We start from the raw sequence: 227119 nt of genomic DNA, 5'->3' as shown, positions 1-227119 counted from the left end.
CACGCCAGTACTTTGCGGGCGCAGCGCGCATGCGCAATTAATTCTGCGTGATGATGAAAGAGAAACTGTCGTACCGGGGCCGGTATTAACTGATAGCGCCTCCGTCCATCAGCCGTTCGATTTGGTGTTCGTGGCGGTAAAAACTACTCAGGTAGCCGACTGTGCGGACTGGCTGGCCGCACTCTGTGATGAAAACACGGTGGTATGCGCATTGCAAAACGGCGTGGAACAGAAAACCCTTCTGGAGCCCTGGGTCAACGGTGCCACTGTAGTGCCTGCAGTAGTATGGTTCCCGGCCCAGCGAGAGCCGGATTTCTCCGTCTGGCTGCGAGCCAAACCGCGCCTGACGCTGCCGGATAGCCCACAGGCAAAAAGAGTAGCGGCCAGCCTGAGCGCAACCCGCTGCGTCGTTGATCTGTCTAGCGATTTTATTTCCATCGCCTGGCGTAAGCTGCTACAGAACGCGGTAGCCGGTCTGATGGTGCTTGCTAATCGTCGTGCCGGGATGTTCTCGCGCAGAGATATCACCGAGCTGGCGCTGGCTTATCTGCGTGAATGTCTGAAGGTAGCTCGCGCGGAAGGAGCTATTCTGAACGACAGCGTTCCCCAGGAAATTGTGGACGGTTTTCATCATGCTCCTGCGGATTTAGGCACCTCAATCCTTGCGGACCGACAGGCTAACCGCCCGCTGGAATGGGAAATCCGCAACGGCGTGATAATGCGCTATGGCCGCACCCATGGTATTCCTACGCCCATCAGCGACGTGCTGGTGCCGCTATTGGCAGCGGGAAGTGAGGGGCCGGGTTGAATTCGCTGCAAGATAAAACTGGGATCCTGGCCGGGCGGACGAGAAAAGGCTGAAACGGTTGTTATTCGTGATGCTGTCCGGCCCTGCTCCCGATCCGTGCTGCTGATTATGCTGCCTGTGCTGCCTGTGCTGCCTGTGCTGCCTGTGCTGCCTGTGCCAGACAGGCCGTTGTAATATCGTTCGGTGTTAATCAACGCCAGGCACCGACCGCTGGCAGAAGAAAAAGCGGCAAACGGTCGTGACATTATCTGGAGGAAGAGAGTTTACCCGTAAGTTAATTATCTCACTTCGGCAGCGTTGATTTTATCATCGGCTTTCCAGATACGATATTTAACCTCAATATTCTCTGGCGTATAAACCACGACGGGGAGTTTACTGTTATACCTCAACATGCCATCCGCTCCGAGGTTGGCGGGCACAAATTTCTTTTCCTTTTTACCTGCCGGGCAGGCCATTCTGGTCGAGATGTGCATTGCGCCGGAGTCTGGCGATTTCGCTGCCTCATAGACATAATAATCATAGCCCCAACCATCAACTGTCTTGCTCTGCAGCTGACCGAGGAGAAGATGCTGGTTACAGTCAACTTCCAGTGTCTGACCAATCATCAGTTCCACTTTATATAACTCTTCATGTTTACGTTCTGGCAGCTGTATTATTTGTCGGCTTATGCCTTTTTCCGGTTTGGGATAAGGGGCAAGATTATCTGAAGACTGTTGCTGAGCGAAAGCGCTGGCTGAAAGGCAACCGGCGGTTATCAGCAAACATACAGCCAGCGTAGGGGTTCTGATCATTCTATAAGTCCTTAGTAGTATTTAATCCAGATTAATTCATTACCATAAATTAATTTAATAGCATTAACTACTGCCATTCTATTAAAGACCAGTCTTTACTGTCACCTCCTGACGAATGATAGACGCTTAACCCCCGTAAAAAATAATTTACACGGCGTGATCCCAGGCGCGAGCGATGGGTGATTGCGCTCAAAACATCCCTGCCCTCAGAGCAAAAGAAGAAAGGGTGCTATATTCCGATAAGCGCTTAATTAACCTATTTCATTTATCCAAATAAGAAACAGCGTTTTTATCCCTCACGCATTTTGTTAACACGGAGTAAGCATGACTGAACCACTGGATACCCTGCTCAAACTGGATCTGACTACCCCTTTGAAAAAGCCCGGCGCCAGTACCGCCCGGACTTTCAAGTCCGCTGAGCTTGTCGAATCGGTGCTGGCCGATCTGGAAGCCAAAGGTCTGATCCGACGCGGCGCGGATTACTTCGACGTGATCGCACCTACAACTGGCGCCACTACCGGCTCCGTGAAGCGCACTCGCACCGAGTTCAAGTTCCCGGCGCCGATCTTCCTGAAGGACTACACCGAACTGCTCATCCGCCTGAAGGGCGAGCTGCTGGCCGTAAACTACGACGGTGACGTAGTAGTGCTGCAACTACACTGTGACGACGGCAATGACCCTACCATCAAGGGCTTCTACGACAATGGCGAGATCAAGGTAGGCGTGCGGGACTATGACGAAACCAAAGACCCCGACAAAGTCAAACTCGTCAACGTCGGCGCAACCCCGGCGCTTCTGGAGCTGGAATACCGCATCAGAGGGAACAAGCTCACCGTGGTTTGTGGACATGGCGAATCTGCCAGCCGTAAAGAGTTTACGCTCACTGCCGGACGATTAGCTCGCCCACACGTTCCGCATGTTGGCGTGTACAATCAGATCGACCAGGGCGCTGACACAGAACCTGCCGGCGACCGCTCCGCACTGCGCATCTATGAGTTCTATGTAGGCGAAGCGCCTGATGCGGCGCAGCCTGACCTGGCTCAACAGCTTGACGTCGAGCTGGACAAGCTGTTGCAGGACTACCGGAGCGGCGCGATCGCTCTGAGTGCTGCCAGGATCGTGCTGAACGATATCTCTACCCGCATCAAAGCGGTAGAAGACGCCGACGCCCGCTATGCCTTAAACGTCAAGACGGCCGCCGTTAAAGCCCAACTTAAGTAGAAAGCCGCCTGCGGCCGCGCGCTGCTTCTGTTTTGCGCCAGAAGCAGACGCCCGCGTCAGGGCGTAGCAGGCTTGCGTAGCGATCAGCCCTGAAAAGCGCGTTATGCCCTGTGCCTGCCGGTTATGCAGCTCCTCATACGTTATGACTGCGCCCTGCTCAAAAAGCAGGCGTCATAACTGGCTTGATACATTCCCGCTTTTATAAAGGAAAATGATGCCGACGCTATAAAGAAACGGGGGCGCCGGCTCTGTTGCGCCGTTCAGGGTTTTTCGATCCGGGTCACTTTCATAAAGGCGTTATCCGCTCTGCCATAAACGCGACCGCTGACGCGAACCTTGTCATCAGCCTGATAGGTTTTGCCGAGAAAAGCATCGGCAGAAGCCTGTAGCCGAACCTCGTCGCTGGCATCACGAAAAAGATAGCTGCCCGGTCTTTGCTCCTTGACAATATATCCCTCAAGCGTTGTGTAGCCGCCCTGTCTGAAATCCCGGATCAGGTTTGCTTTCGTGGCGCGCGTGTCCTCTGTGCCTTTCTGTGCCGCATCTTCCTTTTCAGGCGGCGGAGCCTTTTCTCCCGTCTTAAATCCGCCTTCAGCGGCCGCGACGCCGCTGCTTAGTGCGGCAAGCAAAGCCGTGAGCATCAATTTTTTCTTCATCTGTTCTCTCCATTCAGGTGGATGGTTTCATCTTAAACGTGAGTTCATCTGGCTTATCAGCACCGCTCAGCGTGCGATAAGGGCAAAACCGGGAAAGATCAACTGTAGCGCGGATATTTTATTCTGCAACTGATTGACTTATATACGCATTATGCGCAAACCCATTTTTAATGGTTAAAACGGCGTCTTCAGTTAACGGCAAACTGCGGGCGTTGCCGGTGTCCGCGTACCCTGCGCTCTCTTCTGCCGGGGCTTACGCCAGCACCAGCACCAGGCGGCCGCGGCGCGCCAGATGACAATATGGTCATCTTTCTGACAGGTAATGACGACAGCCACGCGGGTATAACAGCAGGGTGATTAATACAGGAGAATTAACATGAAAAGGTCTGTCGCTGCCCTGCCTCTCACTGCCAGTAAAAAACCGTTAAGCGGTATCGGGGGAGCTGAGCACAAATGAAACATTTTATGATTGCCCTTGCGCTCGCTACGACGCCAGGCATGGCTCTGGCTACCGGGCCAGCAGCCGTCTATGACATGACGCAGGAACTCAGCAGTAAGCTGGCCACGGAAGCGCTGTCCGTATGTCACGGTATGAATCGCCAGGGCGTGGTGGCCGTCGTGGATCGTGGCGGAAACCTGGTTTCGCTGATGAGAGATGATAACGTGGGGCCGCATAATACGCAGGCCGCCTGGCGCAAAGCCTTCACGGCGCTGTCTACCAAAACGCCAACAAAAGAGTTTACCCGTAAAGCTCAATCCTCGCCGGATACCGTTAACCTGAACACCGTTAACGAGCTATTGCTGCTGGGCGGCGGCGTACCGATTAAATATCGCGGCCAGTGGATTGGCGCTATCGGCATGGCGGGAACCGGCGGCGCCGAGTCCGACGATCGGTGTGGAACCGAAGCCATTAACAAAGTCATTGGCGAAAGCGAACAGCAAAAATAAAGTAAAGCGCGAGCAGCCAGCAACGGCGGGGGAAAAGTGCTGTCTTCCGTGGTTGCTGGCTATGGTGACTTGCGGGTGGCCGCGCGCCGGGCCTGCCCTGCTTAACTGCACTGCAACATCCGTTTATTGCGCAAAGCAGACCGGCGTCTCGCATAGCGGCTGCCCTGAGCAGGAAGCGGACATTTCTGGCGCTATTTCTTCTTGTTAAGCAGCGATTTTAAATCGGCGAAAGGGCTATAGGTGGCGGCGCCCACATCGTCTTGCGCGTCTTCCCCCGCCACAACGCTGGTACCGTACTGGTCAGCCTCAGTGTATTTTGAGTGTTCGTGATCGTGACAATACAGGCACAATAATTCCCAGTTGCTGCCGTCTGCCGGATTATTGGTATGGTCATGATCGATATGATGGACGGTGAGTTCACGCAGGTTTGAGTAAACAAACTCTCGCGAGCAGCGTCCACATACCCACGGGTAGATTTTTAATGCTTTCTCGCGGTAGCCGCTTTCCAGCCGCGCGTAGTTTTTGGGGATCAAAGCCATTGCCGATGTTACCTGTCATAAAAAGAGATTTATATTCGATGCAGGCAGGCTACCGCGCTTAACAGGCTACTTCAAGCTGTCTGTTGCGGCCGTTTTTCACTCTGCGCGAACGCTCTCAAAAGCGGGCAAGAAGGCTCAGGAAGTCTGCGGCTCCAGCAAACTTTTCAGCAGCGCTAACACCTGCTGGTTTTCGGCGGGCGTCAGTGCGCCCTCGCGGGCAAAACGCACCCGCCCTTCGCTGTCCAGCACCATGACTGCCGAGCCGCCCGCTTTTAGCTGCCAGGCTCGCCTGACCGCGCCGTTAGCATCAATAATAAACTGCGACCAGGGCGACGCCTCCTTTGCGGATTTCAGGCTGGCACGGACAAATACCGCGCTGCCCGGAATGGCGTCGTCGGTGTTAACAATGGTGGTGGTCTGGTAGCGATCGTGCGGCAGGTTCGCCTTGCTCAACGCGTCAATCAATGCGGCGTTCTGATCTTTAGCCGAAATTCTTCCGGCCATATGCAGCAGCACCCGTACTTTGCCACCAAGCTGGGCGCTGTTCCAGGGCCGTGCAGAAATTTGCTGCTGCTGCCAGATTAGCTCACCCTGTACGGCCACGCCGGCAGCGGGAACGCGCTGATTGATCACTATGTTGCTGGCCGATGCGCTGGCGGTGACGATCGTCAAAAGAGCAAACAGAACTGGCTTCATTTTTTCTCCGCAAAAAAGCGTATAAAGGGACAGATCGGCACGGCCTGCACCTGCGTTCTGTGACCTGCGATCCGGAACCTTAACCATAGTCCGTTCTCAGCCAAGCGATTGTTTTAACACCGCCAGAAAGGCGGTCACTCTGCGCGGCGTATAGCGCCGCGTCGGCAGCAGCGCCCAGACGGCCAGCGCGGGCATCGCCATATCCTCGAGCATCAGCGGCACCAGCTCGCCTCGCGCCGCTTCTTCCCGAATGTCCAGCGCGGTCAGCTGCGCAATGCCCGCCCCGGCCACGCACATTTCCCTCACGCCTTCCACGCTGCTACAGCTGAAACGGGCATCCGGCGTGTAGCTGACCGCGCCGCCCTGATTTTCAAACAGCCACCACGGCAGCGCGGACAGCCGCAGGCAGGCGTGGTTTTTCAGATCCGCCAGCTGCTTTGGTGCACCGTTACGCTGCAAATAGGCCGGAGAGGCGCAAAGGACTCTGGGGTTATCCGCCAGCCTGTGCGCCACCAGCCGGGAATCCCGCAGCGGCGCGATGCGGATGGCGATGTCATAGCCCTGCGCCACGATATCGACGGCATCTTCGCTTAAATTCAGCTCGACCTTCATTTGCGGATTAGCGGCCATCAGTTCAGGCAGCAGTGGCAAAACGTTGCGCCTGCCAAAGCCGGACGGCGCGGTCACGCGCAGCAGCCCGAAAGCGCCCGTCGCCCCGGCGCTGAACATATTTTTCGCCGTCTGCTCTGCTTCAACCATCGCCCGCGCATAGGGCAAAAACTCTTCGCCCTCGCTGGTCAACGAGACGGCGCGCGTGGTGCGTTGCAGCAGCCTGACGCCCAGCTCGCTTTCCAGCAGCGCCAGACGGCGGGAAACGGTCATGGCGGTCGATCCCAGCGTTCGGGCGGCCCTGGTCAGGTTGCCCACGGCTACGATCGCGCAGAAAACCTCAACGTCTTTCAGGTTCATTATAACGGTTTCCGTTATTCATCTAGTCAGTTTGCGGCGGTTCTGCCGTTGCATCGCGTTCATTATACTGGATCCTGTATTCATTTATCTTCAGGAACTATTATGCATCCTTTACTGTTTAAAGCGGGTCAGATCGCCCGCATCGCTTTTAAAAACCGGGCGCTCGTCGCGCCGATGACGCGTATCTCCGCTTCTGAAACGGGCGTGCCCGGCGAGATTGTACAGCGCTACTACGCCAGCTTCGCGCAGGGCGGCTTCGGCGGCGTCATCACCGAAGGCCTCTATATCGATAGCGCCTGGTCGCAGACCTATGCTTACCAGCCCGGCATCGTCAGCGACGAGCAGGTAGCCGGATGGCGCAAGGTTACGGATGCGGTAAAAGCAGCGGGTTCGGTGGTTATCGCTCAGCTGATCCACGGCGGTGCGCTTTCCCAGGCGAATATTCACCGCACCACCACCATCGGCCCGTCCGCTATCAAACCGCGCGGCCAGCAGCTGGCTTTTTATCACGGCAAAGGCGATTACGCCGTACCGGAAGCGATGACCGCACAGCAAATTGAGGAGGTCATCGCCAGCTTTGCCAACAGCGCGGAACGTGCCATCACGCGGGCCGGCTTCGACGGCGTGGAAATTCATGCCGCTAACGGCTACCTGCTCGATCAGTTTTTTACCGACTATCAGAATCAGCGTGAAGATGCCTGGGGCGGTTCGATCGAAAATCGCCTGCGCCTGACGCTGGAAGTTATCCGCGCGGTACGCAACAAAATTGGCCGCGAGGCGATGCTGGGCGTGCGTATTTCTCAGGGTAAGGTCAACGACTTCCAGCACAAATGGCAGGAAGGCGAAGCGGGCGCGCTAAAAGTATTTGCCCTGTTGCAGGAAGCGGGCGTCGATTATATCCATATCACCGAATACAAAGCCTGGCTGCCGGCATTTGAAAATAACGATCGCTCGCTGGTTGAGCTGGCACGCGTCGGCGCGCCGGATACGGTCATTATCGCCAACGGCGGGCTGGACGACGGCGAACGGGCTGAAGAGCAGCTGCTCGCTAATGCGGATTTTGTCGCCATTGGCAAGGCCGCGCTGGCTAACCACGACTGGCCGCAGCGCGTCCAGCAGGGCCAGGCGCTGCGCCCGCTGGCTGAAACGGTTCTGGCGCCCGTTGCCAATATCAAGGAAGACGAATACTAACGGCCGCCCTTTCCCATCAGGAAAGAGAAAGCTACACTCACCGACACCCTGCGCGTCGGTGAGTCCGGCCTGTCGCGCGCCCTCTTTTTTTGCCGAGCGACAAGCCGCCATGTCAGATAGCCTTCTGCAACACCCCGTTGTCCGCCAGCTGCAGACGCTGGAAGCCACCACCTGGTTTAATCCCCATCTTGCCCGCGTGGAAGAAGGCCTGAAGCAGGTCGGCCTGAGCAGGCAGGATGCGCAAGAGGCCGAAGCCAGGCTCCAGCGCTTTGCGCCGCTTTTAGCGCAGGCCTTTCCGGAAACCGCTACGGCGGGCGGCATTATCGAATCGCCGGTCATCGCTATCCCCGCCATGCAGCAATGGCTGGCGGCCGAAAACGGCGCTATCCCTGGCGCACTGTGGCTGAAAAAAGACAGCCACCTGCCCGTTTCCGGCTCTATTAAGGCACGCGGCGGTATTTATGAAGTGCTTGCCCACGCGGAACGGCTGGCGATAACCGCAGGCCTGCTGACGACCGAGGCGGATTACCGCATCCTGCTGTCGCCGCGCCTGCGGGCATTCTTCAGCCAGCAGCGTATTGCCGTAGGCTCAACCGGCAACCTCGGCCTTTCTATCGGCATTATCAGCGCCGCGCTGGGTTTTGACGTCACGGTGCATATGTCTGCCGACGCCCGCGCGTGGAAAAAAGAGAAGTTGCGCTCGCACGGCGTAAAAGTGGTGGAATACGCGGAAGACTACGGCGTGGCCGTGGCGCAGGGACGTCGCGAGGCGGAACAGGATCCGCACTGTTTTTTTATCGATGATGAAAATTCCCGCACGCTGTTTCTGGGCTACGCCGTGGCGGGGTTGCGCCTGCGCGCGCAGCTTGAGGCAGCAGGCAGAACGGTGGATGCCGCGCACCCGCTGTTTGTTTATCTGCCCTGCGGCGTGGGCGGCGGGCCGGGCGGCGTGGCCTTTGGCCTGAAGCTTGCCTTTGGCGATGACGTGCACTGCTTCTTTGCCGAACCGACGCATTCGCCCTGCATGCTGCTGGGGATGAGCACCGGGCTGCACGAGGCCGTCGCCGTCGCGGATATCGGGCTTGATAATAAAACGGCGGCGGATGGCCTGGCGGTCGGCCGTCCTTCTGGTTTTGTCGGCCGGGCGATGGCGCAGCTGATCGACGGCTGCTATACGCTCAGCGATAAGAGGATGTACCAGCTGCTGGCCGCGCTGGCCGCCACGGAAAATCTACGCCTTGAACCTTCCGCGCTGGCCGGAATGGCCGGGCCGCAACGCCTGAGCGCCCACTATCTGGCACAGCATCGCCTTAATGCAGAGACGATGGCCCGCGCCACGCATCTGGTCTGGGCCACGGGCGGCGGCATGGTGCCGGAAGAAGAGATGCAGACTTATCTGGCGGCGGGCCAACGCGCGCTCAGCGCCGGATAGTTTTCAATAAGGCGATATCGGGCCAGCGCTGACCCGGAAAAAGCGACAGGCGAACGTTAAACAGATAAAACAGCGGCGCAAACACGGCCTCGTCTTTGCCCGCCAACGCTTCCAGCTTCAGCAACAGCAGATCCAGCTCCTCCAGCAAATGCTGATGCGGCTGCGTCTGTAACGATTTCATGCGCCGCTTTAAAAACAGCGCCAGCTCGTGAAACATCTGGCCGCTGTCAATGCGATAGCTTTCCAGCAGCTCGCGATGGCGGGCATAGTAGTCATAGCAGTTAGCGCCCAGCCAGGCTTCCGTCAGCAGATTGCCGCCAGAAACCAGATCGGGATGCGGATCCAGACGCATACGCGGCAGGATAATATTGACCCGATCCAGCATCCGCACCACAAAGTGCTGCCGCGCCAGCAGCGAAGATCCGTTGCGCTCAATCTCTTTCACCAGCCGCAGCAAATCGCTCAGCCCTTTGCGCAGCGTGCGTTTGGCGGTCCATGAAGGCCGCTTGTTGCGGATCAGCGCCGTAATGGTCACCGCCACGATAATGCCGACCATCGAGGAGATGGCCGTATTGATCAGGCCGGTGAGATTTGGCGTGAAGTGGTGAGTCATGCCTAAAAACGCCGGGATCTGCGTCGCCACGCTGATGCCGATCAGATTGGTCGAGGGACGGGCAATAACCAGCCCCAGCAGCAGCAGCCCTGGCGTCAGGATCAGCAGCAGCGCCTCGAAGGTGGTTGCCTGCGGGATCAAAAAGGCCACGTAGAACAGGCTGATCGCCAGCGCGATAAACACGCCTTTGATAAACCTTTTCATCGGCACCAGCGGCGTATCCATGCTGGCGAAGAACGACGCCACAATCGCCGCCATCATCGGCGCCGTCGCGCCGTCGGCCCAGCCGCTGCCGATCCAGAACAGGCTGGAAATAAAGGTCGCCAGAAAAGCCGTGGCGGCCGAAAGCAGCAGCAGGCCGTTATCAATATGGCGCTCCGCTCGCGTCTCCTTCGCCAGGCTGGTGTCGCCGGAGAGATCGCTGACCAGCACGCTGACGCTCTGATAGGCGCCTGCGATGCGTACAAAATCCGCCAGCCGTTCCAGCAGGCCCATCAGCAAAATGCTCTCCTCCGTGGCGAGCGCCCCGCTCCGCCACTGCTGTTTCAGCGCCGTCTGGGTCGCGGCAAGCTGCTGCTGCATTTGCGCCGTCTCTGCAATCTCGCCACGATTAAGCCAGCCGACAAAATCGGCAAAGACGTCCGTGACCTCCTGCGGAAAGCGGATTTGCTGTTCGGCCAGAATGCTCAGCCGCGCTTCGATAGCGGTCAGCGTAGGGATCAGGTACGACAGGTGCTGGTACTGCACGCTGACCAGCCGGATTAGTTTGCGTGCCGCATCGCCTTCATAAACGCAATGCACAATCAGCGTTTCCACGTTGGTCGGATAGTTTGCCATCTGGATCAGAATATCCTCCCGCTCCAGCGACTTATCTTTTGGCCTGACCGTAATCAGCTCGTGGCACAGCTTCTGCGCGTTCAGATACCAGACGCTGACGCTCTGCTCCAGCAGGCTGCGCATGGAAACCGGAAGGATCAGCTGGTGCACCAGGCTGCTACAGATAATCGCCAGCGTAATCTCCTCAATGCGCGAAATAACGATATCGCTGATGGAGAGCGGCGACACCACGCCGGGAAATCCCATAATGGCGGCGCTGTAGCCTGCCAGCATAAAGATATAGCTTTTTGGCGTGCGGTCGTGCAGCGAGAGATAGAGGCAGACGGCGACCCACAGCGAGACGCACAGGCTGAACAGCAGCGGATACTGCACGGTTTCCGGGTAAATCAGGAAAATAAACAGCCCGCCCAGCAGCGTGCCCAACAGGCGAAAGATCGACTTGGAGATGGTGGCAGCGGAATAGAGCTGTGAAGCCACAAAGACCGTCGTTAACGACCAGGCTGGTTTTTCAAAATTAAGTTCAAGCGAAATATAAAGTGCCAGAAAGGCGGCCAGACAGGTTTTAGCGGAGAAGAGTACCGCGTTTTGGGTAAACCACTTCATGGAAATTATTGAACCGGATGCACATTGCGTGGATGCGTATCCTGCCAGAAGGCGGATGCCGCTGCCCGTCAATTAGTACTACAAATTATTAATGACTTAACTAAATGATTTAGCAGGTAAACCTGTTCAAAAACGGCTTAAATCACCTGAAAAAAACGGGAAAATGGCGAAATTTACGCCAGATCAATTATCGCCTTTTGTGCGGTTTTACTTTTTCTGCGGCCACCCGGCAACGGCTTCGATAAGGATTGCGTCTTATTGAGGCCACCTTGCGCCGCGGCTGGCGTGGATGCTAGTTTACTCGCCTGAATTATTTAGCCGCTGAGCGGTGTACAGGCGAAAAAGCATCCATGTCAAACTCTCTTACCGGCGACTGGCTGACTTTGCGCCGGGATAATGAAACCGGCATCGAAAGCGTTCACGCCCATTTTTGCGGGCACGCCTACGATCCGCACGATCATGACGAGATGCTGGTCGGCGTAACGCATATGGGCGTACAGCGTTTTAACTGTCACCGCAGGCTGCATACCAGCACGCCGGGACAGATTATGCTGATTGAGCCGGGCGCGGTACATGACGGCCACGCCCCAAATCCGGAAGGCTTTACCTACAGCATGCTTTATCTGCCGCAAAGCTGGCTGAATACTCAGCTCCAGCGGCGCGGCCTGGGCGAGATTTCCGCGCTGGAAGCGGCTTTTCGCTCAACCCTGATGCAGGACGATCGGCTCAACCTGACGATCCAGCAGGCTTTCAGCACTATTCATGGCGCCGAAGGCAGGCTCGCCCGCGATCAAAATCTCGATCGGCTGGTGGATCTTCTGTCGCGTCATCTGCACGGCCGCCCTTCTGCGGCGCAGGATCTGTGCGGCATGCTGCGCGTCAGGGATTTTCTGCATGAGTCAATGACCAGCGATATTGGACTGGACGATGTAGCGCTTGCCGTTGGCCTGGATCGTTTTCGCCTGACGCGCCAGTTTAAGCAGGCGTTCGGCCAGTCGCCGCACGCTTATCTGGTCAGGCTACGGCTGAAAACCGCACGCGCGCTGCTGGCGCAGGGATGCCACCCGGCGCAGGCGGCCGCGCAGGTGGGCTTCGCCGATCAAAGTCATCTTGGCCGCTGGTTCCGTCGCGCTTACCGCATTACGCCTGCGGCTTACCAGCAGCAGTGCACAAATGTTCTATACCGCCAGTCCTCTCTCCGCTGAAGATAAAAGCTGACTTACTCAGCGGAGAGCAGCATGTTTGACAGTAAAATCGCACTGATTGTGCGCGAGGATCTTGCCATCTGGCAGCGACTGAACGTAACGGCCTTTTTAGCCAGCGGTATCGCTTACGCCGCGCCGGAAATTCGGGGCGAACCTTATATAGACGCTAAAGGCCAGCGCTACGGTTGTATGGCCGGGCAGCCGATGCTGGTGTTTGCCGCCGATCTCGCCGGTTTACAGGCTGCGCATTGCAAAGGACTGGCGCGCGAGCTGACGCTGATCCCTTACGTCCAGGCGATGTTTTCGACCGGTCACGACGAGGCCAACCGACAAGCTTTTCAGGCAGAAGACCCGGACAATCTTAATTTAGTGGGGCTGGCGATTCGCGGCCCTAAGAAAGCGGTCGATAAAGCGATTAAAGGCCTTGCGATGCATAGCTAAACGGCGTTTCTTGTTGGGCGGCATGGCGCAGGCTGTTCCGCCCTTGCTGCCGCACTGTTTTAAGAAGAGCCTTTCTGCTTTGGCTTATTTTAAGCGAGGTACTGTTACCTTATAAGCCTCTCATAATAAAGGATTATATGGCATCCCAATTTACGTTTTACCCTACAGACTATAGTAATGACAAAACGCTATAGGCCAGATCGCTGTAACGTACTAAAAAAGCCTCTTAATGGTTCAGCTGATGGAACATTTCTTGCGCTGTAGCAGGTTATTCGCTGCGTAGCGCTGAACACTTTACCCACCGATTTTGATTATTCAGAGCATTTATTTATCCCACCCGTCAGCGTTTTTAAAAAATAATATTCAGGTTGGAAACCATAGTTACCTTTAACTTCTCGTGGCAAATAACTGCAAAAATCAGCATCTGGCTTTACGATAAAGATCAGGACAAGAATAAAGCCTTAATAATTAATTGATTATTTCTATTCATGAGCGCCACTCATTAGCTTATTCGGTTCAGTCAGCTTATTCTCGCCTTCGTTTTGCGCTACGCTTATCGTTAATCTCATTTCGTCCGCCCTCTTCGCTTGTTCTGCGGCGCAGTCGGCCTTTCATCTGCAAGGAAAAAATAATGACTGATATCTATCAATGCGGTTCTCAGGCTTCTTATGCAGGCCCTGAAGATTGGTTTACCGGCACCGTGCGCGTCGATCCGCTTTTTCCTGCCAACGAACCCGCACGCGCCAGCGGCGGCAGCGTCACCTTTGAACCAGGCGCCCGTACCGCCTGGCATACGCACCCGCTGGGCCAGACGCTGATCGTAACCGCAGGCTTTGGCTATGTGCAGACCTGGGGCGAACCGGCGCGTGAAATCCGTCCCGGCGACGTGGTATGGATCCCACCGTTTGAGAAGCACTGGCATGGCGCCAGCGCCAAAACCGCGCTGACCCATATCGCGATCCAGGAAGCGCAGGATGGCAAAGTTGTGGAGTGGCTCGAAAAAGTCACCGATGAGCAATATGGCGGCGAAGCATAGGCAGAGCGCCGGTGGTCACGGAGCGCGCTACTCTTTCAAAAACGCCTGAAAGCGCGCTTTGTTAGCCACCAGCCAGCCCGGCAAATGCTCGTTATCGACCGGCACTATCTTCATTTTGCGCGGGCGGTTCCAGATGTCGATATTGTTCTCGACGCAGCGGCGAATATGGTCGGGATTATTAAATTCCGGCCGATCGTGCTCAATATGAGAAATAGTCGACATCTTTTCGCTGATGCGTTCATCCGTCATCACCCAGGAGAAATGCCAGCCACCCCGCTGAACGATTTTGGTGCGAAATTTCAGCAGGTTCCAGCGTAGCCAGCTGTCCCTAATCGGCGTACCTTTACGCTTCACGTTGCGCAGCAGCTCGGGCTGGCCGTGAAAAAAGCCTTTCAGGTTTTTATAGGTCACCATTTTAGGCAGCTTGCACAGGCGCGGCGTCCCGTCTTCGTTCATGACCTGCAAATTAAATTTAAAATTATAGAAATGCTGATAGAGCGTGGTGCAAAGGTGCCTGTGGCTGAACTGCGCCAGCGCCTGAGGATGGGGGATCTCATCCACATCGGATATGATAATGATATCGTCATCCCGCGCGTCCGTCAGGCCTTGCATAATTGCGTTACGCGCATGGCTTTCGTTTTGCCAGGGATCGGTCTCCCCTGCGTTGACCAGAGAACTGTTGGAATAAAAAGCCTGCTGATAAATAACCGGCACGCGATCGTTAACAACATAAATAATTTGATCCCTGAAGGCCGCAAATTTTTCGATATCAAAATGCAGACGTTCACGTTTCTTGCCCGTAAACGTATAAAGCGACTCAACGACGACAAACTTATCTACGTGTTTATGGAGCGTATTAAGCCGGATTTCCAGCAGCATATCTTCGTCATAGTATAAAAAGCAGTCGTAAATCACGGTAATAATGCCTGTATCGTAAAAAGCAGTGCCACAAATTAACAGAAATTGACACGGCGCTACAGCATTTTGTCAGATTTGCGTAATTACCTGTAAGCAGATGTACGACAGTCTCCTTCCACAATCCGGCCGTCACGGCCCCGTTCGTCAGTCCATCGTTTTCGAGTGCCAGCCGCCTGCCAGCAGAAACGATACGCTGTCGTCAGAAGCGATGGCCGATCCCGTATAAAGTCCCAGCAGCTGCTGTTTTTCGGCGTCATAAAACAAAATTCCGGTCAGCGCCAGGCTGGCGGCCAGGTAAAAATGGGCCGTATCCCGGAACAGCAAGGCATAGTCCGCGCTGCTGAGCGTGCCGGTGCTGGCAAGCTGCAAGGGGAAAATAGCCGGAGCGGCCTTGCCGGTGCAGGTGTTGCTATAGCCTTCAATAATCTGACAGTGAATAAGATGCTCTTCACCCTGCCCTGAAAGCGTGACTTCGGCATTGACCTCCTGAGGCGGCTCGGTAACTAAAATTGCGTTAACGCTGCTCTCCATATCCTCCGGCAGATGCGGAAAATGTTTGCGGAAAAGGGTAAGGATCTCCTCAGCGTTGATATTTAACAGATTGCTCATTTCCGCACTCCCGTTTCAAATTGTAAGCCCGCGTTATTTAATTTGAGTACAGCCTATGATTTAGCTCAGAGCGAGAAAATTGTTTCATTATCGCGCAGGCTTTGCTTGCTCTATAATTAAAAACAGCAGGTTAAGCCGTCTGCTTCTATTTTGTTTAAGACTTTCCTCAGGGCATTTATAAACGAAGCGGCGCGTTACGGCCGCTGCGCTTAATAAGCCCAGGGGTAAGCGGGTTTTATTGCCGCTGCGCTTATTAAGCACGCGGGTAAATGTCAGCTCGTTGGCCGTTAAAGCGGTTTTTGCCCCGGTAGAGCAACGCCTTGCTCGCCTTTTGCGCGCCACAAAGCGTTCAAAAAGGCCTTTTTTGTGCTTTGTTGTAGAGATGTTAATAAAGCATCGGGCTGATAATGGGTCAGAAAACCAACAACATATTGATTACTATAGGAAAAACTTAAAGTAATCTTAACAAAATTAATGATTGAGTCGGGGGCTGAAAAGTCCTATATTGGCCGCGCTTTTTTACAGCGCTCACACTTTTAATTTATTTTTCAACTACGGCGTTATTTATAACCCTGGTTGTAGGAGAGATATGATGACGGATAAAGTCCGTATTGATAATTTTGGTGCGAATTCATCAGGAAACAATGAAGCGTTTTTAGCCCGTCAGGCTGAATATGAATCGAACGTGCGGAGCTATCCGCGCAAGCTGCCGTTCGCCATTGCTAAAGCACAGGGAGTCTGGATTACAGATGTTGAGAATAATCAATATCTTGATTGTCTTGCCGGTGCAGGTACGCTGGCGCTTGGCCACAACCATCCTGATATGCTGCAGAGCATCCAAAATGTCATTACCAGTGGCTTGCCGTTACATACGCTCGATTTGACGACGCCGTTGAAAGATGAATTTTCTGCCTACCTGCTCTCTTTACTGCCGGGCCAGGGCAAAGAATACTGCCTGCAGTTTACCGGCCCTTCCGGCGCTGACGCCGTTGAAGCCGCGCTGAAGCTGGCGAAAAAATACACCGGCCGTACCGGCGTGATCAGCTTCTCCGGCGGCTACCACGGCATGACCCACGGCGCGCTGGCGGTAACGGGCAACCTGTCACCGAAAGAAGCCGTTAACGGCATGATGCCGGAAGTGCAGTTTATGCCTTATCCGCATCTGTACCGCTGCCCGCTGGGTATCGGCGGCAAGGCGGGCGAGCAGGCGCTGGCTTACTACTTTGAAAACCTGATTAACGACGTGGAAAGCGGCGTGCGCAAACCTGCGGCGGTGATCCTGGAAGCGGTTCAGGGCGAAGGCGGCGTGAACCCGGCTCCGGTCGAGTGGCTGCAGCGCATCCGTAAAGTGACCCAGGAACACGGCATTCTGCTGATCCTGGACGAAGTGCAGGCTGGCTTCGCGCGTACCGGTAAGTTCTTCGCCTTCGAGCACGCGGGCATCGAGCCGGACATCATTGTCATGTCCAAAGCCGTAGGCGGCGGTCTGCCGCTGGCCGTGCTGGGCATCAAAAAGCAGTTCGACGCCTGGGCACCTGGCCACCACACCGGCACCTTCCGCGGCAACCAGCTGGCGATGGCAACCGGCCTGACCACCCTGCGTCACCTGAAAGACAACAATATCGCCGATAAAGTTGCCGAACAGGGCGAATGGCTGAAAGCGAAACTGGCAGAGATGCAGAAGCGCTATCCGGTCATCGGCCACGTGCGCGGCCTGGGCCTGATGCTGGGTATTGAGATCGTCAAGCCGAACGAGCCGCAGGATCATATGGGTTGCTACCCAGCCGACGGCGAGCTTTCCGCGCTGTTGCAGAAGAAATGCTTTGAAGCTGGCCTGATCCTGGAGCGCGGCGGCCGTCACGGCTGCGTGCTGCGCCTGCTGCCTTCGCTGCTGATCAGCAATGAAGAGCTGGGTATTTTCCTGGATAAATTTGAAGTCGCCCTGGTTGCTGCCGGCGTTAAACCTGTTTCTGCGGAGTGAAGTTGATGTCCCGGTCCAACCCTATTCTGGCAGCTTCGGCGCAGAGCACCGAAGCCTACCAGCAGGCTATTGCCCAGACCAGCCAGGCCGTCGTGCAGTGGCTGCAACAGCCTGAGATGTATCAGGGCAAAAGCGTAGCCGAGCTGCGTGAGCGTATCGCGCTGGATTTCACCACGGAGGGCCTGGGCAACCAGGCCGCCATTGAGCGTGCGATCGAGTACTTCCTGAAAGACAGTCTGTCTGTGCATCATCCGCAGTGCGTGGCGCACCTGCACTGCCCTAGCCTGGTAATTAGCCAGGCGGCGGAAGTGCTGATCAACGCCACCAACCAGAGCATGGACTCCTGGGATCAAAGCCCTTCAGCCACCATCATTGAGATGAAGCTGATTGAATGGCTGCGCGCTCAGGTCGGCTATCAGGCCGGCGACGCGGGCGTCTTTACCAGCGGCGGCACCCAGAGCAATCTGATGGGGCTGATGCTGGCGCGCGATGCGTTCTTTGCGCGTCAGGGCCACTCTGTCCAGCAGGATGGTCTGCCGGGCGATCTCAGCAAGATCAAAGTGTTCTGCTCTGAAAACGCCCACTTCTCCGTGCAGAAGAATATGGCGCTGATGGGTCTGGGCTACCGCTCCGTGACGCTGGTGAAAACCGATCGCTTTGCGCGTATGGATACGGCGGATTTGGCTGACAAACTGGCGCTGGCAAAAGCCAACGGCGAAAAGGTGCTGGCTATCGTCGCAACGGCGGGCACTACCGACGCGGGCGCTATCGATCCTTTGCGTGAAATCGCGCAGATCGCAGCAGAAAACGAGACCTGGCTGCACGTTGATGCGGCATGGGGCGGCGCGCTGCTGCTTTCTGATAAGTATCGTCATTATCTGGACGGCATTGAGCTGGTGGATTCCATCACCCTGGACTTCCACAAGCAGTTCTTCCAGACCATCAGCTGCGGCGCGTTTCTGCTGAAAGAAGCGCGTCACTACGAGCTGATGCGTTACCAGGCGGCCTACCTGAACTCTGAGTTCGATGAAGCTCAGGGCGTGCCGAACCTGGTTTCCAAATCCCTGCAAACCACGCGCCGTTTCGACGCGCTGAAAATGTGGATGGGTCTGGAAGCGCTGGGCCAGAAGCAGTATGCCGAAATCATCGATCACGGTGTAACGCTGGCGCAGCAGGTTGCGGCCTGGGTTGCCGAACAGCCTGCGCTGGAGCTGGTGATGGAGCCACAGCTGGCAAGCGTGCTGTTCCGCTTCCGTCCGCAACAGGGCGACGATGCGGCAATCGCCCTGCTTAACCAGAAGATCGGCGATGCGCTGCTGGATTCCGGGCGCGCCAACGTAGGCGTGACCGAACACAACGGCGTAACCTGCCTGAAGATGACGCTGCTGAACCCAACCGTGACGCTGGAAGACATCAAGCTTCTGCTGGCGCTGGTAGAGCGCACGGCAGCTTCTCTCGCATAGTTATCCTGTACGGATCAAAGCCGGTAACGCCCGTTACCGGCTTTTTTATAGCTATCTGATCATGTTATTTACAAGCACTGACAGAAGAACTACTTGACGGCTCAGCTGTTACCATTGATAAAACGTTCGGGTCACCGGTACTTGTTAAGCAGTAGGAATGCTTTGTTTTTACTGCATAAAAGCAGGAAGATTTTGCACTGGAAATTGTAATTTGTTTTTTACTGGTATCATCTTTTATTACCGCGCTTAATATTTTTGTTTTTTCATTGTCTGGTGATTTTTTAAAGAGCACACCCGTATCACTTTTACCTGGCATAACCTCATGACAACCATTAGTTAAAGAAAGCGTTTCGGCAGCAAAGGCGGAATTATTGACGACCAGTAAGCTTATAAGCATAAGCAAACCAAAGCTATTTTTACCGTTAAATAATTTCATGATGCAATTCTCCAATAAGAAGACAGGGGTTCTGTGTCTGGCCGATAAAGCGGTTATTTCCGCATATCGGTATTCAGAATAAATAGCTAAAGGGTAAATAATAAAAGTACCAGCGTTTCAAACGCAGGCTAAATTTTTCACCTCCTGTTACAGTATGATTGATAAATCTGTTATTAAATCAGGGTCGTTCTCAGTCCGCATTAAGGATATTTAACAGCTTTTCGGTTAGTTCAAATCTTTTATCTTCGCCTGTCGCTTCCCAACCGTTTACCCGCCTCGTAATGCCGATCAAATCCCAGCGATCCGCCAGCGACAAACAGTCATTGTTTTTCAGATACCAGCAGGCTGAGTCTGCGGCGCCCTGCTGAGTGGAACAATATGTCGTGACGCTATCAAGCGTGATATTTTTTTCCTGCGCGAATTTTTGATACAGGTTTTTGCCTGTTAGTTGAATCAATCCGCGGCCACGATAACGATATCCCTCTCCGGAAGCTTCTGATCCATTTCCCATCCGGTTGGCGTAAACGCGGTTTGCCAGCTTTTCCGGCTGGTGGCAAAAGAGTTTTGCTTCCTGCTCGTTTTTAAAATGCTTGCCGTATATCAGCATAATATGTTGAGCGGAAGCGTAATCCAGATTTTCTTCCAGCTGACTGAGGTCGCATCCCGCCTCAACCATAAACTGCCCGATCGCCGCCGCCTTACGGCGACTGGTAGTAAAATCATACTCGGCAAAATATTGCACCAGGATGGGTGCCCAGAGTTGGACGTCGATACCGCTATTGAGTTGATGAAGTGCATGGCTTAACTTATCGATGTCTGCATTATCTTTAGCTTTTTTTGCAGGTATCTGCTCATTAGATAACGAGCCTGCGCTTCCTGTTGAGGGAGGAATTGCCGGATTGGTTTCGGCTTCTTTCCCGGCATTCACGGACGAGGACTGCCTGTCAGGAGCTACTTTATTTATCAGCAGGTTGAGGCTACCTTCGATAAAATCCACCCCTGCATAGCCTGCTGAAATGACAGCAAATAATTTATCTATCTGCAGCTGATGGATAAAGTCCTCAATACCGATGATCAATCCGCTCATACAACCTGCAATAAAACCAATCATTAATGTAACCAGAAGGTATGGGGCGTTAAAATGAAAATGTTCAAATTTATCTGCCTGAAAATCGCCAGCCTTGTTTAGCCCAACGACGGCCCTTATGCCCTGTCCGACCATGCCAGCCACGCCGCAAAGAACCAGGGCCGGGAGAACATTGATTGCAGTCAGTTCGTTCATAACGCCTCTTATTAGCCTGAATAATATCGATCTGGTAATTTTGCACTACAGGGAAATAATCTATTGGCAGGCGGAGCGGCAAACAGCCTCACGTTGAGGCTGTTTATTAAAAAAACCATCATTCAGTGTTCTTCCCAGTTGTCCGGGTGCCGGCATTGTATTGATGAAAATTAAGGAATATAAAACCACAAAAGATTTTATCGCCCGTCATTTTTAATGAGGACGTCGTTTAATGCTGCTGACAAAATTGCCGGAAGATGTATATTCAATATAAAAATCAGTATCGCCTTTTGTAGCATCGCAAACGCCGACGCTGGCCGCAGAAGATGAGGTGGTGAAATTCATTACCTGACCAGACTCATAACTACCCAGAGCCACATAAAAAGTCAGTACGGGCTGGCAATCAAGATAGCTGTTAGGCGTTAGCGTTGAAAAGTTAGAAAGCACCACGGTACCGTCACTTAACGAGACAGCGGAACCACCGTAATAAGTTTCCAGTGAAGAATCAAACTGAGGCACGACAATCCTGAAAGCCCCCGGCTGAACATTTTGACTGGCATCCGGTATGACCGGGAGTGACAGCCCCAGCGGTTGTGCGGTCATGGTGGCAACGCTGGCAGCAACCCCATCTGCTGGCGTTAAATCAATTTGTTGAATAGCCGAGTAGTATCCAGAAGGCTTACCTACTTCCGGCGTATTTTTAAAAGACTGCACGCCAGCATGATATTGTAATTCAAGCTGAAACTGATAGCTTGTGCCCTGAGATGAATAAGATGCTATTTGACAGTGCAGCAGACTATTAGAATAAATTTCCGCCCCGCCAGTGTATTTTGCCGGTTCCTGAAAAAAATAAAAGTCTCTGGGTGTACCGGAATTATTGATTAGGGTAATAGTAATGAGTTCAGACATAAATCCTCCGAAAATTATCATTGAGTTATCTGTTCTGGTCGAACAGAGATTAACGTTCCTTCCATTAATTTAAATGAAAGTAAAATCGTTATAAACGCTTATTTACTTCGCAAAATCACGTCCAGAAAAATAAAATTTTCTGATCGGGTTCAGGCTCATCTGAAAAGCGCAGAAGAAAATAACCGCTTATTAAATTATTTTCCTCCTGCCATGACACATTACCCACCACGGTTAAATTTTGTACACGTAGCTTTTTCGATCCTGACGATCGATTCTGCTCATTATTTAGCCAGTGAGCATAATTTAACCAAAAATCTCGCCGATTATTTGCAATAAGACGCTGATCTTCCGGGATCTTTCATTAGTTATTTTTAAGTTTTGGTGGTTACTTGCCGCTTCGCTGCTAATTTTTCTGCGAAAAAATGTTTTTTTATTTCTGCCGAATTATCGTGTTCGGCAAGATCACCTATGTTTATTGCCTTATAAATTAGTAAGTTATGATGGATGATTTTTTCAGAGGATTAAATACATATTATTTACAGGGGGTTGATGATTTTTTAATAGCAAAAGTGATAAGACGAACGTGTTAATTACCAGCGTAATTAATGCATTTTATTCACTACATTGAGGTGGGCGGTGAAACAATACGTGAGACAGAAGCCGTAAACAGTACGGGATAAAGGCCTGGCGAAGCTGAGTCTGTTTTTTGAAAAAGCGATAAACAAGAAAAAGGCGTCCCGCAGGACGCCTTTACGCTTACATCTGCACCAGATTTTTGATTTTCACATCCGGGTTGACGTCGGCGTCGTAATCCACGCCGTCCAGGCCAAAGCCGAACAGGTGCATAAACTCTGTTTTGTAGCCAACGAAGTCGGTCAGCTCGTTCAGATTTTCGTTAGTGACGGTCGGCCACAGCTTCACCACTTCATCCTGCACTTCTGGCTGCAGCTCTTTGTAGTCGGCACGCAGGCGGCCAACATCGTCAAGAATTGGTGAGGCGTTATACAGGCTGTCTTTGAACAGGCCGTAAACCTGCTCGATGCAGCCTTCGTGAGTGCCCTTTTCCTTCATCACTTTAAACAGCAGCGACAGGTAAAGCGGCATCACCGGAATAGCAGAGCTGGCCTGGGTAACCACGGCTTTCAGTACGGAAACACGCGCGTCGCCGCCCTTTTCCGCCAGCGTGTCGCGAATAGTCAGGACGCGCTTGTCCAGGTCTTTCTTGGCTTCGCCGATAGAACCGTTCCAGTAGATATCGTGGGTGATCTGCTCGCCAAGATAGGTAAAGGCGGTGGTTTTCGCGCCTTCAGCCAGCACGCCGGCCGCGTTCAGATCGTCAATCCACATCTGCCAGTCTTCGCCGCCCATCACCGCTACGGTGCCGTCGATCTCTTCCTGAGAAGCCGGTTCCAGCGTGATATCGGTAATGGTTTCTTTATCGGTGTTCAAGCCGCGCGTGTGCAGCGTTTTGCCAACCGGTTTCAGCGTAGAGTTAAAGACTTCGCCGGTTTTTGGATGGGTACGACGCGGCGCAGCCAGGCTGTATACCACCAGATCGACCTGACCCAGATCCTGTTTAATCAGCTCAATGGTCTTTTGCTTTACTTCGTCTGAGTAAGCGTCGCCGTTGATGCTTTTTGCATACAGGCCCTTCGCTTCCGCCAGCTCTTCAAAAGCCGCAGAGTTATACCAGCCAGCGGTAGCCGGTTTGTTTTCTTCGCCCGGACGCTCGAAGAACACGCCCAGCGTATCGGCTTCGCAGCCAAAGGCGGCAGAGATGCGGGCAGCAAGGCCGTACCCCGTAGAAGCGCCAATCACCAGCACCTTTTTAGGGCCGTTGGCAATTTTGCCCTGGCGGGTCACGTAATCAATTTGTTTTTCAACGTTAGCTTTGCAACCCGCCGGATGGGCGGTAACACAGATGAAGCCACGAATGCGTGGTTTAATAATCATGTCGACCTCAATAACCGTCTCAGTAAATATGGCCCGTAGAATACCTGCTTGTGGCGTTTCAGGCAAAGTTGACAGTAGCTTATCGTCTACAGACGCTTTTAACACGAGCGCTTTGCATATTATTTATTCAGTCTTTATACAACCGCTCGCGCCTGAGCGGGTGAAAAGCGGCAGCGGAATACGAAAACGCCGTGAACCCATCCGTGGCGGCTCGTTGCGCGCGTCCATGCGCGTTTGCTTTCCGCTCGCCCTTTGCCGTAATGAAGCGGTGGTATTGCTGCCAAAAACGGCAGTGCACCGCCAGGCCATTGCGTTTGTCATCAATCTTACGGCAGTCCTGAGTCTGCCTGTTAACAGTCTGACTCAGGGCACGTGACACCAGTTACGCAACTGATTAATACCGCCGTCCGGCGAGGTAAAGCCCGCGCAGCCTAACAGGCTGTCGTACAGCTTTTCGTGGAATACCGGCGTTTTATCCTGCGCCATTTTTTTCAGCTGATTAAAGGCCGCCGCGTGATCGGGGTGCTGTAAAAATTTGTCGGATGCCCAGACCATGATCGGCACGCTGCGCTGCGCCATCGGTGCCTGATTGCGCGGCGTGCCGTGGAAATGCATATTTTGCGAAATCGACTCGCCGTGATCGGAAGCATAAAACACAATAGCGTTACGATCGCGCAGCTGGTTAAAGACCTGCTCCAGCACGTAATCGGTATAAAGCAGGCTGTTATCGTAAGAGTTAACCATCTGCTGCGTGGTGCAGTCGTCGTCAATGCCCAGGCATTCCGGCTGATAGCGCGCAAAGCTACGCGGATAACGCTCGGTATAAAGATAGTGCGACCCTTTGGTATGCAGAATAACCAGGTGTTTGCCCTGCGGATGACGCTCGACAGAATCCTTCAGCTCGCTGACCAGCGCCATATCGTCGATAGGCTTGCCGACGTTGCGCTTTTCGGACTGAATGGTTTCCCGCAGCGCATAGTCGTCCGCCAGCGCTTTGTTATAAAACCAGGCCTCGCTCTGCATGGCGAACAGCTCGGAGGAGAAGCCCTGCTTTTTCAGCACGGAAAACACGTTCATCTCTTTCAATGTGCGCTCTGGCGCTTCCGACGCGCCGCCCTCGCGCACAAACATGCAGCGCAGCGAGAGTTTGGTTGAGGTGTCGCAGGAGTAACCCTGGAGCGCAGCCAGATTAGGCTCTTTATCCAGGTAAGGCGTATTGTCGCGCTGGTAACCGTAAACCCCCATATGATCGCGCCGCGCGCTTTCGCCAATCACAAACACGATATAGAGGCTGTCCGCATCTTTTGGCGGCTTATAGGTAAAGTGCGCGGCGGGATCGAACAGTTTACGACTGTCTTCTGCCTGGCTCCAGCTGCTGTAGGCCAGCAGCCCCATGCCCGACAGCCAGTTTGATGGCGAATAGGTGCCGGCGACCACGCCGCCGTAGCTGGCCATCATGCGGTTATGCTGGCGATCCAGATTATCCTGGTGCTCGCCCATCACCTTCAGCGGCAGCCAGCAGCAGAGGCCTGCGGCCAGCATGACGCCGATGCGCCGGGCGATAGCGCCACCGTTACGCCGCCGCAGGGCCGCTTCCGGCAGCGGCGCGAGCCACAGGATCAGCAGCGGCAGCAGGCTCACCAGGCCCAGCCAGACGCCAAAATCCCAGCCGACCGACTCCCTGGACAGATCGAAACTGTCGGTGGTCATCACCGCCGCGATAATGCCGTAGCCGATATCGACGTTGAAAAAGATCATGTAATAGCTGGCGGCCACGGAAAACACCACCAGCAGCGAAGTCAGAACACGGAACAGCAGCCGGCCGGCCAGCGAGGCCAGCAGCGTGGTAAACAGCACCAGCGCAAAAGCCGCGACCACCTCAATGGCGATCGACAGCAGGGCGTCGTAGTGAAGCTGATGAAAGCGGCGGAGAAAAATCGGCAGGTTTAATAAAATGCCCGTGTAAAAGGCGATAAAGCAGCAGACCCGATACTGCGTCAAAAAAAGCAATCTTTTCATCTGTCCCGTCATTGTTATGGCAGTGAATGGCATGACCAAAGCGGCTTTGGTATTGAAAACGTTATTATTCTAACGATACGGCGTAAGACAAGGTAAACGCAGGTGAGTTTACCGTTGGTACTGAAAAAGTGAGTGTTATAATGTAACAAAAGATGTGGCAGACGTTAACCTTTTCGTGCAGCGCGCGCGCCTGGCAGGCTTTCGGCAAAGTTTGAACCGGCTCAAAGTTCTGATAAATAAAGGCGTACCGAACTACATGCAGTGGATATGCATAATTATTCCCAAAGCCTGATACAAAGGCTGGCTACGGGTCAATGCGGTAATTAATTATTCGACTGCCCTCAGCCGATCCACCTTTCCGTGCTCTTATTAACATTAATTTAATGAATTAAAAACAACTCATTAATGTTAGATTATGCCGCGTTCAGGTCAGAAGCACTGGCTCCCTCATCATTTCGTAGCATTTATAACTGTCAGGAAAGCATTGTTATGGATAAGCTATCTTACGCGTCAGAAAGCCCCAACACCGCCTGGTCCACCTACCTGCAGCAGATCGATCGCGTCGCGCCCTACCTGGGCGAGCTGAGTCGCTGGGTCGATACGCTACGCCATCCTAAACGCGCGCTGATCGTGGATATTCCTCTTCAGATGGACGATGGCTCCATTCGTCACTTTGAAGGCTTTCGCGTGCAGCACAATCTGTCGCGCGGGCCGGGCAAGGGCGGCGTTCGCTATCATCCCAACGTCGACTTAAATGAGGTCATGGCGCTTTCCGCCTGGATGACCATCAAGTGCGCCGCGGTGAACCTGCCTTACGGCGGTGCCAAAGGCGGCATCCGCGTCGATCCCTTTAAGCTTTCCGAAGGCGAACTGGAGCGACTGACCCGTCGCTACACCAGCGAAATCGGCCTGGTGATCGGCCCGCAAAAGGATATTCCGGCGCCGGACGTGGGCACCAATGCCAAAGTGATGGCCTGGATGATGGATACCTATTCCATGAATCAGGGCACCACCATTACCGGCGTGGTGACCGGCAAGCCGGTGCATCTCGGCGGATCGCTGGGCCGTGAAAAAGCCACCGGTCGGGGCGTATTTGTTACCGGTCGTGAAGTCGCCCGTCGCCTGAATATCGAAACGGACGGCGCGCGCCTTGCCGTTCAGGGCTTCGGCAACGTCGGCAGCGAAGCGGCCCGTCTGTTTGTCGCCGCTGGCGCGCGGGTGGTGGCCGTTCAGGATCACTCCGCCACGCTTTACAATGCCGAAGGCATCGATCTGACCGCGCTGACCGACTGGCAGGCGACGCATAAAAATATCGCCGGGTTCAGCGGCGCGCAGACGATTGACGCGGAAGCGTTCTGGCAGCTGCCGATGGATATTCTGATCCCGGCGGCGCTGGAAGGACAAATCACCCGTGAGCGCGCGGAAAAAACTGAGCTGCAAGCTGATCCTGGAAGGCGCTAACGGCCCAACCTACCCGGACGCAGACGATATGCTGGCGTCGCGCGGCATTACCGTAGTGCCGGACGTTATCTGTAACGCGGGCGGCGTAACGGTCAGCTACTTCGAGTGGGTGCAGGATATGGCCAGCTTCTTCTGGAGCGAGAGCGAGATCAATGAGCGAATGGACAAAATTATGTCCGAAGCGATGATCCATATCTGGGACAAAGCGCGGGAAAAAGAGTGCAGCCTGCGTACCGCTGCCTATATCGTTGCCTGTGAGCGTATTTTGATGGCAAGGAAAGATCGCGGCATTTATCCGGGCTAGGCAGCCTGCAAAAACAGAACGCCGCCTCTTATGGGCGGCGTTTCTTTTTACTGCTTACCCCAGCGGCTGCGCAGGTAGTTCACCGCCTGCTGCGTTTGCGGCTCGTCAAGAAAAGCGTCGCGAAACAGAATGGTTCCGGCCACGCCGGGCTGCGTCTCGTTGAGCTCAATCTGCCTTTTCAGCTCGGCCACGCCCTGCTCTTCGCCCCACTGCGGCTCGGTAGCCGTAGGCTTGCCCACTTTATACAGCGCCACGCCGATATAGAGTTTGACGGGGCCGCTGCCGACCACGTCAGCCCACCATTTCGCCAGCGTGGGATAACGCACGATTTTCCGCTCGAACGGCCAGTAAAGCTGGGGCGCAATATAATCCAGCAGCCCTTCTTTAACCCACAGTCGGGTATCGGCAAAGGCCTGATCGTAAGCCTCGCCGCCGCGCGTATCGGAACCGCGCTCGTCTTTGTCCGCATTGCGCCAGACGCCTGCCGGACTGATGCCGAACGCCACCTCCGGCTTCAGGGACTTGATCGTCGCCGCCACCTCTTTAACCAGCAGCAGCGTATTGTTGCGCCGCCAGCTGGCCTTATCAGCAAAGCCTGCGCCGTATTGCTGCCAGCTGCGGCTGTCATCCAGCGGCGACGAGGGCGTTTCATAATAGAAATAGTCATCGAACTGCACGCCATCGATCGCATAGTTTTTTACCAGCTCGGCGACCACGCTGTTGATCCACTGGCGAACCTGCGGCAGTCCCGGATCCAGCACGTAGCGATCGCTGGCGACGCGCACCCAGTCGCGATGCAGCACGAAAACGCTGGCCGGTGACTGACGCAGCGTTTTTTGCAGCGCACTGACCGTGGCTGGCGAAGTGTTCATCGTGATCCGGTAAGGATTAAGCCACGCGTGTACCTTGAGGCCTCTTTTATGCGCCTCGGTGAGCAAAAACTGCAGCGGATCGTAACCGGGATGCTGGCCGATTGCCCCGGTCAGCTCGGCAGACCAGGGCAAAATCGCGGAGCGATAAAGCGCGGTGCCGTCAGGCTTCACCTGGAAAAAGACCGTATTGATGCCCAACGCCACATACTTATCCAGCCGCTGAACGAGCGCCTGCTGCTGTCGCGCGATGCGCAGTTCGGGATCGGCAAGCGTTAGAGAAGCAGGCGGCGGCCAGTCGAGGTGGTTCACCGTTGCCAGCCAGACGCCGCGCACAGGCTGAGGCTTTATTACGGGCGTGGGCGGCACATAAGGCGTGACCAGCGATTTGACCTCAGACTTATGGCTACAGCCTGCCATAAGCAGCACCAGCATCGCCCCAAGCCAGCCTGAACCCCTTTTTATTAACATCTTGCCTGCTCCCTGGTTATGGCGTCAGATATTTCTCCACCAGCGCTAAAGCAATGGTTTCCGTCTTTGCGTCGGCGTTGCCGCTGATATCGACCGGGCGGAAATGCATTGGAAAGCGCGGACAGTTATGCGGGTTTCCTCATCCGGAACGCCCGTTAGCGCTATTTTACTATAAGCGTGCGCGCCGCCTGATAATGCGTTTTAAAGGCTTCGTTTTCTTCGCTCAGGCGGATAGCCGCTTCAATCATCTCGTTCTGGTTCAGCGAGGTCGCGCCTTCGCTGGTGCGCCAGTGGATATAGAGCACGCAAAGCGCGGCAACCTGCAACATCTCGTTTTCCGCACTATCGCCGTCAAAGCCATATTCCTCGTCACACCAGCGGTAAACGTCGCTGACAAAAGGCATATCGCCCTGCTCGTCCAGCGGCGGCAGGCTGGCGAACAGCTCGATCATTTCGGGTGTGGCGACGTAGCTGCTGCGGCCGACCGCATCCAGCTGTTTGCCACGCGCGCGGGCGTTGTTGGCCTGTTTGGCTTTGAGTTTGGCGCGCTTGCTGCGCTTGTCCTGCTTGCTCACCGGTTTCTCCTGGCGAAAAAAAAGAGCGTCATCATAGCAGAGAACGCTTTCTGCGGACGGCTACATTTTACCGATAAACAGCGACACCAGCCCGGCGGCGATCAGCGGCCCGACCGGCACGCCGCGAAACAGCGACACGCCGATAATCGTGCCGATCAGCAGGCCGCCGACGATAGTAGGCTGCGATCCCATCAGGCTGACGCCGCGCCCGCCTACCCAGGAGACGAAAATGCCTACCGCGATCGCCAGCAGGGATTTCCAGTTCAGAAAGGAGTGCATCAGCGTGCTGGTCGGCAGCGCGCCGCTGGCAATGGGCGCCATGACGCCAATGGTCAGGATCACAATCCCGACGGTGACGCCCTGCTTTTCAATCCACGGGAACAGCGCGTTCAGCGGCGTCATGCGCACCACGATCAGCACCAGCAAAGCGATAGCGACGGTCAGGTTGTGGCTGAAGTAGCTGAGCCCCGCCAGAAACAGCAGAATAAACAGCGTTAAATCGAACATAGTGGTTTCCTGTCAAAGCGTGGGGCTACACCTTAAAACGCTTTGCCGCTGCGCTCTAGCTCTTTTTAACGCCTTAAAAATTAAAGAATAGCTTCGAGCGCGGCCTGCAGGCTGGTTTCCGGGCCGGTCAGCACCGCCAGCGTGGTATTGATCTGCTTTGCCGCGCCCGCCATCGAACTTTGCGCCAGCACGATACAGCCCAGCGCACACTCGTGGCGATCGCGAATATAGTGCGCGATCTCACGATGGTAGCCATCCATACCCCCCTGGTTGAAAAAGGCCCAGGCGCGCGGGATCAGTTCTACGGCTAGACGGCTGCCGGGAATAAACGCCTCGAACAGCCGCGTGGTGGCCGCAAGCGTAGAATGGGCGGTGCAGAGCACCAGCACCGCGCCGTGATAGTGCGAGGCCGCCTTCGCCAGCGCCGCGTCCACGCGAATAACAGGCTTGCTGAAACGTTTAGGATCCAGTGCCACCACGCCCAGCGTGGTACAGGTGACGATCACCGCATCGGCCTGCTGGCACAGCTCGTCGAGGATATGGCTGACGGCCGCCTCAATGTCGGCGGTCACTTCGCCCGCTTCTGCCGCCTGAGTTAACAGCTCGCTTTGCACGCAGTGCAGCAGCTGAACCTCATCATAATCCAGCGCTTGCAGCGCCTCTTCAAACAGCACTATGTTGCTTCTTGCCGCATGCAGACAGGCTATGGTTGCCATCTTGCTTTCTCCTGAAAAAGGTCTTTTGCCACTGTGGCAAATTCTGTAGCGCTTTGCCAACACTTCGGCCCTTTCCGTCACTTTTGTTTCACTGATGGATCACCATGCTGGTGCAATGCGCCAGCCTGAAGCAGGAATTTAACGAAACGATCGTTTCACCAGGCGCGCGGACTGGACGCACTCCGTCGCCATAACGCCTGTATAGTTCAGATTGTTTCACCCCGCGCGAACCGGACGACGCAACTGGTACAAAAGTTGCAAAGCCTCCAGGGAAGCCTGAAGGAGAAACAGATGAAAGCATTGATTATGGGCGCGGGGATCGGCGGCATGTGCACCGCCATTGCGCTGCAGCGTTTTGGTATCGAAACCGCAGTATTTGAAGCGGTAAAAGAAATTAAGCCCGTCGGCGCGGCCATCTCCATCTGGCCCAACGGCGTGAAGTGCCTGAATTATCTGGGCATGAAAGAGCAGCTGCGGGCGCTGGGCGGCATGATGCAGACCATGGCCTATCATGATGCGCGGACGGGCAATCCTCTGACGCAGTTCAGCCTGGCGCCGCTGATTGCCGAGTCCGGCGAGCGCCCTTACCCGGTCGCGCGCGCGGAATTACAGTCCATGCTGCTGGGACACTATGGCTTTGACCGGGTACGGTTCGGCAAACGCGTGGCGAGCGTGGAACAGCACGATCGGGGCGTGACGGCCTTTTTTACCGACGGCAGCGAGGCGCAGGGCGATTTGCTGATTGCCTGCGACGGCGCGCACTCCGCCGTCCGTCCTTACGTGCTGGGACAAACCGTGCCGCGGCGCTACGCGGGCTATGTTAACTGGAACGGGCTGGTGGCGCTGGACGAAAGCATCGCGCCAGCCCGGCAGTGGACGACCTTTGTCGGCGAAGGCAAGCGCGTTTCGCTGATGCCGGTGGCGAACAACCGCTTTTACTTTTTCTTTGACGTGCCGCTGCCGCCGGGGCTGGCGGAAGATCGCAGCACGCTGCGCGCCGATTTGCAGCGCTATTTTCAAGGCTGGGCCGCGCCGGTGCAGAAGCTGATTGCGCAGATCGATCCGGCCACCACCAACCGTGTGGAAATCCATGATATCGAACCGTTTCCTCAGCTGGTAAAAGGCCGCGTGGCATTGCTGGGCGATGCGGCGCACAGCACCACGCCCGATATTGGTCAGGGCGGCTGCGCGGCAATGGAAGATGCGGTAGTGCTGGCAAACTGCCTGCAAACGCATTCGATGGGTATTGAAGACGCGCTGCTGCGCTATCAGGCCCGGCGCGCCGGACGCGTGAAGGATCTGGTATTGAAAGCCCGCAAACGCTGCGACGTTACACACGGCAAGGATATGGCCGTCACGGAGCAGTGGTATCGGGAACTGCAAAGCGAAACCGGCGAGCGCATTCTTCAGGGCATGTGCGACACCATTCAGGGCGGGCCTTTCGCCTGACTCACGCCAGCGCGACGGTGACTGCCGTCGCGCTGAAGACGCCGTCAGCCTTCCTCTTTTAATCCCCGGTTAATCAGCATGGCTTCGATTTCCGGCTCTCTGCCGCGCCACTGTGCATACAGCGCTTTCAGATCCCCGCTGTTGCCGCGCGACAGAACGGCGTCGCGGAACCGCTGGCCGTTTTCCCGCGTCAGGCCGCCGTGCTCGCTGAACCAGACAAAACCGTCGTCGGCCAGCATCTGCGTCCACAGATAGGCGTAGTAGCCTGCCGCATAGCCGCCGCCCCAGATATGCTGAAAGTAGCTGGAGCGATAGCGTGGCGGCACGGCGGCGAGCGCGATTTGCTCGGCTTCCAGCGCCTGCTGTTCAAAAGTGGCGACGTCCTGCTCCTGCTGGTCGGCGGCCAGGCTGTGCCAGTGCATATCCAGCAGCGCCGCGGCCAGCAGCTCGGTCATGTCGTAGCCTTTATTGAACTTGCTGGCGTTGATGATTTTCTTATGCAGCGCCGTGGGCATCGGCTCGCCGGTTTGATAGTGGCGGGCGAAATGGCTGAATACCTGCGGATCGCTGGCCCAGTGTTCGTTAAGCTGAGAGGGGAACTCAACGAAATCCCTGGGCGTGGCGGTACCGGAAAGCGAGGGATAACGCTGTTCGGCGAACAGACCGTGCAGCGTGTGGCCGAACTCGTGGAACAGCGTAATCACGTCGTCCCAAGCGAGCAGCGCGGGCTGCCCTTCAGGCGGTTTGGGATAGTTGCAGACGTTATAAATAACGGGCTTAGTGCCGAGCAGCGTGGACTGTTCAACAAAATTACCCATCCACGCGCCGCCGCCCTTGTTGTCGCGCTTGAAATAGTCGGTATAGAACAGCGCCATCGGTTCGCCATCGACGTCCAGAATTTCATAGACGCGTACGTCGGGATGGTAAACCGGGATATCGCTGCGCGCCTTAAAGGTAATGCCATAAAGTTGGGTGGCTGCCCAAAATACGCCGTTTTCCAGTACGTTATTCAGCTCAAGGTAAGGTTTGATCTGGTTTTCATCCAGATCGTAATTCGCCTTGCGCACCTGTTCGGCATAGAACAGCCAGTCCCAGGGCTGAAGGCGGAAACCGCCCTGCTGCTGGTCAATCACCGCCTGAATATCCGCCGCCTCGCGGTTAGCACGCGCGGTGGCAGCAGGCACGATGGCACGCATAAAATCGAGGGCGGCCTGGGGAGTTGAGGCCGTCTGATCCTGAAGCTTCCAGTCGGCATAGCTGGCAAACCCCAACAGCTGCGCCTGACGCGCGCGGATGCTGGCCAGATTAGCGATCGGCGCGCGGGTATCGTTGCCGTCGCCCTTTTCAGCCCGTTGCCAGGCAGCCGAAAACAGCGCCTCCCGCGTGTCGCGGTTGCTGAGGCTTTGCAGAGCCGGCTGCTGCGTGGTGTTTTGCAGCACCAGCAGCCACTGCGGCTGCAGGCCTTTCTCCTGCGCCGCTGCGGCAGCCGCGCTCAGTTCGGCCTCGCTTAACCCTGCCAGCGCTGCCGCATCGTTGACGGCAAGCCCGCCCGCTTTGGTCGCCGCCAGCAGCTTATTGGTGAACTGCGTGGTCAGCGTGGCCGCCTGCTGATTCAGCACCTTCAGCTGCGCTTTTGTGTCGTCACTGAGGCTGGCCCCGGCGAGCTGAAACGCCTGCCAGGTTACTTCCACCAGGCGCAGCGATTCGTCGTCCAGCCCCAGGCTCTGGCGCTGCTGGTAAACGCTGTCGAGACGTGCAAACAGCTGGCTGTTTAGCCGGATATCATCCTCCAGCGCCGTCAGCCGTGGCGACATCTCCTCGTCAAGCTGCTGGAGCAGATCGCTGGTGTTGGCTGACGTCATGGCGTTAAACACGCTCTCCACGCGCCGGAGCATCAGTCCGCACTGCTCCAGCGCCTGATAAGTATTGGCGAAGGTCGGCGGCTCGGCGCTGTTGGCGATGCGCTCTACCTCTTCCCGTTTTTGCCGCATTCCCTCTTCCAGCGCCGGACGATAGTCGGCTTCGGTAATGCGATCGAAAGGCGGCGCCTGAAACGGCAGCGGGCTGGGCTGGCTGAACGGATTAGTGGGCATGGCATGACTCCTTATCGACTCTCCGAATAGGCGAAACGGGCGGCATCAGGCAGGCATGCTGAACAGCCTGGTCAGCGTCTGGATTTGCCGATCGTCCGATGATAAATCTTTAACAATCAGATGTAAGGGTGTAGCACGTCTGCCGCCGTGCGTCATGGGAAGAATTTTCAGCGTGCCGGCAGCCAGCTGCGAGGCGATACGCTCTTCCGGCAGCCAGCCGTAGCCGACCTGCGCGATCACGGCCTCCGCCGCGGCATCAATGGTGGAGAAAGTCCAGCACTTCGGTAAGGTTTACCTGCGTATGCGGATGCTGCTGCTGAAACTGCCGCAGAATGGTAAACAGGCGCCCGCGCGGGAAAATGGCATCCACCACTAAATCCAGGCGCGTCCGCACGCCCGTGGTCAACAGAGCGGCATGGGCTTCCACATACCAGAACGCTTTCAGCAAGGGTCTGACCCGCGCCAGCAGCTGCTCGCCCGCCGCCGTCAGTACGGTCCGCCGCCCTTCAGGCCGCAGCAGCGCCACGCCCAGCCTTTCCTGCAGCAGCGCGAGGTTGTAGCTGACCGAAGACTGGCTGCGGCAGGTCGCCTCCGCTGCTTTCGCAAAGCTGCCCGACTCCACCACTTTCTCCAGCAGCGCCCACTGTTCCAGCGTCGTTTTATGCATGATTGATTTAATTATCAGATGAATTTGACTTAAAATTAGCGTTATTAATTCAGAAAATAAACCGATAAAGTGTCAAAAAAACACAGGAGGATAAGATGAAATTCGATCGAAATGACCTGAGCGGCTTTATCGGTAAACACCTGGTTTATACCTACGACAACGGCTGGAATTACGAAATTTACGTCAAGAACGAGCAGACGCTGGATTATCGTATTCACAGCGGCATGGTCGGCAACCGCTGGGTGAAAGATCAGCGGGCTTATATCGTGCGTGTCGGCGAGGAGAGCTATAAAATTTCCTGGACGGAGCCGACCGGCACCGACGTCAGCCTGATAGCTAACCTGGGCGACCGCCTGTTTCACGGCACCATCTTCTTCCCGCGCTGGGTAATGAATGACCCGCAAAAAACCGTTTGTTTCCAGAACGAGCATATTGCGGAAATGGAACGCTATCGCGAAGCCGGCCCGGCTTATCCAACGGAAATTATCGATGAGTTCGCGACGATCACGTTTATCCGCGACTGCGGACCCGATAACGACAGCGTGATTGACTGTGCGGCCAGCGAGCTGCCTGCGAATTTTCCTGATAACCTCAAATAATCAGTCAATCAGATTTTATCGCGTGACCTGACGCGCCTCTCCTTTATCCCGGCCAGCCATGCTGGCCGTTTTATTGCCCATAGCAGGCAATAATCTCACCCGCTACCGCTACCGCAATCTCAGCGGGCAGCTTGCCTTTCACGTCAGGCAGGCCAATCGGGCAGCGCAGGGTATCCAGCTGCTGGCGACTGAAGCCCTTGCCCTCCAGCCGGTAATCGAACCGCTGACGTTTGGTCGCCGAGCCAATCACCCCAAAGTAGCGATAGTCGCCGCGCGTCAGGATCGCCTCGCAGAGCGCCAGATCGGTGGGATGATGGTGGGTCATCACCACGTAATAGCTTTCCGGCGGCATCTGTTTCACCGCGTCGCGCGGATCTTCCGGGCAGCAGATCGTCACCCCTTCCGGCACCTGAACGAACTGCTCTTTACGCTCGTCTACCCAACAGACATGACAGGGCAGCGTCGCCAGAATGGTGACCAGCGCCCGGCCTACGTGGCCTGCGCCAAACACCGCTATCTGCGGCTGCGGCTGGATCAACGGCTCAAACAGCACGGAGGTCATGCCGCCGCAGCACTGTCCAAGCCGGGCGCCCAGGTTGAAATGCTCGCTACGCGGTTCGCTGCTGCGCGTCGTCAGCATCTCTCTGGCAAGGGCGATGCACTGATATTCCAGATGGCCGCCGCCGATGGTCAGAAAAGATTGCCCGGCGGTGACAATCATTTTGCTGCCGCTGTCGCGCGGCACCGAGCCTTTTTCCTCCAGCACCGTCAGCAGTACGCAGGGCTCACGCTTTTCGTGTAGCGAGGCCAGTATTTTAATCCAGTCGTCAGGTCGCATTATGTTCCCTCATTTTTTCTGCCCCCCAGAAGACCCTTTCCGGCGTGGCGGGCGCATCCAGCAGCGGGTGCTGACGGTAGTCGCCAACGCTGGCTACGGCATCCTGGAGCGCGCACCAGGCGGCAATCCCCAGCATAAACGGCGGCTCGCCCACCGCTTTGGAATGAAACACCGTATCTTTGGGGTTTTTACGGTTTTCCACCAGCGTAACCCGCAGATCCGCAGGCACGTCGCCAATCGCCGGAATTTTGTAGCTGGCGGGGCCGTCGGTCATCAGGCGGCCCTGCTCGTTCCACACCAGCTCCTCGCTGGTCAGCCAGCCCACGCCCTGCACGAAGCCGCCCTCAACCTGGCCAATATCGATCGCCGGGTTCAGCGAGGCGCCGACGTCATGCAGAATATCCGCCCGCAGCAGCCGATATTCGCCGGTCAGCGTATCGACAATGACCTCCACGCAGGCCGCGCCAAAGGCGTAGTAGTAAAAAGGCGTGCCGCGCCCTGCTTCACGATCGTAATGAATGCCGGGCACTTTGTAGTAGCCGGTCGCGGCAAGCGGCACCTGGTTCAGCCAGGCCAGCTGCGCCACGTCCGCAAAGGTGAAATGTTTTTCGCCTGCCCTGACGATGCCGTTGCTGAAGCTGACCTGCTCAGCGCTACAGTTATGCAGGCTGCACAGCATAGCCGTTAATCGGTCGCGCAGGATCTGCGCCGCGTTCTGGGCGGCCTTACCGTTAAGATCGGTGCCGCTTGAGGCGGCCGTCGGCGAGGTATTAGGCACTTTGCCGGTATCCGTTGCGGTGATCTGGATGCGATCGACGTCGATTTGCAGCACTTCCGCCACGATCTGCGCAACTTTGGTATTAAGGCCCTGGCCCATTTCCGTGCCGCCGTGGTTAAGCTGTACGGTGCCGTCAGTGTAGATCAGGATCAGCGCGCCCGCCTGATTAAGGAAGCTGGAGGTAAAAGAGATGCCGAACTTCACCGGCGTCAGCGCCAGGCCACGTTTCAGATAAGCGCTGCCGTGATTAAAGGCGGTGATTTCGCGGCGGCGGGCCGCATAGTCCGCGCTGGCCTCCAGCTGCGCGGTCATCTCCTCCAGCAAATTGCCTTCCACCTGCTGGTGGTAGTGCGTGACGTTACGCGTTTCTTTGCCGTAATAATTGCGTTTGCGTACCTCAAGCGGATCGAGGTTCAGCTCGCGGGCGATATGATCCATGATCTGCTCAATCGCCACCATGCCCTGGGGGCCGCCAAAGCCGCGATAGGCCGTGTTGGACGCCGTATTGGTACGGCAGCGATAGCCGGTGATCAGCGCGTCGCCAAGATAGTAGGCGTTGTCGGCATGAAACATGGCGCGATCGACGATCGAACCAGAGAGATCCAGCGAATAGCCGCAGTTGCCGGCCAGATCGATTTTTACGCCGCAGAAGCGCCCATCGTTATCCACCCCTACGTCATAGCGCACGTAGAAGGGATGCCGCTTGCCGGTTATGTGCATATCGTCACGTCGCGCCAGCCGCATTTTCACCGGTCTGCCCGTCTGCCGCGCCGCTACCGCGCACAGGCAGGCGACGCCGGCGGCCTGCGTCTCTTTACCGCCAAAGCCGCCGCCCATCCGCCGCATATCTATCGTCACCTTGTTCATGGTGATCCCCATCACCGACGCTACCAGCTTCTGCACTTCCGTCGGATTTTGCGTGGAGGAAAAAACCTGGAGCGACTGGTCTTCGCCCGGCACCACCAGCGCAATCTGCGTTTCCAGGTAAAAATGCTCCTGGCCGCCGATGTGGAACTCGCCCTGAAGCCGATGGCTGGCGCGAGCGAGCGCGGCTTCCGCGTCGCCCCGCTGGTGCACATGCGGCTGCTGCACAAAATGCGCTTTCGCCAGCGCCTCTTTGACGTCCAGCACCGGCGTCAGCGGCTCGTACTCAATAATGGCCGCTTCCGCCGCCCGGCGGGCCGCCTGCGGGCTTGACGCCGCCACCGCCAGCACGATCTGTCCGGCATACTCTACGACGTCTTTTGCCAGCAGCGGATCGCCCGGCTCCAGCGGCCCGATATCCCCTTCGCCCGGCACGCTTTGCCAGGTCAGCACGCTGACCACGCCGGGAATGGCGTAGCAGGGATCGGTATCTATGCTGAGGATACGGGCGTGCGCATGCTCGCTAAGGCGGGGACAGAGATGCAGCATGCCCGGCAGCTCCAGCCTGTCGTCGATGTAGATCGCCTCGCCGGAGACGTGCTTATCCGCGCTCTCGTGCTTATTGCTTTTACCGACGCCGCTCTGAATGCCTGCCTGATACTGCCGGGCGATAACGTCAGCCGCCACTAAGGGACGATTATTGGACATAGTCTGTTACCTCCAGCAGGGTTAGCTCTTCCGTAAGCGAAGCGTGATAGCGACGCAGCAGGTTCTTCGCTACCTGTAACCGGTAGGCCGCGCTGGCGCGGAAGTCGCTCAGCGGCGTAAAGTCCTGCTCCAGCGCGCGGCAGGCCAGCGCCAGCGACTGCTGCGTCAACGGTTTGCCCACCAGCGCGCTTTCGCAATGGAAGGCACGTTTTGACGTTGCCGCCATGCCGCCAAAGGCGATACGCGCGGCGGTTACCCGGCCGTCGGCATCGCGCTCCAGCATAAATGCACCGAAAACGGCGGAAATATCATCTTCCAGCCGCTTGGACACCTTCCACGCGCGGAAATGTTGTGACGCCGTCACTTTTGGTACGCTGATTGACAGGATAAATTCGCCGGGCCGTAGCGCAGTTTTGCGATAGTCCACGAAAAATTCATCCAGCGGCAGCGTGCGGATTTGCGAGCCGCGCTGAAGCGTCAGCGTTGCGTTGAGCGCCAGCAGCATCGGCGGGGTATCGCCGATGGGCGAGCCGTTGGCGATATTGCCACCCAGCGTGCCGCGATTGCGGATCTGCAACGAAGCGAAACGCTCCAGCACCTGCGCGAAGGCAGGAATATGGGGCCGCAACAGCGTGGCGCAGGATTGAAGGGAAGCGCCCGCCCCCAGCACAATCGCCTGCTCCTCTTCCCGACAGGCTTTCAGTGCTGCTATCTGATCCAGGGCGATAACCAAAGGCAGCGGTTTATAACTTTGCGTCACCTGGAGCGCTAAATCCGTGCCGCCCGCCAGCAGCTTCGCCTCCGGATGCGCCAGCAGCAGTTCCGCCAGGCGATCGAGGCTTTTCGGCAGCAGGCAGCGGTTGCCGTTGAACGCCAGCTCCTGCTCTTCGCCGTTGTGGATCGCCATCAGTTTTGCCACCGTCTGCGCCTCGCGCTGCGCAAAGCTGTCCGGCTGCGGCCGTTCGCAGACCTGACGCGCCGCATCAATAATCGGCCGATAGCCGGTGCAGCGGCACAGGTTGCCCGCCAGCGCCTGCTCCGCCTCTTGCCGCCGCCAGCCTTCACTGTTTTTTTGCAGCGTAAACAGCGACATCGCAAAACCCGGCGTGCAAAAGCCGCACTGCGAGGCGTGGCACGTCGCCAGCGCTTTTTGCACCTCGTGCAGCTCGTCGCCCTGGCGGAGATCCTCAACGGCGATCAGCTGTTTGCCCTGAAGGCTGCTGACAAAGGTGATGCAGCTGTTGACGGTTTCATACACCATTTTGCCCGCCTCGACGCGCCCCAACGTGACCGTACAGGCACCGCAGTCGCCCGAAGCACAGCCCTCTTTGGTGCCGCAGCGGCGCTGGTTCTGGCGTAAATAGTTCAGTACGGTGGTTTCAGGATCGAGACTTTGCTCGGTGACCAGCGTCTGGTTCAGTAAAAACTGGATCATGCGGCTTTCTCCTCGCTCTGCGGCTGCCAGACCAGTTTGCCGTTGACCCAGGTACAGGCGATATTGCGATCGTCGCCCAGCGTCATCAGCACAAAAAGTTTCTCCCAGATATCGCGGCTGTTGGCGCAGCGCAGCTTTTGCAGCGCCGAGACGGCCGGATCGAGCACCACGAAGTCCGCCTCTTTGCCGGGCTGGAAGTTACCGATCTTATGATGCAGATCCAGCGCCTGCGCGCCGCCGAGCGTGGCGTGGTAGAACGCCTCACAGGCGGCCATTTTATACTGCTGTAGCTGCCCGACCTTGTAGGCTTCGCCCAGCGTTTGCAGCATATTAAAAGTGGTGCCCGCGCCGACATCCGTACCGATGCCCAGCCTGACGTTTTTTTGCCAGCAGGTTTGTAGCTTAAACAGGCCGCTGCCGAGAAACAGGTTAGAAGTAGGACAGAAGGCGACTGCCGAATCAGTCTGATGCAGGCAGTCCCACTCGCTATCCTCCAGATGGATGCAGTGCGCGAAGACGCTGCGGCGGCCCGTCAGCTGATAATGGTGATACACGTCCAGATAGCCGTCGCGCTCGGGGAAAAGCGCGTTGACCCAGGCAACTTCCTGCGGGTTTTCGCTCAGGTGGGTGTGCAGCCAGATATCCGGATAGGCTTCCTTCAGCTGCCTGACCTTTTCCAGCAGCGCTGGCGAAGAGGTTGGCGCAAAGCGCGGCGTCAGCGCATAGCTCAGGCGCCCGCGATTATGCCAGCGCTCAATCAGCTCGCGGGTTTGCCGGTAGCTCTGTTCGGGCGTCTCGGTCAGGTAGTCCGGCGCATGGCGATCCATCATGACTTTCCCGGCGATCAGACGCATTCCCAACCCTTCGGCCGCGCTGAACAGCGCATCCACCGATTCCGGATGCACGGTGCCGAAAACCAGCGCCGTGGTGGTGCCGTTACTCAGCAGCTGGTGCAGAAAAAAGGCCGACATCTTTGCCGCGTGCTGCGGACAGTGATACTGGCTCTCTACCGGGAAAGTGTACTGTTGCAGCCACTCCAGCAGCTGCTCGCCGAAAGCGCCGATCATCTCCGTTTGCGGATAGTGAATATGGCTGTCGACAAAACCCGGCACAATAAGCTTGCCTCGGTAGTCGGTTATCGGCTGCCCGGCGGCGAGCTGATGCTGCCCCGCTTCCCACGTCTGAAGCGAAAGAATTTCGCCTTCGCACAGCAGCAGCAGGCCGTCTTCAATGTAGCGGGCGTGGGCCGGCAGTTCTTCAGGCTGGCTGACCGGTGCGGTGATATCAAAAAAACTGCCGCGAATGGCGGTGATGGATGGCATAGCGCTTCCTTCTGAACAAGTCTTCGGCAATCAGTGAACGGCCTACGTTCAGAGTTGCAATTGCTGTGCCACATTAATAATCGGAATTTATATGCTATTTATCAGTTACTTAAATATGGATGCATTAAGAAACCCTGAATGAATCGAGGCAATCGTATGCGCAACCGATTGCAGCAATCAGCAAACGATTACCTGCCTTTTTTTCTTGCGCAGCGAGCAGTTTTTCCCTGTGCCATTGCACCGTTTTCTGGCGTTTTTACGCAGAACGCACCTCGATCGTGCAGCCTGTATTATCAACCATAACCAATCCTTCTTATCAGAATCGATCTGAAGTGTTATCGTGTTGAGAATCCAAAATGCGTTGAGGAACAGTGAGATGATCGTATTTGTTACGGGTGCCACTGCCGGATTCGGCGAAAGCATTACCCGACGCTTTATCCGTGAAGGACACAAGGTAATCGCCACCGGCCGTCGTCAGGAGCGTCTGCAAACGTTGAAACAGGAGCTGGGCGACAACCTTTATACGTTACAGCTTGACGTCCGCAACCGTGCGGCCATTGAAGAGGCGCTGGAGCAGCTTCCCGCCGAATGGCGCAATATCGACGTGCTGGTCAATAATGCCGGGCTGGCGTTAGGCATCGAACCCGCGCATAAAGCGAGCCTGGACGATTGGGAAGCGATGATCGACACCAATAATAAAGGGCTGGTCTATATGACCCGCGCCGTACTGCCGGCGATGGTTGAGCGCAACGTGGGCCATATTATCAATCTGGGATCGATTGCCGGCAGTTGGCCTTACGCGGGCGGCAACGTTTATGGCGCGACTAAAGCCTTCGTGCGGCAGTTCAGCCTGAATCTGCGCACCGATCTGCACGGCACCGCTCTGCGCGTGACCGATATTGAGCCGGGACTGGTGGGCGGCACGGAGTTTTCCAACGTGCGCTTTAAAGGCGATAACGCTAAGGCCGATAGCGTCTACGACGGCACCGAGCCGCTGACTGCCGAAGACGTGACCGAAGCAGTCTGGTGGGTTGCCACGCTGCCGAAGCATGTCAATATCAACACGCTGGAAATGATGCCGGTCGCGCAAACCCTGGCCGGGCTGAAAGTCCATAAGGCGTAATGCGCTATCTGGCCCGGCGGCTACCTTCTGCCGGGCCTGTTCTGATTTGCTACCCTCTTCCCCAACCGGCCACGATAATCAGCATCCCGCCCAGGGCGATTGCCGCGCCCGCCCAGTCGTAATGACTTAGCTTTACGCCATCCACAAAACGCAGCCACAGCAGCGCCGTCGCCACATATACGCCGCCGTAGGCCGCATAGACGCGCCCGCTCGCCGCCGGATGCAGCGTCAGCAGCCAGACAAACAGCCCCAGGCTGGCCGCCGCGGGCAGCAACAGCCAGGCGGAGCCACCCTTGCGTAGCCACAGCCAGGGCAGAAAACAGCCGACGATCTCGGCCAGCGCGGTCAGAGAAAAAAGCAGGACGGTTTTCAGCAGCATGTTTCCTCACTACAGGCTAAACGGATGCGCAAGTCGGCTGGTTAGCCCGCGCGCGCAGATGATATACTATTCGCGGCGTTCGATGCAGCCGCGCGGCTGTAAAACAGGAATAAGGAATTGATGATGAAAAAGATGACTTTCTGGCAATCTACGCTGGTCAGGGCTGCGCTGCCGCTGGTTCTGTTTGGCGCGCTGGCCTCTTTTCAGCAGACCGCCGAAGCAAGAACGGACAGGCTGATCATTCAGGACGGCGACAGCTCGCTGACTAAAGAGCAGGCCCGCCAGGAGAAAGAGCAGTGGGATGAAACCCATCGTCTGCGCAGCAAAGTGAATCAGCGCGTGGAAAAGAATTTTGATAAGGCTGACCGCGCCATTGATACTCGCGACGCCTGTGAGCAGAGCCTGAACGTTAATGCCTACTGGGAGCCGAGCACATTGCGCTGCCTGGATCGCCGCAGCGGACGTCCCGTCGCGCCCTGATAGCGGATAGCTGCTATAGTTAGCGTAATTTTCAGGCAAAAGGAAAGGACGATGAAAGCGATAAAATGGCTGTTACCGGCGTTGATGGTCGCCGCTCCGCTGGCTGTACAGGCTTCCTGCGAGACGGTTAAAGCGGACATTAATCAGAAAATTATCAATAACGGCGTGCCTGCTTCCGGCTTTACGCTGGACGTGGTGCCCAGCGACCAGGCCGATCAGGCTGGCGGTCAGGTGGTAGGCCATTGTGAAAACGATTCGCAAAAAATAGTCTACAAGCGTGAACGCAACGGCGATAGCGACGCAGCCGTACCGGCCAGCGCCGGGACCTCTCAGGATGCCCCCTCTTCCTGATGGATAAGGGCCGCCTGCGCGGCCCTTTCTTTATTCCGGTTTCTTCGCCGGGATAAACCGCGCCACCGCCAGGCTGGCGAAGGCGATGACCAATGAAACGGCAAACACCCAGTGCAGCGAGCTGGCCACCTCGCCAATCACATGCTGCAAACTCCTTTGCGATAAAGCTTCTCTCTGCGCCTGCGCCATAATCTGCTGCATCGGATCGTCGTGCTGCGGCAGCCGCTGCGCCAGGTTATAGTTGAGCACCGCGCCCATGACCGCCGTGCCTGCCGCCGATCCCAGCAGGCGACTGAACATCACCGAGGCGGTACAAATGCCGCGTACTGAAAACTCCGCGCTGTTTTGCACGGCGATCAGGAACGTGGTGCTGGTCATGCCCATACCGGTGCCAATAACGAACGCGGCGACCCCCGCGTAGCTAATGCCGCTGTCCACGTGCAGCGTCAGCAGCAGCGCCGTACCGGCAATCAGCAGCAGCGAGCCAAGCTGGGCGGTGAAACGGTAAGAGGTGCGCAGCATCAGCCTGCCGCTGAGCGTACTGGCCAGCGGCCAGCCGATCGACATCATCGCCAGCGCGCTGCCTGCCTGGAGCGGCGTGCCGCCGTTAACGCCCTGGATCCACGTGGGCAAAAATGCGCTGATGCCCATCATTGCTGCGCCGATAATCAGGTTGCCGAGGTTGCCCGCCACGATTGTCCGGCTACGCCATATCACCAACGGGAACAGCGGCGCGGGCGCCCTTTTTTCATGCCGTACCAGCATAAAAGCCGACAGTATGGCGACGCCAGACAGCACAAATGCCCAGTTACCGAGCAGCTGTGCCTGCAGCAGCGCCGTCAGCAGCGCGCTGACCGTCAGCATCAGCCAGCCGCTGCCCGCCAGGTTAAGCCTCTGTCGCGTTTCACCTCGCGATTCCGGAAACCAGCGCGCCAGCATCAGCATCGAAACGATCCCTACCGGCACGTTAACCCAGAACACCAGCGACCAGCTGAAATGCGCCACTATCCAGGCGCCGGTCAGCGGCCCGACCACCGCCGCCACGCCCCAGACGCTGGAGAGCCAGCCCTGGATACCCGCCCGCTCTTTTGGCGAGTAGACGTCGGCGATAATAGTCGCGGTCAGCGGCATAATTGCGCCCGCGCCCAGCCCCTGGACGGCGCGAAACAGGATCAGCCAGCTCATGGCGGGCGCGAAACCGCACAGTACCGAGCCAAGAAGGAACAACGACGTGCCGATAAAGAAGACGCGTTTCCTTCCCCACAGATCGGCAAGCCTGCCGTAAAGGGGCACGCTGACCGCCTGAGTCAGCAGATAAACGGAAAAAACCCAGCCAAATTGTGAAAATCCGCCCAGCTCCGCCACGATGGTGGGCATGGCCGTGGCGACGATGGTCACCTCAATGGCCGCCATAAACATCGCCAGCATCGCGGCGATCAGTATCCAGTGGCGATGGCTCACCCCGGTGTGTGCTGTTTCAGTCATACCGCTCCTTAGTGTTGTCCGTTCTTATTCTGGCCTGGATTGGCGCCGGATGTTTCCTGTTTGTGCGCTGGCGCGATAAAAAAACCGCTACAGCAGGTGCTGCAGCGGCAGGCAGAAAAGAAAACGTAAGGGGAACGGCGGCAGTTGCTATGGCTGACGCAGCACGCTCAAATCCAGATAGCGGGCCAGCTCACGCTGTTCCGGTTTCGGCAGGTAAGGCAGCTCGCCCAGCAGCGGCGCCTGAATTTTTTGGCTCAGCACGTCGATAATTTCCGCATAATGCGCCAGACCGGGATTAATGCGGTTGGCGACCCAGCCCAACAGCGGCAGGCCGTCGTTGGCTATCGCCTGCGCCGTCAGCAGCGCATGACTGATGCAGCCCAGCTTGATGCCGACCACCATCACTACCGGCAGCCGCTCATCAACCGCCCAGGCGGAAAGCGGACGCAGATCGTTCATCAGGCTGTGCCAGCCGCCGGTGCCTTCCACGACTACGGAATCAACCTGGGCTGACAGCGCGTGCAGGCTCTCGCTCAGCTTCTGGTAGTTGATAACGGCATCGCGGCTGGTGCTGATCTCATCATCCAGCAGGGTCAGCGGATTAATGGCGGAATAAGGAAGCGTAACGGAAGAAGAAGCCTGTAGCACGAGCGCGTCCTTGTTGCGCGGCCCCTCATCGGTTTGCTGGCTGCTTTTGGCGACGGGCTTATAGCCAGCCACCCGCCGCCCCCCTTCGGACAGCGTCTGCAAGAGTGCGCGGCTGACCACTGTTTTACCCACTTCTGTATCGGTGCCAGTGACAAATAAACGCTTTAACATACTCTCTCTACGCTCCGATTCTGTCGATAATTTATAAACAATAATTAACAATTAAGACGCAACATCTTAGGGTAGCGAACAGGAGTGAGGCTTGCGTTAGCGCAATCTTTTGCGTAATAAAGGGCGTGGCGTCAGCCCTGGAGAAGTTTCACCAGCAGCGTGCCGTTATAGAGCGCATCCTTGACCAGCGCGGCCCCTGGCATGGTGCCCTGATTATAAAACTGGGTAGGTTCGATGGCGATATGCTGGCCGTAAACCGGCAGGGACTGACGGCGCACGCAATCGGCGATGGCGGGATAGAGGATTTCGCTGGCGCGATTAAGCGGCGATCCTATAACTATTTTTTCAGGGTTAAAGAGGTTAACCATAATTGCCAGGATACGACCCACGTGATGCCCGACGCCGGTGACAATCCCTTTCGCCAGCGGATCGCCCGCCAGCGCGGCATCGCAAAGCGACGCGGCGGTAAGCGGCTGCTGATGCAGCAGGCAGTCCGGCGCGGCCTGCATTTTTTGCGCGGCCAGCTCCAGCACGCTTTCCAGGCTTGCGACCGTCTCCAGGCAGCCATGATTGCCGCAGTAACACTGTTTGCCCCATGGCTCGACCTGCGTATGGCCTATCTCTACCAGCGTGCTGCTGCCGCTGTGCAGCAGGCGGCCACCGGTAATCACGCCCGCGCCGACGTTGTGATCGATAACGACCTGGATAACGTTATTAAGATCGCGCGAGGCGCCAAACAGCGCTTCCGCCATGGTCCAGGCGCAGATATCGTGCTGGATATAAACCGGCAGGCCGGTACGCGCCGACAGCGCCTCGCCCAGCGGCATATCGCTGACGCGGTAAAAAGGCATGCGATGCACGATGCCTTTTTGCGCATTGAGAATGCCCGGCAGCGTGATGGCAATAGCGGTTAGCCTTTCCAGTTTCTGCTGGTGGCGAATAAAGAAGGCGTCGATTTCATTAATAATGCGCGACAGCAGCGGCTGCGGATCGTCAACGGGCAGCGGCCGCACCTCTTCCACCACCAGCAGGCTGCTTAAATCCCGCAGCGCCAGCGTGAACTCGCCGTTGCCGATGCGGGCGGAAAGATAGTGCCAGGCCGGCGTATCCACCACCAGGCCGACAGCCGGGCGGCCGCGGCTGCCCGCTTCCTGAAACTCCGTTTCCTGCACCAGATGCGCTTCCAGCATCTCGCGCACGATTTTTGTGATGCTTGCCGGGGCCAGCTGTGCTTTTTTCGACAGGGCAATGCGCGATATCGGGCCGTAGCGGTCGATCAGGCGATACACCACGCCCGCATTGGTCTGTTTGATCTGATCGATATGGCCAGGCTGACTATCGGCTATCACTTTATTTTCGCGCCTCAAAATAAATCTCTACTCATGGTGAAACAGTTCCGCTGGCTCGTCAACGCTTTGATTTTTATTGTGATTAACAGCACAGAATAACGCTTAGCTACTTGATCATTACAAATCATCGTTTCTTAACATCAGGCTCAGCATATGCTGGGTAGCGGCGCTGATTTCGCCCTGCTTTTGCCATACCAGCCAGACTTCCGACAGCGCATCTTCTTCCTGCAGCGTCAGCCAGCTGAGCTGCTCCAGCCGCGCCCGACGAAACGACGCGGGCAGGATCGAAACGCCCAGCCCGGTGGCGACCAGCCCGAGGATGGTCATCGCCTCGCCCACTTCCTGAGCAATATTGGGCCGGACGGCATAGCGCTCCAGCAGCGTCAGGGTTTCGCTGTAGAGCGCCGTGCCTACCTGGGGATCGAAAAAAACAAAGGGTTCAGCCGCCAGCTCGCGCAGCGAGACAGAGCCGCGCCCGGCCAGACGATGCGCGCGATGAACCACGGCGCAAAGCGGTTCCCGCAGCAGCAGCCGGTGCTCCAGCGTGTCCGGCAGCGGCGTATTGCGCATCACGCCCAGATCCAGCCGTCCTTCATGCAGCGGAGCCAGCTGCTGGCGTGTATTAATCTCCTGCATCTGTAAATGCACGTCCGGGTAGCGCTGGCGAAAGCTGAACAGCGCGTCGGAAACCGCAGAAATAAACGGCGCGGAGGAGGTAAAGCCGATCCGCAGCGTGCCCTCTTCCCCGCGATGCAGCCTGGCAGCCTTATCGGCCGCTACGGCCACGTTTTGCAGGATTTGCCGGGCGCTGACCAGAAACTGGGCGCCAGCGGGCGTGAGCCGTACGCTACGGTTGGTGCGGGCCAGCAGCCTGGCGCCAATTTGCTGCTCCAGCTGCTGGATCTGCTGGCTGAGCGGCGGCTGGGAAAGGGCAAGACGCTGAGCGGCGCGACCAAAGTGCAGCTCCTCCGCGACGGCAATAAAATAGCGCAGGTGACGAAGCTCAATATTCATATCTTAAACATCTCAATCGAGAGGATTAATAGATTATACAACCTGCTCAATGTTACATAAAATTAACATCAACTTTTCTACGTTTAAGGACAGGCAGTGAACGTTACGACCCGACTCGTTACCGCAGAAGAAAGCGTTACCCCGCCCGCCGAAATCTACATTAAGCGCGGCACGCCGCAGTTTATGCGCGTGACGCTGGCACTGTTTTCTGCGGGTTTAGCCACCTTTGCGCTGCTGTATTGCGTACAGCCCATTTTGCCCATTCTGTCGCAGGCATTCGGCGTTTCGCCTGCCGCCAGCAGCCTTTCTTTGTCTATCTCTACCGGTCTGCTGGCGCTGGGCCTGCTGGTAACCGGCCCGCTTTCCGATGCGGTCGGCCGTAAAAACGTTATGGTGACGGCGCTGATGCTGGCCGCGCTGTTTACGCTGCTGTCGGCAGGCATGTCCAGCTGGCACGGCATTCTGCTGATGCGGGCACTGACCGGCCTGGCGCTGAGCGGCGTGGCGGCGGTGGGAATGACTTATCTGAGCGAAGAGATCCACCCCAGCGCCATCGCCTTTTCGATGGGCCTGTATATTAGCGGCAACTCCATCGGCGGCATGAGCGGCCGTCTGTTAAGCGGCGTGATCGCCGATTTTACCAGCTGGCGAGTCGCGGTCGCGGTTATTGGCTGCTTTGCGCTGGCGGGGGCGCTGATGTTCTGGAAAATTCTGCCGCCCTCGCGCCATTTCCGCCCCGCCTCGCTAAGGCCGCGCAGCCTGCTGATCAATTTTCGGCTGCACTGGCGCGACAGCGGCCTGCCGCTGCTGTTTGCAGAAGGTTTTTTGCTGATGGGCGCGTTCGTCACGCTGTTTAACTATATTGGCTACCGGCTGCTGTCACCGCCGTGGTCGCTGAGCCAGGCGGTGGTAGGATTGCTTTCCGTGGTCTATCTCACCGGCTCCTGGAGCTCGCCGAAAGCGGGCGCGATGACCGCTAAATACGGCAGGGCGGCGATGCTGCTGGCGTCGGTGACCCTGATGCTGGCTGGCGTGCTGATCACGCTGGCGAATACGTTATGGCTGATTTTTCCGGGCATGATGCTGTTTACGGCCGGCTTTTTTGCGGCGCATTCCGTTGCCAGCGGCTGGATAGGCCCGCGCGCCAGACGTGCCAAAGGCCAGGCCTCTTCGCTTTATCTTTTTAGCTACTATCTGGGATCGAGCCTGGCGGGTACGCTTGGCGGCGTGTTCTGGCATCATTTCGGCTGGCCGGGCATTGCCGGTTTTATTACGCTGCTGCTGCTGCTGGCGCTGATGACCGGTTTCCGCCTGCGCAGTAAAAAGCTGTAAAAAAAGCGGGCTGGCTGCCCGCTTTCAGAAGTAACGCCTTATTTATTCTGGCTGGCGTAGTGCTTGCGCAGCTTCTGCAGTTTTGGCGGGATCACGGCCAGGCAATAACGGTTTTCCTGCCCTTCGCCTTCCCAATAGTTCTGATGATAATCTTCCGCCGGATACCATTCGCTGGCGCTCTCGATGGTCGTTACCACCGGCTCCGCCAGCTCCGCCTGCGCGCGCGCGATAGCCGCTTTGGCTTCCACCGCCTGCGTTTCATTCAGCGGGAAAATCGCCGAGCGGTATTGGGTACCGATATCGTTACCCTGACGGTTTAGCTGGGTTGGATCATGGGTAGCGAAGCTGATATCCAGCAGCTCGCCGTAGCTGATTTTTTCCGGATCGAAGCCCAGGCGGATAGCTTCCGCATGGCCGGTTTCGCCCGTGCAGACCTGCTTGTAAGTCGGGTTGGCAACGTGGCCGCCAATGTAGCCGCTCTCTACCGATTCCACGCCGTTAATCTGTTTAAACACGGCTTCGGTACACCAGAAGCAGCCACCCGCGATAATTGCATATTCAGTCATCATAATTCCTTATTTGCTTTTGCAAGCCTCGTTAATCATTGCAGCATAAGTTTTTAATTATTGCTACGCCCTTCCATGCGGTGCTGGTTATTAGAGTAAAAGCCAAAACCAATAACGCACAGAAACTATAAGGTCTGATGCGATGAATTTACCGCTCTGTTATTTTTAATTGAATGCTCAATCAATAAAAACTATCATGTGGAGCTTATTTTTTAACAATTGAAGGAAGGAGACAGAGCAAACAGCTAAATAATCGACAAAGATCAACCTCATAAACTACCTGCCCGAGCGGTTCCCCAGTGTAGTTAGCGGATATGCGGCGGATGTTTCCCAGTATGCGCTAAGGCACGCTTTGTGAAAACCGGGTTTATTCTTGAGCATTTTTTCGGAGAATCTATGCCGACGACTGAAATACCCAGGAAAGATCAGCAAGACCGCATTAATCCCGTGGTCTTTTATACCTCAGCAGCGTTAATTCTGCTGTTCTCGCTTGCCACTATCTTTTTTACCGATTTATCCGATCGCTGGATAAATAATACCCTGCAATGGGTCTCCAATACGTTCGGCTGGTATTACCTACTGGCGGCCACCGTTTATATCGTCTTTGTGGTGCTGATTGCCGCTTCCCGTTTTGGTTCTATCAAGCTCGGCCCGGAGCAGTCCAAGCCGGAGTTCAGCCTGATGAGCTGGGCGGCGATGCTGTTTGCCGCCGGCATCGGCATCGATCTGATGTTTTTCTCCGTAGCGGAACCCGTCACGCAATATATGATGCCGCCGGAAGGCCAGGGGCAGACGCTGGAGGCAGCGCGACAGGCGATGGTCTGGACGCTGTTCCACTACGGTTTAACCGGCTGGGCGATGTACGCACTGATGGGCATCGCGCTGGGCTACTTCAGCTATCGTTATGGCCTGCCGCTGACTATCCGCTCTGCGCTCTACCCTATCTTCGGCAAGCGGATCAACGGCCCTATCGGCCATTCAGTGGATATCGCGGCGGTTATCGGGACTATTTTCGGTATCGCCACCACGCTGGGGATTGGCGTGGTGCAGCTGAACTACGGTCTGAAGGTGCTGTTTGACGTGCCGGAAGGGCTGACGGCCCAGGCAGCGCTGATTGCGCTGTCGGTAATTATGGCGACTATTTCGGTGACTTCCGGCGTGAATAAAGGGATCCGTCTGCTGTCGGAACTTAACGTGCTGCTGGCGCTGGGTCTGATCCTGTTCGTGCTGTGCATGGGTAACACCAGCTTCCTGCTTAATGCGCTGGTGCTGAACGTTGGCGACTATATCAACCGCTTTATGGGCATGACGCTGAACAGTTTTGCCTTCGATCGCCCTACCGAATGGATGAACAACTGGACGCTGTTCTTCTGGGCGTGGTGGGTTGCCTGGTCGCCGTTTGTCGGCCTGTTCCTGGCGCGAATTTCACGCGGCCGCACCATCCGCCAGTTTGTGGTGGGCACGCTGACCATTCCGTTTATCTTTACCCTGCTGTGGCTGTCAATTTTCGGCAACAGCGCGCTGTATGAAATTATTCACGGCAACACCGCGCTGGCGCAGGAAACGCTGGCTCACCCGGAACGCGGCTTCTACAGCCTGCTGGCGCAGTATCCTGCCTTTACCTTCAGTGCCTCTGTAGCCACTATCACCGGCCTGCTCTTTTACGTCACCTCGGCGGACTCCGGCTCGCTGGTGCTGGGCAACTTTACCTCGAAGCTGAGCGACATCAATAACGATGCGCCTAACTGGCTGCGTATTTTCTGGTCGCTGGCGATTGGCCTGTTGACGCTGGGTATGCTGATGGTTAACGGCGTGACTGCGCTACAGAAAACCACGGTGATTATGGGCCTGCCCTTCAGCTTTGTGATTTTCTTTGTGATGGCCGGTCTCTATAAGTCGCTGCGCGTGGAAGATCACCGCCGCGCCAGTACCATCGTCAGCACGCCGCCAGCGCCGGTTTCCCGCGAGGATCGCCTGAACTGGAAACAGCGTATCTCCCGCGTGATGAACTATCCCGGCAGCACGCATACGAAAAAGATGCTGGATAACGTTTGTCGACCAGCGATGGAAGAAGTCGCGCTGGAGCTGGAGCGACGCGGTGCTAAGGTGCAGGTCAGCGAGCTGCCGCCGCTGGAGGATGAACGCCTCAACCATCTGGAAATGGTGGTCAACCTGGGCGACGAGCAGAGCTTCCTGTATCAGATCTGGCCGCAGCGCTACTCCGTACCGGCGTTTACCTATCGCGCCCGCAGCGGCAAGTCGGACTATTTCCGTCTGGAAACCTTCCTGCTTGAGGGTACCCAGGGCAACGATCTGATGGACTATACCAAAGAGCAGATCATCAATGACATTCTCGACCAGTACGAGCGTCATCTGACCTTCCTGCATATTCATCGCGAAGCGCCGGGCAGCACCATGCCTTTCCCGGAAGCCTGATAAAAAATAAGGGCCGGACTTTTAGTCCGGCTTTTTATTGCCTGTCAGCTGCCGCGCGCCTGCCCGCTTCGCTAACCATTTAGCTAAAAGCGGCCCGGTAAGCAGCACCACCATAAAACGCCCGGTTTGCATGGCCATAACAAAGGAAAGATCGACATGGCTGGACGCGGCAATAATGGCTACGGAGTCGGCGCCGCCGGGGCTGGTTGCCAGGTAAGCGGTTAAAGGATCGATACCGGCGAAACGTACCAGTAAAAAAGCCAGCCCGCAGCAAACGGCCACCAGGCTAAATATCGCCAGCAGCAAACGCGGCAGCGCCTTTGCCGCATAGATAAGGATAGCGCGATTGAAGCGCAGCCCGATGCTCCAGCCAATCAAAGCATAGGCCGTCATCAGTAAAACAGGCGGTAATTCCAGTTTTACCCAGTGGGTATTTTGCACCAGTAGTCCGCCAGCCAGCGAAATTAATAAAGCGCCCGCAGGCAGCCTTAACAGGCGGCTAATTCCCACGCAGGCCACAATTACTAATAAAGTGGCGCCGAACGCGGGCCATGCCACCGGCTGAATAATGGCAAACGCCGAAGCTGACGAGGCTGTTGGCGAAGGCGCCCAGATACGTGCGATGAAGGTAGCCAGCACCGCGACAATAACCACACGCAGATATTGCATAAAGGCGACCAGCCGCACGTCGGCATCATAATTTTCCGCCATCAGCGTCATTGCTGCAGCGGCACCGGGCGACGATCCCCATATTGCCGTTGAGCCTGGCAACACCTGCCAGCGGGTTAACAACCATCCCGACAGCGCGCTGGCGATAATAACGGAGAAAATAGCCGCGCCGAACAGCGGCCAGTTTGCGGCTATTTCTGTAAATATTGAGGGCGGCATGGCGCGGGCGATCATGCACCCCACCACGCCCTGCGCTAAATAAAAGAGCGGTCTGGCAATGATCACCGGCTTATCGCGAGCGGCAAAGACAATCGCCACCAGCATGGGGCCAAGCAGCAGCGCGGCGGGCAGCCGTAGCTGTTCAAGAAGGCTTACTACAAGCGCAGACAACAGAATGAGAACGGGCCAGCGTAAAAAAGAGGCGTGCATTAATTTATCCTGCTGAAACAGATAAGTTTATCCTGGCACATCAAAACAAACCGTACCAGTATCGCTGGTTATTACCTGCCCGAGCTATAAAGCTTTAGTTCTCTGTTTTAAAGCCACAGAGGAGCTGCATGTAATAGCGGACTTAACGCCACCTTTAAAAACCTGACTAAAAGTATGTTGTAACTACAAAGATAAGCCGAACGGATGAATTTGACGATAATTAGTGAAACGGGCAAGGCGAAGCAGGGCAACTTTGTATCCTGATATTTTTATCTTTGCCGCTTTCATTATAAGCGGCGGCTTTACTGATTTTACCTGGCGGCAGAGTTTAAAGCCGTGCAGCATAACAGGCCGATAAACAATCCTGCTGGCAGCTTGCAAAAATTTCTTACGATGCCGTTACAGCAGATTAAATCAGCTCTCTTTACCCGTGCGCTTCGGCGCTGTAATTGTAGAGGTGTTTGATAAGCCTGACGTGCCTTTTTATTGTCACACTTCAGTATGGCGTTAAGAATTTTCCCATTCATAAAAAAATATAGCGTCATTCTGCCGGCGCTATTTTGCAAAAAATATGAAAAAGTCGCGTAATTAAGGATTTTTTTTGAGATTTAGTGTTTTTAACTGCGGCAATTCTATGTACACTGTCCTACGATACATACACTGATTATGTTTTTTAACTAACTTAACGCTACGGATTCCTTTATGAGCGAAACTCTGAAAGTACTAAATAACATTCGAACTCTTCGTGCACAGGCTCGTGAAGTTTCTTTATCTGAACTGGAAGAGATGCTGGAAAAACTCGAAGCAGTCGTTAACGAACGTCGTGATGCAGAAGCGGCTATCGCTTCTGAAATCAAAGAAAAAGAAGAGAAGCTGGCGAAATATCGTCAGATGCTTCTGGACGACGGTATCGATTTAAGCGAGCTGACCGCAGCTGAAACTAATTCAGGTAAATCTCGTGCCAAGCGCGCGCCACGTCCTGCTAAATATCAATATACCGATGAAAATGGCGAAACCAAATCATGGACCGGCCAGGGCCGTACGCCAGCGGTGATTAAGCAGGCGCTGGATCAGGGTAAAAAGCTGGAAGATTTCCTGATTTAAATCTTCAGCCACGCTGGTCATTCAGCGTGGCAGCTTTTATTCCCTTTCTGACCGGTTCCTTTATTCCCTCGCTTGCGTAGTTAATCTTTACTCTCTACCCTCTTATAAGTATGTTGTAACTAAGGACATATGATGAGTCGATACGACGCCGTTGAAAATCTGCACCGCTGCGCCACGGATTTGCAGGCCGCTTTAGGCGAGCTTACGCAGCGGCTTTCCGGGCAGCGCCTGCTGGCCGCCCGCGTGTTTGAACTGCCGCCTGTTCAAAAAGGTCAGGAACACGATCCCGTCACGGAAATCGCCGTCGTGCAGCATCTGGCGCAGCCCGCCTTCGCCATGGCCCTCGCCCACTACGGCCGCCTTTATATGCAGCACCAGTCGGAAACGGTCAGCACCAAGGCCGCCGTTCGCCTGCCCGGCGCCATTTGCCTTGAGGCTTCACCGGAACAGGCCGATGCTTTACGGCAGCAGGTAGAGACCGTTAATAAACTAAAAAAGCGGCTGGAGGAAATTATTACGGTAGAGTCGGGCGTGCCCAGCGAAGAGCGTTTTGAATTTGTGCACAGCCATTTGCGGGGGCTAATAACGCTTAACGCTTATCGCTCTATCTCTTTACTCGACGCGCCCGATTCCGTGCGTTTCGGCTGGGCAAATAAACATATAATTAAAAACGTTAGCCGCGAAGAGATAGTAGAAAAACTGAAAAAAAGCCTGCGCTCCGGTCGCGCTATGGCGCCCTGGACGCGCGAACAGTGGGGGGAAAAATTACAGGATGAGATCGCCATGCTTAATTCGCTGCCCGCTACGGCAAAGCTGAAGATAAAAAGGCCGGTCAAGGTGCAGCCGATTGCCCGCGTATGGAATAAGGAACAGCAAAAACAAACGCAGCTCGCCTGCCCTTCTCCCTTGCTGGTGCTCTGCCCCGATGCCTTATCTGTCCCTAAGCTGGGCGAATTATTAAATTACGATGCCGGTAAGATCGTGCATCGATTTAAACCGGAAGCAAAAAAGCTCTTTTCGCTGATCCCTCGTTTACACCTTTACAGTGACCGCCTTGCATAAAAAAAGAGCGGAAACATTTCCGCTCTTATTCAGCTATTACGCTTTCATGCTGCCGACCATCTCTTCCGGCCTGACCCAAAGGTCAAACTCTTCTTCCGTTAGGTAGCCCAGCTTCAGCGCGGACGCTTTCAGCGTCAGGCCTTCTTTGTGCGCTTTTTTGGCAATTTCCGCCGCTTTGTCGTAACCGATATGGGTATTCAACGCCGTTACCAGCATCAGCGATTCATTCAGCAGTTGTGAAATACGATCGCGGTTCGGCTCAATGCCTACGGCGCAATGGTGATTAAAGCTGTCCATACCGTCCGCCAGCATCCGCACCGATTGCAGGAAATTATGAATAATCATTGGACGATAAACGTTAAGCTCAAAATTACCGGACGCGCCGCCCATATTGACCGCAACGTCGTTGCCCATCACCTGACAGCAAAGCATGGTCATCGCTTCACACTGCGTCGGATTCACTTTACCTGGCATGATAGAGCTGCCCGGTTCGTTTTCCGGAATGGCGATCTCGCCGATACCGCAGCGAGGGCCGGAAGAGAGCCAGCGCACGTCGTTAGCGATCTTCATTAACGAGGCCGCCAGTCCTTTCAGCGAACCGTGCGCGTGCACCAGCGCGTCGCAGGTTGCCAGCGCTTCAAATTTGTTTGGCGCGGTGACGAAAGGCTGCTTAGTCAGCTCCGCCAGCTCTTTGGCTACGCGTACCGCATATTCCGGGTGCGTGTTCAGCCCGGTACCAACCGCCGTGCCGCCCAGCGCCAGCTCCGCCACGTGCGGAATGCTCTGCTCAATATGCGTCAGATTGTGCTTCAGCATGGCCACCCAGCCGGAAATCTCCTGGCCCAGCGTCAGCGGCGTGGCGTCCTGAAGATGGGTACGGCCGATCTTTACGATGTCCTTATAGGCCTGTGCTTTTTCATCCAGCGTTTTTTGCAGCACTTTCAGCTGAGGGATCAGGTGCTCTTTCAGCGCGATAACGGCAGCAACGTGCATGGCGGTAGGAAAAACGTCGTTAGAGCTTTGGCTCTTGTTAACGTCGTCGTTAGGGTGCACCAGACGCGACATGCCGCGCTCGCCGCCCAGGATCTCGCTGGCGCGGTTGGCCAGGACTTCGTTCATATTCATATTGGTCTGGGTACCGGAACCGGTCTGCCAGATAGCCAGCGGAAACTCGGTTGCGTGCTGGTTGGCCAGAACCTCGTCGGCAGCCTGCACTATCGCCTGCGAGCGTTCTGCGGGCAGCAGGCCCAGATCGCTGTTCACCTTCGCCGCTGCGCGTTTGGTTAACGCCAGCGCGTGCACCAGTTCAACAGGCATCTTTTCGCTGGAGATGCGAAAATGCTCCAGAGAACGCTGCGTTTGCGCGCCCCAAAGTTTATCTGCCGGCACTTCGATGGAACCCATTGAATCTTTTTCAATGCGGTTGGCGGCCATGTCTCTCTCCTTTACTGGTTATGATGAAACCCAACTTGCCCGTCCGGGCGTTTTGCGCGGGCCATAGTATGACATACAATAATTTAACATTTTGCGAGCCGGTCGTCCTTATCGCATTTCGCCGCCGCCGAAAATTTCTTTCATATAACACAGAGTTAATACTTTTTTTTCTTTCTGCCTGGCCCGCATTTATTCTGGCAACCTGCCGCATTCTTTTTACATTACGCACGGAAGCCAGATTGCGGCTGACGCCGCGAGCCACAGTTGCTATCATAATTAACCTGTTATACAGAAACGTTTTTCTTGCCGGATTGCGCCGGATGCGATTGTCGGCATCGGTGACTTAAAAAAGGACGATTTTACAGATGAAAAAAACAAAAGTAGCGGTGGGCGTGATTGTCGCTCTTGGCGTGATTTGGACCGGTACGGCGTGGTTTACCGGTAAACAGCTGGAAAAGAACAGGGATGAACTGGTGCAGGAGGCCAACGCTCGCCTGAATGTGCTGGCACCGAACAGCCGCCTGAAGGTAAGCTATCAGGACTGGCAGCGCGGCGTTTTCAGCAGCTCGCTGCGCCTGGTGGTCCAGTCTGACTCACAGACCGAAGATACTTCGCCGCTGAAGCCGGGCCAGAGCGTGGTGTTTGACGAAAAAATCGATCACGGCCCTTTCCCTTTCGCCCAGCTGAAAAAATTCAATCTGATCCCCAGCATGGCTTCGGTACATACCCAGCTCGAAAATACCGACGCGGTGAAAAAGCTGTTTGAGATGGCTAAAGGCAAGTCGGCGTTGCAGGCGGAAACCCGCGTAGGCTACGGCGGCGCGACCGCTTCCGTTATTAAGCTGCTGCCGCTGGACTATACCAATGCCCAAACCGGTGAGCGCTTTGCCTCTAACGGCGGCACCATCAACCTCAGCGCCGATAAAAAAGGCGATAAGGTCGATTACGACGGCAAGCTGGAAAGCCTGGTGCTGACCATGCGCAATCAGCTTAATATGCCGGTTATGTTTACCCTGAACGGCCTGACCCTGGACGGCAAAACGCACCTTAACGCCCAGGGCCTGCGCATTGGCGATCAGAAAAGCAGCCTGGATAAGCTCAGCTCGACCGTAAACGGCCAGCCCTCTTTCGAACTGCACGGCATTAAGCTGAACTCCGCTTACGATAGCGTGAACAATCAGGTTTCCGGCACCACCGACCTTGCGCTGGACGCGATGAAAATCCGCGATCGGGACTTCGGTCAGGTCAAACTGTCGCTCAAGCTTTCCCAGTTTGACGCCGACGGTCTTAAGGCCTTCAGCGATAACTATCAAAGCCAGGTGCAGGCGCTAATGAACGAACCGGGCGTGAGCGATAACTTTGCGCTTTATCAGCAGCGTATCGGCGAAATCCTCAACGCCAACCTGCCGCTGCTGCTGAAAGGTAACCCGGTCATCACTATTGCGCCGCTGAGCTGGAAAAACGACAAAGGCGAAAGCAACTTTAACCTTTCCGTGCACTTTAAAGATCGCGTTGCCGGTGCGCCGCAGCCGCAAACCCTGAGCCAGGCGCTGGATAACGTGCTGAAAACGCTGGACGGCAAGCTGACTATCTCTATGGATATGGCCACGGAGATGATGACGCAGGTTGCTATGGCGGAAGGCTATAAGCAGGAAGAAGCCGCTAAGCTGGCCGATCAGCAGGTGAAAGGCGTGGCCGCAATGGGCCAGATGTTCCGTCTGACCAAACAGCAGGACAACAATATCGTCACCAGCCTGCAGTATGCGAGCGGCCAGGTTACGATGAACGGCGAGAAAATGACGCTCGACCAGTTCTTTGCCCGCTATATGCTGGGCGGCGAACCGGCGGCAATGCCGCAGCAGTAACCCCATCGTTAAGCTACCAACCGTACCGTGCGCAAGGCCGGTACGGTTTTTTATTGCGCCAGCGGGCAATTAATCGGCAGTTGGCCCGACAATCGCGCAATTCGCTGGTACAGCAGCGCGGAATGTTTTTATACTGTTATGCACTTTTATCACTACAGAGTGCACCGCCATGATTGATTCCCGTATTCCCCTTACCGATATCCATCGCCATCTTGACGGCAATATCCGTGCACAAACCATTCTTGATTTAGGCCGTGAATTTAACCTTACGCTGCCCGCCACCACGCTGGAAACGCTGCGCCCGCACGTGCAGGTAATGAAAAACGAGCCGGATCTGGTCAGCTTTCTGCAAAAGCTGGACTGGGGCGTCAAGGTGCTTGGCTCGCTGGAAGCCTGCCGCCGTATCGCGATGGAGAACGTTGAAGACGCCGCCCGCGCCGGTATCCACTATGCGGAACTGCGTTTTTCTCCCGGCTATATGGCGATGACCCACAACCTGCCGATCGCGGGCGTGGTGGAAGCCGTTATTGACGGCGTACGCGCGGGCTGCGAAAAGCACAACATTACCGTACGCCTGATCGGTATTATGAGCCGCACCTTTGGCGAAGAAGCCTGTCTGCTGGAGCTGGAGGCGCTGCTGGCGCACCGTGACGGCATCACCGCGCTGGATCTGGCTGGCGACGAGCTGGGCTTCCCCGGCAGCCAGTTTTTAAGCCACTTTACCCGCGCGCGCGACGCTGGCCTGCGTATTACCGTTCATGCCGGTGAAGCGGCAGGGCCGGAAAGCATCTGGCAGGCGATCCACGAGCTGGGCGCCGAGCGTATTGGTCACGGCGTGAAAGCGGTAGAAGATGCAAAACTGATGGATTACCTGGCGGAAAAAGGGATCGGCATTGAGTCCTGTCTGACCTCCAATATCCAGACCAGCACCGTCTCTTCGCTGCTGCACCATCCGCTGGCGACGTTCCTGGATCACGGCATTCTGGCGACCATCAATACTGACGATCCTGCCGTGCAGGGTATTGAGATTGGGCACGAATACAAAATCGCCGCGCCGCAGGCAGGCCTGAGCCAGCAGCAGATCCGTACCGCCCAGGAAAACGGCCTGAAAATCGCTTTCTTAAGCGAAGCGGAAAAAGAGGCGATTCGCGCCAGCGTAGCGGCCTGATCGCTAAAACTGCCCGGCAGCGCGCCGGGGCAGTTTTCGCTAAGCCTGCTGCAGTGCCATAAGACTACTTCAGCGACAGGGTCTGACGCTTCTCGGCGGATTGCAGGCCCAGTTCGATCAGCTCCATCACCTGAATCGCTTCCTGCGCCGTTACCGGATTCGCGCCGTCGCCGTTGATGGCGTCGCGAATGCCGGCGTAATAGGCCGGATAGTTGCCCGGCGTGGTCAGCAGCGTCTCTTCCGCCATCATTTCGCCGTTAGCCAGCGTGACCACGCCGTCGCGCATATCGTAGCCCCACTCTTCCTGCGGCGGACGCGCGCCCGCTCTCAGGCTGTCTTCCTGCGGATCCAGACCATATTTTACATAGCTGCCGCGCGTGCCGTGTACCTGATAGCGTGGCGATTCCGCCGCCGCCAGCATGCTGGCATGCAGCACCACCCGGCGCTTTGGATAGGTCAGTACGGCGTGGAAATAGTCGGTAGTCTGCGCGCCCGTGCGTAGCTCCGCCAGATCCACATTAATCGCCACCGGCGAACCGAACAGCTGGAGCGACTGGTCGATCAGGTGCGGCCCTAAATCGTACCAGATGCCGCTGCCCGCGCCCTTCTGCTCGCGCCAGCGGTTACGCACTTCCGGCCGGAAACGGTCAAAATGGGATTCAAAGTAGCGCACTTCGCCCAGCGTGCCTTCTGCCAGCAGCGTTTTCAGGGTCAGAAAATCGCTGTCCCAGCGGCGGTTATGAAAGACCGACAGCAGCAGGCCTTTGGCGGCCGCCAGCGCTTCCAGCTCGCGCGCCTGTGACAGTGTCACGGTAAAGGGCTTGTCCACCACCACGTGCTTGCCTGCGTTAAGCGCGGCTTTGGCCAGCGGGAAATGGGTGTCGTTAGGGGTGGGAATAACAATCAGCTTAATGGATGGGTCATCGAACAGCGCCTGCGGTTCGGCCACGACCGTGGCGGTGGGCCAGTCGGCATGTACTTTAGCAGCGTCGCTGCTGGATACGGCGGCCAGTTCCATGCCGGAAGTGCCGCTGATTAGGGGCGCGTGAAACGTCTTGCTGGCAAAGCCGTAGCCCACCAGGCCAACGCGAATAGTGTCGTTCATGTCAATTCCTCTTGTCGCTTACCCGAATGATTTAAGACTATCGTTCGGGCAAGGACAAGACGGATTAGGCTGAATGTTATAAGAAAGTTACTGACTGGCGCTCAGCAGATCCCAGCTTTCGCGCGTCACCAGCGTGTCGGCGTCCAGCGAGCGACGACGGAAATCGCTGGGGCTGACGCCTACGCGCTTGCGAAACACGCGGGAAAAATAGAGCTGATCGTCATAGCCCACAATGCGCCCCACGGTGGCGATAGGCTCCTGAGTGGTCTGCAACAGCAGCCTGGCGCGAATGATGCGCTGATCCTCTCGCCAGCGCAGCAGATTGATGCCCATCTGCTCGCGGAACAGGTGCGCCAGCCGCGACGGCGACAGGCACACGTGGTTGGCGACCTCGTCAATCTTCAGCTCGCCCGCCAGGTTGTTGGTCACGTACTGGCAGGCTTCGATGATACGCGGATCGCGGATCTGCTGATGGCTGCGCGGATCTTCTTCCACCGCGCGCAGCAGCAGCCTTTCCAGCAGGTTCATCGCCAGCTCTTCCGCAAAGCGTTTGCCGGAGGTGTGCGTCTGCTCAATGGTGGTAAACAGCCGTTCGAACTCGCCCCACAGCCGTTCGGGCAGCCGCAGCCTGCCGACGCCGCGCTTCTCATCCTGCCACACCAGCCAGCTGCTCCAGTAGGCGCGCGGGCGGAAGTAGATCCAGCGATGGTGCCAGCAGTCGCTCTCCGGCGAGCGGCCGTAGTAGTGCGAGGTTTTAGGCTGAAACAGCAGCAGATCGCCCGGCTCGCACTCAAACGCCTCTTCGCCGCTGAAGACCTGGCCACGGCCCTTGATGGTCAGGTTGATGATATAGCCTTTCATCCCGGAGGGCCGATCGATAAAGAAGTCGAGCGGATCGCCCGCGCCGATTGGCGTCAGGCCCGCCACCAGCCAGGCGTTAAAGGGATAGCCGGGCAGCAGCGGATTGGATTGCGCCACCGGCGCCAGACGATGATACATAACGCCTCCTCAGGCCGTTTTGGCTTTTTGTTTGTAGCGGTCGAAAATCACCGCCGCCAGCAGGATCAGGCCGCGCACCACATACTGCGAGAACGGCGAGATATTCAGCAGGTTCATCGCGTTTTCCACCGTGCCCAGGATCAGCACGCCCGCCACCACGTAGGAGATTTTGCCGATGCCGCCCTTCAGCGAGACGCCGCCCAGCACGCAGGCGGAGATAACGATCAGCTCATAGCCCAGCGAGGTCATCGGCTGGCCGCTGGTCATGCGCGAAGCGAGGATAATGCCCGCCGCGGCGGAAACCAGCCCGGAAAGAATGAAAATGATGATACGCGTGCGCACTACCGGTACGCCAGCCAGGCGAGCCGCTTCTTCGTTGCCGCCGATAGCCAGCGTGTTGCGGCCAAAGGTGGTTTTGTTCAGCAGAAAGCCAAAGACAATCAGCGTGCCGATGGTCAGCCAGACCGGTGCCGGAACGCCCAGCCAGCTGGCGTAGCCCAGCGCGAAGAAACGCTCGTCTTCAATGCCCACGGCCTTGCCGTCAGAGAAAATATAGGCCAGGCCGCGCACGATTTGCATCGTCGCCAGCGTGGTGATCAGCGCGTTGATTTTGAGTTTGGCGATCACGAAGCCGTTAACGAAACCGCAGAGCACGCCCAACAGCAGGCCCGCCGCAATGCCGATCCACAGGCTTTCCGTCATATTGATCACTACGGCGGCGGTGACGCCGGCGCAGGCAATCACCGAGGCGACCGAGAGATCGAAGTCGCCGGAGGCCAGGCAGAATAACATGCCGCAGGCCACCATGCCGGACATCGACATCGCCAGGCCCAGCCCTTTCATATTAATCAGCGTGCCGAAGTTGGGCACAAAGATCGTGCAGCCGATAAACAGCACGGCAAACACCACCAGCATCCCGAAATTATCCCAGATGCGGCTCAGGTTGACGCGCTGCGTTGGCGGCGTGGCGGAAGAGGTAGTTAAAGACATGATTGACTCCTTAAGTCAGGCTACGCGCTGCGTGGTTTTCGGCATGGCAAGCGCCAGCGTCAGGGCTTCGGTGGCTTCCTGATGGCTCAGCTCGCCCGCGATGGCGCCCTCGCGCATCACGAGAATGCGATCGGCCAGCCCCATCACTTCCGGTAAATCGCTGGAGGCGAAGAGCACGGCGATGCCCTCTTCCGCCAGCGCGTAAATCAAACGGTAAATTTCATTCTTGGCGCCGACGTCAATGCCTCGCGTTGGCTCGTCCAGCAGGATCACTTTCATCTCTTCCGACAGCCAGCGTCCCAGGATCGCCTTCTGCTGATTACCGCCGGAAAGATTCATGATTAGCTGGTCGGCGCCGGGCGTTTTAATATTCAGCGAGCGAATATGGCTGGCGGCGTTTTTACTTTCCCACTGGTTGTCGATCAGGCAGCCTGCGGTGAGGTTATTGCGCCGCGCGCTGATATTGATGTTGTCGCGCACGGAATGCACCGCGATGATGCCGTCCGCCTTGCGATCCTCCGGACAGAGCAGGATCCCGGCGCGGATAGCGTCGGACGGCTCACGAATGGTTAACGCTTTGCCGTCAAGCTGCACTTCGCCGCCGCTGATGCGCGTGCCGCCGAACAGCCCTTTCAGCAGTTCGCTGCGGCCCGCGCCCACCAGGCCAAACAGGCCGACGATTTCTCCCGCGCGCACCTCCAGCGAGATCGGCGTCCGCACGCCTTTGGCCTGCACGTTATCCAGCTTCAGGCGCACCTCGCCGGTTTTACGCGGCGCGTAGCCGTAAATATCGCCAATTTCGCGGCCAACCATTGCCTGCACCAGTTCATCATGGCTGGTGGCGCCGACATCCTGAAAGGTCCGCACGTAGCGGCCGTCTTTAAAGACGGTAATGGCGTCGCTGAGCGCGAAGATTTCTTCCATGCGGTGCGAAACATACAGCACCACTTTGCCCTCGTCGCGCAGCTGGCGGATCACGCGGAACAGCTGCTCGATTTCACGGGCGGAGAGCGAGCTGGTCGGCTCGTCAAAAGCGATGACTTTGGCATTCCTCGCCAGCGCCTTGGCGATTTCCACCATCTGCCACTGGCCAAGCGACAGCGATTTCAGCGGCGTATCGGGATCGATATCCATCCCTAAGTTTTTTAGCTGTAATCCCGCCTCGTAGCGCAGCAGCGAGCGGTTAACAAAGCCCGCGCGCTGCGGCAGCTGGCCCAGATAGATGTTCTCCGCTACCGACATTTCCGGCACCAGGTGCAGTTCCTGATAGATAATCGCCACGCCCGCGTTCAGCGCGTCGAGCGTGTTGGCAAAATTAACCGGCTGGCCTTTCAGGCGGATTTCGCCGCTGGACGGCTGATAGCTGCCGCTCAGGATCTTCAGCAGCGTCGATTTGCCCGCGCCGTTTTCGCCCATCAGGGCGTGCACCTGGCCCGCCGCACAGTCGAAGCTGATATCCGTCAGCGCCTTAACGCCGGGAAAGGTTTTGCCGATATTGTGAAAGCTCAGATACGGGGATGCCATGGTCATTCCTCGCTATAAGGTGCGCCGGGAGCCGCAGTGTGGCCCCCGTCCGATTACATCAGGCCTTTTTTAGCCAGCTCGGTTTTAAAGTTGTCGCGGGTGATCAGCACCACGTCGGTGACTTCGGTAAACTTCGGCGGCTCGGCGTCTTTGGTCACCCAGTCGTGGAGCATCTGAATGCTTTTATAACCGTGTACGTCCGGGCTTGGCAGCAGCGAACCGAAGAAACCGGTCGCCTTGCCTTTGGAGAGTTCGCTGATGGCGTCCACGCCGTTAATGCCGATGCCGATCACGTCCGGCGCCTTAAAGCCCTGGCCTTCGGTTGCGCGCACGCCGCCGAGGACGGTGTTGTCGTTCATGCCGACAATCAGCCAGTGTTTCACTTCCGGATGCTGCACCAGCAGCGAGTTGCCCGCGTCGAAAGCGCCGGGGATATCGTTGGATTTGGTCGGTACTTTATAAATCTGTGCTTCCGGGAAGCCTTCCGCCTTCAGCGCGTCCACTGACCCACTGGTGCGGCGACGTGCCGTATCCAGCTCGTCCGCCGTAATCGCCATGACGCCCGTTTCTTTCGCGTCCCAGCCGCGCTTTTTCATCTCCTTATAGAGTTCCTGCCCCTGACGCTCGCCAATTTTGGTTGCCGCCATCATCACCAGCGGCACCGTATCCATCGGTTTGCCTTTGGCTGTAACAAACTGATCGTCCACGGCAATCACTTTCAGATCGTAACTGCGGGCCTTCGCCACGATGGCGGAACCGAGTTTAGGATCGGGCGTGCAGATCACGAAGCCCTTCGCGCCGCTTGCGGCCAGGCTGTCGATAGCGTTCAGCGTTTTTTCACCATCGGGCACGGCGATTTTAATTACCTCAAAGCCTAAATCTTTGCCCGCCTTATCGGCGAACTTCCATTCGGTCTGAAACCAGGGTTCTTCCGGCTGCTTGACTAAAAAACCCAGCTTCATGGTGTCAGCGATAGCTGAATGTGACATAACGACGGCGAGGCCAGCGATGGCTAACGCCTGAGTAAATTTGTGCATGAGGCTCTCCGGCTCAGTGCCCGCTTTTGGCGGTTTAATGTAAACGGTATCATTCGGTCCTGGCACGCTGTAACGCCAGCATATTCGGCATTAGCGCAGACGCCGATAAGCGCTAGTTGTAATGGTAAAGATGCGTAGAAAGGGAGAGCGCTATCACACCCTGAGCTTTTAGCTGTTTAATCCATATATTTAGCAAAATTAACACAAATCAAACATTTGAAGTTGGTCACAAAACGCTGCGCGACGACAGAAAAGTGCATATTTGCAGCGCCCTTTAGACTAACCGCCTGGCGCGCGATTTCTTAGGGTAGTCATATCGTATTCATTGACCGCCCGGAGAGAAAAATGCAGTTGGACGCCATCACAATCGGTCTGGACTTTGGCAGTGATTCCGTACGCGCGCTGGCAGTAGAGTGTGCAAGCGGTAAAGAGCTGCAAACCGGAGTCGTCGCCTATCCGCGCTGGCAGGCGGGTCTGTACAGCCAGAGCCGCATCAATCAGTTCCGTCATCATCCGCAGGACTATATCGACGCCTTTGAGCGGGCCATAAGTGACGTTGTCACTAAATTAACGCCCGCTCAGCGCCAAAACATCGTGGGGATCGGCGTTGATTCCACCGGATCCACGCCAGCGCCCATCGATCGCGACGGCAACGTTCTGGCGCTGCGTCCGGAATTCGCCGAAAACCCCAACGCCATGTTTGTGCTGTGGAAAGATCACACGGCCATTAAAGAAGCGGAAGAAATTACCGCGCTGTGCCACAGCGGGCGTTTCGAGGACTACGCTCGCTTTATTGGCGGCACCTACTCCTCAGAGTGGTTCTGGGCAAAAATCCTGCACGTCAGCCGTGAGGATAAAGCGGTGCGCGAGGCGGCGGTCGCCTGGGTGGAGCTGTGCGACTGGGTGCCCGCCCTGCTCAGCGGCACTACCGCGCCGGAAGCGATCCGCCGTGGACGCTGCGCCGCCGGGCATAAATCGCTGTGGCATCCTGCCTGGGGCGGCCTGCCGGGCGCGGATTTCTTTAACGCGCTGGATCCGCTGCTGACGGAGCATCTGGATACGCCGATGTTCAGCGAAACCTGGACGGCCGAACAGCCCGTTGGGCAGATTACGGCGGAATGGGCGACGCGGCTTGGCGTGCCGTCTGGCGTGATGATTTCCGGCGGCGAGTTCGACTGCCATATGGGCGCCGTCGGCGCGGGCGCCACGCCTTACACGCTGGTAAAAGTGATTGGCACCTCAACCTGCGACATCCTGATCGCTGATGTGGATCGCGTCGGTGAGCGCGCCATTGACGGCATCTGCGGCCAGGTTAACGGCAGCGTGGTGCCGAATATGATCGGGCTGGAAGCGGGCCAGTCGGCGTTTGGCGATATGTACGCCTGGTTCAGCCGCCTGCTCAGCTGGCCGCTAATTCAGGCCGCCGAAAAACACCCGCATCTTCAGGCGGAGCTGGCGGAGATACAGAAAAATCTGCTTAACGAATTAACTCAGGCCTGGGCTGCCGATCCACAGCTGGATCATCTGCCGGTGGTGCTGGACTGGTTTAACGGCCGCCGCACGCCTTTTGCCAATCAGCGCCTGAAAGGCGTCATTACCGATCTTAACCTGGGTACCGACGCGGCCACGCTGTTCGGCGGTTTTATCGCCGCCACCGCCTTTGGCGCACGCGCCATTATGGAATGTTTCGAGCGTCAGGATATTCCGGTAGAAAACATCCTGACCCTGGGCGGTATCGCCCGTAAATCCCCGGCCATTATGCAGGTCTGCTGCGATGTGATGAACCGACCGCTGGATATCGTCGCGTCGGACGAATGCTGTGCGCTGGGCGCGGCGATTTTTGCCGCCGTGGCCGCCGGCGTCTATCCCGACGTGCCTGCCGCCCAGCAGAAAATGGCCAGCCCAATTGCTACCACGCTGCAGCCCGACGCCAGCCGCGTCGATCGCTATCAGCAGCTTTATCAGCGTTACCTTCAATGGTGCGACGTGGCCGAACCCCTGTTCGCCCCGCGCCAGCTCAACAGTTAAGGAGAAAGTATGGCTCAGCTCAATGCGCTCAGCGTCTGGTTTGTTATCGGTACACAGCACCTTTACGGCAGTGAGACGCTGCGTCAGGTGGAGCATCATGCTCAGCAGGTGGTGGACGGGCTTAACCGCGACGGCAATCTGCCGTTTCGTCTTCAGCTCAAGCCGCTGGTGAAAAGCCCTGATGAGGCGCTGGCGCTCTGTCGCGAGGCGAACTATGCCGACGAATGTTTAGGCATCATCACCTGGCTGCATACCTTTTCGCCCGCCAAAATGTGGATTGGCGGCCTGTCGGTGCTGAACAAGCCGCTGTTGCAGTTCCATACCCAGTTCAACGCGGAGATCCCGTGGGACAGCATGGATATGGACTTTATGAACCTGAACCAGACCGCGCACGGCGGCCGCGAGTTCGGCTTTATCGGCGCGCGGATGCGGCTGCCGCACAGCGTGATCACCGGCCACTGGCAGGATAAAGCCGCCCAGGAGCGCATCGGCAAGTGGATGCGCGCCGCTGCCGCTAAGCAGGCCAGCTCGCAGCTTAAGGTCGCACGCTTTGGCGACAATATGCGCGAAGTAGCGGTAACGGAAGGCGATAAAGTGGCGGCGCAGATCCAGTTCGGCTACTCGGTTAACGGCTGGGGCGTGGGCGACCTGGTGGAGGTGATTAACGGCGTCAGCGATGGCGACGTCAACGCGCTGATCGATGAATACGAGAGCCTGTATGACTTTACGCCAGCGGCGGCAGCCAACGGCGAGAAGCGACAGAACGTGCTGGATGCGGCCCGCATCGAGCTGGGGATCAAAAGCTTTTTGCAGGCCGAAGGCTGCATGGCGTTCACCACCAACTTCCAGACCCTGCACGGCATGACCCAGCTGCCGGGCCTGGCGGTACAGCGACTGATGGGCCAGGGCTACGGTTTTGCCGGCGAAGGCGACTGGAAAACCGCCGCGCTGCTGCACATCTTTAAAGTGATGGCGACCGGTCTGCCGGGCGGCACCTCCTTTATGGAGGATTACACCTATCACTTCTCGCCGGGCAACGAGCTGGTGCTGGGTTCGCATATGCTGGAAGTCTGCCCTTCCATCGCCAAAGAAAGCCGTCCGCTGATTGACGTGCAGTATCTGGGCATTGGCGGCAAGGCCGATCCGGCGCGCATGATTTTCTCCACGCCAGCCGGACGCGCGGTGAACGCCAGCGTGATCGATATGGGCGACCGCTTCCGCCTGCTGGTGAACGTCGTCGACGCCGTGGAACAGCCCAAGCCGCTGCCGAAACTGCCGGTAGCCCGCGCCCTGTGGCGCGCACAGCCTTCGCTGGCAACGGCCTCGGAAACCTGGATCCTCGGCGGCGGCGCGCACCATACCGTGTTCAGCCAGGCGCTGACGGTGGAGGATATGCGTCAGTACGGCGAAATGCACGGTATCGAGGTGCTGGTGATTGACGAAGAAACCACGCTGCACGGCTTTAAGGACGCGCTGCGCTGGAACGAGGCGTACTATCGGCTGAATCAGCGTTAAGCCTGCCGATCTGGCAAGCATATAAAGCCCCAACGGAGACGTCGGGGCTTTTATTTTATCTGTCGCCGGACGGGCTCCCCGCCGCTATCGGGCTGGCTGCTGGAGCATTTGGTGGATCAGCGCCTCCGTTTTTTCAAAAGAGGCGAACACCTGCTCGTCTGCTTTCTCTTTCTGATACTGGTCCGGCAGCACGCCGTCGTATTTGTCCCGGGGATTGTCGCCACGCAGCCACTCCGCCGGAAAATCGGCCATTTTCTTTCCGCCTTCCCGATAACGGAACACCACGCCCTGACTGGTGCGCTCGTTGTAGGGAATAATACTGGTTTCGCTCTGTACGCAGATGCCGGGCTGGCCGACCAGCTTCGCCAGCGTCTGTTCAAAGTTCATCACAAAAATTGCGCCGATATCGTGCTGCGCCCAGTGGTCGAAAATCGCGTTAAGAAAGCGGCCGTAAGCCAGCGCGGGTACGGACCAGGGCGCGACCCGGCAGTCACCTTTAAAATCCGGCGTGACCAGCGGCAGGCCGCTGGCGTCCGGCTCGGACGCTCGTCGCTCCACCAGCGGAATAAACTGCATATAGCGGCTGCCTGCGCGGCGCAAAAAATGGTAAATCTCCTTTGGTCTGGCGACGTTATCGGCGTTGACTACCGTTAGCGTGTTAAAGTCGACATGGTGACGTTTCAGGCAGGCCAGCCCGGCCATCACCTCGTTAAAGGTGCCTTTGCCCGCACGCGAACGCCGGTAACGGTCGTGCGTGATGCTGTCGCCATCCAGCGAAAGCCCCACCAGAAAGCGGTGCCGTTTGAAAAAGCGCGCCCAGTCGTCGTTAAGATTGACGCCGTTGGTCTGGAAAAAATTATTGATTTGCCGGCCCTGAGCGTAACGCTGCTGAAGTTCGAGCGCTCGACGGTAGAAATCGATGCCCGCCAGCGTTGGTTCGCCGCCCTGCCAGATAAAGTCGACGACGGGCGCGTGCTGGGCTGCAATGGTCTGACGAATATAGTTTTCCAGCGTCGCGTCATCCATTTTTCTGTGCGCGGTATGCTGCGGATAAAGCTGGATTTTTTCCAGATAAAAGCAGTAATCACAGCGAAGATTGCAGGCCGCGCCGGCAGGCTTGGCCATGAGCTGAAAATTGATGCCGTTCTGCATACCCCCTCCTGGTGCGTTATCACGCGTGCTGCTGCGATGCCTTCCCTGACTAACAGGCGAAAAAAAACCTGAAAAAAAAGCGGAATATTTCACGCTCTTTTTTCAGGTTTCGCCCGCCCTGCGGTTACGCCCTGCCGTGGATGACACTAAGCCCGCGACGGCCGTTCCCACAACTGCCGACGGGGCATACTGTGATTACAATCACGATAAATCAGTGCGGTTTACCTCTTCGGCAAAAAATAGTCGAGTCAGCTCAGACGCTTCACCGGCGCATTCTGCTGGCGATCCCAGACTGCCGTCAGCAGCCTTTGCAGCGCGATAAAAGCAAACAGCAGGATGCCAATGGCGATTTTGGTCCACCATGAGCTGAGCGTACCGTCAAAGTTAATCCAGGTCTGGATTAACCCCTGGATCAGCACGCCAAAGAGCGTGCCGAGCACCGTGCCGACGCCGCCGGAGAGCAGCGTGCCGCCGATCACCACCGACGCGATGGCGTCCAGTTCTACGCCCATGCCCGCCAGCGCGTAACCGGCCGAGGTATAGATCGAAAACACGATGCCCGCCAGCGTCGCCAGCGCAGAAGAGAGCATATAGATACGTACGGTAGCGCTGCGCGTGCCGATGCCCATCAGGCGCGCGGAGGTGATATTACCGCCAATAGCATAGACTTCGTTGCCAAAGCGCGTACGGTGCGCCAGCAGGATCCCCGCCGCGACCACCACCAGCATAATCAGCGCCAGCAGGCTGAGCCGCCCGCCGCCGGGAATTTTCCAGGCCAGCGAAGAGAGCGTGCCGTACAGCGGATGATCGATGGGGATAGAGCTTTCCGACACCAGATAGCTGCTGCCGCGCAGAAAAAACATGCCAGCCAGCGTGATAATAAAAGCAGGCATTTTCAGCGCGTCGATCAGCCAGCCCATCAGCGCGCCGAATGCCGAGCCAAGCACCATCACCAGCGCAAACGCCAGCCAGGGATCGAGATGAAAATCGCCAATGGCCCGCGCCAGAAAAACGCCGGTAAAAGCGATTACCGCGCCCGGCGACAGATCGATGCCGCCGGAGAGGATCACAAAGGTCATGCCAACGGCAATAATCCCTAAAAAGGCGTTATCGGTCAGGATATTGGCGATCACGCGGGTGGAGGCGAAGCCGGGATACTGCGCCAGGCAGAACAGGTAGCCCGCCACAAACACCAGCAGCGTAATCATTAACGGCAAATAGCGTTTAATCACGGCGACCTCGCTTAAACAGTTGCAGAAAGGCGGGCGATTGCAGCAGCAGCACTGCCATCACCACCACGGCCTTGACCACCTGGTTCAGCTCCGGCGGAAAGCCGGAAAGCAGAATACCGGTATTCATGGCCTGAATAGTCAGCGCGCCCAGCAGCGACAGCAGCAGGTTAAACCGGCCGCCCAGCAGCGAAGCGCCGCCGATAACCACGGCGAGGATAGCGTCCAGCTCCAGCCACAGCCCGGCATTGTTGGCGTCCGCGCCGCGAATATCCGCCGCGACAATCAGCCCCGCCACGGCGGCACACAGTCCGCTGATGATATAGGTTGTCATCACCACCGCCCAGCCGTTGACCCCGGCGTTGCGCGCGGCGCGCAGGTTAATCCCCACCGCTTCGATAAACATGCCCAGCGCGGTTTTTCTTGCCAGCAGCCAGACCAGCAGGGCCACGACCAGGGTTATCCATACCGGCACCGGCAGCAGCAACAGCGTGCCGCTGCCCAGCTGCGCCAGCGAGTCGCTGTTAAAGGTGACGATTTGCCCCTGGGTAATCAGCTGGGCAACGCCGCGCCCGGCCACCATTAAAATCAGCGTCGCCACAAAAGGCTGGATTTTTAACAGCGCCACCAGCACGCCGTTCCACAAGCCGCACAGCAGCCCGCTGCCCAGCGAGGCGAGCACGATGACCGGCAGGCTGTGTCCGGAAACGGTCAGCGTGGCCGCCGTGGCACCGGCAATCGCCATCACCGCGCCTACCGACAGGTCGATGCCGCCGGTGGCAATCACCAGCGTCATGCCGATTGAAAGCAGCGCTACCGGCGCGGCCCGATTAAGAATATCAATCGGGCTGCCGAACAGCCGCCCATCCTGAAGATGCACGGCAAAGAAGTTGTTTGCCACCAGGCTGTCCGCCAGCAGCACCAGGATCAGCGCGGCGAGCTGCGGCATCCCCGGCGGAAGTTTCCGTCCCGAAGCGGTTTTTTTCATCAGCCTTGTCTCAAGCATGGGTTCCTCCGGCGGCTATCGCCTTAACCACAGCGGTGACGGAGAGATCCTCCAGCGGGATCTCCGCAACCTGTCGGCGATCCCGCAGGATAATCACCCTGTCCGCATAGCCGACCAGTTCCTCCAGTTCAGAAGAGATAACCAGCAGCGCCAGGCCATCCGCGCAAAGCGTTTCGATTAGCCGGATAATCTCCGCGTGCGCGCCAACGTCAATGCCGCGCGTCGGCTCGTCCAGGATCAGAAACTGCGGTTTGGTCACCAGCCAGCGGGAGAGCAGCACCTTTTGCTGATTGCCGCCGGACAGCAGCTCCACCGGCTGTTCGGCATGCGGCGTCCGAATGCCTAAGCTTTTGATATAGCGTTCGGCTATCTGCTGCTGCTCGCGCCTGGCGATAGGTCTGAGCCAGCCGCGTTGGGCCTGTAGCGCCAGAATGATATTTTCCCGCACGGAGGCCGCGCCGATAATGCCGTCGGTTTTGCGATCTTCGGGACAGAAGCCGATCCCCGCGCGCGAGGCCTGCGCGGGCGTGCGGATAGAGCGAGGTTTTCCTCTGATGAAGGCGCTGCCGCTGTCGGCGCTTTTAATGCCGAACAGCAGCTCTGCGGTTTCCGTGCGTCCGGAGCCCAGCAGACCGGCAAGGCCAACGGCCTCGCCGGGACGAACGCTAAGGCTGAAGGGCTCTATCGTCCCTTTCCTGCCGTAATCTTTGAACTCCACCACCGGCTGATGGCTTTTTAAGGTGCTGCCCGCGCGTTGAAGGGCGGTTTCCAGCAGTTCGCGCCCCAGCATCAGCTTAATCAGCTCGATTTGCGGCAGCGCGTGCGTTTCTCGCGTAGCAACAAACTGGCCGTTGCGCAGCACGGTGATGCGATCGCAAATTTTGTATACCTGGTCCAGAAAATGGGTAACGAAAATCAACCCCATGCCGCGCGCGCGCAGCTGGTTCATCAGCGTAAACAGCATCGTCACTTCGCTGGCGTCCAGGCTGGCCGTTGGCTCATCCAGGATCAGCACCTGTGCGGAGAGATCGACCGCGCGGCAGATAGCGATAATCTGCTGCATCGCAACCGAATAGTGTCCAAGCGGGCGCGTCACGTCCAGCTCAAAGCCGTAATTGTGCAGCAGCGTTCGCGCCTCTTTATTCATGCGGCGGCGATCGATCATCCCCAGCCGACGCGGTTCGCGCCCGATAAACAGGTTGTCCGCGACCGACATGTTGGGCAACAGATTGACCTCCTGATAGACGGTACCTATCCCCGCCTGCTGGGCCTCCGCCGTGCTGCGCGGATCGATAGCCTGGCCCGCCAGCGTAACGGTGCCCGCATCGCGCCGGTAAACGCCGGTCAACACTTTAATCAGGGTGGATTTACCCGCGCCGTTCTCGCCCAGCAGCGCCATGATTTCACCGCCCTGTAGATCGAAAGAAACGCCTGCCAGCGCTTTGACGCCGGGAAAACTTTTACTCAGTCCGCTGATGCTGAGCAGCGGCAATGTTTGCGATGAGCTGGTCATGGCTGGCCTCGAAAGCAGCGCCGTCCGACGAGCGGACGGCAAAGGTGTCAGTAACCCATTCCTTTTTTCTTATCCAGCTGGGCCTGGGCGTCGGCTGGCAAAAAGAGCCTCGATTCGGTTTTGATAATTTTTGGCGGCTGGGCGCCGTTCTTGCGGAATTTCTCCAGCGCGTCGAATGCCGGGCCGGCCATATCAGGCGTCAGCTCGACGTTAGCGTTAGCCTCGCCTGCCAGCATCGCCTTGTAAATATCCGGCACGCCATCAATCGAGCCGGTCAGAATATCTTTGCCCGGCTTAAGGCCGGCTTCTTTAATGGCCTGAATGGCACCAATCGCCATATCGTCATTGTGGGCGTAAACCATGCAGATGTTCTTGCCGTTGTTTTCCGCTTTAATAAAGCTCTCCATGACTTCTTTACCTTTGCTGCGGGTAAAGTCTCCGGACTGCGAGCGCACAATTTTAATGCCGGGCGCGTTAGCAATGGCTTCGGCAAAGCCTTTTTTGCGATCTATCGCCACGCTGGCGCCGACGGTGCCCTGTAGCTCCACAACATTACAGGGTTTACCGGCCAGCTCTTTGACCAGCCAGTCGCCAATCAGCTTGCCTTCCAGCACGTTATCCGCCGTGACGACGGACATATAGAGCGATTTATCTTTTACCACGATGGCGCGATCCAGCAGGAACACGGGGATTTTGGCGTCTTTAGCTTCCTCAAGCACCGGTTCCCACCCTGTTTGTACCACGGGCGCGATAAAGATGGCGTCCACGCCCTGCGCGATAAACGAGCGCACCGCTTTGATTTGGTTCTCCTGCTTTTGCTGTCCGTCGGCAATTTTCAGCGTGATGCCGCGTTTTTGCGCTTCGCTTTTGGCCATGCTGGTTTCCGCCGCTCGCCAGCCCGATTCGGAGCCAACCTGAGAAAAGCCAACCGTTAGGTTTTCTGCCAGCGCGTTACCGCTCAGCGCCGCGCCAATCAGCGTGGTTAAAAGTAAACGTTTCCACATAGGTCTGTTCCTCTGACGGGGGTCATTATCCGGGTGTGATTGCCGCTTAAGGGTGGCTCAGCCAGAAAAAAACATTTACGACAATGCTCACAAAATTCAGCAATTAAGGCGGGGCAAAACGGCAGGGATTTTCAGTGAAGAAAGGAATATGGATAAAATATGCATCAAGGCGGAAAAGTCATTGTTAAATAAGTGTAATAAAGATAAGCGCTTATCCGTCTGCTTCATGAAAACGATTACAATGAGAAGCACCGTATCTGCCGACTTACGTAAATAGCCTGTAGCAAGAGCAAAACGTTATTTTGTGAGCAATACCACATCCCGTTGGATCCAGTTATTAACACTGATAACATTTATTAACAAGAGTCGGGCAAATGCTAATTAAAGTCGACAATCACGGCGGCAGGATGCGGAAATGCCTTACTCTTTATTCTGAATTTACCGTGAATGTGCATTTTCTACTATAGACAGCCCCTTGCCTGGTCATATACTTAAAACTCCTCATTTCTTATCATAACGGCAACCATGACAGTTCAAGACTATCTGTTAAAATTTCGTAAAGTAAGCTCTCCGGATACCCTGGAGAAGCTGTTTGATCATCTCAACTATTCTCTGACCGATAATAAAGAGATTATGGATATGTATCGCGCCGCCGATCATCGTCGTGCTGAACTGGCTTCAGGTGGACGTCTGTTCGATCTCGGCTGCGTACCCAAATCCGTCTGGCATTATGTCGTTTAGGTTTTCCGTTCTGATCCTGTTACCTACTCCAGTCTGCAGCTCTTCCCCCCGCGGGCGCGCTGTACCATCCTCAGCGTTTTTATAACCTGAACCTGTATCAAGGCGGGCTGCCGTTGCCGCTCGCCTGAGCAACGCCCGGTTTTTTTTATCTCTGACAGGCTACGTTGACGGTCGGCCTGCCACCTTCCGCTATACTGCACGCTTTAATCACGCTTTCTGGCGCATTCGGTGTCGAAAAAACAGGCGATAATTTAATCCTCCGTGCGGTCGTTGCTGCTCTACGGCGCGCTGATGTTGTTGTCCGGCCGCGAATGACCGATAATAAGCCGCTTTTATTTTTTCTCAGGCGTAAAAATGACCGACTACCTGCTTCTTTTTATTGGCACAGTGCTGGTGAATAACTTCGTCCTGGTGAAGTTTCTCGGCCTCTGTCCCTTTATGGGCGTTTCCAAAAAACTGGAAACGGCGATTGGCATGGGACTCGCCACGACTTTTGTGATCACCCTGGCCTCGATCTGCGCATGGCTGGTGAATCATCTGATCCTGCTGCCGCTGGATCTGGTTTATCTGCGCACCATGGCCTATATCCTGGTGATCGCGGTAGTGGTGCAGTTCACCGAAATGGTGGTGCGTAAAACCAGCCCGGATCTCTACAGGCTGCTGGGCATTTTTCTGCCGCTGATTACCACTAACTGCGCGGTGCTTGGCGTGCCGCTGCTGAGCGTCAACCTGAACCATACCTTTTTACAGGCCGCGCTGTACGGCTTCAGCGCCTCGATCGGCTTTTCGCTGGTGATGGTGCTGTTTGCCGGTATCCGCGAGCGGCTGGTGCTGGCCGACGTGCCTGCGCCTTTTAAAGGCTCCTCTATCGCGCTGGTGACCGCAGGTCTGATGGCGCTGGCATTTATGGGCTTTAGCGGTCTGGTGAAATTCTGATGAGTGCAGTATGGATTGCGGTGGCGGTATTAAGCGTGCTGGGCCTGATTTTCGGCGGCCTGCTGGGCTATGCCTCGCGCCGATTTAAAGTTGAAGAAGATCCTATCGTCGAGCAGATCGACGCTATTTTGCCGCAAAGCCAGTGCGGACAGTGCGGCTATCCCGGCTGTCGCCCCTATGCGGATGCGGTGGGCAACAACGGCGAGCAGATCAACAAGTGCGCGCCCGGCGGCGAACAGACCATGCTCAAGCTGGCCGCGCTGCTGAACGTCGAGCCACAGCCGCTGGGCGACGAAGCGGCGCGGGAACCCGAGCGCAAAGTCGCGTGGATTGACGAAGCAAACTGTATCGGCTGCACCAAATGCATCCAGGCCTGCCCTGTCGATGCCATCGTCGGCGCCACGCGCGCCATGCATACCGTGCTGAGCGATGTCTGCACGGGCTGCGATCTCTGCGTCGCGCCCTGCCCGACTGACTGCATCGAGATGCGTCCGGTCGCCACCACAACGGCAAACTGGAAGTGGGATCTGCAAACTATCCCGGTCAAAGTCATTTCTGTGGAAAGCCATGCGTAACCTGTTCAAGCTGTTTAAAAAAGAGAAGCTGTGGGATTTTCAGGGCGGTATTCATCCGCCGGAAATGAAAACCCAGTCCAGCCGCACGCCGCTGCGCCAGCTGCCGCTGCCTTCCCACTTTATTATTCCTCTTAAGCAGCATATCGGCCACGAGGGCGAAATGCTGGTGAAGCCGGGTGATAAAGTGCTGCGCGGTCAGCCGTTGACGTTTGGCCGTGGTCGGATGCTGCCGGTACACGCGCCGACTTCGGGCACCGTGGACGATATTGCGCCTCATATGACGGCGCACCCTTCCGCGCTGGCGGAAATGTGCATTTTTATCACGCCGGACGGCGAAGATCGCTGGATTGAAAAAAATCCGCTGGCCGACTATCGCCAGCATGAGCGCGCGGCGATAGTCGAGCGTATTCATCAGGCCGGCGTGGCCGGGCTTGGCGGCGCGGGCTTTCCTACCGCTACCAAGCTGAGAGGCGGGCTGCGCGGCGTAAAAACGTTGATTATCAATGCGGCTGAGTGCGAACCTTATATCACCGCCGATGACCGTCTGATGCAGGACTGCGCGGACGAGGTCATCGAAGGCAGCCGCATCCTGGGCTGGGTCTTGCAGGCCGAGCGCGTGCTGATCGGCATCGAAGACAATAAGCCGGAAGCGATCGCCGCGCTGAAAAAAGCGCTGGGCGGCGCGACGGATATGCAGATCCGGGTTATCCCGACCAAATATCCTTCCGGTGGCGCTAAGCAGCTCACTAAAATTCTGACCGGGCTGGAGGTGCCGCACGGCGGCCGCTCCACCGATATCGGCGTGCTGATGCAGAACGTCGGCACCGCCTGGGCGGTTAAACGCGCCATTATCGACGGCGAACCGCTAACCGAGCGCGTGGTGACCCTGACCGGCGAAGCAGTTAAGCGCCCAGGCAACGTCTGGGGACGCATCGGCACGCCCATCAGCCATCTGTTACAGCAGGCCGACTTTACGCCAGGCCCCGGCCAGATGGTGGTGATGGGCGGCCCGCTGATGGGCTTTACGCTGCCGACGCTGGACGTGCCGGTGGTGAAAATCACCAACTGCATCCTGGCCCCTTCCGCCAGCGAGATGGGCGATAGCGAAGAGGAAAAATCCTGCATTCGCTGTAGCGCCTGTGCGGACGCCTGCCCGGCGGCCCTGCTGCCGCAGCAGCTTTACTGGTACAGCCGGGGCGGCGACCACGATAAGGCGCGCGAGCACAATATTGACGACTGCATTGAGTGCGGCGCCTGCGCCTATGTCTGCCCCAGCAATATTCCGCTGGTGCAGTATTACCGCCAGGAAAAAGCGGAGATCCGCGCTATCGATCTGGAAGCGGAGCGCACCGCGCAGGCAAAAGCGCGCTTTGAAGCACGCCAGGCCCGTCTGGAACGTGAAAAGCTGGCGCGTGAAAACCGTCATCAGCAGGCAAAACGCACCGTCAGCCAGCGGGATCGCGGCGAGGTCGAAGCGGCGCTGGAGCGGGTGAAAGCGAAGCAGACGACAACCAGCGAAGACGCATTGGCTGCGGAAACTGCGGCGGCCGTAGCGCAGCGTGAAGCGCGGAAAGCGCAGGCGCGCGCGCAGCAGGCTGAAAAGCAGTCCGAGACCGAGCCGGCAACGCGTCAGGCAGGCGATCCGCGTAAGGCAGCGGTCGAAGCGGCTATCGCGCGTGCCAAAGCGAAAAAAGCGACGACGGAAGGCGAAGCGGCAGCCCAGGCGCAACCCGTGCAGGCAGCCGCCGCGTCGGTCGATCCGCGCAAGGCAGCGGTTGAGGCGGCAGTTGCTCGTGCCAAAGCGAAGAAAGCGGCGGCCGCGAAAGCGTCTGCTGACGACGCCGTGCAGGTAACCGAAAGCCAGCCCGTGCAGGCAGCTGAACAGCAATCCGTACAGGTAAACGAACAGCCGGAAGCCGCGTCGGTCGATCCGCGTAAGGCAGCCGTTGAGGCCGCAATTGCCCGCGCCAAAGCGAAGAAAGCAGCGGCCGCGAAAGCCTCTGCTGACGACGCCGTGCAGACGACCGAAAGCCAGCCCGTGCAGGCAGCTGAACAGCAATCCGTACAGGTAAGCGAACAGCCGGAAGCCGCACAGGTCGATCCGCGCAAGGCAGCCGTTGAGGCCGCAATTGCCCGCGCCAAAGCGAAGAAAGCAGCGGCCGCGAAAGCGTCTGCTGTGGACGCCGTGCAGACGACCGAAAGCCAGCCCGTGCAGGCAGCTGAACAGCAATCCGTACAGGTAAGCGAACAGCCGGAAGCCGCACAGGTCGATCCGCGCAAGGCAGCCGTTGAGGCCGCTATTGCCCGCGCCAAAGCGAAGAAAGCGGCGGCCGCGAAAGCAGCCGCTGCGGACGATATCGAGCAGAGAGTCGAAGAGCACCAGGCGGCCACAACGGCGGAACAGGTCGCGCAGGCGACGACTATCCCTTCGTCAGAACATGACGATCCCCGCAAAGCGGCAGTGGCGGCGGCCATCGCTCGCGTTAAAGCGCGTAAGGCGCAGCATTCTACGCAAGAGGATTAAATGGCTTTTCGCATCGCTAGTTCGCCTTACACCCATAATCGCCGCAGCACCAGCACCATTATGCTGCTGGTGCTGGTTGCTACCCTGCCCGGCATCGCGGCTCAGTGCTGGTTTTTCGGCTGGGGCACCCTCATTCAAATCGCGATTGCCGCGGCGGCGGGCATCGGTGCCGAAGCCGCCATTCTTAAGCTGCGCAAGCAGCCGTTAGGCAAAACGCTGGGCGATAATTCCGCACTGCTGACCGCGCTGCTGCTGGCGATCAGTATTCCGCCGCTGGCGCCGTGGTGGGTGATAATTATCGGCACCCTCTTCGCCGTGGTGATCTCCAAACAGCTGTATGGCGGCCTGGGACAGAATCCTTTCAACCCCGCCATGGTGGGCTATGTGGTGCTGCTGATCTCCTTTCCGGTGCAGATGACCAGCTGGCTGCCGCCGGACGCTTTGCAGTCGGTCACGCCCACCTTCTGGGACACGCTGCAGATGATTTTTCACGGGTCGACGCTTGATGGCCACACTATGCAGCAGCTGCAAATCGGCGTAGACGGCGTCAGCCAGGCGACGCCGCTGGATACCTTTAAAACCGGCCTGCGCGCCGGACACAGCGCGGAGCAGCTGCATGCCCTGCCCATTTACAGCGGCGTTATTGCCGGCCTGGGCTGGCAGTGGGTAAATATCGGCTATCTGGTCGGCGGTCTGTTTCTGCTGCTCACCAACAGCATTCGCTGGCATATCCCGGCCAGTATGCTGCTGTCGCTGGCGCTCTTCTCCACGCTCGGCTGGTTCTTTTCGCCTGAAAGCCTGGTGTCGCCTGCGATCCACCTTTTCTCCGGTGCAACCATGCTCGGCGCCTTTTTTATCGCCACCGACCCGGTCACGGCCTCGACCACCAATAAAGGCCGCCTGCTTTACGGCGTGCTGATTGGCCTGCTGGTGTGGCTTATCCGCAGCTTTGGCGGCTATCCTGACGGCGTGGCGTTTGCCGTGCTGCTGGCGAATATCACCGTGCCGCTGATCGACTATTACACGCAGCCGCGCGTTTACGGCCATCGTAAGGAAAAGTAATGCTGGATGCGATTCGTAAAAATGGCGTGACGCTGGCGCTGTTCGCCGCTGTCACTACCGGTCTGACCGCAGTGATCAACAGCGTGACCAAACCGACTATTGACCACCAGACCACGCTACAGCAAAAAATCCTGCTGGATCAGGTGGTGCCGCCGGAGCTGTATAATAATCCGATTCAGCAGGAGTGTTACAGCGTCACTAATCCGGCGCTGGGCAGCGGTGTACACCGCCTGTACCTGGCGCGCAAAGATGACCGGCCGGTGGCGGCAGCGGTTGAGACTACCGCGCCCGACGGTTATTCTGGTGCCATTCAAATGCTGGTCGGCGCGGACTTCAACGGAAAAGTACTGGGCGTGCGCGTGGTGGAACACCATGAAACGCCGGGCCTGGGGGATAAAATAGAGCTGCGCATCTCTAACTGGATTGAAAGCTTCAGCGGCGTCAGGCTGAGTGGTAAAGATGATAAGCATTTTGCGGTGAAAAAAGACGGCGGCGATTTCGATCAGTTTACCGGCGCCACCATCACACCGCGCGCGGTAGTGAATGCGACAAAACGCACTACGCTATTTGTTGAAACGTTGCCGGGGCAGCTTGCCTCGCTGCCAACCTGTGGAGACTCCAATGAGTGAAGCCAAAACCCTGCTGATCGGCGGGCTGTGGAAAAATAACTCGGCGCTGGTTCAGCTGCTGGGCCTGTGTCCGCTGCTGGCGGTCACCTCTACCGCCACCAATGCGCTGGGCCTCGGCCTGGCCACCACGCTGGTGCTGACCTGCACCAACAGCGCGATTTCCGCCTCGCGCCGCTGGGTGCCGTCCGATATCCGTATTCCGATTTACGTGATGATTATCGCTGCCGTGGTGAGCTGCGTGCAGATGCTGATCAACGCCTATGCCTACGGGCTTTATCAGTCGTTAGGCATCTTTATCCCGCTGATCGTCACCAACTGTATCGTGGTGGGCCGCGCCGAAGCGGTCGCCTCGCGCAGCAGCGTGCCGCTGGCCGCGCTGGACGGCATGGCCATTGGCCTGGGCGCCACCAGCGTGATGTTCGTGCTGGGCTCGCTGCGTGAAATCATCGGTAACGGCACCATTTTCAACGGCGCCGATCAGCTGCTTGGCCCGTGGGCGAAAGTGCTGCGCGTGCAGGTTGTGCATTTTGATTCGCCAATGCTGCTGGCGATGCTGCCGCCGGGCGCGTTTATCGGCCTGGGGATGCTGCTGGCCGCGAAATACCTGATTGATAACAAGATGAAGGCCCGTGCGGCCCGCAGGGCGGCAGAAGCCAGCCTGCCGAAAGGAGCACCGAGCACGCTGTGAACAAGGATAAACGTCAGCAAATTTTAGTGCGGCTGCGTGATAACAATCCGCATCCCACTACGGAACTGGTTTTCACTACGCCTTTTGAACTGCTGATCGCCGTGCTGCTCTCGGCGCAGGCCACCGACGTCAGCGTTAACAAGGCGACCGCAAAGCTCTATCCGGTTGCCAATACGCCCGCCGCCATGCTGGAGCTGGGCGTCGACGGCGTCAAAGCCTATATCAAGACCATCGGCCTGTTTAACAGCAAGGCGGAGAACGTCATTAAAACCTGCCGTATTTTGCTGGAGCAGCACGGCGGCGAAGTGCCGGAAAGCCGCGAGGCGCTGGAAGCGCTGCCGGGCGTGGGCCGCAAAACGGCGAACGTGGTGCTGAATACCGCTTTCGGCTGGCCGACCATTGCCGTGGATACCCATATCTTTCGCGTCTGCAACCGCACGAAATTCGCGCCGGGGAAGAACGTTGAGCAGGTAGAAGAAAAGCTGCTAAAAGTGGTGCCAAAAGAGTTCAAAGTAGACTGTCACCACTGGCTGATCCTGCACGGCCGCTACACCTGCATTGCCCGCAAACCGCGCTGCGGCTCCTGCCTGATTGAGGATCTTTGCGAGTACGGCGAGAAAACCGATATCTGATCCTTTTGCCGGATAAAATACCCGGCAATTTACTGAGATTAAGGAGAAAAAGGTATGCTGTTTAAAGTGGAAATGACCATTGCTATCCCCGACTCGCTGCCGGCCGAGCGCGTTACGGAAATCAAAGCGCAGGAAAAAGCCTATGCGCAACAGCTGCAGCGCTCCGGTAAATGGCGTCACGTCTGGCGTGTGGCCGGCCAGTTCAAAAACGTCAGCATTTTCGATGTGGAAAGCCATGACGAGCTGCACGAGCTGCTTACCGGCCTGCCGCTCTACCCTTATATGACCATGGCTATTGAGCCGCTGTGCCGCCATCCGTCCTCCATTCGGGATGACGACAGCTAATCATCCCGCGTCGTCAGGGAAGACGACCGCCAACGCCCCGCTCATAATCCCCTGGCGCCTGTCAGCCAGCACGACCGCAAACGTCCTACATAACCAGGCATCAGCATTCTGCTGCCAGACGAATAAGACGACCGCCAACGACGTGATTTCGTCTCCGGCCATCTTCTTGCCGCCTGCTTTAGCGCTTCTCCTCGTTTGCCCAATTTCCGCTCTCTGACGGTTGGGCAGTTGTTATTATCGCTAAAGCGGTTTAGCTTTAAGCTTACATTCACAGGAGGCGTAATGAACAGAGTCTGGGTTTTAGGCGATGCGGTAGTCGATCTGCTGCCGGAGGAAAATAATCATTTGCAACAGTGCCCTGGCGGCGCGCCCGCCAACGTGGCGGTAGGCGTGGCTCGTCTGGGCGGCGACAGCGGCTTTATCGGCCGCGTAGGCGACGATCCTTTTGGCGCATTTTTGCAGGACGTCCTGCGTCAGGAAAAGGTTAACACGGAATTTATGCGTCAGCTGCCGCAACAGCGTACCTCTACCGTGGTGGTGGGTCTGGATAATCAGGGCGAACGAACCTTCACTTTTATGGTGCGCCCGGCGGCCGATCTTTTCTTAACGCCGGACGACCTGCCCGATTTTGCGGCAGGCCAGGCGTTACACTTCTGCTCAATAGCCCTCAGCGCCGAACCGTCACGCAGCGCGGTGTTCGCCGCCGTTGAGCGTATTCACGCCGCCGGAGGCTGGGTCAGCTTCGATCCCAATCTGCGGGAAGATTTCTGGCACGACCATCAGGAAATGTGTCAGGTGGTCGATCGGGCTTTCGCGCTGGCGGATGTGGTTAAACTGTCGCTGGATGAACTACAGCTGCTGACCGGCGAGCAGGAAACCGAGGCCGCGCTGGCCTTGTTCACCGCCCGCTTCCGTCCCGCCCTGCTGCTGATTACCCTGGGTGAAGAAGGCGTTATCGTCTGGCATGAAGGCGAACAGCGTCGGTTTAGCGCCTCGAAGGTACAGCCTGTTGATACCACGGGCGCAGGCGACGCTTTTGTTGCAGGTTTGCTGGCAGGACTGATGCGCGAAGCGGATCCTTTACGCCCTCGCGATCTTGAGGCGGCCGTCGGGCTGGCTCAGCAGTGCGGCGCGCTGGCCACCACCGCTAAAGGGGCAATGACCGCGCTGCCCTATGCGAGCCAGCTGCAAAATGCCAGGCCCGTCACAATAACGAAATCGTAACAACAAAATCCTTTGTCACGCTCGTCGCTGTTCTCTACTCTCCTTATCGAACCGGTTTAGCTAAACGGTAAATTCTCTGGAGAATGGCGGATGTTAAAAATAAACCCTGTTGCGCTGGCGGTCACGGCAGCGCTGTTTCTTCCTCAAACAAGCCAGGCCGACAGCGATCTCAGCGCCGTTGAACGACGCCTTAACCAGCTGGAGGCGAGGCTGCAAAAAGCGGAGCGGCGTGCCGATGAGGCTGAACGCCGCGCCCGCCTGGCCGAACAGCGTCTGGCGCAGACCGCTCCGGCAGCCGCCATTCCCGCGACGGCATCCGATGCGCACACGCCTCAGACCCCACCCGCTATTCGTCAAGGCTCGGCGCAGGCGCCTGCCGTCGTAGCTGGCCCGCAGCCGCCGGTTGCGCCGTCGCCTGCCGACCAGCCGCAGGCGGTCAGACCGGCGGAGAAAACGCTGGCGGACGGTTTCGAGTTTCATGCCTATGCCCGCTCAGGCCTGATTATGAACGATTCAGCTTCTTCGACCAAAAGCGGCCCTTACCTGACGCCAGCAGGCGAAACCGGCGGCGCGGTCGGCCGTCTGGGCAACGAAAACAATACCTATGTTGAAATTAACATGGAGCACAAAACGCAGCTGGCTAACGGCGCGACCACCCGCTTTAAGGTCATGCTGGCGGACGGCCAGAGCGACTATAACGACTGGACGGCGGACAGCAGCGATCTCAATATCCGCCAGGCCTTTGTTGAACTGGGCAGCCTGCCGACCTTTAAAGGCATGTTTGCTGACAGCACGCTGTGGGCCGGGAAACGCTTCGATCGCGACAATTTCGATATTCACTGGCTGGATTCTGACGTGGTGTTTCTGGCCGGAACGGGCGGCGGGATTTATGACGTGCGCTGGGCGGACGGCGTGAAAAGCAACCTTTCCGTCTACGGCCGCAACTTTGGCGATATCGAAACTATCGATAACACCATTCAGAACTACATTGTGACCGCCAACACTTTCAGCGGGCCGCTGCAGTTTATGCTCAGCGGCCTGCGCGCCAAAGATAACGATGAGCGCGTCAACACCGCCGTGCGTAGCGATAACGCTGGCGACAGCGGCGTCCACGCCATGCTCGCCTGGCACGGCGACAGCTTTTACGGCCTGCGCGACGGCCAGTCGAAAACGGCGCTGCTTTACGGGCACGGCTTAGGCGCCGAGGTAAAAGGCATCGGCTCCGACGGCAACCTGACCGACAGCGCCAGCACCTGGCGTCTGGCCTCTTACGGCATGACCCCGCTAAACCAAACCTGGAGCCTGGCCCCGGCCCTGCTCGCGCAGCAGAGCAAAGATCGCTACGTTGCCGGCGACAGCTACCGCTGGGTGACCGCTAACGCCCGCCTGCTTCAGAGCATCAACGAAAACTTTATGCTGGCTTACGAGGGCAGCTATCAGTACATGGATCTCGATCCTCAGGGATTCAAAAGCCGTCAGAACGTCAGCGGCGGCTTCTACAAGCTGACTTTTGCGCCCACCTTTAAGCCTGGCGATATCGGCAACTTCCTCAGCCGTCCGGAAATTCGCTTCTTTGCCAGCTGGATGGACTGGGATAACGCGTTAGATCGCTACGCCAGCGACGACGCTTTTGGTACCAGCGGCTTTACCGCCGGCGGTGAATGGAACTTCGGCGTCCAGATGGAAACCTGGTTCTGATCGACCACTTTCAGGGGAAACACATGAATTTTGAACAGATTGCCCGCCAGCTGCTGCCGCTGCTCGGCGGCCGGGAAAACATCGCTTCTGCCGCCCACTGCGCCACCCGCTTAAGGCTGGTGCTGGTAGACGACAGCCTGGCGGATAAAAAAGCGATCGGCGAGCTGGAAGGCGTAAAAGGCTGCTTCCAGAACGCCGGACAGATGCAGGTGATTTTCGGCAGCGGCATTGTGAATAAGGTGCACGCCGCCTTTATCCAGACCGCCGGGATTGGCGAATCAAGCAAAAGCGAGGCGGCTTCCGTCGCGGCCCGCAAGCTCAATCCCGCCCAGCGCATCGCGCGGCTGCTTTCCAATATTTTTGTGCCGATTATCCCGGCCATCGTCGCCTCCGGCGTGCTGATGGGCCTGCTCGGCATGATGAAAACCTACGGCTGGGTCGATGCAGGCAGCGCGCTGTTCATTATGCTGGATATGTTCAGCTCCGCCGCGTTTATTATTTTGCCGATCCTGATTGGCTTTACCGCCGCCCGCGAATTCGGCGGCAACCCTTACCTGGGCGCGACGCTCGGCGGCATCCTCACCCATCCGGCGCTGACCAACGCCTGGGGCGTGGCGGGCGGCGTACAGACCATGAACTTCTTTGGCCTGGATATCGCGATGGTCGGTTATCAGGGCACGGTGTTCCCGGTGCTGCTGGCGGTATGGTTTATGAGCCTGGTTGAGAAGCGGCTGCGGAAAATCATTCCCAACGCGCTGGATATTATCCTGACGCCGTTTTTAACGGTAATTATCGCCGGTTTCGTCGCCATGCTGGTGATTGGCCCGGCAGGCCGCGCGCTGGGCGACGGCATTTCGCTGGTGCTGAGCACGCTGATCGCCCACGCGGGCTGGCTGGCCGGGCTGCTGTTCGGCGGGCTTTACTCAGTGATTGTTATTTCCGGCGTGCATCACAGCTTCCACGCTATCGAAGCGGGCCTGTTGGGCAATCCCGCCATCGGCGTCAACTTTTTGCTGCCGATCTGGTCGATGGCTAACATCGCGCAGGCGGGTGCCTGTCTGGCCGTTTGGTTTAAAACCCGCGACGTGAAGATCCGCAGCATCGTGCTTCCCTCCGCGCTCTCCGGGCTGTTAGGCATTACGGAAGCGGCTATTTTTGGCGTGAACCTGCGCTTTATGAAGCCCTTTATCGCCGGGATCGTCGGCGGCGCGGTCGGCGGCGCTTTTGTGGTGCTGATGCACGTGGGCATGACCGCCGTCGGCCTGACCGCGCTGCCTGGCATGGCTATCGTGCAGGCCAGCTCGCTGGTTTCTTATATCATCGGCATGGCGCTGGCCTTCGGCACCGCTTTTATTCTTTCCCTGCTGCTGAAATACAACGTTGAGGACAAAGCATGAGCGAAGCACAGCTGATCAATCGCGCGCTTAAGGCGGTGATGAACAGGAACGCCAGCGAAGATCCGCATCGTCCCGCCTGGCACCTTTCGCCGCAGACCGGCCTGATGAACGATCCCAACGGCTTTATTCAGTTTCAGGGTGAATGGCATCTTTTTTATCAGTGGAATCCGCTGGCCTGCGCGCACGGCGCCAAATATTGGGGCCACTGGCGCTCGGCTAACCTGCTGGACTGGCAGCATGAGCCGCTGGCGCTGGCCCCGGCCGAAACGTATGAAAGCCACGGCTGCTATTCCGGTTCGGCTGTCGATCACGACGGCACGCTGACCCTGTTTTATACCGGCAACGTGAAATTTTCCGGGGGCCGCACCGCCTGGCAGTGCATGGCAACGGTGAACGATGCGGGCGACGTGACCAAAACCGGCCCGGTTATCGGGCTGCCGCCGGGCTACACCGGCCACGTGCGCGACCCGAAAGTCTGGCACCATCAGGATAGCTGGTATATGGTGCTCGGCGCGCAGGATTTGAAAGAACAAGGGAAAGTGCTGCTTTATCGCAGCGAATCGCTGCATGAATGGACGCTGCTGGGTGAAATTGCCGGATCGCAGCTTAATGGCCTGGGCGACTTTGGCTATATGTGGGAATGCCCTGACCTGTTCGCGCTGGGCGATCGCGATGTGCTGCTGGTTTGCCCGCAGGGCCTGCCCGCGCAGCAGAGAAAATGGCTCAACGCCCACCAGAGCGGCTATTTTATCGGCAGGCTGGATTACGCGGCGGCCCGCTTCCCGCACGGCGAGTTCTGCGAGCTGGACCACGGCTTTGAATTTTATGCGCCGCAAACCACGCTCAGCGATGACGGGCGCAGAGTGCTTATCGGCTGGATGGGCGTGCCGGACGCCGAAGAACTGTTGCAGCCGACCGTAGCCCGCGGCTGGATACATATTATGACCTGCCCGCGCGAGCTGACGCTGGAGCAGGATCGGCTGATGCAGCGTCCGGCGCGCGAGTTACAGCAGCTGCGCCAGCAGCGGTCGCGCTATCAGCAGCGGGCCGCCTCTTTGCCGACGCTGCCGGTTGAACGCGCCGAGCTGGTTATTGGTTCGAGGGGTAGCTGGTCGGCCTGCTTCGGCGAGGCGCTGACGCTGATCTGCAACGAGGACGGCCTGACGCTGAGCCGCCGCAATCTGCGCAGCGGCGAGACAGAACATCGCTACTGGACGGGCGCGGTTTCTCACCTGCAAATTCTCTGCGATCGCTCCAGCATTGAGATTTTTATCAACGACGGCGAAGGTGTGATGTCGGCGCGCTATTTCCCGAATGCCGTGCCGGAAGTGGTGTGGCAAGGCGAAGCCAGCCTGACCGTCGATTACTGGCAACTCCGTTCAGGCATGGTAGTATAATGCGCTGACTCCCCTGATACGAATGCCTGTGAATAAGCCGAAACGCGTGACCATCAACGATATCGCCAGCCTGGCTGGCGTGTCCAAATCCACCGCCAGCCTGGTGCTGAACGGCCGTGGCAAAGAGCTGCGCGTGGCCGAAGCGACCCGCCAGCGGGTGATGGAGATCGCGCAGATGACGCACTATCAGCCCAGTATTCACGCGCGGGCGCTGAACAACTCGCGCAGCCATACCATCGGGCTGGTGGTGCCGGAAATGACCAACCACGGCTTCGCCACCTTTTCTCACGCGCTGGAAACGCTGTGCCGCGACGCCGGTTTACAGCTCTTAATCGCCTGCACCGACGAAAACAGCAGCCAGGAAACGCTGGCGGTCAACAATCTGATCCAGCGTCAGGTCGACGGGCTGATCGTCGCCTCCAGCCAGCTGAACGACAGCGAGTATCAGCAGCTCAGCCGCCAGCTGCCGGTGCTGCTGTTTGACCGTCATCTGGGCGACTCCACGCTACCGCTGGTGATCTCTGAGTCGATTATCTCTACGGCGACGCTGGTCGAGCCGATCGCCAGGGAAGTTGAGGAATTTTACTTTTTTGGCGGCCAGCCGCGCATTTCGCCGACGCGCGATCGCCTGGCCGGTTTTCGTCAGGGGCTGGAACAGGCCGGTCTGGCGGTGCAACCGGAATGGATCCTGCACGGCCATTACAACGCCAGCTCGGGCTACGAGATGTTTGCCGAGCTGGTTATGCGGCTGGGCCGCGTGCCGCAGGCGCTGTTCTGCGCCGCCTGCGGGCTGCAGGAAGGGGTGCTGCGCTACCTGAGCCAGCATCATTTACTGTCGGCGCCCGTCAGGCTGTGCAGCTTTGACGATCACTACCTTTACGACGCGCTGTCGGTAAAAATCGATACCGTGATGCAGGATAACCGCCAGCTGGCCTGGCGCTGTTTTGAAACGCTGACCGGCCTGATTGACGGCAAGCTGACGGAAACGCCGCACATTTATCTGCCCGCGCGGGTAAAAAGGCGAACGCCCCAGGCGCGGCTCCGCGATGCTCAGAAAAATGCACCAGACAGATAACCTTTCCTCGGGCAGGCGCTACAGCTATGCGAACACACCAGACAGATAGCCTTTCCTCTTGCAGACGCGGCTTCGGATGCTCAGGCAAGCTACGGATGCACCAGTGCGATATTTTTTTCCCTGAAGGCCGCCAGCGTATCCGCCGGCAGATCCGCCTCGACCACCAGCTGCGTAAGCGCCTCGCAGGCCACCACGGTATAACGCGCTACGCCGGGAATTTTTTCCCTGGTCATGGCGACGATAATCTCATCGCTGCGGCCCGTTAGCGCTTTTTTAAACTCCACGTCTTCATAATCAAATCCCGTTAAGCCCTCTTCGCTGTCCAGCGCGCAGCCGCCCAGAAAAAGCTGGTCGAAACGAATGTCGCGGATCTGGGAGAAGGCGGTGATGCCCAGGCTACCGCCCGTTGCCGTGTGCAGCCGACCGCCGATAACGATCGTCTCGCAGCGCGGCAGCTTCATCAGCTCCACCGCGATAATGGGCGAATGGGTGACCACTGTCAGCGCCATTTCCGGCGGCAGCGCGCGGGCAAAAGCCAGGTTGGTAGAGCCTGCGTCGATAAATATCACGCTTTGCGGCTTAACCAGACGGCTACACGCCAGCCCCAGACGCGCTTTTTCCGCACCGTTTTTTTCCGTCCTCGCCAGCAGATCGCCCTGCGAGGCAAGCACGCTGACCGCGCCGCCATACACCTTTTTGCAAATCCCTTCGCGCGCCAGCTCCTGCAGATCCCGGCGTACGGTATGTTCGGAAACGCCCAGCTGTTCGGCCAGCGTCGCGCAGACTACCCGTCCCTTCTCTTGCAACTCCTGGCGGATCAGGGACTGCCGCTGTTGCGGGAAAGCTGCATAATCGAGCATAAAACCTCTTAAACGAGCTTTAAAAAACGCACAATACGGCATACACTATCATCCGTTCAGAGGTTGTCAACTTTCCCTCGTCCCGAAGGAGTCGCCGCATGAAGCTTCCTGATATCGCTTTTCTGCATGAACTGGCCGACGCAGCCGACCAGCAAACGCTGCCGCGCTTTCGCAGTAGTGAAAACCTTGCCATCAGCACTAAACCTAAAGAGGGTTTTCGTTTCGACCCGGTTACCCTTGCCGATCGCGAGGCGGAAAAAGCCATGCGGGATCTTATCGCGCAGCGCTATCCCACGCATGCCGTGATGGGTGAAGAATTTGGCCTCAAAGCGGGCGACGAGCGCGCGCCTTGTTGGGTGCTGGATCCCATAGACGGCACGCGGCCTTTTCTTTGTGGTCTGCCGGTATGGGGCACGTTAATCGGCCTGTTGCATCACGACCGCGCGGTGATGGGAATGATGAGCCAGCCCTTTACCGGCGAACGCTTTTATGCCGACGGCTCGCAGTCATGGGCTGAAGGCCCTTATGGCAAAGTTCGCCTGCAAACCCGCCGGGATACCCCGCTGGATCAGGCTATTTTACATACCACCTCGCCGGAATCGCTGGGGCAGACGTCGTTGAAGTTTGACGCGCTGGATAAGGCCGTGCTGATGACCCGTTACGGCGGCGAATGTTATGCCATGGCGATGCTGGCCGCCGGTAAAATCGATGTTTGCGTTGAGTTCGCCCTTCAGCCTTATGACATTGTGGCGCTGATCCCGCTGATTGAGCTGGCAGGCGGCGTAGTGACTACCCCGGATGGCGGTCGGCCTGAACAGGGCGGCCAGGTTATCGCCAGCGGCTGCCCTCGCCTGCACTCGCAAATTTTGTCTATCTTAAACTGACGCTTAATTTAACCCGGAGTATCACCGCTCATGCCTGACCATGTCGACACGCTGCACCAGTCCGCCGCAGAAACGCCCGCAAGACGCGAGCAGAACGCCACGCGAGCCATGTTTTTTGTGGCGGGTTTCGCCACCGCTGGCTGGTCCGCGCTGGTGCCCTTCGCCAAAATGAATACCGGCGTCAACGACGGCACGCTGGGAATGCTGCTGCTCTGCCTGGGCGTGGGGGCGCTGGTGGCGATGCCGCTGACAGGCCATCTCACCACGCGTTTTGGCTGCCGGGCGGTGATGACCGTTGCCACGCTGGCCTTCTGCCTGATGCTGCCCTTGCTCTCGGTGATCCCCAGCCCTGTACTGCTGGCGCTGGCGCTGCTGGTGTTCGGCATGGGCGTGGGCACCACCGACTGCGCGATGAACGTGCAGGCGATCCTGGTGGAAAAAGCGGCGCCTAAGCCGATGATGTCCGGCTTCCACGGCTTTTACAGCCTGGGCGGCATTGCGGGCGCGGGTGCGGTCAGCGGCCTGATGGCGAGTGGACTGTCGCCCTTTGCCGCCAGCCTGGCGGCCGCCGTGGTTTCGCTGCTGCTGCTGGGTTACAGCTTTCGCGGCCTGCTGACCTACGCTAACCCGCCGGAAGGCCCGGCCTTCGCCCTGCCGCACGGCGCCGTGCTGACCATTGGCGCGATCTGTTTTGCCGTGTTCCTGGCAGAAGGCACGGTGCTGGACTGGAGTGCGGTATTCCTGACCGAACACCGCGATATGCCGGACACGCTGGGCGGCTTAGGCTTTGCCTGCTTCGCTACCGCGATGACCGTGGGCAGGCTGACCGGCGACCGCATCGTGGCGCGTTTCGGCCGCGAAAAAGTGGTGATCCTGGGCGCGCTGACCGCCGCCATCGGGCTGGCGCTGCCGGTGATCGTCCCCTCCTGGCACGTTGCGCTGGTGGGCTATATGCTGATCGGCATCGGCTGCGCCAATATCGTGCCGGTGATGTTCACCGCTATCGGCAGGCAAAAAAGCATGCCGCAGGCCGCCGCCGTCCCGGCCGTCACCACGCTGGGCTATATCGGCGTGCTGGCCGGGCCTGCCACCATTGGCTTTGTCGATCACCTTAGCTCGCTGCCGGTAGCCTTTATCATGGTTACGGTGCTGATGCTGCTGGTGGTGGCGCTTTCCCGCCGCGTGCGCATGTAGCAGCTATGCTGTCGGTGCCTCTCGCTAAGCCCGCGACGGTAAAGCGCAGCCGCGAGTGGAACAGCGTTAACGGTGCCTTCCGTTCAGCCCGCGACGGCGAAACGCAGCCCCGTCACGGCGTTAACGGCGCGGCACCAACCAGCTGACGGGCCACCGCTTCGGCATGTTCCGCCACCTGCGGCAGGCCCATCAGTTCGCCAAAGCGTCCGCGCGCCGCTGGCCCGACCACGTGCAGGTGCGCATTGGCCGTGCCCTGACGATTCAGGGTGCGCGACTGCGCGTCGACCAGGATGCCCAGCGCCAGCGGATCGGCCTGGATTATGCCCTCTTCCGCCAGCTGGCTAAGCAGCCTGTCGCTGGTCAGCAGCGCATTATGTGCCGGGCCGGTGGTGACGATCAGTTTGTCTGCGATAAGACAGACTTCCGCGCCTTTGCGCGGCCCCAGCCTCAGCGCGATTTGTTCTCCCTGCGCCCCAACCCCGGCCAGCCTTGCTGCCAACACGCGCAGCTGGCCGCTGCGTTGCCAGGTTTGCAAGGCCTGGCTGACCTGCGGCGCAATGCGGTAGCGATGCACATCCCACCAGGATCGTAAATGACGCAGAAAGCGGCGCTGCTCCCTTAGCGGCAATTGCTGCCAGATCTGCTGCGCGTGCGCGCGAATGTCGTCCAGCACCAGCTGCCAGGGCTGGCCTTCTGCCGCAGCCTGAGCCACTTCCTGACGCACCCGCCGCAGCCAGCCGCGCGCGGTGGCGGGCGCCTGCCGATAATCAAGCAATCGGGGCGCATAGTCGCCGCTGACGTTGTCGCGCGGCAGCTGGCCCCGCCTTGAAAAGGCCGTGACCGGGCCACGGTGCCCCCGCGCGGCAAGCGAAGCGACCATATCGGCCATGGTCAGGCCCGTGCCCATAATGACCACCCGCTCGTTTACGCCGACCGCTGCCAGCGCCTGCGGATGCCAGGGATTGGCGATCAGCCCCGGATGCCCGCCCAGCGCCTGCTGTACGCTTTGCGGCACGGCGGGCGGCGGATGGCTGATGGCCAGCACCACCTCATCCGCCCGAAATGTTTTGCCGGAAGCCGTAGTAACCAGCCCGTCACGCAGCGCCACGGCCCGGTCCTGACAGTGCGTCAGCCTGACGCAGGATTGGGCCGCCAGGCGAAACTGTTCCGCCACGTAAGCGCCGAACCAGCCACGCTGCGGATAGACTTTGCCGTCATGCCAGTGAGCGGCAGGATCCTGTCGGTCAGCGCCGGACTGCTGATACCAGCGCGCAAAATCCCCTTCTTCCGCTGCGGAGAGCTGCATTCGGGCGGCGGGGACATTAATACGGTGCGCCGGATCCGGGGTGCTGTAGGCGACGCCCTGTCCCGGCTGCGCGCGCGGTTCAATCACCGTTACCACTAAGCCCGCCTCGCCCAGGCGGGCAAGATGGATAGCCAGCGTTGTGCCGGTAAAGCCGCCGCCAATAATTACAATATGTCGCTCAGCCATGCGCTGTCCCGGTCAAAGAAGTTTCAGGGGCTGCCTTCGCTAACGTTACGGCTCTGTCCGCCAGTACAGGAGAACGTTGCCGATATAAGAAGAAAAGGCCTGCATGAAGCACACTATAGACAGGATAACCAACCACGACCAGAAAGCACGCGGCGCGGCGGTCGTCTGGTTCTATGATGAAAAGCGGAGAGTAAGGCCGTGCAAACAGCTACGTGTTCAGGGCCGTCTGGCGTTCAGGCAGGCAGTCAGGCAATCAGGCAATCAGGCAATCAGGCAATCAGGCAATCAGGCAATCAGGCAATCAGGCAATTTTGCGGAAGCCTGGCTGATACAAAAATGCACGCAACGGGCTGCATAGCCGTTACGTGCATTTTTTATTAAGGTACGGCAGACAGCGCCCCGCAGGCTGGTTTGCCAGCTTTCGGGACGCGGCAGCTATCAGGCCACGCCTTCTTCCTGTGCCTGCTCAGCCTCGGCTTTTTCGCGCGCCAGGCGATAGTAATCCGCTTTGGAAGCGGCCAGCGGGGTACGGCCCCGGATCAGATCGGCCATTTTCTCGGCGATCATCACGGTGGGCGCATTCAGGTTGCCGGTGGTGATCTGCGGCATAATCGAAGCATCCACCACGCGCAGCTTCTGCATCCCGTGCACGCGGCCTTCCGCATCCACTACCGCCATCTCGTCATTGCCCATTGCGCAGCTGCCGCAAGGGTGATAGGCCGTTTCGGCATGATCGCGGATAAAGGCGTCAATCTGCTCGTCGGTCTGCACCGACGCGCCCGGCTGGATCTCTTCGCCGCAGTATTCAGCCAGCGCGGGCTGACGCATGATTTCACGCGTGTGGCGCACCGCGCTGCGGAATTCTTCCCAGTCGCGATCTTCCGACATGTAGTTAAAGAAGATCGACGGCGCGGCGTAAGGGTGTTTTGAGGTCAGCCTGACGCGACCACGGCTCATCGAGCGCATCGGGCCAACGTGCGCCTGGAAGCCGTGCTCTTTCACCGGGCTGCTGCCGTTGTAGTTAATGGCGACCGGCAGGAAGTGATACTGCAGATCCGGCCAGTCCGGCTTGTCGTCGCTGCGGATAAAGCCGCCCGCTTCAAACTGGTTGCTGGCGCCGATACCCGTGCCGCTGAACAGCCATTCCGCGCCAATTGCCGGCTGGTTCCACCAGTGCAGCGACGGATAGAGGCTGACCGGCTTTTTGCAGCGGAACTGCATATAAACTTCCAGATGATCCTGCAGGTTGCGGCCTACGCCCGGCAGCGCGTGAACAACCGGGATATCCAGCTCGCGCAGCCACTCTTCCGGGCCGACGCCGGAACGCTGCAGGATCTGCGGCGAGGCGATAGCGCCCGCGCACAGCAGCACTTCATGCGTGGCGGTAGCCTGCTCTTGTTTGCCGTTGCGCAGCCAGCAAACGCCGACGGCGGTTTTGCCCTCAAACAGAATACGGTCGGTCTGCGCATGGGTAACAATCGTCAGGTTTGAACGCTGCTTCGCCACGTCCAGATAGCCGCGCGCGGTGCTGGAGCGACGGCCCTGCGGCGTAACGGTGCGATCCATCGGGCCGAAGCCGTCCTGACGGTAGCCGTTCATATCGTCGGTTTCATGATGACCGGCCTGCACCGCCGCATCGATAAAGGCGCGGAACAGCGGATTATTGCCTTTTTTCGGCGTGGTGACGCTCAGGTAGCCATCGCCGCCGTGGTAATCGTTTTCACCGATATCGCGCTTCTCCGCCTTGCGGAAATAAGGCAGGCAGTTCAGATATGACCAGTTCTCCAGGCCCTTTTTGCTGGCCCAGTTGTCATAATCCATCGCGTTGCCGCGCACATAGCACATGCCGTTGATCAGTGAGGAGCCGCCAAGCCCTTTCCCGCGTCCACACTCCATGCGGCGGTTATTCATTTTCGGCTCAGGATCGGTTTCATAAGCCCAGTTATAGCGTTTTCCCTGCAGCGGATAAGCCAAAGCGGCTGGCATTTGGGTACGGAAATCCCAGCGGTGATCCTTGCCGCCTGCTTCCAGTAAAAGTACCGATACGTCAGCATCCTCAGTCAGTCGCGTGGCCAGAACGTTGCCAGCCGAGCCGGCGCCGATAATGATATAGTCAAATTTCTGCATTAAACCTCCAAAACGCTGCGGCCTGCGCCGCAGCAAAAAAGTGTTATAAGCGCAAAACCGCCATCAAAACGCGGACGGATAGTCGCCCATTTCAATCAGTACGGATTTGGTGCGGGTATAGTGATGCAGCGTTTCCAGACCGTTCTCACGCCCCACGCCGGACTGCTTATAGCCGCCGACCGGCATTGGCGCAGGCGATTCGCCCCAGCTGTTCACCCAGCAGATGCCCGCTTCCAGCTGATGAATAACGCGGTGCGCGCGATTCAACGAGGTGGTGAACACGCCCGCGGCCAGGCCGTATTCGGTGTTGTTGGCGCGATCGATAACTTCCTGCTCGTCATCAAAAACCAGCACGCTCATAACCGGCCCGAAGATCTCTTCCTGCACGATACGCATTTCGTCGGTGCAGTCGGTGAAGACGGTAGGCTCCACGTAACAGCCTTTCGCCATGTCGCCTTCGGTGATACGGGAACCGCCTGCCAGCACCCGCGCGCCTTCCTGCTTGCCGATTTCCATATAGCTAACCACTTTCTGGCAGTGCTCTTCGCTGACCAGCGGGCCGAAGTTGGTTTCCGGCTTAGTCGGATCGCCGCACTTGATGCCGCGCATTTTTTCCAGCAGACGCTTTTCAAACTCCGCCTTTAAAGAGCGATGAATAAACACGCGCGTGCCGTTGGTGCAGACCTGGCCGGTGCTGTAGAAGTTGGCCATCATGGCGCCGTCTACGGCACGTTCCAGCTCGGCGTCTTCAAAGATAATCAGCGGCGATTTACCGCCCAGCTCCATCGTGACCGACTTGAGGTTAGCCAGCGCCGCATCCGCCATTACGCGTTTGCCGGTGTTGACTTCACCGGTAAAGGAGACTTTGGCAATTTTCGGATGCTGGCTCAGGCCCTGGCCGACGCTTCCGGCGCCCTGCACCACGTTAAAGACGCCGTCCGGCAGACCAGCCTCGGTGAAGATTTTTGCCAGTTCCAGCGCGGTAAGCGGCGTGACTTCGCTGGGTTTGAAAATCATGGCGTTGCCGGTAGCCAGCGCGGGCGCGCTTTTCCACATGGCAATCTGGATCGGATAGTTCCAGGCGCCAATACCGGCGCAAACGCCCAGCGGCTCGCGGCGTGTGTAGACCAGCGCGCTGTCGCGCAGCGGGATGGATTCGCCTTCGACCGCTACGGCCAGGCCCGCGTAGTATTCCAGCACGTCCGCGCCGGTTACGATGTCCACCGCTTCCGTTTCGCTCAGCGGTTTACCGGTGTCGGCGGTTTCCAGCGCGGCCAGCTCATCGTTGCGCTCGCGCAAGAGCGCCACGGCTTTTAACAGTACGCGGCTACGTTCAACCGGCGTATAGCTACGCCAGATACGCTGACCGGCTTCGGCGGAGGCGACCGCGCGATCGATATCCTGCTGGCTGGCCGAGGTGATTTCCGCCAGCACTTCGCCATTAGCGGGGTTGATGGTGGTGAATGTTTCGCCTTGACCCGCTTCTTCGCGGCCATTGATGTAAAGTCCACGGCGTTGCATATCGGCCATGTCTCCTCCTTTAAGGGTTAGGTTGCCGGGCCGGAAAGCCACAGCGCAAGATTTTGATAGCAAAGCTGACGCGCATCGAGCAGGCCCTGCGCCATCGGCTGGGGCGCCAGCGTCATGCGCAGCCACAGGCCGTCGATCAGCGCCGCCATGCTGGCGCCCGCCGCCCGCGCCGCATCTATCGGCAGCGCTCTGGCGAACTGCGCCGTCAGGTTGGAATGCAGTCGCCGGTCGTTGATTCGCTGCAAACGCTGCAAATCAGGCTGATGCAGGCTGCTGCTCCAGAACGCCAGCCAGGTTTTCAGCACCGGCCCGGCAATCTGCGAATCGTCGAAGTTGCCATCGATAATCGCGCGGATCTGCGCCTGCGGATCGTCGGCCGCGACGCTGCGGTGATGCTCGACCGCCCTGTAGAGATCCAGCAAGATCTGACGCATACAGGCATCCAGCAGGCCGTTTTTATCGCCGAAGTAGTGGCTGACGATCCCCGTGGAGACGCCCGCCTCTCTGGCTATCAGCGCCAGGCTGGCGTCGGCCAGGCCGACCCGGTCTATCACCGTCAGCGTCGCATGAATTAACTGCGCCTGGCGGATGGCTTTCATTCCAACTTTTGGCATCGCTTAATCGGTTTCAGCTATTGAATAAGAGAGATTATAGACTTTTTATATTGAACGTTCAATCAAGAAAAAAATGACAGGCGTGGGGGTGTGAAGAAAGTTAACGAAACAGCAACGCGTGGAATCAGGTTAACCTTCTGTATTTATGCTATTTATTTGCGGATGACGTGTTAATAAATAAGCGAGCAACAACGGGCGCAAATGCGTTGTAAAGAAGCCTTTCTGATGACCTTATGCAACGGTCTGGCCAGGATTTAAGCGCGGTCTGGCAGGCTGGTGTACCGGCTTAACGCCTGCCAAACGCAGTCGGGCGGCCTGTGCTGGCGAACCAGCGTCGGTAAACATGCCAACGGAGCTGGTCGCCCGAGCCCCGGCTTTACCGGGGACGAGCTGTCAGCGCGGATTTTTGGCCGTCAGGCCATCCAGCTTTATAGCTAATTGTTCAAGCACAAAGCCCGCCGGATCCTCAAATCCGCCGTTCTGGGCGACCACCTGCAAACCTTCCAGCAGCAGCGTAATCTCTTTTGCCAGCGCCTCTGGCTCGCCCGCGCCTGCCTGGCGACACAAGGCCGCCAGCCGCTGAAACTGTCGCTGTTTGTGGGCAAAAATAAGCGCTCTGACCTCCGCGAATTGCCCGGTGGTTTCCGCCAGGGTATTGGTAAACGGGCAGCCCCGCTGCAGCGTGCCGGTAAGATTATCTGCCAGGAACCGCCCGAACCCCATAATCTGGGCGGCGGAGTCGTCCGGAAACCGTTCGGCAAGCCGATCGAATACCTGACTGTAATCCTCAACCAGTAACTGTATCCATTCCAGCACCAGCGCTTCTTTGGAAGCAAAATGTCGATAAAGCGTCATCTTGGTGGACTGCGCTTTTTCGGCAATAGCGTCCACGGTCACGCGAGTGATGCCGTCCTGATAAAAAAGCGTTTCCGCCGCCTGGAGCAGGCGATCGCGCGGGGGAAGGCGTGGCTGTGAGAGTCTGGGCATAATTCCTCGTTGCAACGATACTGGATAGTATTATACGATACCAATCGGTATCATAAGATACTAACCAGTATACACCTTCAGGGTGTTGTCGTCTTCTCAGCCACGAATCGGATTTTTATGAATCTTTCAGACTATACATCTTGCGACGCTGTGGGCCTCGCAGCGCTGATTACCCAGGGCGAAGTCAGGCCTGAAGAAGTCAAAGAGGCGGCGAATAAAGCCATAGAAAAAGTGAACGGCGAGGTCAGCGCCGTGATTGAACTCTGGCAGGATGAACACAGCAATCTGCAAGGCCCGTTATACGGCGTGCCGATGCTGGTGAAGGATCTCGGCGTGTCCGTTAGCGGCCGCCGTAATGAGCTGGGGAGTCGGCTGGCGGCGGGATACGTCTCCGCGCAGGATTCTGTCCTTACGCAAAAAATGCGCCAGGCCGGGCTGGTAATGCTGGGCCGAACCACCACGCCGGAGCTGGCCACCAGCACCACCACGGAACCCAGCTTTAACGGCGGCACCCGCAATCCCTGGAATAAGCGCTACAGCGCCGGGGGATCGAGCGGCGGCTCTGCGGCGGCGGTGGCGTCAGGAATGGTGCCCGCCGCCCATGCCACCGACGGCGGCGGCTCGATCCGCGTACCGGCTGCAGTCAACGGGCTGTTCGGCCTGAAGCCCAGCCGTGGCCGCATCAGTATGGGCCCGGAAGTGGATGAAGTCTGGTCGGGCCTTGCCGTGCATGGCTTCGTCAGCCGTACGGTGCGCGACAGCGCGGCTCTGCTGGATGCCGTGCAGGGCAATACGCCCGGCGATCCTTTTATCATTGCCGCTGCGCATCAGACGCTGAGGGAGTGCGCCGCGCAGGAGCCGGGCAAGCTCAAAATCGGCGTGATGACGCATCCTTTAAATGGCCAGCGCAGCGAACCGGAAGTGGTTGCCGCGCTGGAACAGACTATTGGACAGCTTATTGCGCTGGGACATCAGGTAGAGGAAGCCGCGCCCGATATCGGCAGCTGGGACGCTTTTGTAGAAATGAATACGCGGTTCTGGGCATCGAATACCGCGGCCTGGATCGACGCGCTGGCCGCCATGATGAACAGGCCGATTAACGCCGACACGCTTGAGCCTGCAAACCTGGCGCTGTGGCGGCTTGGCCACGAGCTGACCGCAGTGGATATGATTGGCGCAATGCATATGCGCAACGCCGTGACCCAAAAAATGGGTCTGTTTTATCAGCAGTACGATATGTTGCTGACGCCTGCCCTGCCCGCTTTGCCCGTAGAACTGGGCCGCTACAATCTTCATCAGGGCAATCTGGACGGGCGCGGCTGGATGCATCAAGTTTTTGACCAGTCTCCTTTTACCGCCCTGGCTAACGTTTGCGGCACCCCGGCCATGTCGGTGCCGCTGGGGTTCAGCCCGGCGAACCATCTGCCGATCGGTATGCAGTTTTTAGCAGGATTTAATCAGGAGCCGGTATTGTTGCAGCTGGCGGGCCAGCTGGAGCGGGCCTGTCCCTGGGGCGATCGCAAACCCGCCGTCTGGGCCGGTCATTAATCTGCACTGACCGCTTTCTGCTTGTGCAATATGAATAAACAATTAAGGAGGCAGGCCCGCTTTTGACAGAGGCGGGCCTATGCGAAGGGCAAGGAATTTAACGCCAGAACGTTTATCTTACAGCACTTCAATCACCTCAAATTCTTCTGCTATCAGCTCCATATCGTCAGAAAAATGCCCTTCGCGGGTGAAAAACCGCTGATGCTCTTTCTGCCAGTATTCAAGGCTTAAATCGCCTTCACCTTCTTTGCGGGCAAACGCCTCCGTAACATCACAAAAACGCACCAGCCGCATTGAAACCAGTCTGGTCACGCAGACCGGGACGTTCTGACCATCAAGGATGATGTTATAGCTCCCAATCTTCGGGGCAGGCTCTTCCTGCTGGTAAGAGGCAAGAGATCCGCAGGAGGCCGTTTTGATCCCTTTTTTAATCAGGTCAGCAAGCTGGCTGGCCAGTTCCGGACTGTCGCCCATTTGCCAGGCATCTGCGCCTGGATACTTCGCTTTTAATACCTCAACTGTAGCTATTTACAGCCCTTTTTAATCGTCGATGAAAAACGTCATACAGGGTTTTAGCATGAATTGTCCGGACATTAACAGTGAGGCTTTCCCTCTGGTATTGTGGTCCGCTGTTCGCTCACAGTAGACTTTAGCCTGTATATGTCCGCTTTATGCCAACAGCGGACGTTGAGTTGAGTTTTGAGCAAATAAAGCTCAGTAGATCTATGGTGACTTCGCCATACAAAAATACATTAACCGAGAAAATGACAGGCTGGTTTAGCCGGACGGCCTGGCATTAAAGAGTGCTTATTTGCCTAATCGATAACGGGCAATTTTAGTATTGCGAAATGCACTCACCCATAACTCATTGCCGACTTCAAGCCCGGTTGTTGCAGCAGCGTAATTTTCCATCTTTGCATCATCAACCAGAACCCCAAGAGTCGCCAGGGTATCAGGGTCAACTTCAATGATTTTAAAAGGTACTGGACAAATATCTTTTTCAGAAGCAACACAATTAAAAATGCTGCCAGCTGACTGAAGTTGACCTGCAACTATCAGTTTCCCCTTACTGGACCAGCTTAGATTATCAGGCTTCATACCTATATTTACCTGTTGGGGCTTACTCTTCCCTGAAGAGGTAGGTAACCGCAATATACTCTCGTTTCCCCAGCCGGCAATGTAATAAAACTTGCCATCAGGACTTATCTCAAGGCCGTTGTTCAGCGAGAGTTCACTATTAGCAACCCTCCTGAAACCATTTTGCTTATTCCATTCCAACAGATAACCTGTATTGACCTTATTCTCCAGTTGTTGCATAAATTTTTTATTGTCTGTTTCAAAAGAGATCGTCACCGCCATACCATCGTCACCGAGCGGAATAACAGAATTGGGAAAAGCTTTATCAGGCATGACCACACATCCACTCCACGTCAAAGCAGGTTCAGATGTTGAAAGATCAACATTAAAGAATTCAATCGACATTCGTTTCCCCCGATTGACTGCCATAAGCTGTAGAGCACCATCATTTGTATTTCGTATGGCAAGTCCACTCATCGCCAGGTCGCTCAGATTGAGAGGTTTGCAGGCAGGATCGCCAGTCGAGGAGAGAGGTGCGACCTTAGCGTTTGCCAGCTGAGCGACGCCAGTTACTGTATTAATGAGATAGAAATAGCCAGGCTTAGATTTTCCCGGCGTTTTGTCTGTTGATGCAACCACCCATGTAGTCGCTGGAATGACAACCATATCTTCGGGATTGACTGTATTTTCGATATAGCCGATAAATTCCTGAGCATGCAATGTTTCTGTATTGATAGCCATACAAAAGGCAAGTGTAATGCTAACGAACTTACTTATTTTCAGAAATGTCATGATTTTTTTTCAGTTAATGGTCAGAGAGAACATTCTAGATAGCTAACTGAAGTTGATATAGGGGCCTAAAATCATTACATTGATGACTGAAATTCCAGTGAGACAGCATTATGGATCTAGGTGCGATAGCTGCTTTTGTATCTGCAGCGGAAGGTGGCAACTTTACCGCTGCGGCGACAGCGCTGGGTATTAGTGCTTCAGGGGTAAGTAAAGCGGTTTCACGCCTGGAAAATGAATTGCACGTCAGGCTCTTTAACCGCTCAACACGCAGTCTAAGTCTGACTGCTGATGGGGTTGTGCTATACCAACGATGTAAGCAAATACTGATTGATCTGAATGACGCTAAGCTCGCGATGTCTCATGCGCAGGATGTCCCCAAAGGCCGTCTGTACGTCAGCATTCCTGCAGCTTTTGGACGTTCGCATATGATACCAGCGATTTCTGCTTTTATGCGGCATTACCCGCTGATTGAGGTAGATGCTAGCGTAACCGACCGTTTTGTCGATATGGTGGAAGAAGGCTTCGACGCCGTTGTACGTATTGGGGATTTGCCTGACACGCGAATGATTGCCCGATCTCTGGGGGTAACCCGTTTCGTGGTAGCCGCCTCCCCTCATTATTTTCAGCGACAGCCTCGCCCTGAAAAGCCTGAAGATTTACGCGATCATAACTGTGTATCTTTTATTTCTCCTCAGACAAAAAGAATTACCGAATGGGTCTTTTTTAGTAATGATAAAAAAATTGTACATACCCCTGCAGGAACATTATCGCTGGATGATGGCGAAGCAATGGTAGATGCCGCAATTAACCATTCAGGGATAATTTACTGCCAGGATTATATGATTGAAAATGCGGTAAAAGACGGAAAACTGCAAAGGGTGCTTAAGGATTTTATAACGCCAGAAAAACCGGTAGTGGTTATGTATCCGCAAAATCGTCATTTATCACTCAAAGTACGTGTATTCGTTGACTTTATGGTTAATCATTTTTCCTGACGACACCAATCTAATGATCTTCGTTCAGATTCACACGCCCTTAAATTATCATATCCAAATCTACCTTCTTAAGGGGAAATAAAAATAATGCGAAATGCTATCATTAACTTTCACTTTCACGGCCCTTGCAACTGGGGCACTTGCCCTTGCACTCTAAACCGACGAGCGGGAGCAAGGCGTACATAGCAGATATACAGCTGTCATGCAGGTCTGGTCGGTCCCATTATCCAGCAAACAATAAAATATGTGCTGCTTCAGCATATGCTTCCTGGCCGCGTTATCAAATCCTCTTCAAAGCTTACGCTTATAGCGGATAAAGTCCGCTTCGTGCCATAAGCGGACGTTGGCTTATGCCAGTTAATGAAGGCAGGTCACTTCATCAGCCGGAAAAATACTACTTATCAGTTTCGGTTAGTAACGGATTTTTCAACGAGTACCGTCGTGGCGAACATCCATTGAGTCGTCGAAACGCCGTACTGAACGCAGCTTCTGATTCATAACCTAGTGAGTGCGCGATTGCAGAGACAGATTCAGTGCCACTGGTGAGCCGGTGGCATGCAATCATCATCCGCCATCGTGTCAGATATTCGATTGGCGACGCGCCGGATAGACTTTTAAACCTGAGAGCGAATTTGGATCGAGACATCCCGGCCTCCTGCGCAAGTGCCGGCAAGGTCCATCGTCTGCCCGGGCTGGCATGAATTGCGCCAATGGCAGCCGCGATCCGCTTATCACCAAGTGCAAACAGCCAGCCGACGTATTTTCCCAAGCCGTGATCCAGATAAAGCCGCAGCGCCTGGACCAGCATCAGATGCGCGAGATGCTGCACGATAAGCCTGGCGCCCGGCTGTGCTCCGAACAGTTCCTGGCGCATACGATCGAGGGCCCATCGCAGACCTGTCTTGTCGTCTTCATCGCGGAGCCGAATGATGGCTGGCATTGAGCCGAGAAGCATATCGACATGGTCACCAGCGAAGCCGAAATGGCCGCCGAGCATTGTCGTTTCTCCCCCGCCGTTCACCGTTGCGATCCCGCCGTTCCAGTCTTCTTCAGGTATGGTAGCAATGCCGATCGGCTCGAAGGCGAGGTCTTGGGCAATCAGGAACCGACGTCCGTTGGGCAGCAGGACGCAATCACCCGCCTTAAGCTTTATCGGATCCTGCCCATCATCGACGGCCAGCCAGGCGCTACCCGATACCAGCGCAAAATACTTGAGGCCAGAATGCTTCCCGAACTGAAGCGCCCATTCCCCCCCGAAGTCAAATCCACCCGCGATGTAGGTTTTCGGCGTCAATAGCGAGATGATATCGGATAAAGGATCAGCAATCATGGGGACAATCTCGAAAGTAATAGGGATATTCAAACATAGTTTGTTTCGACTTCCATGGTTATCCTTATTTCGAAGCAGACGCACCGGCTGCTCCCCGTCAAAGGATATTTTCATGATCAAAGTCGTTATCGCTTTCAAGCGTCGGCAAGGTATGAGCATAGAGGAATTCAGGAATTATCGTCGCGACGTTCATGCTCCACTGCTTTTTGCCATTCCTGAAGCAAAGAAGATCCGCCGCTTTGTTATTTCATTACCCCATGGATTATGCGTCTTCAGAGCTACCCCGGTTTGACGCCATGGTGGAGGCATGGTTCGACAACGCTGAAGAGATGGATAAACTCTTTCTGTCAGACAACTTTGCAACCAGGGTGGATCCGGACCACGTAAACTTTATCGACCTGAGCTCCGTAGTCCGGCTCGTGACCGAAGAACTCATCGTCGTTGAATAACGACCCCGCCGGGGACGCAGGACGAAAAGCGTGGTCTGGAACGGCGATCTCCCCGCCCTTATCAGGGATAAATCATGTCCGCCTCGTGCCAAAAGCAGCTATCGGTGCTTTAGGTTAGAACCGAAGTGGAACGCCTCATAGCTGTTTGGCCTTCCACCTCATCGGGCCTGGCTGCCTACCCTTCCTGGCGATCTGCGCCATATGCCACGGCTTTCATTGCTTGCAGCGCGTGCAGACGCATTTTTAACGCGGCTTCAATATTGTCGTAGGCTGTGCTGCCCAGCGGCAGACGTAATGGAGGGCTGGCAGCATCTGCCGCCGCGATCATAGCCGTCACGCATTTTTCAGCATCACCTTTAATCACAAACTCTCCGGACATCAGTGCCGCCCGCAGTTTCCCCGCTGCCGTATCACGGTAGGCCGGTAAGGCATCAGCAATATCCAGCCCCGCACCAAACCGCGTCGCCGTCGGCCCCGGCTCGACCAGCAAAAAGTCAATGCCAAACGCCGCTACTTCCTGCCGCACCGCTTCGACAAAACCTTCAATTCCCCATTTAGTGGCATGATACAAACTGAAATCAGGATAGGCGACCTGGCCGCCTTCCGACGACACCTGCATAATGCGCCCGCCACCCTGCTGCCGCAAAAAGGGAATTGCCGCGCGGATAAGCTGAATCGACCCGGTAAGATTGGTGGCAATCTGACGCTCAATTTGCCTATCGCTTAGCTCTTCCGCTGCGCCAAACAGGCCGTAAGCCGCGTTGCTGACCACAATATCAATTCTTCCCGCCTGAGCGAACGCCGCCTCAACGGTGGGTTTTATCGTCGCTGCCATACTGAGATCAAGCACCGTTACCTGCAAACGATCGCCGTATATTGCTGACAGACCGTCTAATACTGCTCGATCGCGGACGCTGGCAAATACTCTGTCGCCTCGGGCCAGCAGCGTTTCACACATCAGGCGGCCCAGGCCGCTGGATGCACCGGTTATTAGCCAGGTTTTCATTAGGGTCTTCTCCATTCAGTGAACCGAAGGACAGCATAAACCGAATAATTGGTGGCATAATCTCCGCAAATCAGCATGAGGTGGTGGGAAATATTCAACAATGAAACGACCTTCCTGGAATGAATTGCAGGCGGTGAAAACCATTGCCGGGCAGCGCAGTTTTCGTCGCGCTGCTGAGGTGCTGGGACTTAAACGCTCGACGCTTAGCCATACTGTCAAAGGACTGGAGGCAACACTTGGCGTGCAGCTGTTCCATCGCACAACGCGCAGCGTTGCGCTGACAGAAGCGGGTGAAATACTGATCGCGCGCCTGGCGCCGTTACTGGCGGAAATGGATGACCTGCTGAACGACGTTACCGCCAGCGGTCAGCAGCCTTATGGCACGCTGCGCATCAGTGCCAGCGATGCAGCGATTAGCCTTCTGCTGGAAAAGGTGCTGCCGACATTTATCCAGCAAAAGCCGGGGATTGAAATTGATTTAGTGGCGCAGGGGCAACTCATAGACATCGTGGCGCAAGGGTTTGATGCGGGCATTCGGCTGATTGAAGATGTGCCTAAAGACATGGTTGCCATTGCTCTGAGCGGGCCGCTGCGCTTTATTACCGTGGCCTCGCCCGGTTACTTAGCCGGGCGGCCCAAAATCATGCATCCGCAGGATCTGATGCAGCATACCTGTTTGCGCCAGCGCTTGCCGGGCGGTAAACGGTATCACTGGGAATATCAGCAGCATGAGCAGCAGTTTGCGCTGGATGTGCCGGGCAGCCTGACCCTCGACAGCAGCGCTTTAATGGTGGAAGCGGCTGTCGCCGGGCTGGGTGTGGCCTATGTCCCGGAGCGCTACGCCCGACAGTGGCTGGACACGCAGCGGCTGGTGACGTTGTTGGACGACTGGACCATTGCGTCACAGGGCATCGCGCTCTACTTTCCGCAACATCGCCATATGTCTGTCGCATTACGCCTGTTTATCGACACGGTAAAAGCCGTTATGCGCGACCGGGCATAGCCTAATCGCTTTATTTTATTCAGAAAAGAGGCCAGACACGGGCCAGAGAATAAGAAAGGTGGGTTGAGTAATCGAATTACTCATTTAACAGTCGGTAGAACCACCTTAATTTATGCCTCTGGCCGGTGAATTCAGGGAAATATTTTTTGCCTGTTCAGATATGATTTTTCATATCTGATGAGCTGGAATGCGGGCAATGACCTTAATTTCAAAGTCGAATCCCGCAAGCCATGTCACGCCAACGGCAGTCCAGTTTGGATAAGGGGGATGGGGAAAAATCGATTTCTTCACCTGCATAATTGTCGAAAACTGATTTTCCGGATCGGTATGATAAGTTGTGACATCAATCAGATCGTCAAAAGTACACCCCGCTGCGGCAAGCGTGGCTGCTAAATTATCAAACGCAAGCTGCACCTGCGCGGCGAAATCAGGCTCCGGCGTACCGTCGGCGCGGCTGCCGACCTGGCCGGAAACAAACAGCATATCACCAGAACGGATTGCGGCAGAATAACCATGTTCCTCATAAAGAGCATGTCGACTAGCAGGGAAAACCGGTTCACGATGGGCGATGGCCATACGATTTCCTTTGATTAGGTCGGGTTGGAATGCGGGATGCGCAGCGCACAGGAATGATTTAATATACGCTGCGTATGTACTATTAATCACACATACGCGGCGTATGTCAAATAACATACGCCGCGTATGGCATAAGGATATCGTATGGCCACCAAGAGCCGCGCCGAACTGATGAAAGAAAACCGCATAAAACTGATTGCGGCGGCACGAAAAGCATTTGCTGAAAAAGGGTTCGCAGGCGCATCAATGGATGAGCTTACTGCCAGCGTGGGCCTGACGCGTGGCGCGCTTTACCCCAATTTTGGCGATAAAAAGGGGCTGCTTGCGGCGGTTGTCGAACAGTTAGATGGTGAAATGGCGCAACGTGCTAAAGCTGCGGCGGCTACGGCGGGCAATGACTGGGAAAAGTTAATAGCTGAGGGCATCGCCTATATCGAAATGGCGATGGATGCAGAAGTACGGCGCATCGTGCTGCTTGATGGTCCAGCCTTTCTTGGTAACCCTTCTCAGTGGCCTGGTCAAAATAGCTGCCTGGAATCCACTCGCCAGAGCATTATAAAAATGAGCGCAAGCGGCGTCATAAAACCCGTCGATGCCGATGCCGCCGCACATCTTTTAAATGGTGCCGCGCTCAATGCGGCCTTGTGGATAGCAGCCAGCGACGATCCGCAGCAGGCGCTGCCAAAAGTTATTGAGGTATTCAGACTACTGGCAAGCAGCTTACTCACCCGCTCGGGTAAAGAGGAGTCTGATTAGAACGCTGTCGCCGGTTCAGGCTTTTGCAAGCAAAAAAATAGCCGCAGGAGCAAAGCGATAATTTCTCCTGCAGCCCAGAGGTGATATTGAAGCAAACTTCCCGCGTCAGACATTCGCACCCAGCGCTTTATCAACGGCAGCTTCGCAGTGGATCAGCGTGGTATCGAAGACAGGGACGGAAACGTTATCCCTGTTAAGCAACATGCCGACTTCGGTACAGCCAAGGATGACACAGTCAGCGCCGTTGTCAGCTAAACGCTGTGCGATATTTTCATAAACAGCGCGACTGGCCGGGTTTATAACGTCCTGGCACAGCTCCTGATAAATGATGCGATGAACCTCAGCCCGATCGGCATCATTCGGTATAACGGGCTGAAGTTTTACCGCCCTGAGCCGATCAAGATAAAAAGCTTGTTCCATCGTAAATGCGGTTGCCATCAGGCCTGGCGCTTTAAGGCCCGCTGCAATGATCCGAGCCGCCGTTGCATCAGCAATGTGCAGCAGCGGAATGGAAACGCCGCTCATCATTTGGTCCGCCAGTTTATGCATGGTATTTGTCGCCAGTACGATAAAGTCGGCCCCGCCGCGCGCCAGCGCCAGCGCCTCCTTATTTAAAAGGGTTGCGGCGTCGTCCCATTTTCCGCTGGCCTGCAAATGTTCAATGTTGGCAAAATCCAGCGAACGGATAAGCAATTCAGGCGAGTGTAAACCGCCCAGACGCTGACGAACCAACTCACACATTTTCCGATAATAAATTTGTGTTGAGGCTGCTGACATCCCTCCCAGGATCCCAATCGTTTGCATTGCGTTTCCTTAAATTTTGTTACCTGTTCAGGGTGGTTACTCCAGCTTATCGCTGATAGCGGCGACGTACGCCAGTTGGTATCTGCTTTGGAACTAAAGCAGGCCTGGGAACACCAGCCCACCGTTTAGCACGCTGATTTGAGCCAGAAGCGGACGGTGCGTGACTAATATTGTTACAGGCGCAGCTTTTCTCGCAACAAGAAAGTATTTTCGAGCAGCATAGCCTATTCAAACAGAGCCGGCCCTGGCTTGAATTCCTGAAAGGCATCATCGGCTGGCTGGTAACCCAGCACCTCCCTGGTACGTGACAGATCAAATCGCTTAAACCGGTTATCGGAAATGCCATAGCCGATAAAAAAGGTAATATTTTCAGCTTCTGTAGCGCTGGTCAGCAGCCTTACTGCATCCTCCGGACTGAGCCAGGCGCTGTAATCCCGGGCGGTTTTAAGCGCAGCCGCGTTTTTAGGTTCAAAAGCGCCTATCCTGAGCGCCACGCAGGACAGGCCACGCTGAGTGGCATAAAAGGAACATAGCGCCTCGCCATAGCATTTCGTGACGCCGTAAAGATTGGCAGGCGCGACGGCCAGCCCCGGATGTATCTGCACATCAACCGGATAACCTTCAATCGTCTGGGCGCTGCTGGCAAAGACAAAGCGCGAGCAGGATGTGGCAGCCACGGCTTCAAGCAGCCATGTGGTGGACAGAATGTTAGCCGGCAACAGCTGTTCGAAGGCGGCCCCGGCGTCGGGGATCCCTGCCAGGTGCACTACCGCATCAGGCTCCGCCGCGGTCAGCAGCTTCTCTGCCGCACCCTGCTTTGCAAGGTCTGCCTGAAAAAATTGGTGCGGAGAACCAATCTCATAATCCGGCATATGCAGATCGGTAAGGATAAAGTCATAGGTATTGCACATCGCTTTAAACCAGGTTCGTCCGATACGACCGCTGGCACCCGTCAGGAGAATTTTTTTTACTGCCATAGCCTTGGGATCCTTATTTTATTTAAGCCGTAATCCGGGTGATACCAAAACGCAGTAAAGCAATAGCATACTTACCTGAAAATGTATGTCGCCCGGGCCTGTGGCAAATAATCATGCAGGTCTGCCAGAGCGCCTTTCCCGGCATCCTTTTTAAGGCTCAGGCCTTTTCGCCCGGAGCCTGCCCGATATTAAGGGGAAAGTGGCGCACTTTTAGTACGCCACCCGACAGTTATAACAGCGGTAGTTCCAGAAGCTGCCCTCCCTCTTCCGCAAGCCGCGTTAAATAGTGCGACGCTTCCAGAATCTGATAAGGAAAGTAGAGACCCGGCGCCACCGGTGGTTTGCCATCCAGCCCGATCAGTCGTTCAAGAAGCAGGGCAATGCTCATGCCTGTCAACGGTGCTGCTCCCCCCGGATGAACGACCGCATTGCGGGTACGAAGAGCCTGCCCGGCCTGATCCAGGCCTGAAATCTCAATAATGATTTCGGTGGAGAATGTTCCTCCTTTGCGCCGGCTTGAGCTGATACCCATGCCGAGATCGAACAGGACGCTGTGCGCACCCGTAGCAGTTGCCAGCCCAACCACGTCAATCGACGAGAAGCCCGTGGCGGGGATTTTGGTGCCGTCGAGCGCTGAGAAGGTGCCCTTAGCCTCATCGCCCTCGCGCCACAGATAGACGCCGGCCCGCCGCGTGAGCGCTGCGGGCAACAGGTGGTGCAGATGGTCGAAATCAGCGGCGACCGCAGGCCCGCCAACATCCTGTTCATCGACTAACGCCCCAATGCGGATTTCATGTACCTGACCAAACGCTTTGCTCAGATGAAGCGCAGGCACCGTCGTGGCACCGACCAGCCACTCATAGCCGAGCACCACTGCCGACGCGCCCGGAGCGTGCATAAAGCTTGCGATTTCCGGAGCAATCTCGAACACGCCAGAAGAAATACTCAAATGGGGTACGCCTCGTGACTGAGCAAAGCGGAGTGCAGCAAGCGTATGGTCTTTATAGAGGACGACCACCGCACTGATTTTTCGCTCGCCGAGGCCAAGGTCTGCACGGGCGGTGTCAATCGCTATACCTTCCGCGCCTCCCATTTTTGCGGCGGCGTGCTGCGCCCTGGCAAGGTCGCGCCCCCCTATCAGCAAGGGAAGATCGGGATAAGCAGCGCGTATTGCCCGGGCAGTCTGACCACCAATAGATCCGGAGCCGCCCAGCAGTAAGACAGGAGCAAATGACATAAGCGAGGTTCCTTGTGTGTGTGATAAGCTACTATTGGTAGGAAAGATAGCACTCCACAGCAACATAAGCTACTTTTAGTAGGTTTAATGAGAAAGAGAGAATGAAAGAACACAAGGCTCCGGCTACCGGGTCGCCTGCCCGGCGCCTGTCGAAGGCAGAACGGCGACAACAGCTTCTCGATACCGCGCTTCTGATCGTGCGCGAGGAAAATGCGGATCGCCTCACGCTGGGCCATCTGGCCGTGCGTGCAGGCGTCTCGAAACCTGTGGTTTACGATCATTTCGCGACTCGTTCGACGTTACTGATCCAGCTGTACAGGTGGATAGATATGGAACGGGTAAGGACGTTTACTGAGGCCATGAGCGCGACTTCCCGAAGCCAGCAGGAAACGGTACAGATGCTGGCGAGCGCCTATATACACTGCGCCGCAGACAAAACGGACGAGTTTCACGCAGTGGGAGCGGCGCTGGCGGGGAGTGAAGAAAAGGCGGTCGTTTTCCAGGAACTTCTGGACAATTGTGTCGCCATGTTCGCGTCAGTTCTGACACCCCATGTCAATATGACGCCCCAATCACTACAGCAATGCTGCATCGGCCTGGTCGGCGCGGGAGAAGCGCTGTCCGTGGCCCTTACCCGTGGGCGACTGAAGGAAACGGAAGCGGTTACAGCCTTCGCCTCGCTGATTGGCGGACTCATACAGACGGGCGAAAGCTGAAGGTCTGCGCAGATAACAGGCCAGGATATCAGCTTTTCGTCTGTAGCGAACACCGGCCGGTCTCGGAACATCATGCAGCGCATTCCGGTTCTGCTGTCCAGGTTCATGCCAGTATCTCAGGACAGGTGCCCGGTTCTCGCCCTGTCCTGCCTCATCAGGTTTGCCGTTTTGGGAAATGATGGCGGCCACGCGCCCCGGATGCGCGACAGCAAGACGCCAGCCTACCCGGGTGCCGTAGTCGTGAACCCTTATAAATTGCTCCGCCTGCCTGTGCTTTTAGCTGCCGGGCGCTCCTCAGTAAGTAGAATTCCTTCTGATTTCCTTATAAATTCTCTATGGAAAAGTAGAACAGTAAATTCTCACGTTGTTTCCTGATAAGCGCACATATCTGTCAAAAGTAAATGAACATAATATAATAGAAAAAATTATTAAATAATGACGTATAATTAACAATGCATTTAAAAGAGCACTAACTCATGAAAAAATGACTCAGCCATTTCGAGGGAATAAGTGTGCATGTTACCCGTCTTGCATGTGCTCGCTGGACAGCTGCGAAAGCAGGAAAAATCAGGAGCGAGGCCGCTGGGACGTTTTGCTCGCGAGGTGTTACTGTACAGTTTAGAATGCAGATGGATTGGTACCAGGCTGACTCTCGCGCTTGATAAGGAAGGAAAAATAAAGACGGAAACACACTGACTTTACCCCTGTTATAAAGGTAACTTTATGAAACCCAGAAAAAATATTTTTTTTGAAGGCAACATTATCGATAACCGGAAGTTAGGTGGGGAAAATCAGCCTTTTTTCATCCACAGGGTTGTGTTTACTAATGGGAAGTATGCGATAGTTCGGGCTGCATCTGGTGTGTGCTTCAGGCCTGGAGAAAATATTCAACGAAACGATTCCGAATGGCTTTACAACCATGAAAAAATCCGTCTACTCTCTTTCGAATATCTCGAAGAAAAGGAGTCCGTCAGGCAACTGCTTGAATATTGTTAATATAATCGCAAATCTTTCGCCAGGGAAGTTTGTTTATTTACTACTGCTACCTCAGGCTTTACTGCTTTTACTTTTATTTTCCCTCATCATATAGCCTGCTTTGTTTTTAACACCCCTCCAGAAAAACCACCAATTGCAGCTAAAAAATCTAACGGCCACAGGAGTTTCATGGGAGATTTAACTATAAATATCAATAACCTGCCTGCCGTTAACCAGAAATAAGCACGTTAAGGTAGAGATTTAACCTGCCTCACCAAAGTTAGTAATGCTTAGCCAGGTAACATCACAATCAGGAGATGAATTCAGCGTGGATGTTCTGTTTTAAGGTAAGTCTGCCCTCTTTCAAAGCTGTCATCTCTCCGCGCAATTTTCTGCTCTGTGCCAAAAGTGGACGTTACTCATATTATTGTGTGTCAACCGGTCAATCCGTTCCGAAAATATTTTACTACAAACCCATAAACCTTTATTAGATGTATAAAAAAACCACCAGAGATGGTAGAGTACATCTCATTCATTTTTAAGGCCAAACATCATGTCCTACTTCAATCGAATTATGGACCAAATCACCGAAATAACGTCTTCGTCTACATGTCCTGTATGTCAAAGAAAGTCCCAGCAGTCGATTAAAAAAATAGGCAAAAAGCAAACATTGCTCTGCCCACACTGCAAATCGATATTTGTAAACCCTGACTGATTAACCTGATGATAAAGAATTAAGCCAGGTGGCTTGTTAACACTGCCTGAGCCGATTAATAAGCTCCTGGCGGCAGCTTATTGTGATTATATGGGTTAGAAACCTCTTCAGAGTAAACCTGATTTGTCTGAAGACTTGTGACGCCAGCTGAGACGTCTGTGAGGATGTTAATTTACGCCGGGCATCGGCATCCGTTTACTTTGCGCTGCGTTTACGAAATACAGAACGTTATCAATTCTTTCGTAGCGTTAATCAATCAGCATGCAGGCTTCAGTTCACGGAAAAGTTAACGATTCCTCATCAGGCCACAGTCCGGCCAGTCACCATGGAAAAAAACGTCTATAATTTAGCCATTAATGCTGGCGTGAAGCGCATTCCTTGCAAGGTTAATCACCCTGTCTCTTCCTGGCTATGCAAGGAAGTTGATAAGGAGCACGCCCAGGGTCGTCTGTCCTGCCTGTGATTTGAGTTCAGACCAGCCAGCCTCAAAAGTGCGTCTGAAACAGGCGATGCTTTGTCCTGGGTGTAAAGCCCTGTTTGTCTCACCACGCCAGCCCCTGACTTTGGATCCTGACGCTGCAGTAGGCTGCAGTGAATACCTTGACCAGCAGCTGAAAAATCCCTGATGCCTTATGCACATCCTGAGAGAACGTTTCTGAACTGATTTCTCGACTGCTCCTGCGCGTTAACGTCGCACCAGAGCAATATTATGAACATGAATCCTATGGCATGGTTTCGCCGCTCCCGTCCCCTGACAAAGGCGCCCGGGTACGCTGCGTTTTCTTCGAATGACCCGGCGGCGGAAAACAGTCCGCGCCTGGAGCTGTTCTCGGCCTCTCAGCTTGAGCGTTACGGTCAAACCCTGGCTCACGCTCATAAATTGTCTGCGGACAAAATGCCGTACTATCTGCTCAGACGACTCGGTGACAACGAGGCCGTAATTACCCAAAACTGTTACGCGCTTAACGAGTATAAGAAGTCGAGCATCATGCCTGCAGGCGAGTGGCTGCTGGACAACTACTACCTGATTGAAGAGCAAATTCGCAACGTACGTCAGCATTTACCCCCAAGCTTTGGTAAGGGCCTTCCCTCACTCACCTCGCCGCACCTTTGTCCGCGTATCTATGATATTGCCACGGAGGTCGTTGTGCATGGCGACGGGCGTTGGGATATCGCCAGTCTTACCAGCTTTATTACTGCCTATCAGCAGGTTACGCCGCTGACGTTAGGCGAAGTCTGGGCATTGCCCGGCATGTTACGCCTGGCGCTGATTGAAAATCTCCGTCAGGTCAGTATTGAGGTGGTAGAGGCTCAGCATGAACGTGACCTTGCTGATATATGGGTAACACGGATGACTGAATGCGCAGAAAATGCGCCAGCTGACCTAATCATGGTTATCGCCGACATGGCGCGCTCCCGGCCGCCATTAAGCAGTGCTTTTGTCGCAGAAATGGTTCGTCGGCTGCAAGGACATGGTAATGCGCTGGCATTACCCCTGAGCTGGGTAGAACAACGCCTTGCCGAACAAGGCCTCACTACCCAGGTGCTAATACATCGCTTTAACCAGCAGCTTGCGACCAGTCAACTTTCCGTCAGCAACAGCATTGCCGGATTACGTTTGCTTAATGAAACCAACTGGCCCGATTTCGCTGAGGATATCAGCGTGGTTGAGCAAACGTTACGTCGCGATCCGGCAGGAATATATTCCTGCATGCATTTTGATACCCGCGATCATTATCGCCATGTGATTGAGATTCTGGCCCGGGAAAGTCAGCTCAGTGAGCCGGAAGTGGCGAAACGCATACTGGCGCTTGCGGAAACAACAGCACCCGGCGTGCCACATCGTCACATTGGTTACTATCTGATGGGAGAAGGACGTCGTCAGCTGGAACGCCATCTGTCAGTGAATATCTCCGGCCTCAAACGTCTGCGACACAATTTCAACAGGTTTCCCCTGTTGTCCTGGCTGGGGAGCATGAGCCTGCTAACCACGGCGACAACGGCTGCAATATTATATGACACAGCGAATCCGGTAATGGCCTGGTGGTTGATACCGCTGGCCCTGCCCCTGATTGTGGCGGTGAGTCAGCTGGTCAGCGATATGTTGAGTGAAGCGACGACCCGCTTTCGTTCTCCCCGGCCGCTGCCAAGAATGGATTTTTCTGACGGTATTCCGGTTGCTTCTTCAACCCTGGTTGCAATCCCCTGCATGCTGACAAGTTGCGAAAGCTTCAGCAAACTCCTTACCAGTCTTGAAGTGTGCTGGCTTGGCAATCAAGATGATAACCTCTGTTTCGCGCTGATTACCGATTTTGCTGACGCAGCGACGGAAAGTACGGAAGAACAACGTACGCTGTTAAGTCAGGCAATGTCGGCAATGCACGTGCTTAACCAGCGCTATCCCTGTCGCCGTCAGCGCTTTTATTTGCTTCACCGGTCGCCTGAATGGAACGCTTCTCAGGGGATCTGGATGGGTTATGAACGTAAACGAGGCAAGCTGGCGCTACTGAACAGTTGGTTACGTCATCCAGAAACGCAGTTTTCCAGCGTTGCAGACATACCCGCCAATTGCTTACCTGCAGACATCAGGTATGTCATCACGCTGGACAGTGACACGCTCCTGCCGCGTGATACCGCGCACAAACTGGTCGCAACAATGGCACATCCACTTAACAGACCTGAATACGATCCGCTGCGTCAGAGGGTAGTCAAAGGCTACGGTATTTTACAGCCGGGGCTGGCTGAAGAGATGCCCCGAGACGGTCAGGGGCGTTATGCGGCCATGCGCAGCAGCGTACCGGGTAATAACCCTTATTCAATGATGTCTTCAGATATCTATCAGGATCTTTTTGAAGAGGGATCCTTTGTCGGAAAGGGAATTTATGACGTTGATATTTTTGTGCAGGCCACCGCCAACACCTGCCCGGAAAATCTGGTTCTCAGTCATGACCTTCTTGAAGGATGCTATGCACGCGCCGGGCTGCTGAGCGAGGTCTTACTCTACGAGCAGTACCCGAACAACTACCTGTCCGACGTCGCGCGCCGTACGCGCTGGATCCGTGGCGACTGGCAACTGCTTAACTGGCTTAAGTTCCGCGTCAGAAAAGCGGATGGCAGACAGGATAAAAACCCGTTATCGGCTCTCTCTCGCTGGAAACTGTTTGATAACCTGCGCCGCAGTCTGGTCGCCCCCGCCTTACTGGTGCTGCTATTTAGCTCACTGTTGTTGGTGCCTAATCCAGGGTACTGGCTGGGCGTGCTAATCCTCATCTGGTTGCTGCCTGCCGCGTTCTGTATCACTCTCGATCTGGTCAACAAACCGCTTCGCCGCCCTCTGAGGCAACACCTGGCGCTGGTTACGGCCGGTGCGCTGAAGCGAATTTCGCGAACCGGACTCAACTTTGTTTTATTGCCGCATGAGGCGAGCTATTCACTGTATGCGATCGCCGTTACGCTCTGGCGCCTTGGCATCAGCCAGCGCAATCTCACCCAATGGACCAGCCACATTCCGGACAGTCTTCAGACCAGCGCTTCTGTGTTTCGTTTTTATCGGGCGATGTGGCTGAATGTAGCTTGTGGTGTGGCATTCACCGCGCTGACTCTGCTACTGGCACCACAATGGCTGGCGATAGCTCTGATCATTAGCCTGGCGTGGTGCCTGGCACCGCTGTTGCTGAGTTGGTTGAGCCGCCCGCCAGCGAGCAAGACTTTCCTGCCCAGCCCACAACAGAAACAACTACTGCGTCAGACCAGCAGAGAAATCTGGGCTTTTTTTGAGACATTTGTTACAGCCCAGGAAAACTGGCTTCCCCCCGACAATTATCAGGAAATCCCTGAACCGAAAATAGCTCACCGCACGTCACCCACTAACATCGGCCTTTCCCTGCTGGCTAACCTTACGGCATGGGATTTTGGCTACCTTCCTGCCGGGTCAGTATTGCAGCGCATCACACAAACGCTCGATACGCTGGATAAGATGGAGCACTACCGTGGACATTTATATAACTGGTATGACACCCGCACGCTTGCTCCGCTTAGCCCGCGTTATGTTTCCAGCGTCGACAGCGGCAACATGGCTGGTCATTTACTGACGCTACGCGAAGGACTGTCAGCCATGCGTCATCAGCCCGTCGTCAACGTTGCGCACGTACTGGAGGGGCTGAACGATACCCTGCATGTCCTGGAGAAACACTGGGGGTATAACGCGCCAGCCAGTCTGTATCTGCTGCGTATGCAGTTTATCAGTGCAGCGTCGTTACCCTCAGGACAAATGCCGGATGCCCTCCAAAAAATGCAGGCATACTGCAACGATCTGATTCAGCGATCTAAAGATCAAAACAGTATTGTAGCGTGCTGGACAGCACGTCTGGACAGTCAGCTGCAGCAGCTCAACGATGAATGGTCGACGCTGCTTGGCTGGTTACCCGTGCAGCATAATGCCCAGCTGCTGCCTACCCTGAGTGAGATCGCAGGCGCGCAATGCATTGAGGAAGTTATCCCTCCGCCAGCCGTGATAGCCCAGGCCCGTCTGCGGCTGGCCATTATCAGTGAACTCGAACAACGGCTGGCTGATAATGCGCGAATGGATTTTGCGTTTCTCTACAATGATGCCACCAGCATGCTGAGTGTGGGTTACAACTGCGATACCAACACCCTGGACAAAAGCCACTACGATCTGCTTCCCTCTGAAATCCGTCTGACCAGCTTTGTCGCTATTGCAATGAATCAGCTACCGCTTAAAAGCTGGTATGCACTTGGCCGACTGTTTACCACTATAAATCGTGAAACCGCCCTGATGTCCTGGAGCGGTTCAATGTTTGAATATCTGATGCCGAATTTGGTGATGCCGACCTGGCGCGGCAGTCTGCTGGATGAAATGAGCAAATCCGCGGTAATAAGACAGATACACTGGGGCAAAGAGCGTGGTGTGCCATGGGGCGTGTCCGAGTCTGGCTATTATGCTTTTGATGTTCAAAACAATTATCAGTACCAGGCTTTTGGCGTACCCGGTCTGGGTCTGCGGCGCGGGCTTGCCGACGATATGGTGGTAGCCCCGTATGCCACGCTCCTGGCGCTGCTGGTTTCACCGCAAAAGGCCTGCGAAAATCTGCTCAGGCTGGAGAAGAATGGCGCGCACGGCGAGTATGGTTTTTATGAAGCGCTGGACTATACGCCATCGCGGCTGGCAACCGGGCAGCTTTTTTTGGTGGTGCAATCCTGGATGGCGCACCATCAGGGCATGGGGTTCCAGGCGCTGGGACATCTGCTGCTTGATGCACCTATGACCGGGCGGTTCATGTCGAGCCCCGCATTCAGGTCAGCCAGCCTGCTTTTACAGGAGCGCGTTCCCGATGCGGTCGATCTCTACAGCCCGCGCCGCCATTTTGAGTCCCACGAAGGCAGAGTGAAGCCTGTGCGCTATGAACCGCGAATTTTCACCCATGCGGATAGTCCAACGCCCGAAATACAGTTATTGTCCAACGGACATTACCATCTGATGATAACGCCCGGCGGCGGGGGTTACAGTCGCTGGAAAAACATCGCGCTGACACGCTGGCGCAGCGATACCACCCGGGATAACTGGGGAACATTCTGTTATATCCGCGATCCGCTCACTGACGAAGTGTGGAGTAATACCTGGCAACCTACGGGTGGCGGCAGCGCGGACATCAGCGACGAAATCATCTTTACTGATGCGGGTGCCGAATTCAGACGCGTGCTCGGCTCGCTCAGCGTTAAAACCCAGGTCGTGGTCTCCCCGGAAGATGACATCGAACTACGTCGTGTCACCCTGACGCATCACGGCCGAACACCGCGGGCGTTATCGCTGATGACCTATGCCGAAGTGGTGCTTGCCCCGGATGCGAGCGACCAGTCACATCCGGCGTTCAGCAACCTGTTTATCCAGACTGAAACCGATCCCACGCGAGATGCCATCCTGTGCCACCGGCGTTCACGCTCGCCGGATGAGCAGAGCCCGTACCTGTTTCATATGATGGTAGTTCATGGTGATTATTCAGAGAACGTTTCATTCGAAACCGACAGAGCCAGGTTTATTGGCCGCGGAAAAAGCCCGGCTGACGCCCAGGCGGCCAACACGGACGGGCCGCTTAGCAACACCTCCGGCGCCGTGCTGGATCCGATACTGTCAATACGTCACGCTATTACACTCCAGCCCGGACAGCCGGTCACCATTGATATCGTTTATGGCATCAGCGAAAACCGTCAGCAAAGCCTCAAACTGATGGAAAAATACCGCGATCATCCTATCGCCGATCGCGTTTTTGAACTTGCCTGGTCCCACAGTCTGGTGGTGTTACGGCAGATGAACGCCAGTGAAGACGACGCGACGCTGTTTAACCGTCTCGCCAGCACCATACTTTATCCCTGCCAGGAATTACGCGGTGACGAACAGGCCATCAGCCGTAACCGGCGCGGTCAGTCTGGCCTGTGGGGCTGGGGTATTTCAGGTGATTTGCCGCTTGTGCTGATCAGCATCACCAGTGAGGAGAGAATCGCCTCTGTGACCACACTGATTCAGGCACATCGATACTGGCGACTGAAAGGGCTGGAGGTGGATCTGGTTATTCTGAATAACAGCCCCGGTGGCTATCAGCATGTGCTGCAGACGCAGATTATGGATTTAATCTATGCGGGTTCAGAAGCCAGCCTGTTAGATGAACCTGGCGGGATTTTTGTCCGTAACGGCGATCATTTGTCCGCCGAAGACAAGCAGTTGCTGATAAGCGTGGCTTGCCTGAGCCTGGACGATCGCGCTGACGGCATCAACGAACAGCTTAACCAGCGTCTTCATACAACAAAAAAAATTGTCAGGCCTTTTGTGCCGTCGGTGACAGCTGAGGAAAGTAACCATACCGACTGGATACCGGATACTGACCTGTTAAGCCATTTCAACGGGTACGGCGGATTTTCTCAGGATGGCCGTGAATATCAGATCCTCTTAAGAGAAAATGCACCGACGCCGGCACCCTGGTCAAATGTGCTGGCAAACGAGGAGTTTGGCAGCGTGATTTCTGAAGCGGGTCAGGCTTACAGCTGGTTTGAAAATGCACACGAATACCGTTTAACGCCCTGGGAAAATGATCCGGTGAGTGACCGAAGCGGTGAAGCTTTCTATCTGCGCGATGAAGAAAGTGGCGCATGCTGGTCACCCATGGCCTTGCCCATGCGCGGTCACGGGGATTATCTCACCCGCCATGGTTTTGGTTACAGCGTGTTTGCCCACCGTGAATATGGCCTGGACAGTGAAATGACGGTACTGGTGGACGGACAGGCTCCGGTTAAGCTGACAATCCTGAAGCTTACTAACCACTCAGGCCGTACACGTAAATTATCTGTCACCGGCTATGTGGAATGGACACTAGGGGCAACGCGCACTCACTCTGCCGCGCATATCATCACGCATTCGCCCAGCCTTCCTGATGGTAGTGCGGTAATGGCAAATAACTTTTACGGTTCTAACGGCGGTGAACGCACTGCCTTTTTTGCCGTTAACGATCCTCAGAGTACGGTAACGGGCGACCGCCGCGAGTTTATAGGGCGTAATGGCTCACTGCGCGCCCCGGCCGCCATGAAGCTTCGTAGACTCTCGGGCAAAACGGGGGCCGGACTTGATCCCTGTGCCGCACTACAGTCGATAACCTCCATTATTGACGGTGACGAGAAAACCTTTGTTTTTGTCCTCGGCGTGGCGGGTAACCCGACACTGGCTCAGGAGAGGGTTGCCCGTTTTCTGAGTGAGCATAACGCGCGCCAGGCGCTGGACCAGGTTCATCATTTCTGGCACAACGTTCTCGATAAAGTCGTGGTGCGGACACCTGACAGCAGCGTTGATTTGCTGGTGAACGGCTGGCTGCTGTACCAGACATTAGCATGCCGTATTATGGCGCGCAGCGGGTATTACCAGTCTGGCGGGGCATTTGGTTTCCGCGACCAGCTGCAGGATACGCTGGCGCTGAGCAACGTTGCACCGGAGCGGCTGCGCAGTCAGATTGTGCTGTGTGCCTCACGACAGTTTATTGAAGGGGATGTTCAGCACTGGTGGCATCCTCCACATGGAAATGGCGTGCGCACCCGCTGTTCGGATGACTACCTGTGGCTCCCGCTTGCGGTCTGTCACTATGTGGACACAACGGGGGATACCGGGGTGCTCGAGCAGCATATTCCCTATCTTGAAGGACGTCCGCTTATGCCCGGCGAAGAATCTGTCTACGATACGCCGGTTATCAGCCACATTGAAGAGACGCTGTGGCAGCACTGTGTAAAAGCTATTAAGCGGGGACTACACTTCGGCCAGCATGGCCTGCCGTTGATGGGGGCTGGCGACTGGAATGACGGGATGAATCTGGTCGGCATTAAAGGCAAGGGTGAAAGCGTCTGGCTCGGTTTTTTCCTCTACGATATTTTGCAGCGTTTCGCAGCGCTGGCTGAACAGCGCCAGGATACATGCGTGGCGACATTATGTCAGTCAGAAGCGCTGCGCCTGAAAGAAAATCTTGCCTCTTCGGCCTGGGATGGTGCGTGGTACCTGCGCGGCTATTTTGACGATGGTACGCCGCTGGGTTCAGAGGCATCGCAGGAGTGCAGGATCGATGCGATTGCACAAAGCTGGTCCGTTCTGTCCGGCGCAGCTGATCCTGTGCGCAGTGCCCAGGCGATGCAGTCACTGGACAGCTATCTGGTGGATAACGATGCGGGACTGATCAAGCTGCTAACGCCCCCGTTTAATGGTCACGGTACTAACCCGGGTTACATACAGGGTTATCTACCAGGCGTGCGGGAAAACGGGGGCCAGTACACGCATGGTGCCATCTGGGCGGTAATGGCGTTTGCCAGGATGGGGCAGAAAGCACGAGCGTGGCAACTGTGGTCAATGATCAATCCGGTAAACCACGCGCTTCAGGCTGAGGGCGTCAATACCTATAAAGCAGAGCCTTATGTCATGAGTGCAGATGTGTACAGCGTTACGCCCCATACCGGACGCGCCGGGTGGAGCTGGTACACCGGGTCCGCTGGCTGGGCCTACCGTCTGGTCACTGAAGAGTTACTCGGGATAAAACGTTACGGTGAAACGCTGGTTATTCGCACACAATTACCTGATGACTGGCCTTCCTTTAGCATGACCTATCAACACGGGCAGAGTCAGTATTGCATCAGTATTGCACGTGGTGAAAGTCCGTATCAGGTCACAATGGATGGTATGCAGTTGCCGGACGACAGAATTCTTTTAGTTGATGACGGACAAAACCACAGGATTGATATTATTCAGCAATAAGAAAAGGAGGCGATGAGCATAAAGTAGAAATAACAGGTGTGGATGACACACTGCAACGTTATGTTGGTAGCCGTGTGCAAAAGATATGTTGTTATGCGAAGTCCGCTTTTCGCTCATAGCGCACCTTGTCTCGCACACATGTCCGCTTTGTGCCAGAAGCGGAAGTAGCGCATGAACTGTTATGGTAAATTTGAACGTCCGGCTTAATCACTTGAGGATAAGCAGAATGCTTCTGGAGAAGCTCAGATTGCTTGAGTGCAGCCTTCACGGCGACAGGCGCAATGATCCGGAGTGGCTGGAACTGATTCTTCATCCTGAATTCCGTGAAATCACCCGGTCAGGTGTGACGGTCGACCGGTCAGAGACCATTGCGTCGCTTCTAAGTGAAAAGGCTGCACCGTATATTCTCAGCAGCGATTTCCGTCTTACGGAGATGGGCTGCGGTTACGCTCTGCTTCGCTATCGGACGTTTTACGCTGATGGGAGCCATCATGCATTACGTTCCTCTTGCTGGATTTGTTCGGATGAGGGCCAGTGGACCCTGTTTTTTCACCAGGGAACGCCAGCTGCAGGCAATGCCGGGGTTCAGGGTTGAGTTGCACACTTAGGACAGAGAGAATGTGTTTATGCGGAAGATTATTGTTGTGCCATACGATGATAGATGGCCTGAGATGTTTGAAGCTGAAAGTTTACTGATAAAAACATTGCTCGGTGGAATGGCTAAGGATATCCATCATATTGGAAGCACGTCAGTTCCTGGTCTCTCAGCAAAGCCCGTAATTGATATGCTACTTGAAGTTTCCGACATCAATGAACTGGATAAGTACCATTCAGCAATGGCCCACGCCGGGTATGTTGCTCGCGGTGAGAACGGGATTGCGGGGCGCAGATATTTCATTAAAGGTGGTGATCAGCGTAGTCATCAAGTCCATGCGTTTGCAGTCGGAGATATGCAGGTATTGAGACATCTTGCTTTCCGTGATTATCTTCGAAGAAACAACGACATTGCAGAAGAGTATGCTGAGATAAAACACGCAGCTGTATTACTCAGCAGGACCGATGCTCATCGCTATAGCGCCCTCAAAGCGAAATTTATAGAGCGTCATCAAAAACTAGCGCTAGCTGTCTGAGAACGATTGAGATTGAGTTCGTTGCCGGGAGGGTATGTTCAATAACGATGAATTCACTGAGTAGTCATCAGTCAACGTCTGCTGTTCGCTCATAGCGGACATCAGCATACGTGTCAGTCCGCTCAGTGCCAGAAGCGGACGTTGCGTGTGAATCCACATTTCTATGTTGTCCCGCCTTTTAACTTATGAGTTTGCTGTTCATCGCTTATCCATGCCGGTGGCTTGGCTAACGCACAAGCATACTTCGGTGCTAACCGAAGCAACATGCCTTCGTCATCATTAAACTGCCCGTAAATTAACAACGGAGCGGACCATGATTGCAGTACTTTTTGAGGCAGATGCCCTGCCAGAGGCTCAGGAAAGATATCTTCAGCTCGCTTCGGAGCTGAAGCCTCTCTTATCCGACACGCCCGGTTTTATTTCAATTGAGCGTTTCCAGAGCCTGACTACGCCCGGAAAGATTCTTTCTTTGTCGTGGTGGGAAGATGAGGAGTCTGTTGCCGGATGGAAGCGAAATGTGATGCATCAGGCCGCTCAGAAAGAAGGCAAGCAGTCGATTTTTTCATTCTACAGAATACGGGTAGCCAGCGTATTCCGTGATTACTCTTCTGATAAGGGAACAAATCAGCATGTATGACATTCACGTTATTCTCAAAAACAGCCCGGGCTCACTTGGTTCACTGGGTAGTGTACTGGGTGAAAACGGAGTGGGACTTGAAGGCGGTGGCGTATTTACAGGATCTGAAGGCGCGCATGCACATTTCCTGGTTGAAGACGGCTTTAAAGCACGCAATGTGTTGACTGAGGCTGGTTTTGACGTCTGCAACGTGTGTCGGCCCCTGGTGAGGAAATTACCTCAGGAACGGCCCGGAGAGCTGGGAGAAATAGCTGACACAATTGCCCGGAACGGCATCAATATTCTGGTACAGTACAGCGATCACAGTAACCGGCTCATTCTCATCACGGATGATGATGCCCGGGCAGCCGTAGTAACCCGAAAATGGGCAATACCTTCTGAATGAACCTTGTTAAAACAAAGCGCGGCAGTGAGCCAGATGATGTCCTTGAAACATCAATGGTAATGGTGGCTTCTGCGCTGTCTGACCCGTCAAGGGTAAGTATTCTGTGCGCCCTGATGGACGGGCGCGCATGGACAGCTACCGAACTTAGCGTAGTGGCTGGCATAGCAGCCTCGACAACCAGCGGGCATCTGAACCGACTTCTCGGCAACGGTCTAATCATTTGCCTGACGCAGGGGCGTCATCGCTATTACAGCCTTTCGGGCAATCATATCGCCGGACTGCTGGAAAACCTGATGGGATTTTCCATGGGCACTTCTAAAGCCCCCGTTTCCAGTACGCCGGTCTATCTGCGTTACGCGCGCACCTGCTATGACCATCTGGCAGGCGAGCTTGCTGTCAATATTTATGAATTTATGCTGCAGGAAAAATGGCTTGAAGCAGATGGCTCGGAACTGACATCAGCCGGAAAAATGCATTTTGAGAAAATGGGCGTTTTGCTTAACTCTCGCACACGACGCAAGCCCTGTTGCGGCTGTTTGGACTGGAGTGAAAGACGTTTCCATCTCGGTGGTGACGCTGGCTCAGCCCTGTTTACACTTTTCCTGCAAAAAGAATGGGTAACGCGTGTACAGGGATACCGTGAAGTGAACGTAACCGATTCAGGCCGGGTTGCAATATATCGGCTGTTTAAGCTTAAAATCACCTGATCTTAAGTCATATACCGGTTGATTTGATCGGGTGACCCAAGGTGCTTTCATTTTACGTAAAAGGTCCGCTCCTCGCTCATAGCAGACTTTAAGCCAGCTGCAGGAGTTGACCTTGCCTTGCACCATCAGAATTTGGCGAGCCGGAGGAGTCCAGAAGGATACTTTTCTTTTTTCTGATTACAGTCGGTTTCAGCTGCAGGCAGAGCATCTACAAAAGCCTGATCCTACCCACGTAATGTGGACACGGCCCTAAGCGAGGTTTTGGTTTTCAAACTGTTCCGGGCTAAGACCGCCACAGGCACTGTGACGACGCCAGCGATTGTAATCGCACTCGATATAATTAAACACTGCCGTTCGCATTATTTCCCGGCTGGCAAAGTTCTCTCCGTGGATACATTCCACCTTCAGTGAGTGAAAGAAGCTTTCCGCACAGGCATTGTCGTAACAACAGCCTTTAGCGCTCATACTGCCCTGCAGATTATGCCGTTTCAGTAAGCTCTGGTAATTCGTTGAACAGTACTGACCACCCCGGTCTGTGTGCACGATGACATTTTCCGGGCGTTTACGCCGCCATAACGCCATCTGCAGTGCATCGCAGGCAAGCTGTGCCGTCATCCGTGAGGACATCGACCAGCCAATGACTGACCGCGACCACAGGTCAATCACCACCGCCAGATACAGCCAGCCTTCACCGGTGCGCAGATACGTGATGTCACCCACCCACTTCTGATTCGGGCCGCTGGCGTAAAAGTCCTGATTCAACAGATTCTCGGATACTGGCAGACCATGCTCACGGTAACTGACCGGGCTGAACCGGCGCGAGGCTTTCGCCCGCAGCCCCTGACGACGCAGACTGGCGGCGATAGTCTTGATGTTGTACTCCGGCAGTTCATCAGCAAGACGAGGTGCTCCATAACGCTGTTTTGCCCTGGCAAAGGTCTGTCGAACCGCATCATCGCAGACAAGTCGGAACTGTTGACGTCGGTTTATCTGGTGACGACGCTGACGCCAGGCATACCAGCCACTGCGGGCGACCTGCAGTACCCGGCACATGGCTTTAATACTGAACTCAGCCTGATGATTTTCGATAAAGACATACTTCATTTCAGGCGTCTGGCGAAGTATGTCGCGGCCTTTTGGAGAATGGCCAGCTCCTCGTCCCGTTCAGCCAGTTGGCGTTTGAGGCGGGCATTCTCAGCGGCGAGTTCGCTCTCACGTTCAGAGGACGTTGCCTGTTGCTGCCGCTTGCTACGCCAGGTGTAAATTTGCGACTCATAAAGGCTGAGTTCGCGGGCGGCTGCGGCCACACCAATGCGCTCGGCCAGTTTCATGGCTTCGTTGCGGAATTCAGGTGTATGTTGCTTGCGTGGCTTTTTGGTGGTTGATACTGATTTTGTCATGTGAGTCACCTCTTACTTGAGAGTTTACTCACTTAGTCGCGTGTCCACTATTGCTGGGTAAGATCATAGCGTTTTTTCATGATGACAAGCACTATTTTTAGTAGGGACGATTCATTATTTATTCATTTTTTTTTCAGCTATCTGTTTGGCCTTAATCTTAAGGTGGACACACTGCAAGTGATGAAAGCTGGTGCCTGGTCAGTTTTTTGTAATAAATTCACCAACTCCATATCTTTTCATTCAGTAAAATTGAACAAAAAGACCAATAATTTACATTATGTTACTTTTATTGACTTAAAATAAACTTAATAATGACATACCTTACAAAGCATTGATGACCGCCGCTTTTCCGGAAAATTAATTATATATCAGAGAGAAAATGATTAACCCTTTTCTTTTGCAGAAAAAAAACCTTAAAAAAGTAATAAAAATTTTTATTTCCGTTAGTAGCATTTTTATAAGTTCGGGCGTTTTACCGGCCAGTCAAAAGATAGACATCCAGGATGAACGGGTTTTGAATAATCCTCCTGAAATAGTTAAGAAAGGGGATGTTCTTTACTTTGACGGCCAAATAACAAATGAGGCCTATGTATTATTCTTAAAAGAAATCGGCAACTCCAGAATCAAAACCGTCTCTGTTAACAGCATTGGTGGAGATGTGGAAAATGCTTTATCCATAGCCAGTTACATTAAAAAAAATAATATGGATATAGAAGTTCGCAGCGTCTGTGCCTCTGCGTGTGCTAACTATCTATTTGTGGCAGGTAACCGTAAATTAATTAATAATGATTCATACATCCTGTGGCACGGTGGCGCCAACGGACCAGAGCAAGAAGTTGAAATTTCTGGGGATATAACCCGCGCAGAATTTTTCAGGCTTGAATCCGTTCAACAGATAAAGAAAAAGGAAGCACTCTTTTACAAGGAGGCAGGGGTAAGAAATGAGATATGTTATTGCCCACAGCTAAAAAATAACTATCACGATACTTTCCCGGAAAAATGGTTTTCATATTCTCCGGAAGATATGAACAGATTTGGCATAAAGAATATCTCTTTTGCCACTACACCTTCTCAATGGCTTATGTCAATGAGAAAAAAACACGTCATCTTTGCCCATTATTGTAATCAGGAGAAGTAACAATGCGTGAACTTTCTTTGAATGAAATGGATGTGGTTGCTGGTGGTTTTTCAATTGGTAGCTGCTCAATTGGCGGTTCCTACTCTTCCACGCATGACGGTCACGGTGGCTCTTCAACATCAGTGAGCGTTCATGCAGGCTGCGGCATTAACGCACCGGATGCAGGCAGAGGTAACAGCGGTAACTCCGGCAAATCACACTCTGGCCGCAACGGCAATAGCAAAAGCGACCGTGGCGGCAAGCATTAATTCTTAGCCTCAGTTTAATGCGGCTTCAGGTACCGGTTGCCGCATAATACGGTTTGTTACTGACAGGAAACCCCTCTGATTTTCGGGGCATGCAGGGTAACATGAACTCATCTCTCTATCGGCAGTCGGCTATTACACACAGAACTAACGTATGGAAAGGAAAAGCCCTGCTGGTGCGTGGACTTCCAGTATGGGTACATCTGCTTATTACCGCCATTTTTCTTATCTCACTTACTCTCCTTCTTACTTTTGGTAGTTATACACATCGTGTAACCGTAAGTGGTGAGCTTGCATCCGTACCTCGCCCTGTTACTGTCGCGTCTCCGGATCAGGGCTTTGTTATAAACAAATTTGTTAGCCCAGGCGATAATGTCAAAAAAGGACAGCCGCTGTATGAGATTGATATTAGTCGTACAACACGTTCGGGTGTGGTCAGCGTGCAACACAGACAAAGTACACAAGAACAACTTAGAATCGTCGATGATATTATAGGGCGCCTTCGTGAAAACCGGCGTATTACTCTTGCCACGCTTGAACAGGAAAAGGCAAGTTATGCTGCGGCATTTGAACATTCCACTAAAATTCTTAAACAGGCAGCTTCAGGCCTGAAAGAGATGAAACAAAACATGGAAAGCTATCGGCGCTATCAGCAGGCAGGATTAATAAATCGCGATCAACTTTCTCAGCAGACCTCTCTTTTTTATCAGCAGCAAAATGATCATCTCACTTTGAGCGGTCAACGTGAGCAGAATGCATTACAGGTTCTTGCGCTTGAGGGTGATATACGCACACGTGCAGCTGATTTTGACAATGAAATATTTCGCATGGAAATGCAGCGGAGTGTACTGGCTCGTCAGAATACAGAAGATGATGCTTCCGGCACGCTTTTAATTACCTCTCCGGTTAATGGTCGGGTAGATACGGTCAGTCTTACATTGGGGCAAAGCACCCGTTCGGGCGATACGCTGGCACAAATTATTCCGGATGTTAAACCACACTGGGAACTGGTGATGTGGATCCCGGACAGTGCCCTGCCCTTTATAAAAACCGACGCGCCGGTCAATATTCGCTATAGCGCTTTTCCATCGGAAAAATTCGGGTTATTTCCCGGCCGCATTGCAGAGGTCTCGGTCACACCTGCCGGTATGCAGGAACGTTCGCACTGGGCCAGCGCACCCGGCGCTGATACAGGTATACCACAAACCTGGTACAGACTAACCATCACACCTGACGTGACACATTTTGTATGGCAGGGGCAACGTCTTAAAGCGGGCAACGGGCTTCGGGCAGACTGCACGCTTTTTTTGGAAAAGCGCCGGCTATGGCAGTGGGTTCTGTCGCCGCTTTATGAAATGCGGGACAGCACGCGCGGAGCAATTAATGGATAACGAAAAACTTGCCTGGCTTCAAAGACGTCTAAATTTTTCTCCTCGTCGTCGGGTGCCCCTCATCCTTCAGACCGAGGCTGCGGAGTGTGGACTTGCCTGTATGGCCATGATCGCAGGCTGGCATGGTCATCATACAGATTTGTTTACATTGCGCAGTGAAAGCGGCCTCTCTTCACGTGGGGCAACGCTGGGCACCCTGCATGCCATTGCTGGCAACCTTGGACTGGCCGGGCGGGCACTGTCACTGGATCTGGAAGAACTTTCAGCACTGCGATTGCCGTGTGTGCTCCACTGGGATTTCAGTCATTTCATCGTGTTGGTCAGTCTCAAAGGTGACAAGGCTGTTATCCATGATCCTGCATATGGCCGACGAACCGTCAGTAGTCAGACACTGTCGCAAAGCTTTACTGGTGCTGCGCTGGAGTTATGGCCCGATCGTAATTTTAGCCGCCAGAAAAAGTCATCACGTGTCAGACCTACAGAGTTGATACGTGGTATTACCGGTTTTGGCCCGGCGTTGATTAAAGTATTTTGTCTGTCTGTTATGACTGAATGTATCAGTCTGCTGTTACCGGTAGGTACCCAGATTGCCCTCGACCATGTTGTTCCCTCTTCCGATCGCGGGCTCCTGGAGCTGGTTTGTTTGTCTTTAGGGATGCTAATTCTGCTGCAAACAGGTCTTAATTTGCTTCGTTCCTGGACTGTGATGATTACGGACACTTTGACAGACATACAGTGGAAAGAAGGATTATTAAGACATTTATTGTCGCTTCCCCTGCCCTGGTTTTCAAAAAGGAGAATGGGGGATATACAGTCCCGTTTTGCCTCACTTGGCATTCTGCGGGACAGCTTTGTTCACGATATTACCGGTAGCATCATTGACGGCATTATGTTGATTGGCTCACTGATCTTGCTGGCGGTTTACGGGGGGCCTCTGCTTTGTTGCGTGGTGGTTGGCTTTGTGCTGATAGCGGTTTTAATGCGTTTAATAACTTTTCCCCGCTATCGCCAGCTGGCTGAGGAACAACTGATAAAAAATGCAACGGCTGCTTCGCATTTTAGCGAGTCGCTTTGGGGCATCGCCACACTCCGGGCACAGGGTCTGGCGTCGCAGCGTGGGCGCAACTGGCTGACGCTGGAAGTTGAAGCTGCAAATGCCGGCGTTAACCGACGCCGCTTTGATATTTTATTTAATGCAGTTAGCGGGCTGACCGGAGCCCTGGATAATATTGTCATCCTCTGGCTGGGTATCAGCGCCGTGATGACGCACAGTCTTTCATTAGGCGCATTTGTAGCGTTTGGCGTCTTCAGAGAAATGTTTACGGGACGGGCGCTTTCCCTCACTGAGATGTTCCTGCGATTAGGAATGCTTTCATTACATGGCGAGCGGATCGCAGATATTGCGCATACTACGCCCGAACCCATATCACCCTTAACGGAACAATTTAAACCTGGAAAAGCTATCGTGCTGGAAGCGAAAGAACTTTTGTTCCGTCATGATGCCCAGTCTTCGCCTGTGCTACAGGATTTAAATCTTACTCTTTGTGCAGGAGAAAGTGTTGCTATTACCGGACCTTCAGGTTGTGGTAAGACCACGCTTATGAAAATATTATGTGGACTTGTGCCACCTTCCGGAGGAAACGTTCTGGCTGATGGTAAAGATATCTATGCAGGCGGTGTGGAAAGCTATCGTCGGGCTGTATCCTGCATTCTCCAGGAGGATCGTTTGTTCGCAGGGTCAATGCGGGAAAATATTACCGGGTTCGGTGACATGCCTGATGAGGCCTGGCTTGAAGCGTGCGCCCGTCTCAGCCACATTCACGATGACATTATGGCATTGCCTATGGGCTACGATACGCTAACCGGGGAGCTTGGCGAAGGATTATCAGGCGGACAACGGCAGCGCATATTTATTGCCCGGGCTTTATATCGACGGCCCGGCATACTGTTTATGGATGAGGCAACAAGTCATCTGGACGAGCATAATGAAGCGCTGATCAATATGGCTATACGTGGCCTGAATATTACCCGTGTCATCATCGCTCATCGGCCTTCCACCATCGCCTCTGCCGATCGGGTAATCAATCTTTCAGTTGTTCATAAACGCATCTAATGCCGGGGCTGCCATAAGCCCGCCTGGCTTCATATACCGGGGCCAGGTTTTGGCTGTTCGCTCCTCACCCTGCTGCGGTGCGCCTCAGCCATAACCCGGCCCCGTTGCTTTGACTATATATGTCCACAAACGTTATTCACTCTGTTTTGAATCGCCACGGGTTTAACAGACACCTCAGAGTCATTTAAGATGGCTGAAAGAGAGGTGCCCATGAGCGGTAAGCGTTATCCAGAAGAGTTTAAAATTGAAGCAGTCAAACAGGTTGTCGATCGTGGCCATTCTGTTTCCAGCGTTGCAACACGTCTCGATATCACTACCCACAGCCTTTACGCATGGATAAAGAAGTACGGTCCGGATTCTTCCACTAATAAAGAACAGTCAGATGCTCAGGCCGAGATCCGCCGTCTCCAGAAAGAGCTGAAGCGGGTTACCGACGAACGGGACATATTAAAAAAAGCCGCGGCGTACTTCGCAAAGCTGTCCGACTGAGGTACGCCTTTATCCGTGACAACACCTGTTGCTGGCCTGTTCGCCTGCTCTGTCGGGTGCTGGATGTTCATCCCAGTGGTTTTTACGCCTGGCTTCAGCAGCCGCATTCACCACGCCATCAGGCAGACCTGGGACTGACAGGACAGATTAAACAGTTCTGGCTGGAATCGGGATGCGTCTATGGTTATCGCAAGATCCATTTGGATCTGCGGGACAGCGGGCAACAGTGCGGAGTGAACAGAGTCTGGCGACTGATGAAACGTGTCGGGATAAAGGCTCAGGTCGGATACCGGAGCCCGCGGGCACGTAAAGGCGAGGCCAGTATCGTGTCGCCCAACAGGCTCCAGCGACAGTTCAATCCGGATGCTCCGGATGAGCGTTGGGTAACGGACATAACCTACATCAGGACCCACGAAGGCTGGCTGTATCTTGCCGTGGTTGTTGATCTGTTCTCACGCAAAATTATCGGCTGGTCCATGCAATCCCGGATGACAAAGGACATTGTCCTGAACGCACTGCTGATGGCTGTATGGCGGCGTAATCCCCAAAAACAGGTGCTGGTTCATTCGGATCAGGGCAGTCAGTACACAAGCCATGAGTGGCAGTCGTTCCTGAAATCACACGGCCTGGAGGGCAGCATGAGCCGTCGCGGTAACTGCCATGATAATGCGGTTGCAGAAAGCTTTTTCCAGTTGTTGAAACGCGAACGGATAAAGAAAAAGATCTACGGAACGCGGGAAGAAGCCCGCAGCGATATTTTTGATTACATCGAAATGTTTTATAACAGTAAGCGTCGGCATGGTTCTAGCGATCAAATGTCACCGATAGAATATGAAAACCAGTATTATCAACGGTTCGGAAGTGTCTAGATTATCCGTGGCGATTCATTCCCACACCTATTACATTCACAAAGCCATGGTAACGAGGAGTGGCTTTCTCCGCATACAATGTCTGGCGGACGATTGAATTCATACGCCCGTCGGCTCCAACTACCAGATCAAATTCTTGGCTCAACTTCATCACGTCTGCTGCGGTGATTGAACAATTGAACGTAATCTCCCTACCTAAATTATCTAACGCACCGGCCAGTAAGCTCATCAGCTCACGCCGTAAAACTGTCACACTGGGAAAATTGCACAGTGAATTTACTGCTAAAATATCGAACTCCGTCTGAAGGAGACCATTCTGATCAAACTGGCGCATCATGCATGGCGTACCACCCACTTGCATGACCTTTTTGTCCAGTCCCATCTTCTGCATGACGAACATGGCATTGGGCCATAATGTCACACCAGCTCCCATAAAAGACACGTTGCTGCCACGTTCAAACAGACTGACTTGATGGCCCTGTTTGGTTGCGAGGATAGCCAGTGCCATTCCAGCAACCCCAGCACCTACAATGGCAATTTTTTTAGTTCTGGTCATCATTTCCTCCCTATTACAAAACCTGATAGAAATTGTAATGACCACCTGATTAGTGATAAATATGGAATTATAGTTTTGTTAATCTCATTTTTTGGGATAATTAATGATTGAGAAATTAGAAATGCAGTGGCTGATCTGCTTTCAGGCCGTTTATGAAAAGTTGAGTTTTAAGCTCGCGGCAGACCAGCTTCAGTTGCCATCATCCAATGTCAGTCGACATATCGCTTTACTTGAACAACAACTTCATGTGCGGCTGCTGGAGCGCACGACGCGTAAGATAATGCCAACCGCAGCCGGGAAGCTGCTGTATCAATCCATCACGCCGCTCACACACGCTTTGGATCATGCTCTGGAGGAAGTATCACTATTTGGTGATTCACTATCAGGCCACCTGAAGATCATTACACCAGACCTTCCATTCATGGCAGACATTCTCGCTGACTTCTGCATTCGGCATCCACAAATACAGCTCAGTTGTGACACACAATTGGATCCAACAGAGGGACTACTGGATGGATTCGATCTGGTATTGCGCTTTGGACGTGGACCACTGGAAGATTCTTGCTGGGTCGCTAGAGAAATTCTGCGCTGGCCGAGCTGTGTGGTAGCCGCACCCGAACTTCTGGAACGTCATCCATCACCACAATCGGTTGATGAACTTACCAAAATCCCCTGCATTACGAGTATGTCGGTGCTCCAGGGAATGCCTTGGCGATTCAAACAGAACCAAACCGTCCAGGTGCAGTCCAGTTACAAGGTGAACAGTGGACAGATGGCCAAGGCCGCGGCGCTAAAAGGACTTGGTTTCGCCATTTTGCCTCTTCATGCCTGTGAATCAGAAATCAACAACGGCTCCCTTGTTAAAATTAACTGTAATCTCGAACCTGAAGATCTGGTGCTATACGCGCTCTATTCCGGCAGAAAATATCTACAGGTCAAAGTGAAGGCATTTCTGGAACACCTGCAATGGGCTATTGCCCATTAGGGTATACCCAGTAAGGGAGCAGTATGATTGACTAAGCAATCCAGTACATTGAACCACGTGAAAAGAAAAGCTGGCGAAATTTTTTAAAGGCGAAGCTTTTTCCATATAGCTGCCCTAAGCTGACTTACGCCTTTTGTTGAAAACATCTCGATTTAAATGTGCCGCCTGAACGTCTGCTTCTCGCTCAAAGCGGACATCAGTCTGCGTGTCAGCCCGCTTTGTGCCAGAAGCAGACCTTTCATACTTCATGGTATATTCAGGCAAATAAGCCTTAATGCGATGAAACAAATATTGACGCTTGCTGTACAGGCGGAACGGCGAAGTAACGCTGCATGCGTTTAATCTCCTCTGCGGGTGGCAGACCAAACAGGCGTTTAAACTCGCGATTAAATTGCGACGGACTTTCATAGCCGACGGCGTAACTCGCGGCGGCGGCAGTGATCTGCTGACGTACCATTAACATCCGCGCCTGGTGCAGGCGTACCGATTTTACATACTGCATCGGCGGCATCCGGGTTATTGCTTTAAAATGGCCGTGAAACGTCGGCACACTCATTCCGGCTTCCATCGCCAGTTGCGTCAGCGTTAGCGGCTCAGGGTAAGTGGCATGGATGCGCTGTAGCACTTTACCGATTTTGCCGAACTGCCCTTGCAAGGTCAGCGCGGCGCGCATTGCATTTCCCTGTGCGCCCGTTAATACGCGGAAATAGAGCTCACGTACCCGCGCAGGACCGAGGATCGCCGATTCAAGCGGATTGTTCAGGACTTCAAGCAAGCGCAGCACGGCCGTTTTTACCGCGTCGTCCATTGGGCTCGACATCATGCTTTGCGGCGCGGCTGGAGGATGTCGGGCGTCATGCTGTTCAATCTGCAACATCAGTTCAGCGGCCAACTGAAAATCCAGATGCATATAAATCGCCAGTAACGGATGTTCTGCGGAAGCGTCGGTTTCCATCACAAACGGCACCGGCACCGAAACCGCCAGGTAGTGCTGTTCATCATATAAATAGGTCTGCTGACCAAAATAGCCGCGTTTGCTACCCTGGCAGACAATCACAATCCCCGGATCGTAAAGCACAGGCGTTCTGGCAAGTGGGCGATCGGCACGCAAAATTCGCACATCAGGCAACGCAGTAAGGTTGTACCCCTCCTGCGCCGCAAGTGCTTTAACTAAGGTAATCATCCCGGGCATCACAGCACCTCATAAAATCAGGCAAGAAAAAGAGAAGATACGGCCTAAAAATGTGGCAGAACGTAGAATACCATGCAAACTTCACTGTTCATGGGAGTTCTTTTTATGACATCTGCAAAAACGATTTTAATCACCGGCGTCAGCAGTGGCTTTGGCCGTGCACTGGCGCAGGAAGCCCTCGCCACAGGCCATCGGGTCATCGGTACCGTGCGCAGCCGCGAAGCACAGCAGGCTTTCGAGGCACTTAATTCGCAGCGGGCTTTCGGCCGTCTGCTTGATATCACGGACTTTGAGCGTATTGATGAGGTGGTTGCGGAGATTGAGTCTACCGTCGGTCCGGTTGATGTGCTGGTGAACAATGCCGGTTACGGCCATGAAGGCATAATGGAAGAATCGTCGCTCGCAGAGATGCGCCGCCAGTTTGAAGTCAATGTGTTTGGCGCAGTGGCGATGATCAAAGCCATGCTACCGGGCATGCGCCAGCGCCGTCACGGCCATATTATTAATATCGCCTCGATGGGCAGTTTCATTACCATGCCCGGCATCAGTTATTACTGCGGCAGCAAATTTGCACTAGAAGGAATATCAGAAACGTTAAGCAAAGAACTTGCCCTGTTCAACATATATGTGACCGCCGTGGCACCTGGCTCGTTTCGCACCGACTGGGCCGGACGATCGATGGTACGCAGCGCTCGCAGCATCTCGGACTACGACGCTTTATTTGATCCGATTCGTCAGGCACGTGAGGAAAAAAGCGGTAACCAACCCGGCGATCCCGTTAAGGCCGCACACGCCATGCTGGCAATAATTGAGAGTCAGAACCCACCAACGCATTTATTGTTAGGCAGTGATGCATTAAGTTTAGTGCGACAAAAGCTCGCGGCATTAGGTAAGGAAATAGAACAATGGGAAGAAATAACACGTTCAACGGACGGCTGATCAGCTGCTGAGACAGAGAGCATACTGGATAATGGATTATGGTGGGTCGCACAAGCGCTCATTTCGCTCGGGCATCGTGCTGATGCCCTTGCAGTTCAGCTTTTTTACTTTCAGAGCTTCCAGGCTTGCGGTGAAATCAATTTCCGCTCTTCGCTCATAGCAGACATTAATCTGAAGTTAATCCGCTTTGTGCCAAAAGCGGACGTTTGTGAATCGAGATGGTGTGATAGATGTTGTGTTTAATTCCGGGGACAGCTAACCAGTGTTAATGGCAGCGTATGCTGTCAGTTGATAAAAACTTCTGCCACCATGAAAATCCACATCAAAGTACCCACCATCAAAAATAACTTTAATGTATTATCGCTCAAAGGAAAATGATAGGTCGCAGCCACGCCTTTTTTTCGGGCGACAAGAAGTAAAACCGGCGGGAGTAACACTGCCCATATAACAAGTGCTATGCCAGCATAGGAAATGGCAAGCAGAAAACCATCAGGCTTGATAATACAAAACAGAGCCGGAGGTAAATACGTCAAAAGAACAGGTAACATTTCATTTTTCTTTACCATCCGGTTTTTCAATAAGTCACGAAAGTAATCACACAAACCTAACGAAGCTGAGAGCAAAGAAGATAATATGGCAAACATTGCGAAAAAAACCAGTATCACTTCCATTGATGCTACCGCTTTCGCGCCTTCAATCATTCTGATGAAAGGACCTATATTACCGCCGGAACGCTTGATTTCTGCAAAGGTGGCCTTATCAACCACACCCATAGATAGGGTTAACCAGTAATAGTAGATGAATGCCGAAATAAATACGCCTGCACATAAGCTTCCAACAACCTTTTTATAATTAGTCCGACCATAAATTTTGATGAGCGAGGGAATACTTCCATGAAACCCAAAGGATATAATGCAGACTGGAATGATTAAAATAAACGAAGAGACGCCATTTAATTCGGGGTTGTCAGTTAAATATTGAAGTTTGACACTTTCAAGCAAACTACCGGTGGCTAGGAAAAAAGTTATAAATTTTGCTGCAACGAAAAATGAAATAACGTAATTTGCTGTCGACCCACCCATGTAAATCAGAGATGAAACCAGAAAAGTGATTAACAAAACAGACCATGTCGCTCCATTAATGCCAAATAATTTATTAAGCACCCCGGAAAAGGCAGACGATGCGCCAGAGATATAAGCATAAGTGATTACATAGAGAACAAACAGAAAGCTTGCATTAACGATCACGCTGATCCTGTGGCCCAGAAGATCCTTTGTAAAAGTATGAAAGCTTGTCCCGGAAGGAAATCGCAAATTTACATCAACCAGCATTAATCCGGTTAGAAGCATGAAAAATGCTGAGATCGATAACGTGATTACCCCTTTTGTAAACCATACATTTTCAAGAGCCAGAGGAAGCGCAAACATGCCTCCACCCACTATCGTTGCAACCACTAAGGTTGTTCCATGGCTGAGCCCGGCAATATTTTTCATCATATTCCATTTCTCATAATGCCCGGCAAAGGCCGGGCAAAAGACAGACTACATTACTTCGTTATAGGCTAGTTTAAAACAGTTGTGAAAACGATCGATATGTTCTTTTTCATGTAATGCTGAAATAGCACACCTCAGTATGGCATTCCCCTCTGCGACCGTAGGGAACATCGCCACAGTAGTAGCGAATCCATGTTGGTGCATCTTCTTACACATCGTGATTGCGGTATCTTCATTACCGATGAGAATACCTCGTATCGGCATTCTTGTCCCTCTGTTGATGACGTCAGTATCAGCAAATTTTTCATCAAAATATGCGATAACGTCCTGCAACTGCACCTGTCTCCTGGCAACGGTGCCATCAAGGTGTAGGTCAGCAGCGGCCAGGCATGCCGCCATTCCCGGCAAGCTAGGAGGACCGCCAAATGCGTACGTGGTCCCGTAGGTTTTAATGAATTTAATCGTTTCCTCGAAGTTGCATGCAATAAATCCTCCATGCGAACCAAAAGCTTTAGACAGCGATCCCGCAATAATAATCCTGTCGTCCAGCTTATTGTCGAGGCATTCCATTACATAACCGGAGCCGTTTTCACCGAAGATAGAGGTTCCATGAGCGTCATCAATATAAGCATAACCATTATACTGACTAATTAACTTCGTCAGAAACTTAACCGGCGCCACGCCGCCCATAGAGCCTACACTGTCAGAGATAGATATCGGCGTAAGGCCATTATCATAGGCAAACTTAAATGCCTCTTCAATTTTTTTGTGATCCTGGAAATCTATACGCGCCACATCGCCAAATTGCTGCAACAGCCCCCGATTAATTTGCAAGGTAGCGTGCGCTGTTTTTTCAAGTATGAAATAAGGTTTATTGCTAAAAGTGTATTTTGGCAATGCCCCTGATGCCAGTAATGGCAAAACCGCGATATGACATGGCGTCACCGCATTGAAAGTAAGGGTGCATGCACCTTTCATGATGGCGCTTAGTTTACTTTCAGTATCCCTAAAAATGTCTGGCTTAATTCGCGTTCTTGCCACCGAAAGTTGTACGCCAAAACGCTCCATTGCTTCATATACAGCCACTTTAAGTTTTTTGTGCGTTTCGATACCAAGATAAGAGCAGGACACAAACTCGATCATTTCCCTTCCATCATCGAGTCTGATTTTTTTTCCCTCTCTTTCAGTGACAATCAACTCATTGATGTTTTCCGAAAAAACACGTGTTTGATATTTTACAGATTTCTCAATTTTGTTTCTTTGCCAGTTCTGCACTTCGCTCTCCTTAAATAGCTAACTACCAGTAATGACAAAATCGCCAGGGCTAATCCACTTAACCCCATCACTTTTTCAAATCCAATCCCTAAAGAAGTAGATTTTGTTACACAATAACTAATAACACCTGCACAGACAGTTTGCGTAAATCCGGTCAATGATGAAGCTACTCCCGTTTTATTACCTTTAATCTGCAATGCGGTGAAATGAGCGACTGGGTAATATGCACCTAATGTAAAATTGAACACAATGGCAGAGAGTAAATATAAAACTGGATCAGGATTTCCGATAATCAAAGGAACTAATGACAGTGCATTGATTCCAAAAAGTAAAAATGGATTTGTGAATGCGTTAAGCTTTGAAGCCTGATTTCCTGCTATGAAAAAAAGAACAGAAAGTGAAAAGACCAGTGAGTATTGAAAAGGCGTAAACTTTAAATTTTCAATAAAAATTACAGGCGTCAACGTAATAAAACAAAAAAGCGAACTCAGAATCAAGGAAACCAAAGCTGTCCCCGAAAAAAATTCGGTTGTCATAAAGCTGCCGTTATATTCTTCAGGCTTCTCTCCTGAACCAGGTAAACTTTTCGGAGCAAGAATGACCGTGATTATTCCAAAAATGAACATCGTTAAAAATATGTAGTTCCAGCTTACATAACCCAGCATTGCTCCGCCCGCGAGCGGTGCGAGCAGAGGAACTATAGCACTGGCAGAGGAAATGTCAGATAGGGCTTTTTTTAAGCTTTCAGCTGGAAAACTATCTTTTGCGATAGCTCTGGATAATACCGGTCCTGCGCCAGCACCCACGGCCTGTATAAATCTTCCTGCCATAAGTAAATAGATATTTTCAGCCATATAGCACAGCAGGCTACCTGCTGAAAAAACGATAAAACCTGCCGTTATCGTTTTTATTTTTCCTAACCTTTCACTTACAAAGCCTACACATAACTGGCTGATAGCATAAATGATAAGAAACCCGCTGACCGAAAGCTGAATAAGCGAATAATCAACCTGAAAAACTTTTTGCAGATCTGGCAGAGCCGGAACAATCATGTCGGTAGCCAGAGCTGACACAGATGCAGCCATTACAAGATATAAATACACTCGGTTCATAATCAAAATTAGCTTAAGCTCTAAAGAGCAACCAAGCTATCAAAACAACTTATAAATATCAATTTATCTTATGTAATCATAGTGCTATACAGCGTTCAGCTAAAAAAAACCTCCTTTAAATAAAAATAATATTAAAATCAATAACATATTAATTAACTGCACGATTAATGATCAACTCTTTAAGGTATTCTGTTCACGAAAAAAACAATTTAATTCCGGTTAGAAATCTATTTGTAAAATAATGATTACACAGATAGTGCTACTGAAAGGAAAGAATTAAGAATCATTCACCGCAAACCCAGCAATAACGATAGATGATAAAATCGTGATCGGTTTTTAACCACATGACAGATAGGAATCTGCTAAAAAAGTGATTTGTTAACTTTACACTTTTATGTGACATTTTTATAACAAATGAAGATGGAACTGTTGACTGGTAGCGCCTCATATATTAAATGAGGTTATCTGATGCGGTGCGCCTGAATGATGAGGCAGGTCGTTTCGCCGGCATCGCGCTGGCTATGGTAAGGGTTGACTACTTCCGGCAGTTCTACAGTTACTATACGCTGCATGAACGCGACGTCCTGGCGCTGATACTGGTTGACACCTCCGTGTTGTATATACGCCCTTTTCCGGACACGCCCATTAACCGCAGCCTTTCCTCCAGCCCGCTGTTCACAACGGTCCTGAAAACGTCAGCCAGTGGCAGCGCTACGTGGCGTTCAGCACTGGACGGCGTCGAGCGGGTATATGGCTACGCCCGTCTTGAGCAGTATCCCCTGATAGTCACGGCGGGATATGACCGTGATGCAATCAGGACGGCGTGGTTCTCTGCCAACGCTGCCGACGTTGTGCTGAACCTCGTGTTGCTTGTAATGATTACCGGCATGGGTATGTTTGTGCTCCGGCAGGTAAAGGCTAACGTCAGAAACCAGCTTGAACTTTCTGACGGCCAGGCAGACCAGGCTGACCGTCTTAAGCAGCAGGCTGACAGGGCGCTTTATAAGGCGAAAAGCAACGACCGTAACCGCATTCATGACATGAGTTAAAATGGTTTTCCGGGTAAGGGCATGCTGTCCGGCGCTGGGAAGATTTGTCCCCACTTATTGAGACCTGTCTTTCATTATTGCCGATTCTGTTCGCATATTTATCGCTGGTAAATGCGCTACCGGCACAGAGCTGACTGCTGCATAAGACGATGTCCGCTTTGTGCCAGAAGCGGCCCCTTATAATGCATGCCAGCCATAGCGCGGCGCGAGAATTTTTGTCCCTGTTAAATGGCTAATCAGGACGTTCAGCATCTTCTTCTTGTCGCGCATACACTACCAACCTCAAATGTCGATCTTCATCCACAGTTAGTGACGTAAATTCAAAAGGCACAGGCTGTTCCTCTATCAGCAAATGACGGATTCCATTGCATGGCGCGTGAACCTGATGTTGTCGCCACCAGACTTTGAACTCTGGCGAGACATGTTCCAGCTTATTTACCAGTTCAGGTATATCCGTACTTTGGCTGGCGCGAGTGAAATCACGGCGAAAGCTTGACAGCATCAGGGGAGCCTGTTCATGCCAGGCAACGACTCGTTTCTGAAGAGCGCAATCGGTGAAAAGTAGCCAGAGAAGGTTACGCCACTCGGGTACATGACTGCCAAAATTAAATAGTTCGTCGGCTAATGCATTAAAACCCAGAACGTCCCAGCGCAGATTGAGCACAAAAGCAGGGTGCGGAAGATCGTGCATCAGGCGCCGCACAAGTGGCGGCAGTACGCACCAGGTTTTTCCAGGTTCGGCCGGAGGGCGCTCATGTGCAAGCATAAACAGGTGTCGGCGTTCAGCGGCATCCAGTTTCAGTACCCGCGCCAGATTATCCAGAAAGTTGGACGACACGCCAATATCCCGGCCCTGCTCAAGCCATGTGTACCAGGTAAGGCCGACGCCTGCAAGTGCCGCGACTTCTTCACGTCGAAGGCCTGGCGTCCGACGCCGGGTTCCGCTGGGAAGCCCTGCCTCGGCAGGTGAAAGGCGTTCCCGATGCGCCCGCAGGAAGGCGGCCAGGTCAGTACGTGATCGATTCAGGGTCCGCATCGCTTATCTCATTGCTTAAAGTAATAGTATAAAGCGTTAAATTGTAATGGTTTAAAGAGAAGAAGAGAATCGTTGCATACTTTCTTACACTGGATATGCAATATGAGTTCATCTCCCGGTCTTACCCTATCTTCCAAACATGTTTCTTGTAAAACGCCTCCCTGGGCCGGTTTGTCCGTATTACTCCTTGCAGGATTTGTTACCATCTTTGATCTGTTTGTTGTTAACGTCGCCATCCCCAGTATCCAGACCGGGCTGGGCGCGAATTTTGCGCAGATTGGGCTTATTGTCGCCGGGTATGAACTCGCCTTTGGCGTTTTGTTGATTACCGGTGGTCGACTGGGGGACATGTTTGGCCGCCGTCGATTATTCATTGCTGGTATGGCTGGCTTTACGCTGGCCTCGGCTTTTTGTGGTCTGGCGCCAGGGACTGATTATCTTATCTGCGCCCGGATTTTGCAGGGGCTGGCTGCAGCATTATTGTTCCCGCAGGTTTATGCCTCTATTCGCGTTAACTTTGAGGATAATGACCGGCGCAAAGCCTTTGGCTTGCTGGGGATGACGCTGGGGCTAGCCGCTATTGCCGGTCAGGTGCTGGGCGGATGGCTGGTACAGGCGGACTTGTTCGGTCTTAGCTGGCGCAGCATTTTTCTTATTAATCTGCCAGTTGGAGTCTTCGCCATTCTTGCAGCACGATCAATTCCCGAATCCCGTGCCCCGCAGAGACCGCTACTGGACTGGACAGGCGTACTGTTGGTCAGCTGCGGACTGGTGCTGGTGTTGGTTCCGTTAATAGAAGGACCAGTTCAGGGCTGGCCTGAATGGAGCCGCTGGGCACCAGGTATAGCACTGGCTTTACTGGTGCTCTTTTATCGGCAACAGGAGCAACGTCGAATGGCAGGCAAGTGGCCACTGGTAGATATGCGGCTGATGGCGAATGGCTATTTCTCGCTGGGAACGATGCTGGTGCTGTTGGTTTACTCTACCTCAAGTTCATTCTTTCTCTGTTTTGCTTTACTGGTACAGACGGGGCTGGGTCTGGATGCCTTCAAGGCAGGAAGTATCTTTGCGCCCTGTAGCGTCGGTTTTGTTCTTGCATCCCTGGCTGCGCCACGACTGGTTGCCAGATGGGGAACATATACGCTTTTTTTTGGCGCGTTAATCTATGCGGTCTTCATTGCAATAATGATTTTTCAGGTATGGATGTCAGGATCAGAATTGAAACCAGTGCAGTTAATTCCGGCACTTATTATGGTCGGTGCTGGCCAAGGTTATATTATGACGCCATTACTGAACCTGGTATTGGGTTTTGTTGAAGAAGCGAAATCTGGCATGGCAGCTGGAGTTATCTCGACAGTCCAGCAAATCGGGGCTGCTCTGGGCGTAGCCGTCGTTGGCATTCTGTTTAATGGTGCTCTTTCAAAAACGACTGACCTGTCACAAGCTGGGCAGTATGCTTCCGCGTTTGTTGCCGGGATGCTGTACAACCTCGCTGCGGCAGCATTAATCTGCCTGTTATTGCTGATTTTAAAAAAAATGCAACGGACAGAAAATTGACCTGATTTCATCAGCGGCCTCTTGAGGCTGGCAGAAACGGATCGATTGGTCAGGTCTTCATAAGAATGATGTCCGCTTTTCGCTCATAGCAGACCTTTAGCGCCTACCGTCCGCTTTGTGCCAGAAGCGGACGTGCTCATGAGACATCTGCATTTTTGATACTGAGCCACACGAGACATCAACTAGTCGCTGACAATAGTGAATATTTTCTGTTCAAGGCGTTTTGCACTATCACAATCATGGGCGAACTGAGTAATGGTTGGTTTACGTTTACAGAGTTCACGCATTCTGCGGGTTGAGTCGTGATGTAACTTTGCATTAACTGCAACACCATCAATGCGGCCTTCCAGCATATAGCTTTCCTGATACGCAGCATCCCCTGCGATCAACACATAGTGAGTGCCTGTATCTACCACGACTGACTGGTGCCCAAGAGTATGTCCCGGGGTTGGAACAATTCTTACTGCGCCGTCTTTCGTTACTACCATGCTTCTGTCAAAACTCTCGAACGGCCCGTCATCATGTGTAGTGATGGTCGGTTTAAGCCATTTGGGATAATGCATGTTAAGGAAACCCTGCACTGGCCCACTCCATGCAAGGGCGTCATGCGCCTCTTTTTTGCTCAGGATTATCTCACTGTCAGGAAAGTGCCCGATTCCTCCTGCGTGATCGCCGTGCATATGCGTCATTATCACCCATCTTATCTCCCGCAGATTGAATCCAAGTGCCTGAATTCCTGCATTCACTTCTTCTTCAGGTTTGACCCATCTTCTCTCGCACTTCTGCATAAATGGGTGCCACCAGGGTTGATATCCGGGATCGTTTGCGTGTGAGCTTTCGCCCGTATCTACTAAGATAAGCCCTTCCGGATGTTCAATCAGCCAGCATCCGATCGGAAGACGAGGACTCCAGTCTTTGTCTGTCAGGACATCGACTACACGGGCAGGACGAGCCTCGTAACGTGCCAGTTGATGCCGGCTTTTAATCTGGACGTCTCCGGTTTGCAGGCAATGTATTTTCATGTCATCCTCTTAACGCAACAAGTGTTGCAATAAATCTTAGGCTTTAATCATGATGAGAGCAATACCTGAGGAAAAAGGTTCACTCGACGCAGTAAAAGAGAGAACGGGTGGGCGCAGTGCGAAAGTCAGAGAGGCTGTATTACAGGCTGCCCGACAGATACTCATGCAAGAAGGGGCGAATGCCTTAACGCACCGTAAAGTGGCACATATTGCCGGAGTAAACGCCTCCACGGTCTATCGCCGATGGCCTGACAGAACAAGGTTGATTGCCGATGTGTTCAGAAGTACAGCTGAAAGCATGGTCTCCATTCCAGACAGCGGCAGCCTGCATCTTGATTTGTACGAATTCTTAAAGATGATAACCAGTATGCTTTCTTCATCAGAGGGCAGGAAAATGATACAAGGCGCGATCGATGCCACTTCGTCAGGCGACGAATTGGTTGGATCGGCAATTCGGGACGTATGGGAGCAGAGATTTCAGCAGGCAGAGATGATGTTCGAACGGGCAATCCGGCGCGGTGAAGCTGGCTTTGAGGGGCAACGCAGAGCCATACTTGAAACGCTTATTGCACCTGTATGGTTCAGAATTTTGATTACTCAAGAGCCTGTAGACGAGGAATATCTGGCTGCAAATGTCACCCGAATTTTAAAGCAGATGTCATGAAACCGGTATTGATTAATGCTCGATCCTGAAGGGATCCCTGGTTGTACTTTCTTAAAAAACGCTTTGTGAGATCGGATCCAGGCCCCCTTCTCACGCCTGGCCGCCGGTTGTCCTGCCGGAGGTTCAGTGTGAGAAGCGGACACAGGTTCTCAGGGTGCGTGAAACTTAAACTACCTCGCTCAAACTTGTGTCAGCCCACCATCCACACAAATTTCCGCTCCGGCTATATAGCTGCTTTCGTCACTCGCGAGGAATAATGCTGCATTGGCAACTTCTTCAGGCCTGCCCATTCTTGCTAAAGGAATGGCGCTGATTATCCCGTTGCGTAGCTCTTCAGAGGCTGCCTGCATCATCTCCGTATCAACAGGGCCAGGGGCGACAACATTAATGCGAATGCCCCGCTCGGAGAGTTCACGTGTCCATGTGCGGGCAAAAGAACGAAGCGCCGCCTTACTGGCACCGTATACGCCATATCCCTGAGTGCCAAGGACATCGGCGACAGAACCTATCAATACCACGCTGGCGCCCGCTTTCATCAGGGGAAGTGCGGCCTGGAGAGCAAACAGCGGTGAGCGCACGTTCAAACCGAAAGTAGTATCAAAATGCGCTGGGGTGACTTCATCAAGGGTCGAGTATGTCGACATGCCGGCATTGATCACCAGCACATCTATCTGGCCGGACTCCGTCTTAATCAGCTCAGCTATACGCGTCAGTTCGCTTATCTGGCTGACATCGGCACGTAGCGGCCTGGCATCGCCCGCTATGGTGTGGCTGGCTGCTGCTAATTCCTCGTTGCGGCGCGAGGTGAACCAGGTTGTTGCCCCTTCACTGGCAAATCGCTGGCTGATAGCAAGACCAATGCCTTTGGCGCCGCCGAGTATCAGGGCAACTTTATTATTTAACCTACTCATCTGCTCACTCCTGTCGGGATGGAAAACAGATGATATAATTTTTATACTTAATAACAATTACGCACTTTGTTTATACCAGGTATTCCGGAGTATATCGCTATGAATCAGACTGACTGTAATGACCTGAAAGAAATAGGAAAAACCCGCCCGGTTCTTGAGAATATAACCAATAAATGGTCGATTTTAATTCTTACCGTGCTTTGTAGTGAACCCGTGCGCTTTAATGAACTGCGCCGCCGACTGGACGGCATTACGCACAAGGCTTTGGCTGATGCGCTTAAGCGGCTTGAGCGCAATGGACTGGTTCATCGAAAGGTACTGTCTGGTTCGCCAGTGAGCGTGGAGTACAGTCTTACCGCACTCGCGCAGACGCTCCAGGACCCTTTTAATGCGCTGTACGAATGGGCGCTAAAATATGGCCCTGAAATGGCACAGGCTCAGTTGATATATGACGCTAAACATGCGGAAAAACTTTGCTGAATCAGCGAAACGTTGGGTAACCTTGCGATGAGCCGCCTGGCCTTTCGGGTTGTTGCAGGCTTTAAGGAGGCGAAAGCATCCGCTGCTTTCTGTTACGAAGAATTAATCGCGCAGCAGCGTCAGCACGTTTTGCGCCTGCTGGTTGGCCATCTTCGTGACCGCATTTTGCCCCTGCTCTTTGATCTGCGCCATAGCCAGCTTGCTGGCTTCCTGCGCGTAGTCGGCGTCCTGAATGCGGCTCTGTGCCGCCTGCGTCGCGATACTCTGCTGTGACAGCACCGATTTGTTGGACTCGTAACGGTTGATCTTCGAGCCATAATCGGAACGGTAGCTGCTGACTTTGTTCAATGCCGCATCCAGCGCGCCCATCGCCGTACGAATGGCACCATCGGTCAGCAGGCTGGTGTTGTCCAGACCCAGCGTTTTGGTATCGGACGGCGTCGGCCCCAGGGTATCCGACTGGATCGGCTGACCATAGTTGGCGCTGGTGATCACCTCTAAAGGCTGGCTCTGTTTCGGCGGCACCGCTGGCGTGGCGGTCGGCTGCGGCAACGAGCCCCACGTCAGGTTGCTGTTAAACGAACCGTTGCCCACCACCACCACGATAAGATCTTCACTGACGTTATCAATGCTGACCCGTTCCAGGGTATTGCTGGTTACCGTGCCGTCGTTCGCCGCGCCCGTGGCCGCATCTTCATAGCGATCGCCGTCGCCGCTATAGGTGATGCTCATCCCGTTATAGCTGGAGGTTTCGCTGCCGTTCAACGCCCACGCCGGGCCGCCTTCATTCAGACCTGAAGCGTCGTAGCTGGCGCCGCTGCTGAAACCGTTGCTGACGCTCATCAGCTTGCTGGTCGCGGAGGCGGCATCGGTGACGCCTTTACTGGCCCACGTAAAGTCGGGCGTGCCGCCTTCGATCGGCGTGCCGGCCAGATGCTTGCCGTCGCGCGTGAACAGCTGCACATCGTCATCCATGCTCAAGGAATCAACGGTAATAGAAATATTCGTGGTGCCGGCCGGAATATACGCCAGCGAAATCACGCCGGAGTTAAAGGAGTAGTTCTGTCCGGCTATCGGGAATTTAGTGCCGATAGGCGCAACGTTGCCCAACAGCACCGGCGGCAGCTCCGGCTTATCGGTCGCCAGAGGAAACTGCCCAAAAATTTCCGTGCCGCTGGCGATGCCGTTGATGCTTGCCAGCAGCTGTTGATATTCCGCGTTATAGCTCTGGCGGTCGGACACTGACATAGTGCCGTTGGCCGCGCGTACCGCAAGGCTTTTTGCCTTGATCAGCATATCGCCAATGTTGCCCAGCGCGCTTTCCGCCGTCTGCGCGTAGCTGATAGCGTCGTTAAGGCCGCGTGTTACCGCGCTGTCGGCGTTGACGTTCGCCTGCATACGGTTGGCGATAGCCTGCCCCGCCGCGTCGTCGCGCGCGCCATTAATGCGAAAACCAGAGGAAAGCCGCTCAATAGATTGCGCCAGCAGCGAGCTGTTCGCCGCTCGGGCATTGCCCGTGGCCAGCGCAGTTTCATTGTTGTAAATCGTTAACATTATCACTCTGCACAATTATTGAGGTAGTGAAGTTATCGGCTGCAGCCAGGACGGCTTTAGACGGCACGATTAATCTTTACACAACCCAAATAAATCTCGCCTTTCCGCGCCAGAGGCCAACATGGCGCACGGTTGGATAAGTTATTTTTCACTCATTAATAACTTATGATGCACTTAACTGCGCGGTTTTAGCTCGTTGAGTCGCGCCAGATGACGGCAGAAACGTGATAATCCTCTATTTTTTGTGAAATGGCGTGCATAAACCACGCATAATATTGCTTAAGTTTGCTGCGGTAAGAGAAATATCCAGCTGTTACAGACAGGTTATTAATAGGGCTTTTTGCGCAACCCTTAACCTTGATACAGAGCAATATGTTTAACATTTATGTAAAAAAAGCAGTTTATAGCAGGCACGGGCTTTTCAAATGTAATAAACACTAATAAAACTGCGCTTGACCTTATTTGAAAAAAGGCTTGCCTGACAGCACGCAATCGGCGAAATTAACCGCCGATTTTCCGAATTTATAACTATGCGGCTAAAGCCCGTCCTGATGAAAACCGACTTAATTTTCGCTTCAAATCAGGCGATTGACTCCAGAGGTATCCGTGTCAACTGCAAACAAACATCCTGAGAACACCAGTCTCAACGCGTTTAAACAGCCCCGATCCTTTTATTTAATTTTTTCGATTGAGCTCTGGGAACGATTTGGTTACTACGGCCTACAGGGCATCATGGCGGTTTATCTCGTCAAGATGCTGGGCATGTCCGAAGAGCAGTCTATTACGCTGTTCGCCTCTTTCAGCGCGCTGGTTTACGGCCTGATAGCCGTTGGCGGCTGGCTGGGCGATAAGGTGCTCGGCACCAAACGTGTTATTGTGCTGGGCACGCTGGTGCTGGCGCTGGGCTACGCGCTGGTGGCCTGGTCAGGCCATGACGTCAGCATGGTCTATATCGGCATGGCAACGATTGCCGTCGGTAACGGCCTGTTTAAAGCGAATCCCTCTTCGCTACTCTCTACCTGTTATGAAAAAGACGATCCCCGCCTGGACGGCGCCTTCACCATGTATTACATGGCGATCAATATCGGCTCCTTTTTCTCCATGCTGGCCACGCCCTGGCTGGCCGCGCACTATGGCTGGAACGTCGCCTTCTCACTCTCTTTTGTCGGCATGCTGATCACCCTGGTGAACTTTATGATTTGCCGCCGCTGGGTGAAAGATCATGGTTCTAAGCCTGACTTCCAGCCGTTGCAGGTAGGCAAGCTGCTGGCAACGATAGTCGGTATCGCGGTGCTGATCGTCATTGCGACCTGGATGCTGCACAATCAGGGCGTCGCGCGTCTGCTGCTGGCAGTGGTCGCTATCGGCATCGTGCTGCTGTTCGCTAAAGAAACTTTTGCCTTACAGGGCGCGCCGCGCCGCAAGATGATCGTCGCGTTTCTGCTGATGGTGGAAGCCATCGTGTTCTTCGTGCTCTATATGCAGATGCCGACCTCGCTGAACTTCTTCGCCATCCGCAACGTCGAGCACAGCATCCTGGGCCTGACCTTCCAGCCCGAGCAGTATCAGGCGCTGAATCCTTTCTGGATCATGATTTTCAGCCCGCTGCTGGCGGCAATCTATAACAAGATGGGCGACCGCCTGCCGATGCCGCACAAGTTTGCGCTGGGCATGGTGCTTTGCTCCATCGCTTTCCTCGTGCTGCCGCTGGGCGCGAAATTCGCCAACGATCTGGGTATCGTGTCGGTGGGCTGGCTGATCCTGAGCTATGCGCTGCAAAGCGTGGGCGAGCTGATGATCTCCGGGCTGGGCCTGGCGATGGTCGCCCAGCTGGTGCCGCAGCGTCTGATGGGCTTTATTATGGGCTCCTGGTTCCTGACCACGGCAGGCGCTGCCATGGTGGCCGGTAAAGTTGCCAACATGATGGCGGTGCCGGAAAACATCACCGATCCGCTGCAGTCGCTGCACGTTTATGGCGACGTCTTTTTGCAGATCGGTATCGTGACCGGCGTTATTGCTGTTCTGATGATGCTGACCGCGCCTAAACTGAACCGCATGACGCAGAACTGATATCGACTTAGTGCTGAAAAGGGTGACGCCACGTCACCCTTTTTTATTGACGGCCAACGTTGAGGCGGCAAACTCCACCGCCAGCCCGGCGGCGGGCAGCAGCTGGCGAAAACGTACTATTTTTTCCGGCGCGATCAGCAGGCAACGTTCTTCCCCCTCCTTTTGTGGCCAGACAAGCTCCGCCGTTCCCTGAATATGCAGCGCCGCGCCCTGATGAAAATCCATAATCAGCAGCGCGCAGCGAGGCGCCAGCAGCAGATTCCCCAGCGTATTCATATAACGGTTGCCCGCGTAGTCAACGATCGCCAGCTTCCCCTGCGTCATCCCGATAAAACCCGGCGGCCCGCCGCGATGGGAAATATCCGCGCCCTGCTGCGGCGCGCGGCTGGCGATAAAGCAGGTATCCGCGGCGGCGATCAGGTAGCGCGCATCGGCATCCAGCGCGGCCAGCGGCTCCCGCTCCGGCTGTCGCAGCGGCTGGTGCTCAGGCAAGATCCGCCGCTGAATATATTTTGGGCAGTTGCCAAAGCTTTCCTGCACGGCGAGCGTCACAAAATCTGGCGTAACGCTGGCGATCGTGCCGTTGACCCGATTGCGCCGCCGGTTGGAAAAATCGAGGCCCAGGCCGCCCGCCGTCATGCCGGGTCTTAAAGCCGGCAGACCGGGAAAAGTCCTTAAGGAAGCGGTGGCTATGCGCAGATGGTTCTCATCCGTTGCCTGCACAAATCCTGGCTCGCCCTGCAAAACGGCCGCAACCGGATAGCCGGCGGCATCGATCGTGCTGAAATAAAACTGGCTCAGCCCGGCGTAAAACAGCTGGTGCTGTTGCGGCATTGCCGTATAGATGGCGGCGCTTTCGGGGCTAAAGCCCGCCTTTTGCTGCGCCAGACGTTCGCCGGAGTGGAACATGGTTACGCTTCCTGTGGATGCGGCAGCGGCGGCAGCGCAATAAATCCCGGCAGCGCCTCAACGTTTTGCAGCCATTGGCGAATAGCCGGATAGTCGCGCAGCGAAATGCCGCCTTCCGGCGCGCAGGCGACGTAGGCATAGCAGGCCAAATCGGCAAGCGTCGCGCTGTCGCCCACCAGCCAGCTTTTGCCGCCTAAATGCGCCTCCATCTGCGGTAAAAATTTACGCGCTGTCGCCACTGCCGAGTCATAATTCTCTGGCGTGCCGAACTGTTTAATCAGCCGCGCCGAGGCAACCCCGTAGCGAATTTCGCCTGCGGCCTTGCCCAGCCATTGCTGCACCTGGGCTTGCTGATGCAGATCCTGCGGCAGCCACTGGCTGTCCGGCGCATAGCGTTTTACCAGCCAGATCAGTATCGCGTTGCTGTCGGTAATGACGTGCTCGCCATCCACCAGCACCGGCACCTGTCCCAGCGGATTCAGCGCCAGAAAAGCGGCGCTTTTTCTGACATCGGCACCAGCCTCTTTCAGGGTGGTCGGCAGGTTCAGCATAGCCAGCAGCAGCCGGACGCGATGCACGTGCCCCGAAAGTTCCGTTCCATAAAGCGTTAAGGTAGTCATGACGTTTCTCCTCTGTTTTTTCCAGCATACTCTTGCTGAAAACGGCGTAAACCGGCAAAGATAGCAATTCATAATTTCATAAAGTGAAACGGTGATGGATAAACTCGACGAGCTGGCGGTCTTTGTCGCCGTGGTGCAGCAGGGAAGCCTGGCGGCGGCGGCCCGCATGCTGCGGCGTTCTCCGGCGGCGATAACCCGCACGCTGGCCGCGCTGGAGCAGCGCCTGGCCTGTACGCTGATAGAGCGTACCACGCGTCGCCTGGCGCCGACGCCCGCAGGCGTTGCGCTGTTTGTACGGGCAAAAGGCGTGCTGGACGCTTATCAACAGGCGCTTTCCGCCAGCGACGGCAATCCGCTCAGCGGCCAGCTTAGCCTGACCGCGCCGGTGCAGTTTGGCCGCAGGCATGTCGCCCCGCTGGTGCTGACGTTTCTGGAGCGCTATCCGGATATCCAAATCGATTTACAGCTCAACGACGGCTATCAGGATCTGATTGAGCAAGGGCTGGATATGGCGGTGCGCATTGGGCAGCTGCGCGACTCTTCGCTGGTTGCCGTCGAGGTCGGCCGCGTGCGGCGCCTGCTGGTCGCAAGCCCGGACTATCTGGCCCGCATGGGCGAGCCTTTATCGCCTGCCGCGCTGGCGGATCACCATCTGATTGCCGGTGTGACAGCCAGTAAAACGTGGCGCTTTACCGCCGCTGGCTTGCAGGAGCGCGTTCGCATCACGCCCAGGCTAACCGTTAACGAGGTGGAAACCCAGCTGATCGCCGCCCGCGCGGGAAAAGGCATCGCCCGCCTGCTCTCCTATCAGGTTTACGAGGATCTACAGGCGGGAACGCTGTGCGAAGTGCTGCCCGCGTTTCGTTGCGCCGCCGTTCCGGTGCAGCTGGTGACGCAGAATGTCAAATATATGCCCGCCCGCGTGCGGGCATTCTGGGAGCTGGCTCGCGCCGCGCTGCCCGAGCTTGCCTGTTTTCAGACCAATAAGCCGGGCCAGCCCGAAAAAGAGATCGATTAAGCCAGCCGCGTACGCAAAGCCGCTGACTTTTTGAGCAGACGGCACTAAGCTAAGAACATCTTTTCCTCTGAGTCAGGGAGTACGCCATGAAACTGTTCTTTAAACCCGGTGCCTGTTCGCTTTCGCCGCATATCGTGATGTTGGAAACGGGCCTGGATTTCACGCTGGTCAGGGTCGATACCGCCGCCGGGATCACCGAGCAACAGGAAGATTACCGCCGGATAAACCCAAAAGGAAAAGTCCCCGCGCTACAGTTTGACGACGGCACCGTGCTGACCGAAGGCGTAGCGATTGTCCAGTATCTGGCGGATCTGAAGCCCGACCGTCAGCTGCTGGCGCCGACCGGCACGCTGGCGCGCTATCAGACGCTGGAATGGCTGAGCTTTATCTCATCGGAGCTGCATAAAGGCTTTTCGCCGCTGTTCAGCGATGCCGCGCCGGACGACTATAAAGCCGTGTTGCGCCAGCAGCTGGAGGAAAAATTCACCTGGATCGATGGCGAGCTGAAAGACAAACAGTGGCTGTCGGGCCTGCATTTCAGCGCCGCTGATGCCTATCTGTTTACCGTAATGCGCTGGGCGAAATTGCTGAAGCTGAATATAGCCAGCCTGTCGGCGCTGGAAGGCTGGTTTCAGCGCGTTGCGGCACGACCATCCGTAATTGAGGCCTTAGAGGCGGAAGGACTGAACTGAAGGCCTGCGGATGAGCCAGCGCATAAGGTGTTAAACCGCGTAGCAGCAATGCCTTATACTCTGCGGCTATTACATCTGGAGGTACTATGAGTTCCGTAATTGATATCCTTACCGCCCATAAAAGCGAGCGCAGCTTTACCGATCGTCCGATTGATGACGCTATCCTCGATCGTCTTGTTGCGTCCGCCTACCGTGCGCCAACCTCGGTGAACTCACAGCAGGTGTCGCTGGTTATTACGCGCAATGCCGAAGCTCGCGGCAAGATTTCCGCTATTGCCGGCGGCCAGCCGTGGATTGCCAAAGCGCCGCTGTTTATCACCTTTGTGCTGGATATGCATAAAAGCCAGCAGGCGATGGCGGCCATCGATAAAGAGCAGATTGCCCAGCAGAGTATTGAAAGCGTGGTCTCCGGCGCGACCGACATCGGCATTGCGCTGGGCGCCGTGATGACGGCCGCGCGGGCTGAAGGCCTGGGCATTGTGCCGATTGGCGGCATCCGTCGCGATCCGCAGGCGATGATTGAGCTGCTGCATCTTCCCGAGCTGACTTTCCCCGTGGTCGGGCTGGCGCTTGGCTATGTGGATGAGCCGGCGCATCAGAAACCGCGCCTGCCGCTGAGCACTTTCCGTCACGAAGAGCGCTACAGCACGGAAGGCCTGCAGGAAAATATCGCGGCTTATAATCAGGAGATGGTGCAGCACTGGCAGAATATCGGCCGCCAGGACGGCGAAAGCTGGAGCGAGAGCGTTTCCGGCTACTATCAAAATATCTATTTCCCGGACGTGCTGTCCGCGCTGCTTAAGCAGGGCTTCGGCAACGAGAAATAATGAGGTTGCCGGGCTGCTTTCAGCCCGGCAATATCAGAGTTTTACCGCATCAAAATGCTGCTGGGGATTGGCGATACTGTCCTGAGCCGCCACCAGCTGAAGCTCGTACTCCCCCATCTCATGGGTTTTCAGCATCACTTCATAGACCGCCGCCGTAATGTGCTCTAACGCCTCTTTCAGCCCCAGACCGTGCAGCAGATCCACCAGCAGCAGCCCGCTGGTCAGATCGCCGACGCCTACCGGCTGACGCACGCCAAAATCCACCAGCGGACGGCTGATATGCCAGGCCTCATCCGCCGTGACCAGCAGCATCTCAAAGCGATCGCTGCGCTGGCCTGCCCGCGCCAGATGCTTCACCAGCACGATTTTCGGCCCTTTGGCGATCAGCTCGCGCGCGGTGGCGATAGCCTGCTCCACGCTGTTGACCTCATGACCGCTGAGCAGCTCCAGCTCCAGCAGGTTCGGCGCAATAATATCGCTGGCGGGCAGCGCGCTGCGGGCATGAAACTCCGCCACGCCGGGCGCAACGATACAGCCCTTTTCAGGATGCCCCATCACCGGATCGCAGAAGTACCAGGCGTCGGGATTAGCCGCTTTCACCTGACGAACGATTTCGAGGATCTGCTCGCCCTGCTCTGCGGAGCCAAGATAGCCGCTGAGCACGGCATCACAGGTTTTCAGCCGGTCGATAGCCGCAATGCCGCTGACGATATCGGTCAGGTGGCTGGCAGGCATGACCACGCCGGTCCACTGGCCGTACTGGGTATGATTAGAAAACTGTACGGTATTCAGGGGCCAAACGTTTGCGCCCATGCGGCGCATCGGGAATTCCGAGGCGCTGTTGCCGGCATGGCCGAAAACGGTGTGCGACTGGACGGAGAGAATGTTTTTCATGGAAACCTTGCCGGAAAAAAGGGACGGGATGCTTAAAAGCGGGCTGGCGCGCCCCTGCTTCAGGACGCGCCTTTGTCTGTTCACGCCTGAAGCATTATTTCCAGACGATCAGACAGTAGTTCTTTTTACCACGGCGCAGCAGCGTAAAGCGATTAAACAGGCGATCTGCCGGTGCAAACGCGTATTCCGCGCTGAGCTGCACGTCACCGTTGATACTTACCGCTTTCGATTCGATCAGCTTACGCGCCTGGCCGCGAGACGGCGCTAAATCGCCGTCGACCATCGCCTGTTGCAGATCCTGACCGGCTTCCAGCTCAACAAACGGCATTCCGTCCTGCGCCAGCTGCTCAAAGTCCGCTTCGGTCATTTCCGCCAGGCTGCCGGAAAAGAGGCTTTTGGTAATGCGCTGCGCGGCGGTCAGGCCTTCTTCGCCGTGCACCAGCTTCGTGACCTGCTCCGCCAGCACATACTGGGCGCGAGGCGCTTTACCGCTGTTTTTGTCTTCTTCTTCCAGCGCATTGATCTCTTCAATGCTCATAAAGGTAAAGAACTTCAGGAAGCGGTAAACGTCGGCGTCCGCGGTATTGATCCAGAACTGGTAGAATTTGTACGGGCTGGTTTTCTTCGCGTCCAGCCACACCGCGCCACCTTCGGTTTTACCGAACTTGGTGCCGTCGGATTTAGTGATCAGCGGAACGGTCAGGCCAAACACCTGGTTCTGATGCAGACGACGAGTCAGATCGATACCGGAGGTGATATTGCCCCACTGATCGGAGCCGCCAATCTGCAACGCCACGCCGTAGCGCTCGTTCAGGCAGGCGAAGTCGTAGCCCTGTAGCAGATTGTAGGAGAACTCGGTAAAGGAGATGCCCTGGTCGTCACGGTTCAGACGCTGCTTCACCGCTTCTTTATTAATCATCTGATTAACGGAGAAGTGCTTACCGATATCGCGCAGGAAAGTCAGCACGTTCATGCTGCCGAACCAGTCGTAGTTATTGGCCGCTACGGCGCTGTTGTCGCCGCAGTCGAAGTTCAGGAAAGGCGCGACCTGGCCGCGGATCTTTTCCACCCACTCGTTAACGGTATCCGCGGTGTTCAGCTTGCGCTCGGCCGCCTTAAAGCTCGGATCGCCGATCAGACCGGTCGCGCCGCCCACCAGCGCCACCGGACGGTGACCGGCATCCTGGAAGCGCTTCAGGCAGAGAAGCGGGACCAGATGGCCCAAATGCAAGCTGTCCGCGGTCGGATCGAAGCCGCAATAGAGCGCGATTGGCCCTTGCGCCAGCCGCTCTGCTAACGCTTCCTCATCCGTTACCTGGGCGACCAGGCCACGCTCTTGCAATTGTTTAATCAGGTTACTGCTGCCCATCTGTGACTCCGTGTATAAAAAAGTCTGCACCTTTGCTGGTACACAGCTCTCCGCTGGCTAGCGGATGAAAAAAAGGGGTATAGAATAAAGCGCCGACGGGCTCTGTGCCAGCGCTTAACGGATTATTTCGCGCAATCAGGGCGCCAGACGATCGATTTTCCACGCCTCGTTGTCGCGCTGGTAGAAAAAGCGGTCATGCAGACGATGTTCGCCGCCCTGCCAGAACTCCATTGAGTCTATGGTAATGCGATAGCCGCCCCAAAAGCTCGGCAGCGGCACCTCGCCCTGCTGAAATTTCTGCTTCAGTTCCAGAAACTTGCCTTCCAGCACGCCGCGCGCGGAAATGCGGCTCGACTGTTTCGATACCCATGCGCCTATCTGGCTTTCGCGCGGGCGGCTGTGGAAGTACTTTATCACGTCGATCATTGACAGTTTTTCAACGCGGCCCAGCACCATCACCTGGCGCTCCAGCATATGCCACGGAAACAGCAGGCTGATACGCGGATTTTTTTCCAGATGCTGCGCTTTGCGGCTGCCCAGATTGGTGTAAAACACCATGCCGCGCGAATCAAAATGCTTCAGCAGCACGATGCGCTGGTAAGGCTGCCCGTGCTCGTCCACGGTCGCCACGCTCATGGCAGTAGGATCCGGCAGCTGCGCGGCAACCGCCTGGCTCAGCCACTGTTCAAACAGCACCAGCGGGTCGTCAGGCAGATCCTTGCGGCGCAGGCCGCCACGAGTATATTCACGGCGCAGATGAGCAATCTGCTGTAGGCTGTCGTCATTCATGGGATTTTCCGCTATCAGAGTTGAGGCATTGTGCGCCTCATCACAATCAATTTCAACGAGTTAACGGTTTTCGAGCCGGCAGTCGTCAATGATGATTTTGCCGTTGCGCTCCACAAAAGCGCCGTCGCCTTTTGACCAGAAAACGTAGTTTTCATCGGCATAGCGCGTGCCGGAAGCGGCGGGCTGCTGCTTCAGCGTCAGCGGATTGCCGTCCAGAATCAGGTTCACTTCCTCACGATCGTTATCCAGCAGCACCGACAGCGGCAGCGTGCCGCAGCGATAGTGCAGCCGGCTGATTTTTTCAGGCGTCTGATGTAGGCACCCGCTAAGCAGCAGCGCGGCCATCAGCAATAAACATTTTTTCATCTTTGCTCCATTCAGATAACTCAGCGGCAGCGCTGAATATTAGCGGGAAAGATTGCACCGATCACGGAGGCTTCGCGCGCGCCGGTCACGGAAGGCAGATTGCCCGGCTGCGATGAGAGCGTACGGCAGGCCAGCCAGGCGAAAGCCAGCGCTTCCATATCGTCACCGCGAATGCCGACCTCATCGGTGGCGTTGACTTCAATGCCCGGCAGCAGCGCTTTCAACCGCGCCATCAGCAGCGGGTTTTTTCCGCCGCCACCGCACACCAGCAGCCGCTCGCAGCCGCCGCTCAGCATCACCTGCTGCGCAATAGTGGATGCGGTCAGCTCCACCAGCGTGGCCTGCACGTCCTGCGGCGGCAGACCGGGGAAGTTAACCAGCTGCCGGTCGATCCAGGCCGGGTTGAAATATTCTCTGCCGGTAGACTTGGGCGCGGCCAGCGCAAACCAGGGATCCGCCAGCATTTGCTGCAATAAAGGATACACTACCTGGCCGCTGCTGCCCCAGGCGCCGTCCCGATCGTAGGGCTGACCCTGGTGACGCCAGATCCACGCGTCCAGCAGCATATTGCCCGGCCCGGTATCGTAGCCGCCCACCGGCTGGCCGGGGAGCAGCAGCGAGAGGTTGGCAATGCCGCCGATATTCAGCACCATCCGCCGCTCTTCAGGATGCATCAACACTGCCTGATGAAAAGCGGGCACCAGCGGCGCGCCCTGTCCGCCTAACGCCATATCCCGGCGGCGAAAATCCCCCACCACCGTAATGCCGGTCAGCGCGGCTATCTGGTTATTGTCGCCGATTTGCAGCGTATTAGGCGCGTCGCCCAGCGGCTCGTGCCAGACGGTCTGCCCGTGGCAGCCGATGGCGGCGATATCCTCTTTCTCCAGCCCTTCGCGCTCGATCAATGCCTGTACCGCTTCGGCAAACAGCCGGCCCAGCCGCGTATCCAGCTGCCCCAGCCGGGAAAGCGTCAGCGACTGCCCCTGGCTGACCGCCAGGATCTCCTGGCGCAGCGCCAGCGGCATGGGATGGCAGTAGCTGGCCTGCTGCGCCACCATCTGCGGGTCAATTGCGGCCAGCACCACGTCCACGCCGTCCAGACTGGTTCCTGACATTACGCCTATATAACGTCCCGATCTCATCAAAGTCCCTTACCCGCTGTGGGAATATCAAACCTGGGTACAGCGTCGCAAAAACGGTGCAGCAATTCTATGATTAACTGTGCATTTTTACATGATGACAGACTTTTTACTGCGCTTTCCGCGCCGGCATTGATTTCAGGTTTACCCGCACTGCGCTATGCTTAAAGCAATTTTTTGACGTAACCACACAGCAGGCATTGCCTGTACCATATAATTAGGTTATTGATCGCTGCGCAATTGACTGCAGCACATGGAAAAGAAAGGAGTTTGATGATGTTGAAGCGCATGATGATCGTAGCACTGACCGGTGTGACTTTAGCAGGCTGCGCCAATGACAGCTCGCTTTCCGGCGACGTTTACACCGCCTCGGAAGCGAAACAGGTGCAGAGCGTCACTTACGGCACGCTGGTTGGCGTCCGTCCCGTCCAGATCCAGGGCGGCGACGACAGCAATGTGATCGGCGCGCTCGGCGGCGCGGTGCTCGGCGGCTTCCTGGGTAATACCGTTGGCGGCGGCACGGGCCGCAGCCTGGCGACGGCGGCAGGCGCAATTGCCGGCGGCGTGGCCGGTCAGGGCGTACAGGGATCCATAAACAAAACTCAGGGCGTGGAGCTGGAGATCCGTAAGGATGACGGCAACACCATTATGGTCGTGCAGAAACAGGGCAACAGCCGTTTCGCTGTAGGGCAGCGCGTCGCGCTGGCTTCCAACGGCAGCCAGATCACCGTTTCGCCACGCTAACCGAGGAACCGGCAATCGCCGGTTCTTTTATTCGCGGTTTTGCAGATCCAGAATATTCTTTTCCAGCCTGGCGATTAGCGTCACCAGCTGGTCGATCTCCTGCTGGGAGATACCAGCCAAAATATCATCCCGCGTGGCGTCGATAACATGCTCGACTTCGCTAATGATCGGCGCCGCTTCCTCGGTCAGCTTGATGCGCTTGGCGCGACGATCGCTGGCGCAGGTGGTGCGGGTAATCAGCCCTTTTTCTTCCAGCTGATCCAGCGTGCGTACCAGCGAAGGCTGTTCAATGCCGATGGCTTTGGCCAGCTGGATCTGCGACTGCTCCGGCGGCAGCTGATGAATATTGTGCAGCGTGACCCAGTGCGTCTGCGTCAGCTCCAGGGGTTTCAGGCGCTGGTCGATTAGCGATCGCCAGATGCGCACCAGTCTTGCGAGATCCGTTCCTAATGGGGTATCCAATTTCCTCTCCTTATAATTAGCTTGCTAGCTATCAAGCCTCATTCCAGGCTATTCTGCGAGTTTACAGGACAGAATACAAATATCATTCACATTAAGCGTAATGCCAATCTACAGCTATGCTGTGACCTGGGTAACAAGGAGTGCTTTAAGTGAACAATGCTTTTACGGCGGCTGTTTCGCCGCTAACCGACCTGGTTTTCGGCGCGTCGCTCTATTTTCCGCCGCTGTTTAAAGCCGTGCTGGCCGGGTTTTTCCTCTGGCTGCTGATCCACCCCGTGTTGCGCAGCTGGATCTATTCCGGCGAGATTTGGCATCCCACCCTGCTCGACCTTTCCCTGTTTATTCTCTGCGTCAGCGCTTCGCTGTGGCTACTGATGGCATTCGTATGAAATTCAACTCGCTAAAATATTTTTCAACGCTGATCTTCTTCGCCGCCGCGCTTTGCGCAGGCTGGTGGCTATGGAATTTTTATATGCAGTCACCGTGGACGCGGGACGGTAAGGTGCGCGCCGAGCTGGTTAATATCACGCCGCAGGTTTCCGGGCGCATTGAAACGCTGCTGGTAAAAGATAACCAGTTCGTGACCAAAGGCACGCCGCTGCTGACGCTGGACGCCGAGCCTTATCGCATCGCGGTGCTGAACGCCGAGGCGCAGCTGACGAAGGCACAGGCCGATCTGCTGAAGGCTCAGCATGAGTCGCGGCGGCGTCAGAGCCTGCCACGCAACGTGATTTCCGCAGAAGATTTGGATGCGGCCGAGCTGAACGCGAAGTCGCTGGCGGCGGCGGCAAAGGCCGCTCAGGCGCAGCTGGAACAGGCGCGCTGGAACCTGACCCAGACGCAAATCGCCGCGCCAACCGACGGCTGGATCAGCAATCTGGTGGTGCGGCCCGGTAACTATGCCACCAGCGGAACGCCGGTCTTCGCGCTGGTCGACAGCCACTCTTTTTATGTGATGGGCTATTTTGAAGAGACCAAGCTGCGCCATATTCGTCCCGGCTATCGCGCGACCGTGCGGCTTTACAGCGATAACCGCGTGCTGCACGGCGAGGTCGAAAGCATTGGCCGCGCTATTTACGATCAAAGCGTGGAAAGCGACAGCTCACTCATTCCCGATATCAAACCGAACGTGCCCTGGGTGCGCCTTGCGCAGCGCGTGCCGGTGCGTATTCGCCTGGCCGCGTGGCCAAAAGATTTGCCGCTGGTAGCGGGCACCACCTGCACCATCACCGTTGCGCCATGAACTGGCAGTGGCTGGAGTGGCAAAACCTGCCGTGGATCAAAGCGACCCGAGGCCAGTGGCGCTACGCGTTGCGCAATGCCCTCGCGATGTGTCTGGCGCTGAGCATCGCCTATGCGCTGGCGCTGGACGAGCCTTACTGGGCGATGACTTCCGCCGCTGTGGTGAGTTTTCCGACCGTCGGCGGCGTAATCAGCAAAAGTTTGGGCAGGATTGCGGGCAGCCTGCTGGGCGCGGGCGCGGCGCTGCTGATCGCGGGCTATACGCTGAACGAACCCTGGCTGTTTGCGCTGGCTATCGCGGGCTGGCTGGCGCTCTGCACCTGGATCCAGAACCATTATCAAAATAACGTTGCCTATGCGTTTTCCCTGGCGGGCTACACCGCCGCCATTATTGTGTTTACCACGGTTAATATTACGGAAATCGGCGATCTGTGGGAGATTACCCAGGCGCGCGTTTGCGAAGTGATTACCGGCATCCTGTGCGGCGGCCTGATGATGATGATCCTGCCCAGCACCTCGGACGGCGAGACGTTGATTAACTCGCTGAAAGAGATGCATCTTCGCCTGCTGGATCATGGACGACTGCTGCTGCAACGCGAAAGCACCGATAATGTGCGTAGCGCGCATGAAAACGTTATTGGGCAGATCCTCACGCTTAATCTGCTGCGTATTCAGGCGTTCTGGAGCCATTATCGCTTTCGTCGGCAAAACAACGTGCTGAACTATATCCTGCATCAGCAGCTGCGCCTCACCAGCGTGATCTCCAGCCTGCGCCGAATGCTGCTGAACTGGCCCGACGCGCCGGAAGGCCTCTATACCGTTGTACAGCAGCTGCTGGATGAGCTGGCGAGCGCCGACTGCGATAAATATCGTCTGGCGCGACTGCTCGCCAGCGCCGCGCCGCAGGATCAAAGCGACTATCGCTATCAGGCTTTCTGGCATCGTCTGCGCTATTTCTGCTGGCTGTGGCTGAATATCCGCCGCTGGCTGCGGCTGTTTGAACAGGCCGACGACGATACCCGCCTCGCACCGCCCGCCGCCCCGGCGCTCGCCAGGCACAGCGACAGCGCGGAAGCCAGCTGGAGCGCCCTGCGCACCTTTAGCGTGATCGTGCTGGGCTGCGCTTTTACCATCGCCACCCAGTGGGATGCGGGCTCGGCAGCGTTAACGCTGGCCGCCATCAGCTGCGTGCTCTACTCCTCCGTGCCTTCGCCCGTCAGCAGCGTGTCGCTGCTGCTGAAAACGCTGCTGCTGCTTTCCGTGTTCAGCTTTATCATCAAGTTCGGCCTGATGGTGCAAATCAGCGTGCTGTGGCAGTTTTTGCTGCTGCTGTTTCCGCTGCTGGTCACGCTACAGCTTTTCAAGGTGCAGCAGAAAAAGCGCGCCGCGCTGTGGGGCCAGCTGATTGTGTTTGGCGGCTCGTTTCTTGCCGTTACCAATCCGCCCACCTATGACTATCAAAGCTTTATTAACAATAATATCGCCAAGGTGTGCGGCGTGCTGCTTGCGTGGCTGGCTTTTCTTATTTTGCGGCCCAGTTCCGACAAGCGGCGCAGCCGCCGCCATATCCGGGCGCTGCGCCGCGAGTTTCTCGATCAGCTCAGCCGCAGGCCGCACCTTAGCCAGAGCCGCTTTGAGTCGCTGATTTACTATCGGGTCAACCAGCTGAACGCCAGCCGTGACGAGCCGGCCAGGCTGTGGCTGCTGCGCTGGGGCGTGGTGTTGCTGAACTGTTCGCACATTGTCTGGCAGCTGCGCGACTGGCAGTGTGATTCGCCCGCACTGCTGGCGGTGCGGGACGCCATGCTGAGCAATCTGCATCGTATTATCAGCGGTAAAGGCGTACAGCAGCACGCGCTGGAAGAGACGTTAAAGGAACTGCAGGAAAATCTGGATCTGCTGGCGGCGGGCAAAACAAAAAGCGAAACGGAACTGGCGGGTATTGCCTGGCGGCTTTACTGCTCGCTCTCACAGCTGCAGCAGGCTTCGACATTGACATAACACCGAATTTTTCATTTATACTGGGCCACGCTTACATGGAGTTTAACGAATGAGGGATCATGATGAAAAAAATTCTGGCTACCGTTCTTCTGCTCGCCTGTTCTCTGCTGGCTTATGCTCACGCGGCAAAAACCGTCACGGTTAAAGAGGCGAAAACGCTGCGCGATGATACTCGCGTGGTGCTGACAGGCAAAATCACCGGACATGCAGGCGACGACGATCTTTACTGGCTGCAGGACAGCACCGGGAAAATCCGCATCGACATTGATGATGACGAGTGGGAAGACAATCACGTAGCGATTGGCAAAACCGTGCGCGTGGTCGGCGACGTGGATAAAAATGGCGGGCATACCGAAATCGAAGTCGATCATATTAGCGTGGTGCGTTAAGCAATAAACCTGCCGCCGCGACGAGCGGCGGCGGTTTGGTTAGATCACCCCGCAGGCGAAACGGCCGCCTCCGCCGCCCAACGGCGCAGGATGATCGGCATGGTTATCGCCGCCGGCATGCACCATCAGCGCTTTGCCTTTAATATCCGACAGTTTTTTAATGCGCGGCGCCAGCACCGGATAGGTCGCCGTGCCGTCGGCGCTCACATAAAGGGCCGGTAAATCGCCCAGATGACCATCCTGCCACGGTCCCAGATGCTTGCCGGTTTTTTGCGGATCGAGATGGCCGCCCGCCGCGCCTGCGGCAACCGCTTTCCCGTCGGTGGTTTTTGGATCGCAGCTGCCGTTGGCGTGTACGTGAAAGCCGTGAATACCCGCAGGTAAATCTTTCAGCTGCGGCGTAAAGCTCAGGCCATAGGCCGTTTCTGCTATCGTTACCTGGCCAATACTGTCGCCCGCGCCTTCAGGGGTGGCAAGCCTGATATCGACTTTTTCGCTGGCGGCCTGGGCCAGGCCGCAAAAGGCCAGCGATACCATAAGCAGGTTTATACGTCTCATTACACTTCCTCACATTTTGCTGTGGAAGCTATAAGCCTGGCCGCTATTTGCAGAACTGCATAAGAATCTGTCTACTAAAACAAAGAAGGCTGTTCCGGTTCGTCCGGCTCGGCCGGTTTGCCGACACGATACAGTCGTTGCCAGCGCAGACGACAAAGCCGCAGCACCTCGCGTTTTTGCGCATCGCTGAACTTCATCCAGTTAAAGCGCTCCTCGCGGCTACGCAGGCAGCCACGGCAGTAGCCGCGATCGTCGCTCTGACAGATCCCCCGGCACGGGCTGGGAACGGGGAAAAACTCCAGTTGTTCGGCCAACGTCGCTCCTTATGCAGGGAAAATTTAAATGTAATATTAATGTTAGTCTTTTAACATCGTTTAGCCTCAGTTAATGTTTAATTGTGCTAACAAAGCTATGCTCATTCACCGCTTACTGCTGATGAACCTTTATGAAGCTGACTGCTTTACGCTGCAATGAAATCAGTTTTAACTTTTATGCTGCCTTGTTTTTTACGCTTATCCCGAATGCGCTGTTCTTTTTTCACGCCTGGGAGCGTATCCCTTACAGCGAGCTGAAGGATTATTTTTTCGCTGCCACCATGCCGCTGGTGCTGTTCTGCGGATTTCTGTTTATTTTTAGCGTGGCCGCCCTGCCGTGGATCAGAAAACCCCTGTTAATTTTTCTGGCTATCGTCAGCGCGGCGGCCAACTATTTTATTTACAGCTTTGGCACCGTTATCGACACCAATATGATCCAGAACGTGTTTGAAACGGATCTGCAGGAAGCGACCGCCCTGTTCAGCCTGCGCTATATCCTCTGGCTGCTTCTGCTGGGCCTGCTACCCGCGCTGCTTATCTGGCGGGTCAGGATTGTAACGCGGCGTCCATGGTGGATGAATATCGCTTTTCGCACCGGAACGGCCCTGGCTGCGCTGCTGGCGATCCTGCTGGTCGCCGCGCTGTTTTATAAAGATTACGCCTCGCTTATCCGTAACAATAAAGGCCTGGTGAAGATGATTACGCCGGTCAATATCGTCAGCGGCATTGGCCACTATATTGATAATCGCTGGTTTGACGGCGATCGCACGCTGATTAAAATCGGCCAGGATGCACGTAAAGGCCCGCAGATTTTAGCGCAGCAGAAAAAAACGCTGGTGGTGTTTGTGCTGGGCGAAACGGCGCGGGCGGAAAATTTTTCACTCGGCGGCTATGTGCGCAACACTAATCCGAAGCTGGCAAAAGATAACGTCATCTATTATCCCAACGCCACTTCGTGCGGGACGGAAACGGCCATTTCCGTACCCTGTATGTTTTCCAATATGCCGCGCGAGCATTACGATGCCAGCCTGGCGCGCCATCAGGAAGGGCTGCTGGACGTAATGGCCCATGCGGGCGTCAGCGTGCTGTGGCGGGAAAACGACGGCGGCTGTAAGGGCGCCTGTGACCGCGTGCCGCATACCGACATGACGCGCTGGCAGCTGAAGAACTTTTGCCGTGACGATTACTGCCTTGACGACGTGCTGCTGTGGCGGCTGGATCGCTATCTGGACAGCATGAAAAACGACACGGTAGTTGTGCTGCATCAGATGGGCAGCCACGGCCCGGCTTACTACCGGCGCTATCCGGCAGACAAGCGGCCCTTTACTCCGACCTGCGACAGTAACCAGATCCAGGACTGTGACAGCCAGGCGCTGGTCAATACCTATGACAATACGCTCGTCTATACCGATTCGATGCTGGATGACACCATTGGCCTGCTGAAGACCTACAGCAGCCGCTACAACGTCGCGCTGATTTATCTTTCCGACCACGGTGAATCGCTGGGCGAGCGTGGGATGTATCTGCACGGCGCGCCTTATCTGATTGCGCCCACTCAGCAGACGCATATTCCCTTTCTGCTGTGGCTTTCTGACGGCTACGCCAGCGCCTTTGGCATCAATAGTACCTGCCTGCGGCAGGCTTCCGGCGCGGCGGTGTCGCAGGACAACGTTTTCCATACGCTGCTGGGAATGATGAATATTGAAACCAAAGAGTACCAGCCCGCGCTGGATATGATCCGTTCGTGCCGTACCGTTGCAGGTAGCGGCAATTTCTCTACTACGCTCAATAGTCACTGAAAATTTTGGCTTTGCCACCGCCGTATCGGCGGTTGGCAGCCGGTTTCCCAGGAGCGATAAATGCAGCTGAAAAAACTTTTTACCCCTTTAAAACTTGGCGCGATTGTGGTGCCTAACCGCATCTTTATGGCGCCGCTGACGCGCCTGCGCAGCATCGAACCGGGCGATATTCCTACGCCGCTGATGGGTGAATATTACCGCCAGCGCGCCAGCGCCGGGCTGGTGATCACCGAAGCCACGCAGATTTCCTTCCAGGCAAAAGGCTACGCCGGCGCGCCCGGCCTGCATACCGCCGAGCAGATCGCCGCGTGGAAAGCGATTAACGCCGGCATCCATCAGGAAGGTGGCCACAGTTCGGTGCAGCTGTGGCATACCGGACGTATTTCCCACAGCAGCCTGCAACCGGAAGGTAAAGCGCCCGTTTCGGCTTCCGCCATCAATGCCGAAACCCGCACCTCTCTGCGCGATGACCAGGGCCGGACAATCCGTGAAGCGACCTCCACGCCGCGCGAGCTGCGTCTGGATGAGATCGACGACGTGATCAACGATTTCCGTCAGGCCACGATCAACGCGCGCGAAGCGGATTTTGACCTGGTGGAGCTGCATTCCGCGCATGGTTACCTGATGCATCAGTTTATTTCGCCCGCGTCTAACCAGCGCACGGATGCCTACGGCGGCAGCGTGGAAAATCGCACGCGCTTTGCGCTGGAAGTGGTGGATGCGGCCATTGACGGCTGGCGCGCCGACCGGATCGGCATTCGTATTTCGCCGCTCGGGCCGTTTAACGGTCTGGATAACGGCGAAGATCAGGAAGCCGCCGCGCTTTACTACATCGGCGAGCTGGCGAAGCGCAATCTGGCCTATCTGCATATTTCAGAACCGGACTGGGCGGGCGGCAAGCCTTACAGCGATGCCTTCCGCGAGGCGATCCGCGCCGCTTATCCCGGCGTGATTGTGGGCGCAGGCGGCTACAGCGCTGAGAAAGCGGAAGCGCTGATTGAACAAGGCCTGATCGACGCCGTAGCCTTTGGCCGCGACTACATCGCCAATCCGGATCTGGTCGAGCGCCTGCGGCAGAACGCGCCGCTGAACGAGCAACGCCCGGAACTCTTTTACGGCGGCGGCGCAGAAGGCTACACGGACTATCCGTTCCTGTAAGCGCCTGCGGGTTTTATCGCCGTCCGACGTCTGACGGCGCGAGAAAGCACGCATTTCCTGGTTTCCGCCAGGCTATAGCTGCTATTCTCTCACGCGGGTAAAACGGCCTGAAGGACGTTTTACCGCCGGGAATGCCTGCTGGTTCCCGTAACGGCAGGAATTCAGGCTATGCTTGTTATCGGATGATAACGTTTGTTCAAAGAGGATGTTATGCGCTTACTTCACACCATGCTGCGCGTTGGCGATCTGCAACGCTCCGTTGATTTCTATACTAAAGTTCTGGGCATGCGCCTGCTGCGCACCAGTGAAAACACCGAATATAAATACACGCTGGCTTTCGTAGGCTATACCGAAGAGAGCGAAGGCGCGGTGATTGAGCTGACCTATAACTGGGGCGTGGATAAATATGACCTGGGCGATGCCTACGGCCATATCGCGCTGGGCGTGGACGACGTGGCGGCTACCTGCGACCGTATCCGCAACGAAGGCGGCAACGTAACTCGTGAAGCCGGCCCGGTTAAAGGCGGCACCACCATTATCGCCTTTGTGGAAGATCCGGACGGCTATAAAATCGAACTGATCGAAAACAAACACGCGGGCCACGGCCTGGGCGCGTAACGCGTCGGGGTGCCTTCCCGGCACCCTTCTTTCCCCTTCCCCTGCTGCAACCCATGCCGAAATTTGCCATAATACGCGCTCAATTTTCGCCTGTGAGATCCTGATGTCCGAATCGAACGAACTTAACGCCCTCAGCAGCCGTTTTCGCGGTTTTTATCCGGTAGTGATCGATGTTGAAACCGCCGGTTTCGACGCCAAAACCAACGCCTTACTGGAAGTGGCCGCCGTCACGCTGAAAATGAACGACGATGGCTGGCTGGAGAAAGACGAAACGCTCCATTTTCACGTTGAGCCGTTCGAAGGGTCTGTTCTGCAACCCGAAGCGCTGGCCTTTAACGGCATCGATCCTGCCAATCCGCTGCGCGGCGCGGTCAGCGAGTACGAAGCGCTGCACGCCATCTTTAAAGCCGTGCGCAAAGGTATCAAAGATCAGGGCTGCAATCGTGCCGTCATGGTGGCTCATAACGCCACTTTCGATCTGAATTTTATGAATGCCGCGGCGGAAAGAGCCGGGCTGAAGCGTAATCCTTTCCACCCGTTTGTCACCTTTGATACCGCCGCGCTGAGCGGTCTGGTGCTGGGGCAAACGGTGCTGGCGAAAGCCTGTACGGCCGCCGGAATGCCTTTCGACAGTTCGCAGGCGCATTCCGCGCTGTATGATACCGTGCAGACGGCCGATCTGTTCTGTGAGCTGGTTAATCGCTGGAAACGTCTGGGCGGCTGGCCGCTGGCGGAAACGGCGAACCTCGACTAAAAAAAACAGGCCTGACGCATTGTCAGGCCTGTCCGATAGTCTCTTCGCTTAGCGCAACGTTTTATTCTGTTGCGTCGGAAGGATATTTCTGCGCCGTCTCTTTGATCAGCTGCTGCAGTTCGCCCGCCTGAAACATCTGAATAATGATGTCACAGCCGCCGACCAGCTCGCCGTCTACCCACAGCTGTGGAAAAGTCGGCCAGTTGGCGTATTTAGGCAGCTCAGCACGAATTTCCGGATTCTGCAGGATATCGACATAGGCGAAACGCTCGCCGCAGGCGGACAGCGCCTGTACGGCCTGCGCGGAAAAGCCGCAGCTTGGCAGTTTTGGGGAACCTTTCATATACAGCAGAATCGGGTTTTCTGCGATCTGGCGCTCAATCTTCTCAATGGTGCTCATAAATGCCTTCCTCAATCGGCTACTTCGTGTCTGTATAGTGTAGCGAGTCTGCGAGCGTGATGAAAATGTCATTTTCAGTCGCCCGCTGACGCTACGGTCGGAAAACAAAATGTTAAAATACCATTTTCGGTCCGGCGGTGCTGCGTTAACTGTAAATATCAGCGGCAAATTTGCGCAGATAAATGTTTGAACAGGCTAAATTTTACAGCTTTTACCGCTTTGCGACGATTGAAACAAAAAAGGCCTTACTTTTTAGTAAAGAGTTCGATTAGAATCGTCCTGACTGACTGCCCAGGCGCAGATCTCCTTATTTAGCCATGCTCTTGCCACTGGCGGGAGCACAAACTGTTAATGGTAAAGATGCGTTTACTCATCACGTTGCTGATGCTGGCCTTTGCCCAGCTGTTTATGTCTGTGGCGCACGCATCGCCACACGCTGCCGTTAAAGCGGACCACCACAAAGCAGACAGCGCCACGCCTGCTCGTGAAGACGATCGCCGCAAGCGCCGCCCGGTGAAAACCTCTACACGTAAAGTAAAAGAAGCCAGCCCAACCAAAAGCCGTTCGCCCCTTGCTAAAAAGTTTAAGCTGCGCAAAAAAACGCAGACCGTCGCCGCTGCGCTGCCGCCCAAGAAACGCTATGGTCGTCATCGCTTGCGCAACGAAGAGACGGAAGCCTTAACCAGCGGCTCGGCCTCGGCCCCGCTTAAGCTCAGCAAAGCGCATCGCGCCCGCTATCAGAAAGCCCGCGAAACGGCGATGAGCAAGCTGATGAACCAGCTGGGCAAGCCCTATCTCTGGGGCGGCACCTCGCCCAAGACCGGTTTCGACTGTAGCGGTCTGGTCTGGTATGCCTATAAAGATCTGGTGAAGTTTAAGATCCCTCGCACCGCTAACGAAATGTACCATCTGCGGGATGCGGCTTCGATCAAGCGCAACGAGCTGGAAAAAGGCGATCTGGTATTTTTCAGCATCAACGGCCGCGCCTCGGCGGATCACGTTGGCGTTTACCTGGGCAACGGCAAGTTTATCCAGTCGCCGCGTACCGGCAAGGATATCCAGGTGAGTATGCTCAGCGAAGATTACTGGGAGCAGCACTACGTCGGCGCTCGCCGCGTCATGACGCCGAAAACTATCCGCTAGCCCACTCAGCAGGCTGGAGGCCCGGATCGCGCAAACGATCCGGGCCGGTTTACTCTTATTTGCGCAAAATTTTCGCCTGTTGCCCTAAAACCCTCGTGTTCTGCGCCTGCTCTTGTTAGAATCCACGGTTTGTTGCGCAACAGGCATTTAGCCGACATGATGTTCTGCTCAAGTCTGTTTCGCCACCCTGAACTCCCTCCTGTTATAACCATTCCGCAACAAATTATGCGCAACTTATATCAGGATTATCATCATTCCAGGCAATCGTTTAACAAACCGCTTTTCAGTGACTTACTGAACAGCGCAGGAGTCTTTTTCCATGGCAACCATAAAAGATGTGGCCAAACGCGCCGGTGTCTCAACCACCACGGTGTCCCACGTCATTAATAAAACCCGCTTTGTCGCTGAAGACACGCGGGAAGCCGTCTGGGCAGCGATCAAAGCGCTGCACTATTCGCCCAGCGCCGTGGCCCGCAGCCTGAAGGTCAATAACACCAAAACCATTGGCCTGCTGGCGACCTCCAGCGAGGCGCCCTATTTCGCCGAAATTATTGAGGCGGTTGAACACAGCTGTTTTGCCAAAGGCTATACGCTGATTTTGGGCAACGCGCATAACGAACTGGAAAAGCAGCAGGCCTATCTGTCGATGATGGCGCAAAAACGCGTCGATGGCCTGCTGGTCATGTGCGCCGAGTACCCGGATGAGCTGATTAAGATGCTGGAAGATCACCGCAACATCCCGATGGTCGTCATGGACTGGGGCGAGTCGCGCGGCGATTTTACCGACACTATTCTCGATAACGCTTTTGAAGGCGGTTATCTGGCAGGCCGCTATCTGATCGATCGCGGCCACCGCGATATCGGCGTGATCCCGGGCCATATGGAGCGCAATACCGGCGGCGGTCGTCATGCCGGCTTCCTCAAGGCGCTGAACGAAGCGGGGATTACGCTGCGCGAAGAGTGGCTGGTTCAGGGCGATTTTGAGCCGGAATCGGGCTATCGCGCCATGCAGCAGCTGCTGGCGCAAAAACAGCGTCCTACCGCGGTATTCTGCGGCGGCGACGTGATGGCGATGGGCGCGATTTGCGCCGCAGACGAGATGGGCCTGCGCGTACCGCAGGATATTTCGGTGATCGGGTATGATAACGTGCGCAACTCGCGCTACTTTACCCCCGCGCTGACCACCGTCCACCAGCCGAAAGAGCGTCTGGGCGCAACGGCCTTCAATATGCTGCTCGATCGTATTACCAGCAAACGCGAAGAGCCGCAGACGATTGAAGTGCATCCGACGCTGATTGAACGTCGCTCCGTAGCGGACGGCCCTTTCCTCGACTACCGTCGCTAAGCGCACGGGCGGCCATCCGCTGCCCGTCTTTTACGCCTCCCGCAGCCATTCGCTGTTCAGCGTTTCCGTTTCGCCTAAATAATCCAGCAGCCAGCGCAGCGCTGGCGACGCCTGCTGTTCCGACCAGCTGACGCAGCAGGGGCTATCCGGAAAAGGCGGATCCAGCCTCAGTTCGCACAGCGAGCCGTTTTGCAGCAGCGGTTGCGCAAGATGCCCCGGCACCATGCCGACACACAGCCCGGCCAGCAGGCAATCAAACGCGCTCTCCCAGTCCGGCGCGACCAGCCGTCGCTGATTATCCAGCGTCCAGGTGGTTCTTTTCGGCAGCGCGCGCGAGGTATCTTCCAGCACCAGCGAAGGCCACTCCCGGATCGCCTCCTCGCTAACCTTCTCCCGGTGTTGCGCAAGCGGATGATCCGCCTTCACCACGCAGCGCCAGTTGAGCATTCCCATATTGCGAAAGGCGAAGCGTCCGCCGACCGGAATGGCCTGCGTCGCGCCTATCGCCACGTCAACCCGGCCGTCGGCCAGCGCATCCCATACGCCGTTGAATACCTCCGGTGAAAGATGCAGTTCCATATCGGGAAAATGTCGGTAAAAATCCACCACCAGCTGGCGCGTACGCGCGGTTTTAACAATGCGATCGACGGCAATATTCAGCTGGCCGCGCCAGCCGTTGGCGACCTGCTGACACTGGCGTCGCGTGGCAAGCATTTTTTTGATAACACTCCGCCCTTCCTGAATAAAGACCTCGCCCGCCGCCGTTAAGACCACGTCCCGGTGACGCCGCTCGAACAGCGGCACCGCCAGCCACTCTTCCAGCTGGCGCACGGTATAGCTGATGGCGGACGGAACGCGATGCAGCTCCGCCGCTGCGGCGGTAAAGCTGCCGGTTCGGGCGACCGCATCAATCACCTCAAGCGAGTGTTCTGACCACATATTCTTCCTGCAAAATTTTTGAACGCAAGACGCAAATATTACCGTTTCACAACCGCTATCGCACTCTTTTACACTGCCGTCCGCTATTCACCTGATAAAAAAGAGCAAAATCTCATGCCGTCGAAAGGATTTTTACTTTACCTCGCGCTGCTCAGCGTTGCGGGTTTTCTTGCCACCGATATGTATCTGCCCGCCTTTACGGCGATGCAGCAGGATTTGCAAACCGAAGCGGGCGTCATCAGCGCCAGCCTCAGCCTGTTCCTGGCCGGGTTTGCCAGCGCGCAGCTGTTCTGGGGGCCGCTTTCCGACCGCATTGGCCGCAAGCCGGTGCTGTTGATGGGGCTGGGGCTGTTTGCCGTCAGCTGCGGCGCAATGTGGTGGGCGGAATCCACCACCATGCTGCTGACGCTGCGCTTTTTACAGGCGGTAGGCATTTGCGCCGCCGCCGTCAGCTGGCAGGCGCTGGTAATCGATCGCTATTCCGGCGCGCAGGCCAACCGCGTGTTTGCCACTATTATGCCGCTGGTGGCGCTGTCGCCGGCGCTGGCCCCGCTGCTGGGTGCCTGGCTGCTGAACCACTTTGCCTGGCGGTCGATTTTCCTGGCGCTGCTGCTGCTGGCCCTGATCCTGCTGGTCGCCACGCTTTTTCTGTCGACGCCTGCGCCAAAAGAGCATAAAGAAGAGGCGAAAGTAGGTTTCTTCACGCTGCTGAAGTCACCGATCTGGAGCGGCAACGTGCTGATTTACGCCGCCTGCTCCGCCAGCTTTTTCGCCTGGCTGACCGGTTCGCCATTTATTCTGGCCGAACTGGGCATGTCGCCGGGCGATATCGGCCTTAGCTACGTGCCGCAGACGCTGGCCTTTCTCGCCGGCGGCTACGGCTGTCGGGCGCTGCTGAAGCAGACCGAAGGCGCTTCGCTGCTGCCCTGGCTGCTGACGCTGTATGCCCTCAGCGTGGGCGCGTTTTTCATCGCCGCACAGGTGGAAACGCCTTCGACCTGGGCGCTGCTGCTGCCGTTTTGCGGTATGGCGCTGGCCAACGGCGCTATCTATCCGATTGTGGTGGCGAATGCGCTGCTGCCTTTTCCGCAGGCCAGCGGTAAAGCAGCCGCGCTGCAAAACACGCTGCAGCTTGGTCTCTGCTTCGTCGCCAGCATGATTGTTTCCGGTTTTATTGCTAACCCGCTCGCCACCACGTCGCTGGTCATGCTCAGTACTGTGTTTTTGACAATTATTGGCTATATTTTACAAAGGACGACGTTAGCCAACGCTCCCCTGACCCACGCTCAGAGCCGTCGTTAACTGGCTGAATCTATTTAGTTAGCGTCCTAACGATAAGGCGTTGAATATTGCCTGAGGTGAGCATATACTCAATTTCAGGCAATAATTCATAACAACTTTGTATCATTTTTTTGATTCCTGACAGGGTTGTCCGGGTGTTCTCTTTTGTGGCAGGCGTCACCCTCATTCTGTAGGTTTCAGTTCAATCCTCTGTAACGCCGGATATCAGGCGCACGGCTAAGCGTGCGTTTTCTCAAACCCTGTGGAAATTGATGATTCTTTTTCTCAGGTTTCAATCACGAAGGGTGATGGGGAAGCTATGAGTTCATCGTGTATAGAAGAAGTGAGCCTGGAAGAAAATCAGTGGTATCGAATCGCCCAGGAAATGTTACGCAACGCGGATATCGAAATTAACGGCACCCGTCCCTGGGATATTCAGGTGACCCATCCCGATTTTTTTAAACGCGTGATGCAGGAAGGGTCGCTGGGCCTGGGCGAAAGCTATATGGACGGCTGGTGGGAGTGCGAGCAGCTGGATATGTTTTTTCACCGCGTGCTGCTGGCTAAGCTGGATCAGCAGCTTCCTCGCCATTTTAAAGATACGCTGCGCATCGCCGCCGCGCGCCTCACTAATCTGCAATCCCGCAAGCGCGCCTGGATTGTCGGCAAAGAGCATTATGACCTTGGTAATGACCTTTTTACGCTGATGCTTGACCCCTACATGCAATACTCCTGCGGCTACTGGAAAGAGGCGGAAACGCTGGAGCAGGCGCAGCAGGCTAAATTAAAAATGATCTTCGAGAAACTTCAGCTGGAACCCGGTATGTCGCTGCTTGATATCGGCTGCGGCTGGGGCGGGCTGGCGGCTTATGCGGCGCGGCATTACAACGTCAAGGTGACTGGCGTGACGATCTCCGCCGAGCAGCAGAAGCTGGCGCAGCAACGTGGTGAAGGGCTGGACGTCACCATCCTGCTACAGGATTACCGTGACCTCGATCAGCAGTTTGACCGCATCGTTTCCGTTGGTATGTTTGAGCACGTCGGGCCAAAAAATTACGCCACTTACTTTAACGTGGTCGATCGCAATCTGAAGCCGGACGGCATCTTTTTGCTGCATACCATTGGTGCGAACAAAACGGACGATAATGTCGATCCGTGGATCGATAAATATATTTTCCCTAACGGCTGCCTGCCCTCCGTACGCCATATTGCCGAGGCGCACGAACCGCATTTTGTGATGGAAGACTGGCACAACTTTGGGGCGGATTACGATCTGACGCTGATGGCCTGGCACCAGCGCTTTTTAGCCGCGTGGCCGCAGCTGGCGGATAAATATGGCGAACGCTTTAAGCGCATGTTCAGCTACTACCTTAACGCCTGTGCGGGCGCTTTCCGCGCGCGGGATATTCAGCTCTGGCAGGTGGTCTTTACCCACGGTAAAGAGGGCGGATTGCGGGTGCCGCACTAGCGGACAAGGTCGGCCACTAAGCCGACCTTGTTTATTACTCTTCCGGCTGAATTTCCGCAGCGGCCGCCGCCAGCAGCGCCGCTTCACGCTGCGCCAGCACGCGCTCAACGGTTTCCACAATCGCCTGGGTATGCGGATCGATTTCAATATTCACTCTGTCGCCCAGCCGCTTGCCGCCCAGCGTGGTTCTTGCCAGCGTTTCCGGGATCAGATGCACGCAGAATTTGCTTTTGGTGACTTCGCCAACCGTCAGGCTGATGCCGTCAATCCCAATAAAGCCTTTGTGCAGAATATATTTCATCTGCTCGCTGTCCTGCGGCTTAAACCATATTTCGCGGTTATTTTCAGACGTCAGGATTTTGCAGATTTCGGCGGTAGTCATAATATGACCGGACATTAAATGGCCGCCGATTTCATCGCTGAATTTCGCCGCGCGCTCTACGTTAACAATATCGCCGGGCTTTAAATCCCCCAGGTTGGTAATACGCAGCGTCTCTTTTACCAGGTCAAAACTGACGCGGTTGCCGTCAACCCCGGTCACCGTCAGGCAACAGCCATTGTGAGATACGGAAGCGCCCAGCTCCAGTCCCGGCAGCATATCGTCCGGGCAGGCGGACGATATGCGTGCGAAAATTCGGTTTCTCTTCAATTGCCAACACCTCTGCGGTGCCCTGCACAATACCGGTAAACATAATTATGACCTCGGTGGATTTTTCGCTATTCTTGTCTGATCTTAAAACTATACCAAATAGTCTTTCTCCCTTCAGTTAAAAAACAGGTGTATATGTGCAGAAGTATCTGACCGAGGCGCGTCAATTGCTGGCGCTGGCAATTCCGGTAATTTTTGCGCAGGTTGCGCAAACCGCTATGGGCTTTGTGGATACGGTGATGGCCGGCGACGTCAGCGCAACGGATATGGCTGCCGTTGCGGTCGGCACATCTATCTGGCTGCCCGCCATTCTGTTCGGCCACGGTTTGCTGCTTTCGCTCACGCCGGTTGTGGCGCAGTACAACGGCTCGGGCCGCCGCGATCGTATCGCTTTCCAGGTTCGTCAGGGGTACTGGCTGGCCGCCTTCGCTTCCCTGCTGGTTATGGTTGTGCTGTATAACGCCGGCTATGTTATCCGTTCTATGCAAAATATCGATCCCGTGATGGCGGATAAAGCCGTAGGCTATCTTCATGCGCTGCTGTGGGGAGCGCCGGGTTATCTTTTTTTCCAGACCGCGCGCAACCAGTGCGAAGGCCTCGCCAAAACCAAGCCGGGCATGGTGATGGGTTTTCTCGGGCTGCTGGTGAATATTCCGGTTAACTATATTTTTATCTATGGCCATTTCGGGATGCCCGCGCTTGGCGGCGTCGGCTGCGGCGTGGCGACGGCGTCCGTGTACTGGGTAATGTTTATCGCGATGAAAATATGGGTTTCGCGCGCCTCTTCCATGCGCGATATCCGCCTGGCGGATCGGTTCAGTCCGCCCGATGCGAAAGCGCTTTCCCGCCTCTTTAAACTCGGCCTTCCCGTCGCGCTGGCGCTGTTCTTTGAGGTGACGCTGTTCGCCGTCGTCGCGCTGCTGGTGTCGCCGATGGGCATCGTCGAGGTGGCGGGTCACCAGATAGCGCTGAACTTCAGCTCGCTGATGTTTGTACTGCCGCTTTCTCTTGGCGCAGCCACCACTATCCGCGTGGGTTTCCGGCTTGGTCAGGGCTCGACCGAAGGCGCTCGCGTAGCGGCATGGACGGCGCAGGGCGTGGGCATGTCGCTGTCGCTGCTGACGGCGCTGTTCACGGTGGTGTTTCGCGAGCAAATCGCGCTGCTTTATAATCAGAATCCGGCCGTGGTGGCGCTGGCGGCTCAGCTGATGCTGCTGGCCGCAATTTATCAGTTTTCCGATTCGATTCAGGTTATCGGCAGCGGCATTCTGCGCGGCTATAAAGATACGCGCGCCATCTTTTTTATCACTTTTATCGCTTACTGGGTGCTGGGCCTGCCCAGCGGTTACATTCTGGCATTAACGGACTGGGTGGTGGCGCCGATGGGCCCGGCGGGCTTCTGGACAGGCTTTATTATTGGCCTGACCTCCAGCGCGATTATGATGGTCTGGCGTATTCTGCGGTTGCAGCGCCAGCCTGAAGCGCAGCTGCTGGCACGCGCGGCCCGCTAACATCTTCATTTAAACCGGATGTTTAAAAATGCTGCGCTTCGCACAGTTGCGCAGCAGTCGCACCGAAAATAGCGATTTCTGCTTGCAAGCCGCCAGGGCTGTCGTTAATATTCGTCCCCGCTGTCACTCAGACAGCATGATGCGTTCTTAGCTCAGTTGGTTAGAGCACCACCTTGACATGGTGGGGGTCGGAGGTTCGAGTCCTCTAGAACGCACCACAGTGCGTCCGTAGCTCAGTTGGTTAGAGCACCACCTTGACATGGTGGGGGTCGGTGGTTCGAGTCCACTCGGACGCACCATCTTGCGTTCTTAGCTCAGTTGGTTAGAGCACCACCTTGACATGGTGGGGGTCGGAGGTTCGAGTCCTCTAGAACGCACCATCTTCTGCTTTCTCCCGTCACGTCTTTCCACGCCGCTGTTTTGTGTAATCACTTGTTTCAACGCGCTATTTATCTCCCATAATCTTTCGCTTCGGTCTGCTGATTTTTCCCGTAACGCTTTGCTTCACCGCGCTGCCCTTTCCCGCGCCCGAATGGCTGTTTCTGCGCCCGGCCACCGCCTTTTTTTGCGCAACAATCTGATCTGGTGCAAGCTTTCGCCCGTTCCGGCCTACTTTTTAATTGGTTTTCAATGGGCTGAGTAGCTATAATACGAAACGTTGTTTCACTTGAATGGTTTCAGCGTATGGTTGGCCCTTTAGCAAAAACGATAGCTGGTTGCGCAACCGATCTTTGCGCCTGCGCCAAAACCGCGTTTAAACTTCCTCTGCACGCTTTTTTTCTGTCACCTATCCTTAAGCTGTATCGCAGTTCGCCGCTCGGGCGGTCGCACCCCCAATCACCGGGATTACGCTTTATTTCATCCATCACAACTTAACAGATGACTCGTCATGAAAAAGACCAAGATTGTTTGTACTATCGGTCCAAAAACCGAATCGGAAGAAATGTTGACCAACCTGCTGGACGCGGGCATGAACGTTATGCGTCTGAATTTCTCTCACGGCGATTACGATGAGCACGGTAAGCGTATCGCTAACCTGCGCGCGGTGATGAGCAAAACCGGCAAGCAGGCCGCTATTCTGCTGGACACCAAAGGGCCAGAAATTCGTACCATGAAGCTGGAAGGCGGCGCGGACGTGTCGTTGAAAGCCGGTCAGACCTTTACCTTCACTACCGACCAGTCCGTTATCGGCAACAGCGAGCGCGTGGCGGTGACCTATTCCGGCTTCACTTCCGATCTCTCTATCGGCAACACCGTCCTGGTGGACGATGGCCTGATCGGCATGGAAGTCACCGAAGTGACCGAAAACCACGTGGTTTGTAAGGTACTGAACAACGGCGATCTGGGCGAAAACAAAGGCGTTAACCTGCCTGGCGTTTCTATCCAGCTGCCAGCGCTGGCCGAAAAAGACAAGCGTGACCTGATTTTTGGTTGCGAACAGGGCGTGGATTTTGTTGCCGCCTCCTTTATCCGCAAGCGTTCTGACGTGCTGGAAATTCGCGAGCACCTGAAGCAGAACGGCGGCGAGCATATTCAGATCATCTCTAAAATTGAAAATCAGGAAGGCCTGAACAATTTTGATGAGATCCTGGACGCTTCCGACGGCATCATGGTGGCGCGCGGCGATCTGGGTGTGGAAATCCCGGTTGAAGAAGTGATTTTCGCGCAGAAGATGATGATCAAGAAATGTAACCGCGCACGCAAAGTGGTAATTACCGCTACGCAGATGCTGGACTCGATGATCAAAAACCCACGCCCTACCCGTGCAGAAGCGGGCGACGTGGCTAACGCCATCCTGGACGGCACCGATGCGGTTATGCTCTCTGGCGAAAGCGCCAAGGGTAAATACCCGCTGGAATCCGTCACCATTATGGCTACCATCTGCGAACGTACCGATCGCGTGATGAAAAGCCGTATCGACTCTCAGCATGACAGCCGCAAAATGCGCATCACGGAAGCCGTGTGCCGTGGCGCAGTAGAAACTGCCGAGAAGCTGGAAGCGCCGCTGATCGTGGTGGCAACCGAAGGCGGTAAGTCAGCCAAGTCCGTACGTAAATATTTCCCGAACGCGACTATTCTGGCGTTAACCACCAACGAACAGACCGCGCGTCAGCTGATCCTGAGCAAAGGCATTGTGGCGTCCGTGGTAAAAGAAATCGCTTCTACCGATGATTTTTACCGTATCGGTAAAGAAGCGGCTATCGCCAGCGGCTACGGTCGTAAAGGCGATGTCGTGGTGATGGTTTCTGGCGCACTGGTGCCGAGCGGAACCACGAATACCGCGTCTGTGCACGTTCTGTAATCAAAGATTACGCCTTGTAGTGAAAAAGCGCCCTGAGTGGCGCTTTTTTTACAGCTTAGCTCAAAGGTTTTTCTAAAAATTCCAATCGAGATTAACTATTCAATTGTGCTGTAAGGCGAGATAAGTCCGATTGAAATCGTCTGTTTTCGCTAAATTTTTTGGGCTTTCTCGTAAAGACGGTGCTTCTTTGAGCGAACGATCAAATTTAAGCACGTTCTAACCAAAAATTTATTCTCATTGGAAAAAACTTTGTGTAATACTTGTAACGCTACATGGAGATTAACTCAATCTAGAGGGTATAAATAATGAATCGTACTAAACTGGTACTGGGCGCGGTAATCCTGGGTTCTACTCTGCTGGCCGGTTGCTCAAGCAACGCTAAAATCGACCAGCTGTCTACCGACGTTCAGACTCTGAACGCTAAAGTTGACCAGCTGAGCAACGACGTGAACGCAATCCGTTCTGACGTTCAGGCTGCTAAAGACGACGCAGCACGCGCTAACCAGCGTCTGGACAACCAGGCTCACTCTTACCGTAAGTAAGAGTTCTGGTTTAAAAATGGCGCACATTGTGCGCCATTTTTTTTGCCTGTCGCCTTCACGGCTGCAGAAAGCGTTCCGGGCCGTTTATAACTGTTCCCCGTCCAGCCTCGCTTCGCGGCTGCAGAATACGTTCCCGCCCATTTTTAACTGCCCCCCATTCCAGCCCCGCTTTGCGGCTGCAGAGTGCGTTCCGGGCCCCGCCCCCAGCTCTGGCCATCGCTTTGCGTTAACGCTGAAAGCGCGAAGGCTTCAGAAAGCGTTCCAGCCCTTTTATGGCTTTCTGCCTACTTCCGCCCTCGCTTCACGACGATAATCGCTTAAAGCGCTTCTGGGAGGCTCTCAGACACCGACGTTTCGCCCTTATTCACCAGCACCGGCAATCCCGCACGTCTTTTTAATGCTTCCTTAATAACCTGACGATCGCTCAGCGCGCTGCCTACAAATTTTTTGGTTTGCGCGGTCAGCGCAATCGGCATCGTTTGTGGATCGTCCTTCTCGCTGTGGGACAGCGGCTGATGGACTTCGATATAGCGCTTGCCGTCCGGCTCTGTGGCGTACTTAACGGGCTGATTGATAATCTGCACGCGGGTGCCTTCAGGCACGCTGTTAAACAGGTTTTCGATATCGTCAGGCCGCAGGCGGATACAGCCGGAGCTGACCCGCATCCCAATGCCGAAATCCGCGTTGGTGCCGTGGATCAGATAGTGGCCTTTGCCGTAAGCCAGGCGCAGCGCATACAGCCCCATTGGGTTATCCGGCCCGGCGGGTATGGTCGTTGGCAAGGTTTTGCCTTCCGCCGCGTAGCGCTTGCGGATATTCGGTGTGGGCGTCCAGCTGGGGTTAGGGATCTTCTGACGGATGCGCGTCACCATCGCAGGCGTGTTGGCGCCAAGCTGGCCAATGCCTATCGGGTAAACGACCACCTTATTTTCATCTTTTGGATAATAGTAGAGCCGTAGCTCGGCCACGTTGACCACGATCCCTTCCCTTTTGGTATCGGGCAGCAGCATCTGCGTAGGGATAACCAGTTTCGATCCCGCTTTCGGCAGCCAGGGATCGGTGCCGGGGTTGGCTTCCAGCATCCCTAACAGGCCCGTCTGAAAGTGCGCGGCAATGCTTTCCAGCGAGCGCCCGTCATCCGGCACGGTATAAAGCTGGTTTTCGCCAATTAAACGGCTGTCGGCGGCGGGAAGCGGATAATCGGCCGCACGCGCCAGAGAGAGGAAAAAAAATAACGAAGAGAGGAGTAGAGTTTTCATTTTTATTTCTCGCCAGGTAAACAACACTTCCCGTCATCATGACGGGAAGCCTGTCGAGAAGTGTAGCAACTTAGCGGCTGATACTGTCCTGCGCTTTCTGGCGAATAGCACGGATCATCGCTTCCAGACCCTGCGAGCGCGACGGCGTCAGGTGCTGGGTAAGCGCCAGCTCGCTGAACCACGGCCGCACGTCAAAATCGAGAATTTCCGCCGGGGTCATCTGCTGGTAAAGCACAAACACCAGGGCAATCAACCCTTTAACGATAGCGGCGTCGCTGTCGCCCTGCAGCAGCACGCGGCCCTGCTCGTCCAGTTCCATCACGATCCAGACCTGGCTCTGGCAGCCGGAAATGGTATTCTCCGGCTGGTGCAGCGAGTCCGGCAGCGCAGGCAGTTTCGCGCCCAGTTCAATCACATAGAGATACTTCTCTTCCCAGTTGGCGCAGCGGGAAAAGTTGCGAACCAGTCTCTCTTTATCGGGCAGTGTTGCCATGCAGTTCTCCTTTGCCTGGGCGGTTTAACCGCCCAGCAGCATATGTATACGTGTCAGGCCTGCCGCCAGGCAGTCGACCTCTTCCTCGCTATTATACAAAACAAAGGAAGCACGACACATCGCCGGGACGTCGTAGTGATGCATCAGCGGCATGGCGCAGTGGTGACCGGTACGAATGGCAATACCGTAGCGATCCAGGAAGCTGCCCACGTCATAGGCGTGATGCTTGCCCAGATTAAAGGCGATCACGCCTGCGCGATGCTGCGGGCCGTAAATGACCAGATCCGGCACGGAGGCCAGCTTGTCCATCGCGTAGCGCATCAGCGCCTGCTCGCGCTGCGCAATGTTATCCAGCCCCAGCGCTTCCACCCATTTCAGCGCCGCGCCAAGGCCCATGATGCCGCCGGTATTCGGCGAGCCTGCCTCAAAGCGCCACGGCGCGGCAGCGTAGGTGGTGCCGGCAGTCAGGCTGACGGTGGCGATCATCGATCCGCCTCCTTCCCACGGCGGCATTTGATCCAGCATGGCTTTACGCCCGTACAGGATGCCGATGCCGGAAGGCCCGTATATTTTATGGCCGGAGAACAGATAAAAGTCGCAGTCCAGATCCTGCACGTCGACTTTTGCATGCATCACGGCCTGTGCGCCGTCAATCAGCGTAGCGACGCCTGCGGCTTTCGCCTGCGCCACCAGTTCTTTGACCGGATTGATGGTGCCCAGCACGTTGGAAACGTGCGTGACGGCCAGCATACGGGTGCGGCTATCCATCAGTTTTGGCAGCGCGGCCAGATCCAGCTCGCCGTCGGCCGTCAGAGGGATAAAGCGCACTTCCGCGCCGGTGCGCTCGGCCACCATCTGCCACGGCACGATATTGGCGTGGTGTTCCATCTCGGTAATGATGATGTTGTCGCCGGGCTGCAGCTGGCTGCCGCCCCAGCTGCTGGCAACGAGGTTAATCCCCTCGGTCGTGCCCTTAACAAACACGATTTCCTCTGGCGAAGCGGCGTTAAGGAAACGCGCGGCGTGCGCGCGAACCTCTTCCATCTCCGTGGTCGCTTCGGCGCTCAGGGTGTGAATACCCCGATGCACCGCCGCATAGCCGTGCTCGTAGAAATGGCTTTCCGCATCGATCACCGCCTGCGGTTTCTGCGCGCTGGCGGCGCTGTCAAGGTAGGCCAGCGGCTGGCCATTCACTTCTCGCGCCAGAACAGGAAAATCGGCCCTGACGCGCGTCAGGTCAAAACTCATTTGATGCCTCCGGGGAAGCGCTGTGCGATACGCTGCATCACCGCCTCCTTGAGTACCTCGTCCGTGATGGCTTCGGTAAGCTCGGCGGCAAAGGCGTAGATAATCATGCGCTGAGCAGATTCTTCGCTGATGCCGCGAGCGCGCAGATAGAACATCTGTTCGTCGTCGATACGGCCAATGGTCGCGCCGTGGCTGCACTTCACGTCGTCAGCATAGATTTCCAGCTGCGGCTTGGTGTCTACTTCCGCCAGGCGTCCCAACAGCAGGTTGTTGTTGGTCATCTGGCCATCGGTTTTCAGCGCGTGCTTCGCCACTTCGATCTTGCCGTTGAACACCGCACGGGCTTTGTCACGCACGATGGTTTTATGCAGCTGACGGCTCTGGCAGTAGCCTTTGTTGTGCTCCAGATAGGTTCGGCTGTCGCACACTTCTTTCTCTACCGGCAGCATCAGGCTGTTGATCGACAGCTCGGTACCCTCGCCGTTCAGCTGCGTGCTGGTATTGTGGCGGGCCAGCCCGCTGCCCAGCAGGAAGCTGTGGCTCTGCACGCGCGCATCACGTTCGATCAGCAGATCGTTATGCGCAAAATGGTTGCTGCTTGCGTGCTCGAAAGCCAGCTTGTAGTGCGTCAGTCGCGCATTATTGCCTACGGTCGCGGTAAAGCGAGCGCCGGTAAAGTGCGTGCTTTCATTCAGGCTGACGTAATGCTCGATAATCGTCGCCTCTGCGCCGTCGTCCAGCTGCAGATGGTGACGATAATGCGAGGTGTTCATCTCGTCCTGCGCGCTGCCGCTGCTGATATGCAGCAGGTAAACGGCACGTTCGGCCGATTTGCCGCGCGGCAGATGGATAGTGGTCACCTCTTCCGCCAGGCTTTCCGTCAGGTGCAGGAAAACTTCAGGCTGGATCGGTGCGCTCAGCTCGCGGCGGCCTGCGGCAATCTGAATATCAAACTGATCCCAGCTGCTGTCGCTCAGCTGCGCGTTGAACCGGCCATCGACGAAAACCAGTTTAATCGCGTCGATATTCAGCGCCAGCGCGGCAACGTCCGCTGCGCTCAGCTCGGCGGCCGTCGGCAGCACGAAGTTGTGCGCCAGCAGGCCATCCAGCGGCGTATATTTCCAGTTCTCATGCTTGCGCGTCGGCAGTCCTAAACGCAGCACCTGCTGCCAGTGCTGTTGAGCCTGCAAAGAACGCTGCTCGCCCTGGGTCTCGAACAGGTGATGCCACTGCTGCAGGGCGTTTTCACTATTCCTGTTCGGTAAGCCAGCCATAGCCTTGCTCCTCCAGTTGTTTCACCAGCGAGAAATCGCCTGATTTCACGATTTTTCCCTGATAGAGCACGTGCACAAAGTCAGGCTTGATGTAGTCCAGGATACGCTGGTAGTGCGTGACGATAATAAAAGCGCGCTTGCCGTCACGCAGCGTGTTCACGCCGTTTGAAACGATTTTCAGCGCATCGATATCCAGACCGGAGTCGGTTTCGTCAAGGATGCAAAGCTCCGGCTCCAGCGCCGCCATTTGCAAAATGTCGTTGCGTTTTTTCTCGCCGCCGGAGAAGCCGACGTTGACTGAACGGGTCAGCAGATCTTCCGGCATTTTCAGCAGGTGAATTTTGTCTTCGATAAAGTCCTGGAAGTCGAAACGATCCAGCGATTCCTGGTCGCGATATTTACGCACGGCGTTGACTGCCGTTTGCAGGAAAAACTGGTTGCTGACGCCAGGGATTTCCACAGGGTACTGGAAAGCCATAAAGATGCCTTCGCCCGCGCGATCTTCCGGCGACAGCTCCAGCAGATCTTTGCCTTTGAACTCAATGGAGCCGCCGGTGATTTCATACTCTTCGCGGCCCGCCAGCGTCGCGGAAAGCGTACTTTTCCCTGAGCCGTTCGGCCCCATAATCGCGTGGACTTCGCCCGGCTTCACCTCAAGGTTCAGGCCGCGCAGGATCTCTTTGTCTTCGATACTTACCTGTAAATCTTTAATGCTTAACATAATCTTTCCTGGGCAATACCTCTCGGCATTGCGCAAAATGAATAAGCAGCGGGGATCAGCCCACGCTGTGTTCGAGGCTGATCGCCAGCAGTTTTTGCGCTTCCACCGCAAATTCCAGCGGCAGCTCGGAGAAAACGTCCTTGCAGAAGCCGTTGACGATCATGGAGATCGCATCGTCTTCGCTGATGCCGCGCTGCAGGCAGTAGAACAGCTGATCTTCGCCAATGCGCGAGGTCGTCGCCTCGTGTTCCAGCTGCGCGGTGTTGTTGCGCGCTTCCACATATGGGAAGGTGTGCGCGCCACACTCGGCGCCAATCAGCATGGAGTCGCACTGCGTAAAGTTACGGGCATTGGTCGCCGTCGGCATAATTTTTACCAGGCCACGATAGGTGTTCTGGCTTTTACCCGCCGAAATCCCCTTGGAGATAATGGTGGATTTGGTGTTTTTGCCGATATGGATCATCTTGGTGCCGGTATCGGCCTGCTGATGTCCGCTGGTCAGCGCCACCGAGAAGAACTCGCCCACGGAGTTATCGCCGCGCAGGATCACGCTTGGATATTTCCAGGTGATCGCCGAGCCGGTTTCCGACTGCGTCCAGGACATCTTGCTGTTTTCGCCTTCGCACAGCGCGCGCTTGGTCACGAAGTTCAGGATGCCGCCTTCCGCTTCGCCGCCGGCGAACCAGTTCTGCACGGTAGAATATTTTACTTCCGCATCTTTATGGATGATGACTTCCACCACCGCCGCGTGCAGCTGATAGCTGTCGCGCACCGGCGCGGAGCAGCCTTCGATATAGCTGACGTAGCTGCCTTCATCGGCAATCAGAATGGTGCGCTCGAACTGGCCGGTTTTCGCCGCGTTGATGCGGAAATAGGTGGACAGCTCCATTGGGCAGCGTACCCCTTTCGGGATGTAAACGAAGGTGCCGTCTGACGCTACCGCCGAGTTCAGCGCCGCGAAGAAGTTATCGTTGGCCGGCACCACGGTGCCCAGATACTGTTTTACCAGCTCAGGGTGATCGTGGATCGCTTCGCCAAAGGAACAGAAAATAATGCCCTGCTCCGCCAGCTTGCCGCGATAGGTGGTTGACACCGACACGGAGTCGAAAATGGCGTCTACGGCCACTTCCTGCCCTTCGCGTACCGGCACGCCCAGCTGTTTAAAGGCGTTTTCCACTTCTTCCGTCAGGTAGTTCGGCGCCGCGGCGCCGGAAGTCTGCTGTGCGCCAGGCTCTGAGGCGCAGCTGTCATCGCAGCTGCCGCAGGACGGTGCGGAATAGTAGCTGTAATCCTGATAGTTCAGTGACTTATAGTTAGCTTTCAGCCAGTGTGGCTCTTCCATCTCCAGCCAGGCCGCGTAGGCTTTCAGGCGGAAATCAAGCATCCACTCCGGCTCATTGCGTTTAGCAGAGATCGCACGCACCACATCCTCATTGATGCCGTTGGCGAACTCCTCGGTTTGCAGCTGAGTGAAGAATCCTTCCTTGTACTTCTGGCGGCTTCCTTCCCAGACCTGCACGTCGTCTGATGTATCAGTATTTCGGGACATAAAATTTACTCAACGCCAAAGCTCTCACCACAGCCACAGGCGTGTTGAGCTTTAGGATTATTAAATTTGAAAATCTGGTTCAGGCCTTCACGAACGAAATCGACTTCGGTTCCGTCGATAAAAGGCATAGCCTGCAGCGGCACATAAAGATTCGCGCCGTTATGGGTAAACACTAAATCATCTGACGCAGGCTCTTTAATCAAATCCATGGTGTAGCCGAATCCGGCGCAGCCGGACGTCTTAACGCCCAGCTTTAAACCCTTAACGTGCGGGTCGCTGGCGGACAGCGCGATGATTTGCTGTGCGGCGCTGTCGGTAAGCGTCAGTCCTTTCCAGACGAAATCGTCCGGCGAAAAAGAAGCGGTCGTTGCTGATGGCATAACATTACCTCGCGAGTCGGTAGCCCTGCGGGCTGATACCCCTATGTTAGTGATAATGATTGTCTCTTCAACCTCTTGTTTTGCAGGGATTAAGGCCAACCGGGCTTTTTTGGGCCTCTTTATTCAGTTTAGACCCTGTGAAGAGGTTTGCGATGTGTGTCACGCAGTGATTTAACGAAATGGTAACACATTGAAAAGCAGCCAGTAAATATCAGCCGCGCTGCGCTAAGCAGGAATAATGGTTATTTTACCCCTTTCATCCTTAACGCGTATTGTTATTACCAATTTATCTGAGAGGCAGCATAAATCGATAAAAATTTTTTGCGCCAGCGTTGAATAATGCGCCAGTTATAATATGATAATGATTATCATTAGCGTGAATGGGTCCCGGAATGAATCTGACGATGAGTGCCTGGCTGCAACATAAAATTGATGAATACAAGTTTTCCATCCGGGATATCACCGTTGATTACACTATGGCGCAGGCCAAAGTGAATCGGCCTGAATGCACCCTGGAACAGCTGCGTAAGTTTAACGATACCTGTCTTGATATGGCCGAGCTCTGCCAGCTAAACGGCGATGACCAGAGCTATCTGCACGCGCTCGGCAGGCTGCATCAACGTCTGTTGCAGGAATTGGGCAATCCCGAGCGGGAACGCCTCTTCCGTATGCAAGCCTGGCAGCTGGCGCGCCACTCGCTTACCCGTCTGTGCCATCAGCTCGCGCTGAGCGGCGAATGGGATAAGGCGACCGCGCTGCAAAATGAGTTTGTGCGCAAAGCCTCGCGAATTATGTAGCTCGCCGCCAGAACAGACCATTATACCCTGGCGGCGTGAAGATATCTGCTCTGGCATCACCGAACGCTGCTTACAGCAGCTCCAGCAGCGCCTGTAAAGGATGCCGCATGCCGTTACCCTCGAGGCGTTTCACCTGGCTGCGGCACGAATAGCCGGTCGCCAGGCAGCGCTGGCGCGGCAGTTTTTGCAGCGCCTGATGCCATGACAGCTCATAAATACCCAGCGAGTTAGCCAGATTTTTTGTTTCATGCCCGTACGTGCCCGCCATACCGCAGCAGCCTACGCTGACGTTTTCCAGTTTTGCGCCAAAGCGCGCGAATATCCCTGCCCACTGCTGGCTGGATGCGGGTAGCGCAGTGACTTCCGTACAGTGGCCGAACAGATACCAGGCTTCGCCGCTTTGCGGGACGGGCTGGCGCGCCGGCAGCGCATTTTGCAGCCATTCATGCACCAGCTGCACGTGGAAGTCGCCGCGTTTTTCGCCAAGGATCTCTTTGTATTCGTCGCGGTAGCAAAGCACCAGCGCCGGATCGACGCCGACCATCGGCAGCTGGAGTTTCGCCACGCGATTAAGAAAATCCGCCGTTTTCTGCGCGGTTCTGGCGAAGCGCTGTAAAAAGCCTTTGATATGCTGCGCCTTGCCGTTGGGCGAGAAAGGCAGCACCACCGGCCGATAGCCAAGCTTCTCCACCAGCGTCACAAAATCGCTGACCAGCCTGGCTTCGTAGTAGCTGGTAAAGGGATCCTGCACGATCAGCACATGCTGCGCGCGCTGCGTTTCGCTCATTGCCTCAAGCTGCTCCAGGGTGGTGGTTACCGCCCGCTGCCCGGCCAGCTGCTGCTTCAGATTGGGCGAGGAAAGCAGCGGCAGATCGACCATGCCGATATGATCCTTACTCAGCTTGCGCACCCGCGGCTGGCGTAAAAAGAAGTTAAAGAAGGTGGGCGCTTTTGCCATCAGCGGCGCGTAGCTTTCCACGCCGGCGACCAGGTGATCGCTGACCGGACGCAGATAGCGGGTGTGGTAAAGCTGCAGGAAACGGGAACGGAAGCCGGGCACGTCGATTTTTATCGGACACTGCGTGGAACAGGCTTTACAGGCCAGACAGCCCGACATCGCCTCTTTCACCTCGTGCGAGAAATCATATTCGCCGCGCTTCGCGTGCCAGCTGTTGCGGGTGCGCTCGATCATGCCGCGCAGGCTGACTTTCGCCTGGGGCAGCGAGCGTTCCAGCGCCAGCGGATCGACGCCCTGCTCCGCCAGCAGCCGCAGCCATTCGCGGGTCAGCGTGGCGCGGCCTTTCGGCGAGTGAATACGATTGCCGGTGATTTTCATCGACGGACACATCGGGCTGCGCACGTCAAAATTAAAACACAGACCGTTGCCGTTGCACTCCATCGCGCCGCGCCAGTCGCTGCGCACGTTGACCGGAATTTGACGATCGAAGGTGCCGCGCTTTACCGCATCCACTTTCATCATCGGCTCGTCAACGCCCAGGGGCGCGCAAATTTTCCCCGGATTAAGCCGGTTATCGGCATCGAAGGCCGCCTTGATGCGGCGCAGATCGTTATATAACGCTTCGCCAAAAAACGCCGGGCTGTATTCGGCGCGAAAGCCTTTACCGTGTTCACCCCACAGCAGGCCGCCGTAGCGTGCCGTCAGCGCCACCACCTCGTCAGAGATCTGCTTCATCAGCATTTCCTGCTGTGGATCGCACATATCCAGCGCGGGGCGCACGTGCAGCACGCCCGCATCGACATGGCCAAACATGCCGTAGCTCAGGTTGTGGCTGTCCAGCAGCTGGCGGAACTCGACGATATAGTCCGCCAGATGCTGCGGCGGCACACAGGTATCTTCGACGAAAGGGATCGGTTTGGCGCGGCCTTTGGCGTTGCCGAGCAGCCCGACCGCTTTTTTACGCATGGCGTAAATGCGCTCAATACCGCCAATATCGTTGCACAGCTGATAGCCGATAATGCCCGCCTCGCCGGCCGCCATCAGGCTTTCCAGCCGCTGGCAAAGTGAGGCGACCTGACCGTCGATCAGCGCCTTATCGTCTCCGGCGAACTCAACAATATTCAGCCCCAGCATTTCCTGGTCCGGCACGTCGGCGATCAGCTCGCTGACCGAATGCCAGACGATATCTTCCCGTGCCAGGTTCAGCACCTTTGAATCAACCGTTTCAACCGACAGCGCCTGCGCCTCCACCATAAAAGGTGCGCTGCGCAGCGCCGAGTCGAAGGAATCATATTTGATATTGACCAGCCGTCGCACTTTGGGGATAGGCATGATGTTCAGGCGGGCTTCGGTAATAAAAGCCAGCGTGCCTTCTGCGCCGCATAGCAGACGGGTTAAATCCACCTGCTGCAAATCGTCGCTGATGGCGTGGCGCAGATCGTAGCCGGTCAAAAAGCGGTTGAGCTTTGGAAACTTCTCAACAATAAGGTCACGGCGATTGCGGCAGCATTCCAGTACCGTGCGATAGATTTCGCCCTCGCGCGTTTGCTCTGCCGCCAGCTGCTCCGCCACGCCTGTCGGGATCGCCCGCGTATCCAGCAAGTCGCCGCCCAGCAGCACTGCGCGCAGCCCTAAAACGTGATCGGAGGTTTTGCCATAAACCAGCGAGCCTTGCCCTGACGCATCGGTATTGATCATGCCGCCAAGCGTGGCGCGGTTGCTGGTGGAGAGTTCCGGCGAGAAGAAGTAGCCCAGCGGTTTCAGGGCGGCGTTGAGCTGGTCTTTGATCACCCCCGCCTCTACTTTTACCCATCCCTGCTCCACATTAATGTCCAGAATGCGGTTCATATAGCGGGACATATCGACCACAATGCCCTGATTCAGCGCCTGGCCGTTGGTGCCGGTGCCGCCGCCGCGCGGCGTAAAGACCAGGCTTCGATAGCGCTCTTCGCCCGCCAGACGAGCAATCAGCGCAACATCGGCCGTGGATCGGGGGAACAGCGCCGCATCGGGCAACAGCTGATAGATGCTGTTATCGGTGGACAGGGTAAGACGGTCGGCATAGCTGGTAGCGGTATCACCGGTAAAACCCTGCTGCTCTAACGCCTGCAAAAAATTCAGCACCAGTTGAACGAGGCCCGGCGCCTGAGAAATCTGTGGGATCATTATCGTGTGACCAGGTTGTGTTTGAGGTGTAACGTTTGCTCTTTCTTATGGTTTTATCACATTTTTTTATGACCTGTCGCCCTTTCAAAACCCCAGCGAAAAGAATAACGTGCCGTTTGTGTGGAAAATGCGTTTAATACATCAGGAGCGGAATGTCCGCTCCCGCTTTCCGGCCTTTCTGACGACTTTATTACTTGAGGTTAATGGTCATACATGAAGAACACGCAAAACGGATGGGATATGCTGCAAATCATCTTCTCCATCCTGTTTATTACGCTGCTGATCGTCGCCTGTCTGTGGGTGGTTCAGCCCTTTGTGCTGGGATTCGCCTGGGCGAGCATGGTGGTGATCGCCACCTGGCCTTTGATGCTGAAAATCCAGGGCTGGCTGTGGGGGCGCCGTTCACTGGCGGTGATCGCCATGACGCTGCTGTTGGTGCTGCTGTTTGTTATCCCCGTCGCGCTGCTGGTTAACAGCCTGATTGAGAACAGCGGGCCGGTAATCGCCTGGGCGACCTCGGGGCATGTGATGCTGCCGCAGATGCTGTGGCTACACGACATTCCGCTGGTGGGCAAAAAGCTCTATTCCGCCTGGCGTCATCTGGTGGCGGGCGGCGGCACGGCGATGGTGGCCAGCGTTCAGCCCTATATCGGGCGCACCAGCATCTTTTTATTCGCGCAGGCCGGACACTTTGGCCGCTTTATGCTGCATCTGGGACTGATGCTGCTGTTCAGCGTGCTGCTTTACTGGCGCGGTGAGCAGGTGGGTAACGGCATTCGCCACTTTGCCTATCGGCTGGCCCATCGTCGCGGCGACGCGGCGGTGCTGCTTGCCGGTCAGGCCATCCGCGCCGTGGCGCTTGGCGTGGTGGTTACCGCGCTGGTGCAGGGCGTATTAGGCGGTATCGGCCTGGCCATTTCCGGCATTCCTTACGCTACGGTACTGACGGTAGTGATGATCCTCTCCTGCCTGGTGCAGCTGGGGCCGCTGGTCGTGTTGATCCCCGCTATCATCTGGCTCTACTGGAGCGGCGACACCACCTGGGGCACCGTCCTGCTGATCTGGAGCTGCGTGGTGGGCACGCTGGATAACGTGCTGCGGCCAGTGCTTATCAGAATGGGTGCTGATTTGCCGATGATTTTGATCCTTTCCGGCGTGATCGGCGGGCTGGTGGCGTTCGGCATGATCGGCCTCTTTATTGGCCCGGTAGTGCTGGCAGTCTCTTATCGACTGGTATCGGTCTGGATGCATGAAGAACCCGCGCCCAGAGACGATCCTGAAGAGGTCGTTGAAGAACTTGCTGAAATAGAACAGGAAAATTCAGTTAAGCAATAACTTTAAGGCGGTTAGCATGCCTGACCGCCTTAATGCTTTAAAACCAGCTATTACTTTAAAAGGCGCATTTGTTAAGCAACTTTTACCATTACCCGCCGGTTTTTCGCCCTTCCCGTCTCACTTACCGGCAATTGATTAATATAAGTACACATATCGCCCCTTACGCCTGCAATTTCAGTGATTAAATATTATCGTCTTTAAACTAATAAGAGGATTCTTAAAGACTCACTTCAGCGGGGGGAATAGTATATCGGTTATGTTTAGCAGCAACGCGCTGATTTATAAACAACCTTTTTCCCCAAACACCCTAAAGAATTGCTGTGTGTAGTCTTTGCCCATCCCATGTGATGGGCTTTTTTTTATCCATAGCAAAGCAAAAAGGCCGAACAAGTCGGCCTTTCACTGCGTCTGGTAATGAATCGCTACGCTTTAGGCAGTTCTGCCAGGCTTAACCAGGTCTGAACTACCGTGTCCGGATTGAGCGACAGGCTGTCGATGCCCTCTGCCATCAGCCATGCGGCAAAATCTTCGTGATCGGATGGCCCCTGGCCGCAAATGCCCACGTATTTTCCGGCTTTTTTCGCCGAACGGATCGCCATCGACAGCAGCGCCTTCACCGCATCGTTACGCTCATCGAACAGTTCTGATACCACGCCGGAATCCCTGTCCAGCCCCAGCGTCAGCTGCGTCATATCATTTGAGCCGATGGAAAACCCGTCGAAGTATTGCAGGAACTCGTCCGCCAGCAGCGCGTTAGAAGGGATTTCGCACATCATAATGATTTTTAATCCGTTCTCGCCACGCTTCAGGCCCTGACGCCCCAGCTCTTCCACCACCGCTTTCGCCTGCGCGACAGTACGCACGAACGGCACCATCACTTCGACGTTGGTCAGCCCCATTTCGTTGCGAACGCGCTTGACGGCCTCGCACTCAAGCGCAAAGCAGTCGCGGAAGCTGTCGGCCACGTAGCGGCCAGCGCCACGGAAGCCCAGCATCGGGTTTTCCTCTTCCGGCTCATAGTGCTCGCCGCCGACCAGGTTAGCGTACTCATTGGTTTTAAAATCCGACAGCCGCACAATCACCCTTTTCGGCGAGAAAGCGGCGCCCAGCGTGGCGATGCCTTCCGTCAGGCGGGCAATATAGAACTCTACCGGATCGTCAAAGCCTTTCATCATGCTGCGGATCTGCTGCTGCAATTCCGGCGTCTGACGGTCGAATTCAAGCAGCGCCTTAGGATGCACGCCGATCATGCGGTTAATGATAAATTCCAGTCTCGCCAGCCCCACGCCCTCATTAGGCAGGCAGGCGAAGTCGAAGGCGCGATCGGGATTGCCGACGTTCATCATGATTTTCAGCGGCAGCGCGGGCATTTCATCAACCTGTGAGCTTTTTACCTCAAAGTCGAGCAGATCGTCGTAAACATAGCCGGTATCGCCTTCTGCGCAGGAGACGGTGACCTTATGACCATCCTTCAGAAGCTCGGTAGCGTTACCGCAGCCGACCACGGCAGGAATACCCAGCTCGCGGGCGATAATGGCGGCATGACAGGTACGCCCGCCACGGTTGGTAACGATTGCCGACGCTTTCTTCATAATCGGCTCCCAGTCGGGATCGGTCATATCAGTGACCAGCACGTCGCCTTTTTCGATGCGGTTCATCTCGCTGATATCGTGGATCACTTTGACCTCGCCCGCACCGATACGATGGCCGATAGCGCGTCCCTCCACCACTACGGCACCTTTCCCCTGTAGCGTATAACGCTCCATCACCTGGCCGTTGGAGCGCACGGTTTCCGGACGCGCCTGCACGATAAACAGCTTGCCGGTGTGGCCGTCCTTCGCCCATTCAATATCCATTGGCCGCTGATAATGTTTTTCAATCTGCACTGCCTGTGCCGCCAGCGCTTCCACTTCTTCGCTGCTGAGGCTGAAACGGTCACGCTCCGCTTCCGGCACGTCTTCGATTTTGACCTGCTCGCCGTGCGCCTGCGAATCGGCGTAGACCATACGAATTTTTTTCGAGCCCATGTTGCGACGCACGATAGCGGGACGACCCGCCGCCAGCGTCGGCTTATGCACATAAAATTCGTCCGGGTTAACCGCGCCCTGAACCACCATCTCGCCCAGACCATAAGCAGAGGTAATAAACACCACCTGATCGAAGCCCGATTCAGTATCAATGGTAAACATTACGCCAGCGGCGCCGGCATCGGAGCGCACCATCCGCTGTACGCCAGCCGACAGGGCGACGCCGCGATGATCGTAGCCCTGATGCACGCGATAAGAGATCGCCCGGTCGTTAAACAGCGAGGCGTAAACATGCTTCACCGCCACCAGCACGGCGTCGAAGCCCTGTACGTTCAGGAAAGTTTCCTGCTGGCCGGCGAAAGAGGCATCCGGCATATCTTCGGCCGTAGCGGACGAGCGCACGGCGAACGAAGCCTCGGTGTCGTCGGCGGAAAGCTGCTGGTAGGCTTCACGGATAGCCTGTTCCAGCTCTGGCTGAAAAGGCGTCTCTACAATCCACTCGCGGATCTGTTTACCCGCTTTTGCCAGTTCGTCCACGTCATCAATATCGGTTTTGTCCAACAGCGTATGGATGCGCTCACTGACGCCGCTCTGATCGAGGAACTGATTGAATGCATCGGCCGTAGTGGCAAAACCGTTGGGAACGGAAACGCCAAGCGATGACAAATTAGTGATCATTTCACCCAGAGAGGCATTTTTGCCGCCCACCCGATCAACATCGTTCATGCCAAGCTGGTTATACCAGAGCACAAACGGCAGTGCGCCTTGATTGGACATTGAAGCAATCCTTTTATGAATGAATTAATGGAAATAGCATCGTGCGTTTTTGAGCCTGGCACATTCCGTGTATGGAAAGAAACTGTTGAATCGTTCAAGCTGACTAAAAGGAAAACTTTAAGACTATTCCGCGAACAGCAATCTTATTTCGGGCGATAAAAATATATTTAAAATTATGATATATAAGATTATTTTAATTAAAATGGCTATTTAGAAAAGGAAGAGATGTGGCGAGCTATTTTGATTCCCTTTTAGCATGCTTTTCCGGAAAATAGCGCTTTTTACGCATGACAAACAGGAACGTTATTTCATTAATCCCCTTTTTCAGCCCCGTCTTTCTTTTTATAAAAACAAAAAGTTCATTACAATGAGAAGTGAAATTTTAATTTAATTTCGTCAGCTGGCGCTAATTGCTATAAGACTGTAGTTTAATTTACTCTGCCACTCAGTTTCTTAGGGATCGAAAAATGGACAGCAACGAACGCAGCGTATTTTATATTTCTGACGGAACGGCCATTACCGCTGAAGTGCTCGGCCACGCGGTGCTTTCGCAGTTTCCTGTCAACATTAACAGCGTGACGCTGCCCTTTGTGGAAAACGTGCAGCGGGCGCAGGCGGTCAAAGCGCAGATTAACGCTATCTGGCAGAAAAGCGGCCTGCGCCCGCTGGTGTTTATTTCTGTGGTTACGCCGGAAATCCGGGAAATTATTCTGCAAAGCGAAGGCTTCTGTCAGGACATCGTCCAGTCGCTGGTGGCGCCGCTTCAGCAGGAGCTGGGCATAGCGCCCGCACCGGTCGCCAACCGCACGCACGGTCTGACGGCCAACAACCTGGGCAAGTACGATGCGCGCATCGCCGCCATCGACTACACCCTGGCACATGACGACGGTATCTCGCTGCGCGGGCTGGAGGAGGCGCAGGTGATCCTGCTGGGCGTTTCGCGCTGCGGCAAGACGCCGACCAGCCTCTATCTGGCCATGCAGTTTGGCATTCGCGCCGCCAATTATCCTTTTATCGCCGACGATATGGATAACCTGAAGCTGCCGCCCGCGCTGCGGCCTTTCCAGAACAAGCTGTTTGGCTTAACTATCGATCCCGAGCGGCTGGCCGCGATCCGCCAGGAGCGGGCGGAAAATACCCGCTACGCGTCCATGCGGCAATGTCGGCTGGAAGTCGGCGAGGTGGAAGCCCTGTTTCGTACCCATCAGATCCGTTACCTCAACAGTACCAATTACTCCGTTGAGGAAATCGCCACGAAAATTTTAGATATCATGGGCCTGACGCGTCGAATGTACTGAGGCGCAGCCGTTTTTTGATTCCGCGCCAGAAAAAGTGATATTTATCCCGTTGCGCCGTTCTGTCCGGCGTTTCGGGTTGAAATCCACGCCGTGTCGGGTTTATTGTGATCGCCATCACTTCCCGGTATTTCCGCCGCTGCGAAGAAAAAAATTTTTGGACAACTATGAACAAGACAGATGAACTGCGGACCGCGCGCATCGAGAGCCTGATTACGCCTGACGAACTGGCGCAGCGTTTCCCGATCACGCCTGATATCGCCGCGAACGTGACCGCTTCCCGCCAGCGTATTGCCCGGATTTTGTCCGGCGAAGATCGCCGCCTGCTGGTGGTGATCGGCCCCTGCTCGCTCCACGATCCCGACGCCGCGCTGGCCTATGCGGCGAAGCTTAACGCGCTGCGCCAGCGCCATGCCGCCGAGCTGGAAATCGTGATGCGCGCCTATTTTGAGAAACCGCGCACCGTGGTGGGCTGGAAAGGCCTGATTTCCGATCCCGATCTTGACGGCAGTTTCCGGGTGAATCACGGCCTGGCCGTAGCGCGCGAGCTGCTGCTGGAGATCAACCGGTTGGGCATGCCTACGGCCACCGAATTCCTGGATATGGTGGTGGGTCAGTTCCTGGCAGATCTCATCAGCTGGGGAGCCATCGGCGCCCGTACCACAGAAAGCCAAATCCACCGCGAAATGGCTTCCGCGCTTTCCTGTCCCGTTGGCTTTAAAAACGGCACGGACGGTAATATTCAGATTGCGGTCGATGCGATACGCGCTGCCCGCGCCAGCCACATGTTCCTGTCGCCGGACAAGCATGGACAGATGACCATTTATCAGACCAGCGGCAACCCGTCTGGCCACATCATTATGCGCGGCGGCAAGCGGCCAAACTATCATGCGGAAGACGTCGCCGCCGCTGCCGCCAGCCTGCGCGAACACAGGCTGCCGGAACGGCTGGTTATTGATTTCAGCCACGGCAACTGTCTGAAACAGCACCGCCTGCAAAAAGAGGTCGCCGCGTCCGTAGCGCAGCAGATCCGCGACGGTTCGTCGTCGATTGCCGGCGTAATGATTGAAAGTTTCCTGAAGGAAGGCACCCAGAAAGTGCAGGCCGGTACGCCGCTGGTATACGGCCAGTCGATTACCGACCCCTGCCTGGGCTGGGATGACAGCGAAGAGGTGTTAGCGCAGCTGGCCGAGGCGATTAAAGTGAGGCGCTAAGACAGGCCTGAAAGCAGGCAGGACACCGTGCGCATGGACGCGCTGGCGTACCCTGCCTGCCGCTTTATCATCTTTGTTGAAGCCTGCATCACGTCCGTTTAATTACCCTCGTTAAAGCCTGCATCACGCCCGTTTAATCACCCTCGTTCAAGCCTGCATCACGTCCGTTTAATCACCCTTGTTCAAGCCTGCATCACGTCCGTTTAATCACCCTCGTTCAAGCCTGCATCGCGCCCGCTTTAGCTCGAACAGCTGACCTCCAGCTTTTTACCCCAGTCTGGCGGACGCCGCATTAAATCGGCAAACTCCGGCGCGTCATCAAAAGGCCTGATTAGCGCCTGGTGTAGCCTGGCCAGCACGCTGACGTCATTCTGCTCGGCCTGTTCAATCGCCTGCTGGGCCAGATAGTTCCTTAACACCACGGCCGGATTGACCTGCTTCATCTTTTGCTGACGCGTAGCGTCGTCGCTCTCTTCCTGCAGTAACCGCTGACGGTAAATGTTGTACCAGCTGTCAAAGGCTTCACGATCGATAAACTCATCCCGCAGCGGCGAACGCGACTGCTGCTGCTCGGTATCGCACAGCATGCGGAAAGTCAGCGTATAGTCGCTGCCCTCTTTAGTCATCAGCGACAACAGCCCGGTCAGAATGTTGTTATCGTCTTTATCCTGCGTCAGCAGCCCCAGCTTCGCGCGCATCCTGTCGCCCCAACACTGCATCAGCTCCGGCTCGTATTCCGCCAGCGCCTGCTTCAGCTGGGCGGTATCCAGCAGCCCGGAAAGCGCGTGCGCCAGCCTGTTCAGGTTCCACAGCCCCACCACCGGTTGATTATCGAAGCTGTAGCGCCCCTGATAGTCAGAATGATTGCAGATAAAATCCGGTTTGTAGTCGTCCAGGAAACCGTACGGGCCGTAATCCAGCGTTATCCCTAATACCGACATGTTATCGGTATTCATTACGCCATGCGCAAAACCGACGCTCTGCCACTGGGCGATTAGCCTGGCCGTGCGCCTGACCACATCACGGAACCAGAGCAGATAGCGATCCTGCTCCTCCTGCAAATGCGGCCAGTGATGACGGATTAAATAGTCAGCCAGCTGGCGGACTTTTTCCGGCTGCTGCGCGTAAAAGAAATGCTCGAAGTGGCCGAAACGGGCGTGGCTTTCCGCAACGCGCAGCAGCATGGCGCCGCGCTCGGTGGTTTCCCGCTGCACAGGCTCGTCGCTGGTGACAACCGTCAGCGCGCGGGATGTGGGGATACCAAGGTGATGCATCGCTTCGGAGGCAAGAAATTCGCGCAGCGAAGAGCGCAGCACGGCGCGCCCGTCGCCCATACGTGAATAGGGCGTCAGGCCCGCGCCTTTCAGGTGCCAGTCCATTTTACGGCCGTCGTCCAGCTGCTGTTCGCCCAGCAGGATGCCGCGCCCGTCGCCCAGCTGTCCCGCCCAGACGCCAAACTGATGTCCGCTGTACACCTGCGCCAGCGGCTGCATGCCCGGTAGCAGCTGCGCGCCGCTCCAGATAGCGGTTTTATCGGCGGTGAACCAGCTTTCGTCCAGCCCCAGCTCCCGCGCAAGCGGCGCGCTATGATAAAGCAGACGTGGGTTTTTTCAGCGGCGTAGGATTGAGGGCGGTATAAAATCCCGCCAGCTCGTCATGCCAGCTATTGTTAAAATGCATACGCTCCCCTTACTGTTTACCGACGCCCTGATGCGCTTTCGGTACCGGCTTTAAGTGTAAACCTCATACGCTGCGGTAAACACAGAGAGAGTAAAGGGATATTACATCGCTTCGCCTGTCAGCTCTTTCGGCGGCACAATCAGCGAGGAAAGCGACTCTCCCGTTACCGGAGAAAACAGCGCGCTTTGAATACCGTCGAACTGATAGCGGCTGACTTTTTCCAGGCCGGTAATATCGTCCACGCCCTGGACAATAACCTGCTGGCAATGGGGCTTAATATGCTCCAGCAGCGTACTGATAAACGGCTGAAAAGAGATCCGATTAATATTATGCTGAATAAAGCCTTTATCGAGCTTAATACGGGAAAAGAGATTGTCGTATACTGCTTTTGACGGCGCTTTTCCTGCGCCGTAATTCGCCAGGCTTAAATCAAACCTTTCACTGAGCGCCATCAGGCCGGGGTGATCTTTCCCCAACTTTAAGTCGGTGAAACTTTCGCTAATTTCCAGCTCCAGCCACGCCAGCGCGTCCAGTTTGCGGCTCAGAAACTCGCTATCAAGGATGGTTTGTGCCAGCAGTTCGTCTATTTTCAGCGTGACCTTCACTCTTTCCTGACTAAAAAAATCGGCGTGTCGTTCAATGCAGTTGATCTGATTCTGTAATAAAAGAATACGCTGATCTGTATTGAGCTGTGGTAGTAAAAGTTCCTGAGGGATGGCGACGTTAGCGGTACTGTGGGAAAAATGCGTGAGCAATTCGACGGCGATAAGCTGCCCGCCGAAACGGTAGATCGGGTTAAAAGCTGTGTGACTTTTATAATCCGCTTCCAGATGGATATTCATTTTTATTCAGCCATGATGCAGCCGCCGTACGGCGCATTAATACGCCTGTTGTACACCGACCAGGATAAAAACCCATAGCGGGTTAAGCTATCACATATTCAGCAAGAAAAAATGCTTTACTATTAAAGCATAGTTTCGTGCTGAGATATCCCCGTGGCGCATTTCTTTAAACTATCTTTACAAAATCCGACACGGGAAATCACTTTTAACGGGCTGGTTAAAGCCTGATGCAATAAGCTGCTAAACCGGCCCGCCGGGTTTATTATAGCCACAAAAGTTAACCGGCGGATAGATAAGCCTTTTCTGAAATTCGTTAGCAGGCTATATTAATTAAATACGCCTCGCCTGCCAGAAAACTTTTTTCCAGTACACGTTATTCAGCGACGATCGGATTACGCCCTGGCTGGTAGAAGCATGGATAAACTGGTCGTCAGTATCATAAATGCCGACGTGCAAACCGTTTTCTCCCTCGCCGGTTTTAAAAAACAGTAAATCGCCAGGCAACAGATCCTTTTTACCGATGCGCGTTCCCGTTTTCGTTTGCGCAAGCGTCGTACGCGGCAGCTGCAAATCAAAGCGATCGCGAAAGGTCAGATAAACGAACCCGGAGCAGTCAACGCCTCTGCGTCCCATGCCGCCGTAGCGATAGGGCGTGCCGCGCCACTCGCTGAGCTGTTCGTTCAGCCGGGCGATAACCATAATGGAATCGGAAAGATGGCCGTTCGGCGGCGGCGCATGGCTGCTACAGCCCGCCAGCAGGATAGCCAGTAATAAGACCAGGTAGCGCATAACAGATTCCCTTTATTCTTTGCCGCTGGTTTAAAACAGCGTGGTCAACAGCGATTGTCCTTCTACATCTATTTTTCTGAAAGGCACGTGATACACCGCCGACAGCGTTTCCGGCCGTAACACCTCTTCCGTGGCGCCCTGCCTCACTAAAACCCCCTCTTGCAGCAGCCAGATGCGCCGGGCGTGATGCAATGAATGATTGATGTCGTGTCCGCTCATGATAATCGTCAGGCCTTCTGCGACCCTGGCGGCCACACAGCGATCGAACGCGGCCTGCTGTGCCAGATCCAAACCGGTTAACGGCTCATCCAGCAGCAGCAGCTGCCCTTCCGGCTGCGCAGTCTGACAGAGCACCGCCACCAGACGCACCCGCTGCCATTCCCCGCCGGAGAGGCGGTTAAGCGAGCGAGCCAGTTTATCCGCCAGCTGAAAAGTTTCGCAAAGGGTTATCAGTATCCGATCGCCCTCGTCCACCAGCTGATGCTGCTTAAGGTAATGCCAGACCGGCATACTGCCAGGTGGTCGCTGCTGCTGGGCCAGATAAGCGCGATGGCGGGCCAGCGCATAGCCGTTCCAGGCCGACAGCGGCGTGCCGTTGAAAACGATACGCCCTTCCGCCGGCAACAATCCCGCCAGCGCCGCCAGTAAGGCGCTTTTACCTGCCCCGTTAGGGCCAAGCAGATGGATCAGCTCGCCCTTATCAACGCTGGCGGTAAAGGGCGCGAGGCGCTGCGCGACCGCAACGTCCTCACACTGCAACAGCATCTATTTTGCCAGCGCCGCTTTGATACTTTCCATCACAATAGGATCTTCCGGCGTCATATCCGGCGAGAAGCGCTGTACCACCGTGCCGTCGCGACCAACCAGGAACTTTTCGAAGTTCCATAAAATGTCGCCCGGCTCTTTTGGCGCGCGTCCTTTACTGCTCATACGCGCCAGGAAACCGCTATTTTCCGGCGCTACCGCTTCCGGTCTTGCCGCAATCAGCTGGCGATAGAGCGGATGCCGATGCGGGCCGTTGACCTCGATTTTACTGAACATCGGGAAGGTTACGCCATAGGTGGTGCTGCAAAACGTTTTAATCTCTTCGTTGCTGCCCGGCTCCTGCTCCAGAAACGCGTTGCAGGGGAAGCCAAGCACGGCAAAACCCCGATCCTGCCAGGCTTTGTGAATATTTTCCAACTGCTCATACTGCGGCGTCAGGCCGCACTTAGAGGCGACATTAACGATCAGCAGTACGTTGCCCTGCCACTGCGCCAGCGTCGTCGGTTCGCCATCCAGCGTCACCAGTTCTGTATCGTAAATACTCATTGGTTTTTCCTGTTTCAGTAGAGAAAAAAGCGGGCCGCAGGTCAGGCCCGGTTACGTAACAACAGCCAGATAAAAACCGGCGCGCCCAGCGTGGCCGTCACCACGCCAATCGGCAGCTCCGCCGAGGCAATGGCGATACGGGCCAGGATATCGGCCGCCAGCAGTACGCCGCCGCCCGCCAGCGCGCAGGCCGGCAACAGCATACGATGATCGCTCAGGTTGTTCAGCCGCAAAATATGCGGAATGACCAGGCCGACAAAGCCGATCGCCCCGGCCAGCGCCACGCTGACGCCAATCAGCCAGCCTGTCGCCAGCACCAGCAAATTGCGCCACAGCAGCAGCGGCAGGCCGAGCTGGCGGGCGGAAACCTCGCCCAGCGCCAGCAAATTCAGCACGCGCCACTGGCGGCATAGCCACAGCAGCACCGGCAGCAGCGCCAGCATCAGCCCGCCGTAGCGCCAGTCCACGCCGCTAAAGCCGCCCATCATCCAGTACATTAGCTGGCGCAGATCCAGGCTGGCGCTGAAATAGACCAGCCACGTCATGCCCGCGCTACAGATAATGCCTAAGGCCACGCCCGCCAGCAACAGGCGGCTGGTGGAAAGCGAGCGGCGGGAAAAACGCAGCAGGATAAAGGTAATCAACAGCGCGCCTGCAATGGCGAAAAAGCTTAGCGGCCACAGCCCGGTCACGCCGCTAAAAATCCCCAGCACCAGCCCAAGGCCTGAGCCGTTGGCGACGCCAAGCAGGCCCGGCTCCGCCAGCGGATTTTCAAACAGCGCCTGCATCACCGCGCCGGTCACGGCCAGCGCCGCGCCGACCAGCAGCACCGCCAGCGAACGCGGCAGCCGCAGTTGCCAGACAAACAGCCGGTTTTCACCGCTGAACCAGCTTTGCGGAAAAAGCCAGCGGTCGCCGGCGCAGAGGCTAAGCAGAAAAACCAACACGCAGAAAATGCTCAGGATGCAGAGCCAGCGTCGCTGATGCCGACGGGCCAGCGCGATCCGTTGAGAAAGCAGAGTCATAAATCCAGGCCTGGCTAATGGAAACGGGCAGGGTTAGCGGAAATTCAGCGATAAAAAAGGCCGCGTAAGCGGCCTTTTGCAGAGCACTGGTCAGTCTTCTTTCGGCGTAGCGTTCTCAACCCGGCTTTTGAGCTTTTGCCCCGGCCGGAAAGTCACCACGCGACGCGCCGTAATCGGAATATCCTCGCCCGTTTTAGGATTACGTCCCGGACGTTGATTTTTGTCGCGAAGGTCGAAGTTACCAAATCCTGACAGTTTTACCTGCTCGCCGTTTTCTAAAGCGCGACGTACCTCTTCAAAAAACAGCTCTACCAGCTCTTTGGCATCCCGTTTGCTAAGCCCCAGCTTTTCAAACAGGTATTCAGACATCTCAGCTTTTGTAAGCGCCATAGGTTCAATCCCTCAAGGTTGCCTGGAATCGCTCTTTTAACGCCGCAACACATTTGGCGACGGTTGCAGCGATCTCCTCTTCTTCGAGTGTCCGGCCGGTATCTTGCAAAATCAGGCTGATAGCAAGGCTCTTAAAACCTTCATTAACACCCTTACCGCGGTACACATCAAACAAGTTTACGCCAACTACCTGATTTACGCCAACTTTCTTACATTCGGCGATAATATCTGCTGCGGGCACGTTTTCCGCCACCAGAACGGCGATATCACGACGGTTTGCCGGGAAACGTGAAATCTCGCTCGCCTCAGGCAGGACGCGGTCTGACACCTTATCCCACTCCAGTTCGAAGACCACGGTACGGCCGTTAAGATCCAGTTTCCGCTCAAGTTCCGGATGAACCACGCCCAGATAACCGATGCGCTGTTCCTGCAAATAAATGCCGGCGCTCTGTCCCGGGTGCAGGGCCGGATGCGCTTCGGCCCGGAACTGGATGTCGGCCAGTTTACCGGTCAAATCGAGGACGGACTCCAAATCACCTTTTAAATCATAGAAGTCAACTGCCTGACGCGCCAGATCCCAGTGTTCTTCATAACGCGCGCCGCTGATAACGCCCGCCAGCATAACGTCCTGCCGGATCCCCAGGTTTGCCTGTGTATCAGGCACAAAGCGCAGGCCGCTTTCAAACAGGCGTACGCGGCTCTGCTGGCGATTCTGGTTGTAGACAACGGCAGAGAGCAGGCCCGTCCACAGCGAGAGCCGCATTGCCGACATCTCAACTGAAATCGGGCTTGGCAGTACCAGGTTTTCCTCGCCCGGATGCAGCAATGCCTGCACTTTAGGATCGACAAAGCTATAGGTAATCGCTTCCTGATAGCCTTTATCCACCAGCATCGCTTTTACCCGCTTCAGCGACAGGTTCGCTTCACGGTGCGAGGTCATTACCAGACCCGCCTGCACCGGCACGTCAGGAATATTGTTGTAGCCGTAAACGCGCGCCACTTCTTCGACCAGATCTTCCTCAATCTGCATATCGAAACGCCAGCCCGGCGCCACGGCCTGCCAGACGCCTTCGCCTTCCGTGACGTCACAGCCTAAACGACGCAGAATATCGCTGACCTCGTTGTCGGCAATCACGTGACCAATCAGGCGATCCAGCTTTTCACGGCGCAGCGTGATAGTGGCGCGCGCAGGCAGCGTCGCCTCGTTGGTTTGATCGATAACCGGCCCGGCCTCGCCGCCGCAAATATCGAGCAGCAGACGCGTTGCGCGCTCCAGCGCTTTATATTGCAGCTGCGGATCGACGCCGCGCTCGTAGCGATGGGAAGCATCGGTGTGCAGTCCATGACGACGCGCACGGCCGGTGACAGAAAGCGGGCTGAAGAAGGCGCACTCGAACAGAACGTTAGTGGTTTCTTCGTTCACGCCGGAGTGTTCGCCGCCAAAGATACCGCCCATCGCCAGCGCTTTGTGGTGATCGGCAATAACTAACGTATCCGCGCTTAGCTTCACTTCCGCGCCGTCCAGCAGCGTCAGCGCTTCGCCCTCTTCCGCCATGCGCACCACAATCCCGCCGTCTACGCGGTCAAGATCGAAAGCGTGCATCGGCTGGCCCAGCTCAAGCAGCACATAGTTGGTGATATCCACCACCGGATCGATAGAGCGAATGCCGCAGCGACGCAGCTTTTCTTTCATCCATAGCGGCGTGGCGGCCTTGACGTTGATGCCCTTGATCACGCGTCCCAGATAGCGCGGACAGGCGTCAACCGCATCCACGCGGATCGGGAAGGTTTCTGCAATCGTAGCGGCAACCGGCTCAATAGCTGGCTCGTTTAACGGCAGCTTGTTCAGCACGGCAACGTCGCGCGCAATGCCGATAATGCCCAGGCAGTCCGCACGGTTTGGCGTCACGCTGATTTCAATGGTGTTGTCGTCAAGCTTGAGGTAGTCACGAATATCGGTGCCGACAGTCGCGTCCAGCGGCAGTTCGATAATGCCGTTGTGATCGTCGGAAATTCCCAGTTCGGAATAAGAGCAGAGCATCCCTTCCGACGGCTCGCCGCGCAGTTTGGCCGCTTTGATTTTAAAATCGCCCGGCAGCACCGCGCCCACCGTTGCCACAGCCACCTTCAGACCCTGACGGCAGTTTGGCGCGCCGCAGACGATATCCAGCAGGCGGTCGCCGCCCACGTTAATTTTGGTAACGCGCAGTTTGTCGGCGTTCGGGTGCTGTCCGCACTCTACTACTTCGCCCACCACCACGCCGTGAAAAGCACCGGCTACCGCTTCCACGCCGTCCACTTCCAGACCGGCCATGGTGATCTGTTCGCTGAGCGCTGCGCTGTCGATGGCTGGGTTAACCCACTCACGTAACCAGAGTTCGCTGAATTTCATAGGTTTTACCCGCTCTTATTTAAACTGTTTGAGGAAACGTAAATCATTTTCGAAGAAGGCACGCAGATCGGTTACGCCATAGCGCAACATGGTCAGACGCTCCATACCCATCCCGAAGGCGAAGCCGGAATAGATTTCCGGATCGATGCCAACGTTGCGCAATACGTTCGGATGCACCATGCCGCAGCCCAGCACTTCCAGCCACTTGCCGTTTTTGCCCATCACGTCCACTTCCGCAGAAGGCTCGGTAAACGGGAAATAGGAAGGACGGAAGCGGATCTGGAGATCTTCTTCAAAGAAGTTGCGCAGGAAATCGTGCAGCGTGCCTTTCAGGTTGGTAAAGCTGATGTTTTTATCCACGATCAGGCCTTCCATCTGGTGGAACATCGGCGTATGAGTCTGGTCGTAATCGTTACGGTAGACGCGGCCCGGCGCGATAACGCGGATCGGCGGCTGCTGGTTTTTCATGGTGCGGATCTGCACGCCGGAAGTCTGGGTACGCAGCAGGCGCGTGGCGTCGAACCAGAAGGTGTCGTGATCGGCGCGCGCCGGGTGGTGTCCCGGAATATTCAGCGCGTCAAAGTTATGGTAATCATCTTCGATCTCCGGGCCGGTTTCCACGGCAAAACCCAGCTCGCCAAAGAATGTCTCGATACGATCGATCGTGCGGGTCACAGGATGCAGACCGCCGTTTTCGATGCGGCGTCCCGGCAGCGAAACATCAATGGTCTCCTGCGCCAGGCGAGCGTTCAGCTCTGCCGACTCCAGCTCGTTTTTACGCGCGGTCAGCGCTTCCTGCACCTGCTGTTTGGCCTCGTTGATCACCGCGCCCGCTGCCGGACGATCTTCGGCAGGCAGGTCGCGCAGCGTGGTCATCTGCAGCGTAAGCTGCCCTTTTTTGCCCAGATATTCAACGCGTACCGTATCTAACGCGACAACATCGTGTGCATTCTTAATGGCCGCTTGCGCGTTCGCCACCAGTTCTGCGAGATGTGACATGCTTTCCTCTTCTTCCAGCCGCCGTGGCCGGTCTGTTTTTTTATGGGGACGACAAGGCGCCCTGGATCTGCCGCGCCAGAAACAAAAAAGCCTCCACGAGGGAGGCTTTCAGCGCGATTTTTCGTTTCTTTTCTTTGCGCACAAGCCCCCGATGTTCAGGTGCTAAAGTAAAAAAAGAAACGGAAATTCGCGGTCATAATGCGTTGCCTGGTCGTCAAAAGAGGCTCTATTGAAAAACGCATGGACAAAAATGTCAATCTTTTGCTGCGGTTACAAAATAAAAGAGGGAGCAAGCTCCCTCTTTCACCTGACTTACGCCAGAGCTGATTTCGCTTTTTCGACCAGGGCAGTAAATGCCACTTTGTCGAATACGGCGATGTCAGCCAGGATCTTACGGTCGATTTCAATCGAAGCCTTTTTCAGGCCATTGATGAAACGGCTGTAAGAAATACCGTTAGTGCGTGCCGCTGCGTTGATACGCGCGATCCACAGCTGACGGAACTGACGCTTACGCTGACGACGGTCACGGTAAGCATACTGACCAGCTTTGATAACAGCCTGGAAAGCAACGCGGTAAACACGTGAACGTGCACCGTAGTAGCCTTTAGCTTGTTTTAAGATTTTTTTGTGACGTGCGCGAGCAACTACACCACGTTTTACACGAGCCATTTAGCTCTCCTGTTTAATATTCTGAATTAAAAAAAATAGACTTATGCGTACGGCAGGCAGGCAATAACCAGACCCAGATCGCCTTTAGACACCAGGCCTTTCGGACGCAGGTGACGCTTACGCTTAGTAGATTTTTTGGTCAGAATATGACGCAGGTTTGCGTGCTTACGCTTGAAGCCGCCAGAGGCGGTCTTCTTGAAGCGCTTAGCCGCGCCACGTACAGTTTTAATCTTTGGCATTTAAAAACATCCACTTCGCATTGTTAATAAAATAAAACAGGCAGGCGAACAGCGATCGGCGGCGAACCGCCGAACCGCTGCTACTTTATGGCCTACTGTTTCTTCTTAGGAGCGAGCACCATGATCATCTGACGACCTTCGATCTTCGAAGGGAAGGATTCGACAATCGCCAGATCCATGTCTTCACACAGATCTTTACGGACGCGGTTAAGCATTTCCATACCGATCTGCTGGTGCGCCATCTCACGACCGCGGAAACGCAGCGTGATTTTAGCTTTATCACCCTCTTCCAGAAAGCGAATCAGGTTGCGTAGTTTTACCTGATAGTCGCCATCATCGGTACCAGGACGGAATTTAATTTCCTTAACCTGGATAATCTTTTGCTTTTTCTTCTGTTCTTTAGAAGATTTGCTTTTCTCGTAAAGGAATTTGCCGTAATCCATGATACGGCAAACGGGCGGCTCGGCGTTAGGGCTGATTTCTACTAAATCAACGCCTGCTTCCTCTGCTTTTTCTAAAGCCTCATTCAGACTGACAATACCAATCTGCTCGCCATCGACGCCAGTCAGACGAACCTCGGTGGCGCGGATTTCTTTGTTAATGCGATTAGGACGCGCCGGTTGAACTCGTTTTCCGCCTTTAATACCTTATTCCTCCAGTTGATGAAGATTGCGACTGCGGATTTCATCCTGCAGCTTCGCGATCGCTTCGTTTACGTCCATGCTGCCCAGGTCTTTACCACGGCGGGTGCGAACGGCAACCTTGCCTGCTTCCACCTCTTTATCACCACAGACCAACATATAGGGGACACGACGTAACGTGTGCTCGCGGATTTTAAAGCCAATCTTCTCGTTTCTCAAGTCCGCTTTTACACGAATGCCCGCATTCTGAAGTTTTTGGGTCAATTCTGCAACATATTCGGACTGGCCATCGGTGATATTCATCACCACTACTTGTACAGGAGCCAGCCAGGTCGGGAAGAAACCGGCGTACTCTTCGGTCAAAATACCGATAAAGCGCTCCACAGAACCCAGGATAGCGCGGTGGATCATCACCGGCACCTGACGTTCATTATTTTCACCCACGTAGGAGGCGCTCAGGCGGCCCGGCAGCGAGAAGTCCAGCTGAACGGTGCCACACTGCCATGCGCGATCCAGACAGTCATGCAGGGTGAACTCAATTTTAGGGCCGTAAAATGCGCCCTCGCCCGGCTGATACTCGAACGGAATAGCGTTCTCTTTCAGCGCGGCAGCCAGATCGGCCTCTGCACGATCCCACTGTTCGTCACTACCGATGCGCTTAACCGGACGGGTTGACAGTTTCACCACGATTTTTTCAAAACCGAAGGTGCTGTACATGTCGTACACCATACGGATGCAGCTATTCACTTCAGCGCGCACCTGCTCTTCCGTACAGAAGATATGGGCGTCGTCCTGAGTGAAGCCGCGTACGCGCATCAGGCCATGCAGCGCGCCAGACGGCTCGTTGCGATGGCAGCTACCAAATTCCGCCATACGTAGCGGCAGGTCGCGGTAAGATTTTAGACCCTGATTGAAAATTTGCACGTGACCAGGGCAATTCATTGGCTTGATGCAGTATTCACGGTTCTCCGAAGAGGTCGTGAACATCGCTTCTTTATAGTTTTCCCAGTGGCCGGTTTTCTCCCACAGCACGCGGTCCATCATCAGCGGACCTTTCACTTCCTGATAGTCATACTCAGTTAGTTTGCTGCGGACAAAAACTTCCAGCTCGCGGAAAATTGTCCAGCCGTCGTTGTGCCAGAACACCATGCCCGGCGCTTCTTCCTGCATATGATACAGGTCAAGCTGTTTACCGATTTTACGGTGGTCACGCTTGGCCGCTTCTTCCAGGCGTTGCAGATAGGCAGACAGCTGCTTTTTATCCGCCCAGGCGGTACCGTAGATACGCTGCAGCATTTTGTTGTTGCTGTCGCCGCGCCAGTAAGCGCCGGAAATTTTCTGCAGCTTAAAGTGATGGCAGAAGCGCATGCTAGGCACGTGCGGGCCACGGCACATATCCACGTACTCTTCGTGATGATAGAGGCCCGGACGGTCGTCGTGACTGATATTTTCGTCAAGAATAGTCATTTTATAGGTTTCGCCACGGGCAGCAAAAGCGTCACGCGCCTCCTGCCAGCTTACCTTTTTCTTGACGACGTCATAATTCGTTTCGGCCAGCTGGTGCATACGCTTTTCCAGCAGCTCGATATCTTCCTGGGTCAGGGTATGATCCATATCGACATCGTAGTAAAAACCGTTGTCGATAACCGGGCCGATTGCCATTTTGGTATCTGGCCACAGCTGCTTGATCGCGTGTCCCAACAGGTGCGCGCAGGAGTGGCGAATAATTTCCAGTCCGGCTTCATCTTTAGCGGTAATGATGGCGACGTTCGCGTCTTCCGCGATCGGATCGACCGCATCCACCAGCTCGCCGTTTACGCGGCCTGCGATACAGGCTTTCGCCAGGCCCGGACCGATGTCCTGGGCAATCTCCATCACGCTAACGGCGTGATCGAAGGTACGCTGACTTCCATCAGGAAGTGTAATTACGGGCATGATACGTCCTTAGCTGCAGTGGTAACCCATACGCAAGGCTACATACAAAATTCAGGTTTAGTATATATATCAGGCTGGTGTCTCTTAAAATCAACTCACAGTTGTCAATTTGGAACAGCGCCTGATACACAGAGTCAAAAGCCTGCCGTCGGCAAAAACCTTTGAAGGAGTAATATCTTACACGTCATAGCGCCGAAATGCACGGCGGGATGCAGAATCAGGAATCCGCGCCGCAAAATCCGCTGCCGATGGCTTTACGTTAAACGGGATATCTGACCGCAAGCTGTAAGGTGGTTTTCCCCTATAGCCACAGCTCCGCTGAGGAGCGCCATAAGCTTGTGGTGAGAGTATCGTGCCGGGGCGGCTTTAAAAATGGTGAAAAGCAAGCGTGAAGCGCTGGACGGAACAACCAGGCGGGCCACAGAAACGTGGCCCGGCAGGCTTTTTACATGGCGTAAGAAAGCTGAATAGTGGTTTTGGTATCGGTTTTATCCGGTGCGGATGACGGTGGATTCTGGTTCCAGGTCACGTTATAGGCCATCTTCAGCGAGAAGTGGGCGTTAATCGCCACCTGTAAACCGGTTTCGGAGTTCACCGTGGTGTCATCGCTACCCAGCACGGAAACGCCCTGGACAAATTTAGTGGTGTCGGTCAGCTGCCACTGATAGCTGGCCGCGCCGTAAGCCAGCGCCTGCGTCTCATGACCGCCATCGTGGTAATCGTCATAGCGTACGCCAGGACCGGCTTCCAGACGCAGCGAGTGCACCGGACCGTTCAGGATCTGGCGACCGTAACCGGCAGCCAGAATAGAGCGGCCGTCGTAGCCGTTGAAACGATCGCTTAACCAGCTGGCCTGACCAAACAGGTAATCGGAAGGGTTCAGGTTATAACGTGAACGGCCGCCAACCTGATAGGTTTCAGAAGAACGCTCATCGTTGGAAGAAGTGTTGCTGGCGTTACCCCACAGGCTGTAGGCCATCTGGTTCTGATACCAGGTCATGTTGGTGCTGGCCGTCAGCGAGGAGCTGGTGGTGTTGCCGGTCTGAGCCAGGTAACCCGCCGCCGCATTGCCTTCAAAGTTCTTTTTGGCCGTAGAAGGATCGTCCATGACGGTAAAGACATTATTGTCCGCCAGTGCCTGGTGACAAAAAACTCCGCCGGAAAGTAAAAGAACTGCCGACAACTTGTTAAGCGCTTTCATTAAATAAGATCCATACCACTGAGAATTGAAAAGAGGTGAGTCTGAAGAGTTTTACCGGGCGTTCAATCTCTTTTATTGAAAGAATAGTAACATTTTGTTAAATGCTTCCGGATGCTTATGAATCAGGCTCACCCTACTCTAAATGGGACTATTCTTATCAGCGCGACCCGGCGCAGCCTGCTTTTCCTCGTATGTTCTTCGGCAATCTGGCTTTCGGCAGACATAAATATGTCAAAGCATTGCCTGTTACGTAATAATGTAACTTCACTGATTTACTTCTGAATATAAAATTCTGTCGGGATTTTTCGACCACCTGAAGCTTTGCCCCCTTGCTATAACGGCTTCCACAGGCGTTAAGCCCGATAGCTGGCTGATAAAAGGCGATGATGAACTATGCTAAAAAAAGAAGAAGGTAAACAAAGGAGTTCATCATGGTTTCGTCTGATATTGAGCAATATGTCGTCACTTTCCGTTTTAAAGATGAAGGGCTTAGCGATGTCCTTGAGCTGAACAGCACCCTGACCAACGGCGGATTTACCACCTCGCTGCACGACAAGGAAGGCCACCCGCACGAGCTGGGCACAAACAGTTTCGGCATCGTCAGCGCGCTGAGCGCAGAGCAGATACGCGAACAGGCAATCAACCTGGGTGAAATCGTGCTGGGCGAAAAGCCGGAGGTGGAGGTGGAGCGCTGGCAAGCATTTCAGCAGAAAAGCGAAAACTGACGTTTTGTAAAAATGTGTTGTTCACTGCGTAAACACTGGTTTTGTCTATTATTTAAGCGTTAGTATCAGCATGTCCCGCAGCAAGTCACAGCGAAAAAGAGGAAACCGCTATGTGGTCAGCCATTGGTCGTCTGTTGAGTGAGCAGTCAGGTGATGCTGAAATCAGCCAGCGTACAGCGTTGCCAGGAGGCGATGTGCATCCGGCGTGGCGCCTCCGCTACGGCGATCGCGACGTTTTTGTTAAATGTAACGGCCGTGAAATGCTCGATCTTTTTACCTGGGAAGCCGATCAGCTGCAGCTTTTGAAGCGCACCGGCACCATCCGCGTGCCGGATGTCTACGGCGTAGGTTACGATCGGGACGTCAGCTTTTTACTGCTGGAGTATCTTCCCCTTTCGCCGCTCCATGCGCAAAGCGCCCATCAGCTTGGCCAACAGCTGGCGCGCCTTCACCAGTGGAGCGATCAGCCGCAGTTCGGCCTGGATTTCGATAACAATATCAAAACGTCGCCGCAGCCTAACAGCTGGCTCAAGCGCTGGTCGGTCTTTTTTGCCGAGCAGCGTATCGGCTGGCAGCTTCAGCTCGCGGCGGAAAAAGGCGTACAGTATGGCGATATCGATCTGATTGTGCGCTGCGCCAGGGAGCTGCTCGACTCGCATCACCCTCAGCCTTCGCTGCTGCACGGCGATCTCTGGCCGGCAAACTGCGCGACGGCGGCTGAAGGGCCCTGCGTGTTCGATCCGGCCTGTTACTGGGGCGACAGAGAGTGCGATCTGGCGATGCTTCCGTGGTTTCCGGCGCTGCCGCAGGAGATTATGGAAGGCTATGAGTCGGTATGGCCGCTGCCTCGCGATTACCAGCAGCGCCAGCCGGTTTATCAGCTCTACTATCTGCTTAATCGGGCAAACGTCTTTGGCGGCGAATGGCTGAAGGAAGCCCAGCGGGCGGTCGGCGCCCTGCTGGACCAGGCGGAGGCGGGCAAACAATTTGCCCGTCCGGCGTAGGGCCGTCAGCTGATAAAGCCTGCCAGCTTAAGCACAAAATAGCCCGCAACGGCTATCAGGATGGGCAACACGTACAGCGGAAAAAACTGCAGAAAAATGGTGTGGCGCGGCACCACGATTTTTTCTTCCAGCTGCTGGCGGCTGCGCCCTTCTTCACCTTTCGCTTTTTCCAGGATCATCTGATCCTCAATGCCTTCACGCAGATGCCGGGACTGTCGCCACATTCTGGCGCCGGAGGCCTGTAGCGCCAGCCCGACGAAAATCAGTATATAGATTAGCCAGAACAGCCAGTTGCCGCCCTGGTTAAAATCCGGCACCGGTGAATTATGCCAAAAGGCGTTTAAAAAGCCGGTATTGAAGCGGATCATATCGATCATCACGTGAGAAAAATCCTGCATTACCGCATTGATCCCTTCGCGCTTTTCACGACTCACTTCCAAAAAACGCATCAGTGAAACCAGCGTGGAAATCAGCGCCGGAATAAAGATAATCCAGCCGGCGATCCGCTTTAGTATCGCGACTCTTCCAGCCTGTTGATAAGTCATGCTTTCTCCTGTCCTTATGCTGTGAGGGCTGTAAGTTTACCCTCGCCAGGCAAAATGTGCCTGAAAAAAGTGTGCCCGTAAGCGGAAAGGCAAATTAACGCGCGCAATGCTCTGGCTGTTAACTTCATGTTAAGGTGTCAGAAAACTGCTAACGGAGCCGCATTATGTCTTATTCACGTCCAGTGCTAGCCGCAATTTTTGATATGGATGGATTACTAATTGATTCCGAGCCACTATGGGAACGCGCGGAGCTGGACGTTTTCGCTACGCTGGATGTCGATCTTTCCCGCAGAAGCGAGATGCCGGATACGGTAGGCCTGCGCATCGATCAGGTTGTGCGCATGTGGTATGAAACGCTGCCCTGGATCGGGCCATCGCAGGAGGAAGTCACGCAGCGTATACTTACCCGCGCGCTGACGTTAATCGAGGAGACGCGGCCGCTGCTGCCCGGCGTGGAGCTGGCGCTGAAACTGTGCCAGGCGGAAGGGCTGAAAATTGGGCTGGCTTCCGCCTCGCCGCTTTTTATGCAGGAAAAGGTGCTGGCGATGTTCGGCCTGCGTCACTATTTTGAAGTGCTGGCCTCGGCAGAATCGCTGCCGTACAGCAAACCGCATCCGCAGGTCTATCTGGACGCGGCCACCCGTCTCGGCATCGATCCGCTTAACTGCGTTACGCTGGAAGACTCCGTTAACGGTATGATTGCGACCAAAGCCGCAAGGATGCGCTCAATCGTGGTGCCTGCGGCCGTTTATGCCGACGATGCGCGCTGGGCGCTGGCCGACGTCAAACTGGCCTCGCTCACCGAGCTGGGCAGCAGGCATCTGCTTGGCAAGTAACATCAGTGTCCGCTTTCCGCCCTGCCGTAAACTGGCCGGGCGGTACGGCTTCTTTAAGCAGAATGAAATGCTGACCCTGCTGCTTCCCGTCAGCTGAATGTTAACAGGCAGATACAGCCTTTCGCTATTTTCTACCCGGCAATGAAATCTGTAATCGGTGGAAGACCTTTGCGCGTCCAGCCCCTTAATCAAGAGTATTGATGCCATTACGGCGCTTAACCGCTTATACTAACTGGAACCGCTACGTTTTCTTATCCATGCTCAACGCGCAGACGTAAAGGAAATATTAACCTTTCGTTACAGCGTCACATATTTATTCTACTGTATATATCCCCTATACTGGATGCATTGACAGTTCAGTTACCGAGCGTTTTCCATGACGGCCGAAGGCCACGTTATTTTTGCTATCGCCAGCGCGATTTTTGCCAAGCGCGCCGACCTGACGCCCGTTCTTGGTGATGGCGACTGGTGGCACGTTATTCCCGCCACGCTGCTTACCTGCCTGCTGCCGGATATCGATCACCCGCGCTCTACCCTTGGTCAGCGTTTTCGCTGGCTGTCGCAGCCCATTGCACGCGCCTTTGGGCATCGGGGCTTTACCCACAGCCTGCTGGCCGTAATCGGTGGCGTGGCGCTGCTTCAGCTAAAACTGCCGCAGGAATGGGTGCTGCCTGCCGATGTCTTTCAGGGCATGGTGCTGGGCTACCTCAGCCATATTGTCGCCGATATGCTTACGCCTGCCGGCGTGCCGCTGCTGTGGCCCTGCCGCTGGCGTTTTCGCCTGCCGCTGCTGCACAGCCGCAACGGCAACCAGATGGAGCGAATGCTCTGCCTGACGCTGGTTGCGCTGGCGCTATGGTTCCCGACCGGGTCGCCCTCTTTTGGTGCGGCAAGCTGGCCCCTGCAGATGATCGATCAGGTGCAAAACAGCGTTACGCGTTTTATAAATCACCAGGTAGCGCAATAAGTCACCGATATCGTTCAATAAATTATAAACTATTCCTTTTGATTATATGGGCGTCTCTCCGCGAGCTGCTACCATCGCCCCCAACGCGTATCCGATGCGCAATAAAAATAGCTCACTGACGAGGCCGCTGATGCCTCGTCAAAAAAGGAGATCTGGGGATGAATTTTCCATTAATTGCAAACCTGGCGGCGTTTATTCTGCTGCTGGGGCTACTGGCTAAAAGCGGCAACGCCAGCTGGAGCCTGGCGAAAAAAGTGCTGCTGGGCCTGGTTGTAGGCGTGCTGTTTGGGCTGATCCTGCACACTATTTACGGTGCCGATAACCCGGTGTTGAAAGAATCCATTAGCTGGTTCAACGTTGTCGGCAACGGCTACGTACAGCTGTTGCAGATGATCGTCATGCCGCTGGTGTTCGCTTCGATTCTCAGCGCCGTCGCCCGTCTGCATAACGCGTCGTCGCTGGGCAAAATCAGCGTGCTGACTATCGGCGTGCTGCTGTTCACTACGGCGATTTCCGCGCTGGTGGGCGTTTTTGTTACCTGGCTTTTTGGGCTCAACGCCAGCGGCCTGGTGCAGGGCGTGCAGGAAACCGCGCGCCTGTCTGCGCTACAGTCTAACTATATCGGTAAAGTGGCCGACCTTTCCGCGCCGCAGCTGCTGCTCTCTTTCGTGCCGAAAAATCCTTTCGCCGATCTGACCGGGGCCAATCCGACCTCTATTATCAGCGTGGTGATTTTTGCCGCTTTCCTGGGCGTCGCCGCCCTGCATTTACTGCGTGACGACAAACCGAAAGGCGAGCGTGTGCTGGCCGCCATCGACGTGCTTCAGGCATGGGTGATGAAGCTGGTGCGTCTGATTATGAAGCTGACGCCTTACGGCGTAATGGCGCTGATGACCAAAGTGGTCGCCAGCTCTAACCTGGCGGATATCGTTAAGCTGGGCAGTTTTGTCATTGCATCTTATCTGGGCCTGGCGATTATGTTTGCGGTGCACGCGCTGCTGCTTTCCGTTAACGGCGTCAATCCCAGGCGTTTCTTCCGCAAGGTCTGGCCGGTTATCACTTTTGCTTTTACCAGCCGCTCCAGCGCGGCGACCATTCCGCTGAGCGTGGAAGCGCAAACCCGCCGCCTTGGCATTCCGGAATCGATCGCCAGCTTCTCAGCCTCTTTCGGCGCCACTATCGGCCAGAACGGCTGTGCCGGGCTGTACCCCACCATGCTGGCGGTGATGGTTGCGCCAACGGTAGGCATTAACCCGTTCGATCCGGTCTGGATCGCCACGCTGGTTGGCATCGTTACGCTAAGCTCTGCCGGCGTAGCGGGCGTGGGCGGCGGCGCGACCTTTGCCGCGCTGATCGTTCTGCCAACGCTGGGCCTGCCGGTCACGCTGGTGGCGCTGCTGATTTCGATCGAACCGCTGATCGATATGGGCCGCACCGCGCTTAACGTTAACGGTTCGATGACGGCAGGAATGCTGACCAGCCAGTGGCTGAAACAAACCGATAAATCTCTGCTGGACGCGGAAGCGGACAGCGAAGCCGAACTGGCGCATCGTTAAGCAAAACGTTGTTTATGCAACCTGTTCAGGGGCCGCTCAGCGGCCCTTTTTATTGTCTGCTAAACATAACCCTTCGGTTTCCGGGCGTACCTCGCGCACTGTTCTATAGTTAATGGTTAGAAACACACATCACAGGAGCAAGTGAGCATGTCGAAAGAAACCGATAACAAGGAAATCACCCATAATGCCCCGTTAACCGGGCCTGATTCCGCAAAGCCGGGAATGGATTCGCTGGCACCCGCCGATGGCTCGCATAAGCCGCTTTCTGAGCCAACGCCGCCCGGCAAGCAGCCTACTGCGCCCGGCAGCCTGAAAGCGCCCGAGACCAGTAACGCCAAGCTGGACGCGCTGGAAACCTTCCGTAAAGGCGGCGAGAATTTCCCGCTGACAACCAATCAGGGTACGCGCATCGCTGACGACCAGAACTCGCTGCGCGCCGGTACTCGTGGCCCAACGCTGCTGGAAGATTTTATCCTGCGCGAAAAGATCACCCATTTTGACCACGAGCGCATTCCTGAACGTATTGTCCATGCCCGTGGTTCAGCGGCGCACGGCTATTTCCAGCCCTATCGCGATATGAGCGATATCACCAAGGCGGATTTCCTGCGCGATCCTGAAAAGCAGACGCCGGTTTTCGTGCGTTTCTCTACCGTTCAGGGCGGCGCAGGCTCGGCGGATACCGTACGCGATATTCGCGGCTGGGCCACCAAGTTCTATACCGATGAAGGCGTTTTCGATTTAGTCGGCAACAATACGCCGGTGTTCTTTATTCAGGACGCGCACAAATTCCCGGACTTCGTGCATGCGGTAAAACCCGAGCCACACAATGAAATTCCACAGGGCCAGAGCGCGCACGACACCTTCTGGGATTACGTCTCGCTACAGCCGGAAACGCTGCATAACGTGATTTGGGCAATGTCCGATCGTGGCATTCCGCGCAGTTACCGCACGATGGAAGGCTTCGGCATTCACACCTTCCGCTTTATTAACGCCGAGGGCAAAGCGACCTTTGTGCGCTTCCACTGGAAACCGGTCGCGGGCAAAGCTTCGCTGCTGTGGGACGAATCACAAAAACTCACCGGCCGCGATCCCGATTTCCATCGCCGCGATCTGTGGGAAGCCATTGAGGCGGGCGACTATCCGGAATATGAGCTGGGCGTACAGCTGATCCCGGAAGAAGATGAATTCAAATTCGATTTTGACCTGCTGGATGCCACCAAGCTGATCCCGGAAGAGCTGGTGCCGGTGCAGCTGGTCGGTAAGATGGTGCTGAACCGCAATCCGGACAACTTCTTTGCCGAAACCGAGCAGGTTGCTTTCCATCCCGGCCACATCGTTCCCGGCCTGGATTTCACCAACGATCCGCTGTTACAGGGCCGTCTGTTCTCCTATACCGATACGCAGATCAGCCGTCTTGGCGGGCCTAACTTCCATGAAATTCCGATTAACCGTCCGACCTGCCCTTACCATAATTTCCAGCGTCAGGGGATGCACCGTACGGATATCGATACCAACCCGGCCAATTACGAGCCAAATTCCATCAACGATAACTGGCCGCGCGAAACGCCGCCGGCTCCGCATCGCGGTGGATTTGAAAGCTATCAGGAGCGTATTGAAGGCCACAAGGTGCGCGAGCGCAGCCCTTCCTTCGGCGAATACTACTCGCAGCCGCGCCTGTTCTGGAACAGCCAGACGCCTGTTGAGCAGCAGCACATTATTGACGCCTTCTCTTTTGAGCTGAGCAAGGTGGCTCGCGCCTATATCCGCGAGCGCGTCGTGGATCATCTGGTGCGTATCGACGTGTCGCTGGCTAACGGCGTGGCGGAGAATCTGGGCATCGCGCTGTCCGATGAGAAGATGCATACCGCGCCGCCGAAAGACGTTAACGGCCTGAAAAAAGATGCCAGCCTGAGCCTTTATGCCGTGCCAAGTGGCTCGATCAAAGGCCGCCAGGTGGCGCTGCTGATCAGCGACGGTGTGGTAGCGGCAGACGTGCTGGCAATCTTGCAGGAGCTGAAGGCGCAGGGCGTGCACGCCAAGCTGCTGGCGCGTCATATGGGCCAGGTTCGTGCCGACGACGGTTCTAATCTGCCTATCGACGCTACCTTTAGCGGCCTGCCGTCGTTGACCTTTGATGCGGTGATCGTGCCGGATGGCAATATCGACGCGCTGCTGCTCAGCGGCGACGCCCGTTACTTCCTGCTGGAAGCCTATAAGCATCTGAAGGTGATTGGCCTGAGCGGCGACGCCCGCCGCTTCAAATCGCAGTTCGGTCTGGGCGACAGCGAGCGTGAGGAAGGCGTCATCGAAGATGATAAAGCCGAAGGCGTGCTGATGAGCGAGTTCCTGGCCGCGATGGCCGCGCACCGCGTCTGGTCGCGCAGCCAGAAGGCGCTAAGCGTTCCGGCTTAATCCGCCGTTCGTTTGTTCACTGAAGGTGCAGCCGGTAGCGGCTGCGCCTTTTTATTTGGCATCTCCTGCCGATTAGCGCGCATAAAGCGCCTTTCGCCCGCGCCTTATCCGATCTCTACACTGTGGCACTGAACTTGCTTCTTCCTGATACCACTCGTTGTTCAGGAGAAGATCCATGAGAGTCGACACCCGCTATCGCTACCGCATTTTCGCCATGCTGTTTTTTATCGCGCTGATCAACTATATCGATCGCGGCGCCCTCTCCTTCGCGGCAAACGCCATTTCTGCGGAATTTCATTTCAGCAAAACGGAGCTGGGCGTGGTGCTGAGCTATTTCGGCTTTGGCTATCTGTTCGGCTCGCTCTGCGGCGGGTTTCTGGCCGATCGGCTGGGCACAAAAAAAGTCTGGCTGCTGGCGGGCGTGCTCTGGTCGCTGTTGGAGATCGCTACCGCCTGGGCGGGAGAGCTGGGCGTGGCGCTGTTTGGCGGCTCGGCCATTATGGGCTTTGCCGTAATGCGCATCCTGTTCGGCTTTGCCGAAGGCCCGGCCTATGCGCTGATGAACAAAGCTATCGCGCACTGGGCGCCCGATAACGAGCGCGGCATGGCGCTGGGCATCGGCTTACTCAGCACCCAGGTAGGCGCGCTGCTGACGGCACCGATCGCCGTGGGCCTGCTGCTGTTGACCAACGACTGGCGGCTGATGTTTATCCTGCTCGGCGTTTTCTCGCTGATCGCTATGGTGATTTTCGCGCGAATTTTCACCGACAGCCCGATGCAGCAGCCGCGCGCCAGCCAGGCGGAGCGCGAGTTGATTATGCAGGGCCAGCAGCAAAGCACCGCCGGGCCGCGCCTGCCGTGGTGGCGCTTTTTCACCAGCCGCACGCTGGTCTGCAACGCGCTGGGCTATTTTTCTTTCCTGTATGTCACCTTTACCCTGGTCACCTGGGGCCCGAAATATTTGCAGGACAGCTTTCACTACGATCTGCACTCGCTCTGGTATGTGGCGATGATCCCGTGGAGCGGCGCCTGCATTACCGTGCTACTCGGCGGCAAGATTGCCGACACGCTGCTGAAGCGCTCCGGTAATCTGCGGCTGGCGCGCAATCTCTTTGCTGCCGTCGGGCTGCTTTGCACCGGACTCTGCTTTATGGCGATCCCGTGGATGGCTTCCGCCGCCGGGATTATCCTGCTGATGACGCTGGGCAACGCCCTGAACGCGCTGGTAAATAACGTTTACTGGTCGGTGGTGATTGACGTCACGCCGAAATCCACGGTCGGCACCTATAGCGGGATGACGCTGGCCATCGCCAACCTGGCATCGATCCTGTCGCCAATGCTGAGCGGCTGGCTGGCGGAGCATTTCGGCTACAACGCCATGTTCAGCGCGACGGCGGCCATTGCCTTCGGCAGCATGCTGGCGATGACGCTGCTGCAACCGGAGAAAAAGCTGACGGCAACGCCCCCTGTCAGTCCCGATCTGGCAGCCAACATGGAGGCGGAGTTAAGAATACGTTAAGCAGTGTAAGCAACCCGCAATAGCCGCAGCCGCCGCTTGCGTTTTCACTGGCCCGGAGTAATGTTAGCGGCAGTGAGGACCAGGAGAAACTGTATGAAAAAGGTGATAAGCGCTCTGTTCGCCTTAACGCTGTTGTCGCCAACGCTGGTGGCAGCGCATCCTGGCGGCTGGGGACCGGGGCCAGGCTGGGATCGCGGTCCGGGTTGGGATCGCGGTCACGGCTGGGATCGCGGCCACGGTTGGGATCGCGGCCGTGGGCCGGGCAGGCTCTCTTTTTTACCGGGAGCGGCAGCGGCGGTGATTATCGGCGGTCTGACCTACTATGCGCTCAACGGCAACTACTACCAGCGCCAGCACGATAACACCTATGTAGTGGTGCAGCCGCCGGTAGAGCGCTTCAGCAGCGATATGCGCGCGCTTGATTACAACGGCGAACGCTTCTACGTGCAGGAAGGCCACTACTATCGCCGCGATATCGACGGACGCTATCTGGAAGTGCCGCGACCGCCAGGCCTGTAGGCAACAGGCATAAAAAAACCGGCTAAGGCCGGTTTTTTCTTTACTCCGTCAGGCGATTACTGATTAACCTGCGGATCGGTATCGTACTCTTTGCAGCTCTGGAAGCCGTAGTTCATTACGCGGCCTGTGTCGCTGTAGCTGACAAAGTAGGTCTGCTGCTTGCCGTCACGCTGGCCCAGCACATAGGTCTGGCAGGTGCCGCGAGCGTGAACCATGGTGATTTCAGTTGAAGGCGGACCGGCGATATCGCGAACCTGCTGGCGGGTCATGCCTTTTTTCACGTCCTGTACCACAGGCTTAGTGACATAGCTTTCCGCGCGGTCATAAGCTGAACAGCCGGATAATACAGCAAGCGCCACTGCCGCACCGATAAGTCCTGTTACCTTGTTCATGTTTTTTATTCCTCATTTATTGTCCATGTCGCTTTAAGCCTGGAACATAAATGCAGAGTTATCAACTTTATGGCAGAAAAAAACGCTTACCCCGGCCGGATAAAGACGCTTATAATGCCGCCCCCGAGAATGAACGTTCATTCTCAAATGGCGCCTGCGCCTTTTGTCATTGCCCAGCGCGAGGGAGTATGAGCCAACCCAATCCAACCCGCGACGCCCGCCATCGGCAGCGTCAGGACGAAATTATCGCTGCCGGTCGTCGCTGCTTCCGCCAGTCCGGCTTTCACGGGGCCAGCATGGCGCAGCTGGCCGCCGAGGCGCGGCTTAGCGTAGGTCAGATCTATCGCTATTTTGCCAGCAAAGACGCGATTATCGAGGAGATGGTCAGGCGCATTATCGATGCCCGCCTGCAACATATCAAAGAGACCGCTACCGCCGATCTGCCTCGCCTGCTTGCCTGGCGTCACGCGCTTAACGAAGACGACGAGGCGCTGATGAAGGAAGTTGCAGCGGAAGCGACCCGCAATCCGGTCGTGGCCCGCATGATGGCGGAGGCCGACCACCGCATGTTTACCCAGGCCTGCCTTAACGTAAAGCGCGACCATCCCGCTATGAGCGATGAACAGGTGCGCGCCTGCGTAGAGGTCATGGCCGTCCTGACGGAAGGCACGGCCTGGCGACGCCTGACGCCGCAGAAAGCGTCGGCGGAGCGCCTTTACCAGCTTTACCAACACATCAACGCACTACTTTTCACCACAGAGGATCCATGACATCTGCACACCCCAACCGGTTTGGCTATGCCATTACGCTCGGCCTGCTGGCAGCGCTCGGGCCGCTTTGTATCGACCTGTATTTACCTGCCCTGCCCGCGCTTGCCCGCGACCTGGCCGCGCCTACCGCCACCGCCCAGCTTAGTCTGACCGCCGGCCTGATTGGCCTCGGCGCCGGCCAGCTGATATTCGGCCCGATGAGCGATAAATATGGCCGCATCAAGCCGCTGCTGCTGTCGCTGGCGCTGCTGCTGATCGCCTCCGTCGGCTGCGCGATGGCACAGACTATCCACCAGCTGCTGCTGGCGCGCCTGTTTGAAGGGCTTTCCGGCGCAGGCGGCGCGGTGCTTTCCCGCGCTATCGCCAGAGATATGTACAGCGGCCACGACCTGACGCGTTTCTTTGCTTTGCTGATGCTGGTCAACGGCCTGGCGCCCGTCGCCGCGCCGGTGCTGGGCGGCGCGCTGATGACGCTGCTGAGCTGGCGCGGCCTGTTTATGGTGATTGCCGTTATCGCGCTGCTGCTGTTTATTCTGGCGCGCGTAAAACTGCGCGAAACCTTAACGCCGGAACGCCGCAGCCAGGGCAGCCTGTTTTCCGCGTGGGCCGTGCTGGGTCAGGTGGTTATCCACCGTCCCTTTATGGGTTTTTGTCTGACCCAGGGCTTTATGATGGCCGGGATGTTTGCCTATATCGGCGCTTCGCCTTTTGTTTTACAGCAGATTTATGGCCTCTCGCCGCAGGCGTTCAGCTTCTGCTTCGCCGCCAACGGTATCGGCCTGATTATCGCTTCGCAAACCAGCGCGCGCCTCAGCCCGCTGTGGGGTGAGTATCGCGTGGTGAAAGGCGCGCTGGTGCTGGCCTTGGTCTCCTCCGCCAGCCTGCTGCTGGCCGGTCTGAGCGGCGCGGCGCTGCCTTTCGTGCTGGTCGCCCTGTTCTTCAGCGTGGCGAGCAACGGCGCGGTCGGCGTGGCTGCCGCCTCGCTGGCGATGCAGAGTCAGGGCCATCGCGCAGGCAGCGCTTCCGCCGTGCTGGGCGTGGTAATGTTTACCTTGGGCGGCATCGCCGTGCCGGTGACGGGTATCGGCGGCACCTCGGTGTTGACCATGACCGCCACCATCTTCGGCTGCTATATGCTGGCCATCGCCATGTTCGTTTTAGTGGCGCAAAAACCGAAAAAGCCTGATTAATCAATAAAAGGCGCGTAAATAGCGGGTTCAACCTTGTTGTTTCGCGCCTGGCACGTTAATTTTAAGACAAAGGTTTTCGGCAACTGCCCTGACACTAAATCTGAGGAGAGGTAAATGGCTCTGCAACAGGAAATTATCGAAGCGCTGGGGGTTAAACCCACTATTGATGCACAGCAGGAAATTCGCACCAGCGTCG

At 55.6% G+C, this 227119-nt stretch carries 202 protein-coding genes, 3 tRNA genes, 4 pseudogenes and 1 other annotated feature (2 of these 210 running past the window's edge); of the genes and pseudogenes, 106 read left to right on the top strand and 103 right to left on the bottom strand.

The genetic code is table 11. The features are described 5' to 3' along the window. Window positions 1-808: the 3' portion of an oxidoreductase gene (locus ACVWZ0_RS10720; RefSeq protein ID WP_253454306.1), read on the top strand. It extends 83 nt beyond the left edge of the window; 808 of the gene's 891 nt are visible here — the last part of the coding sequence; its start codon lies beyond the left edge, outside the window; it ends in the stop codon at window positions 806-808. 278 nt (window positions 809-1086) lie between these two features. On the opposite strand, the gene eco is transcribed toward ACVWZ0_RS10720, so the two are convergent. Continuing rightward, on the bottom strand, window positions 1087-1599 hold the full coding sequence (eco, locus tag ACVWZ0_RS10715) for a serine protease inhibitor ecotin (RefSeq protein WP_253454307.1): 513 nt from the start codon (window positions 1597-1599) through the stop codon (window positions 1087-1089). Window positions 1600-1923: 324 nt separating this feature from the next. Between eco and ACVWZ0_RS10710 the strand changes: the two genes are divergently transcribed. After that, on the top strand, window positions 1924-2820 hold the full coding sequence (locus ACVWZ0_RS10710) for a polysaccharide lyase family 7 protein (protein ID WP_253454308.1): 897 nt from the start codon (window positions 1924-1926) through the stop codon (window positions 2818-2820). 260 nt (window positions 2821-3080) lie between these two features. On the opposite strand, the gene ACVWZ0_RS10705 is transcribed toward ACVWZ0_RS10710, so the two are convergent. Then, window positions 3081-3476, bottom strand: a complete 396-nt coding sequence (locus ACVWZ0_RS10705; protein WP_253454309.1) for a YgiW/YdeI family stress tolerance OB fold protein — start codon at window positions 3474-3476, stop codon at window positions 3081-3083. A 453-nt stretch (window positions 3477-3929) separates the two neighbouring features. Between ACVWZ0_RS10705 and ACVWZ0_RS10700 the strand changes: the two genes are divergently transcribed. After that, window positions 3930-4424, top strand: coding sequence for a GlcG/HbpS family heme-binding protein (locus tag ACVWZ0_RS10700; protein WP_253454310.1), 495 nt, complete (start codon window positions 3930-3932; stop codon window positions 4422-4424). A 191-nt stretch (window positions 4425-4615) separates the two neighbouring features. On the opposite strand, the gene yajD is transcribed toward ACVWZ0_RS10700, so the two are convergent. The 3 genes from yajD to ACVWZ0_RS10685 form a co-directional block, all read right to left on the bottom strand. Continuing rightward, a complete protein-coding gene (yajD, locus tag ACVWZ0_RS10695) occupies window positions 4616-4963 on the bottom strand; it encodes an HNH nuclease YajD (protein WP_253454311.1) in 348 nt (115 codons plus the stop codon). A 135-nt stretch (window positions 4964-5098) separates the two neighbouring features. Continuing rightward, window positions 5099-5659, bottom strand: a complete 561-nt coding sequence (locus ACVWZ0_RS10690; protein WP_253454312.1) for a YtfJ family protein — start codon at window positions 5657-5659, stop codon at window positions 5099-5101. Between the two features lie 96 nt (window positions 5660-5755). Further along, entirely contained in the window at window positions 5756-6628 is an 873-nt protein-coding gene (locus ACVWZ0_RS10685; RefSeq protein ID WP_253454313.1) for a LysR family transcriptional regulator, read from the bottom strand. Window positions 6629-6730: 102 nt separating this feature from the next. Between ACVWZ0_RS10685 and ACVWZ0_RS10680 the strand changes: the two genes are divergently transcribed. Both ACVWZ0_RS10680 and ACVWZ0_RS10675 read left to right on the top strand, forming a co-directional pair. Then, a complete protein-coding gene (locus ACVWZ0_RS10680; RefSeq protein WP_253454314.1) occupies window positions 6731-7819 on the top strand; it encodes an NADH:flavin oxidoreductase in 1089 nt (362 codons plus the stop codon). 109 nt (window positions 7820-7928) lie between these two features. Further along, entirely contained in the window at window positions 7929-9251 is a 1323-nt protein-coding gene (locus ACVWZ0_RS10675) for a D-serine ammonia-lyase (RefSeq protein WP_253454315.1), read from the top strand. On the opposite strand, the gene ACVWZ0_RS10670 is transcribed toward ACVWZ0_RS10675, so the two are convergent. Continuing rightward, complete coding sequence (locus ACVWZ0_RS10670) at window positions 9238-11304, bottom strand: FUSC family protein (protein WP_253454316.1); 2067 nt, start codon at window positions 11302-11304, stop codon at window positions 9238-9240. The two genes, ACVWZ0_RS10675 and ACVWZ0_RS10670, sit on opposite strands and share 14 nt — an antisense overlap. Before the next feature lie 350 nt (window positions 11305-11654). Here ACVWZ0_RS10670 and ACVWZ0_RS10665 point away from each other — a divergent pair, with 350 nt between their 5' ends. The 3 genes from ACVWZ0_RS10665 (at window position 11655) to ACVWZ0_RS10655 (ending at window position 13986) form a co-directional block, all read left to right on the top strand. Beyond that, window positions 11655-12509, top strand: a complete 855-nt coding sequence (locus ACVWZ0_RS10665; RefSeq protein WP_125290060.1) for an AraC family transcriptional regulator — start codon at window positions 11655-11657, stop codon at window positions 12507-12509. A 33-nt stretch (window positions 12510-12542) separates the two neighbouring features. Beyond that, window positions 12543-12950 carry a DUF2000 family protein gene (locus ACVWZ0_RS10660; protein WP_125290061.1) on the top strand — a complete coding sequence of 136 codons (408 nt, stop codon included), beginning with the start codon at window positions 12543-12545 and terminating at the stop codon, window positions 12948-12950. 631 nt (window positions 12951-13581) lie between these two features. Next, window positions 13582-13986 carry a (R)-mandelonitrile lyase gene (locus tag ACVWZ0_RS10655; RefSeq protein ID WP_253454317.1) on the top strand — a complete coding sequence of 135 codons (405 nt, stop codon included), beginning with the start codon at window positions 13582-13584 and terminating at the stop codon, window positions 13984-13986. A 27-nt stretch (window positions 13987-14013) separates the two neighbouring features. On the opposite strand, the gene ACVWZ0_RS10650 is transcribed toward ACVWZ0_RS10655, so the two are convergent. Further along, window positions 14014-14901, bottom strand: a complete 888-nt coding sequence (locus tag ACVWZ0_RS10650) for a glycosyltransferase family 17 protein (protein ID WP_253454318.1) — start codon at window positions 14899-14901, stop codon at window positions 14014-14016. A 147-nt stretch (window positions 14902-15048) separates the two neighbouring features. Beyond that, on the bottom strand, window positions 15049-15513 hold the full coding sequence (locus ACVWZ0_RS10645; protein WP_253454319.1) for a hypothetical protein: 465 nt from the start codon (window positions 15511-15513) through the stop codon (window positions 15049-15051). 589 nt (window positions 15514-16102) lie between these two features. Here ACVWZ0_RS10645 and ACVWZ0_RS10640 point away from each other — a divergent pair. Then, window positions 16103-17494, top strand: a complete 1392-nt coding sequence (locus ACVWZ0_RS10640) for a diaminobutyrate--2-oxoglutarate transaminase (RefSeq protein ID WP_253454320.1) — start codon at window positions 16103-16105, stop codon at window positions 17492-17494. A 5-nt stretch (window positions 17495-17499) separates the two neighbouring features. Then, window positions 17500-18957: a pyridoxal phosphate-dependent decarboxylase family protein gene (locus tag ACVWZ0_RS10635; protein ID WP_253454321.1), complete on the top strand. Its 1458-nt coding sequence runs from the start codon at window positions 17500-17502 to the stop codon at window positions 18955-18957. A gap of 64 nt (window positions 18958-19021) precedes the next feature. Here the strand turns inward: ACVWZ0_RS10635 and ACVWZ0_RS10630 are convergent, their stop codons facing one another. The 5 genes from ACVWZ0_RS10630 to eptB form a co-directional block, all read right to left on the bottom strand. Then, on the bottom strand, window positions 19022-19393 hold the full coding sequence (locus tag ACVWZ0_RS10630) for a hypothetical protein (RefSeq protein ID WP_253454322.1): 372 nt from the start codon (window positions 19391-19393) through the stop codon (window positions 19022-19024). 190 nt (window positions 19394-19583) lie between these two features. Next, entirely contained in the window at window positions 19584-20675 is a 1092-nt protein-coding gene (locus ACVWZ0_RS10625; protein WP_253454323.1) for a glycoside hydrolase family 19 protein, read from the bottom strand. 213 nt (window positions 20676-20888) lie between these two features. Beyond that, complete coding sequence (locus ACVWZ0_RS10620; RefSeq protein ID WP_253454324.1) at window positions 20889-21584, bottom strand: hypothetical protein; 696 nt, start codon at window positions 21582-21584, stop codon at window positions 20889-20891. 756 nt (window positions 21585-22340) lie between these two features. Continuing rightward, window positions 22341-23537, bottom strand: a complete 1197-nt coding sequence (fabV, locus tag ACVWZ0_RS10615; protein ID WP_253454325.1) for an enoyl-ACP reductase FabV — start codon at window positions 23535-23537, stop codon at window positions 22341-22343. A gap of 363 nt (window positions 23538-23900) precedes the next feature. Continuing rightward, complete coding sequence (gene eptB, locus ACVWZ0_RS10610) at window positions 23901-25556, bottom strand: kdo(2)-lipid A phosphoethanolamine 7''-transferase (RefSeq protein WP_253454326.1); 1656 nt, start codon at window positions 25554-25556, stop codon at window positions 23901-23903. 489 nt (window positions 25557-26045) lie between these two features. Between eptB and ACVWZ0_RS10605 the strand changes: the two are divergent. Further along, window positions 26046-27321: pseudogene (locus tag ACVWZ0_RS10605) on the top strand (Glu/Leu/Phe/Val family dehydrogenase). A gap of 47 nt (window positions 27322-27368) precedes the next feature. On the opposite strand, the gene ACVWZ0_RS10600 reads toward ACVWZ0_RS10605, so the two are convergent. From ACVWZ0_RS10600 to ACVWZ0_RS10585, 4 genes are all read right to left on the bottom strand, one after another. Further along, window positions 27369-28661, bottom strand: coding sequence for a glycoside hydrolase family 10 protein (locus tag ACVWZ0_RS10600; protein ID WP_253454328.1), 1293 nt, complete (start codon window positions 28659-28661; stop codon window positions 27369-27371). 161 nt (window positions 28662-28822) lie between these two features. Continuing rightward, window positions 28823-29236: a hypothetical protein gene (locus tag ACVWZ0_RS10595; protein ID WP_253454329.1), complete on the bottom strand. Its 414-nt coding sequence runs from the start codon at window positions 29234-29236 to the stop codon at window positions 28823-28825. Between the two features lie 60 nt (window positions 29237-29296). Further along, entirely contained in the window at window positions 29297-29743 is a 447-nt protein-coding gene (locus ACVWZ0_RS10590; RefSeq protein ID WP_125290076.1) for a DUF441 domain-containing protein, read from the bottom strand. Between the two features lie 80 nt (window positions 29744-29823). Then, entirely contained in the window at window positions 29824-30459 is a 636-nt protein-coding gene (locus ACVWZ0_RS10585; protein ID WP_253454330.1) for an aspartate/glutamate racemase family protein, read from the bottom strand. Window positions 30460-30750: 291 nt separating this feature from the next. Between ACVWZ0_RS10585 and hpxO the strand changes: the two genes are divergently transcribed. Then, the gene (hpxO, locus tag ACVWZ0_RS10580; protein WP_253454331.1) at window positions 30751-31908 is read left to right on the top strand and encodes an FAD-dependent urate hydroxylase HpxO; all 1158 of its coding nucleotides are present in this window, start codon (window positions 30751-30753) and stop codon (window positions 31906-31908) included. A 44-nt stretch (window positions 31909-31952) separates the two neighbouring features. On the opposite strand, the gene dcp is transcribed toward hpxO, so the two are convergent. Further along, on the bottom strand, window positions 31953-34001 hold the full coding sequence (dcp, locus tag ACVWZ0_RS10575; RefSeq protein WP_253454332.1) for a peptidyl-dipeptidase Dcp: 2049 nt from the start codon (window positions 33999-34001) through the stop codon (window positions 31953-31955). Window positions 34002-34046: 45 nt separating this feature from the next. Beyond that, window positions 34047-34668, bottom strand: a pseudogene (locus ACVWZ0_RS10570) (LysR family transcriptional regulator). A 95-nt stretch (window positions 34669-34763) separates the two neighbouring features. Here ACVWZ0_RS10570 and ACVWZ0_RS10565 point away from each other — a divergent pair. Next, window positions 34764-35267 carry a phenolic acid decarboxylase gene (locus ACVWZ0_RS10565; protein ID WP_125290081.1) on the top strand — a complete coding sequence of 168 codons (504 nt, stop codon included), beginning with the start codon at window positions 34764-34766 and terminating at the stop codon, window positions 35265-35267. A 70-nt stretch (window positions 35268-35337) separates the two neighbouring features. On the opposite strand, the gene xdhC is transcribed toward ACVWZ0_RS10565, so the two are convergent. The 4 genes from xdhC to guaD are packed head-to-tail and all read right to left on the bottom strand — an operon-like array spanning window position 35338 to window position 41212. Continuing rightward, on the bottom strand, window positions 35338-36105 hold the full coding sequence (xdhC, locus tag ACVWZ0_RS10560; protein ID WP_125290082.1) for a xanthine dehydrogenase accessory protein XdhC: 768 nt from the start codon (window positions 36103-36105) through the stop codon (window positions 35338-35340). Continuing rightward, window positions 36095-38455, bottom strand: a complete 2361-nt coding sequence (xdhB, locus tag ACVWZ0_RS10555) for a xanthine dehydrogenase molybdopterin binding subunit (RefSeq protein ID WP_253454333.1) — start codon at window positions 38453-38455, stop codon at window positions 36095-36097. The genes xdhC and xdhB overlap by 11 nt, the downstream gene beginning before the upstream one ends. After that, on the bottom strand, window positions 38445-39890 hold the full coding sequence (xdhA, locus tag ACVWZ0_RS10550; RefSeq protein ID WP_253454334.1) for a xanthine dehydrogenase small subunit: 1446 nt from the start codon (window positions 39888-39890) through the stop codon (window positions 38445-38447). Before xdhA ends, xdhB begins: the two co-directional genes overlap by 11 nt. Beyond that, window positions 39887-41212, bottom strand: coding sequence for a guanine deaminase (gene guaD / locus ACVWZ0_RS10545; protein ID WP_253454335.1), 1326 nt, complete (start codon window positions 41210-41212; stop codon window positions 39887-39889). The genes xdhA and guaD overlap by 4 nt, the downstream gene beginning before the upstream one ends. A 376-nt stretch (window positions 41213-41588) precedes the next feature. On the opposite strand from guaD, the gene ydfG reads away from it, so the two are divergent. Further along, a complete protein-coding gene (gene ydfG, locus ACVWZ0_RS10540) occupies window positions 41589-42335 on the top strand; it encodes a bifunctional NADP-dependent 3-hydroxy acid dehydrogenase/3-hydroxypropionate dehydrogenase YdfG (protein WP_253454336.1) in 747 nt (248 codons plus the stop codon). Window positions 42336-42384: 49 nt separating this feature from the next. Here the strand turns inward: ydfG and ACVWZ0_RS10535 are convergent, their stop codons facing one another. Next, window positions 42385-42714 carry a YnfA family protein gene (locus ACVWZ0_RS10535; protein ID WP_253454337.1) on the bottom strand — a complete coding sequence of 110 codons (330 nt, stop codon included), beginning with the start codon at window positions 42712-42714 and terminating at the stop codon, window positions 42385-42387. A gap of 132 nt (window positions 42715-42846) precedes the next feature. Between ACVWZ0_RS10535 and ACVWZ0_RS10530 the strand changes: the two genes are divergently transcribed. Both ACVWZ0_RS10530 and ACVWZ0_RS10525 read left to right on the top strand, forming a co-directional pair. Next, window positions 42847-43194 carry a DUF1283 family protein gene (locus ACVWZ0_RS10530; RefSeq protein WP_253460987.1) on the top strand — a complete coding sequence of 116 codons (348 nt, stop codon included), beginning with the start codon at window positions 42847-42849 and terminating at the stop codon, window positions 43192-43194. A 51-nt stretch (window positions 43195-43245) separates the two neighbouring features. Next, window positions 43246-43545, top strand: a complete 300-nt coding sequence (locus ACVWZ0_RS10525) for a DUF1161 domain-containing protein (RefSeq protein ID WP_253454338.1) — start codon at window positions 43246-43248, stop codon at window positions 43543-43545. 30 nt (window positions 43546-43575) lie between these two features. On the opposite strand, the gene ACVWZ0_RS10520 is transcribed toward ACVWZ0_RS10525, so the two are convergent. The 4 genes from ACVWZ0_RS10520 to ACVWZ0_RS10505 all read right to left on the bottom strand — a co-directional run bounded on the left by ACVWZ0_RS10520 (window position 43576) and on the right by ACVWZ0_RS10505 (window position 48212). Next, complete coding sequence (locus tag ACVWZ0_RS10520) at window positions 43576-45030, bottom strand: MDR family MFS transporter (protein WP_253454339.1); 1455 nt, start codon at window positions 45028-45030, stop codon at window positions 43576-43578. Between the two features lie 147 nt (window positions 45031-45177). Next, window positions 45178-45849, bottom strand: coding sequence for a dethiobiotin synthase (gene bioD, locus ACVWZ0_RS10515; RefSeq protein WP_253454340.1), 672 nt, complete (start codon window positions 45847-45849; stop codon window positions 45178-45180). Between the two features lie 131 nt (window positions 45850-45980). Further along, the gene (gene mlc / locus ACVWZ0_RS10510) at window positions 45981-47198 is read right to left on the bottom strand and encodes a sugar metabolism global transcriptional regulator Mlc (protein ID WP_125290144.1); all 1218 of its coding nucleotides are present in this window, start codon (window positions 47196-47198) and stop codon (window positions 45981-45983) included. Window positions 47199-47315: 117 nt separating this feature from the next. Then, complete coding sequence (locus tag ACVWZ0_RS10505; protein ID WP_253454341.1) at window positions 47316-48212, bottom strand: LysR family transcriptional regulator; 897 nt, start codon at window positions 48210-48212, stop codon at window positions 47316-47318. Window positions 48213-48308: 96 nt separating this feature from the next. Here ACVWZ0_RS10505 and ACVWZ0_RS10500 point away from each other — a divergent pair, with 96 nt between their 5' ends. Further along, window positions 48309-49544 (top strand): MFS transporter, encoded by a 1236-nt coding sequence (locus ACVWZ0_RS10500; protein ID WP_253454342.1) that lies wholly within the window; start codon window positions 48309-48311, stop codon window positions 49542-49544. Window positions 49545-49582: 38 nt separating this feature from the next. Here the strand turns inward: ACVWZ0_RS10500 and msrA are convergent, their stop codons facing one another. Beyond that, entirely contained in the window at window positions 49583-50113 is a 531-nt protein-coding gene (gene msrA, locus ACVWZ0_RS10495; RefSeq protein WP_253454343.1) for a peptide-methionine (S)-S-oxide reductase MsrA, read from the bottom strand. Between the two features lie 393 nt (window positions 50114-50506). Here msrA and ACVWZ0_RS10490 point away from each other — a divergent pair, with 393 nt between their 5' ends. Then, window positions 50507-52546 (top strand): choline transporter, encoded by a 2040-nt coding sequence (locus ACVWZ0_RS10490; protein WP_253454344.1) that lies wholly within the window; start codon window positions 50507-50509, stop codon window positions 52544-52546. Window positions 52547-52567: 21 nt separating this feature from the next. On the opposite strand, the gene ACVWZ0_RS10485 is transcribed toward ACVWZ0_RS10490, so the two are convergent. Then, entirely contained in the window at window positions 52568-53644 is a 1077-nt protein-coding gene (locus ACVWZ0_RS10485) for an AbrB family transcriptional regulator (RefSeq protein ID WP_253454345.1), read from the bottom strand. A gap of 702 nt (window positions 53645-54346) precedes the next feature. On the opposite strand from ACVWZ0_RS10485, the gene ACVWZ0_RS10480 reads away from it, so the two are divergent. Together ACVWZ0_RS10480 and tus are read left to right on the top strand one after the other, a co-directional pair. Continuing rightward, on the top strand, window positions 54347-54748 hold the full coding sequence (locus ACVWZ0_RS10480) for an H-NS family histone-like protein (protein ID WP_125290095.1): 402 nt from the start codon (window positions 54347-54349) through the stop codon (window positions 54746-54748). A 132-nt stretch (window positions 54749-54880) separates the two neighbouring features. After that, window positions 54881-55810: a DNA replication terminus site-binding protein gene (gene tus / locus ACVWZ0_RS10475; protein ID WP_253454346.1), complete on the top strand. Its 930-nt coding sequence runs from the start codon at window positions 54881-54883 to the stop codon at window positions 55808-55810. Window positions 55811-55846: 36 nt separating this feature from the next. On the opposite strand, the gene fumC is transcribed toward tus, so the two are convergent. Continuing rightward, complete coding sequence (gene fumC, locus ACVWZ0_RS10470) at window positions 55847-57244, bottom strand: class II fumarate hydratase (RefSeq protein WP_253454347.1); 1398 nt, start codon at window positions 57242-57244, stop codon at window positions 55847-55849. Between the two features lie 365 nt (window positions 57245-57609). On the opposite strand from fumC, the gene ACVWZ0_RS10465 reads away from it, so the two are divergent. Continuing rightward, window positions 57610-59109: a YdgA family protein gene (locus tag ACVWZ0_RS10465; protein WP_253454348.1), complete on the top strand. Its 1500-nt coding sequence runs from the start codon at window positions 57610-57612 to the stop codon at window positions 59107-59109. A gap of 169 nt (window positions 59110-59278) precedes the next feature. Continuing rightward, window positions 59279-60277, top strand: coding sequence for an adenosine deaminase (add, locus tag ACVWZ0_RS10460; RefSeq protein ID WP_253454349.1), 999 nt, complete (start codon window positions 59279-59281; stop codon window positions 60275-60277). A 64-nt stretch (window positions 60278-60341) separates the two neighbouring features. On the opposite strand, the gene ACVWZ0_RS10455 is transcribed toward add, so the two are convergent. The 5 genes from ACVWZ0_RS10455 to ACVWZ0_RS10435 form a co-directional block, all read right to left on the bottom strand. Beyond that, window positions 60342-61382 carry an oxidoreductase gene (locus ACVWZ0_RS10455; protein ID WP_253454350.1) on the bottom strand — a complete coding sequence of 347 codons (1041 nt, stop codon included), beginning with the start codon at window positions 61380-61382 and terminating at the stop codon, window positions 60342-60344. Window positions 61383-61469: 87 nt separating this feature from the next. Continuing rightward, window positions 61470-62381: an arabinose operon transcriptional regulator AraC gene (araC, locus tag ACVWZ0_RS10450; protein ID WP_125290101.1), complete on the bottom strand. Its 912-nt coding sequence runs from the start codon at window positions 62379-62381 to the stop codon at window positions 61470-61472. A gap of 9 nt (window positions 62382-62390) precedes the next feature. Then, entirely contained in the window at window positions 62391-63371 is a 981-nt protein-coding gene (araH, locus tag ACVWZ0_RS10445; RefSeq protein ID WP_253454351.1) for an L-arabinose ABC transporter permease AraH, read from the bottom strand. Between the two features lie 15 nt (window positions 63372-63386). Next, window positions 63387-64901 carry an L-arabinose ABC transporter ATP-binding protein AraG gene (araG, locus tag ACVWZ0_RS10440; RefSeq protein ID WP_125290103.1) on the bottom strand — a complete coding sequence of 505 codons (1515 nt, stop codon included), beginning with the start codon at window positions 64899-64901 and terminating at the stop codon, window positions 63387-63389. A 47-nt stretch (window positions 64902-64948) separates the two neighbouring features. Beyond that, complete coding sequence (locus ACVWZ0_RS10435) at window positions 64949-65932, bottom strand: arabinose ABC transporter substrate-binding protein (RefSeq protein WP_253454352.1); 984 nt, start codon at window positions 65930-65932, stop codon at window positions 64949-64951. A gap of 345 nt (window positions 65933-66277) precedes the next feature. On the opposite strand from ACVWZ0_RS10435, the gene ACVWZ0_RS10430 reads away from it, so the two are divergent. Then, a complete protein-coding gene (locus ACVWZ0_RS10430) occupies window positions 66278-67960 on the top strand; it encodes a ribulokinase (protein WP_253454353.1) in 1683 nt (560 codons plus the stop codon). A gap of 9 nt (window positions 67961-67969) precedes the next feature. Next, window positions 67970-69475: an L-arabinose isomerase gene (gene araA / locus ACVWZ0_RS10425; protein ID WP_253454354.1), complete on the top strand. Its 1506-nt coding sequence runs from the start codon at window positions 67970-67972 to the stop codon at window positions 69473-69475. An 84-nt stretch (window positions 69476-69559) separates the two neighbouring features. Here araA and ACVWZ0_RS10420 read toward each other — a convergent pair whose 3' ends face one another. The 5 genes from ACVWZ0_RS10420 to ytfQ form a co-directional block, all read right to left on the bottom strand. After that, the gene (locus tag ACVWZ0_RS10420; protein WP_253454355.1) at window positions 69560-70627 is read right to left on the bottom strand and encodes an anaerobic sulfatase maturase; all 1068 of its coding nucleotides are present in this window, start codon (window positions 70625-70627) and stop codon (window positions 69560-69562) included. Window positions 70628-70875: 248 nt separating this feature from the next. Then, window positions 70876-71859 carry a galactofuranose ABC transporter, permease protein YjfF gene (yjfF, locus tag ACVWZ0_RS10415; protein WP_253454356.1) on the bottom strand — a complete coding sequence of 328 codons (984 nt, stop codon included), beginning with the start codon at window positions 71857-71859 and terminating at the stop codon, window positions 70876-70878. Beyond that, the gene (ytfT, locus tag ACVWZ0_RS10410) at window positions 71852-72862 is read right to left on the bottom strand and encodes a galactofuranose ABC transporter, ATP-binding protein YtfT (RefSeq protein WP_253454357.1); all 1011 of its coding nucleotides are present in this window, start codon (window positions 72860-72862) and stop codon (window positions 71852-71854) included. Before ytfT ends, yjfF begins: the two co-directional genes overlap by 8 nt. After that, window positions 72855-74375, bottom strand: a complete 1521-nt coding sequence (gene ytfR / locus ACVWZ0_RS10405; RefSeq protein WP_253454358.1) for a galactofuranose ABC transporter, ATP-binding protein YtfR — start codon at window positions 74373-74375, stop codon at window positions 72855-72857. The genes ytfT and ytfR overlap by 8 nt, the downstream gene beginning before the upstream one ends. 47 nt (window positions 74376-74422) lie before the next feature. Continuing rightward, window positions 74423-75379, bottom strand: a complete 957-nt coding sequence (gene ytfQ, locus ACVWZ0_RS10400; RefSeq protein ID WP_253454359.1) for a galactofuranose ABC transporter, galactofuranose-binding protein YtfQ — start codon at window positions 75377-75379, stop codon at window positions 74423-74425. A gap of 525 nt (window positions 75380-75904) precedes the next feature. Here ytfQ and ydgT point away from each other — a divergent pair. From ydgT to ACVWZ0_RS10330, 14 genes are all read left to right on the top strand, one after another. Further along, window positions 75905-76120 (top strand): transcription modulator YdgT, encoded by a 216-nt coding sequence (gene ydgT, locus ACVWZ0_RS10395; protein ID WP_125290112.1) that lies wholly within the window; start codon window positions 75905-75907, stop codon window positions 76118-76120. A gap of 354 nt (window positions 76121-76474) precedes the next feature. Beyond that, the gene (rsxA, locus tag ACVWZ0_RS10390) at window positions 76475-77056 is read left to right on the top strand and encodes an electron transport complex subunit RsxA (protein WP_034914646.1); all 582 of its coding nucleotides are present in this window, start codon (window positions 76475-76477) and stop codon (window positions 77054-77056) included. Continuing rightward, on the top strand, window positions 77056-77631 hold the full coding sequence (rsxB, locus tag ACVWZ0_RS10385; RefSeq protein ID WP_125290113.1) for an electron transport complex subunit RsxB: 576 nt from the start codon (window positions 77056-77058) through the stop codon (window positions 77629-77631). The genes rsxA and rsxB overlap by 1 nt, the downstream gene beginning before the upstream one ends. Continuing rightward, window positions 77624-80155 carry an electron transport complex subunit RsxC gene (gene rsxC / locus ACVWZ0_RS10380; protein ID WP_253454360.1) on the top strand — a complete coding sequence of 844 codons (2532 nt, stop codon included), beginning with the start codon at window positions 77624-77626 and terminating at the stop codon, window positions 80153-80155. The genes rsxB and rsxC overlap by 8 nt, the downstream gene beginning before the upstream one ends. Beyond that, window positions 80156-81217, top strand: a complete 1062-nt coding sequence (rsxD, locus tag ACVWZ0_RS10375; protein ID WP_253454361.1) for an electron transport complex subunit RsxD — start codon at window positions 80156-80158, stop codon at window positions 81215-81217. Further along, entirely contained in the window at window positions 81217-81846 is a 630-nt protein-coding gene (rsxG, locus tag ACVWZ0_RS10370) for an electron transport complex subunit RsxG (protein ID WP_253454362.1), read from the top strand. The genes rsxD and rsxG overlap by 1 nt, the downstream gene beginning before the upstream one ends. Then, on the top strand, window positions 81839-82534 hold the full coding sequence (locus ACVWZ0_RS10365; protein ID WP_253454363.1) for an electron transport complex subunit E: 696 nt from the start codon (window positions 81839-81841) through the stop codon (window positions 82532-82534). Before rsxG ends, ACVWZ0_RS10365 begins: the two co-directional genes overlap by 8 nt. Beyond that, window positions 82531-83166, top strand: a complete 636-nt coding sequence (nth, locus tag ACVWZ0_RS10360) for an endonuclease III (RefSeq protein ID WP_253454364.1) — start codon at window positions 82531-82533, stop codon at window positions 83164-83166. Before ACVWZ0_RS10365 ends, nth begins: the two co-directional genes overlap by 4 nt. 54 nt (window positions 83167-83220) lie before the next feature. After that, on the top strand, window positions 83221-83511 hold the full coding sequence (catC, locus tag ACVWZ0_RS10355) for a muconolactone Delta-isomerase (RefSeq protein WP_253454365.1): 291 nt from the start codon (window positions 83221-83223) through the stop codon (window positions 83509-83511). Between the two features lie 282 nt (window positions 83512-83793). Next, the gene (locus ACVWZ0_RS10350) at window positions 83794-84735 is read left to right on the top strand and encodes an aminoimidazole riboside kinase (RefSeq protein WP_253454366.1); all 942 of its coding nucleotides are present in this window, start codon (window positions 83794-83796) and stop codon (window positions 84733-84735) included. Window positions 84736-84825: 90 nt separating this feature from the next. Then, complete coding sequence (locus ACVWZ0_RS10345) at window positions 84826-86433, top strand: carbohydrate porin (protein WP_253454367.1); 1608 nt, start codon at window positions 84826-84828, stop codon at window positions 86431-86433. A gap of 23 nt (window positions 86434-86456) precedes the next feature. Then, window positions 86457-87830, top strand: coding sequence for a sucrose-specific PTS transporter subunit IIBC (locus tag ACVWZ0_RS10340; protein WP_253454368.1), 1374 nt, complete (start codon window positions 86457-86459; stop codon window positions 87828-87830). Further along, entirely contained in the window at window positions 87827-89227 is a 1401-nt protein-coding gene (locus ACVWZ0_RS10335) for a sucrose-6-phosphate hydrolase (RefSeq protein WP_253454369.1), read from the top strand. The genes ACVWZ0_RS10340 and ACVWZ0_RS10335 overlap by 4 nt, the downstream gene beginning before the upstream one ends. A gap of 28 nt (window positions 89228-89255) precedes the next feature. Continuing rightward, window positions 89256-90302, top strand: coding sequence for a substrate-binding domain-containing protein (locus ACVWZ0_RS10330; protein ID WP_253454370.1), 1047 nt, complete (start codon window positions 89256-89258; stop codon window positions 90300-90302). Between the two features lie 89 nt (window positions 90303-90391). Here ACVWZ0_RS10330 and ACVWZ0_RS10325 read toward each other — a convergent pair whose 3' ends face one another. Next, window positions 90392-91162, bottom strand: a complete 771-nt coding sequence (locus ACVWZ0_RS10325) for a DeoR/GlpR family DNA-binding transcription regulator (RefSeq protein WP_253454371.1) — start codon at window positions 91160-91162, stop codon at window positions 90392-90394. Between the two features lie 98 nt (window positions 91163-91260). Between ACVWZ0_RS10325 and ACVWZ0_RS10320 the strand changes: the two genes are divergently transcribed. Both ACVWZ0_RS10320 and ACVWZ0_RS10315 read left to right on the top strand, forming a co-directional pair. Further along, complete coding sequence (locus ACVWZ0_RS10320) at window positions 91261-92046, top strand: inositol monophosphatase family protein (RefSeq protein ID WP_253454372.1); 786 nt, start codon at window positions 91261-91263, stop codon at window positions 92044-92046. Between the two features lie 30 nt (window positions 92047-92076). Then, window positions 92077-93240, top strand: a complete 1164-nt coding sequence (locus tag ACVWZ0_RS10315; RefSeq protein ID WP_253454373.1) for an MFS transporter — start codon at window positions 92077-92079, stop codon at window positions 93238-93240. Window positions 93241-93352: 112 nt separating this feature from the next. Here ACVWZ0_RS10315 and ACVWZ0_RS10310 read toward each other — a convergent pair whose 3' ends face one another. The 5 genes from ACVWZ0_RS10310 to ACVWZ0_RS10290 all read right to left on the bottom strand — a co-directional run bounded on the left by ACVWZ0_RS10310 (window position 93353) and on the right by ACVWZ0_RS10290 (window position 99990). Then, window positions 93353-94732, bottom strand: a complete 1380-nt coding sequence (locus tag ACVWZ0_RS10310; RefSeq protein WP_253454374.1) for an FAD/NAD(P)-binding protein — start codon at window positions 94730-94732, stop codon at window positions 93353-93355. A gap of 438 nt (window positions 94733-95170) precedes the next feature. Beyond that, a complete protein-coding gene (gene betA / locus ACVWZ0_RS10305) occupies window positions 95171-96859 on the bottom strand; it encodes a choline dehydrogenase (protein WP_253454375.1) in 1689 nt (562 codons plus the stop codon). A gap of 63 nt (window positions 96860-96922) precedes the next feature. Further along, the gene (gene betB, locus ACVWZ0_RS10300) at window positions 96923-98380 is read right to left on the bottom strand and encodes a betaine-aldehyde dehydrogenase (RefSeq protein ID WP_253460990.1); all 1458 of its coding nucleotides are present in this window, start codon (window positions 98378-98380) and stop codon (window positions 96923-96925) included. Between the two features lie 26 nt (window positions 98381-98406). Next, window positions 98407-99003: a transcriptional regulator BetI gene (gene betI, locus ACVWZ0_RS10295; RefSeq protein WP_253454376.1), complete on the bottom strand. Its 597-nt coding sequence runs from the start codon at window positions 99001-99003 to the stop codon at window positions 98407-98409. A 393-nt stretch (window positions 99004-99396) separates the two neighbouring features. Continuing rightward, on the bottom strand, window positions 99397-99990 hold the full coding sequence (locus ACVWZ0_RS10290; protein ID WP_253454377.1) for a TetR/AcrR family transcriptional regulator: 594 nt from the start codon (window positions 99988-99990) through the stop codon (window positions 99397-99399). 150 nt (window positions 99991-100140) lie between these two features. On the opposite strand from ACVWZ0_RS10290, the gene ACVWZ0_RS10285 reads away from it, so the two are divergent. Next, window positions 100141-101538 carry an amidase gene (locus tag ACVWZ0_RS10285; protein WP_253454378.1) on the top strand — a complete coding sequence of 466 codons (1398 nt, stop codon included), beginning with the start codon at window positions 100141-100143 and terminating at the stop codon, window positions 101536-101538. A 117-nt stretch (window positions 101539-101655) separates the two neighbouring features. Here ACVWZ0_RS10285 and ACVWZ0_RS10280 read toward each other — a convergent pair whose 3' ends face one another. After that, window positions 101656-102012: an ASCH domain-containing protein gene (locus ACVWZ0_RS10280; protein ID WP_301289494.1), complete on the bottom strand. Its 357-nt coding sequence runs from the start codon at window positions 102010-102012 to the stop codon at window positions 101656-101658. A 333-nt stretch (window positions 102013-102345) separates the two neighbouring features. Further along, the gene (locus tag ACVWZ0_RS10275) at window positions 102346-103407 is read right to left on the bottom strand and encodes a YncE family protein (protein ID WP_253454379.1); all 1062 of its coding nucleotides are present in this window, start codon (window positions 103405-103407) and stop codon (window positions 102346-102348) included. Window positions 103408-103517: 110 nt separating this feature from the next. Here ACVWZ0_RS10275 and ACVWZ0_RS10270 point away from each other — a divergent pair, with 110 nt between their 5' ends. Next, window positions 103518-104402 (top strand): LysR family transcriptional regulator, encoded by an 885-nt coding sequence (locus ACVWZ0_RS10270; protein ID WP_253454380.1) that lies wholly within the window; start codon window positions 103518-103520, stop codon window positions 104400-104402. A 394-nt stretch (window positions 104403-104796) separates the two neighbouring features. Here the strand turns inward: ACVWZ0_RS10270 and ACVWZ0_RS10265 are convergent, their stop codons facing one another. Further along, window positions 104797-105846 carry an AraC family transcriptional regulator gene (locus ACVWZ0_RS10265; RefSeq protein WP_253454381.1) on the bottom strand — a complete coding sequence of 350 codons (1050 nt, stop codon included), beginning with the start codon at window positions 105844-105846 and terminating at the stop codon, window positions 104797-104799. Here ACVWZ0_RS10265 and ACVWZ0_RS10260 point away from each other — a divergent pair. Continuing rightward, on the top strand, window positions 105845-106024 hold the full coding sequence (locus tag ACVWZ0_RS10260; RefSeq protein WP_456784013.1) for an EthD domain-containing protein: 180 nt from the start codon (window positions 105845-105847) through the stop codon (window positions 106022-106024). The genes ACVWZ0_RS10265 and ACVWZ0_RS10260 overlap by 2 nt on opposite strands. Then, complete coding sequence (locus tag ACVWZ0_RS10255; RefSeq protein ID WP_456784011.1) at window positions 105990-106181, top strand: EthD domain-containing protein; 192 nt, start codon at window positions 105990-105992, stop codon at window positions 106179-106181. The genes ACVWZ0_RS10260 and ACVWZ0_RS10255 overlap by 35 nt, the downstream gene beginning before the upstream one ends. Window positions 106182-106356: 175 nt before the next feature. Here the strand turns inward: ACVWZ0_RS10255 and ACVWZ0_RS10250 are convergent, their stop codons facing one another. Then, window positions 106357-107187, bottom strand: coding sequence for an SDR family oxidoreductase (locus ACVWZ0_RS10250; RefSeq protein WP_253454383.1), 831 nt, complete (start codon window positions 107185-107187; stop codon window positions 106357-106359). Between the two features lie 100 nt (window positions 107188-107287). Here ACVWZ0_RS10250 and ACVWZ0_RS10245 point away from each other — a divergent pair, with 100 nt between their 5' ends. Then, window positions 107288-108190, top strand: a complete 903-nt coding sequence (locus tag ACVWZ0_RS10245; RefSeq protein WP_253454384.1) for a LysR family transcriptional regulator — start codon at window positions 107288-107290, stop codon at window positions 108188-108190. A 168-nt stretch (window positions 108191-108358) separates the two neighbouring features. Here ACVWZ0_RS10245 and ACVWZ0_RS10240 read toward each other — a convergent pair whose 3' ends face one another. Beyond that, on the bottom strand, window positions 108359-108760 hold the full coding sequence (locus ACVWZ0_RS10240) for a RidA family protein (protein ID WP_253460997.1): 402 nt from the start codon (window positions 108758-108760) through the stop codon (window positions 108359-108361). Window positions 108761-108910: 150 nt separating this feature from the next. Between ACVWZ0_RS10240 and ACVWZ0_RS10235 the strand changes: the two genes are divergently transcribed. After that, window positions 108911-109522, top strand: a complete 612-nt coding sequence (locus ACVWZ0_RS10235) for a TetR/AcrR family transcriptional regulator (protein ID WP_253454385.1) — start codon at window positions 108911-108913, stop codon at window positions 109520-109522. 105 nt (window positions 109523-109627) lie between these two features. Here the strand turns inward: ACVWZ0_RS10235 and ACVWZ0_RS10230 are convergent, their stop codons facing one another. The 3 genes from ACVWZ0_RS10230 to ACVWZ0_RS10220 all read right to left on the bottom strand — a co-directional run bounded on the left by ACVWZ0_RS10230 (window position 109628) and on the right by ACVWZ0_RS10220 (window position 112540). Continuing rightward, window positions 109628-110326 carry an aspartate/glutamate racemase family protein gene (locus tag ACVWZ0_RS10230; RefSeq protein WP_253454386.1) on the bottom strand — a complete coding sequence of 233 codons (699 nt, stop codon included), beginning with the start codon at window positions 110324-110326 and terminating at the stop codon, window positions 109628-109630. Between the two features lie 224 nt (window positions 110327-110550). Next, on the bottom strand, window positions 110551-111303 hold the full coding sequence (locus tag ACVWZ0_RS10225; protein ID WP_253454387.1) for an NAD-dependent epimerase/dehydratase family protein: 753 nt from the start codon (window positions 111301-111303) through the stop codon (window positions 110551-110553). Between the two features lie 229 nt (window positions 111304-111532). Further along, complete coding sequence (locus tag ACVWZ0_RS10220) at window positions 111533-112540, bottom strand: NAD(P)-dependent oxidoreductase (RefSeq protein ID WP_253454388.1); 1008 nt, start codon at window positions 112538-112540, stop codon at window positions 111533-111535. A 101-nt stretch (window positions 112541-112641) separates the two neighbouring features. Here ACVWZ0_RS10220 and ACVWZ0_RS10215 point away from each other — a divergent pair, with 101 nt between their 5' ends. The 10 genes from ACVWZ0_RS10215 (at window position 112642) to ACVWZ0_RS10170 (ending at window position 127100) form a co-directional block, all read left to right on the top strand. Beyond that, window positions 112642-113256: a TetR/AcrR family transcriptional regulator gene (locus ACVWZ0_RS10215; RefSeq protein ID WP_253454389.1), complete on the top strand. Its 615-nt coding sequence runs from the start codon at window positions 112642-112644 to the stop codon at window positions 113254-113256. A 723-nt stretch (window positions 113257-113979) separates the two neighbouring features. Further along, window positions 113980-114252 carry a hypothetical protein gene (locus tag ACVWZ0_RS10210; protein WP_253454390.1) on the top strand — a complete coding sequence of 91 codons (273 nt, stop codon included), beginning with the start codon at window positions 113980-113982 and terminating at the stop codon, window positions 114250-114252. Between the two features lie 532 nt (window positions 114253-114784). Next, window positions 114785-114946 (top strand): YnfU family zinc-binding protein, encoded by a 162-nt coding sequence (locus tag ACVWZ0_RS10205; RefSeq protein WP_301289502.1) that lies wholly within the window; start codon window positions 114785-114787, stop codon window positions 114944-114946. Between the two features lie 422 nt (window positions 114947-115368). Further along, entirely contained in the window at window positions 115369-115572 is a 204-nt protein-coding gene (locus ACVWZ0_RS10200; protein WP_301289504.1) for a YnfU family zinc-binding protein, read from the top strand. A gap of 83 nt (window positions 115573-115655) precedes the next feature. Then, on the top strand, window positions 115656-124241 hold the full coding sequence (locus ACVWZ0_RS10195) for a GH36-type glycosyl hydrolase domain-containing protein (RefSeq protein ID WP_253454392.1): 8586 nt from the start codon (window positions 115656-115658) through the stop codon (window positions 124239-124241). Between the two features lie 226 nt (window positions 124242-124467). Continuing rightward, window positions 124468-124836, top strand: a complete 369-nt coding sequence (locus tag ACVWZ0_RS10190; RefSeq protein ID WP_253454393.1) for a nuclear transport factor 2 family protein — start codon at window positions 124468-124470, stop codon at window positions 124834-124836. Window positions 124837-124867: 31 nt separating this feature from the next. Then, the gene (locus ACVWZ0_RS10185; protein WP_253454394.1) at window positions 124868-125371 is read left to right on the top strand and encodes a GrpB family protein; all 504 of its coding nucleotides are present in this window, start codon (window positions 124868-124870) and stop codon (window positions 125369-125371) included. Between the two features lie 313 nt (window positions 125372-125684). After that, the gene (locus ACVWZ0_RS10180) at window positions 125685-126008 is read left to right on the top strand and encodes an antibiotic biosynthesis monooxygenase family protein (protein WP_079970346.1); all 324 of its coding nucleotides are present in this window, start codon (window positions 125685-125687) and stop codon (window positions 126006-126008) included. Beyond that, window positions 126001-126393 (top strand): amino acid-binding protein, encoded by a 393-nt coding sequence (locus ACVWZ0_RS10175; RefSeq protein ID WP_253454395.1) that lies wholly within the window; start codon window positions 126001-126003, stop codon window positions 126391-126393. The genes ACVWZ0_RS10180 and ACVWZ0_RS10175 overlap by 8 nt, the downstream gene beginning before the upstream one ends. Further along, the gene (locus tag ACVWZ0_RS10170) at window positions 126390-127100 is read left to right on the top strand and encodes an ArsR/SmtB family transcription factor (protein WP_253454396.1); all 711 of its coding nucleotides are present in this window, start codon (window positions 126390-126392) and stop codon (window positions 127098-127100) included. The genes ACVWZ0_RS10175 and ACVWZ0_RS10170 overlap by 4 nt, the downstream gene beginning before the upstream one ends. 249 nt (window positions 127101-127349) lie before the next feature. Here ACVWZ0_RS10170 and ACVWZ0_RS10165 read toward each other — a convergent pair. Next, window positions 127350-128500 (bottom strand): IS3 family transposase gene (locus ACVWZ0_RS10165; protein ID WP_253454397.1). Its coding sequence is split into 2 segments (ribosomal slippage): window positions 127350-128242 and window positions 128242-128500, totalling 1152 coding nucleotides; the frame shifts between segments, so codons are not numbered across the junction. A 379-nt stretch (window positions 128501-128879) separates the two neighbouring features. Between ACVWZ0_RS10165 and ACVWZ0_RS10160 the strand changes: the two genes are divergently transcribed. The 5 genes from ACVWZ0_RS10160 (at window position 128880) to ACVWZ0_RS10140 (ending at window position 134745) form a co-directional block, all read left to right on the top strand. Next, window positions 128880-129638, top strand: coding sequence for a hypothetical protein (locus ACVWZ0_RS10160; protein ID WP_253454398.1), 759 nt, complete (start codon window positions 128880-128882; stop codon window positions 129636-129638). Between the two features lie 2 nt (window positions 129639-129640). Beyond that, window positions 129641-129886: a hypothetical protein gene (locus ACVWZ0_RS10155; protein ID WP_253454399.1), complete on the top strand. Its 246-nt coding sequence runs from the start codon at window positions 129641-129643 to the stop codon at window positions 129884-129886. Between the two features lie 101 nt (window positions 129887-129987). After that, the gene (locus ACVWZ0_RS10150) at window positions 129988-131274 is read left to right on the top strand and encodes an HlyD family secretion protein (RefSeq protein WP_253454400.1); all 1287 of its coding nucleotides are present in this window, start codon (window positions 129988-129990) and stop codon (window positions 131272-131274) included. Beyond that, entirely contained in the window at window positions 131267-133387 is a 2121-nt protein-coding gene (locus ACVWZ0_RS10145) for a peptidase domain-containing ABC transporter (protein ID WP_253454401.1), read from the top strand. The genes ACVWZ0_RS10150 and ACVWZ0_RS10145 overlap by 8 nt, the downstream gene beginning before the upstream one ends. A gap of 210 nt (window positions 133388-133597) precedes the next feature. Next, window positions 133598-134745, top strand: a protein-coding gene (locus tag ACVWZ0_RS10140; protein WP_253454402.1) for an IS3 family transposase whose coding sequence is annotated in 2 segments (ribosomal slippage) — window positions 133598-133835 and window positions 133835-134745 — 1149 coding nt in all. Because the reading frame shifts where the segments join, the coding sequence is not laid out codon by codon here. A 1-nt stretch (window position 134746) separates the two neighbouring features. Here ACVWZ0_RS10140 and ACVWZ0_RS10135 read toward each other — a convergent pair. Beyond that, entirely contained in the window at window positions 134747-135304 is a 558-nt protein-coding gene (locus tag ACVWZ0_RS10135; RefSeq protein ID WP_456784003.1) for an FAD-dependent oxidoreductase, read from the bottom strand. A gap of 100 nt (window positions 135305-135404) precedes the next feature. Here ACVWZ0_RS10135 and ACVWZ0_RS10130 point away from each other — a divergent pair, with 100 nt between their 5' ends. Next, window positions 135405-136286, top strand: coding sequence for a LysR family transcriptional regulator (locus tag ACVWZ0_RS10130; RefSeq protein ID WP_253454404.1), 882 nt, complete (start codon window positions 135405-135407; stop codon window positions 136284-136286). Between the two features lie 271 nt (window positions 136287-136557). On the opposite strand, the gene ACVWZ0_RS10125 is transcribed toward ACVWZ0_RS10130, so the two are convergent. Further along, window positions 136558-137478: an AraC family transcriptional regulator gene (locus ACVWZ0_RS10125; protein WP_253454405.1), complete on the bottom strand. Its 921-nt coding sequence runs from the start codon at window positions 137476-137478 to the stop codon at window positions 136558-136560. 105 nt (window positions 137479-137583) lie between these two features. Between ACVWZ0_RS10125 and ACVWZ0_RS10120 the strand changes: the two genes are divergently transcribed. Further along, complete coding sequence (locus ACVWZ0_RS10120) at window positions 137584-138417, top strand: oxidoreductase (protein ID WP_253461003.1); 834 nt, start codon at window positions 137584-137586, stop codon at window positions 138415-138417. A gap of 284 nt (window positions 138418-138701) precedes the next feature. On the opposite strand, the gene ACVWZ0_RS10115 is transcribed toward ACVWZ0_RS10120, so the two are convergent. Genes ACVWZ0_RS10115 through ACVWZ0_RS10105 form a run of 3 tightly spaced genes read right to left on the bottom strand, consistent with a single transcriptional unit; the run spans window position 138702 to window position 142297 of the window. Beyond that, complete coding sequence (locus ACVWZ0_RS10115; protein ID WP_253454406.1) at window positions 138702-139913, bottom strand: aromatic amino acid transport family protein; 1212 nt, start codon at window positions 139911-139913, stop codon at window positions 138702-138704. Window positions 139914-139958: 45 nt separating this feature from the next. After that, on the bottom strand, window positions 139959-141185 hold the full coding sequence (locus ACVWZ0_RS10110; protein ID WP_253454407.1) for an aminotransferase class I/II-fold pyridoxal phosphate-dependent enzyme: 1227 nt from the start codon (window positions 141183-141185) through the stop codon (window positions 139959-139961). Further along, a complete protein-coding gene (locus ACVWZ0_RS10105; RefSeq protein WP_253454408.1) occupies window positions 141146-142297 on the bottom strand; it encodes an MFS transporter in 1152 nt (383 codons plus the stop codon). Before ACVWZ0_RS10105 ends, ACVWZ0_RS10110 begins: the two co-directional genes overlap by 40 nt. Before the next feature lie 455 nt (window positions 142298-142752). Here ACVWZ0_RS10105 and ACVWZ0_RS10100 point away from each other — a divergent pair, with 455 nt between their 5' ends. Then, entirely contained in the window at window positions 142753-143346 is a 594-nt protein-coding gene (locus ACVWZ0_RS10100; protein WP_253454409.1) for a PDC sensor domain-containing protein, read from the top strand. Window positions 143347-143578: 232 nt separating this feature from the next. On the opposite strand, the gene ACVWZ0_RS10095 is transcribed toward ACVWZ0_RS10100, so the two are convergent. Beyond that, entirely contained in the window at window positions 143579-144382 is an 804-nt protein-coding gene (locus ACVWZ0_RS10095) for a helix-turn-helix transcriptional regulator (RefSeq protein WP_253454410.1), read from the bottom strand. Between the two features lie 102 nt (window positions 144383-144484). On the opposite strand from ACVWZ0_RS10095, the gene ACVWZ0_RS10090 reads away from it, so the two are divergent. Continuing rightward, window positions 144485-145939, top strand: a complete 1455-nt coding sequence (locus ACVWZ0_RS10090; RefSeq protein ID WP_253454411.1) for an MFS transporter — start codon at window positions 144485-144487, stop codon at window positions 145937-145939. Between the two features lie 182 nt (window positions 145940-146121). Here the strand turns inward: ACVWZ0_RS10090 and ACVWZ0_RS10085 are convergent, their stop codons facing one another. Continuing rightward, entirely contained in the window at window positions 146122-146961 is an 840-nt protein-coding gene (locus tag ACVWZ0_RS10085) for an N-acyl homoserine lactonase family protein (RefSeq protein WP_253454412.1), read from the bottom strand. Window positions 146962-147010: 49 nt separating this feature from the next. On the opposite strand from ACVWZ0_RS10085, the gene ACVWZ0_RS10080 reads away from it, so the two are divergent. After that, complete coding sequence (locus tag ACVWZ0_RS10080) at window positions 147011-147625, top strand: TetR/AcrR family transcriptional regulator (RefSeq protein ID WP_253454413.1); 615 nt, start codon at window positions 147011-147013, stop codon at window positions 147623-147625. 179 nt (window positions 147626-147804) lie between these two features. Here the strand turns inward: ACVWZ0_RS10080 and ACVWZ0_RS10075 are convergent, their stop codons facing one another. Beyond that, the gene (locus tag ACVWZ0_RS10075) at window positions 147805-148536 is read right to left on the bottom strand and encodes an SDR family NAD(P)-dependent oxidoreductase (protein ID WP_253454414.1); all 732 of its coding nucleotides are present in this window, start codon (window positions 148534-148536) and stop codon (window positions 147805-147807) included. Between the two features lie 99 nt (window positions 148537-148635). Here ACVWZ0_RS10075 and ACVWZ0_RS10070 point away from each other — a divergent pair, with 99 nt between their 5' ends. Next, the gene (locus ACVWZ0_RS10070; protein WP_253454415.1) at window positions 148636-149016 is read left to right on the top strand and encodes a winged helix-turn-helix transcriptional regulator; all 381 of its coding nucleotides are present in this window, start codon (window positions 148636-148638) and stop codon (window positions 149014-149016) included. Between the two features lie 102 nt (window positions 149017-149118). Here ACVWZ0_RS10070 and ACVWZ0_RS10065 read toward each other — a convergent pair whose 3' ends face one another. Continuing rightward, window positions 149119-150570, bottom strand: a complete 1452-nt coding sequence (locus ACVWZ0_RS10065; protein WP_253454416.1) for a flagellin N-terminal helical domain-containing protein — start codon at window positions 150568-150570, stop codon at window positions 149119-149121. A 606-nt stretch (window positions 150571-151176) separates the two neighbouring features. On the opposite strand from ACVWZ0_RS10065, the gene dtpA reads away from it, so the two are divergent. Next, entirely contained in the window at window positions 151177-152640 is a 1464-nt protein-coding gene (gene dtpA / locus ACVWZ0_RS10060; RefSeq protein WP_253454417.1) for a dipeptide/tripeptide permease DtpA, read from the top strand. 33 nt (window positions 152641-152673) lie between these two features. Here the strand turns inward: dtpA and ACVWZ0_RS10055 are convergent, their stop codons facing one another. Then, entirely contained in the window at window positions 152674-153549 is an 876-nt protein-coding gene (locus ACVWZ0_RS10055; RefSeq protein WP_253454418.1) for a pyridoxamine 5'-phosphate oxidase family protein, read from the bottom strand. 2 nt (window positions 153550-153551) lie between these two features. Beyond that, complete coding sequence (locus ACVWZ0_RS10050; protein ID WP_253454419.1) at window positions 153552-154169, bottom strand: glutathione S-transferase family protein; 618 nt, start codon at window positions 154167-154169, stop codon at window positions 153552-153554. Window positions 154170-154263: 94 nt separating this feature from the next. Between ACVWZ0_RS10050 and ACVWZ0_RS10045 the strand changes: the two genes are divergently transcribed. The 3 genes from ACVWZ0_RS10045 (at window position 154264) to ACVWZ0_RS10035 (ending at window position 156706) form a co-directional block, all read left to right on the top strand. Continuing rightward, on the top strand, window positions 154264-155187 hold the full coding sequence (locus ACVWZ0_RS10045) for a LysR family transcriptional regulator (protein WP_253454420.1): 924 nt from the start codon (window positions 154264-154266) through the stop codon (window positions 155185-155187). Between the two features lie 86 nt (window positions 155188-155273). Continuing rightward, on the top strand, window positions 155274-155879 hold the full coding sequence (gene gstA / locus ACVWZ0_RS10040) for a glutathione transferase GstA (protein WP_253454421.1): 606 nt from the start codon (window positions 155274-155276) through the stop codon (window positions 155877-155879). 86 nt (window positions 155880-155965) lie between these two features. After that, window positions 155966-156706, top strand: coding sequence for an NADPH-dependent oxidoreductase (locus tag ACVWZ0_RS10035; RefSeq protein WP_253454422.1), 741 nt, complete (start codon window positions 155966-155968; stop codon window positions 156704-156706). Between the two features lie 33 nt (window positions 156707-156739). Here the strand turns inward: ACVWZ0_RS10035 and pdxY are convergent, their stop codons facing one another. From pdxY to anmK, 5 genes are all read right to left on the bottom strand, one after another. Next, entirely contained in the window at window positions 156740-157600 is an 861-nt protein-coding gene (gene pdxY / locus ACVWZ0_RS10030; protein ID WP_125289802.1) for a pyridoxal kinase PdxY, read from the bottom strand. 94 nt (window positions 157601-157694) lie between these two features. After that, window positions 157695-158969 carry a tyrosine--tRNA ligase gene (tyrS, locus tag ACVWZ0_RS10025; protein ID WP_253454423.1) on the bottom strand — a complete coding sequence of 425 codons (1275 nt, stop codon included), beginning with the start codon at window positions 158967-158969 and terminating at the stop codon, window positions 157695-157697. A gap of 135 nt (window positions 158970-159104) precedes the next feature. Continuing rightward, window positions 159105-159758, bottom strand: a complete 654-nt coding sequence (gene pdxH / locus ACVWZ0_RS10020; protein WP_253454424.1) for a pyridoxamine 5'-phosphate oxidase — start codon at window positions 159756-159758, stop codon at window positions 159105-159107. Between the two features lie 60 nt (window positions 159759-159818). Further along, a complete protein-coding gene (locus ACVWZ0_RS10015; RefSeq protein ID WP_253454425.1) occupies window positions 159819-160124 on the bottom strand; it encodes an MliC family protein in 306 nt (101 codons plus the stop codon). A gap of 20 nt (window positions 160125-160144) precedes the next feature. Beyond that, window positions 160145-161266, bottom strand: a complete 1122-nt coding sequence (gene anmK / locus ACVWZ0_RS10010; protein WP_253454426.1) for an anhydro-N-acetylmuramic acid kinase — start codon at window positions 161264-161266, stop codon at window positions 160145-160147. Window positions 161267-161539: 273 nt separating this feature from the next. On the opposite strand from anmK, the gene slyB reads away from it, so the two are divergent. Then, complete coding sequence (gene slyB / locus ACVWZ0_RS10005) at window positions 161540-162007, top strand: outer membrane lipoprotein SlyB (protein ID WP_253461006.1); 468 nt, start codon at window positions 161540-161542, stop codon at window positions 162005-162007. A gap of 27 nt (window positions 162008-162034) precedes the next feature. Here slyB and slyA read toward each other — a convergent pair whose 3' ends face one another. Further along, a complete protein-coding gene (gene slyA / locus ACVWZ0_RS10000) occupies window positions 162035-162469 on the bottom strand; it encodes a transcriptional regulator SlyA (RefSeq protein ID WP_253454427.1) in 435 nt (144 codons plus the stop codon). A gap of 149 nt (window positions 162470-162618) precedes the next feature. Between slyA and ACVWZ0_RS09995 the strand changes: the two genes are divergently transcribed. Genes ACVWZ0_RS09995 through ACVWZ0_RS09980 form a run of 4 tightly spaced genes read left to right on the top strand, consistent with a single transcriptional unit; the run spans window position 162619 to window position 166101 of the window. Continuing rightward, entirely contained in the window at window positions 162619-162858 is a 240-nt protein-coding gene (locus ACVWZ0_RS09995) for a DUF1656 domain-containing protein (protein ID WP_253454428.1), read from the top strand. Continuing rightward, window positions 162855-163712, top strand: coding sequence for an efflux RND transporter periplasmic adaptor subunit (locus ACVWZ0_RS09990; protein ID WP_253454429.1), 858 nt, complete (start codon window positions 162855-162857; stop codon window positions 163710-163712). The genes ACVWZ0_RS09995 and ACVWZ0_RS09990 overlap by 4 nt, the downstream gene beginning before the upstream one ends. After that, entirely contained in the window at window positions 163709-165712 is a 2004-nt protein-coding gene (locus tag ACVWZ0_RS09985) for an FUSC family protein (RefSeq protein ID WP_253454430.1), read from the top strand. The genes ACVWZ0_RS09990 and ACVWZ0_RS09985 overlap by 4 nt, the downstream gene beginning before the upstream one ends. A 59-nt stretch (window positions 165713-165771) precedes the next feature. Then, window positions 165772-166101 (top strand): NirD/YgiW/YdeI family stress tolerance protein, encoded by a 330-nt coding sequence (locus ACVWZ0_RS09980; RefSeq protein ID WP_253454431.1) that lies wholly within the window; start codon window positions 165772-165774, stop codon window positions 166099-166101. A gap of 39 nt (window positions 166102-166140) precedes the next feature. On the opposite strand, the gene sodC is transcribed toward ACVWZ0_RS09980, so the two are convergent. Together sodC and ACVWZ0_RS09970 are read right to left on the bottom strand one after the other, a co-directional pair. After that, a complete protein-coding gene (gene sodC / locus ACVWZ0_RS09975) occupies window positions 166141-166659 on the bottom strand; it encodes a superoxide dismutase [Cu-Zn] SodC (protein ID WP_253454432.1) in 519 nt (172 codons plus the stop codon). Between the two features lie 74 nt (window positions 166660-166733). Then, window positions 166734-166973, bottom strand: a complete 240-nt coding sequence (locus ACVWZ0_RS09970; RefSeq protein WP_253454433.1) for a DUF1289 domain-containing protein — start codon at window positions 166971-166973, stop codon at window positions 166734-166736. Window positions 166974-167104: 131 nt separating this feature from the next. Here ACVWZ0_RS09970 and eptA point away from each other — a divergent pair, with 131 nt between their 5' ends. The 4 genes from eptA (at window position 167105) to rnt (ending at window position 171302) form a co-directional block, all read left to right on the top strand. Next, entirely contained in the window at window positions 167105-168772 is a 1668-nt protein-coding gene (eptA, locus tag ACVWZ0_RS09965; RefSeq protein ID WP_253454434.1) for a phosphoethanolamine transferase EptA, read from the top strand. Between the two features lie 60 nt (window positions 168773-168832). After that, window positions 168833-169930, top strand: coding sequence for an alkene reductase (gene nemA / locus ACVWZ0_RS09960; RefSeq protein WP_253454435.1), 1098 nt, complete (start codon window positions 168833-168835; stop codon window positions 169928-169930). Between the two features lie 210 nt (window positions 169931-170140). Further along, window positions 170141-170548 (top strand): lactoylglutathione lyase, encoded by a 408-nt coding sequence (gloA, locus tag ACVWZ0_RS09955; RefSeq protein WP_253454436.1) that lies wholly within the window; start codon window positions 170141-170143, stop codon window positions 170546-170548. Between the two features lie 103 nt (window positions 170549-170651). Next, on the top strand, window positions 170652-171302 hold the full coding sequence (gene rnt, locus ACVWZ0_RS09950) for a ribonuclease T (RefSeq protein WP_253454437.1): 651 nt from the start codon (window positions 170652-170654) through the stop codon (window positions 171300-171302). Window positions 171303-171363: 61 nt separating this feature from the next. Here rnt and ACVWZ0_RS09945 read toward each other — a convergent pair whose 3' ends face one another. Beyond that, window positions 171364-171702, bottom strand: a complete 339-nt coding sequence (locus ACVWZ0_RS09945) for a Grx4 family monothiol glutaredoxin (RefSeq protein ID WP_253454438.1) — start codon at window positions 171700-171702, stop codon at window positions 171364-171366. A 360-nt stretch (window positions 171703-172062) separates the two neighbouring features. Here ACVWZ0_RS09945 and ACVWZ0_RS09940 point away from each other — a divergent pair, with 360 nt between their 5' ends. Both ACVWZ0_RS09940 and purR read left to right on the top strand, forming a co-directional pair. Then, window positions 172063-172845 (top strand): C40 family peptidase, encoded by a 783-nt coding sequence (locus ACVWZ0_RS09940; RefSeq protein ID WP_301253223.1) that lies wholly within the window; start codon window positions 172063-172065, stop codon window positions 172843-172845. A gap of 319 nt (window positions 172846-173164) precedes the next feature. Beyond that, window positions 173165-174190, top strand: a complete 1026-nt coding sequence (gene purR / locus ACVWZ0_RS09935) for an HTH-type transcriptional repressor PurR (protein ID WP_253454440.1) — start codon at window positions 173165-173167, stop codon at window positions 174188-174190. Between the two features lie 30 nt (window positions 174191-174220). Here the strand turns inward: purR and punR are convergent, their stop codons facing one another. Beyond that, complete coding sequence (gene punR / locus ACVWZ0_RS09930) at window positions 174221-175129, bottom strand: DNA-binding transcriptional activator PunR (protein ID WP_253454441.1); 909 nt, start codon at window positions 175127-175129, stop codon at window positions 174221-174223. A 114-nt stretch (window positions 175130-175243) separates the two neighbouring features. Here punR and punC point away from each other — a divergent pair, with 114 nt between their 5' ends. Further along, complete coding sequence (punC, locus tag ACVWZ0_RS09925) at window positions 175244-176431, top strand: purine nucleoside transporter PunC (RefSeq protein WP_253454442.1); 1188 nt, start codon at window positions 175244-175246, stop codon at window positions 176429-176431. A gap of 298 nt (window positions 176432-176729) precedes the next feature. Beyond that, the gene (cfa, locus tag ACVWZ0_RS09920; protein ID WP_253454443.1) at window positions 176730-177878 is read left to right on the top strand and encodes a cyclopropane fatty acyl phospholipid synthase; all 1149 of its coding nucleotides are present in this window, start codon (window positions 176730-176732) and stop codon (window positions 177876-177878) included. 34 nt (window positions 177879-177912) lie between these two features. Here the strand turns inward: cfa and ACVWZ0_RS09915 are convergent. Next, window positions 177913-178570, bottom strand: a pseudogene (locus ACVWZ0_RS09915) (riboflavin synthase subunit alpha). Between the two features lie 94 nt (window positions 178571-178664). Between ACVWZ0_RS09915 and ACVWZ0_RS09910 the strand changes: the two are divergent. From ACVWZ0_RS09910 to ACVWZ0_RS09885, 6 genes are all read left to right on the top strand, one after another. After that, window positions 178665-180038, top strand: a complete 1374-nt coding sequence (locus ACVWZ0_RS09910; RefSeq protein WP_253454445.1) for an MATE family efflux transporter — start codon at window positions 178665-178667, stop codon at window positions 180036-180038. Between the two features lie 141 nt (window positions 180039-180179). Further along, window positions 180180-180256: transfer RNA gene (locus ACVWZ0_RS09905), tRNA-Val, on the top strand. A 4-nt stretch (window positions 180257-180260) separates the two neighbouring features. Beyond that, window positions 180261-180337: transfer RNA gene (locus ACVWZ0_RS09900), tRNA-Val, on the top strand. Window positions 180338-180341: 4 nt separating this feature from the next. Beyond that, window positions 180342-180418 (top strand) — tRNA-Val (locus ACVWZ0_RS09895). Window positions 180419-180927: 509 nt separating this feature from the next. Then, the gene (gene pykF, locus ACVWZ0_RS09890) at window positions 180928-182340 is read left to right on the top strand and encodes a pyruvate kinase PykF (protein ID WP_125289780.1); all 1413 of its coding nucleotides are present in this window, start codon (window positions 180928-180930) and stop codon (window positions 182338-182340) included. Window positions 182341-182645: 305 nt separating this feature from the next. Then, entirely contained in the window at window positions 182646-182882 is a 237-nt protein-coding gene (locus ACVWZ0_RS09885) for a major outer membrane lipoprotein (RefSeq protein WP_016169824.1), read from the top strand. A gap of 317 nt (window positions 182883-183199) precedes the next feature. On the opposite strand, the gene ACVWZ0_RS09880 is transcribed toward ACVWZ0_RS09885, so the two are convergent. From ACVWZ0_RS09880 to sufA, 7 genes are all read right to left on the bottom strand, one after another. Continuing rightward, the gene (locus tag ACVWZ0_RS09880; RefSeq protein WP_253454446.1) at window positions 183200-184141 is read right to left on the bottom strand and encodes a L,D-transpeptidase family protein; all 942 of its coding nucleotides are present in this window, start codon (window positions 184139-184141) and stop codon (window positions 183200-183202) included. A gap of 70 nt (window positions 184142-184211) precedes the next feature. Then, window positions 184212-184634, bottom strand: a complete 423-nt coding sequence (gene sufE / locus ACVWZ0_RS09875) for a cysteine desulfuration protein SufE (RefSeq protein ID WP_253454447.1) — start codon at window positions 184632-184634, stop codon at window positions 184212-184214. Between the two features lie 24 nt (window positions 184635-184658). After that, window positions 184659-185882: a cysteine desulfurase SufS gene (gene sufS, locus ACVWZ0_RS09870; RefSeq protein ID WP_253454448.1), complete on the bottom strand. Its 1224-nt coding sequence runs from the start codon at window positions 185880-185882 to the stop codon at window positions 184659-184661. After that, entirely contained in the window at window positions 185879-187156 is a 1278-nt protein-coding gene (gene sufD, locus ACVWZ0_RS09865; RefSeq protein WP_253454449.1) for a Fe-S cluster assembly protein SufD, read from the bottom strand. The genes sufS and sufD overlap by 4 nt, the downstream gene beginning before the upstream one ends. Beyond that, the gene (gene sufC / locus ACVWZ0_RS09860; RefSeq protein WP_125289775.1) at window positions 187131-187877 is read right to left on the bottom strand and encodes a Fe-S cluster assembly ATPase SufC; all 747 of its coding nucleotides are present in this window, start codon (window positions 187875-187877) and stop codon (window positions 187131-187133) included. The genes sufD and sufC overlap by 26 nt, the downstream gene beginning before the upstream one ends. A 55-nt stretch (window positions 187878-187932) precedes the next feature. Next, window positions 187933-189426, bottom strand: a complete 1494-nt coding sequence (sufB, locus tag ACVWZ0_RS09855; RefSeq protein WP_125289774.1) for a Fe-S cluster assembly protein SufB — start codon at window positions 189424-189426, stop codon at window positions 187933-187935. 5 nt (window positions 189427-189431) lie between these two features. Further along, on the bottom strand, window positions 189432-189806 hold the full coding sequence (sufA, locus tag ACVWZ0_RS09850) for a Fe-S cluster assembly scaffold SufA (RefSeq protein WP_125289773.1): 375 nt from the start codon (window positions 189804-189806) through the stop codon (window positions 189432-189434). Window positions 189807-190198: 392 nt separating this feature from the next. Here sufA and ACVWZ0_RS09845 point away from each other — a divergent pair, with 392 nt between their 5' ends. Continuing rightward, window positions 190199-190603, top strand: coding sequence for a hypothetical protein (locus tag ACVWZ0_RS09845; RefSeq protein ID WP_253454450.1), 405 nt, complete (start codon window positions 190199-190201; stop codon window positions 190601-190603). Window positions 190604-190673: 70 nt separating this feature from the next. Here the strand turns inward: ACVWZ0_RS09845 and ydiJ are convergent, their stop codons facing one another. Then, window positions 190674-193727, bottom strand: coding sequence for a D-2-hydroxyglutarate dehydrogenase YdiJ (gene ydiJ / locus ACVWZ0_RS09840; protein ID WP_253454451.1), 3054 nt, complete (start codon window positions 193725-193727; stop codon window positions 190674-190676). A 213-nt stretch (window positions 193728-193940) separates the two neighbouring features. Between ydiJ and ydiK the strand changes: the two genes are divergently transcribed. Both ydiK and ACVWZ0_RS09830 read left to right on the top strand, forming a co-directional pair. Continuing rightward, the gene (gene ydiK, locus ACVWZ0_RS09835; protein WP_253454452.1) at window positions 193941-195062 is read left to right on the top strand and encodes an AI-2E family transporter YdiK; all 1122 of its coding nucleotides are present in this window, start codon (window positions 193941-193943) and stop codon (window positions 195060-195062) included. A gap of 16 nt (window positions 195063-195078) precedes the next feature. Beyond that, window positions 195079-195201: a hypothetical protein gene (locus tag ACVWZ0_RS09830; protein ID WP_301289515.1), complete on the top strand. Its 123-nt coding sequence runs from the start codon at window positions 195079-195081 to the stop codon at window positions 195199-195201. A 283-nt stretch (window positions 195202-195484) separates the two neighbouring features. Here the strand turns inward: ACVWZ0_RS09830 and ppsA are convergent, their stop codons facing one another. Then, entirely contained in the window at window positions 195485-197866 is a 2382-nt protein-coding gene (ppsA, locus tag ACVWZ0_RS09825) for a phosphoenolpyruvate synthase (RefSeq protein ID WP_253454453.1), read from the bottom strand. Window positions 197867-198333: 467 nt separating this feature from the next. Here ppsA and ppsR point away from each other — a divergent pair, with 467 nt between their 5' ends. Next, window positions 198334-199164: a posphoenolpyruvate synthetase regulatory kinase/phosphorylase PpsR gene (gene ppsR, locus ACVWZ0_RS09820; protein ID WP_125289768.1), complete on the top strand. Its 831-nt coding sequence runs from the start codon at window positions 198334-198336 to the stop codon at window positions 199162-199164. Window positions 199165-199328: 164 nt separating this feature from the next. Continuing rightward, window positions 199329-200375 (top strand): 3-deoxy-7-phosphoheptulonate synthase, encoded by a 1047-nt coding sequence (locus ACVWZ0_RS09815; RefSeq protein ID WP_253454454.1) that lies wholly within the window; start codon window positions 199329-199331, stop codon window positions 200373-200375. 239 nt (window positions 200376-200614) lie between these two features. Here ACVWZ0_RS09815 and ACVWZ0_RS09810 read toward each other — a convergent pair. From ACVWZ0_RS09810 to ACVWZ0_RS09745, 14 genes and pseudogenes are all read right to left on the bottom strand, one after another. Next, window positions 200615-202055, bottom strand: a pseudogene (locus ACVWZ0_RS09810) (protein adenylyltransferase SelO). A gap of 101 nt (window positions 202056-202156) precedes the next feature. Next, the gene (locus ACVWZ0_RS09805) at window positions 202157-202897 is read right to left on the bottom strand and encodes an EAL domain-containing protein (protein ID WP_253454456.1); all 741 of its coding nucleotides are present in this window, start codon (window positions 202895-202897) and stop codon (window positions 202157-202159) included. Window positions 202898-203227: 330 nt separating this feature from the next. Continuing rightward, entirely contained in the window at window positions 203228-203686 is a 459-nt protein-coding gene (locus ACVWZ0_RS09800; protein WP_253454457.1) for a C40 family peptidase, read from the bottom strand. A gap of 30 nt (window positions 203687-203716) precedes the next feature. Continuing rightward, a complete protein-coding gene (gene btuD / locus ACVWZ0_RS09795; RefSeq protein WP_253454458.1) occupies window positions 203717-204451 on the bottom strand; it encodes a vitamin B12 ABC transporter ATP-binding protein BtuD in 735 nt (244 codons plus the stop codon). Further along, window positions 204452-204997 (bottom strand): glutathione peroxidase, encoded by a 546-nt coding sequence (locus ACVWZ0_RS09790; RefSeq protein WP_253454459.1) that lies wholly within the window; start codon window positions 204995-204997, stop codon window positions 204452-204454. Between the two features lie 41 nt (window positions 204998-205038). Further along, a complete protein-coding gene (gene btuC / locus ACVWZ0_RS09785) occupies window positions 205039-206022 on the bottom strand; it encodes a vitamin B12 ABC transporter permease BtuC (protein ID WP_253454460.1) in 984 nt (327 codons plus the stop codon). 90 nt (window positions 206023-206112) lie between these two features. After that, window positions 206113-206412, bottom strand: a complete 300-nt coding sequence (gene ihfA, locus ACVWZ0_RS09780) for an integration host factor subunit alpha (protein ID WP_004157378.1) — start codon at window positions 206410-206412, stop codon at window positions 206113-206115. 4 nt (window positions 206413-206416) lie between these two features. Continuing rightward, window positions 206417-208804, bottom strand: a complete 2388-nt coding sequence (gene pheT, locus ACVWZ0_RS09775) for a phenylalanine--tRNA ligase subunit beta (RefSeq protein WP_253454461.1) — start codon at window positions 208802-208804, stop codon at window positions 206417-206419. Between the two features lie 15 nt (window positions 208805-208819). After that, the gene (gene pheS, locus ACVWZ0_RS09770; protein ID WP_253454462.1) at window positions 208820-209803 is read right to left on the bottom strand and encodes a phenylalanine--tRNA ligase subunit alpha; all 984 of its coding nucleotides are present in this window, start codon (window positions 209801-209803) and stop codon (window positions 208820-208822) included. 80 nt (window positions 209804-209883) lie between these two features. After that, window positions 209884-210009: a sequence feature (Phe leader region), on the bottom strand. A gap of 106 nt (window positions 210010-210115) precedes the next feature. Further along, the gene (gene rplT / locus ACVWZ0_RS09765) at window positions 210116-210472 is read right to left on the bottom strand and encodes a 50S ribosomal protein L20 (protein ID WP_016169860.1); all 357 of its coding nucleotides are present in this window, start codon (window positions 210470-210472) and stop codon (window positions 210116-210118) included. A 41-nt stretch (window positions 210473-210513) separates the two neighbouring features. Beyond that, the gene (rpmI, locus tag ACVWZ0_RS09760; RefSeq protein WP_010275699.1) at window positions 210514-210711 is read right to left on the bottom strand and encodes a 50S ribosomal protein L35; all 198 of its coding nucleotides are present in this window, start codon (window positions 210709-210711) and stop codon (window positions 210514-210516) included. Between the two features lie 92 nt (window positions 210712-210803). After that, entirely contained in the window at window positions 210804-211355 is a 552-nt protein-coding gene (gene infC / locus ACVWZ0_RS09755; RefSeq protein WP_125289758.1) for a translation initiation factor IF-3, read from the bottom strand. Window positions 211356-211358: 3 nt separating this feature from the next. Then, complete coding sequence (gene thrS, locus ACVWZ0_RS09750) at window positions 211359-213287, bottom strand: threonine--tRNA ligase (RefSeq protein ID WP_253454463.1); 1929 nt, start codon at window positions 213285-213287, stop codon at window positions 211359-211361. Between the two features lie 445 nt (window positions 213288-213732). Next, window positions 213733-214488: a DUF481 domain-containing protein gene (locus tag ACVWZ0_RS09745; RefSeq protein ID WP_253454464.1), complete on the bottom strand. Its 756-nt coding sequence runs from the start codon at window positions 214486-214488 to the stop codon at window positions 213733-213735. A 431-nt stretch (window positions 214489-214919) separates the two neighbouring features. Between ACVWZ0_RS09745 and ghoS the strand changes: the two genes are divergently transcribed. Both ghoS and ACVWZ0_RS09735 read left to right on the top strand, forming a co-directional pair. Further along, a complete protein-coding gene (gene ghoS / locus ACVWZ0_RS09740) occupies window positions 214920-215213 on the top strand; it encodes a type V toxin-antitoxin system endoribonuclease antitoxin GhoS (protein ID WP_253454465.1) in 294 nt (97 codons plus the stop codon). Window positions 215214-215323: 110 nt separating this feature from the next. Then, window positions 215324-216217 (top strand): fructosamine kinase family protein, encoded by an 894-nt coding sequence (locus ACVWZ0_RS09735; RefSeq protein ID WP_253454466.1) that lies wholly within the window; start codon window positions 215324-215326, stop codon window positions 216215-216217. 5 nt (window positions 216218-216222) lie between these two features. On the opposite strand, the gene ACVWZ0_RS09730 is transcribed toward ACVWZ0_RS09735, so the two are convergent. Further along, window positions 216223-216762 carry a YniB family protein gene (locus ACVWZ0_RS09730; RefSeq protein ID WP_253454467.1) on the bottom strand — a complete coding sequence of 180 codons (540 nt, stop codon included), beginning with the start codon at window positions 216760-216762 and terminating at the stop codon, window positions 216223-216225. 164 nt (window positions 216763-216926) lie between these two features. Here ACVWZ0_RS09730 and hxpB point away from each other — a divergent pair, with 164 nt between their 5' ends. The 6 genes from hxpB to ACVWZ0_RS09700 all read left to right on the top strand — a co-directional run bounded on the left by hxpB (window position 216927) and on the right by ACVWZ0_RS09700 (window position 224571). Next, on the top strand, window positions 216927-217598 hold the full coding sequence (gene hxpB, locus ACVWZ0_RS09725; protein ID WP_253454468.1) for a hexitol phosphatase HxpB: 672 nt from the start codon (window positions 216927-216929) through the stop codon (window positions 217596-217598). A gap of 376 nt (window positions 217599-217974) precedes the next feature. Beyond that, window positions 217975-218565 (top strand): metal-dependent hydrolase, encoded by a 591-nt coding sequence (locus tag ACVWZ0_RS09720; protein WP_253454469.1) that lies wholly within the window; start codon window positions 217975-217977, stop codon window positions 218563-218565. Between the two features lie 158 nt (window positions 218566-218723). Continuing rightward, window positions 218724-220121 carry an L-cystine transporter gene (locus ACVWZ0_RS09715; protein ID WP_253454470.1) on the top strand — a complete coding sequence of 466 codons (1398 nt, stop codon included), beginning with the start codon at window positions 218724-218726 and terminating at the stop codon, window positions 220119-220121. A gap of 147 nt (window positions 220122-220268) precedes the next feature. Continuing rightward, window positions 220269-222533 carry a catalase HPII gene (gene katE, locus ACVWZ0_RS09710; protein ID WP_253454471.1) on the top strand — a complete coding sequence of 755 codons (2265 nt, stop codon included), beginning with the start codon at window positions 220269-220271 and terminating at the stop codon, window positions 222531-222533. Window positions 222534-222708: 175 nt separating this feature from the next. Continuing rightward, entirely contained in the window at window positions 222709-224052 is a 1344-nt protein-coding gene (locus ACVWZ0_RS09705) for an MFS transporter (protein WP_253454472.1), read from the top strand. 93 nt (window positions 224053-224145) lie between these two features. Continuing rightward, window positions 224146-224571: a DUF6515 family protein gene (locus ACVWZ0_RS09700; protein ID WP_253454473.1), complete on the top strand. Its 426-nt coding sequence runs from the start codon at window positions 224146-224148 to the stop codon at window positions 224569-224571. 56 nt (window positions 224572-224627) lie between these two features. On the opposite strand, the gene osmE is transcribed toward ACVWZ0_RS09700, so the two are convergent. Further along, window positions 224628-224963, bottom strand: coding sequence for an osmotically-inducible lipoprotein OsmE (gene osmE / locus ACVWZ0_RS09695; RefSeq protein ID WP_125289739.1), 336 nt, complete (start codon window positions 224961-224963; stop codon window positions 224628-224630). Between the two features lie 188 nt (window positions 224964-225151). On the opposite strand from osmE, the gene ACVWZ0_RS09690 reads away from it, so the two are divergent. The 3 genes from ACVWZ0_RS09690 to nadE form a co-directional block, all read left to right on the top strand. After that, a complete protein-coding gene (locus ACVWZ0_RS09690) occupies window positions 225152-225733 on the top strand; it encodes a TetR/AcrR family transcriptional regulator (RefSeq protein WP_253454474.1) in 582 nt (193 codons plus the stop codon). Beyond that, on the top strand, window positions 225730-226923 hold the full coding sequence (locus tag ACVWZ0_RS09685) for a multidrug effflux MFS transporter (protein ID WP_253454475.1): 1194 nt from the start codon (window positions 225730-225732) through the stop codon (window positions 226921-226923). Before ACVWZ0_RS09690 ends, ACVWZ0_RS09685 begins: the two co-directional genes overlap by 4 nt. 114 nt (window positions 226924-227037) lie before the next feature. Beyond that, window positions 227038-227119, top strand: the 5' end (the start) of a protein-coding gene (nadE, locus tag ACVWZ0_RS09680) for an ammonia-dependent NAD(+) synthetase (protein WP_253454476.1). The gene runs 746 nt beyond the window's last position; only the first 82 of its 828 coding nucleotides appear in the window; its start codon is at window positions 227038-227040; its stop codon lies beyond the right edge, outside the window.

It is taken from the genome of Erwinia sp. TECH1, from assembly GCF_054057575.1.
Note: the sequence above shows the minus strand (reverse complement) of the source record. Positions and strands in the feature narration are given on the sequence as shown.

What these genes read in the sequence shown, in the direction of transcription:
- eco (WP_253454307.1), bottom strand. Translation starts at nt 1,599, where the DNA reads ATGATCAGAACCCCTACGCTGGCTGTATGTTTGCTGATAACCGCCGGT.
- ACVWZ0_RS10710 (WP_253454308.1), top strand. Translation starts at nt 1,924, where the DNA reads ATGACTGAACCACTGGATACCCTGCTCAAACTGGATCTGACTACCCCT.
- ACVWZ0_RS10705 (WP_253454309.1), bottom strand. Translation starts at nt 3,476, where the DNA reads ATGAAGAAAAAATTGATGCTCACGGCTTTGCTTGCCGCACTAAGCAGC.
- ACVWZ0_RS10700 (WP_253454310.1), top strand. Translation starts at nt 3,930, where the DNA reads ATGAAACATTTTATGATTGCCCTTGCGCTCGCTACGACGCCAGGCATG.
- yajD (WP_253454311.1), bottom strand. Translation starts at nt 4,963, where the DNA reads ATGGCTTTGATCCCCAAAAACTACGCGCGGCTGGAAAGCGGCTACCGC.
- ACVWZ0_RS10690 (WP_253454312.1), bottom strand. Translation starts at nt 5,659, where the DNA reads ATGAAGCCAGTTCTGTTTGCTCTTTTGACGATCGTCACCGCCAGCGCA.
- ACVWZ0_RS10685 (WP_253454313.1), bottom strand. Translation starts at nt 6,628, where the DNA reads ATGAACCTGAAAGACGTTGAGGTTTTCTGCGCGATCGTAGCCGTGGGC.
- ACVWZ0_RS10680 (WP_253454314.1), top strand. Translation starts at nt 6,731, where the DNA reads ATGCATCCTTTACTGTTTAAAGCGGGTCAGATCGCCCGCATCGCTTTT.
- ACVWZ0_RS10675 (WP_253454315.1), top strand. Translation starts at nt 7,929, where the DNA reads ATGTCAGATAGCCTTCTGCAACACCCCGTTGTCCGCCAGCTGCAGACG.
- ACVWZ0_RS10670 (WP_253454316.1), bottom strand. Translation starts at nt 11,304, where the DNA reads ATGAAGTGGTTTACCCAAAACGCGGTACTCTTCTCCGCTAAAACCTGT.
- ACVWZ0_RS10665 (WP_125290060.1), top strand. Translation starts at nt 11,655, where the DNA reads ATGTCAAACTCTCTTACCGGCGACTGGCTGACTTTGCGCCGGGATAAT.
- ACVWZ0_RS10660 (WP_125290061.1), top strand. Translation starts at nt 12,543, where the DNA reads ATGTTTGACAGTAAAATCGCACTGATTGTGCGCGAGGATCTTGCCATC.
- ACVWZ0_RS10655 (WP_253454317.1), top strand. Translation starts at nt 13,582, where the DNA reads ATGACTGATATCTATCAATGCGGTTCTCAGGCTTCTTATGCAGGCCCT.
- ACVWZ0_RS10645 (WP_253454319.1), bottom strand. Translation starts at nt 15,513, where the DNA reads ATGAGCAATCTGTTAAATATCAACGCTGAGGAGATCCTTACCCTTTTC.
- ACVWZ0_RS10640 (WP_253454320.1), top strand. Translation starts at nt 16,103, where the DNA reads ATGATGACGGATAAAGTCCGTATTGATAATTTTGGTGCGAATTCATCA.
- ACVWZ0_RS10635 (WP_253454321.1), top strand. Translation starts at nt 17,500, where the DNA reads ATGTCCCGGTCCAACCCTATTCTGGCAGCTTCGGCGCAGAGCACCGAA.
- ACVWZ0_RS10630 (WP_253454322.1), bottom strand. Translation starts at nt 19,393, where the DNA reads ATGAAATTATTTAACGGTAAAAATAGCTTTGGTTTGCTTATGCTTATA.
- ACVWZ0_RS10625 (WP_253454323.1), bottom strand. Translation starts at nt 20,675, where the DNA reads ATGAACGAACTGACTGCAATCAATGTTCTCCCGGCCCTGGTTCTTTGC.
- ACVWZ0_RS10620 (WP_253454324.1), bottom strand. Translation starts at nt 21,584, where the DNA reads ATGTCTGAACTCATTACTATTACCCTAATCAATAATTCCGGTACACCC.
- fabV (WP_253454325.1), bottom strand. Translation starts at nt 23,537, where the DNA reads ATGATTATTAAACCACGCATTCGTGGCTTCATCTGTGTTACCGCCCAT.
- eptB (WP_253454326.1), bottom strand. Translation starts at nt 25,556, where the DNA reads ATGAAAAGATTGCTTTTTTTGACGCAGTATCGGGTCTGCTGCTTTATC.
- ACVWZ0_RS10600 (WP_253454328.1), bottom strand. Translation starts at nt 28,661, where the DNA reads ATGTTAATAAAAAGGGGTTCAGGCTGGCTTGGGGCGATGCTGGTGCTG.
- ACVWZ0_RS10590 (WP_125290076.1), bottom strand. Translation starts at nt 29,743, where the DNA reads ATGTTCGATTTAACGCTGTTTATTCTGCTGTTTCTGGCGGGGCTCAGC.
- ACVWZ0_RS10585 (WP_253454330.1), bottom strand. Translation starts at nt 30,459, where the DNA reads ATGGCAACCATAGCCTGTCTGCATGCGGCAAGAAGCAACATAGTGCTG.
- hpxO (WP_253454331.1), top strand. Translation starts at nt 30,751, where the DNA reads ATGAAAGCATTGATTATGGGCGCGGGGATCGGCGGCATGTGCACCGCC.
- dcp (WP_253454332.1), bottom strand. Translation starts at nt 34,001, where the DNA reads ATGCCCACTAATCCGTTCAGCCAGCCCAGCCCGCTGCCGTTTCAGGCG.
- ACVWZ0_RS10565 (WP_125290081.1), top strand. Translation starts at nt 34,764, where the DNA reads ATGAAATTCGATCGAAATGACCTGAGCGGCTTTATCGGTAAACACCTG.
- xdhC (WP_125290082.1), bottom strand. Translation starts at nt 36,105, where the DNA reads ATGCGACCTGACGACTGGATTAAAATACTGGCCTCGCTACACGAAAAG.
- xdhB (WP_253454333.1), bottom strand. Translation starts at nt 38,455, where the DNA reads ATGTCCAATAATCGTCCCTTAGTGGCGGCTGACGTTATCGCCCGGCAG.
- xdhA (WP_253454334.1), bottom strand. Translation starts at nt 39,890, where the DNA reads ATGATCCAGTTTTTACTGAACCAGACGCTGGTCACCGAGCAAAGTCTC.
- guaD (WP_253454335.1), bottom strand. Translation starts at nt 41,212, where the DNA reads ATGCCATCCATCACCGCCATTCGCGGCAGTTTTTTTGATATCACCGCA.
- ydfG (WP_253454336.1), top strand. Translation starts at nt 41,589, where the DNA reads ATGATCGTATTTGTTACGGGTGCCACTGCCGGATTCGGCGAAAGCATT.
- ACVWZ0_RS10535 (WP_253454337.1), bottom strand. Translation starts at nt 42,714, where the DNA reads ATGCTGCTGAAAACCGTCCTGCTTTTTTCTCTGACCGCGCTGGCCGAG.
- ACVWZ0_RS10530 (WP_253460987.1), top strand. Translation starts at nt 42,847, where the DNA reads ATGACTTTCTGGCAATCTACGCTGGTCAGGGCTGCGCTGCCGCTGGTT.
- ACVWZ0_RS10525 (WP_253454338.1), top strand. Translation starts at nt 43,246, where the DNA reads ATGAAAGCGATAAAATGGCTGTTACCGGCGTTGATGGTCGCCGCTCCG.
- ACVWZ0_RS10520 (WP_253454339.1), bottom strand. Translation starts at nt 45,030, where the DNA reads ATGACTGAAACAGCACACACCGGGGTGAGCCATCGCCACTGGATACTG.
- bioD (WP_253454340.1), bottom strand. Translation starts at nt 45,849, where the DNA reads ATGTTAAAGCGTTTATTTGTCACTGGCACCGATACAGAAGTGGGTAAA.
- ACVWZ0_RS10505 (WP_253454341.1), bottom strand. Translation starts at nt 48,212, where the DNA reads ATGAATATTGAGCTTCGTCACCTGCGCTATTTTATTGCCGTCGCGGAG.
- msrA (WP_253454343.1), bottom strand. Translation starts at nt 50,113, where the DNA reads ATGATGACTGAATATGCAATTATCGCGGGTGGCTGCTTCTGGTGTACC.
- ACVWZ0_RS10490 (WP_253454344.1), top strand. Translation starts at nt 50,507, where the DNA reads ATGCCGACGACTGAAATACCCAGGAAAGATCAGCAAGACCGCATTAAT.
- ACVWZ0_RS10485 (WP_253454345.1), bottom strand. Translation starts at nt 53,644, where the DNA reads ATGCACGCCTCTTTTTTACGCTGGCCCGTTCTCATTCTGTTGTCTGCG.
- ACVWZ0_RS10480 (WP_125290095.1), top strand. Translation starts at nt 54,347, where the DNA reads ATGAGCGAAACTCTGAAAGTACTAAATAACATTCGAACTCTTCGTGCA.
- tus (WP_253454346.1), top strand. Translation starts at nt 54,881, where the DNA reads ATGAGTCGATACGACGCCGTTGAAAATCTGCACCGCTGCGCCACGGAT.
- fumC (WP_253454347.1), bottom strand. Translation starts at nt 57,244, where the DNA reads ATGGCCGCCAACCGCATTGAAAAAGATTCAATGGGTTCCATCGAAGTG.
- ACVWZ0_RS10465 (WP_253454348.1), top strand. Translation starts at nt 57,610, where the DNA reads ATGAAAAAAACAAAAGTAGCGGTGGGCGTGATTGTCGCTCTTGGCGTG.
- add (WP_253454349.1), top strand. Translation starts at nt 59,279, where the DNA reads ATGATTGATTCCCGTATTCCCCTTACCGATATCCATCGCCATCTTGAC.
- ACVWZ0_RS10455 (WP_253454350.1), bottom strand. Translation starts at nt 61,382, where the DNA reads ATGAACGACACTATTCGCGTTGGCCTGGTGGGCTACGGCTTTGCCAGC.
- araC (WP_125290101.1), bottom strand. Translation starts at nt 62,381, where the DNA reads ATGTATCATCGTCTGGCGCCGGTGGCGCAATCCAATCCGCTGCTGCCC.
- araH (WP_253454351.1), bottom strand. Translation starts at nt 63,371, where the DNA reads ATGTCTTTAACTACCTCTTCCGCCACGCCGCCAACGCAGCGCGTCAAC.
- araG (WP_125290103.1), bottom strand. Translation starts at nt 64,901, where the DNA reads ATGACCATGGCATCCCCGTATCTGAGCTTTCACAATATCGGCAAAACC.
- ACVWZ0_RS10435 (WP_253454352.1), bottom strand. Translation starts at nt 65,932, where the DNA reads ATGCACAAATTTACTCAGGCGTTAGCCATCGCTGGCCTCGCCGTCGTT.
- ACVWZ0_RS10430 (WP_253454353.1), top strand. Translation starts at nt 66,278, where the DNA reads ATGCAGTTGGACGCCATCACAATCGGTCTGGACTTTGGCAGTGATTCC.
- araA (WP_253454354.1), top strand. Translation starts at nt 67,970, where the DNA reads ATGGCTCAGCTCAATGCGCTCAGCGTCTGGTTTGTTATCGGTACACAG.
- ACVWZ0_RS10420 (WP_253454355.1), bottom strand. Translation starts at nt 70,627, where the DNA reads ATGCAGAACGGCATCAATTTTCAGCTCATGGCCAAGCCTGCCGGCGCG.
- ytfT (WP_253454357.1), bottom strand. Translation starts at nt 72,862, where the DNA reads ATGCTTGAGACAAGGCTGATGAAAAAAACCGCTTCGGGACGGAAACTT.
- ytfR (WP_253454358.1), bottom strand. Translation starts at nt 74,375, where the DNA reads ATGACCAGCTCATCGCAAACATTGCCGCTGCTCAGCATCAGCGGACTG.
- ytfQ (WP_253454359.1), bottom strand. Translation starts at nt 75,379, where the DNA reads ATGTGGAAACGTTTACTTTTAACCACGCTGATTGGCGCGGCGCTGAGC.
- ydgT (WP_125290112.1), top strand. Translation starts at nt 75,905, where the DNA reads ATGACAGTTCAAGACTATCTGTTAAAATTTCGTAAAGTAAGCTCTCCG.
- rsxA (WP_034914646.1), top strand. Translation starts at nt 76,475, where the DNA reads ATGACCGACTACCTGCTTCTTTTTATTGGCACAGTGCTGGTGAATAAC.
- rsxB (WP_125290113.1), top strand. Translation starts at nt 77,056, where the DNA reads ATGAGTGCAGTATGGATTGCGGTGGCGGTATTAAGCGTGCTGGGCCTG.
- rsxC (WP_253454360.1), top strand. Translation starts at nt 77,624, where the DNA reads ATGCGTAACCTGTTCAAGCTGTTTAAAAAAGAGAAGCTGTGGGATTTT.
- rsxD (WP_253454361.1), top strand. Translation starts at nt 80,156, where the DNA reads ATGGCTTTTCGCATCGCTAGTTCGCCTTACACCCATAATCGCCGCAGC.
- rsxG (WP_253454362.1), top strand. Translation starts at nt 81,217, where the DNA reads ATGCTGGATGCGATTCGTAAAAATGGCGTGACGCTGGCGCTGTTCGCC.
- ACVWZ0_RS10365 (WP_253454363.1), top strand. Translation starts at nt 81,839, where the DNA reads ATGAGTGAAGCCAAAACCCTGCTGATCGGCGGGCTGTGGAAAAATAAC.
- catC (WP_253454365.1), top strand. Translation starts at nt 83,221, where the DNA reads ATGCTGTTTAAAGTGGAAATGACCATTGCTATCCCCGACTCGCTGCCG.
- ACVWZ0_RS10350 (WP_253454366.1), top strand. Translation starts at nt 83,794, where the DNA reads ATGAACAGAGTCTGGGTTTTAGGCGATGCGGTAGTCGATCTGCTGCCG.
- ACVWZ0_RS10345 (WP_253454367.1), top strand. Translation starts at nt 84,826, where the DNA reads ATGTTAAAAATAAACCCTGTTGCGCTGGCGGTCACGGCAGCGCTGTTT.
- ACVWZ0_RS10340 (WP_253454368.1), top strand. Translation starts at nt 86,457, where the DNA reads ATGAATTTTGAACAGATTGCCCGCCAGCTGCTGCCGCTGCTCGGCGGC.
- ACVWZ0_RS10335 (WP_253454369.1), top strand. Translation starts at nt 87,827, where the DNA reads ATGAGCGAAGCACAGCTGATCAATCGCGCGCTTAAGGCGGTGATGAAC.
- ACVWZ0_RS10325 (WP_253454371.1), bottom strand. Translation starts at nt 91,162, where the DNA reads ATGCTCGATTATGCAGCTTTCCCGCAACAGCGGCAGTCCCTGATCCGC.
- ACVWZ0_RS10320 (WP_253454372.1), top strand. Translation starts at nt 91,261, where the DNA reads ATGAAGCTTCCTGATATCGCTTTTCTGCATGAACTGGCCGACGCAGCC.
- ACVWZ0_RS10315 (WP_253454373.1), top strand. Translation starts at nt 92,077, where the DNA reads ATGCCTGACCATGTCGACACGCTGCACCAGTCCGCCGCAGAAACGCCC.
- ACVWZ0_RS10310 (WP_253454374.1), bottom strand. Translation starts at nt 94,732, where the DNA reads ATGGCTGAGCGACATATTGTAATTATTGGCGGCGGCTTTACCGGCACA.
- betA (WP_253454375.1), bottom strand. Translation starts at nt 96,859, where the DNA reads ATGCAGAAATTTGACTATATCATTATCGGCGCCGGCTCGGCTGGCAAC.
- betB (WP_253460990.1), bottom strand. Translation starts at nt 98,380, where the DNA reads ATGCAACGCCGTGGACTTTACATCAATGGCCGCGAAGAAGCGGGTCAA.
- betI (WP_253454376.1), bottom strand. Translation starts at nt 99,003, where the DNA reads ATGCCAAAAGTTGGAATGAAAGCCATCCGCCAGGCGCAGTTAATTCAT.
- ACVWZ0_RS10290 (WP_253454377.1), bottom strand. Translation starts at nt 99,990, where the DNA reads ATGCCCAGACTCTCACAGCCACGCCTTCCCCCGCGCGATCGCCTGCTC.
- ACVWZ0_RS10280 (WP_301289494.1), bottom strand. Translation starts at nt 102,012, where the DNA reads ATGGGCGACAGTCCGGAACTGGCCAGCCAGCTTGCTGACCTGATTAAA.
- ACVWZ0_RS10275 (WP_253454379.1), bottom strand. Translation starts at nt 103,407, where the DNA reads ATGACATTTCTGAAAATAAGTAAGTTCGTTAGCATTACACTTGCCTTT.
- ACVWZ0_RS10270 (WP_253454380.1), top strand. Translation starts at nt 103,518, where the DNA reads ATGGATCTAGGTGCGATAGCTGCTTTTGTATCTGCAGCGGAAGGTGGC.
- ACVWZ0_RS10260 (WP_456784013.1), top strand. Translation starts at nt 105,845, where the DNA reads ATGATCAAAGTCGTTATCGCTTTCAAGCGTCGGCAAGGTATGAGCATA.
- ACVWZ0_RS10265 (WP_253454381.1), bottom strand. Translation starts at nt 105,846, where the DNA reads ATGAAAATATCCTTTGACGGGGAGCAGCCGGTGCGTCTGCTTCGAAAT.
- ACVWZ0_RS10255 (WP_456784011.1), top strand. Translation starts at nt 105,990, where the DNA reads ATGGATTATGCGTCTTCAGAGCTACCCCGGTTTGACGCCATGGTGGAG.
- ACVWZ0_RS10250 (WP_253454383.1), bottom strand. Translation starts at nt 107,187, where the DNA reads ATGAAAACCTGGCTAATAACCGGTGCATCCAGCGGCCTGGGCCGCCTG.
- ACVWZ0_RS10245 (WP_253454384.1), top strand. Translation starts at nt 107,288, where the DNA reads ATGAAACGACCTTCCTGGAATGAATTGCAGGCGGTGAAAACCATTGCC.
- ACVWZ0_RS10235 (WP_253454385.1), top strand. Translation starts at nt 108,911, where the DNA reads ATGGCCACCAAGAGCCGCGCCGAACTGATGAAAGAAAACCGCATAAAA.
- ACVWZ0_RS10230 (WP_253454386.1), bottom strand. Translation starts at nt 110,326, where the DNA reads ATGCAAACGATTGGGATCCTGGGAGGGATGTCAGCAGCCTCAACACAA.
- ACVWZ0_RS10225 (WP_253454387.1), bottom strand. Translation starts at nt 111,303, where the DNA reads ATGGCAGTAAAAAAAATTCTCCTGACGGGTGCCAGCGGTCGTATCGGA.
- ACVWZ0_RS10220 (WP_253454388.1), bottom strand. Translation starts at nt 112,540, where the DNA reads ATGTCATTTGCTCCTGTCTTACTGCTGGGCGGCTCCGGATCTATTGGT.
- ACVWZ0_RS10215 (WP_253454389.1), top strand. Translation starts at nt 112,642, where the DNA reads ATGAAAGAACACAAGGCTCCGGCTACCGGGTCGCCTGCCCGGCGCCTG.
- ACVWZ0_RS10210 (WP_253454390.1), top strand. Translation starts at nt 113,980, where the DNA reads ATGAAACCCAGAAAAAATATTTTTTTTGAAGGCAACATTATCGATAAC.
- ACVWZ0_RS10205 (WP_301289502.1), top strand. Translation starts at nt 114,785, where the DNA reads ATGTCCTACTTCAATCGAATTATGGACCAAATCACCGAAATAACGTCT.
- ACVWZ0_RS10195 (WP_253454392.1), top strand. Translation starts at nt 115,656, where the DNA reads ATGAACATGAATCCTATGGCATGGTTTCGCCGCTCCCGTCCCCTGACA.
- ACVWZ0_RS10190 (WP_253454393.1), top strand. Translation starts at nt 124,468, where the DNA reads ATGCTTCTGGAGAAGCTCAGATTGCTTGAGTGCAGCCTTCACGGCGAC.
- ACVWZ0_RS10185 (WP_253454394.1), top strand. Translation starts at nt 124,868, where the DNA reads ATGCGGAAGATTATTGTTGTGCCATACGATGATAGATGGCCTGAGATG.
- ACVWZ0_RS10180 (WP_079970346.1), top strand. Translation starts at nt 125,685, where the DNA reads ATGATTGCAGTACTTTTTGAGGCAGATGCCCTGCCAGAGGCTCAGGAA.
- ACVWZ0_RS10175 (WP_253454395.1), top strand. Translation starts at nt 126,001, where the DNA reads ATGTATGACATTCACGTTATTCTCAAAAACAGCCCGGGCTCACTTGGT.
- ACVWZ0_RS10170 (WP_253454396.1), top strand. Translation starts at nt 126,390, where the DNA reads ATGAACCTTGTTAAAACAAAGCGCGGCAGTGAGCCAGATGATGTCCTT.
- ACVWZ0_RS10160 (WP_253454398.1), top strand. Translation starts at nt 128,880, where the DNA reads ATGATTAACCCTTTTCTTTTGCAGAAAAAAAACCTTAAAAAAGTAATA.
- ACVWZ0_RS10155 (WP_253454399.1), top strand. Translation starts at nt 129,641, where the DNA reads ATGCGTGAACTTTCTTTGAATGAAATGGATGTGGTTGCTGGTGGTTTT.
- ACVWZ0_RS10150 (WP_253454400.1), top strand. Translation starts at nt 129,988, where the DNA reads ATGAACTCATCTCTCTATCGGCAGTCGGCTATTACACACAGAACTAAC.
- ACVWZ0_RS10145 (WP_253454401.1), top strand. Translation starts at nt 131,267, where the DNA reads ATGGATAACGAAAAACTTGCCTGGCTTCAAAGACGTCTAAATTTTTCT.
- ACVWZ0_RS10135 (WP_456784003.1), bottom strand. Translation starts at nt 135,304, where the DNA reads ATGATGACCAGAACTAAAAAAATTGCCATTGTAGGTGCTGGGGTTGCT.
- ACVWZ0_RS10130 (WP_253454404.1), top strand. Translation starts at nt 135,405, where the DNA reads ATGATTGAGAAATTAGAAATGCAGTGGCTGATCTGCTTTCAGGCCGTT.
- ACVWZ0_RS10125 (WP_253454405.1), bottom strand. Translation starts at nt 137,478, where the DNA reads ATGCCCGGGATGATTACCTTAGTTAAAGCACTTGCGGCGCAGGAGGGG.
- ACVWZ0_RS10120 (WP_253461003.1), top strand. Translation starts at nt 137,584, where the DNA reads ATGACATCTGCAAAAACGATTTTAATCACCGGCGTCAGCAGTGGCTTT.
- ACVWZ0_RS10115 (WP_253454406.1), bottom strand. Translation starts at nt 139,913, where the DNA reads ATGATGAAAAATATTGCCGGGCTCAGCCATGGAACAACCTTAGTGGTT.
- ACVWZ0_RS10105 (WP_253454408.1), bottom strand. Translation starts at nt 142,297, where the DNA reads ATGAACCGAGTGTATTTATATCTTGTAATGGCTGCATCTGTGTCAGCT.
- ACVWZ0_RS10100 (WP_253454409.1), top strand. Translation starts at nt 142,753, where the DNA reads ATGAGGTTATCTGATGCGGTGCGCCTGAATGATGAGGCAGGTCGTTTC.
- ACVWZ0_RS10095 (WP_253454410.1), bottom strand. Translation starts at nt 144,382, where the DNA reads ATGCGGACCCTGAATCGATCACGTACTGACCTGGCCGCCTTCCTGCGG.
- ACVWZ0_RS10090 (WP_253454411.1), top strand. Translation starts at nt 144,485, where the DNA reads ATGAGTTCATCTCCCGGTCTTACCCTATCTTCCAAACATGTTTCTTGT.
- ACVWZ0_RS10085 (WP_253454412.1), bottom strand. Translation starts at nt 146,961, where the DNA reads ATGAAAATACATTGCCTGCAAACCGGAGACGTCCAGATTAAAAGCCGG.
- ACVWZ0_RS10080 (WP_253454413.1), top strand. Translation starts at nt 147,011, where the DNA reads ATGATGAGAGCAATACCTGAGGAAAAAGGTTCACTCGACGCAGTAAAA.
- ACVWZ0_RS10075 (WP_253454414.1), bottom strand. Translation starts at nt 148,536, where the DNA reads ATGAGTAGGTTAAATAATAAAGTTGCCCTGATACTCGGCGGCGCCAAA.
- ACVWZ0_RS10070 (WP_253454415.1), top strand. Translation starts at nt 148,636, where the DNA reads ATGAATCAGACTGACTGTAATGACCTGAAAGAAATAGGAAAAACCCGC.
- ACVWZ0_RS10065 (WP_253454416.1), bottom strand. Translation starts at nt 150,570, where the DNA reads ATGTTAACGATTTACAACAATGAAACTGCGCTGGCCACGGGCAATGCC.
- ACVWZ0_RS10055 (WP_253454418.1), bottom strand. Translation starts at nt 153,549, where the DNA reads ATGTTCCACTCCGGCGAACGTCTGGCGCAGCAAAAGGCGGGCTTTAGC.
- ACVWZ0_RS10050 (WP_253454419.1), bottom strand. Translation starts at nt 154,169, where the DNA reads ATGACTACCTTAACGCTTTATGGAACGGAACTTTCGGGGCACGTGCAT.
- ACVWZ0_RS10045 (WP_253454420.1), top strand. Translation starts at nt 154,264, where the DNA reads ATGGATAAACTCGACGAGCTGGCGGTCTTTGTCGCCGTGGTGCAGCAG.
- gstA (WP_253454421.1), top strand. Translation starts at nt 155,274, where the DNA reads ATGAAACTGTTCTTTAAACCCGGTGCCTGTTCGCTTTCGCCGCATATC.
- ACVWZ0_RS10035 (WP_253454422.1), top strand. Translation starts at nt 155,966, where the DNA reads ATGAGTTCCGTAATTGATATCCTTACCGCCCATAAAAGCGAGCGCAGC.
- pdxY (WP_125289802.1), bottom strand. Translation starts at nt 157,600, where the DNA reads ATGAAAAACATTCTCTCCGTCCAGTCGCACACCGTTTTCGGCCATGCC.
- tyrS (WP_253454423.1), bottom strand. Translation starts at nt 158,969, where the DNA reads ATGGGCAGCAGTAACCTGATTAAACAATTGCAAGAGCGTGGCCTGGTC.
- pdxH (WP_253454424.1), bottom strand. Translation starts at nt 159,758, where the DNA reads ATGAATGACGACAGCCTACAGCAGATTGCTCATCTGCGCCGTGAATAT.
- ACVWZ0_RS10015 (WP_253454425.1), bottom strand. Translation starts at nt 160,124, where the DNA reads ATGAAAAAATGTTTATTGCTGATGGCCGCGCTGCTGCTTAGCGGGTGC.
- anmK (WP_253454426.1), bottom strand. Translation starts at nt 161,266, where the DNA reads ATGAGATCGGGACGTTATATAGGCGTAATGTCAGGAACCAGTCTGGAC.
- slyB (WP_253461006.1), top strand. Translation starts at nt 161,540, where the DNA reads ATGTTGAAGCGCATGATGATCGTAGCACTGACCGGTGTGACTTTAGCA.
- ACVWZ0_RS09990 (WP_253454429.1), top strand. Translation starts at nt 162,855, where the DNA reads ATGAAATTCAACTCGCTAAAATATTTTTCAACGCTGATCTTCTTCGCC.
- ACVWZ0_RS09985 (WP_253454430.1), top strand. Translation starts at nt 163,709, where the DNA reads ATGAACTGGCAGTGGCTGGAGTGGCAAAACCTGCCGTGGATCAAAGCG.
- ACVWZ0_RS09980 (WP_253454431.1), top strand. Translation starts at nt 165,772, where the DNA reads ATGATGAAAAAAATTCTGGCTACCGTTCTTCTGCTCGCCTGTTCTCTG.
- sodC (WP_253454432.1), bottom strand. Translation starts at nt 166,659, where the DNA reads ATGAGACGTATAAACCTGCTTATGGTATCGCTGGCCTTTTGCGGCCTG.
- eptA (WP_253454434.1), top strand. Translation starts at nt 167,105, where the DNA reads ATGAAGCTGACTGCTTTACGCTGCAATGAAATCAGTTTTAACTTTTAT.
- nemA (WP_253454435.1), top strand. Translation starts at nt 168,833, where the DNA reads ATGCAGCTGAAAAAACTTTTTACCCCTTTAAAACTTGGCGCGATTGTG.
- gloA (WP_253454436.1), top strand. Translation starts at nt 170,141, where the DNA reads ATGCGCTTACTTCACACCATGCTGCGCGTTGGCGATCTGCAACGCTCC.
- rnt (WP_253454437.1), top strand. Translation starts at nt 170,652, where the DNA reads ATGTCCGAATCGAACGAACTTAACGCCCTCAGCAGCCGTTTTCGCGGT.
- ACVWZ0_RS09945 (WP_253454438.1), bottom strand. Translation starts at nt 171,702, where the DNA reads ATGAGCACCATTGAGAAGATTGAGCGCCAGATCGCAGAAAACCCGATT.
- ACVWZ0_RS09940 (WP_301253223.1), top strand. Translation starts at nt 172,063, where the DNA reads ATGCGTTTACTCATCACGTTGCTGATGCTGGCCTTTGCCCAGCTGTTT.
- purR (WP_253454440.1), top strand. Translation starts at nt 173,165, where the DNA reads ATGGCAACCATAAAAGATGTGGCCAAACGCGCCGGTGTCTCAACCACC.
- punR (WP_253454441.1), bottom strand. Translation starts at nt 175,129, where the DNA reads ATGTGGTCAGAACACTCGCTTGAGGTGATTGATGCGGTCGCCCGAACC.
- punC (WP_253454442.1), top strand. Translation starts at nt 175,244, where the DNA reads ATGCCGTCGAAAGGATTTTTACTTTACCTCGCGCTGCTCAGCGTTGCG.
- cfa (WP_253454443.1), top strand. Translation starts at nt 176,730, where the DNA reads ATGAGTTCATCGTGTATAGAAGAAGTGAGCCTGGAAGAAAATCAGTGG.
- pykF (WP_125289780.1), top strand. Translation starts at nt 180,928, where the DNA reads ATGAAAAAGACCAAGATTGTTTGTACTATCGGTCCAAAAACCGAATCG.
- ACVWZ0_RS09885 (WP_016169824.1), top strand. Translation starts at nt 182,646, where the DNA reads ATGAATCGTACTAAACTGGTACTGGGCGCGGTAATCCTGGGTTCTACT.
- ACVWZ0_RS09880 (WP_253454446.1), bottom strand. Translation starts at nt 184,141, where the DNA reads ATGAAAACTCTACTCCTCTCTTCGTTATTTTTTTTCCTCTCTCTGGCG.
- sufE (WP_253454447.1), bottom strand. Translation starts at nt 184,634, where the DNA reads ATGGCAACACTGCCCGATAAAGAGAGACTGGTTCGCAACTTTTCCCGC.
- sufS (WP_253454448.1), bottom strand. Translation starts at nt 185,882, where the DNA reads ATGAGTTTTGACCTGACGCGCGTCAGGGCCGATTTTCCTGTTCTGGCG.
- sufD (WP_253454449.1), bottom strand. Translation starts at nt 187,156, where the DNA reads ATGGCTGGCTTACCGAACAGGAATAGTGAAAACGCCCTGCAGCAGTGG.
- sufC (WP_125289775.1), bottom strand. Translation starts at nt 187,877, where the DNA reads ATGTTAAGCATTAAAGATTTACAGGTAAGTATCGAAGACAAAGAGATC.
- sufB (WP_125289774.1), bottom strand. Translation starts at nt 189,426, where the DNA reads ATGTCCCGAAATACTGATACATCAGACGACGTGCAGGTCTGGGAAGGA.
- sufA (WP_125289773.1), bottom strand. Translation starts at nt 189,806, where the DNA reads ATGCCATCAGCAACGACCGCTTCTTTTTCGCCGGACGATTTCGTCTGG.
- ACVWZ0_RS09845 (WP_253454450.1), top strand. Translation starts at nt 190,199, where the DNA reads ATGAATCTGACGATGAGTGCCTGGCTGCAACATAAAATTGATGAATAC.
- ydiJ (WP_253454451.1), bottom strand. Translation starts at nt 193,727, where the DNA reads ATGATCCCACAGATTTCTCAGGCGCCGGGCCTCGTTCAACTGGTGCTG.
- ydiK (WP_253454452.1), top strand. Translation starts at nt 193,941, where the DNA reads ATGAAGAACACGCAAAACGGATGGGATATGCTGCAAATCATCTTCTCC.
- ACVWZ0_RS09830 (WP_301289515.1), top strand. Translation starts at nt 195,079, where the DNA reads ATGCCTGACCGCCTTAATGCTTTAAAACCAGCTATTACTTTAAAAGGC.
- ppsA (WP_253454453.1), bottom strand. Translation starts at nt 197,866, where the DNA reads ATGTCCAATCAAGGCGCACTGCCGTTTGTGCTCTGGTATAACCAGCTT.
- ppsR (WP_125289768.1), top strand. Translation starts at nt 198,334, where the DNA reads ATGGACAGCAACGAACGCAGCGTATTTTATATTTCTGACGGAACGGCC.
- ACVWZ0_RS09815 (WP_253454454.1), top strand. Translation starts at nt 199,329, where the DNA reads ATGAACAAGACAGATGAACTGCGGACCGCGCGCATCGAGAGCCTGATT.
- ACVWZ0_RS09805 (WP_253454456.1), bottom strand. Translation starts at nt 202,897, where the DNA reads ATGAATATCCATCTGGAAGCGGATTATAAAAGTCACACAGCTTTTAAC.
- ACVWZ0_RS09800 (WP_253454457.1), bottom strand. Translation starts at nt 203,686, where the DNA reads ATGCGCTACCTGGTCTTATTACTGGCTATCCTGCTGGCGGGCTGTAGC.
- btuD (WP_253454458.1), bottom strand. Translation starts at nt 204,451, where the DNA reads ATGCTGTTGCAGTGTGAGGACGTTGCGGTCGCGCAGCGCCTCGCGCCC.
- ACVWZ0_RS09790 (WP_253454459.1), bottom strand. Translation starts at nt 204,997, where the DNA reads ATGAGTATTTACGATACAGAACTGGTGACGCTGGATGGCGAACCGACG.
- btuC (WP_253454460.1), bottom strand. Translation starts at nt 206,022, where the DNA reads ATGACTCTGCTTTCTCAACGGATCGCGCTGGCCCGTCGGCATCAGCGA.
- ihfA (WP_004157378.1), bottom strand. Translation starts at nt 206,412, where the DNA reads ATGGCGCTTACAAAAGCTGAGATGTCTGAATACCTGTTTGAAAAGCTG.
- pheT (WP_253454461.1), bottom strand. Translation starts at nt 208,804, where the DNA reads ATGAAATTCAGCGAACTCTGGTTACGTGAGTGGGTTAACCCAGCCATC.
- pheS (WP_253454462.1), bottom strand. Translation starts at nt 209,803, where the DNA reads ATGTCACATCTCGCAGAACTGGTGGCGAACGCGCAAGCGGCCATTAAG.
- rplT (WP_016169860.1), bottom strand. Translation starts at nt 210,472, where the DNA reads ATGGCTCGTGTAAAACGTGGTGTAGTTGCTCGCGCACGTCACAAAAAA.
- rpmI (WP_010275699.1), bottom strand. Translation starts at nt 210,711, where the DNA reads ATGCCAAAGATTAAAACTGTACGTGGCGCGGCTAAGCGCTTCAAGAAG.
- thrS (WP_253454463.1), bottom strand. Translation starts at nt 213,287, where the DNA reads ATGCCCGTAATTACACTTCCTGATGGAAGTCAGCGTACCTTCGATCAC.
- ACVWZ0_RS09745 (WP_253454464.1), bottom strand. Translation starts at nt 214,488, where the DNA reads ATGAAAGCGCTTAACAAGTTGTCGGCAGTTCTTTTACTTTCCGGCGGA.
- ghoS (WP_253454465.1), top strand. Translation starts at nt 214,920, where the DNA reads ATGGTTTCGTCTGATATTGAGCAATATGTCGTCACTTTCCGTTTTAAA.
- ACVWZ0_RS09735 (WP_253454466.1), top strand. Translation starts at nt 215,324, where the DNA reads ATGTGGTCAGCCATTGGTCGTCTGTTGAGTGAGCAGTCAGGTGATGCT.
- ACVWZ0_RS09730 (WP_253454467.1), bottom strand. Translation starts at nt 216,762, where the DNA reads ATGACTTATCAACAGGCTGGAAGAGTCGCGATACTAAAGCGGATCGCC.
- hxpB (WP_253454468.1), top strand. Translation starts at nt 216,927, where the DNA reads ATGTCTTATTCACGTCCAGTGCTAGCCGCAATTTTTGATATGGATGGA.
- ACVWZ0_RS09720 (WP_253454469.1), top strand. Translation starts at nt 217,975, where the DNA reads ATGACGGCCGAAGGCCACGTTATTTTTGCTATCGCCAGCGCGATTTTT.
- ACVWZ0_RS09715 (WP_253454470.1), top strand. Translation starts at nt 218,724, where the DNA reads ATGAATTTTCCATTAATTGCAAACCTGGCGGCGTTTATTCTGCTGCTG.
- katE (WP_253454471.1), top strand. Translation starts at nt 220,269, where the DNA reads ATGTCGAAAGAAACCGATAACAAGGAAATCACCCATAATGCCCCGTTA.
- ACVWZ0_RS09705 (WP_253454472.1), top strand. Translation starts at nt 222,709, where the DNA reads ATGAGAGTCGACACCCGCTATCGCTACCGCATTTTCGCCATGCTGTTT.
- ACVWZ0_RS09700 (WP_253454473.1), top strand. Translation starts at nt 224,146, where the DNA reads ATGAAAAAGGTGATAAGCGCTCTGTTCGCCTTAACGCTGTTGTCGCCA.
- osmE (WP_125289739.1), bottom strand. Translation starts at nt 224,963, where the DNA reads ATGAACAAGGTAACAGGACTTATCGGTGCGGCAGTGGCGCTTGCTGTA.
- ACVWZ0_RS09690 (WP_253454474.1), top strand. Translation starts at nt 225,152, where the DNA reads ATGAGCCAACCCAATCCAACCCGCGACGCCCGCCATCGGCAGCGTCAG.
- ACVWZ0_RS09685 (WP_253454475.1), top strand. Translation starts at nt 225,730, where the DNA reads ATGACATCTGCACACCCCAACCGGTTTGGCTATGCCATTACGCTCGGC.